This is a genomic window from Streptomyces phaeoluteigriseus (assembly GCF_001896135.2).
Taxonomy (GTDB): Bacteria; Actinomycetota; Actinomycetes; order Streptomycetales; family Streptomycetaceae; genus Streptomyces; species Streptomyces phaeoluteigriseus.
On record NZ_MPOH02000020.1, the window covers coordinates 1 to 184,819 of the forward strand.

General features: G+C 70.8%; 137 protein-coding genes, 4 tRNA genes, 16 pseudogenes and 1 riboswitch. Of the genes and pseudogenes, 55 read left to right on the forward strand and 102 right to left on the reverse strand.

Annotated elements, in window-relative coordinates; all coding sequences use genetic code 11:
- From BM536_RS34475 to leuS, 5 genes and pseudogenes are all read right to left on the reverse strand, one after another.
- Positions 1-357: pseudogene (locus tag BM536_RS34475) on the reverse strand (ComEC/Rec2 family competence protein); the annotation flags it as partial.
- A 655-nt stretch (positions 358-1,012) separates the two neighbouring features.
- Positions 1,013-1,795: a ComEA family DNA-binding protein gene (locus BM536_RS34485; protein ID WP_342748865.1), complete on the reverse strand. Its 783-nt coding sequence runs from the start codon at positions 1,793-1,795 to the stop codon at positions 1,013-1,015.
- 352 nt (positions 1,796-2,147) lie between these two features.
- Positions 2,148-2,993, reverse strand: coding sequence for a DegV family protein (locus tag BM536_RS34490; RefSeq protein WP_094103932.1), 846 nt, complete (start codon positions 2,991-2,993; stop codon positions 2,148-2,150).
- A 93-nt stretch (positions 2,994-3,086) separates the two neighbouring features.
- Positions 3,087-3,829, reverse strand: a pseudogene (locus tag BM536_RS43470) (hypothetical protein).
- A gap of 243 nt (positions 3,830-4,072) precedes the next feature.
- Positions 4,073-6,949 (reverse strand): leucine--tRNA ligase, encoded by a 2,877-nt coding sequence (gene leuS, locus BM536_RS34500; RefSeq protein WP_073491594.1) that lies wholly within the window; start codon positions 6,947-6,949, stop codon positions 4,073-4,075.
- Positions 6,950-7,364: 415 nt separating this feature from the next.
- On the opposite strand from leuS, the gene BM536_RS34505 reads away from it, so the two are divergent.
- Complete coding sequence (locus tag BM536_RS34505) at positions 7,365-8,657, forward strand: ferric reductase-like transmembrane domain-containing protein (protein WP_211363005.1); 1,293 nt, start codon at positions 7,365-7,367, stop codon at positions 8,655-8,657.
- Complete coding sequence (locus tag BM536_RS34510; RefSeq protein WP_073491596.1) at positions 8,654-10,264, forward strand: NADH-quinone oxidoreductase subunit NuoF family protein; 1,611 nt, start codon at positions 8,654-8,656, stop codon at positions 10,262-10,264. Before BM536_RS34505 ends, BM536_RS34510 begins: the two co-directional genes overlap by 4 nt.
- A 120-nt stretch (positions 10,265-10,384) precedes the next feature.
- Here BM536_RS34510 and BM536_RS34515 read toward each other — a convergent pair.
- The 10 genes from BM536_RS34515 to BM536_RS41480 all read right to left on the reverse strand — a co-directional run bounded on the left by BM536_RS34515 (position 10,385) and on the right by BM536_RS41480 (position 15,887).
- A tRNA-Ala gene (locus BM536_RS34515) sits at positions 10,385-10,457 on the reverse strand.
- Between the two features lie 117 nt (positions 10,458-10,574).
- A complete protein-coding gene (locus tag BM536_RS34520; protein WP_003976229.1) occupies positions 10,575-10,808 on the reverse strand; it encodes a hypothetical protein in 234 nt (77 codons plus the stop codon).
- Between the two features lie 3 nt (positions 10,809-10,811).
- Entirely contained in the window at positions 10,812-10,985 is a 174-nt protein-coding gene (locus tag BM536_RS39935; RefSeq protein ID WP_107439653.1) for a hypothetical protein, read from the reverse strand.
- A gap of 411 nt (positions 10,986-11,396) precedes the next feature.
- A tRNA-Ala gene (locus BM536_RS34530) sits at positions 11,397-11,469 on the reverse strand.
- A gap of 118 nt (positions 11,470-11,587) precedes the next feature.
- Positions 11,588-12,271, reverse strand: a complete 684-nt coding sequence (locus tag BM536_RS34535; RefSeq protein ID WP_094103934.1) for a histidine phosphatase family protein — start codon at positions 12,269-12,271, stop codon at positions 11,588-11,590.
- Positions 12,271-12,714 carry a ribosome silencing factor gene (gene rsfS / locus BM536_RS34540; protein WP_073491598.1) on the reverse strand — a complete coding sequence of 148 codons (444 nt, stop codon included), beginning with the start codon at positions 12,712-12,714 and terminating at the stop codon, positions 12,271-12,273. Before rsfS ends, BM536_RS34535 begins: the two co-directional genes overlap by 1 nt.
- Positions 12,715-12,814: 100 nt before the next feature.
- Entirely contained in the window at positions 12,815-14,656 is a 1,842-nt protein-coding gene (locus tag BM536_RS34545) for an LCP family protein (protein WP_073491599.1), read from the reverse strand.
- Positions 14,657-14,672: 16 nt separating this feature from the next.
- Complete coding sequence (nadD, locus tag BM536_RS34550; RefSeq protein ID WP_073491600.1) at positions 14,673-15,311, reverse strand: nicotinate-nucleotide adenylyltransferase; 639 nt, start codon at positions 15,309-15,311, stop codon at positions 14,673-14,675.
- Between the two features lie 79 nt (positions 15,312-15,390).
- Entirely contained in the window at positions 15,391-15,555 is a 165-nt protein-coding gene (locus BM536_RS41475) for a hypothetical protein (RefSeq protein WP_094103935.1), read from the reverse strand.
- A 170-nt stretch (positions 15,556-15,725) separates the two neighbouring features.
- Positions 15,726-15,887 carry a hypothetical protein gene (locus BM536_RS41480; protein WP_094103936.1) on the reverse strand — a complete coding sequence of 54 codons (162 nt, stop codon included), beginning with the start codon at positions 15,885-15,887 and terminating at the stop codon, positions 15,726-15,728.
- Positions 15,888-16,027: 140 nt separating this feature from the next.
- On the opposite strand from BM536_RS41480, the gene BM536_RS34565 reads away from it, so the two are divergent.
- The gene (locus BM536_RS34565; RefSeq protein ID WP_073491601.1) at positions 16,028-17,122 is read left to right on the forward strand and encodes a M48 family metallopeptidase; all 1,095 of its coding nucleotides are present in this window, start codon (positions 16,028-16,030) and stop codon (positions 17,120-17,122) included.
- Positions 17,123-17,201: 79 nt separating this feature from the next.
- Here BM536_RS34565 and BM536_RS34570 read toward each other — a convergent pair whose 3' ends face one another.
- The 5 genes from BM536_RS34570 to proB all read right to left on the reverse strand — a co-directional run bounded on the left by BM536_RS34570 (position 17,202) and on the right by proB (position 22,476).
- Positions 17,202-18,275: an SCO2583 family membrane protein gene (locus tag BM536_RS34570; RefSeq protein ID WP_094103937.1), complete on the reverse strand. Its 1,074-nt coding sequence runs from the start codon at positions 18,273-18,275 to the stop codon at positions 17,202-17,204.
- Between the two features lie 88 nt (positions 18,276-18,363).
- Positions 18,364-18,945, reverse strand: coding sequence for an SCO2584 family spore wall biosynthesis protein (locus BM536_RS34575; protein ID WP_470670769.1), 582 nt, complete (start codon positions 18,943-18,945; stop codon positions 18,364-18,366).
- 116 nt (positions 18,946-19,061) lie between these two features.
- Positions 19,062-20,348, reverse strand: a complete 1,287-nt coding sequence (locus BM536_RS34580; protein ID WP_094103938.1) for a glutamate-5-semialdehyde dehydrogenase — start codon at positions 20,346-20,348, stop codon at positions 19,062-19,064.
- Between the two features lie 330 nt (positions 20,349-20,678).
- Positions 20,679-21,203, reverse strand: coding sequence for a hypothetical protein (locus tag BM536_RS34585; protein ID WP_073491604.1), 525 nt, complete (start codon positions 21,201-21,203; stop codon positions 20,679-20,681).
- Between the two features lie 166 nt (positions 21,204-21,369).
- Positions 21,370-22,476, reverse strand: coding sequence for a glutamate 5-kinase (proB, locus tag BM536_RS34590; protein WP_073491605.1), 1,107 nt, complete (start codon positions 22,474-22,476; stop codon positions 21,370-21,372).
- A 239-nt stretch (positions 22,477-22,715) separates the two neighbouring features.
- Here proB and BM536_RS34595 point away from each other — a divergent pair, with 239 nt between their 5' ends.
- Positions 22,716-24,110 carry a polysaccharide pyruvyl transferase family protein gene (locus BM536_RS34595; protein ID WP_073491606.1) on the forward strand — a complete coding sequence of 465 codons (1,395 nt, stop codon included), beginning with the start codon at positions 22,716-22,718 and terminating at the stop codon, positions 24,108-24,110.
- A 100-nt stretch (positions 24,111-24,210) separates the two neighbouring features.
- On the opposite strand, the gene BM536_RS34600 is transcribed toward BM536_RS34595, so the two are convergent.
- From BM536_RS34600 to BM536_RS34660, 14 genes are all read right to left on the reverse strand, one after another.
- Entirely contained in the window at positions 24,211-25,425 is a 1,215-nt protein-coding gene (locus BM536_RS34600; protein WP_073491607.1) for a glycosyltransferase family 2 protein, read from the reverse strand.
- A gap of 248 nt (positions 25,426-25,673) precedes the next feature.
- The gene (locus BM536_RS34605) at positions 25,674-27,743 is read right to left on the reverse strand and encodes a hypothetical protein (protein WP_245873935.1); all 2,070 of its coding nucleotides are present in this window, start codon (positions 27,741-27,743) and stop codon (positions 25,674-25,676) included.
- Between the two features lie 156 nt (positions 27,744-27,899).
- Positions 27,900-29,399, reverse strand: coding sequence for a bifunctional cytidylyltransferase/SDR family oxidoreductase (locus tag BM536_RS34610; RefSeq protein ID WP_073491608.1), 1,500 nt, complete (start codon positions 29,397-29,399; stop codon positions 27,900-27,902).
- A 243-nt stretch (positions 29,400-29,642) separates the two neighbouring features.
- A complete protein-coding gene (locus tag BM536_RS34615; protein ID WP_073491609.1) occupies positions 29,643-30,815 on the reverse strand; it encodes a hypothetical protein in 1,173 nt (390 codons plus the stop codon).
- A 179-nt stretch (positions 30,816-30,994) separates the two neighbouring features.
- Positions 30,995-32,602 (reverse strand): alkaline phosphatase D family protein, encoded by a 1,608-nt coding sequence (locus tag BM536_RS34620; RefSeq protein WP_073491610.1) that lies wholly within the window; start codon positions 32,600-32,602, stop codon positions 30,995-30,997.
- A gap of 187 nt (positions 32,603-32,789) precedes the next feature.
- Entirely contained in the window at positions 32,790-34,226 is a 1,437-nt protein-coding gene (gene obgE, locus BM536_RS34625) for a GTPase ObgE (protein WP_073491611.1), read from the reverse strand.
- Positions 34,227-34,352: 126 nt separating this feature from the next.
- The gene (rpmA, locus tag BM536_RS34630) at positions 34,353-34,607 is read right to left on the reverse strand and encodes a 50S ribosomal protein L27 (protein WP_040253648.1); all 255 of its coding nucleotides are present in this window, start codon (positions 34,605-34,607) and stop codon (positions 34,353-34,355) included.
- A 14-nt stretch (positions 34,608-34,621) separates the two neighbouring features.
- Positions 34,622-34,942 (reverse strand): 50S ribosomal protein L21, encoded by a 321-nt coding sequence (rplU, locus tag BM536_RS34635; protein ID WP_007381993.1) that lies wholly within the window; start codon positions 34,940-34,942, stop codon positions 34,622-34,624.
- A 207-nt stretch (positions 34,943-35,149) separates the two neighbouring features.
- A complete protein-coding gene (locus tag BM536_RS34640) occupies positions 35,150-35,584 on the reverse strand; it encodes a hypothetical protein (RefSeq protein ID WP_073491612.1) in 435 nt (144 codons plus the stop codon).
- A 33-nt stretch (positions 35,585-35,617) separates the two neighbouring features.
- Positions 35,618-42,505: a polymorphic toxin-type HINT domain-containing protein gene (locus BM536_RS34645; protein ID WP_245873936.1), complete on the reverse strand. Its 6,888-nt coding sequence runs from the start codon at positions 42,503-42,505 to the stop codon at positions 35,618-35,620.
- Positions 42,506-42,637: 132 nt separating this feature from the next.
- On the reverse strand, positions 42,638-44,143 hold the full coding sequence (locus BM536_RS34650; protein ID WP_245873951.1) for a LamG domain-containing protein: 1,506 nt from the start codon (positions 44,141-44,143) through the stop codon (positions 42,638-42,640).
- Between the two features lie 395 nt (positions 44,144-44,538).
- Positions 44,539-45,531 carry a hypothetical protein gene (locus BM536_RS43480; RefSeq protein ID WP_245873937.1) on the reverse strand — a complete coding sequence of 331 codons (993 nt, stop codon included), beginning with the start codon at positions 45,529-45,531 and terminating at the stop codon, positions 44,539-44,541.
- Positions 45,459-46,274 carry a hypothetical protein gene (locus BM536_RS34655; RefSeq protein ID WP_143651047.1) on the reverse strand — a complete coding sequence of 272 codons (816 nt, stop codon included), beginning with the start codon at positions 46,272-46,274 and terminating at the stop codon, positions 45,459-45,461. Before BM536_RS34655 ends, BM536_RS43480 begins: the two co-directional genes overlap by 73 nt.
- Positions 46,275-46,452: 178 nt before the next feature.
- Positions 46,453-47,955 (reverse strand): FG-GAP repeat domain-containing protein, encoded by a 1,503-nt coding sequence (locus tag BM536_RS34660; protein ID WP_245873938.1) that lies wholly within the window; start codon positions 47,953-47,955, stop codon positions 46,453-46,455.
- A gap of 273 nt (positions 47,956-48,228) precedes the next feature.
- On the opposite strand from BM536_RS34660, the gene BM536_RS34665 reads away from it, so the two are divergent.
- Complete coding sequence (locus BM536_RS34665) at positions 48,229-48,831, forward strand: acyltransferase (RefSeq protein ID WP_073491614.1); 603 nt, start codon at positions 48,229-48,231, stop codon at positions 48,829-48,831.
- 124 nt (positions 48,832-48,955) lie between these two features.
- A complete protein-coding gene (locus BM536_RS34670) occupies positions 48,956-50,122 on the forward strand; it encodes an acyltransferase family protein (protein WP_073491615.1) in 1,167 nt (388 codons plus the stop codon).
- An 87-nt stretch (positions 50,123-50,209) separates the two neighbouring features.
- Here BM536_RS34670 and BM536_RS34675 read toward each other — a convergent pair whose 3' ends face one another.
- The 21 genes and pseudogenes from BM536_RS34675 to BM536_RS34780 all read right to left on the reverse strand — a co-directional run bounded on the left by BM536_RS34675 (position 50,210) and on the right by BM536_RS34780 (position 83,723).
- The gene (locus tag BM536_RS34675; protein ID WP_073491616.1) at positions 50,210-51,493 is read right to left on the reverse strand and encodes a nucleotide sugar dehydrogenase; all 1,284 of its coding nucleotides are present in this window, start codon (positions 51,491-51,493) and stop codon (positions 50,210-50,212) included.
- A gap of 35 nt (positions 51,494-51,528) precedes the next feature.
- Complete coding sequence (locus BM536_RS34680; RefSeq protein WP_073491617.1) at positions 51,529-53,217, reverse strand: glycosyltransferase family 2 protein; 1,689 nt, start codon at positions 53,215-53,217, stop codon at positions 51,529-51,531.
- Entirely contained in the window at positions 53,214-54,797 is a 1,584-nt protein-coding gene (locus BM536_RS34685) for a glycosyltransferase family 4 protein (protein WP_245873939.1), read from the reverse strand. The genes BM536_RS34680 and BM536_RS34685 overlap by 4 nt, the downstream gene beginning before the upstream one ends.
- 20 nt (positions 54,798-54,817) lie before the next feature.
- Positions 54,818-57,403 (reverse strand): glycosyltransferase family 4 protein, encoded by a 2,586-nt coding sequence (locus BM536_RS34690; RefSeq protein ID WP_073491618.1) that lies wholly within the window; start codon positions 57,401-57,403, stop codon positions 54,818-54,820.
- Between the two features lie 83 nt (positions 57,404-57,486).
- Positions 57,487-58,460, reverse strand: a pseudogene (locus BM536_RS34695) (Gfo/Idh/MocA family protein).
- A 38-nt stretch (positions 58,461-58,498) separates the two neighbouring features.
- A complete protein-coding gene (locus BM536_RS34700) occupies positions 58,499-59,614 on the reverse strand; it encodes a DegT/DnrJ/EryC1/StrS family aminotransferase (protein WP_094103975.1) in 1,116 nt (371 codons plus the stop codon).
- A gap of 472 nt (positions 59,615-60,086) precedes the next feature.
- Positions 60,087-64,223, reverse strand: coding sequence for a ribonuclease E/G (locus BM536_RS34705; protein WP_094103941.1), 4,137 nt, complete (start codon positions 64,221-64,223; stop codon positions 60,087-60,089).
- 277 nt (positions 64,224-64,500) lie between these two features.
- Entirely contained in the window at positions 64,501-65,265 is a 765-nt protein-coding gene (locus BM536_RS34710; RefSeq protein ID WP_073496773.1) for a TIGR03936 family radical SAM-associated protein, read from the reverse strand.
- A 48-nt stretch (positions 65,266-65,313) separates the two neighbouring features.
- A complete protein-coding gene (locus BM536_RS34715; protein ID WP_073496775.1) occupies positions 65,314-66,348 on the reverse strand; it encodes a hypothetical protein in 1,035 nt (344 codons plus the stop codon).
- Positions 66,349-67,027: 679 nt separating this feature from the next.
- The gene (locus BM536_RS34720; protein ID WP_073496777.1) at positions 67,028-67,453 is read right to left on the reverse strand and encodes a hypothetical protein; all 426 of its coding nucleotides are present in this window, start codon (positions 67,451-67,453) and stop codon (positions 67,028-67,030) included.
- A 468-nt stretch (positions 67,454-67,921) separates the two neighbouring features.
- Positions 67,922-69,862 (reverse strand): TIGR03960 family B12-binding radical SAM protein, encoded by a 1,941-nt coding sequence (locus BM536_RS34725; RefSeq protein ID WP_073496779.1) that lies wholly within the window; start codon positions 69,860-69,862, stop codon positions 67,922-67,924.
- 88 nt (positions 69,863-69,950) lie between these two features.
- Positions 69,951-71,501, reverse strand: a complete 1,551-nt coding sequence (locus BM536_RS34730) for a CYTH and CHAD domain-containing protein (protein ID WP_094103942.1) — start codon at positions 71,499-71,501, stop codon at positions 69,951-69,953.
- 295 nt (positions 71,502-71,796) lie between these two features.
- Positions 71,797-72,996 (reverse strand): rod shape-determining protein RodA, encoded by a 1,200-nt coding sequence (gene rodA, locus BM536_RS34740; RefSeq protein WP_073496782.1) that lies wholly within the window; start codon positions 72,994-72,996, stop codon positions 71,797-71,799.
- Positions 72,993-75,251 (reverse strand): penicillin-binding protein 2, encoded by a 2,259-nt coding sequence (gene mrdA, locus BM536_RS34745; RefSeq protein ID WP_073496784.1) that lies wholly within the window; start codon positions 75,249-75,251, stop codon positions 72,993-72,995. Before mrdA ends, rodA begins: the two co-directional genes overlap by 4 nt.
- A gap of 203 nt (positions 75,252-75,454) precedes the next feature.
- The gene (mreD, locus tag BM536_RS34750) at positions 75,455-76,126 is read right to left on the reverse strand and encodes a rod shape-determining protein MreD (protein ID WP_073496786.1); all 672 of its coding nucleotides are present in this window, start codon (positions 76,124-76,126) and stop codon (positions 75,455-75,457) included.
- Positions 76,127-76,141: 15 nt separating this feature from the next.
- The gene (gene mreC, locus BM536_RS34755) at positions 76,142-77,083 is read right to left on the reverse strand and encodes a rod shape-determining protein MreC (protein WP_073496788.1); all 942 of its coding nucleotides are present in this window, start codon (positions 77,081-77,083) and stop codon (positions 76,142-76,144) included.
- A gap of 170 nt (positions 77,084-77,253) precedes the next feature.
- Positions 77,254-78,273 (reverse strand): rod shape-determining protein, encoded by a 1,020-nt coding sequence (locus BM536_RS34760; protein ID WP_073496790.1) that lies wholly within the window; start codon positions 78,271-78,273, stop codon positions 77,254-77,256.
- A gap of 334 nt (positions 78,274-78,607) precedes the next feature.
- Complete coding sequence (gene ndk / locus BM536_RS34765; protein ID WP_073496791.1) at positions 78,608-79,021, reverse strand: nucleoside-diphosphate kinase; 414 nt, start codon at positions 79,019-79,021, stop codon at positions 78,608-78,610.
- Positions 79,022-79,085: 64 nt separating this feature from the next.
- Positions 79,086-79,451, reverse strand: coding sequence for a DUF4233 domain-containing protein (locus BM536_RS34770; RefSeq protein WP_073496793.1), 366 nt, complete (start codon positions 79,449-79,451; stop codon positions 79,086-79,088).
- 11 nt (positions 79,452-79,462) lie between these two features.
- Positions 79,463-80,986 (reverse strand): bifunctional tetrahydrofolate synthase/dihydrofolate synthase, encoded by a 1,524-nt coding sequence (gene folC, locus BM536_RS34775; RefSeq protein ID WP_094103943.1) that lies wholly within the window; start codon positions 80,984-80,986, stop codon positions 79,463-79,465.
- An 86-nt stretch (positions 80,987-81,072) separates the two neighbouring features.
- Positions 81,073-83,723, reverse strand: a pseudogene (locus BM536_RS34780) (valine--tRNA ligase).
- 184 nt (positions 83,724-83,907) lie between these two features.
- Between BM536_RS34780 and BM536_RS34785 the strand changes: the two are divergent.
- From BM536_RS34785 to BM536_RS34795, 3 genes and pseudogenes are all read left to right on the forward strand, one after another.
- Positions 83,908-84,828, forward strand: a pseudogene (locus BM536_RS34785) (AIM24 family protein); the annotation flags it as partial.
- A gap of 11 nt (positions 84,829-84,839) precedes the next feature.
- On the forward strand, positions 84,840-85,520 hold the full coding sequence (locus tag BM536_RS34790; RefSeq protein ID WP_073499354.1) for an AIM24 family protein: 681 nt from the start codon (positions 84,840-84,842) through the stop codon (positions 85,518-85,520).
- Between the two features lie 17 nt (positions 85,521-85,537).
- The gene (locus BM536_RS34795; protein ID WP_073499352.1) at positions 85,538-86,293 is read left to right on the forward strand and encodes an AIM24 family protein; all 756 of its coding nucleotides are present in this window, start codon (positions 85,538-85,540) and stop codon (positions 86,291-86,293) included.
- Between the two features lie 60 nt (positions 86,294-86,353).
- On the opposite strand, the gene BM536_RS34800 is transcribed toward BM536_RS34795, so the two are convergent.
- Together BM536_RS34800 and BM536_RS34805 are read right to left on the reverse strand one after the other, a co-directional pair.
- Positions 86,354-86,875, reverse strand: a complete 522-nt coding sequence (locus BM536_RS34800) for an NUDIX hydrolase (RefSeq protein WP_073499350.1) — start codon at positions 86,873-86,875, stop codon at positions 86,354-86,356.
- Complete coding sequence (locus tag BM536_RS34805; protein WP_073499348.1) at positions 86,872-88,365, reverse strand: zinc-dependent metalloprotease; 1,494 nt, start codon at positions 88,363-88,365, stop codon at positions 86,872-86,874. The genes BM536_RS34800 and BM536_RS34805 overlap by 4 nt, the downstream gene beginning before the upstream one ends.
- Before the next feature lie 193 nt (positions 88,366-88,558).
- Between BM536_RS34805 and BM536_RS34810 the strand changes: the two genes are divergently transcribed.
- The 4 genes from BM536_RS34810 to BM536_RS34825 all read left to right on the forward strand — a co-directional run bounded on the left by BM536_RS34810 (position 88,559) and on the right by BM536_RS34825 (position 91,851).
- The gene (locus BM536_RS34810) at positions 88,559-89,668 is read left to right on the forward strand and encodes an SDR family oxidoreductase (protein ID WP_094103944.1); all 1,110 of its coding nucleotides are present in this window, start codon (positions 88,559-88,561) and stop codon (positions 89,666-89,668) included.
- A 277-nt stretch (positions 89,669-89,945) separates the two neighbouring features.
- Entirely contained in the window at positions 89,946-90,407 is a 462-nt protein-coding gene (locus tag BM536_RS34815) for a molybdenum cofactor biosynthesis protein MoaE (protein WP_073499346.1), read from the forward strand.
- 55 nt (positions 90,408-90,462) lie between these two features.
- A complete protein-coding gene (locus BM536_RS34820; RefSeq protein ID WP_094103945.1) occupies positions 90,463-90,681 on the forward strand; it encodes a hypothetical protein in 219 nt (72 codons plus the stop codon).
- Positions 90,682-90,756: 75 nt separating this feature from the next.
- Positions 90,757-91,851 (forward strand): YlbL family protein, encoded by a 1,095-nt coding sequence (locus BM536_RS34825; protein ID WP_073499342.1) that lies wholly within the window; start codon positions 90,757-90,759, stop codon positions 91,849-91,851.
- 208 nt (positions 91,852-92,059) lie between these two features.
- Here BM536_RS34825 and BM536_RS34835 read toward each other — a convergent pair whose 3' ends face one another.
- The gene (locus BM536_RS34835) at positions 92,060-92,602 is read right to left on the reverse strand and encodes a PPA1309 family protein (protein ID WP_073495897.1); all 543 of its coding nucleotides are present in this window, start codon (positions 92,600-92,602) and stop codon (positions 92,060-92,062) included.
- 164 nt (positions 92,603-92,766) lie between these two features.
- On the opposite strand from BM536_RS34835, the pseudogene BM536_RS34840 reads away from it, so the two are divergent.
- The 4 genes and pseudogenes from BM536_RS34840 to BM536_RS34855 all read left to right on the forward strand — a co-directional run bounded on the left by BM536_RS34840 (position 92,767) and on the right by BM536_RS34855 (position 98,285).
- Positions 92,767-95,813: pseudogene (locus tag BM536_RS34840) on the forward strand (UPF0182 family membrane protein).
- A tRNA-Met gene (locus BM536_RS34845) sits at positions 95,775-95,848 on the forward strand. Before BM536_RS34840 ends, BM536_RS34845 begins: the two are co-directional and overlap by 39 nt.
- Positions 95,849-96,053: 205 nt before the next feature.
- Positions 96,054-97,937: a tetratricopeptide repeat protein gene (locus BM536_RS34850; RefSeq protein WP_094103948.1), complete on the forward strand. Its 1,884-nt coding sequence runs from the start codon at positions 96,054-96,056 to the stop codon at positions 97,935-97,937.
- Between the two features lie 274 nt (positions 97,938-98,211).
- Positions 98,212-98,285 (forward strand) — tRNA-Met (locus tag BM536_RS34855).
- 152 nt (positions 98,286-98,437) lie between these two features.
- Here BM536_RS34855 and BM536_RS34860 read toward each other — a convergent pair.
- A complete protein-coding gene (locus tag BM536_RS34860; RefSeq protein ID WP_073495892.1) occupies positions 98,438-98,854 on the reverse strand; it encodes a Fur family transcriptional regulator in 417 nt (138 codons plus the stop codon).
- Between the two features lie 145 nt (positions 98,855-98,999).
- On the opposite strand from BM536_RS34860, the gene BM536_RS34865 reads away from it, so the two are divergent.
- Positions 99,000-100,451 carry a catalase gene (locus BM536_RS34865; protein ID WP_073495900.1) on the forward strand — a complete coding sequence of 484 codons (1,452 nt, stop codon included), beginning with the start codon at positions 99,000-99,002 and terminating at the stop codon, positions 100,449-100,451.
- Between the two features lie 70 nt (positions 100,452-100,521).
- Here the strand turns inward: BM536_RS34865 and BM536_RS34870 are convergent, their stop codons facing one another.
- The 6 genes from BM536_RS34870 to BM536_RS34895 form a co-directional block, all read right to left on the reverse strand.
- Positions 100,522-100,917, reverse strand: coding sequence for a CBS domain-containing protein (locus tag BM536_RS34870; RefSeq protein WP_073495894.1), 396 nt, complete (start codon positions 100,915-100,917; stop codon positions 100,522-100,524).
- A 142-nt stretch (positions 100,918-101,059) separates the two neighbouring features.
- Complete coding sequence (gene hisN, locus BM536_RS34875; protein ID WP_094103949.1) at positions 101,060-101,860, reverse strand: histidinol-phosphatase; 801 nt, start codon at positions 101,858-101,860, stop codon at positions 101,060-101,062.
- Positions 101,861-102,126: 266 nt separating this feature from the next.
- Positions 102,127-102,450: a DMT family transporter gene (locus BM536_RS34880; protein ID WP_073491325.1), complete on the reverse strand. Its 324-nt coding sequence runs from the start codon at positions 102,448-102,450 to the stop codon at positions 102,127-102,129.
- A 75-nt stretch (positions 102,451-102,525) separates the two neighbouring features.
- Complete coding sequence (gene rsgA, locus BM536_RS34885; RefSeq protein WP_073491326.1) at positions 102,526-103,536, reverse strand: ribosome small subunit-dependent GTPase A; 1,011 nt, start codon at positions 103,534-103,536, stop codon at positions 102,526-102,528.
- Positions 103,537-103,547: 11 nt separating this feature from the next.
- Positions 103,548-104,873, reverse strand: a complete 1,326-nt coding sequence (gene aroA, locus BM536_RS34890; protein WP_073491327.1) for a 3-phosphoshikimate 1-carboxyvinyltransferase — start codon at positions 104,871-104,873, stop codon at positions 103,548-103,550.
- 95 nt (positions 104,874-104,968) lie between these two features.
- On the reverse strand, positions 104,969-105,691 hold the full coding sequence (locus BM536_RS34895; protein ID WP_073491328.1) for a M50 family metallopeptidase: 723 nt from the start codon (positions 105,689-105,691) through the stop codon (positions 104,969-104,971).
- A 50-nt stretch (positions 105,692-105,741) separates the two neighbouring features.
- Here BM536_RS34895 and BM536_RS34900 point away from each other — a divergent pair.
- The 10 genes and pseudogenes from BM536_RS34900 to BM536_RS34945 all read left to right on the forward strand — a co-directional run bounded on the left by BM536_RS34900 (position 105,742) and on the right by BM536_RS34945 (position 115,987).
- A pseudogene (locus tag BM536_RS34900) lies at positions 105,742-106,556 on the forward strand (SOS response-associated peptidase).
- A gap of 151 nt (positions 106,557-106,707) precedes the next feature.
- Positions 106,708-107,295 (forward strand): alpha/beta hydrolase family protein, encoded by a 588-nt coding sequence (locus tag BM536_RS34905; protein WP_094103976.1) that lies wholly within the window; start codon positions 106,708-106,710, stop codon positions 107,293-107,295.
- 248 nt (positions 107,296-107,543) lie between these two features.
- Positions 107,544-108,239, forward strand: a complete 696-nt coding sequence (gene sigR / locus BM536_RS34910) for a sigma-70 family RNA polymerase sigma factor (protein ID WP_211363006.1) — start codon at positions 107,544-107,546, stop codon at positions 108,237-108,239.
- Entirely contained in the window at positions 108,236-108,538 is a 303-nt protein-coding gene (rsrA, locus tag BM536_RS34915) for a mycothiol system anti-sigma-R factor (protein ID WP_073491330.1), read from the forward strand. Before sigR ends, rsrA begins: the two co-directional genes overlap by 4 nt.
- A 239-nt stretch (positions 108,539-108,777) precedes the next feature.
- Positions 108,778-110,088 carry an HD-GYP domain-containing protein gene (locus BM536_RS34920; protein WP_094103950.1) on the forward strand — a complete coding sequence of 437 codons (1,311 nt, stop codon included), beginning with the start codon at positions 108,778-108,780 and terminating at the stop codon, positions 110,086-110,088.
- Complete coding sequence (locus tag BM536_RS34925) at positions 110,085-111,344, forward strand: HD-GYP domain-containing protein (RefSeq protein WP_073491331.1); 1,260 nt, start codon at positions 110,085-110,087, stop codon at positions 111,342-111,344. Before BM536_RS34920 ends, BM536_RS34925 begins: the two co-directional genes overlap by 4 nt.
- 105 nt (positions 111,345-111,449) lie before the next feature.
- Positions 111,450-112,430, forward strand: coding sequence for a tetratricopeptide repeat protein (locus BM536_RS34930; RefSeq protein ID WP_094103951.1), 981 nt, complete (start codon positions 111,450-111,452; stop codon positions 112,428-112,430).
- A gap of 156 nt (positions 112,431-112,586) precedes the next feature.
- Positions 112,587-113,237: a peptide deformylase gene (gene def, locus BM536_RS34935; protein WP_073491332.1), complete on the forward strand. Its 651-nt coding sequence runs from the start codon at positions 112,587-112,589 to the stop codon at positions 113,235-113,237.
- Positions 113,238-113,510: 273 nt separating this feature from the next.
- Entirely contained in the window at positions 113,511-114,620 is a 1,110-nt protein-coding gene (gene cyc1, locus BM536_RS34940; protein ID WP_425444716.1) for an epi-isozizaene synthase, read from the forward strand.
- Positions 114,617-115,987 (forward strand): bifunctional albaflavenone monooxygenase/terpene synthase, encoded by a 1,371-nt coding sequence (locus BM536_RS34945; RefSeq protein ID WP_073491334.1) that lies wholly within the window; start codon positions 114,617-114,619, stop codon positions 115,985-115,987. The genes cyc1 and BM536_RS34945 overlap by 4 nt, the downstream gene beginning before the upstream one ends.
- 25 nt (positions 115,988-116,012) lie before the next feature.
- Here the strand turns inward: BM536_RS34945 and BM536_RS34950 are convergent, their stop codons facing one another.
- From BM536_RS34950 to BM536_RS34980, 6 genes and pseudogenes are all read right to left on the reverse strand, one after another.
- The gene (locus tag BM536_RS34950; RefSeq protein WP_073491335.1) at positions 116,013-116,978 is read right to left on the reverse strand and encodes a GlxA family transcriptional regulator; all 966 of its coding nucleotides are present in this window, start codon (positions 116,976-116,978) and stop codon (positions 116,013-116,015) included.
- A gap of 209 nt (positions 116,979-117,187) precedes the next feature.
- The gene (locus BM536_RS34960) at positions 117,188-118,201 is read right to left on the reverse strand and encodes a ribonucleotide-diphosphate reductase subunit beta (RefSeq protein WP_073491337.1); all 1,014 of its coding nucleotides are present in this window, start codon (positions 118,199-118,201) and stop codon (positions 117,188-117,190) included.
- Positions 118,201-120,569 (reverse strand): annotated as a pseudogene (locus tag BM536_RS34965) (ribonucleoside-diphosphate reductase subunit alpha). The gene BM536_RS34960 and the pseudogene BM536_RS34965 overlap by 1 nt, the downstream one beginning before the upstream one ends.
- A 135-nt stretch (positions 120,570-120,704) precedes the next feature.
- Positions 120,705-120,815, reverse strand: a riboswitch (adenosylcobalamin-variant (AdoCbl-variant) riboswitch).
- Between the two features lie 192 nt (positions 120,816-121,007).
- On the reverse strand, positions 121,008-122,636 hold the full coding sequence (mctP, locus tag BM536_RS34970; protein ID WP_073491338.1) for a monocarboxylate uptake permease MctP: 1,629 nt from the start codon (positions 122,634-122,636) through the stop codon (positions 121,008-121,010).
- A complete protein-coding gene (locus tag BM536_RS34975; protein WP_094103952.1) occupies positions 122,633-122,899 on the reverse strand; it encodes a DUF3311 domain-containing protein in 267 nt (88 codons plus the stop codon). Before BM536_RS34975 ends, mctP begins: the two co-directional genes overlap by 4 nt.
- Before the next feature lie 217 nt (positions 122,900-123,116).
- Positions 123,117-123,881 carry a GntR family transcriptional regulator gene (locus BM536_RS34980; protein WP_073491340.1) on the reverse strand — a complete coding sequence of 255 codons (765 nt, stop codon included), beginning with the start codon at positions 123,879-123,881 and terminating at the stop codon, positions 123,117-123,119.
- Positions 123,882-124,306: 425 nt separating this feature from the next.
- Here BM536_RS34980 and BM536_RS34985 point away from each other — a divergent pair, with 425 nt between their 5' ends.
- The 4 genes and pseudogenes from BM536_RS34985 to BM536_RS35000 all read left to right on the forward strand — a co-directional run bounded on the left by BM536_RS34985 (position 124,307) and on the right by BM536_RS35000 (position 129,064).
- Entirely contained in the window at positions 124,307-125,590 is a 1,284-nt protein-coding gene (locus BM536_RS34985) for an extracellular solute-binding protein (protein WP_073491341.1), read from the forward strand.
- A gap of 121 nt (positions 125,591-125,711) precedes the next feature.
- A pseudogene (locus tag BM536_RS34990) lies at positions 125,712-126,700 on the forward strand (carbohydrate ABC transporter permease).
- Positions 126,697-127,563, forward strand: a complete 867-nt coding sequence (locus BM536_RS34995) for a carbohydrate ABC transporter permease (protein ID WP_073491342.1) — start codon at positions 126,697-126,699, stop codon at positions 127,561-127,563. The pseudogene BM536_RS34990 and the gene BM536_RS34995 overlap by 4 nt, the downstream one beginning before the upstream one ends.
- A 7-nt stretch (positions 127,564-127,570) precedes the next feature.
- Positions 127,571-129,064, forward strand: a complete 1,494-nt coding sequence (locus BM536_RS35000) for a glycoside hydrolase family 3 protein (RefSeq protein WP_094103953.1) — start codon at positions 127,571-127,573, stop codon at positions 129,062-129,064.
- Positions 129,065-129,088: 24 nt separating this feature from the next.
- Here the strand turns inward: BM536_RS35000 and nagB are convergent, their stop codons facing one another.
- Complete coding sequence (gene nagB / locus BM536_RS35005) at positions 129,089-129,874, reverse strand: glucosamine-6-phosphate deaminase (protein WP_073491343.1); 786 nt, start codon at positions 129,872-129,874, stop codon at positions 129,089-129,091.
- 134 nt (positions 129,875-130,008) lie between these two features.
- Positions 130,009-130,761 (reverse strand): SDR family oxidoreductase, encoded by a 753-nt coding sequence (locus BM536_RS35010; RefSeq protein ID WP_073491344.1) that lies wholly within the window; start codon positions 130,759-130,761, stop codon positions 130,009-130,011.
- A 96-nt stretch (positions 130,762-130,857) separates the two neighbouring features.
- Between BM536_RS35010 and BM536_RS35015 the strand changes: the two genes are divergently transcribed.
- Positions 130,858-131,505 (forward strand): TetR/AcrR family transcriptional regulator, encoded by a 648-nt coding sequence (locus BM536_RS35015; protein ID WP_073491383.1) that lies wholly within the window; start codon positions 130,858-130,860, stop codon positions 131,503-131,505.
- Positions 131,506-131,862: 357 nt separating this feature from the next.
- A pseudogene (locus BM536_RS35020) lies at positions 131,863-133,328 on the forward strand (sensor histidine kinase).
- A 173-nt stretch (positions 133,329-133,501) separates the two neighbouring features.
- On the opposite strand, the gene BM536_RS35025 reads toward BM536_RS35020, so the two are convergent.
- Positions 133,502-133,759 carry a WhiB family transcriptional regulator gene (locus BM536_RS35025; RefSeq protein WP_006142322.1) on the reverse strand — a complete coding sequence of 86 codons (258 nt, stop codon included), beginning with the start codon at positions 133,757-133,759 and terminating at the stop codon, positions 133,502-133,504.
- Positions 133,760-134,078: 319 nt separating this feature from the next.
- Complete coding sequence (locus BM536_RS35030) at positions 134,079-135,047, reverse strand: diacylglycerol/lipid kinase family protein (RefSeq protein WP_073491345.1); 969 nt, start codon at positions 135,045-135,047, stop codon at positions 134,079-134,081.
- 148 nt (positions 135,048-135,195) lie between these two features.
- Between BM536_RS35030 and BM536_RS35035 the strand changes: the two genes are divergently transcribed.
- Complete coding sequence (locus BM536_RS35035) at positions 135,196-135,720, forward strand: hypothetical protein (RefSeq protein WP_079274876.1); 525 nt, start codon at positions 135,196-135,198, stop codon at positions 135,718-135,720.
- Between the two features lie 89 nt (positions 135,721-135,809).
- Here the strand turns inward: BM536_RS35035 and BM536_RS35040 are convergent.
- The 3 genes and pseudogenes from BM536_RS35040 to BM536_RS35050 form a co-directional block, all read right to left on the reverse strand.
- Positions 135,810-136,957, reverse strand: a pseudogene (locus BM536_RS35040) (RNA polymerase sigma factor SigF).
- A gap of 17 nt (positions 136,958-136,974) precedes the next feature.
- Positions 136,975-137,388 (reverse strand): ATP-binding protein, encoded by a 414-nt coding sequence (locus BM536_RS35045; RefSeq protein WP_073491347.1) that lies wholly within the window; start codon positions 137,386-137,388, stop codon positions 136,975-136,977.
- A 272-nt stretch (positions 137,389-137,660) separates the two neighbouring features.
- Positions 137,661-137,921 (reverse strand): UBP-type zinc finger domain-containing protein, encoded by a 261-nt coding sequence (locus tag BM536_RS35050; RefSeq protein WP_073491348.1) that lies wholly within the window; start codon positions 137,919-137,921, stop codon positions 137,661-137,663.
- A gap of 60 nt (positions 137,922-137,981) precedes the next feature.
- On the opposite strand from BM536_RS35050, the gene BM536_RS35055 reads away from it, so the two are divergent.
- Positions 137,982-139,580, forward strand: a complete 1,599-nt coding sequence (locus tag BM536_RS35055; RefSeq protein ID WP_073491385.1) for a Na+/H+ antiporter — start codon at positions 137,982-137,984, stop codon at positions 139,578-139,580.
- A gap of 67 nt (positions 139,581-139,647) precedes the next feature.
- Here the strand turns inward: BM536_RS35055 and BM536_RS35060 are convergent, their stop codons facing one another.
- Positions 139,648-140,622, reverse strand: coding sequence for a 1-aminocyclopropane-1-carboxylate deaminase/D-cysteine desulfhydrase (locus tag BM536_RS35060; RefSeq protein ID WP_094103954.1), 975 nt, complete (start codon positions 140,620-140,622; stop codon positions 139,648-139,650).
- A 111-nt stretch (positions 140,623-140,733) separates the two neighbouring features.
- On the opposite strand from BM536_RS35060, the gene BM536_RS35065 reads away from it, so the two are divergent.
- The 4 genes and pseudogenes from BM536_RS35065 to BM536_RS35080 all read left to right on the forward strand — a co-directional run bounded on the left by BM536_RS35065 (position 140,734) and on the right by BM536_RS35080 (position 144,622).
- Entirely contained in the window at positions 140,734-142,140 is a 1,407-nt protein-coding gene (locus BM536_RS35065; RefSeq protein WP_073491349.1) for a family 2B encapsulin nanocompartment shell protein, read from the forward strand.
- A 112-nt stretch (positions 142,141-142,252) separates the two neighbouring features.
- A pseudogene (locus tag BM536_RS35070) lies at positions 142,253-143,379 on the forward strand (family 2 encapsulin nanocompartment cargo protein polyprenyl transferase).
- A gap of 346 nt (positions 143,380-143,725) precedes the next feature.
- Positions 143,726-144,307 carry a dihydrofolate reductase family protein gene (locus BM536_RS35075; protein ID WP_073491351.1) on the forward strand — a complete coding sequence of 194 codons (582 nt, stop codon included), beginning with the start codon at positions 143,726-143,728 and terminating at the stop codon, positions 144,305-144,307.
- Positions 144,308-144,328: 21 nt separating this feature from the next.
- Positions 144,329-144,622 (forward strand): hypothetical protein, encoded by a 294-nt coding sequence (locus BM536_RS35080; RefSeq protein ID WP_073491352.1) that lies wholly within the window; start codon positions 144,329-144,331, stop codon positions 144,620-144,622.
- A gap of 303 nt (positions 144,623-144,925) precedes the next feature.
- On the opposite strand, the gene BM536_RS35085 is transcribed toward BM536_RS35080, so the two are convergent.
- The 4 genes from BM536_RS35085 to sodN all read right to left on the reverse strand — a co-directional run bounded on the left by BM536_RS35085 (position 144,926) and on the right by sodN (position 147,122).
- Positions 144,926-145,684, reverse strand: coding sequence for a VOC family protein (locus BM536_RS35085; RefSeq protein ID WP_073491353.1), 759 nt, complete (start codon positions 145,682-145,684; stop codon positions 144,926-144,928).
- 43 nt (positions 145,685-145,727) lie between these two features.
- Positions 145,728-146,156, reverse strand: coding sequence for a VOC family protein (locus tag BM536_RS35090; protein WP_073491386.1), 429 nt, complete (start codon positions 146,154-146,156; stop codon positions 145,728-145,730).
- 10 nt (positions 146,157-146,166) lie between these two features.
- Positions 146,167-146,559 carry a helix-turn-helix transcriptional regulator gene (locus tag BM536_RS35095; RefSeq protein ID WP_094103955.1) on the reverse strand — a complete coding sequence of 131 codons (393 nt, stop codon included), beginning with the start codon at positions 146,557-146,559 and terminating at the stop codon, positions 146,167-146,169.
- Positions 146,560-146,726: 167 nt separating this feature from the next.
- Complete coding sequence (gene sodN, locus BM536_RS35100) at positions 146,727-147,122, reverse strand: superoxide dismutase, Ni (protein ID WP_073491354.1); 396 nt, start codon at positions 147,120-147,122, stop codon at positions 146,727-146,729.
- A 146-nt stretch (positions 147,123-147,268) separates the two neighbouring features.
- Between sodN and sodX the strand changes: the two genes are divergently transcribed.
- Positions 147,269-147,703: a nickel-type superoxide dismutase maturation protease gene (gene sodX / locus BM536_RS35105; RefSeq protein WP_073491388.1), complete on the forward strand. Its 435-nt coding sequence runs from the start codon at positions 147,269-147,271 to the stop codon at positions 147,701-147,703.
- On the opposite strand, the gene BM536_RS35110 is transcribed toward sodX, so the two are convergent.
- A complete protein-coding gene (locus BM536_RS35110) occupies positions 147,607-148,236 on the reverse strand; it encodes a CGNR zinc finger domain-containing protein (protein ID WP_073491355.1) in 630 nt (209 codons plus the stop codon). The genes sodX and BM536_RS35110 overlap by 97 nt on opposite strands.
- Before the next feature lie 100 nt (positions 148,237-148,336).
- On the opposite strand from BM536_RS35110, the gene BM536_RS35115 reads away from it, so the two are divergent.
- A complete protein-coding gene (locus BM536_RS35115; RefSeq protein WP_073491356.1) occupies positions 148,337-149,098 on the forward strand; it encodes a class I SAM-dependent methyltransferase in 762 nt (253 codons plus the stop codon).
- A gap of 56 nt (positions 149,099-149,154) precedes the next feature.
- Here BM536_RS35115 and BM536_RS35120 read toward each other — a convergent pair whose 3' ends face one another.
- From BM536_RS35120 to BM536_RS35130, 3 genes are read right to left on the reverse strand one after another with little or no spacing between them, the layout of a single operon-like run.
- The gene (locus BM536_RS35120; protein ID WP_073491357.1) at positions 149,155-149,907 is read right to left on the reverse strand and encodes an amino acid ABC transporter ATP-binding protein; all 753 of its coding nucleotides are present in this window, start codon (positions 149,905-149,907) and stop codon (positions 149,155-149,157) included.
- 17 nt (positions 149,908-149,924) lie between these two features.
- Positions 149,925-150,863: an amino acid ABC transporter permease gene (locus BM536_RS35125; RefSeq protein WP_073491358.1), complete on the reverse strand. Its 939-nt coding sequence runs from the start codon at positions 150,861-150,863 to the stop codon at positions 149,925-149,927.
- Positions 150,864-150,901: 38 nt separating this feature from the next.
- Entirely contained in the window at positions 150,902-151,870 is a 969-nt protein-coding gene (locus BM536_RS35130) for an ABC transporter substrate-binding protein (RefSeq protein ID WP_073491359.1), read from the reverse strand.
- A gap of 605 nt (positions 151,871-152,475) precedes the next feature.
- On the opposite strand from BM536_RS35130, the gene BM536_RS35140 reads away from it, so the two are divergent.
- The 4 genes and pseudogenes from BM536_RS35140 to BM536_RS35155 all read left to right on the forward strand — a co-directional run bounded on the left by BM536_RS35140 (position 152,476) and on the right by BM536_RS35155 (position 155,998).
- Positions 152,476-153,708, forward strand: a complete 1,233-nt coding sequence (locus BM536_RS35140) for an NAD(P)-dependent malic enzyme (RefSeq protein ID WP_073491360.1) — start codon at positions 152,476-152,478, stop codon at positions 153,706-153,708.
- A gap of 368 nt (positions 153,709-154,076) precedes the next feature.
- Positions 154,077-155,042 (forward strand): zinc-binding dehydrogenase, encoded by a 966-nt coding sequence (locus BM536_RS35145; RefSeq protein WP_073491361.1) that lies wholly within the window; start codon positions 154,077-154,079, stop codon positions 155,040-155,042.
- A gap of 178 nt (positions 155,043-155,220) precedes the next feature.
- Positions 155,221-155,430 (forward strand): helix-turn-helix domain-containing protein, encoded by a 210-nt coding sequence (locus BM536_RS35150; RefSeq protein ID WP_073491362.1) that lies wholly within the window; start codon positions 155,221-155,223, stop codon positions 155,428-155,430.
- A pseudogene (locus BM536_RS35155) lies at positions 155,430-155,998 on the forward strand (Clp protease N-terminal domain-containing protein). The gene BM536_RS35150 and the pseudogene BM536_RS35155 overlap by 1 nt, the downstream one beginning before the upstream one ends.
- 48 nt (positions 155,999-156,046) lie before the next feature.
- Here the strand turns inward: BM536_RS35155 and BM536_RS35160 are convergent.
- From BM536_RS35160 to BM536_RS35190, 7 genes are all read right to left on the reverse strand, one after another.
- Entirely contained in the window at positions 156,047-157,165 is a 1,119-nt protein-coding gene (locus tag BM536_RS35160) for a PadR family transcriptional regulator (protein ID WP_094103956.1), read from the reverse strand.
- A gap of 1 nt (position 157,166) precedes the next feature.
- The gene (locus BM536_RS35165) at positions 157,167-158,117 is read right to left on the reverse strand and encodes a DUF4097 family beta strand repeat-containing protein (RefSeq protein ID WP_158086573.1); all 951 of its coding nucleotides are present in this window, start codon (positions 158,115-158,117) and stop codon (positions 157,167-157,169) included.
- 259 nt (positions 158,118-158,376) lie between these two features.
- Positions 158,377-158,556 (reverse strand): DUF6104 family protein, encoded by a 180-nt coding sequence (locus BM536_RS35170; protein WP_073491365.1) that lies wholly within the window; start codon positions 158,554-158,556, stop codon positions 158,377-158,379.
- An 83-nt stretch (positions 158,557-158,639) separates the two neighbouring features.
- Entirely contained in the window at positions 158,640-162,443 is a 3,804-nt protein-coding gene (locus tag BM536_RS35175; protein WP_073491366.1) for a multifunctional oxoglutarate decarboxylase/oxoglutarate dehydrogenase thiamine pyrophosphate-binding subunit/dihydrolipoyllysine-residue succinyltransferase subunit, read from the reverse strand.
- 302 nt (positions 162,444-162,745) lie between these two features.
- A complete protein-coding gene (locus BM536_RS35180) occupies positions 162,746-163,849 on the reverse strand; it encodes a HAMP domain-containing sensor histidine kinase (RefSeq protein WP_073491367.1) in 1,104 nt (367 codons plus the stop codon).
- Positions 163,846-164,586, reverse strand: a complete 741-nt coding sequence (locus BM536_RS35185) for a response regulator transcription factor (RefSeq protein WP_073491368.1) — start codon at positions 164,584-164,586, stop codon at positions 163,846-163,848. The genes BM536_RS35180 and BM536_RS35185 overlap by 4 nt, the downstream gene beginning before the upstream one ends.
- Before the next feature lie 123 nt (positions 164,587-164,709).
- Entirely contained in the window at positions 164,710-165,387 is a 678-nt protein-coding gene (locus BM536_RS35190; RefSeq protein WP_073491369.1) for a spermidine synthase family protein, read from the reverse strand.
- A 209-nt stretch (positions 165,388-165,596) separates the two neighbouring features.
- On the opposite strand from BM536_RS35190, the gene BM536_RS35195 reads away from it, so the two are divergent.
- Positions 165,597-166,436, forward strand: coding sequence for a rhomboid-like protein (locus BM536_RS35195; protein ID WP_107439655.1), 840 nt, complete (start codon positions 165,597-165,599; stop codon positions 166,434-166,436).
- Here the strand turns inward: BM536_RS35195 and BM536_RS35200 are convergent.
- On the reverse strand, positions 166,405-167,100 hold the full coding sequence (locus BM536_RS35200; RefSeq protein WP_170109976.1) for a GNAT family N-acetyltransferase: 696 nt from the start codon (positions 167,098-167,100) through the stop codon (positions 166,405-166,407). The two genes, BM536_RS35195 and BM536_RS35200, sit on opposite strands and share 32 nt — an antisense overlap.
- A gap of 146 nt (positions 167,101-167,246) precedes the next feature.
- Here BM536_RS35200 and lon point away from each other — a divergent pair, with 146 nt between their 5' ends.
- Both lon and BM536_RS35210 read left to right on the forward strand, forming a co-directional pair.
- Positions 167,247-169,670 (forward strand): endopeptidase La, encoded by a 2,424-nt coding sequence (gene lon, locus BM536_RS35205; protein ID WP_073491371.1) that lies wholly within the window; start codon positions 167,247-167,249, stop codon positions 169,668-169,670.
- 233 nt (positions 169,671-169,903) lie between these two features.
- On the forward strand, positions 169,904-170,443 hold the full coding sequence (locus BM536_RS35210) for a MarR family winged helix-turn-helix transcriptional regulator (protein WP_079274878.1): 540 nt from the start codon (positions 169,904-169,906) through the stop codon (positions 170,441-170,443).
- A gap of 38 nt (positions 170,444-170,481) precedes the next feature.
- Here the strand turns inward: BM536_RS35210 and BM536_RS35215 are convergent.
- Positions 170,482-171,266: pseudogene (locus tag BM536_RS35215) on the reverse strand (protein phosphatase 2C domain-containing protein).
- A gap of 356 nt (positions 171,267-171,622) precedes the next feature.
- Here BM536_RS35215 and BM536_RS35220 point away from each other — a divergent pair.
- The 6 genes and pseudogenes from BM536_RS35220 to BM536_RS35245 all read left to right on the forward strand — a co-directional run bounded on the left by BM536_RS35220 (position 171,623) and on the right by BM536_RS35245 (position 178,770).
- Positions 171,623-174,423 (forward strand): annotated as a pseudogene (locus BM536_RS35220) (sensor histidine kinase).
- Positions 174,420-174,923: a roadblock/LC7 domain-containing protein gene (locus BM536_RS35225; protein ID WP_073491372.1), complete on the forward strand. Its 504-nt coding sequence runs from the start codon at positions 174,420-174,422 to the stop codon at positions 174,921-174,923. Before BM536_RS35220 ends, BM536_RS35225 begins: the two are co-directional and overlap by 4 nt.
- Entirely contained in the window at positions 174,920-175,351 is a 432-nt protein-coding gene (locus tag BM536_RS35230; protein ID WP_073491373.1) for a DUF742 domain-containing protein, read from the forward strand. Before BM536_RS35225 ends, BM536_RS35230 begins: the two co-directional genes overlap by 4 nt.
- The gene (locus BM536_RS35235) at positions 175,332-175,979 is read left to right on the forward strand and encodes a GTP-binding protein (RefSeq protein WP_073491374.1); all 648 of its coding nucleotides are present in this window, start codon (positions 175,332-175,334) and stop codon (positions 175,977-175,979) included. Before BM536_RS35230 ends, BM536_RS35235 begins: the two co-directional genes overlap by 20 nt.
- Positions 175,980-175,992: 13 nt before the next feature.
- Positions 175,993-177,246: a styrene monooxygenase/indole monooxygenase family protein gene (locus tag BM536_RS35240; RefSeq protein ID WP_073491375.1), complete on the forward strand. Its 1,254-nt coding sequence runs from the start codon at positions 175,993-175,995 to the stop codon at positions 177,244-177,246.
- Between the two features lie 54 nt (positions 177,247-177,300).
- Complete coding sequence (locus BM536_RS35245) at positions 177,301-178,770, forward strand: hypothetical protein (protein ID WP_143651049.1); 1,470 nt, start codon at positions 177,301-177,303, stop codon at positions 178,768-178,770.
- A 30-nt stretch (positions 178,771-178,800) separates the two neighbouring features.
- On the opposite strand, the gene BM536_RS35250 is transcribed toward BM536_RS35245, so the two are convergent.
- The 6 genes and pseudogenes from BM536_RS35250 to BM536_RS35275 form a co-directional block, all read right to left on the reverse strand.
- Positions 178,801-179,943 (reverse strand): C40 family peptidase, encoded by a 1,143-nt coding sequence (locus BM536_RS35250; RefSeq protein ID WP_073491377.1) that lies wholly within the window; start codon positions 179,941-179,943, stop codon positions 178,801-178,803.
- Positions 179,944-180,046: 103 nt separating this feature from the next.
- Entirely contained in the window at positions 180,047-180,361 is a 315-nt protein-coding gene (locus BM536_RS35255) for a hypothetical protein (RefSeq protein WP_073491378.1), read from the reverse strand.
- Between the two features lie 14 nt (positions 180,362-180,375).
- Complete coding sequence (locus tag BM536_RS35260; protein ID WP_073491379.1) at positions 180,376-181,026, reverse strand: TetR/AcrR family transcriptional regulator; 651 nt, start codon at positions 181,024-181,026, stop codon at positions 180,376-180,378.
- Between the two features lie 35 nt (positions 181,027-181,061).
- On the reverse strand, positions 181,062-182,000 hold the full coding sequence (locus tag BM536_RS35265; protein WP_073491380.1) for an AurF N-oxygenase family protein: 939 nt from the start codon (positions 181,998-182,000) through the stop codon (positions 181,062-181,064).
- A gap of 747 nt (positions 182,001-182,747) precedes the next feature.
- Positions 182,748-182,950, reverse strand: a pseudogene (locus tag BM536_RS43490) (DUF3291 domain-containing protein); the annotation flags it as partial.
- Positions 182,951-183,126: 176 nt separating this feature from the next.
- Entirely contained in the window at positions 183,127-184,584 is a 1,458-nt protein-coding gene (locus tag BM536_RS35275; RefSeq protein ID WP_073491382.1) for a peptidoglycan D,D-transpeptidase FtsI family protein, read from the reverse strand.
- Between the last annotated feature and the right edge of the window lie 235 nt (positions 184,585-184,819).

Below are 184,819 nucleotides of genomic sequence, written 5' to 3' on the forward strand. Positions count from 1 at the left end.
CGGCGCTCCGGTGATCCCGGTCGCGATGATCGACACGGAGAAGATCCAGCCGCCCGGCCAGGTGATGCCGAAGATCACGAGCACCGGTGCCCGGGTGGCCACCGCGGCCGTCCCTGCCGCCCCGCCCGAGGCCACGCTCCGCACCTCCCCCTCGATCAGCACCGAATCCGGGGTCATGTGGTTCCCCCTCACCCTGGGCCGGGCAGGGCGCGGGTCCGAGGTCAGTTCCACCTCGGCGGTGACGGTCGCGTACTCCCGCGCCAGCACCGGCACCGGGCCTCTCCGCAGATCGGCCCCGTGCAGCCCGGCGGACGCTCCGGCCGCGGCCGCGCAGAGCAGCACCGCTGCCCCGGTCATCCGCGACCACCCGTACCGAGCACCCGGCGGCCGATCCGGCGCCGGACCCGGCGTCCGCCCCCGCGGCCGACCCGGTGCCCTCCCCGGCGATCGGCCTCTCGGCCCATCCGCCGGCCCATCCGCCGGCCCATCCGCCGGCCCATCCGCCGGCCCGTCCGCCGGCCCATCCGCCGGCCCATCCGCCGGCCCGATCCGCCGGCCCATCCGCCGGCCCGTCCGCCGGCCCGTCCGTCGGTCGGTCCCTCGGGGCGTCCGAGGGCCGCTCACGGTGGACCGGTCGTCCCGTCTCCTCCCCCGTCCGGCGGGAGACCGCCGCCAACCGATGCCCGCCCTCCCCGCGCCCGGCTGCCCCACCCTCCCAGGAGCACCCCGGCCACGATCACGCAGACGAGCACGACGCAACCCACCAGCCGGGGCGAGGCGTCCAGCATCAGTGCCGCCGTGGCCCAGGCCGCGAGCGCGGGCGGTACGAGCCGCAGATCGACCGGCCCTTCCTGCCGCGGGTGCGAAGCCCCGAGCCGGCTCCCGGAAGCGGCGTGCACGGCTCGGCGCGCATGCGGTGGGGCATCGGCCCCGGTCGGTGCTCCTGGCCGCCCGGCCCCGTCCACCACCAGGTCCGCCCGCCGCGCCCCTCCGTCCGAAGCCCCTTCCCCCCTCATGGCCGCACCAGATTCCTCAGATCGGAGAAACGTCGCTCGCCGATGCCGTTGACCTCGCGCAGTTCGTCCACCGAACGGAAACCACCGTGCTGCGTCCGGTAGGCGACGATGTGCTGCGCCAGCACGGGCCCCACTCCCGGCAGCGTGTCGAGTTGGTCCACGGTGGCCGTGTTGAGGGAGACGGGAGCCGGGGGCCCCGCTCCCACCGCGCCACCCCCTGATCCGCCTCCCGCCGCCGGGACGCCGGCCCCCGGCGGTCCGCCCACGACGACCTGCTCCCCGTCCACGAGGAACCGCGCCCGGTTCAGGCCGTCGGTGTCGGTACCCGGCCGCACCCCACCGGCCGCCGTCAGCGCGTCGACCACCCGCGAACCGGCCGGCAGCCGGTGGATGCCGGGGTCGCGGACCTTGCCGCTGACGTCGACCACGATCTCCGCCTCCGCCGTACCCACCGCTGCACCGGACGCCGCAACCGAGGGTGAGGGCTCGATCGGCCCGCCCCCCTCATCCCCTCCATAGGGAGCGGCCGCCCGCACCACCTCGGGGGCCCGCACAGGCTGCGCGCGCCCGGTCCAGAAGTGCTGGACGGCGAACGCGGACACGGCGACCACCACGACGGCCAGCGCGAGCACGCTCCCGCGTTCCAGCCCGCACCGCGCCTGCGCCCACACCGGCAGCCGCTCCCGCAGAGCCAGCCCGGCCCGCTCCCGCCAGTCCCCCGGCCCACGGGGCACCGCCGAACGGTCACCGTCCTCGGCCGCGGCGCGGTCCCCGCTCACCACCCCGGCCGTACCTCCTGAGCCGCCGTCTCCCGGCGTCCCATCCCCGACTCCCCCCGCTCGCCGCCCCGTTCCCCGAACAACAGCTCCGCCCGTCGGCGCAGCTCCTCCGCCGAGGCATGGCGGTTCCCCACCCGGCTGCGTGCCGGTGACCGTCGGTGTCGGACGCGTCCGTCGGAGCCGGGCCCGCGCCCGGGTCCACTCGTCGCGGTGGTCGTCCGTGTGCGTGATCGAAGTGCCATGCCACGAGAATGGGACACTTCGCGGAACCGCGATGATCTTGCTCAATTCCCGGGGACGACCGCCCGGTTGTGGACAACTCCGCCACCCGCAGGAGTGGGGTGGCCGCTCCTCACCGGGCCGAGACCACGACTCCCAGCAACCCGGGCCCGGTGTGCGCGCCGATCACCGCGCCGACCTCGCTCACATGCAGCTCCACCAGACCGGGGACCCGGGCCCGCAGCCGGTCGGCCAGGGCCGACGCCCGGTCGGGGGCGGCGAGATGGTGGACGGCGATGTCCACCGGTGCGTTGCCCGCCCGGTCGGCGGCGAGTTCCTCGAGGCGGGCGATCGCCTTCGACGCCGTGCGCACCTTCTCCAGGGGCTCGATGCGTCCGTCGTCGAGCTGGAGCAGCGGCTTGACCGCGAGCGCGGAGCCGAGGAGGGCCTGGGCGGCGCCGATGCGGCCGCCACGGCGCAGATAGTCGAGGGTGTCGACGTAGAAGAAGGCGGAGGTGCCCGCGGCACGTTTCTCCGCGGCCGTGACCGCTTCGTCGACCGTGCCGCCCGATTCGGCGGTCACGGCCGCCGCGAGCGCGCAGAATCCGAGCGCCATCGCGATCATGCCGGTGTCCACCACCCGGACCGGCACCGGCGCTTCGCGGGCCGCGAGGACCGCCGCGTCGTGAGTGCCCGACAGTTCGGCGGACAGGTGCAGGGAGACGATGCCGGTGGCGCCGGCCTCGGCGACCCTGCGGTAGGTCTCCGCGAAGACCTGGGGGCTGGGGCGCGAGGTGGTGACGGAGCGTCGCTTCTGGAGTGCCTGGGCCAGGGAGCGGGTCGAGATCTCGGTGCCCTCTTCGAGTGCCTGGTCGCCGAGGACTACGGTCAGGGGCACCGCGGTGATGCCGTGGCGCTCCATCGTCCGCTGCGGCAGGTAGGCCGTTGAATCCGTGACGATAGCGACATGGCGGGACATGAGCTGGAGGTTACCTGCCGTATCCGCAGGAGGGGAGTCCGGCCCCTCGCGGCCGGTCGACCCTGACCGGATCGGTACCGCGCCGGACGGTCCTCAGGTGGTGCTCTCGGGCCGGGGCTTCTTCTGCCAGGGGTAGGTGGGACGCGGCCCCGGCGGGGTGATGGCGGGCCGGGTGGGCGGCTCCGGCGCGCGCGAGGCTGGCGTCTCGGGCCAGGTCTGTCCGCCGGTCGCACCGTCGGCGGCGGGCGCCTCGGGCCAGGAGGGCGATGCCTGCGCCTGCGCGGGGTCGTCCGCGGTGGTCCAGTGGCGCAGGGCCCCGGCCTCGAGGTCGATCTGTGCGTGGAGGGTGTCCAGGTCGTCGTCGGCGAAGCGGCGCGCCCGGTCGCGGGCGGCCCAGCGCAGCGAGTCCGCCGAGACGTGACCCGCTCGGTGCGCTCGCGCAGCGACGGCAGCCGCTCGACGAGGGTGGCCCGGTCGGGCTCGGTCTCCAGTCGCTTGAGTTCGTCGTCCAGTTCGCGCCCGTGTCCGCTGAGGCGCGCGAACAGGGCGAGGGACTCCTTGAGGGACTCGTCCTCGGCGACGCCCGCCTGAAGCGCCTCCTGGGTGGCCCGCATCGACGTGCGGAGCTTGAGGCGGAGCTGGGCGATCTCACCGGCCGGGCCGAACTGGGCGAAGGACTTGGCCCGCAGGGTGTGGTCCTCCACGGTGCGGCGGGCCTGGGTGATGGTGCGGTCCACGCCGCGCTTGGCGGCGCCGACGACCTTCACCGTCGCGTAGGCGCCCACCGCCAGGAAGAGCACGAAAAGCAGGGCAAAGATCGCGATCACTGCTTCCACGAGCTCCTCCTCCGGTCCCGACGCGGCACGCCACGCGCCGCTCTTCAACGGTAAACGCTACGGGCAGGCCCTGAGTTCCACCGGAACCCCGAACCTGCCCGTAGGGGACTACCCCGAAGCGCGCACCGTCCTCAACCGCACGCACCCGCGACCGTCACTCGCCGGCCTCGACGGCACACACCCGCGCTCGTCACGCACCCGCCTCGACCGCACGCACCCGCGCCGGTCACGCACCCGCGTTCATCAGGCCGGCACGATGTTGACCAGCTTCGGCGCCCGCACGATCACCTTGCGGATTCCGGCGCCGCCCAGCGCGTTGACGACGTTCTCGTCGGCCAGGGCCACCTTCTCCAGCTCCTCGTCGGAGATGGCGGGCGACACCTCCAGGCGCGCCTTGACCTTGCCCTTGATCTGGACCACGCAGGTCACGGACTCGTCCACGACGTACGCCGGGTCCGCCACGGGGAAGTCGCGGTGGACGACGGAGTCGGTGTGGCCCAGCTTGCGCCACAGCTCCTCGGCGATGTGCGGGGCCAGCGGCGCGACCAGCAGCACCAGGGACTCGGCGACCGTGCGGGCCAGCGGCCCGCCCGCCTTGGTCAGGTGGTTGTTCAGCTCGGTGACCTTGGCGATGGCGGTGTTGAAGCGCATGCCCTCCAGGTCCTGGCGCACGCCGTCGATGGCCTTGTGCAGGGCACGCAGGGTGTCCTCGTCCGGCTCGGTGTCGACGACGGTGACCTCACCGGTGGCCTCGTCCACGACGTTGCGCCACAGTCGCTGGAGCAGCCGGAACTGGCCGACCACCGCGCGCGTGTCCCACGGGCGCGAGACGTCCAGCGGGCCCATCGCCATCTCGTACAGGCGCAGGGTGTCGGCACCGTACTCGGCGCAGATCGCCTCCGGAGTGACCGCGTTCTTCAGGGACTTGCCCATCTTGCCCAGCAGCCGGGAGACCTTCTCGCCCTGGTGGTAGTACGCGCCGTCGCGCTCCTCCACCTCGAGCGCCGGTACGGCGATGCCACGGCTGTCACGGTAGACGTAGGCCTGGATCATGCCCTGGTTGTACAGCTTGTGGAACGGCTCCGCGGAGGAGACGTGTCCCAGGTCGAACAGGACCTTGGACCAGAAGCGCGCGTACAGCAGGTGCAGCACGGCGTGCTCGGCGCCGCCGACGTACAGGTCGACTCCGCCGTGCGGCTGCCCCGCGCGCGGGCCCATCCAGTACTGCTCGATCTCGGGGTCGACCAGCTTCTCGGAGTTGTGCGGATCCAGGTAGCGCAGTTCGTACCAGCAGGAGCCGGCCCAGTTGGGCATGGTGTTGGTCTCGCGGCGGTACTTGCGCGGACCGCGGCCGTCGCCCAGGTCCAGGGTGACGTCGACCCAGTCCTCGTTGCGCGACAGCGGCGTCTCGGGCTGGGTGTCGGCGTCGTCCGGGTCGAAGGTGCGCGGCGAGTAGTCCTCGACCTCCGGCAGCTCCAGCGGCAGCATCGACTCGGGCAGGGCGTGGGCGATGCCGTCCTCGTCGTAGACGATCGGGAAGGGTTCGCCCCAATAGCGCTGACGGCTGAACAGCCAGTCACGCAGCCGGAAGTTGACGGTGCCGGCGCCGACGCGGGACCGCTCCAGCCAGTCGGTGATGCGCTCCTTGGCCTCGGCGACGCCCAGGCCGTCCAGGGAGACCTGGTCGTTCGACGAGTTGATGATCTTCGCGTCGTGGGAGGCGAAGGCGTCCTCCCACGTGGAGGTGTCGGTGCCCCGGCCGTCGGTCGGCTCGACGATGCACTGGATCGGCAGCTCGAAGGCGCGCGCGAACTCGAAGTCGCGCTGGTCGCCCGCCGGGACGGCCATGATCGCGCCGGTGCCGTAGCCCATCAGGACGTAGTCGGCGATGAAGACGGGGATCCGCTCGCCGTTGACCGGGTTGGTCGCGTACGCGCCGATGAAGACGCCCGTCTTGTCCTTGGCCTCGGCCTGGCGCTCGACGTCGGACTTGGCGGCGGCCTGCGCGCGGTACGCGGCGACGGCCTCGGTCGGGGTCGCGTGGCCGCCGGTCCACACGTCGTGCGTGCCCTCGGGCCAGGCGTCGGGGGTGAACGTCTCGACCAGGGGGTGCTCGGGCGCCAGCACCATGTACGTCGCGCCGAACAGGGTGTCGGGACGGGTCGTGAAGACGGTGATGTGCTCGCCGTCGATCGGGAAGTCGACGCGGGCGCCCTCGGAGCGGCCGATCCAGTTGCGCTGCTGGAGCTTGATGGCCTCGGGCCAGTCCAGCGCGTCCAGGTCGTCCAGCAGGCGGTCGGCATAGGCGGTGATGCGCATGTTCCACTGGCGCAGCTTGGCCTTGAAGACCGGGTAGTTGCCGCGCTCGGAGCGGCCGTCGGAGGTGACCTCCTCGTTGGCCAGCACGGTGCCCAGGCCGGGGCACCAGTTGACGGGCGCGTCGGAGGCGTAGGCCAGGCGGTACTCGCTCAGGACGTCGGCGCGCTCGACGTCGCTCAGCTCGCTCCAGGAGCGGTCGCCGGGCAGGCCACGCTCACCGGACTCGAACCGGGCGACCAGCTCGGCGATCGGACGGGCCTGCTTCGCCTCCTCGTCGTACCAGGAGTTGAAGATCTGCAGGAAGATCCACTGGGTCCACTTGTAGTACTCCGGGTCGATCGTGGCGAAGGACCGGCGCTTGTCGTGACCCAGGCCCAGCCTGCGCAGCTGGGACTTCATGTTGTTGATGGCGGCTTCGGTGGTGATCCGGGGGTGCTCGCCGGTCTGCACGGCGTGCTGCTCGGCGGGCAGGCCGAAGGCGTCGAAGCCGAGGGTGTGCAGGACGTTGTGGCCGGTCATCCGCTGGTAGCGGGCGAAGACGTCGGTCGCGATGTAGCCCAGGGGGTGGCCGACGTGCAGGCCCGCACCGGAGGGGTACGGGAACATGTCCATGATGAACTTCTTCGGCCGGGCGACGACCGCTGGGTCGCCCGCGAGGTCACCCTTCGGGTTCGGCGCCGCGTAGGTGCCGTCGGCGTCCCAGACGTCCTGCCAGCGTGCCTCGATGTCGGCTGCCATGGCGGCCGTGTACCGGTGCGGCGCGGCCACCTCGGCGGTGGCAGCGGGGTTCGTCTCGCTCATGTCCTCAAAGCTCCATCGATCGTCTCTGCCAGCGGCTGCCACTCAGGAAACGAAAAATCCCCTCGCACAGGAGGGGACCGCCGCGCCGATTCCGAACCATCCGGTTCTCCGGCGTTCGGGACTGATCAGCGCGGCTCGCTAAGCAGAAGGCGTACGGCACGCATGGCCTCAGGGTACCGCAGGGCTTGAGCAAGCCGCGACGCGCTTGCGTATGCCTGGTGGACACGTACGTACCGCGCCGACAACTGAACCAAGGTCAGGGATTACTTCGCGTAACAGCCACTAAGGGACACCGCTGTGGCCACATTGTCCTTTGATAACAACGCAATAACTCAAACCTCGTACCCATCGGTATGGCGCCCACTTAGAGTTCGGCATCGGGACCGCTTTCCCGAAACTGCTCGGAGTTGCCCCCATGAACCCTCGTCGTAGTAACAGCTCGCTCCCCCAGCCGGGCCGGTCGGCCTACGGGGTGGCGTCCGCTGTCGTCCTGCTCCTCATACCCGTGGTCGTGCTGGTCGGAGGCGACCAGTTCCGCGAGTTCCTGAACTTCGGCGCGGGCGTGCTGTCCCTCGTCTCGCTCAGCTGCTCGGTGATCTGGGGCCTGGTCGCCCAGGACCGGATCTTCCTCAACACGCGCCAGCGGCTCATCGGCCAGGCCGTGCACCGGACGACGGCGGTCGCCTCGATCGCGTTCCTGCTGCTGCACATCACCACGAAGATCGCGCTGGAACACACCCAGTTCATCGCCGCGGTCATCCCGTTCTCGCTCGGCGTCACCGGGACCGCCGGCCTGATCGGCCTCGGCTCGCTGGCCGGACTGCTGATGATCTTCGTGGGCGTCACCGGCGCGCTGCGCAGCCGCTTCGCCTCGCCGGCGCCGGTGGCCGCCCGCTGGCGGGCGATGCACATGCTGGCCTACCCGGCCTGGTGCGCCGCGCTGATCCACGGACTCTACGCGGGTCGCGCGGCCAAACCGATCTTCGTGATCCTGTACAGCCTGTGCCTGCTGGGCGTCATGGCCGCCCTCGCACTGCGCTCCGCGCCGCGCCCCTTCAAGCGCAAGGTCGCCGACCGCTTCGCCGAGGTCCTGGGCACCGACGAGCCGGCCGGCCGCGACGCGCTGGACGCGAGCCGGGCCCGGATGACGGAGTCCCGGTCGCTGCCGGGGTACGAGAGCCGCCCCGCCCGGGAAGCCGACCCGGCGGGCTCCCGTCGCACGGGGCCGCCGGCCTCGGCCCTGTTCGACCCGCCCGCGCCCGAGCCGGCGAACGGCTTCGCCGCCGCCTACCGCGCCGTCTCGTCGCCCCCGCGCGCGCAGCAGTCGTTCGCGGCCGACCAGACCGCGCGCATGGACCTGGCGTTCGACACGCAGGCCACCGAGGCCGTCCCGCGCGTGGACAGCGGCGGCAGCACCTCCGGGAACTGGCCGATCCCCTCTCCGCCGCCGGTCGGCGAGGCCCCGCAGTCGGTCTACGACCCACTCCAGGACACGGGATTCAACATCCCGGTCTATGGCAATCCGGGCACCGGCGGGTACGGCGGGAGTGACGTGTACGACACCGGTGAGACAAACACCCGGTATGACGCGTACAACCCGAACGACACGTACAACAGCGGTCCCGCCGATGAACCACCCCCCGGGGCGTCCTTCGACGCTCCGGGTTCGGGCGAACCTTGGAACACGCCTTCCGGAGGCTATAGGTGAACGAGGCCCTGCCCGACGTCCCGGAAGTCCGCGTGGTCGGCCTTCCGCAGCTCACGTCGGGCTTCGACCTTGTCGAGAGACTCGACCTGCCCATGCACCTGAAGGTGCACGGGCCGCTCGAACCCATGGGCGGGGAGAAGCTCGCGCAGCTCTCCGAACGCATCAACCTGAAGGGCCGCGGCGGCGCGGGCTTCCCCTTCCACAAGAAGTTGCGCTCCGTCGCCGACGCGGCCATCAAGCGCGGCGTACGGCCGGTCGTCGTCGTCAACGGCAGCGAGGACGAACCCGCCTGCCGCAAGGACACCGTCCTGATCAACCGGGCCCCGCACCTCATCCTGGACGGTGCGCTGCTGGTCGCCGAGGCACTGGGTGCCCGCACGCTCGTGGTGGCGGTCACCCGGGAGTCGACCCAGCGCTCCATGGAGGCCGCACTGGCCGAGCGCGGCCTCAGCAACGGCCGGCGCTCGGCCCTGAGGGCGTTCGTCCAGCGCAACCCGATCCGCATGGTCACCGGCGCGGCCGCGTCCGTCGTCCGCTCCATCGACGGCGGCCCGGCGATCCCGCCCGGCCGCAAGGTCAGCGCCTCGCAGAACGGCGTCGGCGGCGCCCCGACCCTGCTGTCCAACGCCGAGACGTTCGCCCAGCTGGCCATCGGCGCCCGCATCGGCCCGGAGCGCTACGGCAACACCGGCCTGTACGACGAGCCGGGCACCGTCATGCTGACGGTCTCCGGCGCGGTCGCCCGCCCCATGGTGATCGAGGTCCCCACCGGCGTCCCGCTGCGCTACGTCCTCCAGCTGGCCGGCGCCCCGCCGGTCCCGCAGGGCGTGCTGACCGGCGGGTATCACGGCAAGTGGATCGACGCGGCGACGGTCAACGAGGCGGTCGTCTCCCGTAACTCCCTGGACGCGGTGGGCGGTTCGCTCGGCGCCGGTGCGATCCTGCCGATCAGCCAGGAGACCTGCCCGCTGGGCGAGTCGCTGCGCGTGGCCCAGTGGCTGGCCGAGGAGAGCGCGGGACAGTGCGGTCCCTGCTACCTCGGCCTGCCGGCCGCGGCGCGCGGCCTGGAGGACATCATCAACGGCGGCGGACCGGCCGCCCTCGAAGCGCTCAAGCAGGTCGCCAAGAACGTGAAGCGGCGCGGTGCCTGCTCGCACCCGGACGGCTCCGCGATGTTCCTGGAGTCGACCATCAAGGCGTTCACCGACGACCTGGCGGCTCATGTCCTCGGAAACGGCTGCGGACGGCCCGTGGAGGGCGTTCTGCCGCTCTTCGAGGGCGGCATGACCCCCGCGGGCATCTCGGCCGGCGGAACGCCCGAGGACGGCGCAGACAGCCGTCAGAAGATCTTCGTGGACTGGACCCTGTGCCGGGGCCACGGCCTGTGCGCGGACATCCTCCCGGAGGTCTTCCAACTCGGCGCCGACGGCTTCCCGACGGTCGCGCAGGCGAAGGTGCCGCGTTACGCGGAGGCGAAGGCGCTGCGCGCGGTGCGCCGCTGTCCGGCGCTGGCCCTGCGGATCGAGGAGGACACGCGCGCGAAGGAGCCCTCCCGCAACCTTCCGGTGCTCTCCCAGGGCCGCGGCCGCCGCGCCCTGGGCCGCTGATCCCGCACGCCGCGAGAGGGGCCGGCCGACGGCGCGGCCCCTCGGCCCATGCACGCCGCACGCGCGCGTGCGGACACAAAAAAGATCCCGCCGAATCTTTCGATCCGGCGGGATCTGCTGTGGAGCTAAGGAGAATTGAACTCCTGACCTCCTGCATGCCATGCAGGCGCTCTACCAACTGAGCTATAGCCCCTTGCGGTGTCCGCCGGGCTTCCCCGGCGGCGACGCCAACATTACACGGTCCTGGGGGTGCACCACCAAATCGTTTCCGCTCTGTCCGGTTCTCCCCGATTCCTCCCGTAATGTCACTTCAGGCGGTGACGAACGAGTAGAAACGCTTGAGCGTGCAGTGCTCCTCGAGAAGCCGGCCGTAGATCGGCTCGCCCTCCAGTTCCCGGTACGTCTCGATCGGGTCGCCTTTTATGATCAGCGCCCGCGCGCATTCCTCGCACCAGTACTGGTAGTCCGGGTTGACCGGCTCCATGTCGCGGACGATCGGGGTGCCACTGCCGCACCAGTCGCACTTTCGCCTGTGTGCACCCATCGATCAGCTCCAGCTGTGGCCGCAGGCCGTGCACACGTAGGAAATCCCTCCGTTGTCACCGAGGACCTGGGCCACGAACGCGGAACCGCAGGAAGGGCAGCTGAGCCGGGTGGCCGTGTTCCGTGTCACCGCCGCGTCGGAGAGGTGACCGCCCTCTCCGAGGATGCTCGCAGGCATCGCAACTCCCTCCCGTCGGGCCGCGCCCCCTTCCGGCCGTTTGATTCTGCCACGGCCGGGCCGATACGGTCAGCGACGCCTCAGTACCAGTCCGGACACGGCACCGAGCGCGACCGCCGCAGCGAGCGCGGACTTGCATGTGAGAAGCGCTTCCAAGAGGTATACGCCTCCAGGGCCCCGAGTGACTCAAGCCGGTTCGGGAAGAGTGCGCCGAAGGCCGTGACACCGGTCGACCGACCGAGCTTCGCGACCGTGGCGAACAGGCCGCCGGTGTCCGCCGCGCCCTCGGGACGCACGGCCCGGCGGAGCCGCCGCCCGGACAACGAGAAGATCCCGCCCCCTGGGGGACGGGATCTTCTCAAAACCGATCTTCGACACCGATCTCTGACAATTCGACAGAGTGTCGACCAGTGGAGCTAAGGAGAATTGAACTCCTGACCTCCTGCATGCCATGCAGGCGCTCTACCAACTGAGCTATAGCCCCTCATGCCACGCGACCTGAGCCGCATGGTGTTTCGCCCCGCTCGGCGGGGCGAACAAGAAGAACTTTAGCCTGCGACCTGCCGGAAAGTGAAATCCGGGTCCGGGCCGCCCGTGGGCGCTCAGTCGTCGTCGCCGAGGACCGGTTCCGGCAGCGTGCCGGCGTTGTGCTCGAGGAGCCGCCAGCCGCGGGCGCCTTCGCCGAGGACGGACCAGCAGCAGTTGGAGAGGCCGCCGAGGCTCTCCCAGTTGTGCGCCTCCAGGCCGAGCAGGCGGCCGATGGTGGTGCGGATCGTGCCGCCGTGGCTGACGACGACGAGCGTGCCGTCCTCGGGCAGCTTCTCGGCGTGCCGCAGCACGACGGGGGCGGCGCGGTCGGCCACCTCCGACTCCAGTTCGCCGCCACCGCGACGGACGGGCTCACCGCGCTTCCAGGCGGTGTACTCGTCGCCGAACCGGGAGACGATCTCCTCGTGCGTCAGCCCCTGCCAGACGCCCGCGTACGTCTCGCGCAGGGCCTCGTCGTGGGTCACCTCCAGGCCGGTGAGCGCGGCCAGTTCGGCGGCCGTGTTCGCGGCCCGCTGGAGGTCGGAGGCGACGATCGCGTCGGGCTTGAGGGAGGCCAGCAGCCGGGCGGACCGGCGGGCCTGGGCCACGCCGGTCTCCGTCAGCGGGACGTCCGTGGTGCCCTGGAAGCGGCGCTCCACGTTCCACAGGGTCTGGCCGTGTCGCCAGAGGATGACGCGCCGGCCGCGGCCCGGCGTCCGGCCGGCCGCGGGTGCGGCCTCGGCACCCGGTGCGGTCATTACCAATCACCACCCGGCTCTGCGGCGTCCTCGGCGGCCTGGAGCTCGGCGTGTTCCTGGGCCTTGCCCCGGGTCGCCTTGGCGTCGGCGGGCAGATCCAGCTCGGGGCAGTCCTTCCACAGCCGCTCCAGGGCGTAGAAGACGCGCTCCTCGCTGTGCTGGACGTGGACGACGATGTCGACGTAGTCGAGCAGGACCCAGCGGGCCTCGCGGTCGCCCTCGCGGCGGACCGGCTTGACGCCGAGTTCCTTCTGGAGGTGCTCCTCGATCTCGTCGACGATCGACTTGACCTGGCGGTCGTTGGGAGCGGAGGCCAGCAGGAAGGCGTCCGTGATCGACAGCACGTCGCTGACGTCGTAGGCGATGATGTCGTGCGCGAGCTTGTCGGCAGCCGCCTGGGCGGCGGTCCGGATGAGCTCGATGGAGCGGTCAGTGGCGGTCACTACATGGCTTTCCGTCGGCGGTCGTTTGACCTCAAGGGTCTCACGGCCGCCGACGGCGCCCCACGCGATTACACCCTGCCCGCCGTGACCGGTCCCCCGGCTAGGACGAAGAGCGCTCGTAGTCCTTCCCCAGGACGACCGTCACGTCCGCGTTGGCCGGGACCGTGCCCTTCGCCACCGCGCTGTCGGGCAGGCCCAGGGTCTTGGCGACCTCGGTGGCGTTCTCCTTGTCGACGGCGTCCGCGTAGAGCACCTTGGACGCGGACGCGGTGCCCGCCGCCGTGCCGGCGTCCAGGAAGGTGAAGCCGCCGTTGAGGAGCACCACGCGCGCGTCCTCGGTGGTGGCCGTGACTCCGCTGGCGTTCTGCACGGAGACGCTGACCGCCGCGTCCTGGGCGGGGCTCTTCGCGGTGCCGCCGAGGACATCCCTGACCACGCTCCCGCCGGCCTCGGCGCTGAGCGTGCCGTCGGCCTGCACGGGCAGCAGGGCGGTCGTGTAGTCGCCGCCCTTGGCGAGGTCGGCGAGGTTGGCGAGGAAGGCGCCGAGGTCCTTGTCGGTGAGCGAGGGATCGAGGATCTGCGCCAGCGTCTGCACGGTGACGGTGGCGCCCTGCGGATCGGACGACACCTTGCGCAGGACGGCCTGCATGACCTGGCCGAACCGCTTCAGCTGGGCGTTCTGGGCCTCGCCCTCGGCGCGGTAGGTGGCGTAGGCGACGGCCATCTTGCCGCTCAGGGTCTGGCCCTCGCCCTTGCTCACGAGCGGTGCCTGCCCCTTCTTCTTGGCGGCGGGGTCGGGCACGGCGGTGTCGGTGTCGACCTCGATGGCGCCGACGAGGTCGACGAGGTTCTGCAGATAAGGGGTGTCCAGCCGCCAGGTGCCCTGGATCCGGGTGCCCAGAACGGTGTCCAGCGACTCGCGCGTGCCGGCGGAGCCGTCGCCGTCGACGGACTTGGCGAGGGTCGTCGTGGTGCCGTCGTCGGTGGTGACGACGAGGGAGTTGGGCAGCAGGACGGTGGTGCCCTGCTCGGTGGTGGTGTTGTCGACGAGCAGGGCCGTGGACGTACCGCCGAGGGCGGTGTCGTGCAGGTGGACCACGATCACGTCCCGCTTCTGGGCGCCGGGGGCGGCCGTGGTGCCGGTCCCGGAGTCGTCGGACGACGACACTCCGGGCAGCTTCCCCGCGTACCAGAGGTAGCCCACGCCGCCGACGGCGGCCAGCGCGAGGACGACGACCAGGGCGACCAGGCGGCTGCGGGCGCGGCGCTTGGCCTCCTCGCGGCGTTCGGTGCGGTTCTCGGTGAAATTGAGCCAGTCGATGACGTCCTCGGAGTCCCCGTCGGGATCCTCGACGAACGCGAACTGCTCGGTGCGGTAGTCCCGTCGGGGCTCTGCGGAGGCGGCGGCGTCCTCGTCGGTCCCGTAGGACCCGGTCCCGTGGGCCTCGTTCGGCTCGGCCGGTCCGGCCTGCTGCGGGATGTAGGCGGTCTGCTCGGCGACACGGGGCTGCTGCCCACTGCTCGCGGTCTGCCCGTAGGGGTCGTACGGGTCCGTGGTCGCGGCGCCCGGCTGCACGCGCGTGCCGGTGCCGTGGGGGTCGTGGACCGGGGCCTGCCGGCCGGTGTCGTACGGGTCGTAGGCGGGGGTGGCCGACTGCTGGCCCGTGTCGTACGGGTCATAGGCGGGCGTAGGTGCCTGCTGACCCGTGTCGTACGGGTCGTAGGCGGGTGTGGGTGCCTGCTGACCCGTGTCGTACGAGGGGTAGGCGGGCTGCTGCCCGCCGCGCTGGGCGTACGGGTCGTAGCCGTAGCCCTGCTGCCGGCCGTACGGGTCGTAGGTCTGCCGGGGCGGGACCTGGCGGTACACAGGCTGCCCGTACTCGTCGTAGCCGACGAGTTCGTACGGGGTCTCCCCGTAGTCCGCGTCGTTTCGGTCGTTCACCGGTGCCCCTCTCGGCTCACTGGCCGCGGTACAGCTCGCGCTTGTCGATGTAGCGCACGACTCCGTCCGGCACCAAATACCAGACGGGGTCGCCCTTGGCGACCCGCGCGCGGCAGTCCGTGGAGGAGATGGCCAGTGCGGGGACCTCCACGAGGGAGACGCCGCCCTCGGGGAGGCCGGGGTCGGCGAGGTTGTGGCCGGGCCGGGTGACCCCGATGAAGTGGGCGAGGGAGAACAGTTCCTCGCTGTCCCGCCAGGTCAGGATCTGGCCCAGGGCGTCCGCGCCGGTGATGAAGAAGAGGTCGGTGTCCGGATTGAGGGACCGCAGGTCGCGGAGGGTGTCCACGGTGTAGGTGGGCCCACCGCGGTCGATGTCGATGCGGCTGACCGAGAACTGCGGGTTCTCGGCGGTCGCGATGACCGTCATCAGGTAGCGGTCCTCGGCCAGGGAGACTCTGCGGTGGCTCTTCTGCCACGGCTCGCCGGTCGGGACGAACACGACCTCGTCCAGGTGGAACTGCGCGGCGACCTCACTGGCCGCCACGAGGTGCCCGTGGTGGATCGGATCGAACGTACCGCCCATGACGCCGAGGCGGCGCTTGCCCGGGTTCGACGGACCGTGCGACGGACCGGTAGGCATGTCCTGCTCTCCCATGCGTGCAGACCCTACCGGCCCGTCCTGAGGGCACCGGTCGGCGCGTGCCCGGAGTGCCCCGCTATGAACACGGTGTGCCTCAGCGGTCGCGGTTGAAGAGGGTGGTGACCCACAGCAGGAGCATCAGGATCAGGAACGCGGCACCACCGGTGACCAGCGGGCTCAGGCTCTCGTGGTTGCCACCGTGCTCCTCGCCCTCGGCGGCGAGGGTGACCAACTGGGCAGCGGCGCTGTGGAAGCTCATCTTCGGCAGGACCTATCCGATGGAGGTCCCCCCGCTCGAGCGAAGTCGAGAGTGGGGGAGGGCGGGATAAAGATGTCGGCCCATCGTAAGCGTGCGCCCCGGAACGCCACACGCCGACTCCAGTGTTGGGAGGGGGCGGTGGGGAAGTGAGGGGGAACCTTCCCGGCGACTCAGTCGTCTTTCCGCTTGTAGCCCCGCAGCAGGAACCAGGCTGTCAGCACACAACCCAGCACCATCACGGTCAGTACGACCCGGAGCAGGTTCCCCGAACCCTGCTCCTGCGCGGCGCCGGCGGCCTGCGCGATCCAGGCCGCTGCGGGGGTGTGCTCCATGGCGCGGGACTCCTTCGGTGTAGTGCCCGTCCACCGTAACTCCGCCTAGGGTGGGCCCTGCTTCGGGGGCGCAAAGGGCTTCACAAAGGTCCGCAAAGGACCACACATACAAGGGCCATACACACGCACTTGGGGGATGGATGTCCGACGACGGCCACGAGCACAACGGTCACGAGAACGTGCCGAGCAGGCAGCGCAAGCGCTTTCCCGGCATCTCCTCGCGTGCGTACGAGCACCCGGCCGACCGCTCGGCTCTGGTGGCGCTGCGCAAGCTGAGCGGTTTCGACACGGTCTTCAAGGCGCTCAGCGGGCTGCTGCCCGAGCGGAGTCTGCGCCTGCTGTTCCTGTCCGACTCGGTCCGCGTCTCGGACCAGCAGTTCACGCACCTGAACGACATGCTGCGGGACGCCTGCTACATCCTGGACCTGGAGAAGGTCCCGGCGATGTACGTCAACCAGGACCCGCAGCCCAACGCGATGTGCATCGGCCTGGACGAGCCGATCATCGTGGTCACCACGGGCCTGGTCGAGCTGCTCGACGAGGAGGAGATGCGGGCGGTCGTCGGCCACGAGGTGGGCCACGCCCTGTCCGGGCACTCCGTCTACCGCACGATCCTGCTGTTCCTGACCAGCCTCGCCCTCAAGGTCGCCTGGATCCCGCTGGGCAACCTCGCGATCATGGCGATCGTGACCGCGCTGCGCGAGTGGTTCCGCAAGTCGGAGCTGTCCGCGGACCGGGCCGGCCTGCTGGTCGGGCAGGACCTGACGGCCTCGATGCGCGCCCTGATGAAGATCGCGGGCGGCAACCACCTGCACGAGATGAACGTGGACGCGTTCCTCAAGCAGGCCGAGGAGTACGAGGCCGGCGGCGACCTGCGCGACTCCGTGCTGAAGATCCTCAATGTGCTCCCTCGCTCGCACCCCTTCACCACCGTGCGCGCGGCCGAGCTGAAGAAGTGGGCCGAGTCCCGCGACTACCAGCGGATCCTGGACGGCCACTACCCGCGTCGCGGAGAGGACAAGGACACCTCGGTCTCCGACTCCTTCCGCGAGTCGGCGTCGCACTACGCCGACCACGTCAAGACGTCCAAGGACCCGCTGATGCGACTGGTCACCGACATCGCGGGCGGGGCGGGCGGCCTGGGCGGGCGGGTGCGTCGCGGATTCGACGGCTTCACCGCCACCGCGCCTCCGAAGGACCGGCCCGCGGACGCGCCCCCGCGCGACGGGGACTGACGAGGACCGAGGGCTGACCGGACCCGGCCCGGGTGCACTTCCTGCCCCGCCGCTCGGACAGTCGGGCAGCCCAGACGGCTCAGACCCTCGGCTGTGCGCTCGCCGCGAGTGATCCGCAGAGCGGCGTCGCGCCTCCGGTGGCGTAGGGGTCGGTGCCGGCCGGGCCGCCCGTTCCGGCGGTCTGGCCGGCGAGCAGCGGGCGCAGGTGGTTCGTGGAGTCCTCGACGCAGGACAGCGGACCTGCCTGGACGTAGGAGACGACCAGCTGGGTCTGGCGCAGCCGCAGGTCGTCGCGGTCGAAGCGGAACTGCAGCTCGCGCCGGACGGTGAACAGCGAGACCGGGGCCTTCGCGTCGGCTCCGGCCGGCCGCAGGGCGTACACGAAGGTGTGGTCGGCGGTGACATCGAGGGTGGACGCGTCGGTCTCGGAGGCTTGAAGGGTTCCCTGGACCCGGATCCCGCGGTCGGCGAGTTCGGCCCGGGCGGGGTCGAAGCGCACGAGCCACCCGGTGGGCGCGTGCCGTCCGTCGGCGGCCGGGTGGGTGAAGCTCTCGTCGAACTGGTCGAGCTGATCGGGATCGAGCAGCACCCGCACGGGCCGGACCTGCTGCCCGGTGAGCACCTCCGGGTGGAGCGAGGACCGCACGATGTAGTCCTTGGCGGTGGTCAGCGCGGTGACGACCTGGCTGTCGGAGAAGTGCGCGGTGCGCCGGGAGGGCGGCAGCGGGATGCCCTCGGCGCCGATGCGGTACTGCGCGGCGGGACTGTGCGCGTACAGGTACGCGGGGTCGGCGGTGCCGGGCACGCCGCCCTGCGGTGCCAGCGGGATGACGGTCGTCCGCAGCGGCTCGACGGCCCGGCGGGCGGCCGGGTTCTGGTAGGGGTGGCGGACGCCCATGTAGATCGCGGTGCCGAAGGCGAGAGCGATCAGCAGGACCAGGGCGAGGGCCTGCCGGGGCAGGCCGCTGCGGCGCAGGGGCGGGCGGGGACGTACGGCGGGAGCGTGGTCGGCGATGCGCTCCTCGGCGGAGTACTCCTGGAGGCGGGCAGCGCGGACGAACGACTCGTCGAAGACGACGGATCGGTACTCGTCCTCACCGCCACCGGGAGTTCCCTCGGGTACCCCCTCCGGTGGCTCTCCGGGCCCGCCCATACCTTCAGGGTAGGTCGCCGGGACTCCGGGTAAACGCCCCGCTGCGCGACAAGTTCTGACAGGTGCTCACCCGGCGGGCGGCGCTCCCTCAGGGGGTGCGCGGGACGGCCTCGACGGGTGGCCGGGACTGATCGGTGGAGCCGGACGGAACCGGCCCGGCGCCTTGTTCGAGCCCGGTCGAGGCGGGCGAGGGGAGCTGGTCGCGGTTGCCGGAGGAGGAGGCGCCCCGGTAGACCGCGGCGAAGGCCAGCACGACCATGCCGACGCCCATGACGAGGGCGAGCATCCAGGCGACCGCCCGGTGCCAGCGGACCTGCTTGCCGTACGGTCCGGACCCGTCGTACCGGCGGCCCCAGGTGTCCGGGTCGTCGGGATCGCCGGAGTCGTCCAGATCCTCGTGGTCCGGATCATGGCCGAATTCGCCGGGGCCGTAGAGGTCGTCGTAGCGGTCGCCGCGGGCGCGGCGCGCTTCCGCCTCGGAGGCCTCGGCTCTCGCCCGCGCGGCGGCCAGGAGGCGTTCGACGGCGGTCGGCTCGTGCACCGGTGCCGCCTGGATGAAGGCCTCGTCGAAGACCACGGAGGCGAACTCTTCGTCCGACACCCCGCGGTCGTGGTCGTCGTCGGGCTCCCAGCCGTCAGGGAACGGCGTGCCCCCCACGTCCTCCGGCACGGATCCAGAGTAGACCTGGGGGGTCATTTTGGGCAGACGGTACGGACATTCATCCGACTGCTGAGACGCCTCTCACGCCCTCGGCGGGCGCCGCGCGCCCCCCGTCGGCACCCCCGTCAGCGCCGTACGTGACCGTCGCCGGTGACGATGTACTTGGTGCTGGTCAGCTCCGGCAGGCCCATGGGGCCGCGGGCGTGCAGCTTCTGGGTGGAGATGCCGATCTCCGCGCCGAAGCCGAACTGGCCGCCGTCGGTGAAGCGGGTGGAGGCGTTCACGGCGACGGTGGTGGAGTCGACCAACTGGGTGAAGCGGCGGGCTGCCTGCTGGGAGGTGGTCACGATGGCCTCGGTGTGGCCGGAGGTCCACAGGCGGATGTGCTCGACGGCCTTGTCGAGCGAGTCGACGACGGCGGCGGCGATGTCGTAGGAGAGGTACTCGGTCTCCCAGTCCTCCGGCGTGGCCTCGACGACGGTCGCCCTGGAGTCCTTGGCGTAGGCCAGGACGCGTTCGTCGGCGTGGACGGTGACCCCGGCGTCCGCGAGGGCGTCGAGGGCGCGGGGCAGGAACTCGGCGGCGATGTCCTGGTGGACCAGGAGGGTCTCGGCGGCGTTGCAGACGCTGACCCGGTGGGCCTTGGAGTTGATCAGGATCTCGACCGCCATGTCGAGGTCGGCCTGCGCGTCGACGTAGACATGGCAGTTGCCGGTGCCGGTCTCGATCACCGGAACGAGGGACTCGGTGACGACCGTCCGGATCAGCGAGGCGCCGCCGCGCGGGATCAGGACGTCGACGAGGCCACGGGCGCGCATCAGCTCGCGCACGCTCTCCCGGCTCTCCCCCGGCACGAGCTGGACGGCGTCGGCGGGCAGTCCGGCGCCGCCGACGGCGTCGCGGAGCACCCTGACGAGGGCGCTGTTGGACTCGTAGGCGGAGCCGGAGCCGCGCAGCAGGACCGCGTTGCCGGACTTCAGGCAGAGGGCGGCGGCGTCGACGGTGACGTTGGGACGGGCCTCGTAGACGATGCCGACCACGCCGAGCGGGACGCGGACCTGGCGCAGGTCGATGCCGTTGGGGAGGGTGGAGCCGCGCACGACCTCGCCGACGGGGTCGGGCAGGGCGACCACGTCCCGCACGTCGGAGGCGATGGCGCGGATCCGCTCCGGGGTGAGGGTGAGCCGGTCGATGATCGCCTCGCTGGTGCCGGCCTCGCGGGCCTTGGCGATGTCCCTGGCGTTGGCCTCGACGATCTCGCTCGTACGGACCTCCAGCGCGTCCGCGATGGCGAGCAGCGCGTCGTCCTTGGCGGCCCGGGGCAGCGGCGCGAGGTCTGCCGCGGCCGCCTTGGCGCGGTAGGCGGCCTGGGTGACCGGGGAGAGGGCGTCGTACGGCGAGAGCGTGGTCATAGGGAAAGGGTAGTGCGCGGCGCGGGCCCGCTCATGGCTTGTTCCACAGCGCGAGACATCTGCCGAGACGCCCGTGGAGACGCCTGACGAGAGGCCCGTCGAGACACCCGACGAGACGCCTGTCGAGGCAGCGGCCGAGGCACGGCCGGGACGCGTTCGGGAGGCGGCGGAGGCGCGCCGGAAACGTTCGGGAGGCGGCGGAGGCGCGCCGGAGCCGTTCAGTAGACGGCGGAGGCGTACCGGAGCCGTTCAGTAGGCGGCGGAGGCGCGCCGGAGCCGTTCGGAAGAGGCTGGAGGCGCTCGGGGCCGTTCCCTCCGCGGCGGGCCCGGTCAGTAGGGGTGGACCCCGACCGGGGTCGCCGGGGCCGGGCCGTAGCCCTCGGCGATGCGCAGGTGGTAGGTCTGGCGGTCGATGACCTCCAGGCCGACGATCTCCCACGGCGGCAGTCCGGCCGTCTGGCGGTGCTCGCCCCACAGGCGCAGGGCGACGGCCGCCGCGTCGTGCAGGTCGCGGGCCTCCTCCCAGTAGCGGATCTCCGCGTGGTCGACGGCGTAGCGGCTGGTCAGCAGGAAGGGGTGGTCGTGGGCGAGCTGTTCCAGGGCGCGCCGCACCTCGGTGAGGTCGGCCTCCTCGCCGGAGACGCTGAGGGTGACGTGCCACAGGCGAGGCAGGTCCGCGGGACGGATCCGCTCCTTGCCGTCGTCCTGCTGTTCCCGGTAGTTCTCCCCGGCCGCGACACTCGTCAGGGCCCGCTCCTCGCCCGCCGGGCGTGAGGCCGCCGGGCGCGCAGCCGCCGGACTCGCCCCGCCGGCACTCCCACGGGCCGCTGCCACCCCAGGGCGCACTCGTCTCACGACGGCCTCCTTTACGCGGCGCTCGTGTGCGGAACTTGTCCCAGACACAAAGTTGAGCAGGCCGCACGGCTCCGTGGGGCCGTTTCACGGAACGTCCCCCACCGGTACGGGCCGTTCGAGCGTCGCCGGGTGCGGCCGTTCGACTGGGCAGGCGGGGGCGGGAACCTCAGGGGTGCAGGATCACCAGGTCGTCGCGGTGGACGACCTCCCGCTCGTACTCGGCGCCGAGTTCGCGCGCCAGTTCGCGGGTGGAGCGGCCGAGCAACTGGGGGATCTCCTTGGCGTCGAAGTTGACGAGGCCGCGGGCCACGGCGCGACCGGAGCCGTCGCGCAGTTCGACCGGGTCGCCCGCGCTGAAGTCGCCCTCGACGGCGGCGATACCGGCCGGCAGCAGCGAGGTGCGGCGCTCGACGACCGCCCGTACGGCCCCGTCGTCCAGGGTGAGGGAGCCTTGCGGGGTGGACGCGTGCTGGAGCCAGAGCAGGCGGTCGGCGGAGCGCTTGCCGGTGGCGTGGAAGTAGGTGCCGGTGTCGCCGCCCGAGAGGGCGTCGGCCGCGTGGACGGTGTCGGTGAGGACGACGGGGATGCCGGCGGCGGCCGCGATCCGGGCGGCCTCGACCTTGGTGACCATGCCGCCGGTGCCGACGCCCGCCTTGCCGGCGCTGCCGATCTCGATGCCGTCGAGGTCGGCGGGTTCGCGCACCTCGGCGATCCGCGAGGTGCCGGGTTTGCTGGGGTTGCCGTCGTACACGCCGTCGATGTCGGAGAGGAGCACGAGGAGGTCGGCGTGGACGAGGTGGGCGACGAGGGCGGCGAGCCGGTCGTTGTCACCGAAGCGGATCTCGTCGGTGGCGACGGTGTCGTTCTCGTTGACGACCGGGAAGGCCCCCATCGCCAGCAGCTTGTCGAGGGTGCGGGAGGCGTTGCGGTGATGGGCGCGGCGGCTCATGTCGTCGGAGGTCAGCAGGATCTGGCCGACGCGGACGCCGTAGCGGGCGAAGGAGGCCGTGTAGCGGGCCACGAGGAGGCCTTGGCCGACGCTGGCCGCGGCCTGCTGACGGGCGAGGTCCTTGGGGCGGCGGCGCAGGCCCAGTGGGGCGAGTCCGGCGGCGATGGCGCCGGAGGAGACCAGGACGATCTCCCGTTCTCCCCCGCTGCGGATCTTGGCGAGGACGTCGACGAGCGCGTCCACCCGGTCGGCGTCCAGGCCGCCCGTGGCGGTGGTCAGCGACGAGGAACCCACCTTGACGACGATCCTGCGGGCCTCGCGCACGGCCTGCCTTGCCCCTGCCACCTTGTTCTTCGTCCCCTTGCGTAGGTTCATGGCTGCCCGTCAGGCAATCTACGCGAACGGGGGCGGAGGGCGCGCCGGGGTTTCACGTGCCGGGACGGTCACCGTCCGTCACAAGTCGTTCACTGTTTGCGTACGGCAAAGAGGTCGTACAGGTTCCACAGGGAATTTGAAGAGATCAGAAATTTCCTTTGAAGTTTGCGTGACCTAAAGTTCGCTGTGTGAAGCGCATACTCCTGAGATCGGGGAAGAGCCCCTTCGACGTACTCCCCGTCGAGGAAGCCCTGCACCGCGATGTGATCGCCACCAACTCCGGCAACCTGATCTTCAGCGATGCCGCCCACAAGATCCTCACCACCCCGGACACCGAGGTGGTGTCGAACAGTATGCGCACCGAGGTGGCCGCGGCCGGGCGCATCAACGAGGAGTACGACGCCTTCGTCGTGCCGCTCGCCAACGCCTTCCGGCCGACGTTCGAGCCGGCGCTCCAGCGGCTGACCCGGCTGATCAACAAGCTGAAGATCCCCGTCGTGGTGCTGGGCGTCGGCGCGCAGGCCGGCATCGACCAGGACACGGCACGGCTGAAGGCCATGGAGCCGACCGTCCGGGCGTTCTGCTCGGCGGTGCTGGAACGCAGCGCGTCCATCGGCGTGCGGGGCGAGTTCACCGAGAAGTACCTCACCGACATGGGCTTCCGGGACGTCGAGGTCATCGGCTGCCCGTCGATGTTCCTGCACGGCGACCGGCTCACCGTGGAGAAGCGGGCGCAGTCGCTCACCCCGGAGTCGCGAATAGCCGTCAACGGCTCGCACACCGCGGTGCGCAGCGGGGGCCTGCACCGGATCATCACGCGGACCCACGCGCACTACCCGAACCTGCGGTACATAGGCCAGAACCTCACCGACGCCAAGCAGCTGTACTGGCGGGACGTGAACTCCGCGGGCGGCCGGGTGACGCAGATGCCGACCCACCCCGACCACCCGATGTACCGGGAGGGCAAGGTCCGGGTGTACGTCGATCCGGTCACGTGGATGGACGATCTCCGCGACTTCGACTACTCGTTCGGCTCGCGGATCCACGGCAACATCGCGGCACTGCTGGCGGGCACGCCCGCGACCGTGCTGGCGTTCGACTCGCGCACGCTGGAGCTGTGCCGCTACTTCGAGATCCCGCACCGGCTGCTCAGCGAGGTACCGGCGGACCTCGACCCGGCCGACCTCTACGAGGAGGCCGACTTCGGGCCGTTGACCGGCAACCACCGCGAGCGCTTCGAGCGGTTCACCGGCTTCCTCGACAAGAACGGCCTGGAGAACACCTTCACGCACGGCGACGGCGGCGCCGCGTTCGACAAGAAGCTGCGGTCCCTGTCCTTCCCGGCCGGGGTGCGGCCCTGGAACGACGCGGACCTCGCCTCGCTGACGAGCCGGTTCGGATGGCTGCAGCAGCGGATCGACGAACTGGACGCGCAGAACACGGAGTTGAAGCGGGAGCTGGCCAGGAACCGGGCGGGCGCCAAGGTCGCGGCCAAGGCCGCGATGGTGACCCCGTCGATCTACCGGCGCGCCCGGCGAGCCGTGGGAGGGCCGCTGCGGCGGGCGTTGAAGCCGCCGAAGTAGCCGCATCGGACGACGTGGGCGCAGTGCGCCAAGTGGACGAGGGAGTGGCGGGAGCAGCTGAAGGCGAAGCCCATGCCTCGTACCGCCGAGGGCCGCTCCCTCACGCCGCCGCCGTCCTCCGCACCGCCAGCCGTCGCAGCTTGCGCCGTACCTTGCGGGCCGCTCTGCGCAGGAACGACTCGGCCGGGCCCTGACGCCAGCCCGGGAAGGCCTTGGCCTCGCGGGGTTCGGCGAGGTAGACGCGGTCGGGGACGCCGGCCGCGCGGTCGCGGAAGTGGGGGTAGGCGAGGTACAGCCGTGTGCCGCGCTTCTCCAGGACGGGGTCGGGCTCCCGCTTGTCCCTGAGGAACTCGATGACGTCCGCGAGGAGATCGGCCCGTCCCTCGGCGACCAGGTGCAGGCGCAGCCGCTCGTGGACCTTGAGCCGGTGGGAGACGCCCTCGTTCCAGTACGCGTCCATCAGCGGCTTGGCCAGTTCGAGTTTGGTGCGCCGGACGTCCTCGTCGTTCCTGAGGAAGACCGGCCCGAACTGCGGCAGGACGGTCACCAGGAACGGGCGGACCATGAGCACGTCCCGCTTGGCGCCGGGCGGCAGCATCCGGGCGATCAGCTCCGTCAGGGCGCGCGCGGAGTCGAAGCGCAGGGTGTAACTGCCGCTCTTGGTCACGTGCTTGCCGTCGCTGCGGCCCACCAGGTAGTAGCAGGTGTGGTCGGCGACCACGGAGACGCCGTCGGCCCGCAGATAGGCCTCCATGGTGAACACCGCGTCCTCGCCGGTCCACAGGGACTCGTCGAAGCGCATGCCGTGCCGCTCCAGCAGTGCGCGGCGGAACAGCTTCTGCGCGCTGAGCGTGAACTTGATGTTGGAGGAGAAGACGTCCGTGCGCTCGAGGGTCTTGCCCCACATCGACCGGGGCGCCTTGCGGTTGACTCCCTCGACGCGGCCCAGGACCACGTCCGTGCCGTTGCGGTCGGCCATGGCGACCATGCGCTCCAGGGCCTCGGGCCCGAGCCGGTCGTCGGCGTCGAGGAAGAAGACGTAACGGCCGGTGGCCTTGGCCAGGCCGACGTTGCGTGGGCCGCTGGGGCCGCCGGAGTTCTCCTGGCGGATCACCGTGACCGCCATGGGGACGCGGGCGGCGAACTCCTCCAGGCAGTCGCCGCTGCCGTCCGTGGAGCCGTCGTCGACCGCTATCACCTCGATGCGCGCCGGGTCCAGCGTCTGTGCCTCCACCGACGCCAGGCATTCGACCAGGTACGGCATCGCTTCGTACGCCCCGATGATCACGCTGACATCGGGCTCCGCCACGGTCACTTCTCCCCCTCGCCACGCACGGTTTTCCCCCTGGTCGAGGATCTGGCATCCCGATAGACGGGGGATTACAGAAAGGGGTTGCCCGGGTTACCTCTGCTTCTGTGTGTGTGCCGCGTCACAGCCTACGGAAACGGCTCGGCCCCGGGAGATTCCCTCTCCGGGGGCGAGCCGCTTTCCCACAGAGCGCCTCACGCGGGCGCCTCCCACACACGCGGCGCCTCACGCGGGGCGCCTCACCCAGGCCGGCGTCAGACCGCCGTCACGCCGCCCTCCGCCAGTTCCGCCTCGCCGGCCGCCGCCACGACGTGGGACGCCTGGCCGACGTTGCGGGCCTCGGCCTTCAGCGCGAGGTCGGCGATCGCGGTGTCGAACCGCTCGATCGACGTCGGCTCGTCGGGGCCGAGCAGGTACTCCTTCAGCTCCTTGCGGTCCGCGGCCAGCGGATCGGCGGCCGGGTCACGGACGGCGGCCAGCAGCTGCTCCACCCCGGCGGCGTCGTTGGTGAGGATCACGGCCGCGCGCACCGCGGTGTTCTGCCGCCGGAACTCCTCCGCCCCCAGCTCCGCCGAGTCGGTGACGGCGTACGGCTTGCCGCTGGCGATGAAGTCCGAGACCACGCTGGAGATGTCCGACACCATCGCCTCGGAGGCGTTGAAGCAGTCGTACAGCCGCGGCTCGGCGCCCGTGATGACGCGGTGCTCGTACGACGGGAAGGAGCGCCAGTAGGCGTCGTTCCAGTCGGTGCGCAGCCGGGCGGCCTCCTGGTGCTTGCGCATGTCGACGAGGCCGTCGCGGCTCGTCACGGCCTCGTCGGCCTTCTCGTCGAAGGCGAGGGCGAGCCCGTCCAGGCGGGCCCTGAGGCGGGTCAGCTCGGCCTTGGCCTTCGCCTGGGCGGCCGGGTCCGGGGTGAAGCGGGGGTCGGCGGCGCGCTCGGCGGCGGCCTTCTTCACCAGGGCGGTGATCCGGCGGTGCGCGGCGCGGGCCTTGGCGCTGCGGCTGCCGGTGAAGGGGTGCGGCTTGTACAGGACGCGGACCGGGGGTTCGGCCGCGACCAGCTTCTTCACGATGTTCTCGCCGGCCAGCAGGATCGAGGTGTTGCCCGGGTCGTCGTCCCAGCCCTCCCAGGTGGGCGCGTACAGCACGGTCGGGATCCGGTCCTGGGGCGCGCCCCGCCAGGGCTCGATGGGCGCGAGCTGCGGGCGGCCGACCTCGACGATGTCCTCGTCGCGGATGCCGACGTCGGCGATGGCGTAGCGGTCGCGGCCCGCGCGGCCGGCGGTCCACACCTCGTCGTACACCTTGCTGAACGGGTTGACGCTGGCGAGCTTGTCGCTGTCGCCGTGGCCGATGAAGACGTGCTTCATGGTGGGTACGCGCAGCAGGTGGATGTTCTTTCCGACGTTGGCCGCGTACAACGCGACCCGCACCATGGAGAGGTCCATGTTCATCAGGTGCACCCCCCCGGGCACGCAGATGACCGGGACCGTGGTGGGCGCCATCGTCTCCATGATGACGCGCTCGCGCAGGATGATCAGCGGCCGGGACTCCAGCTGCTCCATCGTCTCCAGCCACATGTTGACCTGGTAGGTGGAGTCGGCGGAGCCGGAGAAGTACAGCACCGTCTCCGGGCGGTACTCGCGCAGCCAGGCGCTGACGGCCCCGAGGACCTTGTCGGCCTTCGGCGGGACCCGCTTGGCGCGCAGGTACGGCATCAGCGCGAGGACGTACAGGGCGCCGAGGCCGAGGGTGACGCCGACTCCGGCGAAGGCCGCGGCGGCGCTGTCGGTGACGGCGTACCCGAGGAGGCCGGCCATGGCCGCGAGGTCGAGGTGGAGCATCTTCACGCCGGCCCGGCGCAGCAGGAGGCGCGGCGGGGCGTCGGGGATGGGCAGACGGGAGACCAGGTCGACGTTGCGTGTCACCACCGGCATCTGACGGCGGTTGCCGATCAGGGTGACGAGCGCGCCGTGCGGGGCCTGGAGCCCGAAGAAGACCGTGAAGCAGGCGATCGCGGCGTAGAAGGCCGGCTCCTCCGACAGCTCGAGCCGGGCCAGCAGGACGATCAGCAGCAGCTCTCGGACCAGGAAGCGGATCGACAGTCCGGCTCTCACCTTGCCCAGGAGGCTGATGAGGTAGCTGCCCTTGCGGTGGAGGTAGAGGTCCGCAAGGTAGGTCACTGCGGCCGCGGCGGCGAAGGCGGGGACGCTCGGGACGAGCGCGGCCAGCATGAGACAGGGGAAGCCCAGCATCATGAGGGCCGCCGCGGCCAGCTCGGCCACGCTGCCCACCCGGGCCACGCGAATGGCGGTCGTTATCACGGAGAAACCTGCTCTGGGAGGGGGCCGGTCAGTGAATCCGAAAAGTCCAGAAAATACTTTGTGAAGGTTTCCGGAGTTTTACGGATTCAGGCCTCTGTGAATATCCCGTAAACAGGGAGCCACAGAGGCCTGAATTTCAAGGCTAATGGCGGTTGATTATGCCACGCCATCCTGTCGGTCGAGCACGCCGGCCAAGGCCTGTTCGAATCCGGAGGCGCGGGAGGCGTCGGCGGTCGGGTCCTGCTGGCGGACGTCGATGACGTGCCCGGTCAGCTCGGACAGCAGGACGTCGAGGGAGGTGCGGGCCACGGCCTCCGAGGAGAGCAGGCTGCCGGCCGGCTCCTGGCCGAAGGCCTTGGTGCGCATGGGCGTGGCCGTGCGCTCCGGGTTGACGCAGTTGACGCGGACGCCGTCGCCCGCCCACTCGTCGGACAGGGCCTGGGTGAGGTTCACCATCGCGGCCTTGGTCGAGGAGTACAGGCTGTACTCGGCGCGGCCGCGGGTGTAGCTGCTGGAGGTGTACAGCAGCAGCTGACCCTTGGTCTCGGAGAGGTACTTGTAGGCGGAACGGGCGATCTGCACCGGGGCCAGGTAGTTGACCTTCAGCGCTTCCTCGATGGTCGCGTTGTCGGTCTCGGCGAGCTTGCCGATGCGCAGCACGCCCGCGGTGTTGACGACGTAGTCGATGCGGCCGGTCTCGGCGTAGGCCTTGGACAGCGCGTCGTCGACCTCCTCCGGGTTCTCCACGTGGGTGTTCGTGGTGGAGCGGCCGAGGGCGTAGACGGTGGCGCCGTAGGACCCGGCGAGTTCCGCGATGTCCTTGCCGATGCCGTAGGAGCCGCCGAAGACGACGAGCGTCCTGCCGGTGAGGAGTTCGCGGTAGGCCTCCTCGCTCATCTGCTCGGGCGCGGCGGTGGAGCCGAGCTGGAACAGCTTGTCGGCGATGAAGACGTCGACGGGCTGCGTCACCTTCATGTTGTACTCGTCGCCCGCCACGACGTGGATCGGCACGTCCGGCAGGTAGCGCAGGATGACGGTGCAGTCGTCGGTGGCCTGGAAGTTGGGGTCGCCCGCCGCGACCTCGTAGGCCCGCCGGATGGTGGAGAGCTTGAAGGCCTGCGGGGTCTGCCCGCGGCGCAGCCGGGAACGGTCCGGGATCTCGGTGATGAACTCGCCGTCCTCGCCGTGCGTGCGGGTGACGATGATGGTGTCGGCGGACGGGATGGCCACGTCGACGGCCTGGTAGCGCTCCAGCGCGGCGACACAGTCGTCGATGACGCGCTGCGAGAGCAGGGGGCGTACGGCGTCGTGGAAGAGGACGTTGAGGTCCTCGCCCTCGGCCAGGCCCTCACCGAGGGCGGTGATGGCCCGCTCGGTGGTCTCGTTGCGGGTGGTGCCGCCCTCGATGATGCGGGAGACCTTCCTGAACCCGGCCCTGGCCACGATCTTCTCGACGTCCGGCACGTAGCCCGGCGCCATCAGCACGATGATGTCGTCGACCGAGTCGGCCTGCTCGAAGGTGGTCAGGGTGTGCTCGATGACGGCCTTGCCGGCGATCTTCAGCAACTGCTTCGGGATCGACAGACCCACCCGCTGGCCGGTGCCACCGGCCAGGATCACTGCGGTGGTACGGGGCTTGGCTATGCGCTGTGACACGGGTGACCTACCTCGGGGCGACAGGGAACGGGGAAATGCTCCCACTTTCGGTAACCGCGATGCAAGGTGAGCGCCGTTCCGTGCATATGTGAGCGCCACCTGCCATTCACCTTGCGATGCGAAGTGAACCTTACGGTGTGGGTGATTGGTCTGACGCGGGTGTACCTTCCTCGGTCCTCCGGCTAAATCCTGTGAGTAACCGCACAGACGGTAACGGATTGCCGAGAGTGACGGGATTGCGGCTCACCGGCGCCGCAGCCGCGTGAGGCAGCGATGGCCGAGGACTTTCACGAGTTCCTTCGAGGAGGTCTGGTGCACCGGCCGCGCGGAACGCCGGCCGACCGCCGCGGCCACCGCCGCGAGCGCCCCGTACAGCGCCTGAGCCGCCACCTCCGGTGCCATCGCGGGCTGCCCCGAAGGCGCCTGGGCAGGCTCGTGCACCGCGGAGAGCAGGCCCGGATCGCCCAGCATCCGTACGCCCACGGCCTCGATCCGGGCGGCGGCCGAGGCGCCGATCCGGGCGGCGGACTGCGCCGCCCAGGCCGGTGTGGAGATCCTCACGTCCCGTGCCGTGGGGTTGCACGTGTTCTTCATCCGCAGGACCGCGCCGTTGCGAACCAGCTTGGAATACAGCTCGTCGGGGAGGTCATGGCCACGGAATTCCCTATTGAGACTCCGCAGCATCTCGGTTTCGGCGAGAGTGAGGGAACGATTCGCCGTATCGGGCACGGCCCGCAGCAGCCCTTGCGGCAGTCCGAGCAGCCCCTCGAAGGTGCGCATCAGGCCGTCCCGGTCGCGGTCGTCCACCACGACGACGGTGACCTGGTCGGCCCCGACCGCCCCCGCCCACCGCTCGACCAGCCGGTCGTGCCGGTGCCGCCGCCAGAAACTGGGGGTGGGCTTCTCGTACGGGGCCTTGCGGAGCATGTGCTCCAGCCAGTCCTCGTAGCCCATGCGCAGGCCGTTCTGCACGTACTGCTGCCACTGCGAGGGCATGATCCGGGCCAGCGGGCGCAGGGTGACCAGGACGTGCACCCGGTCCGCGCCGAGCCGCTCGACGATCCGCCGGGCCGTCGCGTCGTCGGGGGCGTCGGCGAAGAACTCGCTGCTGATCACGGACGTGCGCGCACCGGTGGCGTGGACCTGCTCGACCAGTTGGTTCCAGTGCCGCTCGGTGGGCACGCTGTCGCCGATCATGCCGGGCCGGGCGCAGGCGGCCAGCACCGCCTGCATGGGGTGCCTGCTCGTCGCCGGGAACTCCACGCCGTACGCCGGCAGCGCGTCCCTGGCCGCGAACAGGGCGCCCTGGATCGAGGTGGTGCCGGTCTTGTGCGGCCCGATGTGCAGCAGGCGGGTGCCGGGCGGCAGCGGGGCCGTGGCAGCGGGCTTCTCGTCACTCGTACAGTGCGTCTCCATGGTCAGAGGACGGTAGGAGAGCTTCCTGAGGCGAGGCTGAGAGGAGCCTGGGACCGGGATGAGTGCCCGGAGTGCTGGAGCGCCGGAGCCCCAGTGCTGGAGCGCCGAAGCCCCGGAGTGCTGGAGCCCCGGAGTGCTGGAGCGCAGGATTCCGGGCTCCCCCGCTCCCCGCCCACGCGTCACACGCGCCGTACGCCCGGCCTGCCGTCGGTCACCCGCAGGGTGGCCAGGGTGCGGGCCGTCGCCTTCGGCTTGCGCACGGTGTCCACGACGCGCACCCGTGCCTCGACGGCGTCGGGGCGGATGTCGAAGAGGTGGTAACCGCGGTGGGCGTCGATCAGCTTCCAGTGCGGGTTGTCGGCCTTCAGCGGGTCCCACTGGGCGTGGAAGGCCGCCTGGTCCTGGTCGCCGCCGCTGGAGACGGACGTACCGACGAACTCGGCGCCCACGGCCGCGGAGGACGGGTCGGCGAAGTCCTCGCGCAGGTCGCTGATCATGGTGAGGTGACGGTCGCCTGTGAGCACGACCGGGTTGCGGACCCGCCGGAACCCGGCCAGCAGGGCGTTGCGTTCGGCCTGGTAGCCGTCCCAGGCGTCGTAGTACCACTTCTTGCCGGCGCCGGGCAGCAGGTCGGTCTCGGCCATCATGATCTGTGAGGCGACGAGGTTCCAGCGGGCGTTCGAGCCGTGCAGCGAGTCGAGCAGCCACCGTTTCTGCTCCGCCCCGAGCATGGTGAGCGACGGGTCCTGGGCGCCGGCCTGGCTGGTGGCCTGGTCGCTGCGGTACTGCCGGGTGTCCAGCACGTTGAGCCGCGCCAGCCGGCCGAACTGGAAGCGGCGGTACATGCGGATGTGCGGCCCGTTCGGGATCGCGGTGGCCCGGACGGGCATGTGCTCGTAGTACGCCTGGTAGGCGGCCGTCAGCCGGGCCACGAAGGCGGCGTGCGTCTGCTTGTCGGGGTCCTGCGGGGTCTCGCCCGCGAAGTCGTTGTCGACCTCGTGGTCGTCGAAGGTGACCACCCAGGGCACATGGGCGTGCATCCGCTGGAGATCGGGGTCGCTGCGGTACTGCGCGTACCGGTTGCGGTACTGCGCCAGGCTGTACGGCTCCCCGCTCCCCTCGTGCCGACGCAGCGCCGTCGCCGAGGGTGCCGACTCGTAGACGTAGTCCCCGACGAAGAGGACCACGTCGGGATCCTGCGCGTACATGTCGGCGTACGGGGTGAAGTAGCCCTGCTGCCAGTTCTGGCAGGAGGCGAGCGCGAGGCGCAGCGGGGCGTTGGAACTGAGCGGCTGGGGGGCGGTGCGGGTACGGCCGACGCGGGAGAGCCGGCCGCCGGCCCGGAAGCGGTACCAGTAGACGCGGCCCGGACGCAGGCCCCGTACATCCACGTGAACGCTGTGCCCGTACTCGGGCCGGGCCTGGGCGGTGCCGCGGCGTACGGAGGTGCGGAACCGTTCGTCCAGCGCGATCTCCCATTCGACCTGCACCACCCGGTCGGGCATCCCGCCGCCGGCCAGCGGCTCGGGCGCCAGGCGGGTCCAGATCACGACGCCGTCGGGCAGGGGGTCCCCGGAGGCGACGCCGAGGCTGAACACCCCGTCCGGGAGCGGGGCTTCGGTGGCCCGTGCGGATCCTGGCAGCCACAGCTGGGCGGAGGCGGCGGCACCGACGGCGGCGGCCCCCGCGGTGAGGAAGCGGCGGCGGCCGGGGGAGGCGGATCCGTTCGGTCCGCCAGGCGTCGGTCCAGCAGACTTCCGTCCAGCAGGCTTCCGTCCAGCAGGCATCGGTCCAGCAGGCATCGGTGAACTCCCTTGCGTCGCCGGAAACTTCGACACAAGGAAGGTGGCAGGCACACCTGGTCAGGGGACTGAACGGAGAATCTCGCGTCCATGACAAGCAGAGGACCAGAGAGAGACCCGCCGCGGCGGATGCCGTGACGGGTCTCTGTCAGCTCCCTGGGGAGCGGGTGGTTCAGAAGGGCTCGAAGCCCTCGAACTCCTGGGTCGCCTCGTCGCGTTCGGCCTGGCGGTCGCGGCGGCGCGTGGTGGCGGGCCGCGGGGCCTCGAAGCGGTGGTCCTCGCCTCGGCGGCCGAGCATCTCGGCGCCGGCCGTCACGGTCGGCTCCCAGTCGAAGACGACCGCGTTGTCCTCGGGACCGATGGCGACGCCGTCACCGTTACGGGCGCCCGCCTTCATCAACTCCTGCTCGACACCGAGCCGGTTGAGACGGTCGGCGAGGTAGCCGACGGCCTCGTCGTTGTTGAAGTCGGTCTGGCGGACCCAGCGTTCGGGCTTCTCGCCGCGGACCCGGAAGAGACCGTCCTCCTCCCGCGTGACGGTGAAGCCCGAGTCGTCCACGGCCTTGGGCCGGATCACGATCCGCGTGGCCTCTTCCTTGGGCTTGGCGGCGCGCGCCTTGGCGATGATGTCGGCGAGCGCGAACGACAGCTCCTTGAGCCCCATGTGCGCCACGGCGGACACCTCAAAGACGCGGTAGCCGCGCGCCTCCAGATCCGGCCGCACCATCTCGGCGAGGTCCTTGCCGTCGGGTACGTCGATCTTGTTCAGGACGACGACGCGCGGACGGTTGCCGAGGCCGCCGTACTGCCGCAGCTCCTCCTCGATCATGTCGAGGTCGGAGACGGGGTCGCGCTCGGACTCCAGGGTCGCCGTGTCCAGGACGTGCACCAGGACGCTGCACCGCTCGACGTGACGCAGGAACTCCAGGCCGAGGCCCTTGCCCTGGCTGGCGCCCGGGATGAGACCCGGCACGTCGGCGATGGTGTAGACGGTCGAGCCGGCGGTGACGACACCGAGGTTCGGGACCAGGGTGGTGAACGGGTAGTCGGCGATCTTCGGCTTGGCTGCGGAGAGCACCGAGATCAGCGAGGACTTACCGGCGCTCGGGTAGCCGACCAGCGCCACGTCGGCGACGGTCTTCAGCTCCAGCACGATCTCGTGCGCGTCACCGGGCACGCCGAGCAGGGCGAAACCGGGCGCCTTGCGGCGGGCCGAGGCCAGCGCCGCGTTCCCGAGACCGCCGCGGCCGCCCTGGGCGGCGACGAAGGAGGTGCCGTGGCCGACCAGGTCGGCGAGGACGTTGCCCGCCCTGTCGAGGACGACGGTGCCGTCCGGCACGGGCAGGACCAGGTCCTGGCCGTCCTTGCCGGAGCGGTTGCCGCCCTCGCCGGGCTTGCCGCTGGTGGCCTTGCGGTGCGGGGAGTGGTGGTAGTCGAGCAGCGTGGTCACTGACTGGTCCACGGTGAGGATGACATCCCCGCCGCGGCCGCCGTTGCCGCCGTCCGGGCCGCCGAGCGGCTTGAACTTCTCACGGTGAACGGAGGCACAGCCGTGACCTCCGTTACCCGCGGCGACGTGCAGCTCGACGCGGTCCACGAAGGTGGTCATGGTGGGGTGCCTCCAGTGATGTACGTGATGTACGGGTGTTACCTGTGCTAACACGCGAAAGGCGGACCCGCCTTCCCGAAAGGGAAGTGAGGTCCGCCTCGCGAAGCGTTCCCGGAAAGCCTGAGATCAGGCGACCGGAACGATGTTCACGACCTTGCGGCCGCGGAACGTACCGAACTCCACCGCACCGGGCTGGAGCGCGAACAGCGTGTCGTCGCCGCCGCGGCCGACGCCGGAGCCGGGGTGGAAGTGGGTGCCGCGCTGGCGGACCAGGATCTCACCCGCGTTGACGACCTGACCGCCGAAGCGCTTCACGCCGAGCCGCTGGGCATTGGAGTCGCGACCGTTCCGGGTGGACGATGCGCCCTTCTTGTGTGCCATGTCTCCTCAGTCCCTTACTTCGCAGCCGCGGGGATCTCAGTGACCTTGATCGCCGTGTACTGCTGGCGGTGGCCCTGACGACGGCGGTAACCGGTCTTGTTCTTGTAGCGAAGGATGTCGATCTTGACGCCCTTGTGGTGGTCCACGACCTCGGCCTGGACCTTGATGCCGGCCAGCACCCACGGGTCGCTGGTCACAGCGTCGCCGTCGACCACGAGCAGGGTCGAGAGCTCGACCGTGTCGCCAACCTTGGCGGTGGAAATCTTGTCAACCTCAACGATGTCGCCGACAGCAACCTTGTGCTGGCGACCACCGCTGCGCACGATGGCGTACACGCGGGTCTCTCTTTCGCTCGGAGAACGGCACCCCCGCAGGCCAGCCACCCGGGCAGGAAACACGGGCGACCTCTCCCGGCCACCGGAGACCGGCGTCCGGAAGGAAGAGGTTTACGGGGATGTGGCGCGCCACTCGACACGCCGACGGTCAAGGTTACGGGGCCCGGCTTGAGGGGTCAAACCGGGCCCCGTTCCTGAACAGACCGGTCAGCCGGCCATACCTCGCTCGTCCGGCCTCCGAAGAGCCTCCAGCTCGGCGGCGATCGAACGCAGAGTCGCGTTCAGAGCGAGTCGCTCCTCCTCGGCTGCCCCGACTTTACGGCCCTCCGCCTCGTACCGGGTCCGGAACGCCGTCCACGCCTCGTAGGCCCGAGCGGTCAGGGTGTCGAGCGCCCCTGCTCGTGCCAGTAGTTCCCGGGCGTCGAGCGTGCGTTTACCTTCGGTCGCCACCCAGGCGTTGAACTCCGAGTACTGCGTCAGAACCTCTCCGACGAGGCTCACGGAGGCGTTACCCAGGAATTCGCTGGACAGCATCGAGACGACCAGGTTGTGCACCCATACCTGGGTGGGCTGTCGCAGTTCCGCCGGAGGGTCCCATGCGGGTCCCTCGCCCAGCCACTCCCAGCCTTCGGGGAAGCTCATGCCTTTCGCCTCTTTCCTATCCTCGTGACCTGATCATCCGTGTTTTCTGATGAGCCATCCTGTCGCGTCCTTGGTGCTGTCGATGGATATATCGGTCACCCCTCCGGCACGCAGAACCTTCGCGCAGTACGTCACGCAGCTGTTCGTCGTCAGGTTGTAGGTCTTGAGGTTGGCCCCCATCGTGACCTCCTGGTAGGCCCTGGCCAAGTTGGCCCGCGGCAGTGGAATACGGACCGCGATGGTGGTTGGGCTGTGCCCCTCTGTCCTGACAGCACCCGTCGTCGTGTCACCGGTGATGACCTGCTCGGTGTGCAGAGGCTGCTCACCTGGCACGTCGATCTTGATCGTCGCGTGCTTCTCGACGGGGTCGAGGTACACCGTCGCCTCGCCCGGCACGTCGCCGCCGGGCAGATCGGCGTCGTCGCAGTTGTGCACCAGCAGCGGCGTGCTACCCGCCAGCACGTAGTAGGCGTGGATTCCGGTGATCGTCAGGTCGTGCGTGCGTTGCCGCTTGTCGAAGTGACGATTGGCGGCGACTTCGACCGTGTCACCAGACGGCGTGTACAGCGTCATGCCGGGCTTGAGATCGCCGGCCATGATCCACGCCTGCTCGGACTCCACCCAGAAGGGGTGCGTGGTCGTAGCGACCAGTGCCTGCTGCTTGCCCGACGCGCTCTTCACCGTGAGGTCGGAGAAGTGTTTGTCGTCCTCGGTGACGATCGTGCCGGCGACCTCGCGGACCGTGGCCTTGCCGCTCTGCGTGTCGGTCGTGACGACCTTGTCGCCGAGCGCGACCTTTTCGATGGGCTTGGTGCTTCCGTCCGCAAGCAGGACCTTCGTGCCGGGCAGGAAGCTATGGCACTTGGTCTTCCGCTTCTTGAGTGCCTCGGCCGCCTTCTTCTTGGCGGCCTTCAACTTGTCCCCGGCCTTGGCCAGCCCGGCCTGGGCCTTGCCGACCGCCTTGTTGGCCTTCCACAGGTCCTTGGCTCCGCCGATCAGGTCGCCGACCAGCCCCGTGACCTTCTTGGCGAGCTTGACTCCCTTGGCCCAGTTCCATGGTGCGCCGTACTTGGCGAGGATCTTGCCCGCCAGACCGCCCGCGAAGCTGCCCGCGATGTTGAGGAGCGTCTCGCCGCAGGCACCGACGTCACCGGTAGAGATGCAGTCCAGGGCTGCGTCGACACCGAGGATGTCCCGAACGATCTTGACCAGAGCCTTGCCCGCGGACTTGATGCGCTGCTTGGCCGCGGATTGCTGCCCTTGCGCCTGCGTGACGTTCCAGGACGCCTTGTCCTTTTCGGACTCCGCCTTGTCCACGTCCGTCTTCGGGAAGTACGGCTGGCCACCGCGGCACTCGATCAGACCCTCCCGGCACTCCGGGATGATCATGCCGCTGGGGTCGGCGTGCGTGACCGGTGAGTTGTTGGCGTACGCGTAGCCGTTGATCTGCTGCGGCTGGGTGTAATCGATGATCGGGTCGACCGAGATGAACTTGCCGATCGTCGAGTCGTACTCCCGTGCGCCAAGGTGCGTCAGGCCGGTGGAGGCATCGATCGTGCCTCCGACGTAACCCCTCTCTCCGGGCCATACCCCGGTCTTCTCGCCACGGTCGACGCCGAAGGGGTCGAAGCGGCGCTGGCTGATCACGCCGGTCGCGGCGTCGATCGCCACCTCGCCCGTGCCGTGGTGATCGGAGGCGACGAAGGACAGCTTGCCCACCGTGCGCACGGCGACCGCCTGGCCGGCGTACTCGTAGTAGCGAGTGGCCTCCTGCTTGGTGCCGTCGGCCGACAGGTTCAGCTCGGTGCCCGGCAGGTAGACCGTCGTTCCCGACGGGGCCTTGCGTACCAAGCGGTTGCCGGAGCCGTCGTATAGGTAGCTGGTCTTCGAGCCGTTCGCCTCGGTGGCCTCGCTCAGCTTGCCCTGGTCGGTCCAGAGCAGGGACTGGGCGTCGCCGCCGATCGTGCGCTTGGTGGTGTTGCCCGCGTCGTCGTACTCGTACGTCGACTGCCGGTCACCGGTCGGGGTCTTCTCGACGATCTTGGTGACCTGGTGCGGCCCGTCGCCCAGCGTGCCCGCGGTGCCGTACTCGTAGCTGCGGGTGATGTTCTTCGCGGCGTCGAGCCCGGTGTCGTGGACGGTCTCCGAGACGCGGTTGCCGATGGCGTCGGTCTCGTAGGACTTCCAGTACGGGGCTGGGCCGCCGAGGGCGCTCGTGCCGGCGGCGGAGTCACAGGCCGTCGGGCCGGACCCCTCGACCGGGATGGCGGAGCCTCGCGTGCCCATACCTGCCGCGCTCGTCGCGGTGGCCGTCGGCGTCCAGGCGTCCTTCAGCCGCTGACGGTCGTCGTAGGCGAAGCACTGAACGTCCGGCGAGGCGGAGTTCGCGGTGTCCGCGATGGACAGGACGTTGCCGGCCTGGTCATAGGAGTACCGGGAGTCCTTGGCCGGAGCAGTCGCTCCGTAGACGTCGACCACCGAGCGGGTCAGCCGGTCGGTGCCCTTCTCGTAGTCGAAGGTCTGCCAGACCTTCCTGCCGCTGCCGGTACTCAGCTCCAGCTGCTGTACCAGGCTCTTACCGGAATAGACGGTGTTGGTGACATACGGGGTGGTGCCCGTCATCGTCATCGGACGCTGAAGGCCGTCGTACGTGTAGGTCAGCACCTCGGCCGGCAGGTCGCCGACGGCCGGCATGCCCGTGGTTTGGAGCGTTCCGTCTCTGTTGTAGGTGGCCGTGTAGACGTAGGTGCCGGCCAGGGAGCCCTGTGATGCGGGGACCTGGTAGGCGGTCTTCAACGGGCGGTAGAACTCGTCCATCGACTGGATGGCCGTGGCGAAATACTCGGTCGGGGAGGTGTAGTTGAGGAAACCGTAGGCTTGGCCCAGCCAACCCGCCTTGTCGTACCTCGTCTCGGTGAGCTTGGTGCCGGTGTTGGCGTCGCCCTGCCACGTGGTCTGGACGCGGCCCAGGTTGTCGTAGACGGTGGAGGTCTTCTTGTTCCGGGCGTCGTACGTGGCGACCGGGCGGTCCAGCTCGTCGTAGTCCACGCGCGAGGTGCCCGCGTCGGGATCGATCGACTTGGTCTGCCGTCCCAGCTGGTCGTACTCGTACCGCCACACGTTGCCCTTGGCGTCCGTGACGGTCTCCAGCTGACCTGCAACGGTATATGTGTACTTCGTCGAGTCGTACGGCACACCCGCGGCCGGCGCGGCGCCGCGGTAGTGGCGGATCTCGGAGACGTTGCCCTGTCCGTCGGTGACCGTCGTGGTGGGTACACCGCCGGTCGGCGGGTCGACGTGGGTCAGCTCCCCCTCGTACCTGGTTGTGGTCCGCCACTGCTCGCCACCGCCGACAGCGAGGATCTGCGCGGTGGCCCGGCCCAGGCCGTCGTACTCCATCAGGCTCTGCTGGCCGACCTGGCCGTTGGCGACGAGCAGCAGCTCGTCGGCGGCGGCGCCGGCCGCGTTGTAGGTGGTGTTGGTCTTCTTGACGTTGCCCGTGCCGTCGTACCAGGTGTCGGCGACCATGCGGGTGCCGTCCGGGCCTTCGGTCTGGATCTGGCGGGGCCTGAGGAAGGCGTCGTAGAGCTGGTATTCGGTGCCGTAGCTGCCGTCGTTCTCGATCTTCTCGGTCTTGATCGAGGTGACCTTGTCCTTGCGGACGTTGTAGGAGTACTTGATGCTCGGCGTCTGGGTCGACACCCGGTCCGGCAGCCACACCGACGTCAGCCGACCCATGGCGTCGTAGGCCAGGTCCGTCCGCTTGCCGTTCGGGTCCGTCTGCCCCTTCGACATGCCCCAGGCGGGGGCGTAGTCGGTGGTGGTGACGTGACCGGCCGCGTTCGTGACGACCGTCTTCGTCAGCAGGCCGTTGGTCTCGGTGTAGGCGGTCTTCGTCTCCTGCGTCGTCCCCTGCTGCTTGGCGTCCTTCTGGGACAGCGGGCGGCCGAAGGCGTCGTAGGTCGTGGTGCCGGTGACCTGGTACGTCGCCGTGGTGCCGTTGTGCGACGTCATCCGTTCGGTCTTGGTGGCGTCACCCTTGGTGGGTGCCGCGCCGAAGGCGAGATTGTCGTACGAGGTGCGCTCGTCGGCCAGGACCTGCGTCTTGCGGTCGGGCGTCGTCGCGCACTTCACGGACACCGACTCGCTTCGCGCGGGCAGCGCGAGCAGGTTCTTCGCCGTGTTGTCCGCGTACGTGGTGCGGGTGCAGGTGTCGTCCCTGGTGACGGAGACGTCACCCTGGTCGTCGACCGTCAGCACCCGGCCGGTGCCGTTCGAGGTGTCGTACGTCGTGGTGGACTTCGTCTCCAGCCAGGTGCCGTCGGACTGGAGGTTGAAGCCGCGGCCGGTCTGGGAGCGCACGATCACCGCGCGGGTGGTGCCCCAGCTCTGGGTCTGCGTCGCGCTGTAGTGCTTCCACGGGGTCTGGATGGACTTGGAGATCAGCTTGGCGCCGTCGTAGGTGGCGACCTCCAGTTGGTGGCCCGTGAACTCCTCGTCGTCGGTGTACGACGTACCCGTGGAGTCCTTCACCGTCACCGAACGCGCGTTGCCCGCCGCGTCCTTGTCGCCGTTCATGCCCTGCATGAAGGTGTAGTCGACGCGGGTCTTCTGCACGTCGGCCGTGCCGCTGGTGACCTTGACCTTGCCGTAGCCCTGCCAGCCGCCCCAGGTCAGGTACTTGGCGTCGGTGATGCCGTCCGGCTTCGCCTTACGCCAGGCCGCGTCGCCCTGGTAGTCGTAGCGGGTGACCATGCCGTCGCTGCCGCCGGTGCGGTCGGTCTCGATGACCGCCGACACGACGTACTTGTGGAACCAGTCCGTGATCGGGTCGACATAGCCCGGCGGAGCCCACTTCACCGGGTAGCAGCGCTTGGTCGACTCGCCCGGCGTCGGCAGTGTGGCCTTGGTGCAGTCGGTCGGCGCGTAGTTGACGTCGAGCTGGGCACCGGTCTCGCTGAGGACCATCGAGAGGCGGAAGCGGTGGAACGGCGCGATGTTGTCGCCGATCGCGTCGACACGGTTGGCGAGCTGCTCGCCGAACAGGTCCACGGAGGGCAGCTTGATCGCCGTACCGGCGCGGCCCTCGTGCTCGATCTTCGACAGCCACAGCGTCTTGGAGTCGTCACCGTTGTCGGTGAACAGGTGCGTCAGGCTCCAGGCGTCCACGTCCTGGTAGGTCGTGGCATCCTTGCGCATCTGCGTGACGACCGAGGTCAGCCGCTTCGTGGTGAAGAACGTCTGCACCGGCGAGGTGCACTTCGTGCTCGCCTTGCACTCCTGGTCGACCGGGACGTCGGGCCAGTGAGCGGCGTTCGCCTTGGTGCGCTTGCTCTCGGCGCAGTCGAAGTCGGCGGTGGGCAGGCAGCGTTCGGCCGTGTTGAACACGATCCGGGCCGGCGCCTTGGCCGCGTAGACCTGGCCGTCGCGCTGGCCGTAGTCGATGCGCTTGAGGTAGCCGCCGCGGTGGTACGCGGTGCCGTTGACGTCCGTCTTCGCGTTGAGCGCGTAGTGGTTGGTCTCGCGGTCGTAGAAGTAGGACATCACGTTGCCGTGGCTGTCCTTGACGTAGTCCAGGCTCCAGCGCCAGGCCTGCTGGCAGTGGGCGCTGGTGAACGTGGCGTTGTAGCAGGGCTCGCCGGAGTCGTCGCCGAAGACCGGCGCGGTCCAGGTGGAGTTGGTCTCCTCGTTGCCCGTGGCCCAGCCCGGAAGGCGGTTCTGACCGAAGTAGTACTCGGTGCCGTCCGAGGTGGTGATGCGCCAGTACTCACCGTCGTTGTCGCCGTTGGTGGCACCGGTCAGCTTCTCGACCTTGCTGCCGTCGTCGGACGACATGTGCCACTTGCCGGTGGTGTCGTCCTTGACCAGCTCGCCGGCGGAGCCGTTGAGCATGACCGTGGCGTTCTCGAACGCCCAGCACTGCTCACCGGAGTTGGCGTGGCCGTCCTCGGAGCACGGCTTGTAGCGGCGCTCGATGTAGCCGGGGTCGTAGGAGAAGCCCTCGCCGATCCAGGAACCCTGGTTGTTCGTCGCCGAGGTACGGCCGTCCGCCGACTGGGACGAGTAGCCGAGGCCGACGGTCGGCGTGAGGCCGCCCGGCGTGGGCACCGAACGGAAGGGATAGTTCCAGTTGAACGAGCCGGAGGAGGTGGCGACGCTCCAGCTCGACGACGGCGCGAGGGCCGTGGCCTTGTAGGTGCCCTGGGCGCTGGACGGGCCCGCCGCGACGGCCACGAGGGAGGTCGCGGTCCCCGCCATCGTGGACACGCCCTCGGCCGGGGCCGGAGCGGCGGTCACGTCGGCGGAGACGGTGCCCGTCTTCGGATCGTTGACCGTCGGCAGCACCTTGGGCTGCTCCGGGCACGCCTTGCTGCCCGGCACGGCCACCGTGGCACAGGAAGGAAGCTGGACGAGCTGGAGACGCGAGGCGTAGGAGCCGCCGAAGCCCTCGGCGAACTCCGAGTAGTCCACGGTCAGGCGGACCTTGGCCGCCTTGTCCGCGCCGTCGGCACGCTCCACGCCCAGCAGCACACCGGCACCGAGCTGCGCGGCCCGCTTGGGGTCGAGGACGTCGACGCGGACCTTGCCCGCCGCCGTCGCCGCCTTGGCCTTCGCCTTGGCGACCTTGACCGGCAGCCCGCCGGCCTCGGTCGCGGCGGTCGCGCCGACGGCTATCTCGGCGCCGCCCTGCTTCGGCCACACCGCCTTGTCTAGGCCCTTGACGGCGGCCTTGCGCGCCGGGTCGGAGGGGCGCTTCTTCGTTTTGGCGTCGGATCCCTTGGCGGGATCCCCGTCGTCCTGGACGCCGGGGCGGCTGGTGCGGCCCCGGTCCCCGTCGTCGAGCACCACAGCCTGGACCGATGAGGCGGACAGCGCGAGGGAGAGCCCCATCACTGTCGCGACCAGCGTCTGTCTGGGCATGCGGCGGCTCAGTGAGCGGCCACGGAAAAACATCTGCCAACTTCCTGATCGTAGGGAACGGCGAAGAAAAAGGGCACAGGACAGGTGTGCCGGGCCTTGGGGGGCCCGGCACTCCTCACTGGTGACCGTCCGTCACATGTCGGTCACGGCCGTCAGCGCGGCCATCTGCTGCACCGCGACCGGGTCGGCCGCGCCGCTGTACACGCGGACCTCGTCGATGGCTCCGGCGAAGTACTCGCTCGCCCCGCGCAGCGAACGGCCCACCTGGAGACCACCGGTGGCGGACCACAGGGTGCTGTCCGTGCCGTAGGCGCCGCCGACGAGCTGGCCCTCGACGTACAGGCGGATCGAGTTGGCGAAGGCGTCGTACACGACCGCCAGGTGCTGACCGGAACCACCGGTGTCGGGCAGTTCCTGGTCGTCGGTGAAGGTGACGACCGAGGGGGCGGCCACGTCGGTCTTCGCCACGGCCAGCTCCCACTGGCCGGTGGCCGCCTGGTAGCGGACCTGGACACGGTTGGCGTTGGTGCCCGGCAGGGACAGGACCGTCTGCGACTTCTCCGGGTCCAGCGAGGTGAGCTGGGCGCGGGCGGTCACGGTGAAGCTGCTGTTGCCGGTGACCGGGGCGGTGGCAGTGGACGCGTAGTCACCGTCGCCGTCCAGGACGAGGTTGCCGTCGCCGACCAGGGCGGCCGTGTCGAACAGCGGGTCGGCCGGGCGATAGATGGAGGCGTTGCCCGCGAGGGTCAGCGCCTGGCCGCCGCCGGTCTCGGCCACCGAGCCGTTGGTGGCCTGGTCCAGCTGCCAGTAGCCCTTGCGCTCCGGCTTGATGGTCATCAGCTCGGCGACCTGGGCCGCCGGCAGGAGACGGTCGAAGACACGGATCTCGGCGAGGTCACCGACGAAGTTGTCGCGGTAGCCGCTCTTGGCCGTCGAGCGGCCGATCTGCAGCGGGCCGTACGACTTCCAGACGGAGCGCCGGGTGGCCGAACCCTTCAGGTCCTTGTTGATGTAGAGCTGGAGCTGAGGACCGCCGGTCTTCTGCGCGTCGTACACGCCGGTCAGCAGGACCCACTGGTCCTTGACCACGGAGATGCCGGTGGAGACGGCCTTCCACTCGCCGAGGGAGTCCACGTCGTTGACCGGGACGGAGAACTTCCAGGTCTTCGCGGTGGCGTCGTAACCCAGGGTGAAGCCGGGCTCGCCGGTGCCGTCCTGGCTGACGACCGTCATGTCCTTGTCCAGGGCGGTGGGCCGCACCCAGGCACTGACGCTGAAGCTCTTGGCGGTGTCCAGCACGGTCTCACTGGCGTCGAGGTAGGACTCGGCGCTGCCGTCGAAACGGGCCGCCTTGTCGACCTTGCCGCCGGGGCCGTCCGCGCCGAAGGTGACGGCGGTACCGGCGGTCGCCGAGAACTCGCCGCTCTCGTCGTGCGCCTCGGTGTCACCGGCCTGGTCGGCCAGGTTCCACTGGGCCACGACCGGCCTGCCCTCGCTCACCAGGAAGTCGTACGGCGTGCTGCTGGCGTGGGCCGCCTTGTCGATGGCGACCACCTCCAGCACCTGGCGCCCGGAACGGGTCGGCAGCCACTGGACGGAGACCGAACCGCCCGGTGAGGCCGGGGTGAGGGTGGTCATCGCCGCGCCATTGAAGGAGTACTGGTACTTGACGACGTCGTTGTCCGCGATGGCGTCGTTCGGGTTCGGCGAGAAGGTGAAGGTGCCGTAGGTGCCCACGCCGTCGTGGTAGACGGTGTTGGACGGGTACTGCTTGGACAGCACGAGAGGCTTGCCCGGCCAGGTCTTGTCGTAGGTGAACTCGCAGCGCTGCGGGGTGTCGCCCTCCGAGCTCCACGGGCCGTAGCCGTCACCGTCGTAGGCCCGCGCGCTCCAGTAGATGGGGGTGTTCTGCGGGATCGACGACTTCACGGTGTGCACGAACTTGGTGCCGGCCGTCGGGGAGAGCCAGTCCGGCGTGGTGTACGTGTACGAGCCGGGAGTGGTTCCGTTCCACTCCACCTTGAACTGGACCTTCACCTTGTCGGTCTGGCCGTTGCCGTGGTCCGGGTCGCTCGCGATGGCCTGGAGCTTCGGCGGCACGTCGGTGGTGGCACGGCCCGTGCCCCACTTGCACACCCCGCCCGGGTCCGTGGACATGTCCGAGATCTTGATCTGCCGGGGCAGGTTGTTGTACTTGATCGACAGGTACGCGTTGCCGCAGATCCGCTTCCACTCCGCGAAGCGGGACTCGTCGCCGCGCGCAGGCCCAGCGTCATCGCGTTCCAGCCGCCCGCGGCGGCCGTCTTGATCTCGCTGGTCAGCTCGCCGGTCGCACTGCTCTCGAAGTGCAGGTTGGCCTGGCTGGAGCAGGAGGTCGGGGAGATCGCCTTGTCGACGGTCTGGAGGTAGTCGTCCCAGTCGTCCGAGGTGTTGGACCAGTTGCTGGACGAGGTGAGTCCGTAGTTCGCGCCGCCGATCCGGTAGAGCTGGATGGGCTCGGCGGTCGGGGAGGCGCTGTAGATGTGCTCGACGCGGGCGGAGAAGGTCGCGCCGAGGATCTGCTTCCCCTTGTAGAAGGAGAGCGGCATCGTGAACATCACGCGCCGGGAGCCGACGCCGTTGCAGGAGACCGGGTTGTAGTCGGTCGGGCACTTGCCGACACCCGCGCTGCCCGAGTACTTCCAGTCCTGCTCGCCCGGGATGCCGGACATGACGCCGGTCCAGGCGGTGCGCGAGGTGGTGCGCTGGATCGGGTCGATGACGACGGGGAAGACGGTGTCCTCGCCCTTGAGGAGCTTCTGGTCGGGGACGAGGCTCAGCTTGTCCTTGCCGACCTCGACGCCCAGCGGGGCCACCCGGCCACCGCCGCCGGGACCTTCGAGGGCGGGCTCGGGAGCCGCCTCCGGTCCGGGAGTGGCTGTGCCCGTGTCGGCCGCGCCCGCCGTCGCCGACTTCAACGCCTTCGCGACCGCCTTCGGGCCCTGCTTGCGCGCGGCGGTCTCCTCGACCGCGGCCGAGTCCCACATGGTGGCTTGCCGGCCTGGAAGACGGTGCCGCCGACGACGGCGTCCTGCGCGAGGATCGCTCCGGTGGCGTCCTCGGCGACCTTCAGTCCGTCGGTGGTCATGCCGAGGTCGAGCCGGGCCAGCCGGGAATCGGCCGCGGCCTCGGGCGTCTTGACGACGATCAGATGGCCGAAGCCGTCCGCCTCCGCCCGCACCGTCAGGTCGACGCCGGGCAGGACCTCGGCGTAGGTGGCGGTGTCGCCGTCGACGCTGGGCGCGGGCAGCTTGCCGTACGGCCAGGTCAGGGCGATCTCGCGGCCCGCGCGCCGCATCGTGACGAAGGGCTTGCCGGCCTGTCCGGCGGAGAAGGCCAGGTCGACGGTGGCGGCCTTCGGCCCCCAGGTGCCGTCGGCGCGCTTGACGAGCGCCGGGTCGACGGAGACCCACTTGCCGCCCTGGACGGTGCGGACGGGCTCGGTGTACTCGCGGGCGGTGAAGGTGCCGTCGGGCTCGGCGAAGATCTCCCTGCGCTCGGTGCGCAGTCCGATCACCTCGGCCCGCTTGCCGCTGTCCTTCGCGGAGGCCATGGCCTGCTGCTCGGTGACCAGCGGCTGGTCGGCCGCGACCGGGGCGGGGCCCTGGTCCGGTCCGCCGCCGTTCGGGAGCGCCGCGGCACCGGCCACCACGGCGCCGGTGACGGCTGCCGCGACGGCGGCGCGCAGCACGGGGCCGCGCCGTATCGGTCTGGGTCTGTCTGCGGACACGCGTCCACTCTCCCGTCGGTTCATGTCTGTCTGGGAAGTCGAGGAGCCGGAGGCACCGGGCCGTCACCCCGAAGGGGATGCCCTGCCTTCGATAGCCGTGCCTGCGCGGCTCTTGAGGGTGAGGTGGTGGCGCGGCGGCCGGCCGTTTCCGGGGCCGGCGGCCACCGCGCGGGCGCCGTCAGCGGACGGTCACGCCGAAGGCCACACCGGTCGCCGGGAGGCCGCCCTCGCCGGGCTTGATCGTCACCGTCGGCGCGCCACCGGAGGCCACGTTCCACGGGAAGCCGTGGACTCCGCGGGCCTCCGCGGGGCCGTAGGGCATGCCGACGTACAGCAGCGAGGGGGTGGCTGCCAGGGAGAGGCCCGCGAGCTGGCGCGGGGCGGGGACGCCCGGCACGCCGTAGCCGGGGTCGATCCACTGGTCGGAGGCGCCGGGCGCGCCGACCAGCGGGACGATGTGGACGCCGCCCTTCTCCGCGTGCTCCTCGGACGACTCCTCGCCCGGCACGCCGATGGCGAGGCGGGTGGTGGTGGCCGTGGAGGTGGCGTTCGGGGAGGTGTTGACGGCGGCGAGCCGCTTGCCGAAGAAGTCGCCGGCCTCGGACTCCTGGTCCACGTCGGCGGAGTTCTGGTCGATCCAGGCGGTCTCGGTGAAGGTGCCGTTGGCGGCGAGCCTGAACACCTGGACGGCGCCCGCGTCGACGGTGGTCGACAGGTCCTCGCCGGGCACGCCGACCGCGAGCAGCGACTCGGTGGTGGAGGTGGCGCCGGACGCCCGGTACGGCACCATGGCGAGCGCGGCACCGAACTGGTCGTCCACCTCGGGGGCGCCGCCGATCACGTCCTGGTCCTGGCCGAGGCCGCCGAGCGGCTTCGGGGAGTTGGAGGTGAGCGCGTGGCTGAAGAAGCCGACGCCGCCGGCGAAGGGAACGGTGCCGAGGGCCTCGCCGGGGGTGCCGACCGCGAAGTGGGTGGGGGTCGCGGCGAGGGTGCTGCCGAAGCGGTCGTCCCGCTCGGCCGTGCCGGAGACGGCGCCCGCGGTCTCGGTGTCCTGGTGGACGAAGGCGACGGTCTGCGCGGTGCCGCCGACGTAGTAGAAGCCGCCCGCGTCCTCGACGGTGCCGACGGACTCGCCGGGGTTGCCGATCAGCAGGTACGGCGCGCCGGCGGAGGTCTTGCCCGCGGCGAGCGAGTAGCCGACCCAGTCGTCGGTCTCGGTGCCGCCGCCCAGGGGCTTGTCGGTGCCCTGGTAGAACTCCTTCACCGGCTTGCTGCCGGCGTTCAGCCCGCTCGTCGAGCCGTGGAGGAGCTGCACGACCCCGGCGTCGGGCACGGTGCCCATGTCCTCGTACGGCGTGCCGACCGCGAGGTCGCTGCATCCGTCGAGGTCGGCGTCGTAGACGGCCAGCGCGTAGCCGTACTGGTCGTTGGCCTCGGGTGCGCCGGGAACGTTGTCAGGCGCCTGCGAGAAGGTCAGGGTCCCCTTGCCGCCGCCGTAGACGACATGGATCTCACCGGCCTTGGTGACCCCGCCGACGGTCGCCTCCGGGTCGGCGATCACCGTGTCGCGGACGCCGTCCCCGTTGAAGTCCGAGTCGACCCCGGACGGACAGGCGACCGCCGCGACGGCCGGCGTGCCACCGGCCCCGAGCCCCCAGGCCAGCAGCGTCCCTGTCACCACTGCGGCAGCACTGTGCCGCCATGTTCTGCCCACGGTAAACACAGCTCTGCCCCCGCAGATGAAGAGTTTCTGAAAAAACGTCACCGGATCATCGCTGTGCGTGACGTGGCCATGCAAGAGATCACCTGATCACCAGAACATGACAAGAATCACAGGAATCACACATCGACCACATGGGCATCGTCCTTCGCCCGACCTCGGTCGCCCGCGTCTGCGAGGGACACACCGATCCCCGTATGCTCGCCCGGAAGTCAGACACCGGAAGGCATCGAAGTGAACTACAGGGTCCAGCCCAGCGCTCAGGTCGACGACACCGCCGAGATCGGCGCCGGCAGCAGCGTCTGGGACCTCGCACAGGTCCGCGAGGGCGCCCGCCTCGGCGAGGGCTGCGTGGTCGGCCGTGGCGCCTACGTCGGCACGGGCGTGCGCATGGGCGACAACTGCAAGCTCCAGAACTACGCGCTGGTGTACGAGCCTGCCGAGTTGGGCGACGGCGTCTTCATCGGCCCCGCCGTGGTCCTCACCAACGACCACAACCCCCGTTCGGTGGACCCCGAGGGCAAGCAGAAGCGGGGTGGCGACTGGGAGGCCGTCGGCGTGAAGATCGCCGACGGCGCCTCCATCGGCGCCCGTTCGGTGTGCATCGCCCCCATCGAGATCGGCCGCTGGGCCATGGTCGCGGCCGGCGCCGTCGTCACCAAGGACGTCCCCGACTTCGCGCTCGTCGTCGGAGTCCCCGCCCGGCAGATCGGCTGGGTCGGCCACGAGGGCGTCCGGCTGGTCGCGCGTGAGGACCGGGCGGGGGTGTGGGAGTGCCCGAAGTCCGGCCGCCTCTACCGGGAAACGGCCGAGGGGACGCTCACCGAGTCGGAGTGAGCCGAGCAGCACCAGGAGGGTGGAACCGGCCCGGGACCGATCCCCCGGGCCTTTCGGTCCTCCAGCCCGTGACGGTGCCCGGACCACGCGGTGGGGCGCCCAGGACACACAACGAGGACGACACATGTCTCAGACCGACGTCAAGGTCCCCGCACCGCAGGACGCGGCGGGCACCGACGAAGCGCCCGAGCCGGCGCCGCCCGCGCCCGCACGGGCCCCGCGGCTCTACGCGCTGGACGCGCTGCGCGTCGTAGCGGCGCTCTCTGTGCTGCTCTTCCACTTCACCGGCGTGGACGCGGCGACGAAGGCCAACTGGGGCATCAACCCGAAGGCGCTGTTCCCGTCGATCTTCCCGTACACCTCGTACGGCTCCTACGGCGTCCAGCTGTTCTTCATCATCAGCGGCTTCGTCATCTGTCTGTCGGCCTGGGGCCGTACCCCGGGCCAGTTCGTCCAGGCCCGCTTCCTGCGGCTGTTCCCCGCCTACTGGTTCTCGGTCGTCATCGCCGTCCTCGTCTGGCGCGGGCTGCCCGACGGCGAGCGCACGGCGCCGAGCTTCAGCGAGTCACTGACGAACCTCACCATGGTCCAGGCACCGCTGTCCGCCCGGCACCTGGTCGGCGCCTACTGGACGCTGTGGGTGGAACTCACCTTCTACCTGATCTTCCTGGTGGTCCTCTGGAAGGGACTGGACTACGTCCGCGTCTCCGTCTTCTGCTGGCTGTGGCTGCTCGCGAGCGTCCTCGCGCAGAAGGACGAGATCCCGCTCGTCGGCATCTTCGCCCAGCCGCTGAACACCGCGCTGTTCGTCTCCGGCATCGCGATGTACCTGATCTACCGGTTCGGCCCCGACCTCAAGCTGTGGGGCCTGCTCGCCGCGGGCTGGCTGGTGATGCAGAGCGACCTCATCCAGCACGCGGACCACGTACGCGACGAGCAGGGCATGGACCGTCAGCCGTACGTCGCCCTCGCCCTGGTCACCGTCTTCTACCTGGTGGTCCTCGCCGTCGCCCTGCACAAGTTCGACCGCCTCGAATGGAAGTGGCTCACCACGGCCGGCGCGCTGGTGTACCCGCTCTACCTGATCCACGAGGAACTGGGCTGGGCCATGATCCGCAAGCTGTACGGCGGCGGCGTTCTGGGTGCGTGGGCCACGCTGGCCGCCACCACGGCCGTACTGATCGTGCTGGCGTGGCTCGTCCACAAGTGCGTGGAGAAGCCTTCCCAGCGGTGGCTGCGCAACCGCCTGGCCAAGGAGTCCGGCAGGCACACGGCGGCGGCCCGCGGCTGACGGCCCGCAGCTTGTCCGGAAACGGGGAAGGGCTTGACGCCACCGACTGGTGGCGTCAAGCCCTTCCCCGTTTCCCGGAAGCGTGTGTCAGCCGCCGATGACAACCCGCCGGACGCCCTTCCAGGCCTCCGGGTCGGTCGTACGGCGACCGTCGACCAGGACCGTGACGTCCGGCAGGTCGGCCGGGGTCAGGGAGCGGTACTCGGCGTGGTCGGCCTGGAGGATCGCGGCCGTGACCTTCTCGCCGGCGTGCGGGGTCAGACCGTGCGCCGCCAGCTCCTCGTCCGTGTACATCGGGTCCGAGACGAACGGGACCGCGCCGCGCGCCCTGAGCGCCTCGACGGTCGGGAAGACGCCCGAGAACGCGGTCTCCTTGACGCCACCGCGGTAGGCGGCGCCCAGCACGAGCACGTTCACGCCGGTCAGGTCGCCGTAGGCGGCGGCCAGCAGGTCGACGGCGTACTCCGGCATCGCGGCGTTCGCCTCACGCGCGGAGCGCACGACGGTCGCGGCCGGGTCGTTCCACAGGTACATCCGCGGGTAGATCGGGATGCAGTGCCCACCGACGGCGATGCCGGGCTGGTGGATGTGGCTGTACGGCTGCGAGTTGCAGGCCTCGATGACCTTCTTGACGTCGATGCCGTTGCTGTCGGCGAAGCGCGCGAACTGGTTCGCCAGGCCGATGTTGACGTCCCGGTAGGTGGTCTCGGCGAGCTTGGCCAGCTCGGAGGCCTCGGCCGTGCCCAGGTCCCACACACCGTTGGCCTGCGGCAGGTCGGCGCGCTCGTCGAAGTCGAGGACCTGCTCGTAGAACTCCACACCGCGGGCCGTCGACGCCTCGTCGACGCCGCCGACCAGCTTCGGGTAGCGGCGCAGGTCGGCGAAGACCCGGCCGGTCAGGACGCGCTCCGGGGAGAACACCAGGTGGAAGTCCTCACCGACGGTCAGACCCGAGCCCTCGGCCAGCATCGGCGCCCAGCGGGTGCGCGTGGTGCCGACCGGCAGCGTCGTCTCGTACGAGACGAGCGTGCCCGGCTTCAGACCCTGGGCGATCGCCTTCGTCGCGGAGTCCATCCAGCCGAAGTCCGGGATGCCCTCGGCGTCGACGAACAGCGGCACGACCACGACGACGGCCTCGCACTCGGCGACCGCCGACGCGGTGTCCGTCGTCGCGCTCAGCAGCCCGGCGTCGACGGCCTGCTTGAGCTTGACGTCGAGGTCGTGCTCACCCGGGAAGGGCTCGACACCGGCGTTGACCAGCTCGACGACCTTCTCGTTGACGTCCGCACCGATGACCCGGTGGCCCTTGGACGCGAACTGCACGGCCAGCGGAAGACCGATCTTGCCGAGCGCTACTACACAGATGTTCATGGACGGTGGCTACTTCCTTCTGGAACCGTTCGGCTTCAGGAACCGTTCGACTTCGACTTCTTGGAACCGTTCGACTTCGAGCCGACGGAGCGGGACTTCACCTTCCGCGCCAGACGCCCGAGCGCCTGCCGCACCAAAGTCCTCTTCGGGGGATACAGCTGGGCCGTGTCGATCACCACACGCCCCTTGTCGTTGACGAGTGCCGACGCCCGGTACGGATCGTCCTCATGGCCCCATCGCCGGGCGAGCGGCATCGGCAGCCCCTCACCGCGCACCGGGATCTCGTACGTCCTGCCCGCGACGTCCAGATAGACCCGGACACCCCTCTTGGCGGTGACGTACTCCAGCGGCAGCCGCGCGTGCAGCACACTGGCCGCGCCGTCCTGGGCCGGCTCCACCCGCATCTCACCGACCGGGGCCGGCAGTACCTGGTCCGCCTTGAGACGGCGGGCGCCCGGCTTGTCCGCCGACTTGGGCATGGCGCCCTTGACGAGCCGCAGCACCGCCCCGGCCTCGTCGACGTGCCCGACCACCGGCACCCGTACGGACGCCGTGTAGACGAGCCCGTCGCCCTGCTGCTCCCAGTCGGAGGCGAGCAGTTCGGTGCCCTGGGCCAGGCGGCCCGGGACGGACTCCCCGATCAGCTCGTAGACCCGGTCGGGCAGACCGACCCGCGGGTCGCGGAAGCCTGGGTAGCGGGCGTAGGCACGCTCGCCCTCGACGACGAACGGCGGCGCCCCGTGCTCCTGCTCGGTGCTGATCGCCTCGGACAGCGCGTCGATCGCCCCCGCCTGGGCCAGGGCGATGCGCACCCGGCGCTTGACGTCCATGGCGTCGCGGATGCCGTCGGTGAAGTAGGTGTCGGCGAGCCGGGCGATGCCCGCGCAGAGCTGCCGCTGCAGGTCGCGGTCCAGGCCCGGGAAGTCGTCCTGGACGAGCTTGGCCAGCTCCCAGGTGAAGTGCCGGCGCAGCACGGCGTCACGCTTGGGACCCGCCTCGATGAGCCCGGCGGTGAAGTCCACGATCTCCGCCGCGGCCCGCAGCCGCGCCAGATGGTCCGCGCGGTAGGTGATGTTGCTGGCATCGCCCCGCTTGACCGCGAAGTAGCAGATGTAGTCGGCCACCACCGAGATCTTCCGGGCGCGCACGCACGCCTCGATGGTGAACGGCTGGTCGCTGCCCACCGGAAGGTGCTCGGGGAAGCGCAGCTTGTGCTTCTCGACGAGTTCCCGCCGGAACAGCTTGGTGTTGGCCAGGGTGAACGGCAGCGCCGAGTCGTACAGGCTGACGTCCGGGTCGTTCTCCTTGTACAGCGCCTGGTGGACGTACCGGCCGTTGGTGCCGACCATCTTGCCGACCACGACGTCCGAGTCGTTCTGGTCGGCGCACTTCACCATGCGCTCCAGGGCCTCCTCACCGAGGTAGTCGTCGGATCCTATGAAGTACACGTACCGGCCCGTGGCCACCTCCAGTGCCCTGTTGCTGGGCGCGGCGGGGCCACCGGAGTTCGGCTGGTGGAGCACCTTGACGGTGTCCGGGTACTGCGCCGCGAACCGGTCGAGTTCGCGACCGCTGTCGTCGGTGGAGCCGTCGTCGACGGCGACGATCTCCAGCCGGTCCCGCCCGATGCTCTGCCCGACGAGGGAGTTCAGGCACTCCGTCAGGTACGGCATCGTGTTGTAGACGGCGACGACGACGGTGACGTCGGGAACGGCCCCGTTCATGAACCCGCCTTCGAGGTTCTGGAAACCAGCCGGGAGTACAGCCCGTCCAGCACCTCGGCCTGCGCCTCCCAGGTCCAGGCGTCGAGCAGCCCGGGCTTGTCGTAGGCCGCCGTGTACTTCTCCGGGTCGGCCAGTACGGCCTTGATGGCGCGGGCGAGATCGTCGATGTCCTCGGCCCGGCAGACCTCGCCCTGGCCCGTGGAACGGGTCATCTCCGACATGGTCTTCACATCGCTGACCACCAGCGGCAGCCGCGCGTGGGAGTACTCGAAGAACTTCGTGATCAGGGCGATCTCGTGGTTCGGCCAGTGGTGGATCGGGATGCAGCCGACGTTCGCCGCGGCCAGGAACCGGACCACCTGCCAGTGCTTGACGTACGGCACCGCGTGCAGCCGGTCGCCCACCCCGAGCTCCTGTGCCCGGCGCAGCAGGCCCTGGATGTAACCGGCGGCCGGCGCCGGGACGACGAACGCCATGTGGACGCCGTCCAGCTTCGGCAGCGCCTCCACCATGTCCCCGAGGCCGCGCTGCGCGCCGGGCGAGCCGCTGTAGACGACCAGCGGGACGTCCGGTCCGATGCCGCACAGGGCGCGCAGGTCCGGCTCCGGCTCGGTGTCCTCGAGCACCAGGTCGGGCTCGACGGGACGGTCGGGGGCGTTGAGGACCACGGTCGGCTGTTCCTTGAGGCCGTGCCGCTCCACCAGCAGGTCGGCCAACCCTTCGGAGACGGTGACCACGGCGTCGGCGAACGGGGCGTACTCGCTCTCGTGCGCGGTGTTGCCGGGGATCCAGTGGGCGTTGTCCTCCCAGGGGCGCACCCCGGGCAGGAACTCGTGGGCGTCCCACACCAGCTTGACCGAGCGGCCGGCGGCACGGGCCCGCACCGCGGCACGGGCGCCGACCCCGAGCATCCGGAAGTCGTTCGCGTGGATGAGATCGGGCTTGAGGGCGTCGATCTCCTTGCCGTAGGTCAGCTCGTAGTCCCACAGCACGGGCTCCAGGCGACGCCAGGCACGCCGGCCCTTGGCCGCCTTCCAGAGGGCGGTGAAGGCGCGGTCCAGGGGCCCGCGCAGCGCACGGCCCGCCTGCTGCGCCTGGCTGCTCTGCCGGGCCCGGAACTCGACCCACTTCTGCATGAACTTGGAGACCGGCCCGGCCACCACGAGACGCAGCTTCTCGACCCGGCGGAAGGCGGGGCCGCCCACGGCCTGCGGCGCCACCTTCAGGGCCGCCCGACGGGCGGCCAGGTCCGCGCGCCAGGCCTTGGCCCACTGACGGCGGTAGGCCGCCAGCGGGCCCGGCGGGTAGGCGAGCGGACGGCGCAGCGGCGAGCGGTGCCGCTCGGCGTGCCGCTTGGCCAGTGGCGTCTTCAGCGGCAGCAGCCGGACCTCGGCGTCACCGAGCTTCCAGGTACGACCGTTGCCGGATCGGACTAGGCCGAGGAGCACCACGTCCCAGCCGGCGGCCGCCGCGGATTCTGCGGCCTTCTGCACGCGCGAGTCGCCGTCGACCTTGTTGTCGACCAGCATGACGACCCGGCCCTTGGTCGGGCGGGGCGCGTCGGTGCGCTGCGCTTCCATGAACAGCCTTTCTGAACCGGTCACTTCAGGAAATCGCTCAGGACCTGGGCGGTCCATGTGCCGTCGTGGTAGGTGCGGGCGAACTCGAGGGACTTCGCGCCGATCCGGGCCGTGCCCTCGGGGTCACCGATGAGCCCTTCCAGGACCTCGCGGAGGGTGTCGGGGGTGGCGCTGACGATGGGCAGGGCACCGTCCGTGGCGAGTTTCACGCCATCGCTGATGTACGCCACGACGGGCTTGCCGGCCGCCATCGCCTCCACGGCGAAGGTGCCGTAGCTGCCGGTGGTGAACTGGTCGAGGACCAGGTCGCAGCTCTGCACCAGCTCGCGCATCTCCGCCCACGGGATGCCCTCGGCGAGTCGGAACTCGATGACGCCCTTGTCGTGCAGCTCGGTGAGCAACGGCATGATCCGGTCGGTGCCCTTGGTCCACCGCTTCGACGGGGCGTGCAGCACCAGCGGCCGCTTGCGCTCCATGACCGGGCGGTCGGTGGCCCACTTGTCCACGTCCACGACCAGCGGCACCCACTTCGCCGTCGGCAGGTCCTCCAGGAGGTCAGGGGTGGTGACGTAGAGCGGCAGTCCGGCTTCGGCCGCGATCCGCTTGTTGACCTCGACCTTGGCCTGGAGCTTCTTGGCGATGCCGTCGGGGGCGTCGTGGAACAGCGAGAAGGGGTGACGCGCCATGTGGTCGGCGGGGTGCCTGATCTCGCTGCCGTGGGCGAGCAGCCCCACCTTGATTTTGGCCTGCTTCAGGGCGTCGAGGTCACCGGCGATGTTCGTGCCGTTGAGGTGCCCGAACACCGGCATGAAGGCGTCGACCAGCAGATGGCTGAAGCGGCCGATGACCCGCTCCATCTGGCGCACCTGCACGTCGAGGTCGGGCAGCCGGTTCGCGTCCACGTACACGTCGGCCGGGTAGTCGAAGGACTCCGGCCGCTTGTTCATGACGACCTCGACGGACACGTCCGGGTTGAGGCGCGTGATGGCCTGCGCGAACGCGGCGCCCTGACCCGCGTAGTTGGCGGGGCCGAGCCCGAGGCGGACCCGGGTGTCGCCGAGCCTGCGCCACAGCGGCCGGCCGTCGGCACCGGAGTTGTCCGCCGTGCGCACCGCCTCGGGGGTCTCCTGGACCGTCCAGGACACCTCGGACCGAGGGCTCGGCGGGGTCTTCTTCGACAGGTCGCGGTACAGCTTCAGCAGCTTGGCGCTCTGCGCCTCCCAGGACAGGTCGGTGAGGACGTCCTCGGTGATCGCGTCGGAGAGCTTGCCGCGGTTCTCCATGGCGCGTGCGGCGGCCTCGGCGAAGGTCCTGGGGTCGTCCCAGGTCCACACCTCGCCCAGACCGTGCTCCTCCACGTACGCCTTGATGACCTTGACGTCGCTGGTGACCAGCGGCAACCCGGCCTGGAGGTACTCGGACACCTTGGTCGGCAGCGACACCTCGCAGTTGGGGACACGCCGGAACGGGGTGAGGCCGAGGTCGGCGGAGGAGAGGTAGTCGGCGACCTCGTGCTGCGGCACGTACGGCACCAGATGGATCCGGTCCCGCACGCCCAGCGCCTCGGCGCGCGTGAGGAGTTGTTCCAGAAGGGGCGTCATGCGGCCGTGCACCAGGGCGAGATGGAAGCCGGGCAGCTGCGGTAGACCGTCGATGACGGCGTCCACACCCCGCTCCGGACCGATCCAGCCCGAGTAGACCATCAGCGGAACCTCGGGGCCCAGACCACAGGCCGCACGCACCGACGAGGCGGACGTGCCGCCCCCGATCACCTCACGGACCGGCGCGTTGCCCACCACCAGCGGCGCCTTGGCCAGCCCGTGGTCCTCCTTCAACAGCTCCGCCATCTGGCTGGAGACGGTGACGACGGCGTCGGCACGGCCGATGAACTCGGCCTCCACCGCGGGCAGCGCGTACGCCTGGCGCGGATGAGGCCACTCCACGCCCTTGACGTACTCGTGGGCGTCGTACAGCCAGGCGCACCTACGGCCCCGGGCGCGCAGCCGGGCTGCGCTGAGCGCGGCCGTCGCGATCATCGTCACGTCGTTGGCGTGGATGACGTCCGGTTCGAGTTCCTCGATCACCGGGCCGAAGGCGAGGTCGAGGTCGACCACCTGCGGCCAGTCGACGCGCCAGTCGCCGGCCAGGTCGTCCTTGGACTTGTGCCGCTGCTCCCACTTGAACGCCTGCACCCGCAGCCGGTGCACCGAGCGGCGCGCCCGCAGCACCGCCTTGATCGAGGTACGGCGTGGAGCACTCGCCCAGTTGCTCTCGGCCGACTTCTGGCGGACCCAGGCCCGGTACTCCGCGGTGTAACGGTTCAGAGCCGCCTGGTCCGGAAGATGGAACTGGGTGGCCGCGGCCCGCAGGGAGCGCTCCCGGCGCGCCTTCACACCCCGCAGGTAGTCGGAACTCACCGGTACCCGGATGACGTCGATCGGCCCCATCTTCGACCGCTGGACGCGCTTGGTGTTGCTCCGGCCGATCAGGGTCACGTCCCAGCCGTCTCGGGCCGCGGCGACGGCTGTCTTCTGGACACGGGAGTCACCCGTGATGCCGTTGGCGACGATCACTGCGATCCTCGGCCTGCGGGCAGGGGATTCCATTACGTACTTCCTCCGGGGGTACAGGAGCGCGGCCCCCCCTGTTCCAGGGGGGGCCGGCAGGTGGCAGTGGCGCGCACCGGAAGCTATCGGGCAGCCACGTGCTCAACCGGGTCGATATTGACGGTACCGCCGTTGGTCGCCGAAGCGAGAACCGCCGCCGCGACCTCCACCGTACGCATGCCCTGCCGCAGGGTGCAGATGTCGGCGGGCTCGCCGAGCACCGCGTCCCGGAACAGCTCGTGCTCCACCTGGAGCGGCTCGCGCTTCGGGATGGCGTAGCGGATCATGTCGCCCTCGGAGACACCGCGGAAGGCCTGGAGGGCCTCCCACTCGGTGGTCACCGCCGCGTTGGAGTGGAAGGTCAGGTCGGCGGTGAGGGTGTCGGCGATGAAGCAGCCGCGCTCACCGGTGACGAGGTGAACCGCTCCTTGAGCGGGCTCAGCCAGTTGACCAGGTGGTTGACCATGGTGCCGTCGTCCAGGCGGCCGACCGCGGAGACCATGTCCTCGTGCTCACGGCCGCTCTTGGAGACGGTGTGCGCGGCGATGGACACGTACTCACGGCCCGTCACCCAGCCGGTGAGGTCGATGTCGTGGGTGGCCAGGTCCTTGACCACGCCGACGTCGGCGATGCGGTGCGGGAACGGCCCCTGACGACGGGTGACGACCTGGTAGACGTCACCCAGCTCGCCGGCCTCCAGACGGGCGCGCAGCGAACGCAGTGCCGGGTTGCACCGCTCGATGTGACCCACGCCGGCGACCAGGCCGCGCGACTCGAAGGCCTCGACGAGCCGGCGGGCCCCGTCGACGGTGTCGGCGACCGGCTTCTCGATCAGCGCGCAGACGCCGGCCGCGGCGAGCGCCAGACCGACCTCCTCGTGCAGATGAGTGGGGCAGGCCACGACCGTGTAGTCCACGCCCAGCGCGATCAGTTCCTCGACCGTGTTCAGGACCGGCACGCCCTGCGCGGCACCGAACTTGTCGCCCATCGGGTCGACGACGGCGACGAAGTCGACGCCGTCCAGGCCCGCAAGGACACGGGCGTGGTGACGCCCCATGGAGCCGAGGCCGACGAGTCCGGCCCGCAGAGGCTTGCTCACAGCTGCTCTCCCAGCGCGTTCACGGCGGTCACGATGCGCTCCAGGTCCTGCGCCGACAGCGCGGGGTGCACGGGCAGCGACACGACCTCGGAGGCCGCCCGCTCCGTCTCGGGCAGGTCCCAGGAGCGGCCCGCCTTCTGGTCCGGCTCCCAGTACGGCTTGAGCCGGTGGATCGGGGTCGGGTAGTACACCGCGTTGCCGATGCCGGCCTCGGTCAGCTTCGCCATGGCGGCGTCACGGTCACCCTGGATGCGCACGGTGTACTGGTGGTACACGTGGCGCGCGCCCTCGGCGACCTTCGGCGTCACCACGTTCGGCGCGGTGATGTTGTCGGTGAGGTAGGTGGCGTTGGCGATGCGCTGCTCGGTCCAGCCGCCGAGCTTGGCGCGCTGCACGCGGCCGATCGCGGCGGACACGTCCGTCATCCGCACGTTCGCGCCGACGATCTCGTTCGCGTACCGCTGCTCCATGCCCTGGTTGCGCAGCAGGCGCAGGGTCCGCGCGGTCTCCGCGTCACCCGTGGAGATCATGCCGCCCTCGAGGCTGTGCATGTTCTTCGTCGGGTAGAAACTGAAGGTGCCCGCGGCGCCGAACGCGCCGACCGGGGTGCCGTGCAGCGCGGCCGAGTGGGCCTGGCAGGCGTCCTCGACGACGGCGAGCCCGTGCTGCTGCGCGATGGTCATGATCCGGTCCATCGCGGCCGGGTGGCCGTAGAGGTGGACGGGCATGACGGCGGCGGTGCGCGGGGTGATCGCGGCCTCGAAGGCGGCCGGGTCCAGACCGAAGCTGTCGGCCTCGATGTCGGCGAAGACGACGTCCGCGCCCACCAGACGCACCGCGTTGGCGGAGGCGGCGAAGGAGAACGAGGGGACGACGACCTCGTCGCCCGGACCGATGCCCAGTGCGAGCAGGGTCAGGTGCAGCGCCGAGGTGCCGGAGTTGACCGCGACACAGTGGCGCCCGTCGACCAGCTCCGAGAACTCCTCCTCGAAGGCGGCCACCTCAGGCCCCTGGACGACCCGGCCGCTCCGCAGCACGCGGACCGCGGCCTCGATCTCGTCCTCGCCGATCACAGGCTTGGCGGCCGGTATGAACTCATGGGCGTCGGTCATCGACATCCCCTCCTCTACGGCGACCTCTAAGGCGCGTCGTGCTTCTTCGGGAAGGGGCCGCATCGATCTCAGCACGGCCGCATCCCTGGGTGTTCACCGCTGCCTGTGGGCGGGCGAACGGCTTGTACACAGGACCCGCCCCCCGAGGGTTCCTTGCGGGAATACAGCCGTATCCGAGCCGGAGGGCCGGATGTGCTGGTCGGCTGCGGTCGCGGCGGGCATGGGTGTGGCCGCCGAGACCACGGTTCACGTTACCAGCACGGAGACGGCAATTTTCCTTAGGGTTACCACAGAGAAACCTGGCCCCGAGGTGGGTTCCATCACAAGCAAGACACACAGTAACTCGCGCGTGAACGCCGGGCGACGCGGCACGACGCGGGCGGCGGCGTGCCCCACCCGGTTGGCACCGAGCGTCGCACGCCGCCGCTGTCCGGCCGGCCCGAGGGCCGACCGGGTGGGCCCGGCGGGAGGGTCAGTCCTCCGTGGTGGCCGAGACGGACGAGACGCTCTGCTGCGCCGCCGCCGTCGTCTTCGACGCCGCCTTCTTGGCCGTCGTCTTCTTGGCCACCGTCTTCTTCGCGGCCGTCTTCTTCGCCACCGTCTTCTTGGTGGCGGCCTTCTTCGCCGTGGCCTTCTTCGCCGTCTTGCGGGCGGCCGTCTTCTTGACCGGGGCGCCCTCCTCCGAGACCTCGCCGGTCTCCGCCTCGGCGTCGGCCGGAGCCTCGGCCGCTGCGTCGGCCGGAGCCTCGGCCGGGGTCTCCGCCGCGGCCGACGGGACGACCACGACGGCCGTCTCCTCGGACGCGGTGGGCGCGGTGGCCTTGCGGACGGCACGGCGCCGCGGACGGGCCGGAGCCGCGCTCTCGGCGACCGGCTCGGCTACCGGCTCGGCGACCGGCTCGGCCTGCGCCTCCTGCTGCTCCGCCGGAGCCTGCGCGGGCGCGGATTCGGCGACCGTCACGACGGCGGCCTCCGCTCCGGCGGGCGAACCGGCCGGCGCGGACACCTTGCGGGTGGCCCGTCGGCGCGTACGGCCCTTGGGTGCGGCCGCCTCCTCGGTCACGGGGGCCTCGGTGACGGGGGCCTCGACGACCGGGTCCTCGACGGCGACCGGCTCGGCGTGCGCGACGGCGGCCTCGGCCGGCTGCACCGGACGCTCGGCCTCCGCCTCGGCGGAAACGTCCTGTGCCGTGGGAACCTCCGCGAGCTGCTCGGACGCGGCCTCCCGCCTCGGTGTGCCGCCCCGCGGCGCACCCGCGGGGGCCGAGGCCCGGCGGCTCGACCGGCGTCGGCCACGACCGCGGCCCGCGGCGGCCTCCGCCTCGGCGACGCTGCTGTACAGCTCCTCGTCGGGCTCGAACTCGGCCACCTCCAGGGCGACCGGCTCGGCCACCTCGGCGGCGAGCTCGGCCGCGGTCTCGGCCTCGGCCTCCTCGCCCGCGCTCACCACGGTCTCGGCGGCGGCCGTCTCGTGCTCGTGGTCGTGCTCCTGGACGTCACCGCCCCGGCCGCGCTTCTTGCGCTTGCCGCCGCCACCGACGGCGGTCGGCTGGTCGAGATGGACGATGACACCGCGGCCGTTGCAGTGGACGCAGGTCTCGGAGAACGACTCCAGCAGGCCCTGGCCGACCCGCTTGCGGGTCATCTGCACGAGACCCAGCGAGGTCACCTCGGCGACCTGGTGCTTCGTACGGTCCCGGCCCAGGCACTCCAGCAGGCGCCGCAGCACCAGGTCCCGGTTCTGCTCCAGCACCATGTCGATGAAGTCGATCACGATGATGCCGCCGAGGTCGCGCAGCCTGAGCTGACGCACGATCTCCTCGGCCGCCTCCAGGTTGTTCCTGGTGACCGTCTCCTCGAGGTTGCCGCCCTGACCGGTGAACTTGCCGGTGTTGACGTCGACGACGACCATCGCCTCGGTCCGGTCGATCACCAGCGAACCGCCGCTGGGCAGCCAGACCTTGCGGTCCAGCGCCTTGGCGAGCTGCTCGTCGATCCGGTAGGTGGCGAAGACGTCGACCTCGGAGGTCCACCGCGACAGCCGGTCGGCCAGGTCCGGGGCGACGTGCGAGACGTAGCCGTGGATCGTCGACCAGGCCTCGTCACCGCTGACGACGACCTTGGTGAAGTCCTCGTTGAAGATGTCGCGGACGACCCGGACGGTCATGTCCGGCTCGCCGTAGAGCAGCGTCGGCGCATTGCCGCTCTTGGCCTTCTTCTGGATGTCCTCCCACTGCGACTGGAGCCGCTCGACGTCGCGGCGCAGCTCGTCCTCGCTCGCGCCCTCGGCCGCGGTGCGCACGATGACGCCCGCGTCCTCGGGGACGATCTTCTTGAGGATGCTCTTGAGCCGGGCCCGCTCGGTGTCGGGCAGCTTGCGGCTGATGCCGGTCATCGAGCCCTCGGGGACGTACACGAGGTAGCGGCCCGGCAGGGAGACCTGGCTGGTCAGACGGGCACCCTTGTGTCCGATCGGGTCCTTGGTGACCTGCGCGAGCACCGGCTGGCCCGACTTGAGGGCGGACTCGATGCGGCGCGGCCCGTTGGCCATGCCGAGCGCCTCGAAGTTGACCTCACCGGCGTACAGGACGGCGTTGCGACCCTTGCCGATGTCGATGAAGGCGGCCTCCATCGACGGCAGGACGTTCTGGACCTTGCCCAGGTAGACGTTGCCGACGTACGAGGTCGACTGCTCCTTGTTGACGTAGTGCTCGACGAGCACGCCGTCCTCCAGGACGCCGATCTGCGTACGGTCGCCGTGCTGGCGGACGACCATCACGCGCTCGACGGCCTCACGGCGGGCCAGGAACTCGGCCTCGGTGATGATCGGGACGCGACGGCGGCCCTGCTCACGGCCTTCCCGGCGGCGCTGCTTCTTCGCCTCCAGACGGGTCGAGCCCTTGATGGACTGGACCTCGTCGGACGGCTCGCTGGCCTTGCGCGGCTCGCGGACCTTGACGACGGTGCGCTCCGGGTCGCTGTCGACCGGCTCGGCGTCGGGGGTGCCGTCCCCGGCGCGGCGGCGACGGCGACGGCGGCGACGGCTGCCCGCGGTGGAGCCTCCCTCGTCGTCGGCGTGGCCCTCCTCGGCGTCCTCGTCCTCCTGCTCGGCGGTGTCCTCGGCGTCCTGGACGGCCTGCTCGGCGGCCAGTTCCTCGACGTCGGCGTCACCGGAGTCGCCGTCCGCGCTGTCACCGCGACGACGGCGACGGCCGCCCCGGCGGCGACGGCGGCGCGAGGCGCCCTCGTCGGTGTCGTCGTCACCCTCGGCGGCCTCGTCGGCGGCCTCCTCGGCCTCCTCCGGCTCCGCCTCGTCCTCGGCGGAGGGCTCGACGGTCCTGGTCGGCTCCGCGGGCTCCTCGGCCTGGACGGCACCCCGGCGCCTGCGGCGGCGCCGCGAACCGGTCTGTTCCTCCGCAAGCTCCTCGGCGGCCTCGACCGGCGCCGTGGGCTCCTCCACGGGCTCCTCGACCTCGACCTCGACGTCGGCGGCCGCGGCCTCCGCGGCGGCGCGCTCCGGCGTCTGGAAGCGCGGCTCGGTGAACACGGGCGCCTGGAACACGGCGACCGCGGGACGGGCGGGACGACGCGGGGTGTCCTCCTCCTCGCCGGCCGGACGCGGAGGCGCGGAGAATCCGACGGCGGCCCGGGTGACGCGCCGACGCCCACGGCGGGGGCCGGCCTCCTCCTCGGCCTGCGGAGCGGGCGCCTCGGGCGCCTTCTCCTCGACGACGGTGGGCTCGGCGGGAGCCTCGGCCTGCTCCGGCGCCCCGGCGGGCGCCGCGACGGCACGGGCCGACCGTCGGCGCGTACGACGCGGGGCCTCCTCGACGGCGGGCGTCTCCGCGACGGGCGTCTCCGCGGCGACCTCGCTGACGTCGGCGGCCTCCGCGGCCGTCTCGGTGACCTCGGCGGCCTGCGGCGCACCGGTGGGCGCGGTCGCCCGGCGGGTGGCCCTGCGACGGGTCCGCCCGGCGGGCGCGGCCTCTGCCGGCTCTGCGGCCACGGGCGCATCTGCCGTCACGGGTGCCACTGCGACCTCGGGGGCCACGGGCGCAGTGGTCTCCGCGACGGTCTGCGTGGTCCCGTTCTGCTCCGGGGCGGCGGGTGCCGTCACGGTGCGCGTGGCCCGGCGGCGGGTGCGGCGCGGAGCGGGCTCCTCGGCGGGGGCCTGCTCCTCCGCGGCGACGGCCGCTGCCGGTTCGGCGGGCGCGGACACGGTCTCGGCCGCGGGCACCACGGTCTCGGCGGCCTCGGCCGTGGCGGAAGCACCGGCCGGAGCACCGGCGGGCGCGGAGGCCCGGCGGGTGGCCCGGCGCCGCGGACGCGCGGCGGGTGCGGCCTCCTCGGCCTCCGCGGCGGCCTCGACGACGGTGTCCTCCGTCGTCTCTTCCCCGATGTTCTCGGAGTCCTCCGCGGCCAGGTCGGCGACGGAGTCGGCGGCCGGTACGGCCGGCGCGACGGTCTCGGCCGGGGTCTCGGCGGCACCGACCGGCGGACCCGCCGGTCGGGAAGCGGCACGGCGCCGACGACGCGGCGGCAGGGTGTCGCTCGGGGTGTTCGTCGCGGAGTCCGGTACGGACTCTGTGGATTCGGTCGGTTCGAGCATGCGGGCGTATCTCCCGTCAGGCTCCCGGGCGCCGCGCTGGTCCGGCGCCGATCACGGTGGATCGGTCGCCGTTGACGTCCGCGGCTCGCGCTGTGCGCGGTGCCGCCGTCCGGGGCGCGGGCGCCGCACGGGAGCTCTCTAGTGTCCTGTCTCGCCGGTTCCGTACACCGAATGTGTACGGCCTGGCGAAAGTCTTGTGGTCGGTGCGCTGCCCGACCCAGGTGGCTCCCGAGTGCGAGGGCGGCGCTACGACGTGCGTCCCTGTGCGGAACCTTCCCTACGCCGGCGTCTTCGCGGCGGCAGTCACATCGGCCGTGGAAAGGGCCTCGACTGCCTCGCGGTCGGGCGCGAGCGGGTCGGTCACCACGCCGGTCTCTTCATCGAACAGCCCCTGCGCCAGCCTGGTCACCCCTGCGGGGACCGGCGGCGCCAGGTCGGCCACGGCGCGAAGACCGGACAGGACGTCGTCGGGTCGAACGGCAGGCGTCACGTGCCGAACAACCAGCCGCAGTATCGCACAGGGCTGGTCCGTCGGCCTATCAGCCTGTGGATTCTGTGTTTCGAGGTGCACGACGGCGGAGCGGGCGTCGAAGGTGCGGACGCCGTTCTTCATCAGTCGCTGGACCTCGACGGTGTCGGCCGCGTTGAACGCGGCCACCGCGCGGTCGGCTTCCGCGGGGTCCACGCCGGCCAGGCGCATCTCCCACACGGAGGCCGTGAGCCGGTCGGCGAGGCCCGACGTGCGGGCCTCCACCGCGTCGACGATGTCGAGCCCGGTGGGCAACGACTCGTCGAGCAGCTCACGCAGCTTCTGCGGGTCCCGCGCCTCGGTGAGCGCGATCTCCAGGTACTCCGCCTCGCTGCCCGTGCCGGTGGGTGCGGCATTGGCGTACGACACCTTCGGGTGCGGCGTGAACCCCGCCGAGTACGCCATGGGCACCTCGGCACGGCGCAACGCGCGCTCGAAGGCACGCTGGAAGTCACGGTGGCTGGTGAACCGGAGGCGGCCGCGCTTGGTGTAGCGCAGTCGGATGCGCTGCACCGCGGGTGCGGGCGGCGGGCCTTCGGGCTGTCGCTTGCCCAGTGTCGTTCAGTCCTTCGTGAGAGCGGTCGTACTGCTATCAAGAGTACGTGTCCCGCGCCCGGAAGGTTCCCTCCGGGCCACGGGCTGCGGCTGCCGGGGATCGCCGAACAGCAGTCGCCGCACGTCGGCGCGGGCCTGCCGGACGGATGCGCGGGCGGCGGACAGGGCCTGCCGGACGGTACGGCCCACGGCGCCCGCGGCCGCGGCGGCGGGCCGCAGCACGACGTCCCGGACGACGTGCCCGACGGGTGTCAGCACGCTCCGGTACACCCAGCGCACCGGCTCCACGAAGATCCACCGCAAGAGGGTCCCGAGGAAGCGGCCGACGGCGAGCGAGAGGTGCCCCGCGATCCGCCAGGCGTGCCGCAGGGCGTCCCACACCTCCCGTCCGACGAGGGCGAGGACCCGTCCCACGGGCGCCAGGACCCAGCGCCACAGGGCGAGGGCGGGCAGCACGAAGAGGACGCGGGTCGTCCAGTACAGGACCCGGCCGATCCCGGTGAACAGCAGGGCGAGCAGCCGCCCCACCCCCAGCACGCACCAGGCGACGGCTCGTCCGACGGGGGCGAGGAACCAGTCGTACAGCCACCGGGCGGGTACGACGAGCAGGTAGCGCGCCAGCCAGGCCAGGGCGACGCCCAGGCCGATCACGGCGGGCGTCAGCACCTGCGTGTACAGCCAGGCCAGGGCGCGGCCGACGGGCGTGAGGAGGTAGCGGTGGCACCAGAGCAGCGGGGCGACGACCAGCACCTTCCCGAGCCAGGCCAGGGCCTTGCCGACGGGGACGACGACGTACCGCCACAGGCCCACCAGGGGCAGGACGACGAGGACCCTGCCCAGCCACAGCAGGGCCCGGCCGAGCGGGCGCAGCAGGATGTCGTCCAGGAAGCGGCAGGCGACGACGAGCGCGTCCCACGCCATCCGCACCGGCAGGACCAGTACGAGCGCGACGATCCGCACGGGCAGCCTGATCGCGACGACGAGACATCCTTCGGGCTGCTGCTGCGGGGGCTGCGGGACGGGCGGCTTGTCGAGGTCCATACCTGCGAGGACGCCGGAGCGGCCCGTCCGGATCCCGCCACGCCCACGGCTCTCGTCTCCACCGGCCCGGCTGCACGCCCCGCCCGGCCGCCCATCGCCTCGCGCGCGTGCCCCGAGTCGCGTTCGGTGTCGGCGAGGCAGCGGACGGGTACGCGGATCGCCCGCCCGCAACAGACGGGCGTCGCGGGCACGTTCGGCCCGCAGCGGGCGGGCGTCGAGGGCGAGTTCGGCCCGCAGCGGGCGAGCGTCGCGGGCAGGATCGGCCCCCAGCGGGCGGGCGTCGGGCAAGATCGGCCCCCCAACGGGCGAGCGTCGCGGGCACGAACGGCCCCCAACGGGCGAGCGTCGCGGGCGGACCCGTGATCGCGGCGGCCGTCGTCGGCCGGAGGGTCCACGAGGTTCGTGGCGGGGCGAGCGGCGGCAGCGCCTGCGCCGGTGTCCGCGACGTCCGCCACGCCCAGGACCGCACCATGCGGTGGACCGACCTCAGTGGTCTCCCGGGCAGGTGACCGCGTGCGGGTCGCGCCCGCCCTACTTCACGACGGTCAGCGGGAGGAGCTTCTTGCCCGTGGGGCCGATCTGGATGGACGTGTCCATCGCCGGGGTATGACCAACAGCGATTGACGCTGCGGGGTGATCTTTCACCTGCGCAAGCGGGTCGATTCAGGGGCTGCCCTGCTCAGTAGCTGACAGTGCGGTTGAAGCTGGTGATGTTGAGTTTGACGCCCTTCACACTCTCGAGCGTGGTGGGGTACTCGCCCCGGACGGTCTGCCCCGGTCGCACGTCGGTCTCCAGTTGGGATCCGTTCGTCAGTCGGGTGCCACCGGCCTCGACCGCCTCCCAGTCCCACGAGTAGTCGGACTTCTCGCTGCTGCTGTTTTTGATCGTCCAAACGACCCAGATATTGGTGATGCCGGCTTGTGAGCGGTCATCCAGCTGGAAGGCGGTGAGGTCCGCTCGTTCGCCCTGGGGTTCCCGCGTCTTGTCCTGCGAGGACGTCTCCTGCGGCGTCCTCTCGGTGGCGGCCTTACTGGGCGCAGACGTAGTGGTCTCATCGCCGTCGCCCGACGCGACCGCCAGCACGACCACGACGATGACGATCACCGCAGCCAGGGTGCCGGCGCACCCCCAGAGACAGCCACGACCTCGCCGCTTCTTCTCCGGCGGCCCTGGCGGAGGCGTCCACTGCCCAGGAGGAGTGCCATTGCCCGAGCTTCCCCATCGAGGGCCGCCCGCAGGCTGTTCACTCGCCGGCATGCCTACCTCCTCCATAGCGGATATCACCACGCTAGGAAGCCAGGAACAGCCCCGCGAACCGAGAGCAGCCACTCAGGCGACAGCCGCCATGGGCGAGCATCCTCGGGATCGGTAGTTTCAGACCCATTCCACCTCGGACTGGATCCGCAAAGAGCTACCAAGCGGCGGCAGCGGTGTTCGCGGTACGTCCTGGGCAGCCTGCCGTACCTTCAGAACCCCGAGCGCCCGAGCGCTGCGGCCACCTCATCCTCTGTGACCTCCGCCACAGCCTAAGTGATCTGCCGCAGCGCCTCACTCACCGTCTCGCGCCCCGTTTCAGCTGATCGGAGTGGACTTGTTGACCGTCAGCGGGAGGAGCTTCTTGCCCGTGGGGCCGATCTGGATGGACGTGTCCATCGCCGGGCACACGCCACAGTCGAAGCACGGCGTCCAGCGGCAGTCCTCGACCTCCGTCTCGTCGAGGGAGTCCTGCCAGTCCTCCCAGAGCCAGTCCTTGTCGAGGCCGGAGTCCAGGTGGTCCCAGGGCAGGACCTCCTCGTAACCGCGCTCACGGGTGGTGTACCAGTCGACGTCCACGCCGAAGGGGGCCAGTGCCTTGTCGGCGCTGCTCATCCAGCGGTCGTAGGAGAAGTGTTCGCGCCAGCCGTCGAAGCGGCCGCCGTCCTCGTAGACCGCGCGGATGACCGCGCCGATGCGGCGGTCGCCCCTCGACAGCAGGCCTTCCACGATGCCGGGCTTGCCGTCGTGGTAGCGGAAGCCGATCGAGCGGCCGTACTTCTTGTCGCCGCGGATCTTGTCGCGGAGCTTCTCCAGGCGGGCGTCCGTCTCCTCGGCGGAGAGCTGCGGCGCCCACTGGAACGGGGTGTGCGGCTTCGGCACGAAACCACCGATGGAGACCGTGCAGCGGATGTCGTTGGCGCCGGAGACCTCACGGCCCTTCTGGATCACGCGGGTCGCCATGTCGGCGATCTGGAGGACGTCCTCGTCGGTCTCCGTCGGCAGACCGCACATGAAGTACAGCTTCACCTGTCGCCAGCCGTTGCCGTACGCGGTGGCGACGGTCCTGATCAGGTCCTCTTCGGAGACCATCTTGTTGATGACCTTGCGCAGGCGCTCGGAGCCGCCCTCGGGGGCGAAGGTGAGGCCGGAGCGGCGGCCGTTGCGCGTCAGCTCGTTGGCCAGGTCGACGTTGAAGGCGTCGACGCGGGTCGAGGGCAGGGAGAGGCCGATCTTGTCCTCGGTGTAGCGGTCGGCGAGGCCCTTGGCGACCTCGCCGATCTCGCTGTGGTCCGCGGAGGACAGTGACAGCAGGCCGACCTCCTCGAAGCCGGTCGCCTTGAGGCCCTTCTCCACCATGTCGCCGATGCCGGTGATGGAGCGCTCGCGCACCGGGCGGGTGATCATGCCAGCCTGGCAGAAGCGGCAGCCGCGGGTGCAGCCGCGGAAGATCTCCACCGACATCCGCTCGTGCACCGTCTCGGCCAGCGGCACGAGGGGCTGCTTGGGGTACGGCCACTCGTCGAGGTCCATGACCGTGTGCTTCGACACGCGCCACGGGACGCCCGACCTGTTCGGCACGACGCGGGCGATGCGGCCGTCCGGGAGGTACTCGACGTCGTAGAAGCGCGGGATGTACACGCCGCCTGTCTTCGCCAGGCGGAAGAGGACCTCCTCGCGGCCGCCCGGCCGGCCCTCGGCCTTCCACTGCCGGATGATCTTCGTCATGTCGAGCACGGCCTGCTCGCCGTCGCCGATGACCGCCGCGTCGATGAAGTCGGCGATCGGCTCGGGGTTGAAGGCCGCGTGGCCGCCGGCCAGCACGATCGGGTCGTCCGGCCCGCGGTCCCTGGACTCCAGCGGGATGCCCGCCAGGTCCAGCGCGGTCAGCATGTTCGTGTAGCCCAGCTCGGTGGAGAAGGACAGGCCGAACACGTCGAAGGCCTTCACCGGGCGGTGGCTGTCCACGGTGAACTGCGGGACGTGATGCTCGCGCATCAGGGCCTCCAGGTCCGGCCACACGCTGTACGTGCGCTCGGCGAGGACGCCCTCCTGCTCGTTGAGCACCTCGTAGAGGATCATGACGCCCTGGTTGGGCAGTCCGACCTCGTACGCGTCCGGGTACATCAGCGCCCAGCGGACGTCGCAGGACTCCCAGGGCTTGACCGTGGAGTTGAGCTCGCCGCCGACGTACTGGATCGGCTTCTGCACGTGCGGGAGCAGAGCTTCGAGCTGCGGGAAGACCGACTCGACAGACATCGCGGGGTTACCTTCGTGAGCTGGCAGGGGTGACCATCTAGCCTAACCCGCGCTTGAGGCGTCCCCGAACGCCCGAAAGCCCGGCGGCTCAGACCGCCATCGCCGCCCCGATCGACTCCCAGGCCTCGGGCAGCGCCGCCTCCACCAGCTCCGCCCGGCGCTCCTCCCTGGCGTACAGCACCCCGTAGGTGAAGGCGCTCTCCCCCGCCGCGTGCGCCCGGGCGGCGAGGTCGCACAGGGCCTCGCGGGTCATGACGCTGTCCTGGTGGTCGCCGAGCAGGCCCTGGAGGGACTTCATGAGACGGACCAGGTCGGCGGCCGGACCGCCGAGCGCGGGCGCGGCCGTCTCGGCGCAGTAGCGGGTCCGCTTGACCTTCTTGCGGGCATCGTGCAGGGCCAGGTCCCGGCCTGCGCCCGGCGGCTGTTCGAGCGCCTCCTCGACCAGTGCGGCGACCTGCCCGAAGTCCTTGCGTACGGCCTTGGCGAGCACCTTCTCCGGAGCGCCCGCGGCGGCCGGCAGCAGGGGCGGTTCGTCGACCAGCCGGTCCAGCGTGGCCAGCAGTGCCAGATACCGCTCGCCGTCCAGTACGGCGACGAGGCGCCCGCGGGATCCGTCGCCGTGCGCCCGCGCCCAGGCGCGCAGCCGGTTGCGGACGGGGCCGGTGACCAGCGGGCGCGGGAGTGCGTCCAGGGCGGCCGTCAGCCGGTCGGTGAGCACCTCCTGGTCCCGGTCCACGCCGAGTTCCCCGGCGAGCCACTTCAGCTCCTCGCCGATCGGGTCGGTGACGGTGCGGTCGAGGACCTTGGCGTGGGAACGGAACGCGCTGCGCATCCGGCGGGTGGCCACGCGCATGCGGTGCACGGAGCGGGGGAGGTCCCGGCGGACGGCCGGATCCAGCCCGATGATCGCGGCCCGCTGGGCGCGCAGGAAGACCAGGACATGGTCCCCGGCGGTCACCGGAGTGATGGAGGCGTTCGCCCCGGCGGCCGGCTTTCCGTCCTGGCGGGCCTTCGGCTTCGTCTTCGCCCTTCTCTTCCGTCCCGGTTCGGTCTCCGCAATGGCCCGCGCCAGCTTCGACGCCGACCCGGACGGCCGCACCCCCGCCTTGCGGAGCCGCTTGTCGACCTTGTCGAGGAAGTCCGGGTCGCCGCCGTCGGCGAGTTCCACCTCGATCTCGGTCCACCGGGCGGAGCCGCCGTCACCGGTCAGCCGGTCGGCGCGCACCGTGTCCACGCTGACCTCGGCGAGCAGCCGGCCCTCGTCGTCGACCAGGTGGCGTACGTCGCGGGCGGAGCGGAGCCGGACCACCGGCGCCAGTTCGGCGTCCCGTACGTGGGAGCGGATCAGCCCGGCCAGGGCGCGCGGGAGGGTGTCGGACAGCGGTGCCCGTATCTCGTCGCGGACGCCGGGGGCGACCGGGAACTTGAGGTGCCAGCCCGCGTCGGAGCCGCCGGTGCGGCGCCGCAGGGTGAGGGAGGCGGCCAGGAGCCGCGCGTCGGCGGTGTCGTAGTAGGTGGCGTCCAGTTCGGCGACGCCCTTGTCGAGGACGGCCGCGACCCCGGTGACGCCCGTGAGGTCGGGCAGCCCACCGTCATCGGACTCGTACTTGCGCTCGATCTCGCGCTTCGTCTCCGCCATGGACCGAATCTAGTGGCGGTCGAGCCCGGACGGCAGGGCCGACCGGGCTCGACATTCCCGCCACACGCGAGGAGAACGGCAGGTGACCTGGCGCTCGAGCCAGTTGAGGTCTAGGGCCTGTCGTTCGGATCACGCCGCAGACGCGGGGCCCGGCACGCGCATCTGCCGCGTTGTCGTCACTCGCCGACGCTCCGCGTCGACTCCCTCCTCCGCCTCGCGGTTGCACGCACCAGGCCCCGCTCACCGCGCTGGACAGCACCGTCGATTTCCTGCGACCTGATCCAAACGACAGGCGCTAGGCCGACATCGGGCGCTGCACCTGGATCGACTGCAACAGCCCCACCGCGACCCACACCGCGAACATCGATGTGCCGCCGTAGGACACGAACGGCAGGGGCAGACCGGTGACCGGCATGATGCCGAGGGTCATGCCGATGTTCTCGAAGGACTGGAAGGCGAACCAGGCGACGATCCCGGCGGCGACGATCGTGCCGTACAGCTCGGTCGTCTCGCGGGCGATGCGGCAGGCCCGCCACAGGACGATGCCGAGCAGCACGATGATGACGCCGCCGCCGACGAAGCCCAGTTCCTCGCCGGCCACGGTGAACACGAAGTCCGTCTGCTGCTCGGGGACGAACTGGCCGGTGGTCTGCGAGCCCTCGAACAGCCCGGACCCGGTGAGCCCGCCCGAACCGATCGCGATGCGCGCCTGGTTGGTGTTGTAGCCGACGCCCGCGGGGTCGAGGCTGGGGTTGGCGAAGGCGGCGAAGCGCGCGATCTGGTAGTCGTCCAGGATGTGCAGCTGCCAGACGGCGATCGCGCCGGCCGCGCCCGCGCCGAGGAGCCCGAAGACCCACCGGTTGGAGGCGCCGGAGGCCAGCAGCACGCCCAGCACGATGATCACCATGACCATGACGGACCCGAGGTCCGGCATCAGCATGACGATCAGCATCGGTACGGCGGCCAGGCCGAGGGACTGGAGCACCGTGCGCTGGTCGGGGTAGAGCTTGTCGCCCGCGTCGACCCGGGCCGCCAGCAGCATCGCCATGCCCAGGATGATCGTGATCTTCACGAACTCCGAGGGCTGGAGCGAGAATCCGCCGCCGAGCTGGATCCAGGAGTGCGCGCCGTTGACGGTGGAGCCCAGCGGGGTGAGCACCAGCAGGATCAGCAGCACCGACAGGCCGTACAGGACGGGGACGGCGTTGCGCAGGGTGCGGTGGCCGAGCCAGACCGTGCCCACCATCAGGGCGAGCCCGATACCGGTGTTGAGCAGGTGCCGGACCAGGAAGAAGTACGGGTCGCCCTGGTTGATGTCGGTGCGGTTGCGGGTCGCCGAGTACACCAGCAGGGAGCCGATCAGCGACAGCGCGACGGCCGCCAGCAGTATCGGCCAGTCCAGTCGGCGGGCCAGCGAGTCGCGGGCGAAGACCCGCGTCCAGCCGGCCCGTTCGGGCCCGTACCCGGAGACGGAGAAGCCGTTCGCCCCGGTCATGTGCGCTTCCTCCGGGTTCCCCGCCGGCGCGCTCGCCGCCGCGTGTCACGGTTGGTGGACTCCGGCGAGGCGACGGTCGCCGCCGGTTGTGTCCCGCCGGGGGTGGGCGTGCCCCCCTCGGTGGCCTTCTGGTAGGTCTGCTGCTCCTTCGCCGGGTCCTTGGAGATCTTCGGGGAGGCGATCGTGCCGTCCGTCTTGATCTTCGGCAGGTCCTTCTGCGGGGTGGGCAGCAGCGCGTTCTTCTTGTTGATCACGCCGTCGTCCGAGACGCCGTAGAGAGCGTCGTATATGTTCCGCACGGCCGGACCGGAGGCACCGGAACCCGTACCACCCTGGGAGATCGTCATCACGATCGAGTAGTCATCGGTGTACGTGGCGAACCAGGACGTCGTCTGCTTGCCGTAGACCTCGGCGGTGCCGGTCTTGGCGTGCATCTCGATCTTGTCCTGCGGCCAGCCGCCGAAGCGCCAGGCCGCCGTACCGCGGGTGGCCACGCCGGCGAGGGCGTCGTCCATCTGGGCCAGGGTCTGCTTGCTGACGGGCAGTCTGCCGTGGGCCTTCGGCGCGATCTCCTGGACCGTCCTGCCGTCGGGGCTGACGATGGCCTTGCCGACCGTCGGGTCGTACAGCGTGCCGCCGTTGGCGATGGCCGCGTAGATGGTGGCCATCTGGATCGGGGTCACGAGGGTGTCGCCCTGGCCGATGGAGTAGTTGATCTCGTCACCGGCACGCATCTTGTTGCCCTCGAGGCAGTTCTCGTACGCGATCTTCTCGACGTAGCTGCCGTCCTTCTTGCCCGTCTTGCACCAGCCGGCCTTGTTGGCGTCCCAGTAGGACTGCTTCCACTCGCGGTCGGGGACGCGGCCGGTGACCTCGTTGGGGAGGTCGATGCCGGTCTCCTTGCCGAGGCCGAACTGGTGGGCGGTCTTGTAGAAGTAGTCCTTCGGCTTGCCCTTGGGGTCGATGCCGCCGTCCTTCTGCCACTCGCGGTGGGCGAGGGAGTAGAAGACGGTGTCGCAGGAGACCTCCAGGGCGCGGCCCAGGTCGATCGGGCCGTGGTTCTGGGACTCGAAGTTCTTGAAGACCTGGCCGCCGACCGAGTACGAGCTGGAGCAGTTGTAGCGCCCGTCGAAGTCGTAGCCCGCCTGGACCGCGGCGGCCGTGGAGACCACCTTGAAGATGGAGCCGGGTGCCGCCTGACCCTGTATGGCCCTGTTGAGCAGGGGGTAGTTGGAGGACTTGCCGGTGAGCTTCTTGTAGTCCTTGGCGGAGATCCCGCCGACCCAGGCGTTCGGGTCGTAGTTCGGGTTGGACGCCATGGCGACCACGCGGCCGGTCCTGGACTCCATCACGACGACCGCGCCGGCATCGGCCTTGTAGTTCTCGTTGGTGTTCCTGTCGTGCTGCTTGCGGGCTTCCTTCATCGCCTCGTTCAGCTCGTACTCGGCGACTCGCTGGACGCGGGCGTCGATGCTGGTGACGAGGTTGGAGCCGGGCTGCGCCGGGTCGGCCTCGGCCTCGCCGATGACCCGGCCGAGGTTGTCGACCTCGTAGCGCGTGACGCCGGCCTTGCCGCGCAGTTCCTTGTCGTACTGGCGCTCCAGGCCGGAGCGGCCGACCTGGTCGGAGCGCAGGAAGGGCGAGTCGGTGTCCTGGGCCTTGGTGATCTCCGCGTCGGTGACCGGGGAGAGGTAGCCGAGGACCTGGGCGGTGTTGGCCGCGCCGGGGCTCGGGTAGCGGCGCATCGCCTCGGGCTCGGCGGTGATGCCGGGGAAGTCCTCGGCGCGCTCGCGGATCTGGAGGGCCTGCTTGGGCGTGGCTTCGTCGGTGATGGGGATCGGCTGGTAGGGCGAGCCGTTCCAGCAGGGCTGGGGGGTTTTCGCGTCGCACAGCCGGACCTTCTGAGCGACCTCCTCGGCGGTCATGCCGAGGACGGCTGCGAGCTTGGCCAGCACGGCCTTGCCGTCGTCCTTCTGCTTCAGCAGGTCGGTGCGGGAGGCGGAGACGACGAGCCGTGTCTCGTTGTCCGCGAGGGGGACGCCCCGGGCGTCCAGGATGGAGCCGCGCACGGCGGGCTCGACGACCTGCTGGACGTGGTTGCCGGAGGCCTCCTTGGCGTACTCCGCGCCCTCACGGATCTGGAGGTACCACAGGCGGCCGCCGAGGGTGCCGAGGAGGGAGAGGACGAGGATCTGGATCACGACGAGCCGGATCTGGACCCGTGGGGTCCGCCCGGTCTCGGGAATGTTGGTCACTGCGGCTGTCTCCCCCTCTCAGGGCGCGGACGTGTATGCCCGGATGTGTGTGCGCGTTCGTGTCCGTACGCATGATGAACGACCGGCCTGTGAGGCCCCGTTCCGCCCCGGCGGCCCCGTTCGGGTGAACCTTCGGGCGCCGTCTTCGCCACGGGCGCGGCCGGCACCGCGGCCGGGCTCACCCCGTGTCGACTCCCCCGTACTCACAGCCGCTTGACCCCCTTGATGCGCCCGGCGCGGGCCGTCCGGGAACGGGCCGCCTTCATCTTCAGGCCGCTTCGCTGGCCGCCGATCCGCAGGCCGGTGCCTGAGGAGAGCCACCCGGAGGAGATGTCGGACGCCTTGCCGCCGGAGTTGGTGTCGGCCAGCGGGTCGTTGTCGGCGCGCCGGGCCAGGAACATCACGCCCGGCACGACGAAGGGGGCCAGCAGCAGGTCGTACAGGGCCGCAGAGAACAGCAGACCGGTGAGGCCGACGTGGCGGGCGGCGGTGTCGCCGACGAGGGCGCCGACACCGGCGTACAGCAGGGTGGAGCCGATCGCGGCGGCGACCACCACGACCATCGGGCCGGTGGCCGACTTGATGCGGCCGGTCTCCGGTTTGACGAGCCCGGCGAGATAGCCGATGACGCACAGCACGAGGGCGTAGCGGCCGGCGGCGTGGTCGGCGGGCGGGGCGAGGTCGGCGAGCAGTCCGGCGCCGAAGCCGATGAGGGCGCCCCCGACATGGCCGTAGATCAGGGCGAGGCCCAGGACGGTGAGGAGGAGCAGGTCGGGGACGGCGCCGGGCAGGTGCAGGCGGGCGAGGACGCTCACCTGGATCACCAGGGCGACGACGATCAGCGGGACGGAGAGCAGGATCCGGTTGACGCGCATGGGGATAGTCAGCTCCTACTGCTCTTCCTGGCCTTCGACGGGTGCGTTCGCGTTCGGGGTGACCGTGACGGTCACCGTCGGCGTGGGGACCGGCTTGGGCTTGGTGGGCAGCACGGTGTCGCGCGGGTCCTTCTTCGGGGCCTCGACGACGACGCCGACGATGTCGAGCTTGGTGAAGCTGACGTACGGCGTGACGTAGAGGGTGCGGGTGAGGTCGCCGCCGGACGGGTCGACGCGGGAGACCACGCCGACCGGCACGCCGGGTACGAACGGCTTGTCGGCCTGCGAGCCGAAGGTGACCAGGCGGTCGCCCTTGCGCACCTCGGCCTTGCCGTTGAGGAGTTCTACGCGCAGTGGGCGGTCGCCCTGGCCGGAGGCGAAGCCCAGTTCGTCGGAGGCCTCCATGCGGGTGCCGACGGTGAAGTCGGGGTCGCTGGCGAGCAGGACGGTGGCGGTGTCGGGTCCGACGGTGGTCACGCGGCCGACGAGGCCGTCCCCGTTCAGGACGGTCATGTCGCGGGTGATGCCGTCGTGGGCGCCGACGTCGATGGTGACGGTCCAGGAGAAGCCCTGGGCCGCTCCGATCGCGATGACCTGGGCGCCCTTGATGCCGTACTGGCCGGCGCCGGCGGTCCTCAGCATCTTGTCGAGCTGTGCCAGCCGGCTGCGGTTGCGGTCGTCGCTGCCCAGTTTCGCCTCGAGGGCCGCGTTCTCCTTCTCCAGCGCGGCGAGCCGGTCATGGCGCTCACCCGAGTCGCGTACGGCGGAGACCGCGTTGCCGACGGGGTCCACCGCCGACGCCACCCCGTCCTCGATCGGACCGAAGACCGCGGACGCGGCCTGCCGGGCACCGTCGACCGGGGAGTCCTCTCCGCCGCGGATGTCCACCGTGATCAGCGCGAACGCGACGGCGACCAGCAGCACCAGGAGAAGCCGGCTCTCTCGTGTGTCCCTCACGTGCGGCGGCCGTGCCCTTCCTCATAGGAATACGGGAATTCGGGTAGCCCCCGGGAAATTCCGAGGGGCTCGGTATGGGTTCTTTGGGATTCTTGAGATCTTATGCCTTGATATCAACGATCCGCCGTACGAGAGGCGATCATCTCGTACGGCGGAATCGAAGCGTTACGTCATCTGCGCGGCGCCGCGTCCAGGACCTGCTGGAGCGCCTCGAACTCCTCGACGCACTTGCCGGATCCGAGCGCCACGCTGTCCAGCGGGTCCTCGGCGATGTGGATGGGCATGCCGGTCTCCCGGCGCAGCCGCTCGTCCAGGCCGCGCAGCAGGGCTCCGCCGCCGGTCAGGACGATTCCTCGGTCCATGATGTCGCCGGACAGCTCCGGCGGGCACTTGTCGAGGGTGGTCTTCACCGCGTCGATGATCGCGTTGACGGGTTCCTCGATCGCCTTGCGTACTTCGGCGGCCGAGATGACGACGGTCTTGGGCAGCCCGGACACCAGGTCCCGCCCGCGGATTTCGGTGTGCTCGTCGGAGTCGAGGTCGTACGCCGAACCGATCGTGATCTTGATCTGCTCGGCCGTCCGCTCACCGAGAAGGAGGCTGTACTCCTTCTTGATGTGCTGGATGATCGCGCTGTCCAGCTCGTCGCCCGCGACGCGGATGGACTGGGCGGTGACGATGCCGCCGAGCGAGATGACCGCGACCTCCGTGGTGCCGCCGCCGATGTCCACCACCATGTTGCCCGTGGCCTCGTGGACCGGCAGGCCGGAACCGATGGCCGCGGCCATGGGCTCCTCGATGATGTGCACCTGCCGGGCGCCGGCCTGCGTCGACGCCTCGATGACGGCGCGGCGCTCGACGCCCGTGATGCCCGAGGGCACACAGACGACGACCCGCGGCCTGGCCAGATACCGCCGCTTGTGGATCTTCAGAATGAAGTAGCGGAGCATCCGCTCGGTGATCTCGAAGTCGGCGATGACACCGTCCTTCAGCGGGCGCACGGCGACGATGTTGCCAGGGGTCCGCCCGATCATCTTCTTGGCTTCGGAGCCGACCGCGAGGATGCCACCGGTGTTGGTGTTGATCGCGACGACGGACGGCTCGTTGAGTACGATCCCGCGACCCCTGACGTACACCAGCGTGTTGGCGGTCCCGAGGTCGACAGCCATGTCACGGCCGATGAACGACATTGAGTTCCCCATCAGGATTCGACTGGCCTTCCCATGAGCTCGTGAGGGCTTTTCAGGTCGGCGCGGTGGGTGCTGTGACGTGAAGGCTTACATCGTAAACGCGCCTGCACGAACACTGCGCGAGGGTCTTCGCCATTGTCAGCAGATGCCGCGGCGCCTCGCTTGTGGAGACGGTCCATCGGGGGCATGCGTTCCCCCGATCGCCACGCATATGCCGAAGGACGGCCGAAATCGTACGGCCGTCCCTGGTCAGGCGGAGAGGCCAAGTGACGACCCCTCAGAAAAATCCCCGAAACTTCCCCCGCCGACGAGTCCGGGGGATGCCGTCCGTGGCTCAGGCACGCCCGGGGAAGAAGATCTTCACCTCGCGCTCGGCGGACTCCTCGGAGTCGGAGGCGTGGATCAGGTTCTCGCGGACGATCACACCGAAGTCGCCGCGGATGGAGCCGGGGGCGGCGGCGATCGGGTCGGTCGGACCGGCCAGGGCGCGCACGCCCTCGATGACCCGCTCACCCTCGACGATCAGGGCGACGACCGGGCCGGAGGCCATGAACTGCACCAGCGGCTCGTAGAAGGGCTTGCCCTTGTGCTCGCCGTAGTGCTGCTCCAGGGTCTCCTGGTCCAGCGTGCGCAGTTCCAGCGCGGTGATCTGCCAGCCGGCCTTGCGCTCGATACGGCTGATGATCTCGCCGGTCAGGCCACGACGGACGGCGTCGGGCTTGAGGAGGACGAGGGTGCGCTGGCTCACGGGGTGACTCCTTCTACTGCCGGTGTGCGGTGGGACGAGATTACAGGGCGTGTCCGGGCCCCTGTTACGCAGCGTCAGCAGTGTCCGAGGGGGAGGCGGCGGCCTGCGCGGCGAAGCGCGCCTTGGCCTCGTCGATCTCCCGGCCGTAGTGCACGGACGCCCACCACAGGGCCCCGAAGAGCAGGCCGAGGATGAACATCATCGGCACGACGAAGCCGCTGAGGACGAGGGCGATCTGGAGCGCCCAGCCGAGGGCGACGCCCCCGGGCCGGGTGACCACACCGCACAGCAGCAGGCACAGGAACATCGCGATGCCGCACACCGTCCACACCGTGGACGGGGTGAGGTCGGCGTCCTTCATGGCGACCAGACCGGCGAAGCCGATGATGAAGAACTCGCCGATGAGGGTGGAGGAACAGAGCGTACGCATGGTGTGAGGACTCAGCCCTTCCCCAGGAGCAGCCGGGCTTCCCCGACGGTGATGACGGAACCGGTGACCAGGACGCCGCCGCCGGCGAACTCGCCCTCCTCCTCGGCGAGCGTGATCGCCGCCTCCAAGGCGTCGGGCAGCCGCGGCTCGACCTGGACGCGCTCCTCGCCGAACACCTCGACGGCGATCGCGGCCAGCTCGTCCGCGCCCATGGCGCGGTGGCTGCTGTTCTGGGTGACGACGACCTCGGCGAAGATCGGTTCGAAGGCCTCCAGCAGCCCTCGCACGTTCTTGTCGCCGCTGGCCCCGACCACGCCGATCAGCCGGCTGAAGTCGAAGGCCTCGCCGACCGCGTCGGCGGTGGCGCGGGCGCCGGCCGGGTTGTGGGCGGCGTCGAGCACGACGGTCGGGGACCGCCGGACGACCTCCATGCGGCCCGGCGACGACACGGACGCGAAGGCCTTGCGGACCGTGTCGATGTCCAGCGGCTCGGGCCGCTGGGCGCCCACGCCGAAGAACGCCTCGACGGCGGCGAGCGCGACGGCCGCGTTGTGCGCCTGGTAGGGGCCGTGCAGCGGGAGGTACACCTCGGGGTACTCGCCGCCGACGCCGCGCAGGGTGACCAGCTGTCCGCCGACGGCGACCTGCCGGGCGACGACCCCGAACTCCAGGCCCTCGCGCGCCACCGTGGCGTCCACCTCGACGGCCTTCTTCAGCAGGACCTGCGCCGCGTCGACGGGCTGCTGGGCGAGGATCACGGTCGCGCCCGACTTGATGATCCCGCTCTTCTCCACGGCGATCGCGGCGGGCGTCCCGCCGAGCCGGTCGGTGTGGTCGAGGTCGATGGGGGTGACGACGGCGACATCCCCGTCGATCACGTTGGTGGCGTCCCAGGAGCCGCCCATGCCCACTTCCACGACGGCCACGTCCACGGGGGCGTCGGCGAAGGCGGCGTACGCCATGCCGGTGAGCACCTCGAAGAAGGACAGCCGGTACTCCTGGGCGGCGTCGACCATCTCCACGTACGGCTTGACGTCGTGGTAGGTCTCGATGAACCGCTCGGCCGGGACGGGCGCGCCGTCGAGGCTGATGCGCTCGGTGATCGACTGCACGTGCGGGGAGGTGTAGCGCCCGGTGCGCAGGTCGAAGGCGCCGAGGAGAGCCTCGATCATGCGGGCGGTGGAGGTCTTGCCGTTCGTCCCCGTGATGTGGATCGAGGGGTACGCCCGCTGCGGCTCGCCCAGGAGGTCCATCAGCGCGGCGATCCGGCCGACGGACGGCTCCAGCTTGGTCTCGCCCCAGCGGGTGGCCAGCTCCGCCTCCACCTCGCGCAGGGCCTTGTCGACCTCGGGGTCGGCGGGCCGGGTGGGCACGCCGGACTCCGGTGGACCGCCCAGGGTGCGCAGGGTGCGGCTGCCGGCCTCGATCACCGCGAGGTCGGGGTCGCGGTCGGTCTCGGCCGCGATGATCTCCTCGAACGCGTCGAGGGCATCGGGCTGGTCGTCGTCGTTGCCGTTGGGGGGGAGCTCGCTCACGGGGCCAGTCTACGGACGGCCGCCGACAGACAGCGGCGAAGGCCCCGGAACTGTACGTTCCGGGGCCTTCACCCGCATCCGGGCGCCTACGCCTGCGGCAGCCGGTCCAGCTGGGTGCTGATGCGGGCGATGTCCTCGTCCGCCTTCGCCAGCCGGGCGCGGATCCCGTCGACCACCTTGTCCGGGGCCTTGGCCAGGAAGGCCTCGTTGCCGAGCTTGCCCTGGGCCTGGGCCTTCTCCTTCTCCGCGGCGGCCAGGTCCTTCGCCAGCCGCTTGCGCTCCGCGGCCACGTCGATCGTGCCGGACAGGTCCAGCGCGACCGTGGCGCCCGAGACCGGCAGGGTCGCCGTCGCCGAGAAGTCCTCGCCCTCCGGCTGGAGCCGCAGCAGCTGGCGGATGGCCGCCTCGTGCGGGGCGAGCGCGGTGCCGCCCAGGTCGAGGCGGGCCGGGACCGCTGGCCGGGCTGGAGGCCCTGGTCGGCGCGGAAGCGGCGGACCTCGGTGATGACGGACTGGAGGGTCTCGATCTCGCGCTCGGCGCCCGCGTCCCGGAAGCCACCCGGTGCCTCGGCACCGGGCACGGACACGGTGGTCGGCCACTCGGCGATGACGACCGACTCGCCACCGGTCAGCGTCGTCCAGAGGGTCTCGGTGACGAACGGGACGACCGGGTGCAGCAGCCTGAGCGTGACGTCGAGGACCTCCCCGAGGACGCGCTTGCTGACCTCGGCCGGCTCGCCGCCCGCCAGGAACGTGGTCTTGGACAGCTCGACGTACCAGTCGAAGACCTCGTCCCAGGCGAAGTGGAAGAGGGCGTCGGAGAGCTTGGCGAACTGGAAGTCGTCGTAGAACGCGTCGACTTCGCGGACCACCGAGTTCAGGCGGGACAGGATCCAGCGGTCGGCCGCCGACATCTTCGAGGCGTCCGGCAGCGGGCCCTCGACCGTGGCGCCGTTCATCAGCGCGAAGCGGGTGGCGTTCCAGATCTTGTTGGCGAAGTTGCGGGAGCCCTGGACCCAGTCCTCGCCGATCGGGACGTCGACGCCCGGGTTGGCGCCGCGGGCGAGGGTGAACCGCAGCGCGTCGGAGCCGTACTTGTCCATCCAGTCCAGCGGGTTGACCGCGTTGCCGAAGGACTTGGACATCTTCTTGCCGAACTGGTCGCGGACCATGCCGTGCAGGGCGATGGTGTGGAACGGCGGGGTGCCGTCCATCGCGTACAGGCCGAACATCATCATCCGGGCGACCCAGAAGAAGAGGATGTCGTAGCCGGTGACCAGGACGGAGTTCGGGTAGAACTTGGCGAGCGAGTCGGTCTGCTCGGGCCAGCCGAGCGTGGAGAACGGCCACAGGCCGGAGGAGAACCAGGTGTCGAGGACGTCGGTGTCCTGGCGCCAGCCCTCACCGGCCGGGGCCTCGTCGTCGGGGCCGACGCAGACGACTTCGCCGTTCGGCCCGTACCAGACCGGAATCCGATGTCCCCACCACAACTGCCGCGAGATGCACCAGTCGTGGAGGTTGTCGACCCAGTCGAAGTACCGCTTCTCCATCTCCTGCGGGTGGATCTTGACGCGGCCGTCGCGGACGGCGTCACCGGCGGCCTTCGCCAGCGGGGCGACCTTGACCCACCACTGCATGGACAGGCGCGGCTCGATGGTGGTCTTGCAGCGCGAGCAGTGGCCGACGCTGTGGGCGTACGGCCGCTTCTCGGCGACGATGCGGCCCTCGGCGCGCAGCGCGGCGACGATGGCGGAGCGGGCCTCCAGGCGGTCCAGGCCCTGGAAGGGGCCGTGGGCCGTGATGACGGCGTGCTCGTCCATGATCGTCAGGGACGGCAGGTCGTGGCGCTGGCCGATCTCGAAGTCGTTCGGGTCGTGGGCCGGGGTGACCTTGACGGCGCCCGTGCCGAACTCGGGGTCGACGTGCTCGTCGGCGACGACCGGGATGGAGCGGTCGGTCAGCGGCAGCCTGATCAGCTTGCCGACCAGGTGCTTGTACCGCTCGTCCCCGGGATGGACGGCGACGGCCGTGTCACCGAGCATCGTCTCGGCGCGGGTGGTGGCGACGACGATGGTGTCGTCCCCCTCGCCGTACTTCATGGAGACGAGTTCGCCGTCGTCGTCCTGGTACTCGACCTCGATGTCCGAGATGGCGGTGAGGCAGCGGGGACACCAGTTGATGATGCGCTCGGCGCGGTAGATCAGTTCGTCGTCGTAGAGCCGCTTGAAGATGGTCTGGACGGCCTGGGAGAGGCCCTCGTCCATGGTGAACCGCTCGCGCGACCACGCGACGCCGTCACCGAGGCGCCGCATCTGGCCGCTGATCTGGCCGCCGGACTCGCCCTTCCACTGCCAGACGCGCTCGACGAAGGCCTCGCGGCCGAGGTCGTGGCGGGACTTGCCCTCCTTGCCCAGCTCGCGCTCGACGACGTTCTGGGTCGCGATCCCGGCGTGGTCCATGCCGGGCTGCCACAGCGTCTCGAAGCCCTGCATGCGCTTGCGGCGGGTGAGGGCGTCGATGAGGGTGTGCTCGAAGGCGTGGCCGAGGTGCAGGCTGCCCGTGACGTTCGGCGGCGGGATGACCACGGTGTACGGCGGCTTGTCGCTCTTGGCGTCGGCCTCGAAGTAGCCCCGCTCGACCCAGCGCTCGTACAGCGGCGCCTCTACGTCGGCCGGCGCGTACTGGGTCGGCAGTTCGGTCGTGGGCGCTGGGGGCTGCTGCTGAGCGTTCTCGGTCACGGGGCCAGTTTAGGGGTGTCACCACGCCGTCCCGAAACGCCTTTGTTCTGTAACGGTGGGGGCCCCGCCGCCGTGCCCGCAACGACATTGAGCCAGGATGTGAAAAACACATAAGCGTCTGGAGGGGAACCCAGTCATGAGCTACAACCAGCCGGGCCCGTACGGCGGGCAGCAGCCGCAGCAGCCCGGACCGTACGGCCAGCAGGGCCCGTACGGCCAGCCGCCGCAGCCGCCGTACGGCCAGCCCGGCGCGCCGAGCGCCCCGCCGCCCCCCGGATACGGCCAGCCCCAGGCTCCCACGCCGCCCGCCGGCTACGGGCAGCCGACCCCACCGCCGGGTTACGGCCAGCCGACCCCGCCGCCCGGCTACGGCCAGCAGCCCGCGTTCGGCCAGGTCCCGGGCCAGCAGTCCTACGGCGTACCGCAAGGGGCGCCGCAGGCCGGCGCCGGTGTGGCCGCGGCCCTCCAGCAGTTCAAGGAGACGCCCACCGGGCAGCGCTGGACGCAGCAGACCCGGAAGCTGATCCGCGTCGACCTCGGCGTCGGAGGCCAGCCCGTGCTCGCCCGGCAGGGCAGCATGGTGCTCTATCAGGGCAAGGTCGACTTCAGCTACAAGGGCGCCGGTTTCGCCGGCCGGATCGTCGGCAACGCGACCGGCCAGGAGATGCAGCTGATGCGCTGCACAGGCCAGGGACAGGTGTTCCTCGCCGAGGACTCCACGATGCTGCACCCCATCGAGCTGCAGGGCGACGGCATCTGCGTCTCCGCGGAGAACGTCCTCGCCTTCGACGAGAGCCTCCAGTACGAGGTCCGCCGCATCGAGGGCCACGGCATCCCCGGCGGCGCCCTCTTCACCATGCAGTTCACGGGTACCGGCACGATCGTCGTGAAGACGCACGGCACGCCCGTCGTCCTGCCGGTCACGCCGACCACCTTCGCCGACTGCAACGCCGTCGTCGCCTGGTCGGCCGCCGCCCAGGTCGTCGTCTCCAGCCAGGTACGCATGCGCCGCAACGCGTATCCGGGCGACACGGGAGAGAGCGTGAACCTCCAGTTCCGGGCCGCACCCGGAAACTTCATCGTCGTCCAGCCGTACGAGGTCTGAGGGAGCCCGTCATGAACCAGCCGCTCGCGGGCTACGCCCCCGCACCCGTCACCGCCCGCATGGAGAACCACGGCAACCACATGCTGAAGGTGGCCCTCCAGACCGGAAGCGACCTCCTCGCGCGCGTGGGCTCGATGGTCGCCTACGAGGGCTTCATCCAGTACGAGCCCAACCCGCCGGCCGTGCGCCAGATCGCGCGCGACTGGATGACCGGCGAGGGCGCGCCGCTGATGAAGTGCTCCGGCGACGGTCTGCTCTACCTCGCCGACTACGGCGCGAACGTCGTCGTGATCAACCTCAACGGCGACGGCATCTCCGTCAACGCCACCAACCTGCTCGCCTTCGACGCCCACCTCACCTGGGGTGTCGAGCGGGTCAAGGGGCTGGCGAAGTTCGCCGGACAGGGTCTGTGGAACACCAAGATCTCCGGGCAGGGCTGGGTCGCGCTGACCTCCCGGGGCAAGCCGATCGTCGTCGACTGCGGCGGCGGTGAGAACGAGACCTACGTCGACCCTGACGCGCTCGTCGCCTGGTCCCCGAACCTCAAGGTCAAGGGCAAGCGCAGCTTCAAGGCGCAGTCACTGCTCGGCCGGGGCAGCGGCGAGGCCTACCAGATGGCCTTCTCCGGTGAGGGCATCGTCGTCGTCCAGCCCAGCGAGGACAGCACCGACCGCCTTCGGGTCCGGGGCTGAGGGGGAGCCAGAGTCACATGCAGAGCCCGCTTTTCGCCCACAACGACCAGCAGACCCAGGAACGCTGGAGCCTCCAGAACAAGCAGATGCTCCGCGTCGCCCTGGAAGGCCACGACGACATCCTCGCCCGCAAGGGCACGATGGTCGCCTACCAGGGGCTTGTCGAGTTCGACGCCGAGTTCCAGAGCAACAGTCAGTCGGGCGCGCGTGCGCGGACCGGCGAGGGCCTGGACCTGATGCGCTGCCACGGGCAGGGCACCGTCTTCCTCGCCAACCTCGCCCAGCACATCCACGTGGTGGAGGTCGACCACGAGGGACTGACCGTCGACAGCAGTTACGTCCTCGCCATGGACTCCGGACTGCACCACGAGGTCATCGCCGTCGACAGCCTCTACGGCATCTCCGGCTCCGGGAAGTACCAGCTCAACATCACCGGCAGCGGTCGCGTCGCCCTGATGACGTCGGGCGCGCCCCTGATGCTTCAGGTCACGCCCGACAAGTACGTCAACTGCGACGCCGACGCCATCGTCGCCTGGTCCACGGGACTGCGGGTGCAGATGCAGGCGCAGACCCACTCCTCCGGGGTGTGGCGGCGACGCGGCAGCACCGGCGAGGGGTGGGAGCTGAGCTTCATGGGCAGCGGCTTCGCGCTCGTCCAGCCGAGTGAACTGCTCCCGCCGCAGGGCGCCAAGATCGGCTCCGGTCTCGCCGCTCAGTACGGCATGGGCCAGCAGGGGGCCCGGGCGCAGAACCAGGGCAACGCCTGGAGCTGACCGTCCGGAAAGCAGACGTAAGGGGCGACCGCCCGAGGGTCGCCCCTTACGCGTTCCGCCTCACAGACGCGCCCGCGTCGCCTCCAGCAGGCGGACGACCGACTCGTCCGCCACCTCCGCGACCGCGTCGTAGGGGAACCAGCGCAGGTCGAGGGACTCGTCGCTGATGGCCTGGGTGGAGCCGGGCGGGGCCACGGCCGCGTACTGCACGTCGAGATGCCAGTGGCAGGGGGCCGGAATCGGGTGGCGGTCCAGGCGGACCGGGCCGCCCGCCAGCAGGGTCAGGCCGGGGATGCCCGACTCCTCGGTGGCCTCGCGCAGGGCGGCCGCCGCCAGGGAGACGTCCTGCGGCTCGCAGTGGCCGCCCATCTGGAGCCACATCCGCAGCTTCCTGTGCAGGGTGAGCAGCACCCGGCCCTGCTCGGCGTCGATCACCAGGGCGCTCGCCGTGAGATGCCCGGACCCGCAGGCCTTCCACATGCCGTCCGGGTGCGCCGCCAGGTGGTCGAGGTAGGTCTGGCGCAGCTCCTCCTGGCTCTCGTACGCCTTCAGGACGAGAACCGCGTCGTCGTGCAGGCTCACTCGCTGCTGCCGCCCTTGCCGTCGCCCTTGCCCGCGTCGGTGTCGTCGTCCTTCTTCAGATTCGGCTCCGAACCGGAACCGGGACCGGCACCCGCGCCGGAACCGGTGCCGCCGCTCGCCGCCTCACCGAGCATCTTGTCCCACTCGGAGAAGTCCATCTGCTCACGGTGCACGAAGCCGTCGGGGTCGTCCAGGTCGGCGGCCGTCGGCAACATGTCCGGGTGGGCCCACAGTGCGTCACGGCCGTCCATACCGCGCGCGTCCGTCAGCGAGGCCCACAGCCGGGACGCGTCCCGCAGACGGCGCGGGCGCAGCTCCAGACCGATCAGCGTCGCGAACGTCTGCTCCGCGGGACCGCCCGTGGCACGCCGGCGGCGCAGGGTCTCGCGCAGCGCGTCCGCGGACGACAGGCGCGGCTTGGCGGCCGCGTGCACGACCGCGTCGACCCAGCCCTCCACGAGCGCCAGAGCCGTCTCCAGACGGGCCAGGGCGGCCTTCTGCTCCGGAGTGTCCTCCGGCTGGAACATGCCCTGCTGAAGGGCGTCCTGAAGCTGCTCGGGGTTCTGCGGGTCGAACTGGCCGACCACGTCCTCCAGCTTGGCCGTGTCCACCTTGATCCCGCGCGCGTAGCCGTCGACCGCGCCGAACAGGTGCGAGCGCAGCCACGGCACATGCGCGAAGAGGCGCTGGTGGGCTGCCTCGCGCAGGGCGAGGTAGAGCCGCACCTCCTCCTTCGGGACGCCCAGGTCCTTGCCGAACGACTCGATGTTCAGCGGGAGCAGCGCGGCCTTGCCGACCGGGCCGAGCGGCAGGCCGATGTCGGTCGAACCGACGACCTCGCCCGCGAGCACCCCGACGGCCTGCCCGATCTGCGAACCGAACATGGCTCCGCCCATCGAGCGCATCATGCCGATCAGCGGGCCGGCCATGGCCTGCATCTCCTCCGGCAGGACATCGCCCATGGCCGCGCCGACACGCTCGGCGACCGGGTCGACCAGCTCCTTCCACGCGGGCAGGGTCGCCTCGACCCACTCCGCGCGCGACCACGCCACGGCGGTACCGGCGCCGGACGGCAGGGACGTCGCGTCGTCCAGCCACAGGTCGGCCAGGCGGACGGCGTCCTGCACCGCGGTGCGGTCCGAGGGACCGATGCTCGCGTCCTTCACGCCGTCGGAGGTGCCCTGGGAGACCGTCTGGCGGGCGATCTGCTTGGCCATGTCCCAGTTCACCGGCCCGCCCTCGTAGGAGAGCATCTGGCCCAGCTGCTGGAACGCGGCGCCCAGGTCGGTGGGGTTCAGCGAGCCGAACATGGCGGCGAGCGGATTGTCCGCGCCGGGGCCGCCGAAGCCTCCGGCGCCTGGCAGCCCGCCGAAGCCGAACGGGTTGGCCGGTCCCTGACCACCGCCGCTCTGCGGGTCCTTCTTCTTGCCCTCGTCGCCGTCGTCCGGCTCCTCCGGCGGAAGGCCGAATCCGAATGGGGTGTCACTCACGGGGTTCCTCGGCTGGTAAGGCCACCGGCTCTGGTCCGGCGGCGCGGCTGCCCTGCAACACCACCCAGCGTAGACACCCGGGCCCGATCGGGCCTCGGTGCTTCGCCGACTCGCGGCCTGCGGCAGGATGGATGCCACCTGGTACGAACGCGTCACTCACGCCCGTATGGAAAACAACCGCTGGAGACACCTGGTGAGTTCCCCAGATCCGCAGGTTCGCGCAGCGCGAAACCCCTCGAACCCGGGCGGGCCGCGCGGCCCCGTCGTCGCCGTCACCGGCGCCGCGACCGGGGTGGGCGCGCTGCTGACCGAGCGGCTCGCCGCGTCCGACGAGATCAAGCAGGTCATCGCCATCGACGAGCGGCGGGGCGAGTGTGATGCGGCTCAGTGGCACATCCTCGACGTCCGCGATCCGGCGATCGCCGAGAAGTTGCGCGGCGCGGACGTCGTCGTCCATCTGGCGCTCGATCTCGACCTGGGGAGCGAAGCCGCCGCCCGAACGGCCTACAACGTGCGCGGGACCCAGACGGTGCTGACCGCCGCCGCGGCCGCCGGGGTGCACCGCGTCGTCCTGTGCACCTCCGCGATGGTCTACGGGGCGCTGCCGGACAACGAGCTGCCCCTGTCGGAGGACGCGGAGCTGAAGGCCACGGCGGAGGCGACCGGCGTCGGGGACCTGCTCGAGATCGAGCGGCTCGCGCGGCGAGCCCCGCGCGCGCATCCGGGGCTCAACGTCACCGTGGTGCGGCCGGCGGTGCTGGTGGGCGGCACGGACACCGCGCTGACCCGCTACTTCGAGTCACCCCGGCTGCTGGTCGTCGCCGGGTCGCGGCCGGTCTGGCAGTTCTGCCACGTCGAGGACCTGTGCGGGGCGCTGGAGTACGCCGTCCTGGAGAAGGTCGACGGGGAACTCGCCGTCGGCTGCGACGGGTGGCTGGAGCAGGAGGAGGTCGAGGAGCTGAGCGGGATCCGGCGGATGGAGCTGCCGTCGGCGGTCGCGCTCGGCGCGGCGGCCCGGCTGCACCGGATCGGGCTCACGCCGTCCCCGGCGGGGGACCTGGCCTACACGATGTACCCGTGGGTGGTCAGCGGGAGCCGGCTGCACGACGCCGGGTGGCGGCCCCGGTGGTCCAATGAGGAAGTGCTCGCGCAGCTGCTGGAGGAGGTCGCCGGACGGCACACCGTTGCCGGGCGGCGGCTGGGGCGGAAGGACGCGACGGCTGCGGGGGCCGCGGGGGCGACGGTGGCTCTGCTGGGCGCCGCCGCAGTGGTGCGGCGGGCCCGTAAGGCTCGGCGGCGGTAGCGGGGGCGTGGCGGGGTGGCCTCCTGGGGCCGTCCCCGCCGCGCCTTCCCATCCCGTCCCCGGGGATGCGCCTCCTGACCCCTTTCGGCCCAGAACAGGCCTCGTCCTCGAACCTCCCCGGAGGGGACCCCCACAACGGGCGAGTGCTCCCTGTAGGAGGGGAGCTCAAAGGCCGCACGCGTGCGTGCCGGGCTGTAGGAGGCTCCAAGGCGGCACGCGTGCGTGCCGGGCGATCCCGCTATTCCCGCTCGTCGTCGTGGTGCGGCACGATGGAGGCATGGCACCCAGTAGCGATCACCCCGGTGAGCAGGCCGCGCAGGATCCCGTCAAGCTGATCGCGATCCGGGACGGCGCGTTGTCCCTGGACGAGGTCTTCCGTGCCGTGGGGGACGACGCGGCCGGCGGGACGGCGCTGTTCGTGGGGACCGTGCGCAACCACGACGGCGGCGCCGACGTGGACACCCTCGGCTACTCCAGTCATCCCAGCGCCGAGGCGGAGATGCGGCGGATCGCGGAGAAGGTCGTCGCCGAATACCCGGTGCGGGCGCTCGCGGCCGTGCACCGCGTGGGAGACCTGAGCGTCGGCGACCTGGCCGTCGTCGTCGCCGTGTCCTGCCCGCACCGCGGCGAGGCGTTCGAGGCCTGCCGCAAGCTGATCGACGACCTCAAGCACGAGGTGCCCATCTGGAAGCACCAGAAGTTCTCCGACGGCACCGAGGAATGGGTCGGGGCCTGCTGAACCCCGCCCGTCCGGTTGCGTAACCGCACCCCGGGCATGAGCGTTGTCAGTGCGGATGGTTAATCTGCTGATCAGTCAGTTGTGGTCGCACTGGGGTTGGGAGGTCGGCATGGGGGCGCTCGCCTGGTTGCTGATTCCGCTGTTGGCCGCGATCGGTGCGGGCCTCTGGGGCAGTTGGGCCACCCGCACCCGCAAGGCCCGCGGCGACGGCCCCGAGCTGGACGGCTACGCCCGCTTCTGCGCGGCCATGGAGAGGTCCCACTCGGGCACCTGAGGACGGTGACCCGGGCGGTAACCCGGGCGGTGGCCCTGACGGTGCGCTGACAGAACCGTCCCGTACTGTCGACTCATGCCACGCCGCACCGCGACGATGCTCGCCTCCACCCTGATGCTGATCGCGCTCCTGTGCGCGGGAGTGCTCATCCCCGTGCCGTACGCGGAGATGTCCCCGGGTCCGACGGTGAACACCCTCGGGGAACACGGCGGCGAGCCGGTGCTCCAGATCGCCGGGCGCAAGACCTACCCGACCGACGGCAACCTCAACATGACGACCGTCCGGGTCACCAGCGCCGACTACCGGATGAACCTCGTCGAGGCCGTCTACGGCTGGCTCGCGCACGACAACAAGGTCGTGCCGCACGACACGCTCTATCCGGACGGCAAGACGGAGGAGCAGTCCACTCAGGAGAACGCCGAGGAGTTCAGCCAGTCCCAGGAGAGCGCCAAGGTCGCCGCCCTGAAGGAGCTGGACGTCCCGGTGCAGTCCTGGGTGATCGTCTCCACCGTCGTGAAGGGCTCACCCGCCGAGGGCCGGCTGCACGCCGGAGACGTGATCAAGGACGTCGACGGTACGACGGTGAAGGCCCCCTCCGACGTCGCGAAGCTGGTGACGAAGCACAAGCCCGGCGAGGACGTCGTCTTCACCATCGTGCCGGCGAAGGACCAGGCCGCCGCCGAGAAGGAGAACAGGACGGCGACCAGGACGAAGAAGATCACGGTCACCACCGCGGCCTCCGACGACACCGGGGAGAAGCGCGCCATCGTGGGCATCTCCGCAGGTACCGACCACACGTTCCCCTTCACCATCGACATCAAGCTCGCCGATGTCGGCGGCCCGAGCGCCGGCCTGATGTTCGCGCTCGGCATCTACGACAAGCTCACCCCCGGCAGCCTGACCGGCGGCAAGTTCGTCGCCGGCACCGGCACCATCGACGACGACGGCAAGGTCGGCCCGATCGGCGGCATCGAGATGAAGACCGTCGGCGCACGCGACAAGGGCGCCCAGTACTTCCTGACGCCCGCCGACAACTGCGCCTCCGCCGCCGAGGACACCCCCAGCGGGCTCACGCTCGTCAAGGTGAACACCATCGACGACGCCCTGGGCGCCCTGAAGGACATCCGCAGCGGCGACACCGCCGACCTGCCGAAGTGCACGGCCGGCTAGGCCGTGGGGCGACGCGTCGGGGCTGGAGGCCTGTCGTTCGGATCACGTCGCAGACGCGGGGTCCGGCATGCGCATCCGCCGCGTTGTCGTCGGTTGCCGACGCTCCGCGTCGACGCCCTCCTCCGCCTTGCGGCCGCACGCACCAGACCCCGCTCACCGGCACTGAACAGCGCCGTCGATTCCCTGCGACCTGATCCGAACGACAGTCCTAGTCCTCGAACGTCGCCGACAGGGCCTCCGCGAGGCCCGGCACCAGCTCCGAACCGGTGAGGACCTCCGTCGGGGAATCCTTCTGGCGCAGCCGCAGGGCCGAGTCGCGGGCGCCGTCCCGCAGGACCGCCACCGTCATCCGGACCTCCTGGCGGTCGGGGTGCTCGGCCACCCACTGCGTCAGCTTCGCCTCGCTCAGCCCCTGCGGGACCTGGGCCTCGGCGGACGGGGGCAGCATCAGACGCTCCACGGTCAGCGCACAGCCGACCACCGCGTCGGGCCAGGCGATCGTGGCGAGGAACTCATCGAGCGGCTTGTCCGTTGGCACTTCATCCTGCTCGATCGGGGTGAGACCGGTGGTCTCGGGCGCATCCGCCAGGCCGAGCTGGGCGGCAAGGCCGGGTTCCTGAGTCCGCAGACGTGCGGTGTCTACGAGGGCGAAAAGGCGGGCGGGCTGGTCCCAGCCGAGGCCGGAGGCGTACTCGTCGATCTCGAGTACGGCCCGGGTGAGCGGGCTCGCCGCCATGGGAGTGTTGGACATGGTCACAATCCTGCCTCGTTCAGGGCCGGAATCGGGAACCGAGTAAACGGTGAGTAAGTTGCATAGGTGTGGGCCCGCGAACACGGGGGGCCACGGAGGGTCCACGAAGACGCGGACCTGACGGATCAACAGCGAACTTCGGGGTGCGAACCTTGGCTTTCCAGATGCCGGACCGCGGCGGAGGCCCGACCGGGCCACGGATCAGAGTGGGCCGCCCGTCCCGGCGTGTCCGCACTCTGCTCATGACACTGGGCGTCCTTGCCGTCCTGGGCATGGCTTTCACCATGTTCGCAGGATTCTGGACGGACTGGCTCTGGTACCGGTCGGTGAACTACTCCTCCGTGTTCACGACCACCTTGTCGACCAAGATCGGACTCTTCTTCGTCTTCGGTCTGCTGATGGCCCTCGCGGTCGGGTTCAACCTGTGGCTGGCCCACCGGCTGAGGCCGCCGCTGAGCGCCATGTCGATGGAGCAGCAGAGTCTCGACCGGTACCGCATGGGCATCGCGCCGTACAAGAGGTGGCTGCTGCTCGGGATCACCGCTCTCGTCGGGCTGATCGCGGGTGCCTCGGCGTCGGGGCAGTGGCGGACCTGGCTGATGTGGGTCAACGGCGTGTCCTTCGGACAGAAGGACCCGCAGTTCCACCTCGACGTGTCCTTCTACGCCTTCGACCTGCCCTGGTACCGGTTCCTGCTCGGCTTCGGCTTCGCCGCCACCATCCTCTCCCTGATCGCTGCCGCGCTCACCCACTACCTGTACGGCGGGCTGCGCGTCACCAGCCCCGGCGCGCGCGCCACGGCCGCGGCCACCGGACACCTGTCGGTGCTGCTCGGCATCTTCGTCGCGCTGAAGGCGGTCGCCTACTGGCTCGACCGGTACGGCCTGGCCGTGAAGTCCAGCGACTTCAAGGCCACCGACAACTGGACCGGCCTGCGCTACGTCGACGCCAACGCCTACCTGCCGGCCAAGACGATCCTGTTCTGCATCGCGGTCATCTGCGCCCTGCTGTTCTTCGCCACCCTGTGGCGGCGCACCTGGCAGCTGCCCGTCATCGGCTTCGGCCTGATGGTGCTCTCCGCCATCCTCATCGGCGGCCTGTACCCGGCGATCGTCCAGAAGTTCCAGGTCCAGCCGAACGAGCAGGCCAAGGAAGCGCCGTACGTCGAGAAGAACCTCCAGGCGACGCGTGAGGCCTACGGCATCGAGGGCGCCCAGGTCACCGACTACTCGGGGACGAGCAAGACCGAGGACAAGACGACGCTGCGCGACGACGTGGCGGCCGCGGCGAGCATCCGCGTCCTGGACCCGAACATCGTCTCGCCGACCTTCCAGCAGCTCCAGCAGATCCGGAAGTACTACGCCTTCCCGACCAACCTGGACGTGGACCGCTACAACGTGAACGGCCAGGACCAGGACACGGTCATCGGTCTGCGCGAGCTGAACCTCGCGGGCGTGGACAAGCAGAACTGGATCAACAACCACTTCCGCTACACCCACGGCTACGGCGTGGTCGCCGCCAAGGGCACCACCGCCGACACCGACGGCCGCCCCGCCTTCACCGAGTCCAACCTGCCGTCGGAGGGCGTGCTCGGCAAGTACGAGCAGCGCATCTACTACGGCGAGAAGACCACCACGTACTCGATCGTCGGTGGTCCCCAGAAGGAGATCGACTACTCCGACGACCAGGGCGAGAAGACCACCAGCTACACCGGCAAGAGCGGGGTCAACCTCTCCAACGCGGTCAACCGGGCCGCGTACGCGGTGGCGTTCGGCGAACCGCAGATCATGTACTCCGGCGCGATCGGCGAGGGTTCGAGGATCCTCTACAACCGCACGCCCAAGGATCGCGTCGAGGCGGTCGCCCCGTGGCTGACCATCGACGGCGACGCCTACCCGGCGGTCGTGGGCGACAAGGTCCAGTGGATCGTCGACGCGTACACGACCACCAACGGCTATCCGTACGCCTCGCGCACGACCCTCGGTGACACGACGGCCGATTCGCTGACCGCCACCAACAACAACCGCGCGGTGGTGGCCCAGCAGAACCAGGTCAACTACATCCGCAACTCGGTGAAGGCGACCGTCGACGCGTACACCGGCGAGGTCAAGCTCTACCAGTGGGACACCAAGGACCCGGTCCTCAAGACCTGGATGAAGGCCTTCCCGGGCACGGTGGAGAAGAAGTCGGAGATCTCCGGCGACCTGATGGCCCATCTCCGGTACCCGCAGGACCTGTTCAAGGTCCAGCGTGAGCTGCTCACCCGCTACCACGTGAAGGACGCGACCACGTTCCTCAGCGGCAGCGAGGTGTGGCAGGTGCCGAACGACCCGACCAACCAGTCGAACGACGCGGTGCCGCCGTACTACCTGAGCATGAAGATGCCCGACCAGAAGGCGCAGGCGTTCTCGCTGACGACGACGTTCACGCCCAATGGCCGTGACAACCTCAGCGCGTTCATGTCGGTCGACTCCGAGGCCGGCACATCCGGCTACGGCAAGATCAGAGTTCTGAAACTGCCGACCAGCACGACGTCGACGGACCCAAACAGGTGCAGAGCCAGTTCAACTCCGAACAGGACATCGCCGAGTCCATCAGGTTGCTGAAGGGCGGCGACTCGGAGGTCGAGTACGGCAACCTGCTGACCGTGCCGCTCGACGGAGGCCTGCTCTACGTGGAGCCCGTCTACGTCCGCGGTGGCGGACTCAAGTACCCGCTGCTGCGCAAGGTGTTGGTGTCCTACGGCGGTGTCACCGCCTTCGAGGACTCCCTCGACGAGGCCCTCAACAAGGTCTTCGGCGCGGAGGGCGCGACACCGAAGCCACCCGCGGACGAAGGTGACACCACCACCCCGCCACCGACGACCGGCAACGCGACGGTCCAGGAGGCGCTGGAGGACGCCCAGGAGGCCTTCACCGCGGGCCAGGAGGCCCTCAAGAAGCCCGACTGGGAGGCGTACGCCAAGGCGCAGGCGGAGCTCGAGGCCGCGTTGAAGCGGGCCGAGGACGCGCAGGCCGCGGCGGACCGGAGCGGCGGGAGCAGCCCGAAGCCGAGCAGTTCGCCGAGCGCGAGCGCCCAGCCCGGGACCACCGCCAGTCCCCGACCGAGTCCGAGCGCAGTCACGCGGCTGATCAAGAACCACCTCGCGTCGTGGTACGGTTGTGGAACACGACGCGGGGTGGAGCAGCTCGGTAGCTCGCTGGGCTCATAACCCAGAGGTCGCAGGTTCAAATCCTGTCCCCGCTACTCCAGGCGAAGGCCCGGATCCTGAAAAGGATCCGGGCCTTCGTGGTGTGCGAACGCATGTACCCGGAGCGGGATCGCCGTGCCGCCGTGGGGAGTTGGGGAGCCTGTGTTTGACTTGTCTCTCTGTGGGCATGTCGACAAAACGCTGAAGTGACCTTACGGGCTGCGGTATACCAGGTGTACCCGGGTTGCAGGTGGTGCGACGATGGACGTTATGGGGGACAAGGCAACTCTGTTCGAGACAGGGCGATTTGTGCAGCCTTCCGGTACGGAAGCGACCCCGGACGAGACCCCGGACGGGGCCGCGGAGGAGACTCCGGACGTGGGCCGGGACGAGAGCCGGGACGAGACGGGAGAGGCCGTCGAGGAAGTTCGCCGACGGCTCGCCGCCGAGTCCGGCGACGTCGAGGCGATGAGCGTCCTCGGGGCCCTGCTGCTGCGCCGTGGCGATCTCGACGGAGCCGAACCCCATCTGCGCGCCGCCACCACGGCGGGCGACCGTGCCGCCGCCAACAACCTGGGCGTCCTCCTCCATCAGCGCGGCTACCCGGACGAGGCCGCCGGCTGGTGGCGGGTCGCCGCCGTCGCCGGCTCCGCGCCCGCGGCCCACGCGCTGGGCCGCCACCACCGTGAGCGCGGCGACGAACCCGCCGCCGAGTACTGGCTGCGCCAGGCCGCCGAACAGGGGCACGTCCTGGGCGCCTACGCCCTCGCCGACCTGCTGGAGCACCGGGGGGACCGCCCGGGCGCGGAGCGGTGGATGCGGGCCGCCGCCGAACGCGGGCACCGGGAGGCGGCGTACCGGCTGGCGCGGGCACTCGACCGCAGGGAGCCGCTCTTCGGCGACGGGCGCAGGAACGCCACGGACAACGGTGTCGCCGTGCCCGCGGAGGCCGAGCAGTGGTACCGGCAGGCAGCCGCGCGCGGACACCGGCGGGCCGCACTGCACCTCGGGGCCATCCTGGAGCGGCGCGGCGAGCTGAAGGAGGCCGGGCGCTGGTACCTGACGTCCGCCAAGGACGGCGAGCCCCGGGCCGCCTGCGCGCTCGGGTTCCTGCTGCGCGACGCCGGTGACACCGAGAACGCCGCCGTGTGGTGGCTGCGCGCCGCCCAGGACGGCGACGGCAACGCGGCCAACGCGCTGGGCGCGCTGTACGCCGAGCGCAACCAGACCCAGACCGCCGAGCGCTGGTACCGGGCGGCCATGGACGCCGGGGACGACAACGGCGCCTACAACCTCGCCCTGCTCTGCGCCGAGCAGGGCCGCACCGCACAGGCCGAGCAGTGGTACCGGCGCGCCGCGTACGCCGGGCACCGCGAGGCCGCCAACGCGCTGGCCGTCCTGCTGCTCCAGGTCGGCGACGCGGCCGGCGCCGAGCCCTGGTTCTCCAAGGCCGCGGAGGCGGGCAGTGTCGACGCCGCATTCAACCTCGGGATCCTGTTCGCGGGCCGGGGCGAGGACGCGGTCGCGCTGCGCTGGTACGAGCGCGCGGCGGCGGCCGGGCACACCGAGGCGGCGCTCCAGGTCGGCATCGCCCGGCTCCGGGAGGGCGACGAGCAGGCCGCCGAACGGCATCTGCGCTGCGCGGCGGGCGGGGGCAGCGCGGAGGCCGCGTACCGGCTGGCGGCCGTGCTCGACGCCCGTCGGCCGCCCCAGCCGGCGCACGAACTGGGCGAGACGGTGCACGAGAAGACCGAGTGTGAGGAGTGGTACGAGCGGGCGGCGACCCAGGGGCACCGGCGGGCGCAGGTGCGGGTCGGGATGCTGGCCGCCGCGCGCGGCGATGTGGTGCAGGCGGCGCGGTGGTACCGCGAGGCCGCGGAGGCCGGATCGCGCAACGGCGCCTTCAACCTCGGGCTGCTGCTCGCCCGGGAGGGCAGCGAGCCCGAGGCGGCCGTGTGGTGGACGCGGGCGGCCGACGCCGGGCACGGGCGGGCGGCGTTGCGGCTGGCCCTCGTCTACGCGCGTCGCGGGGAGCTGGCGGAAGGGCAGCGGTGGGCGGACCGGGCGGTGTCGCTCGGGCCGGGGGAGGTGGCGGAGCGGGCTGCGCGGTTGCGGGACGCTCTGCGGGAGGAACTGTCGGCGTGAGCCCGGCCGACGGCTGCGCGGGTCGCCGGGGCGCCGGCCTTCACCTGGCTTGAGGGTTGGGGTCTGTGCCGGCAGGGGTTTCGCCCCCCGCCGCCCCTTCCCCGCGGCCCCGTCCCATCCCTGAGGGCTGCCGCGCTCAGGCCCCCGCCGTCGGCCCGAACGGCCTCGTCCGCAAACGCCGGACGGGCTGGGTGGGCTTCTGACCTGCGGTAACTGGGGAGTGGATATGGATTTGCTTCTTTCCGCCCCCGTGACGTAATGTTGCATTCAACGGCGCGGGGTGGAGCAGCTCGGTAGCTCGCTGGGCTCATAACCCAGAGGTCGCAGGTTCAAATCCTGTCCCCGCTACTGAAGGTCAGGTCGGAATCCGAAAGGGTTCCGACCCTCGACTCATTTCCAGCCGGTGCCAAGGCTCCAGACAGTGGCCGGAGCCCAGGCGGTGGCGGACAGCGCGAAGCCCCGGAGTCCAGGACGGACGCCGGGGCCTCGGTGTGTGTGGGTTACGCCGCCGCGCAGTTCGGGCAGACGCCGCGGTACGTCACCTCGACGCCCGAGACCGTGAAGCCGTAGCGCTCCGTGTCCGGGAGGTCGGCCAGCGGGTTGCCGCTCGGGTGGACGTCGCGGATCGCGCCGCACTGGGCGCAGACCAGGTGATGGTGCGGCCGGTGCGCGTTCGGGTCGTACCGCTTGGCGCGCTTGTCGGTGGCGACCTCCAGCACCTCGCCGAGGGAGACCAGCTCGCCGAGCGTGTTGTAGACGGTCGCCCGGGAGATCTCGGGCAGCTTGGCGACAGCCCGCGCATGGACCTCGTCGGCTGTCAGATGGACGTGTTCGCCGTCGAGCACCTCGGCCACGACGCGCCGCTGCGCGGTCATCCGCCATCCGCGTCCGCGCAGCCGTTCCAGAAGGTCACTCATGAGCACCAGCCTAACAGCAGAGGGGGCCGAGTCCCGAACAGGTGTGACTTTGGAGCCTCACTTGACTTAGACAATGTCTATTGTAGGATCGAGACTGGTTTTAGCCAAGAGACAGGAATGGTCAGGAATGACGCACGAGGCGTACGTGACGCGCGGATCGCTCACCACGGAGGCCGGCGCGCCGGTGGCCGACAACCAGAACAGCGAGACCGCGGGCATCGGCGGCCCTGTGCTCGTCCAGGACCAGCTGCTTCTGGAGAAGCTGGCGCACTTCAACCGGGAGCGCATCCCGGAGCGGGTCGTGCACGCCCGCGGCGCCGGCGCCTACGGCACCTTCACGGTGACCGGCGATGTCACGCCGTACACCCGGGCCGGGTTCCTTTCCGCGGTCGGCAAGCAGACCGAGACGTTCCTGCGGTTCTCGACCGTGGCGGGCAGCCTCGGTGCCGCGGACGCCGTCCGTGACCCGCGTGGGTTCGCGCTGAAGTTCTACACCGAGGAGGGCAACTACGACCTCGTCGGCAACAACACCCCGGTGTTCTTCATCAAGGACGCCATCAAGTTCCCCGACTTCATCCACACCCAGAAGCGTGACCCGTACACGGGCTCGCAGGAGGCGGACAACGTCTGGGACTTCTGGGGGCTCAGCCCCGAGAGCACCCACCAGGTGACCTGGCTGTTCGGCGACCGCGGTATCCCGGCGAGCTACCGCCACATGGACGGCTTCGGCTCGCACACCTACCAGTGGAGCAACGAGGCCGGCGAGGCCTTCTGGGTCAAGTACCACTTCAAGACCGACCAGGGCATCAGGAACCTCACCCAGGCCGAGGCCAACCGGCTCGCCGGTGAGGACCCCGACTCCCACCAGCGGGACCTGCGCGAGGCCATCGAGCGCGGTGACCACCCGACCTGGACCGTCGGCGTGCAGATCATGCCGGTGGCGGACGCGGCGACGTACCGCTTCAACCCGTTCGACCTCACCAAGGTGTGGCCGCACGCGGACTACCCGGTGATCGAGTTCGGCAGGCTGGAGCTGAACCGCAACCCGGAGAACGTCTTCGCCGAGGTCGAGCAGTCGATCTTCTCCCCGGCGCACTTCGTGCCCGGCATCGGCCCCTCGCCCGACAAGATGCTCCAGGGCCGCCTCTTCGCCTACGGCGACGCCCACCGCTACCGCGTCGGTATCAACGCCGACCACCTGCCGGTGAACCGCCCGCACGCCACGGTGGCGCGCACCCACGCGCGTGACGGCCTCCTGTACGACGGCCGCCACGGCGGGGCGAGGAACTACGAGCCGAACAGCTTCGGCGGCCCCTTCCAGACCGACCGTCCGCTCTGGACCGCCACCGCGGTCATCGGCGGCACGGGCAACCACCAGGCGCCCGTCCACGCCGAGGACGACGACTTCGTGCAGGCGGGCAACCTCTACCGGCTGATGTCGGAGGACGAGAAGGACCGCCTGATCGGCAACCTGGCGGGCTTCATCGCCAAGGTCTCCCGCGACGACATCGTCGAGCGGGCGATCGACAACTTCCGTCGGGCCGACGGAGACTACGGCAAGCGGCTGGAGGCCGCGGTCCAGGCCCTGCGCGGCTGATACTCCAGCACTGGACCGCTTGTCGTGGGCGGACGGGCCGGATTCCCCTCGGGGAGTCCGGCGTCCGTGCTCACAGGGCGGGCGCGGGCTGCCGTAGGGGTGCCCAGCAGCGGATGATGTCGCGGACGGAGACGATGCCGACGGCCTCCTCGCGGTCCAGGACGACGAGATGCCGGAAGCCGCCGTGCGCCATGGCGGCGGCCGCCTCCTCCAGGGTCCAGGTCGGGGCGGCGAAGACGACGTCGTTGGTGGTGTGGGCGTGGGTGCGTTCCGTGTCCGGGTCCTGGCCCAGGGCCACGGAGTTGAGGATGTCGCGTTCGGTGAGGATGCCGATGCCTCCGGCGTCCGGGTCGTGGACCAGGGCCGCGCCGACGCGGCGTGCGGACATCAGGGCGGCGGCCTGCCGGAGGGTGTGTGCGGGGCCGATGGTGAGGACCACCGTGCTCATGGCGTCGCGGACGAGCATGGGCTGAGCACCTCCTACGAATCCGTTCGTTCAAGGATTCACAAATGCACAAGTGGGGGTGCTGTCAGCGTGGCAGGCAAAGCGGGGGTCAACAAGAGGGCGTGCGCGTCCAATTGAGGGCGCACGCGCTCATTTGTGTCGGTCAGTTGCGCTCGTTGAGGTAACCCAGCAGCTCGTCGTGGAGGAGACCGTTCGACGCGGCCGCGTTGCCGCTGTGCGGGCCCGGACGGCCGTCCAGGCCCGTGAAGCTGCCGCCGGCCTCCGTCACGACGATCGCGGTGGCCGCCATGTCCCAGAGCGACAGCTCGGGTTCGGCGCAGAGGTCGACCGAGCCCTCGGCGACCATCATGTACGGCCAGAAATCGCCGTACGCGCGCGTGCGCCACACCTCGCGGGTCAGGTCGAGGAAGCCGTTCAGCCTGCCCTGCTCCTCCCAGCCGCCGATCGAGGAGTACGCGAAGGACGCGTCCGAGAGCGTCGAGACCTTCGAGACGTGCATGCGGCTTGCCGAGGTCAGGCTGCGGCCGGTGTAGGCGCCGTGGCCCTTCGCGGCCCACCAGCGGCGGCCCAGCGCCGGCGCGGACACGACACCGACGACGGGCTGGTAGCCGCCCTCGGCGGCCTCCATCAGCGCGATCAGGGTGGCCCAGACGGGGACGCCGCGTACGTAGTTCTTCGTGCCGTCGATCGGGTCGATCACCCAGCGGCGGGGACCCGTCCCCTCGATGCCGTACTCCTCGCCCAGGATCGCGTCGCGGGGGCGGGCCCGCTGGAGCTGGCCGCGGATCAGCTCCTCGGCGGCCTTGTCCGCCTCGCTCACCGGAGTCATGTCCGGTTTGGTCTCGACCTTGAGGTCGAGGGCCTTGAAGCGGGCCATGGTCGCGGCGTCGGCGGCGTCCGCGAGGACGTGCGCGAGGCGGAGGTCGTCGTGGTAGTCCGGCATGGGACGAACCGTATCCGCCGTGGGTGGGGGTGGGGCCACAGGGGGTGGGGTGGGGGAGTTGGTGCGGGGTGCTTTGCACCGGCAAGGCGTGGTCTGAGGGCTTTGTCGGCCCCCGCAGCCCCTTCCCTCCCCTGGGGACTGCCGCCCCCCCGGGACACCCGCCGTCGGCCCTGCGGCCTCGTCGCGGGCCTCGTCCGCGAACGCCGGACGCGCTGGATGCAGCCGGTTGATCGCCCCGGTGGGTGGGTCCGAGACGGCGGGGGGGGCTAGTGCGCCGAGCCTGACAGCTGGAGGCCGATCACTCCGATGATGACCAGGCTGATCGAGACGATTTTCAGGACGGAGACCAGGTCGCCCAGGAAGATCATTCCGTAGATCGCGGTGCCGGCCGCGCCGATGCCGGTCCAGACCGCGTACGCCGGGCCGACGTCGAGCTTCTTGAGGGCGAGGGTCAGCAGGCCGAAGCTGCCGAGGGCGAACGCGCAGAACGCGATCGTCGGCCACAGCCTGGTGAAACCGTGTGACAGCTTGAGGCAGACGGCGAAGCCGGTCTCGAGCATTCCCGCGACGATGACCAGCAACCACGCCATGTGCTGTCCTCCCGTGTAAGCGGCTCGGTGCGATTATGCACTTACCGAACTCCGGCGCACACAAACACGCGAAGGTCAGTCGCCTTCCGTGCGCTCTCTCGTCGACAGCAGACGTCGCAGCGAGTAGAGCCGTGCCTGGTCCGCGTGCCCCTCGGCCACCCACGCGTCCAGCGCGCAGTCCGGCTCGTCGTGACTGCACGCGCGCGGGCAGCCCTCCGTGCCCGGCACCAGGTCGGGGAAGGCGAGGATCACCCGGGACGGGTCGATGTGGGCCAGCCCGAAGGAACGCAGGCCCGGGGTGTCGATGACCCAGTCGTCGGTGCCGTTGAGGGGCAGTGCGAGGGCCGAGGTGGTGGTGTGGCGGCCGCGGCCCGTCACCGCGTTGACATGGCCGGTCACCCGGCGCCGCTCCTCGGGGACCAGCGCGTTCACCAGCGTGGTCTTTCCGACACCCGAGTGGCCGACGAACGCCGTGATATGGCCGGTCAGCTGCTCGCGCACCACGTCCACCGCGGCACCGCGGGTCAGCTCGTCGCGGCTGGTGACGACGTACGGGATGTCGAGGTGGCCGTACAGCTCCAGCAGCTTGTCCGGGGACGCCAGGTCCGACTTGGTCATGACCAGCAGGGGGGTCAGACCGCCGTCGAACGCCGCGACCAGGCAGCGGTCGATCAGCCGCGGGCGCGGCTCGGGGTCGGCCAGGGCGGTCACGATGGCCAGCTGGTCGGCGTTGGCGACCACCACCCGCTCGAACGGATCGTCGTCGTCCGCGGTACGGCGCAGCACCGAGGTGCGTTCCGCGATGCGGACGATGCGCGCGAGGGTGTCCTTCTCGCCCGTCAGGTCACCGACGATGGCGACCCGGTCGCCGACCACCGCGGCCTTGCGGCCGAGTTCGCGGGCCTTCATCGCCATCACGATGCGGCCGTCGACGAGGCAGGTGAGGCGGCCGCGGTCGACCGTGAGGACCATGCCCTCGGCCGCGTCCTCGTGCTTGGGCCGGATGTGCGTACGAGGCCGGTTGCCCTTGCGGTTCGGGCGGCTGCGGATGTCGTCCTCGTCGGTGTGCTTGCCGTAGCGACGCATGGCGGAAGTCCCTATACCCCGGACGTCCCGAGCATCCCGGTCCACAGGTCGGGGAAGTCGGGCAGTGTCTTCGCCGTCGTCGCCACGTTCTCGATCTGTACGCCCTCCACGGCCAGGCCGATGATCGCGCCGGCCGTGGCCATGCGGTGGTCGTCGTAGGTGTGGAAGATCCCGCCGTGCAGCCGGCGCGGGCGGACGTGGAGGCCGTCGGCGGTCTCGGTGACGTCGCCGCCCAGCTCGTTGATCTCCTTGGTGAGGGCGGCCAGGCGGTCCGTCTCGTGCAGGCGCAGGTGCGAGACGCCCCGCAGGGTGGAGGGGGAGTCGGCGAGGGCGGCGACCGCCGCGATGCCCGGGGTCAGCTCGCCGACGTCGCTCAGGTCGACGTCGATGCCGTGGATCGTGCCCGACCCGGTGAAGACGAGGCCGTACTCGGTCAGTTCGCAGGAACCGCCCATCTCGGTGAAGATCTCCCGCAGCCGGTCCCCCGGTTGGGTGGTCCTGGCCGGCCAGTCGGGGACGACGACCCGGCCGCCGGTGACGAGTGCCGCCGCGAGGAACGGCTGCGCGTTGGACAGGTCCGGCTCGATGGTCAGGTCCCGGCCGAGCAGCGCGCCCGGCGTGACCCGCCAGACGTTCGGCTCGCCGCCCGACTCGGGGGTGTCCACCTGGGCGCCCACCGCGCGCAGCATGTCCACCGTCATCCGGATGTGCGGCAGGGAGGGCAGCGTGGCGCCGGTGTGCCGGACCTCGACGCCCTGGTTGAAGCGGGGGCCCGACAGCAGCAGGGCGCTGACGAACTGCGACGAGGACGAGGCGTCGACCTCCACCGGGCCGCCGTCCAGCGCGCCGCCGCCGTGCACCGTCAGCGGCAGCGCGCCCCGGCCGTCGTCGTCGATGCGGGCACCGAGCACACGCAGGGCGTCGATGACGCCGGTCAGGGGACGTTCGTACGAACGTGGGTCGCCGTCGAAGCGGACGGGACCGTCGGCGAGGGCGGCGACCGGCGGCAGGAAGCGCATCACCGTGCCCGCGTTGCCGACGTCGACGGTGGCCGGGCCGCGGAGCCCCGTGGGGAGCACGCGCCAGGCCTCGCCGGTCCCGTCGGGCCCCACACCCTCCTCGATGCCCACCCCCATCTCGCGCAGGGCGCCCGCCATCAGCAGGGTGTCGCGGGAGCGGAGGGGGCGGCGCAGCCAGCCGGGCTCGGAAGCCAGGGAGGCCAGGACGAGAGCGCGGTTCGTGACCGACTTGGACCCCGGCACGTGGACCGTCGCGTCGACGGCCTCGCTCGCGTGCGGGGCGGGCCAGAGGGCGGTGTGGGCGGGGTTCGGGGCCATGGGCCCACTGTATAAGCAGGGCATGGGCGGGGTGGTCCGGCGTGGGGGCCGGCCGAGGGCCCGAGGGCGGCCCGGCCGGCCGGGTCCGCCGGCGTTCAGAGGCCCAGCAGCCAGCGCCCGCCGCCCAGCAGGGCGCACAGGCTCACCGCGTGGAAGAGGAACAGCCACAGGCCCGCCGGGACATGGGTCAGGCGGGACAGCTGGTCCGCGTCCGAGTCGCCGGCGCCGCCGCGGGACCGCTTCGCCTGGAGTTCGAAGGCCGGGCGCACTCCGCCGAGCAGCAGGAACCACACCACCGCGTACGCGAACGCCGCCTGCACCTGGGCATCGGCCAGCCAGGACACCAGCAGGAAAGCGCCGCCGGTGACGACCACCGTCAGCACCCCGTACGCGTTGCGGATCATCACCAGCATCGCGACCAGCAGCACCGTGGCCAGCCACAGCAGCAGCGTGATGCGGCCGGCGCCGAGCAGTGCCGCGCCGCCCAGGCCCAGCAGCGGGGGAGCGGTGTAGCCGGAGGCCGCGGTGAGGATCATGCCGAGGCCGTGCGGCTTGCCCCGGCTGAGGGTCAGGCCGCTGGTGTCGGAGTGCAGGCGTATGCCGGTCAGCTGACGACCGGTGAGCAGGGCGACCAGCCCGTGGCCGCCCTCGTGGGCGATGGTGATGGCGTTGCGCGAGAGGCGCCAGAGGGTGTGCGGCACGACCACGGCGAGCGCGGCGGCCATGGTGGCGATCACCACCCACAGATCGGGGTCGGACTGGGTGCCGACGAGCCGGTCCCAGAGGTCGGGCAGCGCGGTGGCGGCGGTGCTGTCCATGGTTTCCGGTGGCTCCCTCTTGTCCTAAGGAATCTGGCAGTGTGGCACGTATGTGCGGACGGTATGCGGCGAGTCGCCAGCCCGAGGATCTCGCAGGAGTCTTTGAGATCGAGAAGTGGGAGCCCGAGGAGACCCTCGAGCCCGACTACAACGTGGCCCCCACCAAGGAGGTCCATGTGGTCCTGGACCGTCCTCTGAAGGACGTGCCGGACCCGCGCCCGGTTCGCCAGCTGCGCAAACTCAGGTGGGGGCTGGTCCCGTCCTGGTCCAAGACCCCCGAGGGCGCCGCCCGGATGATCAACGCGCGGGCGGAGACCGTCCACGAGAAGCCGTCGTTCCGCCGCGCCTTCGCCACCCGCCGCTGCATCATCCCCGCCGACGGCTACTACGAGTGGGTGACCGGACAGCAGGAGCGCGAACTGGAGGTCGAGGGGAGGAGGAAGCGGCCCCGCAAGCAGCCCTACTTCGTGCTCCCCGCCGACGGCTCGGTCTTCGCGATGGCCGGGCTGTACGAGTTCTGGCGCGACCGCACGCTGCCGGACGACCATCCGCGGGCCTGGTGGGCGACCTGCTCGGTGGTCACCACCGACGCGGAGACGACCCCGCTGGCCGAGTCCCCCGCGGAGGGCCCGCGGACGCTGTACGACATCCATCCCCGGATGCCCTGATGCTCACCCGCGACCGCTGGGACGCCTGGCTGGACCCGTCCCGCACGGACGTCGAGGACCTGCGCCCCCTGCTCGCCCCGCCCCCGCCCGGCCTGATGCGCGCGTACCCCGTGTCCACCGCCGTGAGCAACGTCCGCAACAACGGCCCGGAGCTGCTGAAGGAGCTGGAGGGACCCGAGGAGGGCACACTCTTCTGACGTGACCGAGGGGACGAAGGTGACAGACGTGACTACCGAGCCTGCCGAGAACGACGGGGGCCCCGAGAACGACGAAGGCCCTGGGAACGACGGAAGTACCGAGAACGCCCCGGTCGCCGAGACCGTCGACACCGACGCCGGTCCCGCCCGCATCACCTGGCACCGGGCGAGGCGGCCCAGGCTCGTCCTCGCCGTGAGCCACGGCGCGGGCGGCGGCATCGAGGCGCGGGATCTGCGCGCGCTCGCCGAGGTGCTCCCCGGGCACGGCGTCAGCGTCGCCCTCGTCGAGCAGCCCTGGCGGGTGGCCGGCAGGAAGGTGGCGCCCGCGCCGAAGACGCTCGACGTCGGCTGGCGCGGGATCTGGCCGGCCGTCGCGAAGGCCGGCCTCCCGGTGATCTCCGGCGGGCGCAGCGCGGGCGCGCGGGTGGCCTGCCGTACCGCCGTCGAACTCGGCGCCCACGCCGTCCTCGCGCTCAGCTTCCCGCTCCACCCGCCCGGCAGGCCCGAGAGGTCCCGGGCCGCGGAACTGCTGGGCGCCGGGGTGCCCACGCTCGTCGTCCAGGGCGGCAACGACCCCTTCGGCAAGCCCGCGGAGTTCCCCGAGGGGACGTACGCCCTGGTCGAGGTGCCCTACGGCGATCACGGGTTCGCCGTGCCCAAGCGGGCCCCGGTCACCCAGGACCAGGCCCTGGAGACGGTCACCGCGGCGGTCCTCCCGTGGGCCGTGTCACTCGGGTGAACAGCGGGGAATGTTGCGGGGCGCAGGGCTGTTGAGCCGGGCAGAAGTGCTGAACACGCAGCACCGATGTCGTGGGAGAGGAAGTCCGGCGCATGGGTTCGACCATCTGCCCCAGCCGCACCGACCTGGACTGGACGGTGCTGCACGCGGCCAAGACCGCTCACATTCGAGCGGCGGGTGGGACGGGTAGTCGTCTATCCTCCGATTCGAGTGGGACCGGTCTCGGTCCTGCCCGCGATCTTGAGGAGGTGGGTCCGGTCACCGGTACCGACGCAGGGACCGACAACGGCCAGGCGGAGCTGCCCGAGGGCCAGGGCACGGGCGTGGGGACGGCAGCGGAGTCCACCACGGAGCGCAGCGCGCGCTTCGAGCGGGACGCGCTCGAGTTCCTCGACCAGATGTACTCGGCGGCCCTGCGCATGACGCGCAACCCGGCGGACGCCGAGGACCTGGTGCAGGAGACCTACGCCAAGGCGTACGCGTCCTTCCACCAGTTCCGCGAGGGCACCAATCTCAAGGCCTGGCTGTACCGGATCCTGACCAACACCTTCATCAACTCGTACCGCAAGAAGCAGCGCGAACCCCAGCGCAGCGCGGCCGAGGAGATCGAGGACTGGCAGCTGGCGCGCGCCGAGTCGCACATGTCCACGGGTCTGCGCTCCGCCGAGTCGCAGGCACTGGACCATCTGCCCGACTCGGACGTGAAGGCGGCCCTTCAGGCGATCCCCGAGGAATTCCGCATCGCCGTCTACCTCGCGGACGTAGAGGGCTTTGCGTACAAGGAGATCGCGGACATCATGGGGACACCCATCGGTACGGTGATGTCCCGGCTGCACCGGGGCCGCCGTCAACTGCGCGGCATGCTCGAGGACTACGCCCGTGAGCGCGGGCTGGTTCCGGCAGGCGCCGGGGAGTCGAACGAAGCGAAAGGCTCTGGGTCATGAGCTGTGGAGAGCCGCACGAGACGGACTGCGGTGAGGTCCTCGACCATCTCTACGAGTTTCTCGACAGTGAGATGCCGGACATGGACCGCGACAAGTTCAAGCAGCACTTCAACGAGTGCTCGCCGTGCCTGGAGAAGTACGGGCTGGAAGAGGCCGTCAAGAAGCTGGTCAAGCGCTGCTGCGGCCATGACGACGTGCCGACCGACCTGCGCTCGAAGGTCATGGGCCGGATCGAGCTGATCCGCTCCGGCCAGGCCGTGCCCGAGCACGATGTGTCGGTCACCCCTCAGGAGTCCTGACCTCCGCCCTGCCTCCGCGGAAGTCCTGCCTCCGCGGAAGTCCTGCACCACGCAGAAGTTCTGCACCACGCGGAAGTCCTGCACCACGCAGAAGTTCTGCACCCGCGTAGGTCCCACGTCTCCCGAGGACGCACCGACATCACCCGAACGTGCTAATCCGCCGGTGATACGCCCGCGTCGCCACCCCCCGCCACCCTAGGCTCCGGAGCCTGGACGAGGCGTGGCCGGGGGAGGGCGACATGGACGGCATTCCGGTACGGGCGCGGGTGTACGTCGGCTGTGCCGTCCTCGGCGCCCTGTGCTGCCTGTTCCCCCTGCCGTCGGACCGCACGCGCTGGTGGCCGGTCCTACTGCTCGCCGCGCTGTACGCGGGCGGTGAGCGCGTCGCCCGCCGCCGGTTCGCCGGCACCCTCTACCCCGTCCTGCTGGCCGGGGCTTTTCTGTTTCCGGCTGCCGCCGCCGCGCTCGTCCCGCTGCCGGGCGCGCTGCTGTCCCCGGTGGAGCACCGGCCCTTCCCGCTGCGGCGCGTCTGGCGGGCCGCCCGGCTGGCGCTCGGCGTGTGGGCCGCGTCCCGCGCGCACGAGGCGCTGGGCGGCCGGGAGGCCGTCGGGGCGTCCGACGGCCCCGCCCTCCTCCTCCCGGCCGCGGCCGGCGTCCTTGTCCTCTGCCTGGTGCTCGCCGTCCTGGACGGCGGGATCCTCGCGCTGGCCGAGGGGCTGCCGGCCCGGCGCGCCTGGCACGGGCCGTTCCTGCGCTCCCTGGCACCCGTAGGGGTGCACGGGCTCGCCGGGCTGATGATGGCCGTCCTGTGGCACAGCCCCTACGGGCCGGTCGCCGCGCTGCTCGTGCTGTTCCCGATGGGTGTGTCCTGGTGGGTGTTCGCCCAGTACCACCGGGAGCGCGCCGCCCACCAGGCGACGATCCGGGCGCTGGTGCAGGCCGTCGACATCAAGGACGGCTACACCCGCGGGCACAGCGAACGCGTCGGCCAGGCCTCCCTGCTGATCGCCCGTGAGCTGGGGATGGACGAGGGCCGGGTCGAGGTGATCCGCTTCGCCGGGATCCTGCACGACGTCGGCAAGCTCGGCGTGCCCACCCGGCTGCTCCGCAAGAAAGGCCCGCTGACGCCCGAGGAACGGCGCGTGATCGAACTGCACCCCGAGTACGGGCACGAGATCACCCGGGGCATCTCCTTCCTCGGCGAGGCCCGCTCGGCGATCCTCCACCACCACGAGCGGCTGGACGGCAGCGGCTACCCCTACGGGCTGGTCGGCAGTCAGATTCCGGAACCCGCGCGCGTGGTGGCGGTCGCCGACGCCTTCGACGCGATGACCTCGACCCGCTCCTACAGCCGGGCCCGCCCCGTGCCGGTGGCGCTGGAGGAACTCCAGCGGTGCGCGGGGGCCCACTTCGACCCCCGCATGGTCACCGCGCTGACCCGTGTGATCACCCGGGACGGCTGGCATCCGATCGTCACCGCCGACGAGCCCCGCCTGCCGGCACAGTCCCCGGCCGACCCCGTTCCCGAGCGGCCGGGGGCCCGGCGGTGAGTGGCCGCCGCAGGGCGGTGCGGGCAGGCGGGCTCCTGAGCGTCCTGCACGGCGCCGCCGGGCTGCTCGTCGTCGCGTCGCTGTTCGTCGTCCTCCGCTCGGGGCTGGCGGAGCGGCCCGTCGCGCTCGCCTTCGGGGTGCTGATGGCCGTCGGCGAGCTGACCCGGTGGAGCGGACCCGGACTGCGCGAGGCCGCGCCGCTCGGTTCCGCCGCCTCGCTGTCGTACGCGCTGCTCGGGGAGCATGCCGGGCACGCCACGCACCACGGGGTGGCCCAGGTCGTCGCCGTCGTGGTGGCCGCCTCGCTGCTGGGCAGCGTGCCGCACATCGCGCGCGGGCAGGGGCCCGTCCTGGACCACCTGGTCCGGCGCGTGCTGGCCGTCGGCTTCGCCGCCGTCTGCTTCCAGCCGCTCTACAACCACGGGGTGTTCGCCCGCTGGACCGGCCCGGCCTACGCGCTGCTGCTGCTCGCGCTGCTCGTCCTCACCGCGCTGTGCGACGCCGTCGTGGCCGCCGCGCTCGCGCACTCCCGTACGGGCTGGCCGTTCGCCCCGCTGCTCCGCGACGAGCTGCGGTCCGTACCGGGGCTCGGGTCGGCGGTGGCCGCGACGGGCGCGGTGATGGCGCTGGCGGTGGCCGTCGTCGGCCTGTGGGCGCTGCCGGTGTTCTCGGTGCCGTTGCTGCTCACCCAGCTGTCCCTGCGCCGGTACGCCGCCGTCCGCGCCACCTACCGGCAGACCATCGCCTCCCTGGCCCGCGCCACCGAGATAGCCGGGTACACCCCGGCCGGGCACGCCCGCCGGGTCGCCGCGCTCTGCCAGGCGGTCGGCCGGGACCTCGGCCTCACGGAGCCGGAGCTGACCGTGCTGGAGTACGCGGCCCTGATGCACGACATCGGGCAGCTCAGCCTCGTCGACCCGGTCCCGGCCGGGGCCACGGCCGGGCTGCCCCCGGCCGAGCAGCGGCGCATCGCCCTGCTCGGTGGGGCCGTGGTCCGCCAGACCGGGGCGAGTGCGCAGGTCGCCGCGGTGGTGGAGTGCCAGGCCGACCCCTACCCGGAGCAGCCGACGGCCGCGCGGATCGTGCGGGTGGTCAACGCCTACGAGGAGAAGGTGCGCGACGCCGGCCCCGGCGGGCCGCTCACGGCGCTGGAGGAACTCAGGCTGGGCACGGGCGGGGAGTACGCCCCCGAGGTGGTGGAAGCCCTGGCCAGGGTGCTGTCGCGGGACTGTCTTACCCTGCCCGCGGGTGGGTAACCCATGGGTAATGAGCGCCCTTCCGACCACACGTGGTTGGATGCGAGGGAGAGAGTGTCCGGGGGCACTGGCCAGCCCACAGAACGGAACTGGCAGGCGGGAATCGTGAGGATCTTCGGCAAGGGACGGCACCGGCCCTCCGCCTCCTGGCGGCAGGCCACCGATCGCGCCTTCACGCTGATCGGCGACGGCCGGTACGAGGACGCGGGCGCGCTGCTGACCCGTGCCGCCGATCTCGAGCCCTGGCTGTCGGAGTCCTGGTTCAACCTCGCCCTCCTGCACAAGTTCCGGCACGACTGGGAGCAGGCCCGCACCGCCGGGCTCCGGGCGGTCGCCCTGCTCGACCGCGAGACCGGCGCCCCCGACTGGTGGAACGTCGGCATCGCCGCCACCGCCCTGCAGGACTGGCCGCTGGCCCGGCGCTCCTGGCAGGCCTACGGGCTGCACGTCCCGGGCGGTCCCACCGCCGCCGGCGAGCCCCTCGGCATGGACCTGGGCAGCGCGGCCGTACGGCTGTCGCCCGAGGGGGAGGCCGAGGTGGTGTGGGGGCGGCGGCTGGACCCCGCGCGGATAGAGGTGCTGTCGATCCCGCTGCCGTCGTCCGGGCGGCGCTGGGGCGAGGTCGTCCTGCACGACGGGGTGCCGCACGGCGAGCGCACCACCTCGGTGGGGCACTCCTACCCCGTCTTCGACGAGATCGAGCTGTGGGCGCCCTCGCCGGTGCCGACCTGGGTGGTCCTGCTGGAGGCGGCCACGGAGACGGACCGTGACGCGCTGGAGCAGCTGGCCGCCGACGCGGGCTTCGCCGCCGAGGACTGGTCGTCCTCCGTACGGCTGCTGTGCCGGATGTGCTCCGAGTCGCGGATGCCGTCCGACGAGGGGGACGGCGAGCACCTCGACCCGCACGATCACAGTGAGCCTGGGCACCCCGGGCCGCTCGGCCACCGGACCGACGGGCAGCTGTGGGTGCCCGAGCGGGAGTGCGGGGTGGCCGCGCCGGCCTCGCTGGTGAGGGGGCTGCTGGACGGGTGGGTCGCGGACAGCCCGGACTCCCGGGACTGGCGAGACCTGGAAGAGGTCTGCTAAGGCCTGTCGTGGCTCGGTCGCGTGCCGGTGCGTGGCTGGTCGCGCCCCGCGGCGGAGCCGCATCTCGATACGGCCCCGCGCGCCGTGCGGGACGCTCCACGTACCCTGTATCCGCATCACACCCCCCGCTTTTTCTGAGGAAGGCATACGTCGGTCATGGCGCAGCAGGACACCGATCAGCAGCACGCGGGAGTGCTCCCCGTGGACGACGAGGGCTTCGTCATCGACACCGGGGAGACGGAGGAGCGCGAGCAGGCCTGGCGTCGGGCCGGGACCGCGCGGCCCATCACCGTCGTGGGGAACCCGGTGCTGCACAAGGAGTGCAAGGACGTCACCGAGTTCGGCGAGGAGCTCCAGCAGCTGGTCGCGGACATGTTCGCCTCGCAGCACGCCGCCGAGGGCGTGGGCCTGGCCGCCAACCAGATCGGCGTCGATCTGAAGGTGTTCGTCTACGACTGCCCGGACGACGAGGGCGCCCGGCACACCGGCGTGGTCTGCAACCCCAAGCTGGTGGAGCTGCCCACGGAGAGGCGCCGGCTGGACGACAGCAACGAGGGCTGTCTGTCGGTGCCCACCGCGTACGCGCCGCTGGCTCGGCCCGACTACGCCGAGGTGACCGGTCAGGACGAGAAGGGCAACCCGGTCAGGGTGCGCGGCACGGGATACTTCGCTCGGTGTTTGCAGCACGAGACGGATCACCTCTACGGGTACCTCTACATCGACCGTCTCTCCAAGCGTGAACGCAAGGAAGCGCTGCGGCAGATGGCCGAGAACGAGCCTCGCTACGCCGTGGTCCCCAACGACTGAGCCGTCCTCCTTCCCACGACGCCCGGCCCGCGATCAGCGGCGGCCGGGCGTCGTTCGTGTGTCCGACGCACGTTCGATCGCTTATGCACATCTGCTGATCCATAACAAGTCACGCAAGGGGGGATTCTCGGCGTGTTGGGGTAGTGAATGAAGCAAATCCGTTCCCAGAACGGTCAGTTGTGGTGCTGAATAGGAAGTGCGGGGATACGCAACGGCGCACGCCCGGCACGGCGGGAGGGGTGTGTACCAACTGGCGGCTGAGAGGGGTTGTTCGTGCCAGCTTTCCCATACAGCACCACATACCGCACCACATACCGCACCGCGGGGACCGTGACCGCGGTCGCGGTTCCCGCATCGCTCTCTCTCCCGGTCATCGAGGCGGTGTTTCCCAGGCAACTGCATCCGTATTGGCCTCAGTTGCAGGAGAACACGCGTGCGTGGCTGCTCGAAAAGCGGCTCATGCCGGCGGACAAGGTCGCGGAATATGCCGACGGCCTGTGCTACACCGACCTGATGGCGGGCTACTACCTCGGCGCACCCGACGAGGTCATGCAGGCCATCGCCGACTACAGCGCGTGGTTCTTCGTCTGGGACGACCGGCACGACCGTGACGTCGTGCACGGCCGGGCAGCCGCCTGGCGGCAGTTGAGGCGCCGCCTGCACGTGGCCCTCGACTCCCCGGACGAGCACCTGCTACACGAGGATCCGCTGGTCGCCGGACTCGCGGACAGTGTGGGCCGGCTGTACTCCTTCCTCCCCGCGACCTGGAGCGAGCGGTTCGCCCGCCACTTCCACGAGGTGATCGAGGCGTACGACCGGGAATTCCACAACCGGATGGACGGGCGCATACCGGGCGTCGAGGAGTATCTGGTCCTGCGTCGGCTCACCTTCGCGCACTGGATCTGGACGGATCTGCTGGAGCCGAGTGCGGGGTGCGAACTCCCGGACGCCGTACGGAAACACCCGGCCTATCGGCGTGCGGCTCTGCTGAGTCAGGAATTCGCCGCCTGGTACAACGACCTCTGTTCGCTCCCGAAGGAAATAGCGGGCGACGAGGTGCACAATCTCGGAATCAGTCTCATCGCCCATGAGGGGCTGACCCTCGAAGAGGCGGTCGAGGAAATCAGGCGGCGCGTCGAGGACTGCATATCCGAATTCCTCGTCACGGAGAAGGACGTGCTGAGGCTGGCCGACAGGCTCACCGACGGGACGGTCCACGGAAAGGAACTCGGCGCCGCCGTACGGGCCTGTCTCGAGAACATGAGGAACTGGTTCAGTTCCGTCTACTGGTTCCACCACGAGTCCGGCCGCTACATGGTCGACAGCTGGGACGACCGTTCCACGCCCCCGTACGTCAACAACGAAGCGGCAGGTGAGAAATGACCGTCGAGTCCGTCAATCCCGTGACGCCCGTGGCACCGGAACTGCGTGAGCCGCCACTGGCCGGTGGTGGGGTTCCGCTTCTCGGCCACGGCTGGAAGCTCGCCCGCGACCCGCTGGCCTTCATGAGCCAGCTGCGCGACCACGGCGACATCGTCCGCATCAAGCTCGGACCGAAGACGGTGTACGCCGTCACCACGCCGGCCCTGACCGGGGCCATGGCCCTCAGCCCCGACTACATCATCGCCGGACCGCTGTGGGAGTCCCTGGAAGGGCTGCTCGGCAAGGAGGGCGTGGCCACCGCCAACGGCCCGCTCCACCGGCGCCAGCGGCGCACCATCCAGCCCGCGTTCCGGCTCGACGCCATCCCCGCCTACGGGCCGATCATGGAGGAGGAGACGCGCGCGCTCGTCGAGCGGTGGCAGGGCGGTGAGACGATCGACTGCACCTCGGAATCGTTCCGGATAGCGGTGCGGGTGGCGGCCCGCTGTCTGCTGCGCGGGCAGTTCATGGACGAGAGGGCCGAGCGGCTGTGCGTCGCGCTCGCCAGCGTCTTCCAAGGTATGTACCACCGGATGGTGGTGCCGCTCGGACCGCTCTACAGGCTGCCGCTTCCGGCCAACCGCGAATTCAACCGGGCCCTGGCCGATTTACATCTCCTGGTCGACGAGATCGTCGCCGAACGCCGGGCATCAGGTCAAAAGCCGGACGATTTGCTGACGGCATTGCTGGAAGCGAAGGACGACAATGGCGACCCGATCGGGGAACAGGAGATCCACGACCAGGTCGTCGCGATCCTCACCCCCGGCAGCGAAACCATCGCTTCCACGATCATGTCGCTGCTCCTGGTTCTCGCGGACCATCCGGAACAGGCGGACAAGGTGTGCTCCGAGGTACGGGCTGTCACCGGAGGACGGCCCGTCGCATTCGACGACGTGCGCAAGCTCACGCACACGAACAACGTCGTCATCGAGGCCATGCGTTTGCGCCCGGCCGTATGGATATTGACGCGGCGGGCAGTCGCCGACACCGAACTCGGTGGCTATCGCATTCCGGCCGGGGCCGACATCGTGTACAGCCCGTACGCGATCCAGCGCGACCCGCGGTCCTACGAGCGGCACCTCGAGTTCGACCCCGACCGCTGGCTTCCGGAGCGGTCGAAGGACATCCCGAAGTACGCGATGCGGCCGTTCAGCGTGGGCAACCGCAAGTGCCCCAGCGACCACTTCTCGATGGCCCTGCTCACGCTGGTCACGGCGGTGCTCGCGGACGGCTTCCGGTTCGAGCAGGTCCCCGGCTCGGTCGACGAGACCCGGGTGGGCATCACGCTGCGTCCGCAACGGCTGCGGCTCAAGCCCGTCCCGCGGTGAGACCGTCCCCGCCGCCGGCGTGCGTTCAGGCGGCCTCCGGGCCCCGGAACGTACGCCGGTAGGCGTTCGGGGTGGTGCCCAGCACCCGCACGAACTGGTGCCGCAGCGCGCCCGCCGTGCCGAACCCGGTCCGCCAGGCGATCGCGTCCACCGTCTCGTCGGACGCCTCCAGCAGATGCTGGGCGAGCAGTACCCGCTGGCGCAGGAGCCAGCGGTAGGGCGTCGTGCCGGTCTCCTGCTGGAAGCGGCGGGCGAAGGTGCGCGGCGCCATGTGGGCGCGGGCGGCGAGCTGCTCGACGGTGACCTCCTGGGCGAGGTGCTGCTCCATCCACGCGAGCACCTCGCCCACGGTGTCGCAGGAAGAGCGCGGCAGCGGCCGCTGGATGTACTGGGCCTGGCCGCCGTCCCGGTGCGGCGGTACGACCATCCGCCGGGCGATCCCGTTGGCGACCTCGGGCCCCTGCTCCTTGCGCACGAGGTGCAGGCAGGCGTCGATGCCGGCGGCCGTGCCGGCCGAGGTGATCACCGGGTCCTCGTCGACGTAGAGCACGTCGGGTTCGACGGTCGTGCGCGGGTACTCGCGGGCGAGCTGTTCCGCGTGCCGCCAGTGCACCGCGCAGCGCCGCCCGTCCAGGAGCCCCGCCGCGGCCAGCACGAACGCCCCGGAGCACACGCTCAGCACCCGGGTCCCGCGCTCCACCGCCCGGCGCAGCGCGTCGAGCAGCTCGGGCGGGAACTCCCGGGCCGTGTACGTGTCGCCGGCCGGTACGGCGATCAGGTCGGCGCTCTCCAGCCGTTCGAGCCCGTGTGACGTGCTCATCGTGAAGCCCGGGTGCGGTGTGGACAGGGTCGGCCCCTCGGCCGAGGCGACGGCGAAGTCGTAGACCGGCAGCCCCTCGTCGCTGCGGTCGATGCCGAACACCTCGCAGACGACTCCGAGTTCGAAGGGATGCACGCCGTCGAGGAGGATCGCGGCCACGTTCTTCAGCATGCCGCCAGTGTGCACCGGAAGTGGCAGTAATTTGAAGGTGTGCGGCAGTCCTGCCACTGTCATGAGTGTCACGGACGCATGATGCTTACCTCATGAACGCACTCGCCGAAGCTCTCACGGTCCTGGTCGTCTTCCTCGTCCTCGCGGGTCGCGCTCGTGGGGCTGGCCCACGAACGCCGGATCGACCGCCGACTGCGCGAGGCGCGGACTCAGAAGTCCTCGTCCAGGTCGACGGTGCCCTCCACCGCGACCTGGTACGCCGACGGACGGCGCTCGAAGAAGTTGGTCAGCTCCTGAACGCCCTGCAACTCCATGAAGGAGAACGGGTTCTCCGAGCCGTACACCGGGGCGAAACCGAGGCGGCTCAGCCGCTGGTCGGCGACGCACTCCAGGTACTGGCGCATCGAGTCGGTGTTCATGCCCGGCAGTCCGTCCCCGCACAGGTCGCGCGCGAACTGCAGCTCGGCCTCGACGGCCTCCCGCAGCATGTCGGTGACCTGCTCCTGGAGCCGGTCGTCGAACAGCTCCGGCTCCTCCTTGCGGACGGTGTCGACGACCTCGAACGCGAAGGACATGTGCATGGTCTCGTCACGGAACACCCAGTTGGTGCCGGTGGCGAGGCCGTGCAGCAGGCCCCGGCCGCGGAACCAGTAGACGTACGCGAAGGCGCCGTAGAAGAACAGGCCCTCGATGCACGCGGCGAAGCAGATCAGGTTGAGCAGGAAGCGGCGACGGTCGGACATCGACTCCAGCCGGTCCAGCTTCTCCACCGAGTCCATCCAGCGGAAGCAGAACTCGGCCTTCTCACGAATGGAGGGGATGCTCTCGACCGCGTCGAAGGCGGCGGCGCGGTCCTCCGGGTCGGGGAGGTAGGTGTCCAGCAGGGTCAGATAGAACTGGACGTGCACCGCCTCCTCGAAGAGCTGCCGGCTCAGGTAGAGCCGCGCCTCGGGGGAGTTGATGTGCTTGTACAGCGTCAGCACCAGGTTGTTCGAGACGATCGAGTCGCCCGTCGCGAAGAACGCGACCAGCCGGCCGATCAGATGCTGCTCGGCGGGCGTCAGCTTCGCGAGGTCGGTCACGTCCGAGTGGAGGTCGACCTCCTCGACGGTCCAGGTGTTCTTGATGGCGTCCCGGTAGCGCTCGTAGAAGTCGGGGTAGCGCATGGGACGCAGGGTCAGCTCGAAGCCCGGGTCGAGGAGATTCTGGTTACGGGTGGTCATTACTGGCAGGCCTCGCAGGACTCGGGGTTCTCAAGGGAGCAGGCGACGGCCTCTTCGGGAGCCGGCTGCCGCACGGGGATGGGGGCTTGGGCCTGGGCGGCGCGGGCGATGCGGGTCGCCGGGCGCGAGCGCAGGTAGTACGTCGTCTTGAGCCCCGACTTCCAGGCATAGGCGTACATCGAGGAGAGCTTGCCGATGGTCGGCGTCTCCAGGAAGAGGTTCAGGGACTGCGCCTGGTCCAGATACGGGGTCCGCGCGGCGGCCATGTCGATCAGCCCGCGCTGCGGGATCTCCCACGCCGTGCGGTACAGCGCCCGTACGTCCTCGGGGATCCAGGTGAACCCCTGGACCGAGCCGCTCGCCTCGCGCAGCGCCTCGCGGGTCCGGGCGTCCCAGACGCCCAGCTCCTTGAGTTCCCGCACCAGGTAGGAGTTGACCTGAAGGAACTCGCCGGACAGCGTCTCGCGCTTGAACAGGTTGGACACCTGCGGCTCGATGCACTCGTACACACCGGCGATCGACGCGATGGTGGCGGTCGGCGCGATGGCCAGGAGCAGCGAGTTGCGCAGGCCGGTCGCCGCGATCCGCTCGCGCAGCGCCGCCCAGCGCTCCGGCCAGGTGAACTCGACGCCGTAGTGGTCGGGGTGCAGCACGCCACGTGCGGTACGGGTCTTCGCCCAGGCGGGCAGCGGGCCGTTGCGCTCGGCGAGGTCCGCGGAGGCCTCGTACGCGGCGAGCATGATCCGCTCGGCGATCCGGGTGGAGAGCGCCTTGGCCTCGGGCGAGTCGAAGGGCAGCCGCAGCTTGAAGAAGACGTCCTGGAGGCCCATCGCGCCCAGACCGACCGGGCGCCAGCGGGAGTTGGAGCGGCCCGCCTGCTCGGTCGGATAGAAGTTGATGTCGACGACCCGGTCCAGGAAGGTGACGGCGGTGCGGACGGTCTCGTCCAGCCGCTCCCAGTCGATGACCTCGGTGGCCCCGGGGTCCGTGTCGACGAACGCGCCGAGGTTCACCGACCCCAGGTTGCAGACCGCCGTCTCACCGTCGTCGGTGACCTCCAGGATCTCCGTGCACAGGTTCGAGGAGTGGACCACATGGCCCGGCTCGGCGGTCTGGTTGGCGGTGCGGTTGGCGGCGTCCTTGAAGGTCATCCAGCCGTTGCCGGTCTGCGCGAGGGTGCGCATCATGCGGCCGTACAGCTCACGCGCCGGGATGGTCTTCCTGGCCAGCCCCTCGGCCTCCGCCGCGCGGTAGGCCGCGTCGAACTCCGCGCCCCACAGGTCGACCAGCTCGGGCACGTCGGCCGGGGAGAACAGGGACCACTGCCCGTCGTCGTCGACCCGGCGCATGAACTCGTCCGGCACCCAGTGCGCCAGGTTGAGGTTGTGCGTACGGCGGGCGTCCTCGCCGGTGTTGTCGCGCAGCTCCAGGAACTCCTCGATGTCGGAGTGCCAGGTCTCCAGGTACACCGCGGCCGCGCCCTTGCGCCGGCGCCCTGGTTCACGGCGGCGACCGAGGCGTCCAGGGTCTTCAGGAACGGCACGATGCCGTTGGAGTGCCCGTTGGTGCCGCGGATGAGCGACCCGCGGGAACGGATGCGGCTGTACGACAGACCGATGCCGCCGGCGTGCTTGGAGAGGCGGGCGACCTGCTGGTAGCGGTCGTAGATGGAGTCCAGCTCGTCCAGCGGGGAGTCGAGGAGGTAGCAGGACGACATCTGCGGGTGGCGGGTGCCGGAGTTGAACAGGGTGGGGGAGGAGGGGAGGTAGTCCAGGCGGCTCATCAGCGTGTAGAGCGCGGCGACCTCGTCGACGGACCTCGTCGTGTCGTCCTCGGCCAGGCCGCTCGCCACGCGCAGCAGGAAGTGCTGGGGCGTCTCGACGACCTTGCGGGTGATCGGGTGGCGCAGCAGGTAGCGGCTGTGCAGGGTGCGCAGGCCGAAGTAGCCGAAGCGGTCGTCGGCGCCCGTGTCGACCAGCGCGTCGAGCCGGGCCGCGTGCAGCCGTACGAACTCGGCGGTGCGGTCGGCGATCAGGCCCTCGCGGTGGCCGACGGCGACGGACTCGGTGAAGGTGGTGACGCCCTGGGAGGCGGCCTCCGCGCGGATCCCGATCGTGAGCAGCCGGGCGGCCAGTTGGGAGTAGGCGGGATCCTCGGAGATCAGACCGGCGGCCGCCTCGGTGGCCAGCTCGCGCAGCTCCGACTCGTCCGCCCGCGCGGACCGGCCCCGCAGGGCGGCGGCGGCGACCCGGCCGGGGTCGGCGTCGGGAAGGTCGGCGGTCAGCTCGGTCAGCGTCCGCAGCAGTGCGGTTCCGGGACCGTCGGTCTTCGGGGCTGCTGAAACCGGTTCGGCTGGCGCGATGGTCACGTGGGGCTCTCCCTCGCTCGGCGGGGGCCTTGCGGAGGGCAGCGGGCAGCACACGAGCGCGGGGCGCGCCGCGTCCACCGGCCCATTCCGCGAGGCCCGGACGTCCAAGCACCCGAGCCGGACGGATCGGGTGCGCTGCCGGCAGGTGCTCGGACTGACCATGCGTGCGCGAAAGCAGAGGAACGCACGCAAGTACACCGTTGCGGGACAGTTCCGGATTCGCACCGGATTCCCCTGCGGCGGCAGCGAGCACGAGCATACATCTTGTGCCGGGCTGCCGCGCGACCCCCAGATGTTGTGTCGGACCGGCTTCGCAGCGTCAACTCGTGGGGCGATGGGCCCAGTCCTGCGAGCGGGAGCGCGTACGGCGGCGGGCCGCCGGGGCGAGGTGCCTCGGCGGCCCGCTGTGGCCTTGGGTGGGGAGACGTTCCCCTCGCGCTAGTGCCCCGCCCCCGCCGTCGCCGGGGGCAGCTCCACCTGGACGCCCGGGTCGCCGGCGTCCGCCGTGTAGTCCGACGGGGACGTCTCGTCGACACCCTCCGGGGCCTTCAGCGCCTTCATGACGAAGGTCAGCACCACCGTCACCACCACGTTCAGCACGAACGCCGTGAGGCCGATGTAGCCGATCTCGCCGATGCCGGGGATCTCCTTCGACGAGCCGCCGAAGTGCTTCTGGGTCGGGGAGGCGACGCCGTACGCCGCCACCGTGCCGTAGACCATGCCGACCGCCCAGCCGGCCAGCAGCGCCCAGCGGTGGAACCAGCGGGTGAACAGGCCGCCGACCAGGGCCGGGAAGGTCTGGAGGATCCAGATGCCGCCCAGCAGCTGGAAGTTGATGGCGACCGTCTTGTCCATGGTGAGGACGAAGGCCAGCGCGCCCACCTTCACCAGGAGCGAGACCAGTTTGGAGACGCGGGTCTCCTCCCTGGGCGTGGCGTCCGGCTTGATGAAGTCCTTGTAGATGTTGCGGGTGAAGAGGTTCGCCGCCGCGATGGACATGATCGCCGCCGGCACCAGCGCGCCGATGCCGATCGCCGCGAACGCCACGCCCGCGAACCAGTCCGGGAACATGTCCTCGAACAACTGCGGGATCGCCAGCTGCCCGTTGGAGACCTTCACCCCGGCCGCGATCGCCATGAAGCCCAGCAGGGCGAGCAGACCGAGCATGAGGGAGTACAGCGGCAGGATCGTGGTGTTGCGGCGGATCACGTCACGGCTGCGCGAGGACAGCGTCGCGGTGATCGAGTGCGGGTACATGAACAGCGCCAGCGCGGACCCCAACGCCAGCGTGGCGTAGGTCCACTGGCCCGCCTCGCTCGGCACCAGCGAACCGCGTGGCGCGCCCGTCGCCGGGTTGGTCTGCGAGAAGGCGTCGCCCGCCTTCGCGAAGATGTCGTCGAACCCGCCCAGCTTGATGGGGATGTAGATGATCGCCACCGCGATGACGATGTAGATCAGCGTGTCCTTCACGAACGCGATCAGCGCGGGCGCCCGCAGGCCCGAGGAGTAGGTGTAGGCCGCCAGCACGCCGAAGGCGATCAGCAGCGGCAGGTCCTTGACGAACCAGTTGGTGTCCTCACCGCCGCCGACACCCATCACGTCCAGCACGGCCTGGATGCCGACCAGTTGAAGCGCGATGTACGGCATGGTGGCCAGGATGCCGGTGACGGCCACGGCCAGGGACAGGCCCTTGGAGCCGAACCGGCCGCGCACGAAGTCCGAGGTCGTCACGTACCCGTGCTTGTGCGACACCGACCACAGGCGCGGCAGGAACGTGAAGATCAGCGGGTAGACGAGGATCGTGTACGGCACCGCGAAGAAGCCCGCCGCGCCGGCCGCGTAGATCGCCGCCGGGACCGCCACGAACGTATAGGCCGTGTACAGGTCGCCGCCGAGCAGGAACCAGGTGACCCAGGTGCCGAACGACCGGCCGCCCAGGCCCCATTCGTCGAGACTGTGCTCGTCGTCGGCCCTGCGCCAGCGCGCGGCCAGGAAGCCCATGACGGTGACGGCCAGGAAGAAGAAGATGAAGACGGCGAGTGCCACGCCGTTCACGCCGCCGTTCACTTCGCCGCACCCCCGCCCTGGTTCCTACGGCCGCGCTGGTCGACCTGCCACAGCTTGTACGCGACCACCGTGAGCAGGGTGGAGAGCAGCACCCACAGCATCTGGTACCAGTAGAAGAACGGGATGCCGATGAACGCGGGGTCGGTCTTCGCGTACGAACCGACCCACAGCATCGCCACGAAGGGCGCGAACAGGCAGAGGGCGATGACGACGCGCAAAGGCGTCACCACCGGCCCTCCGTTGACTTCTGGGGCTTCTGACATCGGGCGGCTCCGTCCCCTCGCAGATCATGTGCAACGCGCACGAAATGTAGGTGACGGATAAAGCCAAGCGGAAGACCTCGTCCGCATATCGGTCCCGTAGGTCGACGGGGTTGCCGGTTTACTCCACGGGTTGCTCCACGGGCCGCTTCAGCCGCACGACGCTGTGTTGTTCCGGGGGGTGACCCCGGACCCCCAGCCGCCCTGCTGGACGGTACGCCTAGTCCACGGGCCGCTTCAGCCGCGCGACGAACTTGTACCGGTCCCCGCGGTACACCGACCGCACCCACTCCACCGGGAGACCCTCCCTGTCCACGGAGTGGCGGGACAGCATCAGCATCGGCAGACCGACGTCCGTGCCGAGGAGGCCGGCCTCGCGCGGGGTGGCCAGGGAGGTCTCGATGGTCTCCTCGGCCTCGGCGAGGTGGACGCCGTAGACCTCGGCGAGCGCGGTGTAGAGGGACGTGTACTTCACCAGTGACCTGCGCAGGGCCGGGAAGCGCTTGGCCGAGAGGTGGGTGGTCTCGATGGCCATCGGCTCGCCGTTGGCCATGCGCAGCCGCTCGATGCGCAGCACACGGCCGCCCGCGGTGATGTCCAGCAGCCCGGCGAGCCGGTCGTCGGCCGTGATGTAGCCGATGTCGAGGAGCTGCGAGGTGGGTTCGAGGCCCTGCGCGCGCATGTCCTCGGTGTACGAGGTGAGTTGCAGCGCCTGGGAGACCTTCGGCTTGGCCACGAAGGTGCCCTTGCCCTGGATGCGCTCCAGCCGGCCCTCGACGACCAGCTCCTGGAGCGCCTGGCGCACGGTGGTGCGCGAGGTGTCGAACTCGGCCGCCAGGGTGCGCTCGGGCGGCACCGGGGTGCCGGGCGACTGCGTCTCCGTCATGTCGAGGAGATGCTTCTTCAGGCGGTAGTACTTGGGCACGCGCGCGGTACGGACGGTCGCCCCACCCTCGTTCTCCGCACTGCTGACGTCGGTGCTCATGTCCTGCCTTCCCGGCTCCGGGGTGCCGAAGCGGCCGACAGTCCCGTCGGCCGCGGCTCACATCGTGGCACGGGTTCGTCGGCGGGGTATCCAGTGCGGTGACCTCGCGCGGTCCGTGATCTCTTCTGTATACCTCCGGGACCTCCGTTGGTCTAGTCCAACATGTCGGCCGGGGTCGATTGGTTCACTTCCCCGCGAGAGGCCGATACGTGGCCCGCGAATTGAAAAGTCCCTGCATATCGCGGTCCCGTAACGGACGACTCAACCCCGGTTGAACACCCTTGACAGCCCAATTGGTCTGAGCCAAGCTCCGGCTTACTGGTCTACACCATTGGTCCAGGTCCTGGCCCCACGGACGGTACGCGTTGACGCTCGACCGCGGCGGGGAGGCAGGGGGGTTTGTGGGATCCCTGAGGAGGGTTGGCGTGAAGCGCAAGCTGATAGCCGCGATCGGTATCGCGGGCATGATGGTCTCCATCGCGGCGTGCGGGGACGACAAGGACAGCGGTGGTTCGGACAAGGGCACCGACGCCAAGGAACTGACGGTCTGGCTGACCGTCGACGCGCAGAACAACTGGCCCGAACTGGTGAAGGCCGCGGACGCGGCGGTGCAGAAGAAGCACCCCGGCGTGAAGATCACCCACGAGTACTACGGCTGGCCCGACAAGAACGCCAAGCTCGACGCGGTTCTCGCCACCGACAAGGTGCCCGACGTGGTCGAGATGGGCAACACCGAGATGCTCAGCTACATGGTCAAGGGCGCCTTCGCCCCGCTCGACGCCGCGAAGTTCGACAACTCCTCCGCCTGGCTGGACGGCCTCAAGGCCTCGGTGACGTACGAGGACAAGACCTACGGCGTGCCGTACTACGCGGGTGGCCGCGTCGGCAACTGGCGCAAGGACCTCTTCGCCTCCGCCGGAGTCAAGGCGGCCCCGAAGACCTACGCGGAGCTGACCGCCGCCCTGGACAAGGTCCAGAAGAAGGAGGGCGACAAGTTCAGCTCCTGGTACCAGCCCACCCGTGACTGGTACGCGGCCATGTCCTTCGTCTACGACGCCGGCGGCTCCATCGCGAAGGAGGAGGGCGGCCAGTGGAAGGGCAACCTCTCCTCCCCCGAGTCCCTCAAGGGCCTCAACGAGTACAAGAACGTCGTCGACAAGTACATGCACGGCGACAAGACCAAGGACGAGTCGGACCGTCACATCGTCTACGGCCAGGGCAAGTCCGGCATGATCTTCGGCGCGGCCTGGGAGGGCGCGACCGCCGAGGCCCCCGAGAACGACAAGAGCGGCAAGCTCAAGGGCAACCTCGAGAACTTCGTGATGCCCGGCCCGTCCGGCAAGAACCTCCCCGTCTTCCTGGGCGGCTCCGACCTCGCCGTCCCGGTCAAGTCGGACGCGCAGGAACTCGCCGCCGAGTGGATCAACGCGTTCACCGGTCCGGCCGGCCAGAAGGGCCTGATGGCCAAGGGCAACCTGCCCAACAACAAGACGGACCTCGCGACCCTGAAGAACGACCCCAAGACGGTCGTACCGGCCACCGCCGCCGAGTCCAACTGGTTCGTCCCGATGGCGCCCGGCTGGGGCCAGGTCGAGAAGGCCCAGGTCCTGCAGACCATGCTCCAGAGCATCGGCACCGGCAAGAAGACCGTCGAGGAGGCCGCCAAGGAGGCGGACGCCGCGATCGACAAGGTCATCAACACCAAGTGACGCGAGGCGGGGCTCGGCTGCGGCGGAGCCCCGCCGTCCGTACGACCGAGAGGGCCCCGGCCTCCGTACATGCACGGGGCTTCGCCTTCGTACGACCTGAGGGACCGCTGAGGAGCGCGCGATGAGTGCCGCAGACACGACCACCCCTGCCAAGGTGCCGCCGCCGCGGCCGGCACCGCCACCGCCGTCCGCGCCACGGCGGCCCCGCGCCAAGGCGGTCTCCGCCGGAGCCGGCACCCCCTGGCTGCTGCTCGCCCCCTGCCTGCTGATCCTCGTGCTGGTGATGGGCTATCCGCTCGTCCGCCTGGTCACCCTCTCCTTCCAGAAGTTCGGGCAGTCCCAGCTGTGGGGCTTCCAGCCGGCCGAGTCGGTCGGGTTCGACAACTTCACGAAGGTCCTCAGCGACAGCGAGTTCTGGTCGGTCGTGTTGCGCACGATCGTCTTCGCGGCCGGCTGCGTCATCTTCACGATGGTCCTCGGCATGCTGATCGCACTGCTGCTCCAGCGGGTCTCCGGCTGGGTGAAGACACTCATCAACATCGCCCTCGTGGCCAGCTGGGGCATGCCGATCATCGTGGCCACCACGGTCTTCAAGTGGCTGTTCGACGCGGACTACGGCATCCTCAACGCGGTCCTGAGCAGGCTGCCCGGCGTCGACATGATCGGCCACAACTGGTTCGCGAGCGGGCCGCAGGGCCTCGCCGTGATCATGCTGCTGGTGATCTGGGGAGCCGTCCCGTTCGTCGTGATCACCCTCAGCGCCGGTCTCACCCAGGTCCCCAAGGAACTGGAGGAGGCCGCCCGCCTCGACGCGCCGGCGCCTGGGGCGTCTTCCGGTACGTCACCCTGCCCATCCTCAAGCCGATCATCGTGATGCTCACGACCCTGTCGGTCATCTGGGACATGGGCGTCTTCCCGCAGGTCTTCGTGATGCGCAACGGCCATCCCGAGGCCGAGTTCCAGCTGCTGACGACGTACTCCTACGACCGGGCCTTCGTCGTCAACGACTACGGCCAGGGCTCGGCGATCGCCCTGATCACCGTGCTGCTGCTGCTCGGTGTGGTCGCCGTGTACATGCGCCAGATGCTGAAGATCGGAGAGGTCGAATGAGCGCCATCGCCACGGCGAAGAGCGGCTCCGGCGGCGGCTCGGGCCGCCGGAAGTCCAAGCTCGGCTGGAACCTCCTCGGCCTCCTCGTGTTCGTCGTCGTCGGCTTCCCCGTCTACTGGATGCTCAACACGGCGTTCAAACCGGCGAAGGACGCCATCGATCCGGACCCGAGTCTGCTGCCCACCGCGCTGACCTTCTCCAACTTCGGCCGTGCGATGGACATCGCCGACTTCTGGGGCCCGGTCGCCCGCAGCCTCGTCGTCTCGCTCGCGGTCGTCCTGATCGGCGTCGTCGTCGGCATGCTGGCCGCGCTCGCCATCTCCCGCTTCGCCTTCCGCGGTCGCAAGGTCGTGATCGTCGGCATCCTCGCGGTCCAGATGGTCCCGCTGGTAGCCATGATCATCCCGGTCTTCCTGCTCCTGAACGACCTGGGCCAGTACGACCGGCTGACCGGCCTGATCATCACCTACCTGACCTTCATCCTGCCCTTCACGGTGTGGACGCTGCGCGGCTTCATCGTCAACATCCCGAAGGAGCTGGAGGAGGCCGCGATGGTCGACGGCTGCTCCCGCACCGGCGCCTTCGTGCGCGTCGTCTTCCCGCTGCTCGCCCCCGGCATGGTCGCCACCTCGGTCTACGGCTTCATCCAGGCCTGGAACGAGTACCTCTACGCCCTGATGCTGCTCAGCCAGAAGAACCAGACCGCGACCGTCTGGCTCGGCAACTTCACCACCAAGCACGGCACCGAGTACGCCCCGATGATGGCCGGCGCCACCCTGATGGCCGTCCCGATCGTCGTGCTGTTCCTCCTCGTCCAGCGCAAGATGGCCGCGGGTCTCACCGCGGGCGCCGTGAAGGGATAACGCCCCGATGACGACACTCGCCAGCGGCACCGACACTCTGACGCGTGACGCCCTGACGGTCCTCCAGCCCGGCTTCGCCGGCACCAGCGCCCCCGACTGGCTGCTGCGCCGCCTCGGCGAAGGCCTGGCCTCGGTCGGCCTGTTCGGCCGCAACATCGCCTCCCCCGGACAACTCGCCTCGCTCACCGCCCAGTTGCGCGCCGAGCGGGACGACGTGCTCGTCGCGATCGACGAGGAGGGCGGCGACGTCACCCGCCTGGAGGTGCGGACCGGCTCCAGCTTCCCCGGCAACCACGCCCTCGGCGCGGTGGACGACGCGGACCTCACCAGGCAGGTCGCCTTCGAGCTGGGCCGCCGCCTTGCGGCCTGCGGCGTCGACTTCAACTGGGCCCCGTCGGCCGACGTGAACTCCAACCCGGGCAACCCGGTGATCGGCGTGCGCTCCTTCGGCGCCGACCCCGACCTGGTCGCCCGGCACACCGCGGCCTATGTCACCGGCCTCCAGGCGGCGGGTGTCGCGGCCTGTACCAAGCACTTCCCCGGCCACGGCGACACGGCCGTCGACTCCCACCTCGCCCTGCCCCGCATCGCGGTGGACCCCGCCGTGCTGGCCGAGCGCGAACTGGCCCCGTTCCGCGCGGCCATCGCCGCCGGCAGCCGTGCCGTGATGAGCGCGCACATCCTGGTCCCCGCCCTGGATCCGGACCGCCCGGCGACGTTGTCCCGCCGCATCCTGACGGACCTCCTGCGCGGCGAACTCGGCTACGACGGCCTGATCGTCACCGACGGCATGGAGATGCAGGCGATCGCCGGCACGTACGGGATCGAGCACGGCAGCGTCCTCGCCATCGCGGCCGGCGCCGACGCCATCTGCGTGGGCGGCGGCCTCGCCGACGACGAGACGGTACGGCGCCTGCGCGACGCCCTCGTCGCCGCGGTCCGCGCCGGAGACCTCGCGGAGGAACGCCTCGCCGACGCGGCGGAACGAGTCCGCGCCCTGGCCCGCTGGACGGCCTCGGCAGCGGCCTCCGCCTCCGCCGACCGGGGCGGCGCGCACACCGACATCGGCCTCGTCGCCGCCCGCCGCGCTCTGCGCCGCACCCCCGCGGCCCCCTTCACCCCGCTCACCGACGCCCCGTACGTCGCCGCCCTCACCCCGGTCGCCAACATCGCCGTCGGCGACGAGACGCCCTGGGGCGTGGCCGCGGAACTCGCCCGGCTGCTGCCCGGCACCGAGACGGGCAGCTTCGCCGGCGAGGACGCCGGACACGCGGCGCTGATCGCGGCGGGGGAGCGGCGGATCGTGGCCGTGGTCCGCGACGAGCACCGCCACCCCTGGATGACCGCGGCCCTGGACACCCTCCTCGCCGCCCGCCCCGACACCGTCGTCGTCGAGATGGGCGTCCCCCAGGCACCGCCCCGGGGCGCCCTCCACCTCGCCACCCACGGCGCGGCCCGCGTCTGCGGACGGGCGGCGGCGGAGGTCATCGCCGGCGCGTAGAGGCTCCTACGACGGGACAGGCCTTCAGATCCCTTGCCACTCGGGCTTGTTGGCGTACGTGTGCCGGAAGTAGTCCGCGAGCTTCAGCTTGGACGCGGCACCCTCGTCGACGACGACGGTCGCGTGCGGGTGGAGTTGGAGCGCCGAGGCCGGGCAGATCGCGGCCACCGGCCCCTCGACGGTCGCGGCGACGGCGTCCGCCTTGCCCTCGCCCGTGGCGAGCAGCACCAGGTGCCGCGCCTCCAGGATGGTGCCGATGCCCTGCGTGATGACGTGGTGCGGGACCTGTGCGATGTCCCCGTCGAAGAAGCGCGCGTTGTCGACGCGGGTCTGCTCGGTGAGCGTCTTGATCCGCGTCCGGGAGGCCAGCGAGGAGCAGGGCTCGTTGAACCCGATGTGCCCGTCGGTCCCGATGCCCAGCAGCTGGAGGTCGACGCCACCGGCCGCGGCCAGCGCCCGGTCGTAGGCCTCGCAGGCGGCCGGTACGTCCTCGGCGGTGCCGTCCGGCCCGAGGAAGGCGTCCATGCCGATGCCCAGCGGCTCCAGCACCTCCCGGCGCAGCACCGAGCGGTAGGACTCGGGGTGCTCGGCGGGCAGTCCCACGTACTCGTCGAGCTGGGCGATCCGCGCCCGCGAGGTGTCCACGGCACCGGAGCGCACCTGGGCCGTCAACGCCTGGTAGACCGGCAGCGGGGTGGAACCGGTGGCCACGCCGAGCAGGGCCTCGGGCTTGCGCCGCAGGAGCTGGGCGATGGCCTTGGCGATGAGTTCGCCGCCCGACCTGGCGTCCGCAACGATGACAACTTCCACGCTGGCCTGCCGTTCTGAAGAGGGGCTCGAGTGGGCCCGGAAGGGCTGTGTGGTTTAGACCAATCTAACAGAGGTGGACCGGTCGGCCCAGGTGAGAGACCCGAGCCCGGGAAGGAGATGTCCCCTCTCCAAACTCACGTCAGCGATCCCCCCGTCGCGTCCAGCCAGTGCCCCGTCACCCACCGTCCGTCCGGCGAGGCGAGGAACGCCACCACGTCGCCGATGTCCGCGGGCGTCCCCACGCGCCCGAGTGCCGAGTACGCGGCGGCTCCCTTCCATGCCTCCTCACTCGCGCGCAGCCAGGCGGCATTGATGTCGGTGTCGACGATGCCGGGCGCGACGGAGTTCACGGTGATCCCCCGGGGGCCGAGCACCTTCGACAGGTCCCGGGTGAAGACGTCGAGCGCGCCCTTCGTCATCGCGTAGGCCATGAGCTGCGGCATCGCCGCGGTGCGGGCTAGGCCGGAGGATATGTTGACGACCCGCCCGCCGTCCCGCAGTCGTCGTGCCCCGAGCCGGGTGATGAAGTGGGGTGCCTTCACGTTCACCGCGAAGAGTCGCTCGTACTCCTCCTCGTCGATCTCGCCGAACGGCTGTGACGTCCCGATCCCCGCGTTGTTCACCAGGATGTCCAGGCCGTCCGCGTGCCGGTCGAACTCCCGCCACAGGGCCTCCGCGTCACCCGGGACCCCGAGCCGCGTCCGGATCGCGAACGCGGAGCCGCCCGCCTCCTCGATCGCCGCGACGGTCTCCTTCGCCGCCTCCTCCCGGCTGCCGTAGTGCACCGCCACCCGCGCCCCGTCGCGGGCCAGCCGCTCGGCGATCCCGCGCCCGATCCCCCTGCTCGCCCCCGTGACGAGTGCCGTCCGGCCCGTGAGCACACCCATGCCACACCCCTTCCGTAATTCCATAGCGGTCGCTATAGAAATGACCGTACAGCAGGCGGACGACATTTCTCTAGCGCGCGCTCTAAAATGCACTCCATGGTGAACAACCAGGAGGCCCAGGCACAGGTCGGGCCCGCACCCAGGCCCCGTGGCCGCCCCCGTTCCTTCGACCGGGCGACCGCGCTGGAGAAGGCGGTCATGGCCTTCTGGCAGCACGGCTACGAGGCGACCTCGGTCTCCGACCTCACCCGGGTCATGGGCATCGGCGCCCCGAGCCTGTACGCGGCCTTCGGCGACAAGCGGTCGCTGTTCGAGGAGGCCGTGCAGGTGTACGGCGGGACGTACGGCTCCTTCTCGGGTCGGGCCCTGGAGGAGGGGCCCACCGCTCGCGCCGCGGTCGAGCGGCTGTTGCGCGAGGCCGCCGCGGAGTTCACCGACCCCGGCCATCCGTACGGCTGCCTGGTGATCCACGCGGCCACCAACTGCACGACTCCCGAGGTGGAGGACGCCCTGCGTCGGCAGCGCAACGCGAACGTCTCCGCCATCGAGAGCCGCATCCGCGCGGACGTTGTCGCCGGCGAACTGCCGGCGGACACCGACGCCGGCGCACTCGCCCGCCATGCCGCCGCCGTCTTCCAGGGCATGTCGCAACAGGCGCGGGACGGGGCGACCCGGGAGGAACTGGAGGGCGTCGCGGAAATTGCCATGGCGGTCTGGCCCCGCACAGGAACCCCCGAGGGCTAGGCTGCGTTGTGAATAGCAGGGCGTCCCATAGCTGTCCCGACAAAAAAACGCACAAGCTCCCGCACATGGACAACCCAAAGTGGTCTAGTCCACAATGGCGGGGTATGCAGCAGACTTCCGTCTTCCCCGCACAGGAAGGCGGACCGAGGACCCGGAGCTCTCTGCCCTGACTGCCCCGGATCCTCACCCTCGCCGACGGGACCGCACACCCCGCGGCCGATATTGCTCCGGGCTGCGGTGCCGGGAGGGCTGAGGGTCCCTCTCAGGCGCCGCGGCCCGCGGGTGTCTCCGGGCGGCCGTCTCCGCCCGTTTTAGGCCCCGCACATACCCCCAGGTACGCTCGCAGACGTGCCCTCCATGAACGAACTCGTACGCCAGCACACCGCACTCGGCGACTCCGACCTCGAGTGGCTGCACCTGCTGGTCTCGGAGTGGCAGCTGCTCTCCGACCTCTCCTTCGCCGACCTGGTCCTGTGGGTCCCCACCCGCGACGGCACCCGCTACGTCTCCGTCGCCCAGATGCGCCCCAACACGGGCCCCACCTCCTACCAGGACGACATGGTCGGCCACCTGGTCCCGCGCGCCGCCGACCCCTGCTGGACGCCGCCCTCGACGAGGGCCGGATCGTGCGGGAAGGCGATCCGGAGTGGCGCGAGGAGGTCCCCGTCCGGGTCGAGTCGATCCCCGTGCGGCGCGAGGGCCGCGTCCTCGGTGTCATCGCCCGCAACACCAACCTGCTCACCGTGCGCACCCCGAGCCGCCTGGAACTGACCTACCTCCAGAGCGCCTCCGACCTCGCGCAGATGATCGCGGCCGGCTCCTTCCCGTTCCCCGACCAGCAGATGGACATGGACGCGGCCCCGCGCGTCGGCGACGGCCTGATCCGCCTGGACGCCGACGGAGTCGTCCAGTACGCCTCCCCGAACGCGCTCTCCGCCTACCACCGCATGGGCCTCGCCTCCGACCTGGTCGGCCACAACCTCGGCCTGACCACCGCCGAACTCGCGCCCACCCGGGGTCCGGTGGACGAGGCGCTCGCCAAGGTCGCCAGCGGCTGGGCACCCCGCGAGTTCGAGGTCGAGGCGCACGACGGCGTCATCCAGTTCCGCGCCATCCCGCTCAAGCCCAAGGGCACCCGCATCGGTTCGCTCGTCCTGCTCCGGGACGTCACCGAACTGCGGCGCCGCGAGCGCGAGTTGATCACCAAGGACGCGACCATCCGGGAGATCCACCACCGGGTGAAGAACAACCTCCAGACCGTGGCCGCCCTGTTGCGGCTCCAGGCCCGCCGCATCGAGTCCGAGCGGGGCAGGGAGGCCCTGGAGGAGGCGGTCCGGCGCGTCGGCTCGATCGCCATCGTCCATGAGACGTTGTCCCAGAATCTGGACGAGCGGGTGGAGTTCGACGAGATCGCCGACCGGGTCCTGGCCATGGTCGCGGAGATCTCGCCGGGCAAGGTGGTCGGCAGGCGCACCGGACGCTTCGGCATCCTCGACGCGGAGGTCGCCACCCCGCTGTCCATGGTGCTGACCGAGATCCTCCAGAACGCGCTCGAACACGGGTTCCGCGAGGGCGACACCGGCACGGTCGAGGTCTCGGCGGTCCGCGGCGGCACCACCAAGGAGGGCCGCCTGCTGGTCACCGTCCAGGACGACGGCGTCGGCCTGCCCGAGGGATTCGATCCGCGCACCTCGGGCAACCTCGGCCTCCAGATCGTACGGACGCTGGTCGAGGGCGAGTTGGGGGGATCGTTCGACATGGTCCGGCGCCGGACGCGGGGCACGCAGGTGATCCTGGACGTCCCGGTGCGGACGCAGAAGTAGCGCACGCCGGCGGAGGCACAGCAAGAAGCCCCGGACCGTTCAGGGGTCCGGGGCTCAAATGCTCGTTGCCAGCGTGAGCTGGACATCGGGGGTACTGCGCGCTGCGGCTCGGGGCGGGAGATGCGTACTCGCTGTACGCGCCGCCAAGCGTCAGGCTGATGGGGCGGGTGTTGTCAGGCGGAGGCCTGACGGGCCCGGTTGCGGGCGGCGCGGCGCTTCATTGCGCGGCGCTCGTCCTCGCTGAGGCCACCCCAGACGCCGGAGTCCTGACCGGACTCGAGCGCCCACTGCAGACACTGGTCCATAACGGGACAGCGACGGCAGACGGCCTTGGCTTCCTCGATCTGCAGCAGCGCAGGACCGGTGTTGCCGATGGGGAAGAAGAGCTCGGGGTCTTCCTCGCGGCAAACGGCGTTGTGACGCCAGTCCATGGCTGCTACCTCTCCTTGGTATTACATGCAACTTGCTTGTGAATGTGAACGCTTTCACGAATCCCTCAACAAGTGAAGGGCCACCAGCCAGGTTCCCTGGCGCGGTCCTGTGGATTGAAGAGGGGTTCTGGTGATCAGTGGAGGCTGGTGCTGCGGGCCGTCCCGATCGCCAGGTAGAGACTCGCAAACCTCGGCGGCGGATACAACCCCTTCCGGAAAGTTTTTTTTGATTCCTCGGTGTCGACTAGGTCACAGCCGTACTTCCATGGGGTGGACCCTGGCCTAAACGTTCGAGTGAAAGGACTTCAGCCCTTTCTGCTCACACAATCACACGCAGTGCACGGCGTACGCCTGTGAACGTCACGCTGGTTCGCAGCCCCAGGTGGTCACCGTCCATCTGGAGGGGTAGCGGGACCTTCGAATGCAAGGTGAACTGGTCCAGGTCGTGCAAGGACACGGCGTGCTTGCCATGAGGCCCCCGCTCGGGGGACGAAGTGAGCAACTGGGTCCCATACCGGACAACGGAGGCCGCGGACAAACGGCTGAGACCGAGTACGTCGAGCCCGGTATCGAACGAGGCCTTAGGTGAGGCGTACACCGGGCGATTACCCAGATAAGTCCACGGAGCCGTGTTGCAGACGATGGACAGCACCAGATCGGTCACCGGGTCCGCGCCCGGCCGCTCCAGCGTGATCGAACCCTGCCGCCGCTGCGGCTCACCGAGGAGCTGGCGCACGGCCTGGCGGACGTAGAGCGCGTGGGTGGATCTCCTGCCGCGCTCGCGCTGCTGTTCGACCCGGCCGACGACGCCGGCGTCGAAACCGAGCCCGGCGTTGAAGGTGAACCAGCGCCCCGGCACCGCCTCATCCTCCGTACCCGGCGTACCGGAGGTCAGTCCCAGCCCGACCGTGCGCTCCCGACCCTCGCGCAGGGCGTCCAGCAGGGCGCCGGTCGCCTCGACGGGATCGTTGGGCAGACCCAGCGCGCGGGCGAAGACGTTGGTGGAGCCGCCGGGGACCACGGCGATGCCGGGCAGGTTGTCCGGGTCGGGGCCGGCGTGCAGCAGCCCGTTCACCACTTCGTTGATGGTGCCGTCGCCCCCGAGGGCGACGACCAGATCTATGTCCTCGCTCTGCGCGGCCAGCCGCCCCAGATCCCGCGCGTGCCCGCGGTACTCGGTGGAGACCGCCTCCAGCTTCATCTCGCTGGCGAGCGCGTGGATGAGGACGTCACGCGTCCGTGCACTGGTAGTGGTTGCTGCCGGATTGACCACGAGAAGTGCACGCATGGATGGCAGCGTACCTACTGGGTGGTACCGAGGCACAAGGCCGGACGAGGATCGGCCGGGGCCCCACGGCGTGAGCCGTGACACGACGGGGCGCCCGGGGCCGGAGGGGGAAAGGGGCGGGCCGGGAACCGGCGGCTACCCTTCTGGGGTGAGCAGCGAGCAGAACCCCGCCAGCCCGAAAAGCACGGGAAACGCCGGAAACGCCGGGAACGACGAAAACGGCCGGGACACGGAGCAAGCGGGCCCCCGCCCGCGCCGTCTGACGTACGCCGCGGCGCTCGTCGGCCTGGAAGGGCTCGCGCTGGTCGTCGGCGGGCTCTGGATCCTCGTCCTCGGCTTCACCGGTGACCCCGACGACCGGCAGCAGGCCGTCACCGGCGGAGTGACGCTGGTGGTCCTCGCCCTGCTGCCCCTGCTCGCCGCCCGCGGACTGCTGGGCTGCCGGAGCTGGAGCCGGGGGCCGGCGGTCATCACGCAGATCATGGCGCTGCCCGTCGCCTACAACCTGCTCCAGGCCGACAGCATGGCGATCCCGGCGGGCATCGCGCTCGCCGCCACCGCCATTGCCGCGCTGGTCCTGATCGTCAACGGCGAGACCACCCGGGCCCTCGGGATCCGGGGGCCCGGCAACGCCCAGGACGCCGACAGCGCCGGACCGAAGCGGCGGCCGTAACGGCCCCTGCCGGGGGAGACGCCGCAGGGGACGCCGGAGGAGCGGTCGAAGCGGGGGCAAGTAGGGGTCAGGGAGAGGTCAAGGAGGGGTCACTCCTCGACGAGGAGCTTCTCCCGCAGCTGGGCCAGCGTGCGCGCCAGCAGCCGGGAGACGTGCATCTGGGAGATGCCGACCTCCTGCGCGATCTGCGACTGCGTCATGTTGCCGAAGAAGCGCAGCAGCAGGATCCGCTTCTCCCGCGGCGGAAGGTCCTCGAGGAGCGGCTTGAGCGACTCCCGGTACTCGACGCCCTCCAGCGCCTCGTCCTCGGCACCGAGGGTGTCGGCGACCGCCGGTGACTCGTCGTCGGTGTCGGGGACGTCCAGCGACAGCGTGGAGTAGGCGTTGGCCGACTCCAGGCCCTCCAGGACCTCCTCCTCCGAGATCGCCAGCCTCTCGGCCAGCTCGTGCACGGTCGGGGAGCGGCCGTGCAGCTGCGACAGCTCGGCCGTGGCCGTCGTGAGCGACAGCCGCAGCTCCTGGAGCCTGCGCGGCACCCGCACCGCCCAGCCCTTGTCGCGGAAGTGCCGCTTGATCTCACCGACGACCGTCGGCGTCGCGTACGTCGAGAACTCCACGCCGCGGTCCGGGTCGAATCGTCGACCGACTTGATCAGACCGATGGTGGCGACCTGGGTGAGGTCGTCCAGCGGCTCCCCGCGGTTGCGGAAGCGGCGCGCGAGGTGCTCGACGAGCGGCAGGTGCATGCGGACCAGTTGGTTGCGCAGCTCCGCGTACTCCGGGCTGCCGTCGTTCAGCGCGCGCAGTTCGACGAACTTCGCGCGTGCGCCGCTGCGGTCCTCGCGCACCTGGGGCATCTGCGGCACCGGCTGCTGCACGGCCTGCTGCGGCAGCGGTTGCTGCTGGGGCGCGGGCTGCTGAGGCTCGTGCCGCGCGCCCGGCACGCCCTGTTCGTCGTCTCGCTCGTGCTCGCTCATCGTCCCGCCCGTCGCCCTCTGTCGAGCCTCTTCCTCGGCCCGGCCGGGGGTACCCCCGATCCGCCTCTCCCGAGGCGACTCCTGCTCGGCACTCTCCGGGAAACCGGTCCCCAGGGAGGCCGGTTCGTCCTCCGGATGCGGCCGGGCCTGCTCGGGAATGCCGTCGATGCCGTCCGCCATGCGTCGGGAACCGTCCGGAGCGACCGCCGTCCCGGCGCTCTCGGCAGGCAGTTCCCGTGTGCCGCGCTCTTCGTCCCGCACCGGCCCGTCCCCGTTCCTCACGCCGGCCCGGGTCCCGCGCCGCGCTGTTTGTAGAGGCTGATCGAAACGGTTCTGTCCTCGTCCACGGCGGAGGAGACCTTGCCCGCCAGGGCGGACAGCACGGTCCAGGCGAAGGTGTCGCGCGCGGGGGCGTGCCCGTCGGTGGTCGGCGCCGAGACGGTGACCTCCAGCGAGTCGTCGACCAGGCGGAAGACACAACTGAGCACCGAACCGGGCACGGCCTGCTGGAGCAGGATCGCGCAGGCCTCGTCCACCGCGATGCGGAGGTCCTCGATCTCGTCCAGGGTGAAGTCCAAACGGGCCGCGAGGCCGGCCGTGGCCGTCCGCAGCACCGACAGGTAGGCACCCGCAGCCGGCAGCCGGACTTCCACGAAGTCCTGGGTCGCGGGCTCGCCTGCGATCTGGGACACCCTCACCTCCAAGGTGGTACAAGCTTTTCGGGGGCCGAGGGTCGCCCCCCGGGGGTAACGCGTGTGTGGTCCAGCGGTGACGCTATCGCGCTCTCATCCGTCCTGTCCCCGGGACCCCGACCCCTGGGCGTCACTCACAGTAAAGCTGCGAACACGCTCCGTGTCTAGGGGTCTGCCGGCCCAAAAGGGAAGAGGGCGCGCCGGGTTGACGTACCCAGGCGCCAGATGCTCGAACCGTACCCGCTCGGCGGACGAACCGTTCCCGGTGCGGCTCACACGAGGACGTGGTCGACGAAGCACCAGCGCCAGTTCTCTCCCGGTTCGAACGTCCGCATGATCGGATGGCCCGAGTCCTTGTGGTGTTCTGTGGCGTGTCGGCCCGGCGACGAGTCGCAGCACCCGACGTGCCCGCACGTCAGACACAGCCGTAGTTGAACCGGGTGGGTGCCGTCCCGCAGGCACTCCGGACACGTCTCGCCCAGCGGGACGGGTTCGGGGTGCGGCAGCGCGTCGGCGTGCGTGCACTGTTTCATGATTGCCAGATTACGACGGTCGTGCGGACGACCGCGCAGAAAGACGAGGGCGGGCGGGACATGGACGTGATGCCACTGCTGTTGCTGGTGGCGGGCAGCGCGGCGATCGCCTCGGCGGCCCGGCGCACACCGGTGCCGGCACCGCTGCTGCTGGTCGCCGTCGGCCTGGCCGTCTCGTACGTCCCCGGCGTCCCGGACTACACCCTCGACCCAGACGTCGTCCTGCCGCTCCTGCTGCCCCCGCTGCTGTACACCTCCGCCACCGACAGCTCCTATCTGGACCTGAGGGCACAGCTGCGGCCCGTGGCGCTGCTGTCGGTCGGCTACGTCCTCTTCGCGACGCTCGCCGTCGGCTGGGCCGCCTATCTCATCATCCCGGGACTGCCGCTGACCGCGGCGCTGGTGCTGGGCGCGGTGGTGGCGCCGCCCGACGCGGTCGCGGCGACGGCGGTGGCGCGCAAGGTCGGCCTGCCGTCGAAGGTGACCACGATCCTCCAGGGCGAGTCCCTGCTCAACGACGCGACCGCGATCACCGCCTACAAGGTGGCCCTCGCGGTCGTCGTCGGAGAGGGCGCGTCCTGGGCCGGCGGGATCGAGGAGTTCCTGGTGGCGGCGGTCGGCGGCACCGCCGTGGGCCTGCTCCTGATGGCCCCGCTGCACTGGCTGCGGACCCGCCTGAAGGAGGCGCTCCTCAAGAACACGCTGTCCCTCCTCATCCCGTTCGTCGCGTACGCCACCGCCGAGCAGATCCACGCCTCGGGGGTCATCGCCGTGGTCGTGGTCGCCCTCTACCTAGGCCACCGCGCGTGGGAGGTCGACTTCGCCACCCGGCTCCAGGAGGAGGCGGTGTGGAAGATGGTCGCCTTCGTCCTGGAGTCGGCGGTCTTCGCCCTCATCGGCCTGCAGCTCCAGATCGTCCTGAGGGGCCTCGGCGACTACGAGGGCCGGGACGCCGCCTGGTACGCGGTCGCCCTCTTCCTCGTGGTCGTCGTGGTCCGCTTCCTGTGGGTCTACCCGGCGACCTTCCTGCCCCGGCTGCTGTCGGCACGCATCCGCGCGCGCGAGGAGAACCCCACGTGGCGGGGGCCGATCGTCATCGGCTGGGCCGGCATGCGCGGAGTCGTCTCGCTCGCCATCGCGTTCTCCATCCCGCTCACCGTGGACCACGGCGAGGGGCCCTTCCCGCACCGCAACCTGATCCTCTTCCTGACCTTCACCACCGTCATCGGCACGCTGGTCGTGCAGGGCCTGACCCTGCCCCCGCTGATCCGCCTGCTCAAGTTCCCCGAGGCCGAACCGCAGGCCGCGACGCTCGCCGAGGCCAACGCGCAGGCCCAGGCGTCCCGGGCCGCCGAGCATCGGTTGGAGGAACTGCTGTCCGACGAACGCAACGCCCTACCCACGCCACTGGCCGACCGCCTGCGCAACGTCCTCGAACGCCGCCGCAACGCCGTCTGGGAGCGCCTCGGCCAGGTCAACCCGGTCACCGGAGAGACCGCCGACGACACCTACCGCCGCCTGTCCCGAGAGATGATCAGTGCCGAGCGCGAGGTCTTCGTGCGTCTGCGCGACGCCCGCCACATCGACGACGAGATGCTGCGCACGCTGCTGCGCAGACTGGACCTGGAGGAGGCCGCGGCCTACCGGGAGGCCGGCTAGCGGAGCCTCTTCGCCCGCCGGAGCCCGGAGCCCGGAGCCCGGAGGCACGCGCACGCGCGGGCGGGCTTCAGGGGGTGAAGGGCGCTCCCGTCACCACCGCCGCGAGCCGCGTCCCGTGCGGGAACGCGCCCTCCTCGGCGAGGGCGACAAGTGCGTACAGCGACTTGGCGACATAGAGACGCTCGACCGGCAGGCCGTGCCGCCCTTCGAAGTCCCGCGCGAACTCCTCGAGGGCGGGGGTGGTGCGGGCGTACCCGCCGAAGTGGAAGCGCTCGTCCAGCTGCCAGTCGCCCACCGGGCCGCCGAAGGCCTCCGTCTGCAGGGCCCGTATGCCGTCTCCGAGGAACCCGCCCCTGAGGACCGGTATACCGAGGGCTCGCCTGCCGGGGCCCAGTCCGGCGGCGAGGCCCGCGAGGGTGCCGCCGGTGCCGCAGGCGAGGGCCACGACGTCGGCGTGGTCGCGCAGTTCCTCGCCGAGGGCCCGGCAGCCGCGGACGGCCGCCGCGTTGCTGCCGCCCTCGGGCACCACGTACGCGTCCTCGGCGTCCGCGTCGCGCAGGACCACCGCCAGGGTGCCGGGGTCCGTCTTGCGTCGGTAGGTCGCCCGGTCGACGAAGCGCAGCCGCATGCCGTCGGCCGCGCAGCGGGTCAGGGAGGGGTTGAGCGGGCGGTCCGCCAGTTCGTCGCCGCGCACCACCCCGATCGTGGGCAGACCCAGCAGACGGCCGGCGGCGGCCGTGGCCCGCAGATGGTTGGAGTAGGCGCCCCCGAACGTCACGACGGGCCGTCCCGCCGCCGCCTCCAGGTTCGGCACGAGCTTGCGCCACTTGTTGCCGATCAGCTCCGGATGGATCAGGTCGTCCCGCTTGAGCAGCAGCCGTACGCCGTGTCGCGTGAACCGCTCGTCGGTCACCTCCTCCAGCGGCGAGGGCAACCGGGGGCGCAGGGCCGCGGAGTCGAACGGAACGGGGCGGGTCACCCCGCCATTGTCGAACACCGTTCGTGCCAAAAACTCGCCGTGCCCACACCACCGTTGATCCATTCCCGCTCTTTCGGGTAATGGCACGAACACACTGAGTGATGGAAGGCTGTTCGTGAGAACAGTGCAGCGGCGCAGAACGGCGCCGGTGCATCACCGGGAGGGCATTTCTCTATGTCGGTAGGCGAAGAAGTCCGCGCTGAGCAGGGCAAGCCCCAGCAGAGCCTCGGCACCGCGGCCGCGCGGAACCTGGCCACCACCACCAAGTCCGTACCGCAGATGCAGGCGATCAGCTCGCGCTGGTTGCTGCGGAACCTGCCCTGGGTCGACGTGCAGGGCGGTACATACCGGGTGAACCGGCGGCTGACGTACGCCGTCGGTGACGGCCGCATCACCTTCATCAAGACCGGCGACCGCGTCGAGGTCATCCCCGCGGAGCTGAGCGAACTGCCCGCACTGCGGTCGTACGAGGACGAGGAGGTGCTCTCGGAACTGGCCTCCCGCTGCCGCCAGCAGGAGTACGCGCCGGGCGAACTGGTCGCCCCCTTCGGCAGCCAGACCGATGAGGTCTACCTCCTCGCGCACGGCAGGGTCGAGAAGGTCGGCACCGGCCCCTACGGCGACGACCAGGTCCTCGGAGTCCTCGCCGACGGCGCCTACCTCGGCGACCAGGGGCTGCTCGACCCGGACGCCATCTGGGAGTACACCGCCCGCGCGGTCACCACCTGCACCGTGCTGATCCTGTCCCGCCAGGACTTCGAGCAGGTCGCCGAGCGTGCCGATTCACTGGCCGAACACCTCCGCGGCCTGCGCTCGATCCCCGAGCAGTCGACCAACCGCTACGGCGAGAAGGCAGTCGCCCTGGCCTCGGGCCACGCCGGCGAGCCGGACATCCCGCACACCTTCGTGGACTACGACGCCCGGCCGCGCGAGTACGAACTGAGCATCGCCCAGACCGTCCTGCGCATCCACTCGCGCGTGGCCGACCTGTACAACCAGCCGATGAACCAGACCGAGCAGCAGCTGAGGCTGACGGTCGAGGCGTTGAAGGAGCGCCAGGAGCACGAACTGGTCAACAACCGCGAGTTCGGCCTGCTCCACAACTGCGAGTACGACCAGCGGATCCAGCCGCACGACGGCGTTCCCGGCCCGGACGACCTGGACGAGCTGCTCAGCCGTCGGCGCGGCACCAAGATGCTCCTCGCCCACCCGCGCGCGATCGCCGCGATCGGCCGCGAACTCAACAGGCGGGGGCTCGTCCCCGAGACGATCGACGTCGCCGGCAACCGGATCCCCACCTGGCGGGGCGTTCCGATCTACCCGTGCAACAAGATCCCGGTGACCGAGGCCCGCACCAGCTCGATCATCGCCCTGCGTCTCGGCCAGGAGGACCAGGGCGTCATCGGTCTGCGCCAGTCCGGCATCCCGGACGAGATCGAGCCGAGCCTGTCCGTGCGGTTCATGGGCATCAACGAACAGGCCATCATCAAGTACCTGGTCACGGCCTACTACTCGGCGGCGGTGCTGGTCCCGGACGCGCTGGGTGTCCTGGAGAACGTCGAGATCGGCCGCTGGCAGTGACCTCACGCGTGCGGACGCCGTGTCCCCACCCGCCCGGGTGGGTACACCCAGGGGGTACGCGCCCGGTGGCCGCGCAACCGCCGCCGTACGCGGACGCGGCGAGGGGGACTCGATGACCGAGTACGTGACGCGGACCAGACCGCGCCCCGGTGAGGCGCGGGAGGGGGAAAGGGGCATCCCGAGTCAGACCCACGGCGGCCCCGGGGTGCCCGACGGGCAGGAGGCGGCGGCGATCCTGGAGGAGACCAGGGGGTCCGTCGACCCCGCGCTCCGTGCCGCCCTCGACTCGCTGCCCGGTTCGTTACGGCGGATCTCGCGCTACCACTTCGGCTGGGAGCACGCGGACGGTACGCCGGCAGCGGGCAACGCGGGCAAGGCGATCCGGCCCGCTCTGGTGCTCGCCGCGGCCACCGCGCTCGGCGGCCCGGCCGCCCGGACGGCGGCCCTCCCGGCCGCCGCCGCCGTCGAACTGGTCCACAACTTCACGCTGTTGCACGACGACGTGATGGACCGGGACACCACCCGCCGGCACCGCCCCACCGCCTGGACGGTCTTCGGCGACGCCGACGCCATCCTCGCCGGGGACGCCCTCCAGGCGCTCGCCCTGGGCATGCTCGCCGCAGACCCGCATCCGGCGTCGGCGGCCGCCGCCGCCCGGCTTGCGGCCTGCGTGGTCGAGCTGTGCGCCGGCCAGCACTCGGACACCGCCATGGAGAGGCGGGGCCCGGCCGAGGTCACCCTCGACGAGGTGCTCGCCATGGCCGAGGCCAAGACGGGCGCGCTCCTGGGCTGTGCCTGCGCGCTCGGCGCGTTGTACGCGGGGCCCCCGAGGAGGACGTCGAGGCACTGGACGCGTTCGGCCGTGAGGCCGGGCTCGCCTTCCAGCTCATCGACGACGTGATCGGCATATGGGGGGACCCGCGGCACACCGGCAAACCGGCCGGTGCCGACCTGGTCGCCCGCAAGAAGTCCCTGCCGGTGGTCGCCGCGCTCGGCTCGGGCACCCCGGCCGCCACGGAACTGGCCGAGCTGTACGCGCTCCCCCGCGAGCAGGGGGACGACGACGTGGAGCGCATGACGGTGGCCGTCGAACGGGCGGGCGGCCGGGAATGGGCCCAGGAGCAGGCGGCCGACCGCATGGCCCGGGCGATGTCCGAGCTGGCCCGCGCCATCCCGGACCCGGAAGCGGCGGGCGGCCTGCTGTCCCTGGCCGAGTTCGTGACGCGTCGCAGCACCTGAGGAAGGCGCACTCCAGGCCGGCAGCCCTTCCTCCCGAATTCCCCGGACCTCCGGGGGCCGTGCGGCTCCTGACGCCGTACGGCCCCTGGGGGACCGGCCCGGCGGGTCCCGCACCTCCCCACGGCGTGCGGGACCCGCCTCTTCGCGTCCCTGGACAGCCAGGGAGTCCAGGGCGCCATGGGCCGCCTCGGGGGCCACCAGGTTGCCCGCTCCGGGTCCGACCATGCGGAACCTTGCCTCCCACTTGCCTCACCTCTCCCGGAAGTCCGGGAAACACCTTGCAATCACTACACTTGAAGTACTACAACTGGAGTTGTTCGATTCCGACCCGCGGAAAGAGACCGGCTTGCGAAAGCTCACCTACTACGTCGCCTGCTCCATCGACGGCTTCATCGCGGACCCTCAGGGCGACGCCTCGTCGATGTTCGCGTTCCTGGACGAGGAGTTCCTCGGCTACCTCGCCTCGGCGTATCCCGACACGATCCCGGCCCAGGGCCGTGAGCCGATGGGCCTGAAGGACGCCGAGAACCCGAACTTCGACAGCGTCATCCAGGGCCGGGCCAGCTACCAGCTCGCCCTGGACGCCGGTATCACCAGCCCCTACGGTCACCTGCGCGAGTTCGTCGCCTCCCGCACCCTCGGCGCCTCGCCCGACCCGAACGTCGAGGTCATCGACGGTGACCTGGTCGCCCGGGTCCGTCGGCTCAAGGCCGAGGACAGCAAGCTCGGCATCTGGCTCTGCGGAGGCTCGCGCGTCGCCGGCGCACTGCTCGACGAGATCGACGAACTCGTCATCAAGACCTACCCGCAGGTCTACGGCTCCGGCCTGCCGATGTTCGGCGCCGACTTCTCCGTGACCGACTTCGGCCTGGAGTCCGTGCGCACCTTCTCCAACGGAGTCCTCGTCCGCACCTACGCGCGGAAGTGACCACCGGCCTACCCTGAGGACATGGACAGGGAAAAGCACGTCTGTCCCGCCTGTGGGCAGAGCGTGGACACGGTGGTCCGGCGCCACAAGACGCTGGGCGCGTGGGTACCGCGCTGGGCGGCGGGTCCGTGCCACAACCCCGACTGCGAGGCGTACGTCGAGCCCGGCAGTGAACAGCACGGCCACACCGAGCACTCCGAGCACTCCGAGCACGCCCAGGGCACCGAGTACCCCGGACAGCACGGCCGCGCCTCCGAGGCCGAGTCGCCGGAGCGCGCCGACGAGCCCGGCGCCCCCACCGCCCCGGCCTCCTGACGCCCGTCGGGCCGGACCGGCGTGGTCGCATGGCCGAACGGGGAGGGGTGGACAAGGCGGATGCCCGAGGGCGTCGTCGCAGGGGCCGGCGGTGGGCCGCCGTAGGGGCGCTGACGGCTGTCGGCGGGGGCGGGCTCACACTGCGGCTGCGGGCCGCCGCAACCGCCCGCCCGGCACGGGGACGAGGTGCCCGCTCCGCTGCTGGAGATCGACGCGGACGACCTCTCCGGGTGCCCGACGCCGGCAGCGGCCGCCGACGACCCCACGACTCGTCCAGTGCCTGTGCACCGAAGCCGTGGCTCCCTAGGCCCGCGGCAGACCGCCCGTCTCCGCGTCGCGGCCCGTCAGGCAGTACAGGGCGCCCGCAGGGTCGCGCAGGACCGTCCAGTGGGGGTGGGCGGCGACGAAGCGTGCGCCCAGCCGCTCGTGCCGGGCGCGGACCGCGTCGACGTCCGGGCCGCACGCGAGGTCGAGGTGGGCGGAGACGGGCCACTCCTCGCCGAGGCGCTGGAGGAGGATCCGCACGGGCAGTCCCGGCGGCGGCGCCACCACGTGGAACTCCGGCAGCGAGCCCGGCCGGGACGTCCAGTCGGGCAGGAGGCCGCTCCAGAAGGCGACTTCGGCGTCGTACGCGGACGGCGAGATGTCGATGCTGACCTGGTCCAGCCGGCTGCCGGCCACCACGCGCGGGCGTACGGTCTCGCCGTGCCAGGGCACCGCGCAGAACAACTGACCGGCGGGGGAGCGCAGTACGGCCCAGCCGTCGTGGGTGGCGACCGTGCGCGCGCCCACGTCCAGGGCCGTCGCGACGAACCCCTCGACGTCCTCGACGCAGAAGTCCGGATGCGCACCGCCCGTGCCGTCGCCGACCGCCTGCACCTTCACGCAGGCGTCGGCCCCCTCCGGCAGCAGGGTGGCGAACTCGGCGTCGTCCCCGCGGAGTTCGGACCGGGCCGTGTCCGTGACGGCGGCCCAGAAGGCGCAGGCCGACTCGAAGTGTCCGGCGGGCCGGTCGACGAAGGCGTACGTCCAGCGGACGGGGGCGCGGAAGGGTTGGCTCATGCGGCGATCGTAGGCCGGGTGGCCCGCGGGATCGCCCCGGTTTTCAGGCGCCGGCGGTGTCGTCCGAGCGCTCCATGAACCGCAGCAGATTCCCCGCCGGATCCCTGAACGCGCAGTCCCGCACGCCGTACGGCTGGTCCATCGGCTCCTGGAGGACCTCGGCACCGGCCTCGCGCACGCGCTCGTGCAGCGCGTCGCAGTCGGCCGTGGTGAAGATGACCCCGCGTAGCATGCCCTTGGCCAGCAGCCGGGCCATCAGCTCCCGGTCGGCGGGGGAGGCGTCCGGGTTCGCGCCCGGCGGTTCCAGCACGATCTCCACGTCCGGCTGGAGCGGCGAGCCGACCGTCAGCCACCGCATCCCCTCGAACGAGACGTCGTTGCGGACCTCCAGGCCGAGGATGTCCCGGTAGAAGTACAGGGCCTTGTCGTGGTCGTCGACGGCCAGGAAGCACTGGCGGAGTTTGAGATCCATGCCGATCACCCTACGTACGTCGGGGGCGCGTGTACGTCCGTGCGACGCACGGCGGGATCACCGCGCTCGCCTCGTGCGCACGCGCGCGGTAGGCACTCGGCGTCTCGCCCACCAGCTCGGTGAACCGGGCGCTGAACGAGCCGAGCGAAGTACAGCCGACCTCCATGCAGACCTCCGTGACCGTGAGGTCGCCGCGCCGTAGGAGGGTCTTGGCCCGTTCGATCCGGCGGGTCATGAGGTAGCCGTACGGTGTCTCGCCGTAGGCCTCGCGGAAGCTGCGCTGGAAGTGGCCGGGGGACATCAGGGCCGTGCGGGCGAGCGCGGCGATGTCGAGGCGCTCGGCGTACTCACGGTCCATCCGGTCGCGTGCCTGCCGCAGCCGCACCAGGTCCTCGAGGGTCACCCGGCCAGCATCGCACGGGCCACCCGATCGTGCGGCGGTTCCGCGGGGCCGCGGTGCCCCGCCTCCGGCATGCCGAAGGGCCCGGTCGTGATACCGACCGGGCCCCTCCGGAAAGTCCCTGGTCCCGCGGTGGTGCACCGACCGCCGGTGTCGGAACAGCCCGGGTGTCAGGCCTTCTTGGTCTCCCAGAAGATCCTGTCGATCTCGGCGATGAGTTCCAGCGCCTTCTCGCCCGTCTTCGGGTCGGTCGACGCCTTCGCGGCCGACAGGGCCTTGAGGGTGTCGTTGACCAGCTGGTGCAGCTGGGGGTACTTCTCGAAGTGCGGGGGCTTGAAGTAGTCGCTCCACAGCACGGAAACGTGGTGCTTCGCGAGCTCGGCGCGCTGCTCCTTGATGACGGTGGCGCGCGCCTGGAAGTGCGCGTCGTCGTTGGCGGCCATCTTCTCCTGCACGGCCTTCACCGACTCCGCCTCGATGCGGGCCTGGGCCGGGTCGTACACACCGCAGGGCAGGTCGCAGTGCGCGTTGACCGTCACCTTGGGGGCAAACAGGCGGGAAAGCATGGAGCGTTCCTTCCTCGTGATCGTCTTCTCAGGTGGGACATTACTCCCTGGGGGAACGGTTTTCGCGAGTGCCCCCATGGGCTTAGGACAAAAGTCCGGGGTCAGACTGAGACTGGTGGAGGAACGGACCAGGGGAGGTGCCGGCGATGCCGGAGCCGTCGCAGGACGTCGAGCGAGGGAGGTCCACCGTGCCGTTCGGGCTGGCCGAGGTGACCGGTCCGTCCATGGTGCCCACGCTGTACCACGGCGATCAGCTGGTGGTGCGGTACGGGGCCAGGGTGCGGCCGGGCGACGTGATCGTGCTGCGGCATCCCTTCCAGCAGGACCTGCTCGTCGTCAAACGGGCCGTGGAGCGCCGCGAGGGCGGCTGGTGGGTGCGCGGGGACAACGCGTACGCGGGCGGTGACAGCACCGACTACGGCACCGTGCCCGACGAGCTGGTCCTCGGGGCGGTGCGCTTCCGGTACCGGCCGCGGAAGCGGGGTCAGCGTTCGCCGCTGGCGGCGCTGCGCTGGGCGCTCTCCGCGGCCAGGCCCGTGCTGGCCGACCGGTCGGCCTCCAGGCGCTTGCGGGCGCGGTAGGCGGCCACGTTGGCGCGGGTGGCGCAGCGGTCGGAGCAGTAGCGCCGGGAGCGGTTCGTGGAGGTGTCCAGGTAGGCGTTGCGGCACGGGCCCGCCTCGCACAGGCCCAGCCGGTCGACGCCGTACTCCGTCAGGTGGAAGGCCAGGCCCATCGCGGCGATGGCCGCGTAGCCGGCGGTCGCGTTCGACGGGTGGTCGGCGAGGTGCATGTGCCACAGCGGGCGGCCGTCGTCGTCACGGTGGTCGTGCCCGGAGATCTGCGGGCTGACCGGGAACTCCAGCAGGAGGGAGTTCAGCAGGTCGACGGCGAGGGTCTCGTCGTCGCCGTCGGCCGCCTCGAAGACCGCGCGCAGACGACCGCGGACCGAGCGGAACCGTGTGACGTCCGCGTCGGTGGCGCGGCGGGCCGCCGACGCGTTGTCGCCGAACAGGCCGCGGACGGCCTCGACGGAGGTCAGCGAGTCCTTGCCCCGGGCCGGTTCCTCGCTGTTGACGAGGCGAACGGCATAGTCCGAGTAATAGGCCAGTTCCACTTGTAGTCCTTACGGAGGGGCTCTATGGTCGTCGATGCGGTCGGGTAACGGCTGATCGTGCTTCCAGGGTATTACGCGGGCGACGGAAGAGAGGGCTCCCATGACCACGACGAGTACCGGAACCGACTGGCGGGCCTGGCAGGAGAGCTGGGACCGGCAGCAGGAGTGGTACATGCCCGACCGGGAGGAACGCTTCCGGATCATGCTCGACATGGTCGAGTCACTCGTCGGCACCACACCCCGCGTCCTCGACCTCGCCTGCGGCACCGGCACCATCACCGCCCGGCTGCTCGCCCGCCTCCCGGGCGCCACCAGCACGGGCGTCGACCTCGACCCGGCGCTCCTCACCATCGCCGAGGGCACCTTCGCGGGCGACGGGCGGGTCACCCTCGTGACCGCCGACCTCAAGGACCCCGACTGGCGGGCCGGGCTGCCGCACGACTCGTACGACGCCGTCCTGACCGCCACGGCCCTGCACTGGCTGCACAGCGAACCCCTCGAGGCCCTCTACGGCCAGATCGCGGAGCTGGTCCGCGACGGCGGTGTCTTCATGAACGCGGACCATATGATCGACGACTCCACGCCCCGGATCAACGCGGCCGAACGTGCCCTGCGCCACGCCCGCATGGATCAGGCCAAGGCCGGCGGCGCCCTCGACTGGGCCGAGTGGTGGCGGCTCGCCGCCCAGGATCCGGTCCTCGCCGGTCCGACGGCCCGCCGCTTCGAGATCTACGGCGAGCACGCCGACGGCGACATGCCGTCCCCGTCCTGGCACGCGCGTGTGCTCCGCGAGAAGGGGTTCGGGGAGGCGCGGCCGGTGTGGTGCTCGCCCTCGGACACGCTGCTGCTGGCGCTGAAGTGACGCGAGGGGCGGTACGGAGAACTCCGTACCGCCCCTTCACCGTGCGTGGTGTCCGGTCAGAGGACCTTCGACAGGAACGCCTGCGTCCGCTCGTGTTGAGGGTTGGTCAGGACGTCGCGCGGGTTGCCGGACTCGACGACCACACCGTCGTCCATGAAGACCAGGCTGTCGCCGACCTCGCGGGCGAAGCCCATCTCGTGCGTGACGACGACCATCGTCATGCCGGACTCCGCCAGGTCGCGCATGACGTCGAGGACGTCACCGACCAGCTCCGGGTCCAGCGCCGAGGTCGGCTCGTCGAACAGCATCAGCTTCGGGTCCATGGCCAGGGCCCGGGCGATCGCGACCCGCTGCTGCTGGCCGCCGGAGAGCTGCGAGGGGTAGTTCCCGGCCTTGTCGCCGAGGCCGACCCGCGCCAGCAGCTCCTTGGCGCGCTCCCTGGCCTGGCCCCTGTTCTGGCCCTTGACCTGGACCGGAGCCTCCATGACGTTCTCGACCGCGGTCATGTGCGGGAAGAGGTTGAACCGCTGGAACACCATGCCGATGTCCCGGCGCTTCAGCGCGACCTCGCTGTCCTTCAGCTCGTACAGCTTGTCGCCCTTCTGGCGGTAGCCGACCAGCTCGCCGTCGACGTACAGACGACCGGCGTTGATCTTCTCCAGGTGGTTGATGCACCTCAGGAAGGTCGACTTGCCGGAGCCGGACGGGCCGATCAGGCAGAACACCTCGCCGGAGTTCACCTGGAGGTCGATGCCCTTGAGGACCTCGACGGCGCCGAAGGACTTGTGGACGCCCTCGGCCTTCACCATGGGGTGGGAGGGCTGCGTCATGCCGAGACTCCCTTCGGGCGGCGCGTGGGCAGGACGGCGGCCTTGACGCGCTGGAGCGGCGTCGGCGGCAGGCTGTGGCTCGAGCCACGGGCGTAGTACCGCTCGACGTAGTACTGCCCGACGCTCAGGATCGAGGTCATGATCAGGTACCAGGCGGCGGCGAGGAAGTACATCTCCACCGTGGAGCCCGCGTTCTGACCGATGTCCTGCGCCTCCTTGAAGAGGTCGGCGAACTGCACCGCCGAGACGAGCGAGGTCGTCTTCAGCATGTTGATGACCTCGTTGCCCGTCGGCGGCACGATCACCCGCATCGCCTGCGGGATGACGATCCGCCGGAGCGTCTTGGTGTGGCTCATGCCGAGCGCGTGCGACGCCTCGCTCTGCCCCTCGTCGACCGAGAGCAGACCGGCACGGCAGATCTCGGCCATGTACGCGGCCTCGTTGAGACCCAGGCCGAGCAGCGCCGTCAGCAGCGGCGTCATGAACGACGACCAGTAGTCCTTGTAGATCGGACCCAGGTTGATGTACTCGAAGACCAGGCCCAGGTTGAACCAGACGAACAGCTGGACCAGGACCGGGGTGCCGCGGAAGAACCAGATGTAGAACCACGCGATCGACGAGGTCACGGGGTTCTTGGACAGGCGCATCACGGCGAGCAGGATGCCGCCGACGATGCCGATCACCATGGAGAGCACGGTGAGCAGCAGGGTGTTCCAGACGCCGTCGATGATGCGGTCGTCGAAGAAGTAGTCCGGGATCGCGTCCCAGTTGATGTTGCCTTGCGCGAAGGCGTAGAGGACCGAGCCCAGCAGGGCCAGTGCGACAGCCGCCGAAACGTATCGCCCGGGGTGCCGGACCGGGATGGCCTTGATGGCCTCCGGCCCGGCGGGGGGCGTCGCGTCGGGACCGTCCGTCTTGTTGACGTCAACAGTCACGGGTGGAGCCTTTCAGAGCCGAGTCGAACGGTGTCGGTTCAGGAACCGCCGTTGATCTTGGCCTCGGTGATCGCGCCGTCCGCGACCCCCCACTTCTCGACGATCTTCTTGTACTCGCCGTTGTCGATGATCGCCTGGACGGCCGCCTGGAGCGCGTCACGCAGCTCGGTGTTGTCCTTGGCGACGGCGATTCCGTACGGACCCGCCTCGACCTGGTCGCCGACGATCTCGAAGTACTTGCCGCCCCCGGCGTTCTTCACGGAGTAGGCGGCGATGGGGAAGTCCGCGGAGACGACGTCTGCGCCCTTGGAACGCATCCGGGTCTCGGCCTCGGGGTTGGTGGCGAAGTCCTCGATCTTGAGGGCCGCCTTGTTGTCCTTCTTGCACTTCGCCGCCTGGTCCTTGGCGAGGTCGTGGGAGAAGGTGTTGCGCTGCACGGCCATCGTCTTGCCGCACAGGTCGTCCCAGGTCTTGATGCCCTGGGTGTCGCCCGCGTTGGTGTAGAGGGAGACGCCCGCGGTGAAGTAGTCGACGAAGTCGACGCCGGCGCCGACCTTCTTGCCGGTGTCGCCGTCGATGCCTTCCTGGCGGTCCTTGGTGTCGGTCATGGCCGACATCGCGATGTCGTAGCGCTTGGACGCCAGACCGCCGATGAGGGTGTCGAACGTGGCGTTCTGGAACTCGAACTTCACGCCGAGCTGCTTGCCCATGGCGGCCGCGATGTCGGGGTCGATACCGGCCGTCTTGCCGGAGCTGTCCTTGAACTCGACCGGCGCGTACGCGATGTCGGAACCGACCTTGATGACGCCCTTGTCACGGATCGCCTGGGGCAGCTTGTCGGCCAGCGGGGCCGCGCTCGTCGAGGCGGTGTCGCCGCTCCCGGAGTCGTTGTCCTTGGTCTGGTCACCACAGGCGGTGAGCAGCAGGGCGCCCGTGACCGCGAGGGTTCCGACCGCGGCGAGCCGGGTGCGCGCGGCGGTGGTACGGCGGATGGAGCGTGCGGTCATGGTGAGTGCCTCCGGCGGATGGAAAGGAGATGCCGATGGGTCGACGAGAACACACACCATCGGGTGTCGCGACCTCGTGTGATGACGGCATCTTGCCATTCGGACTACGCCATTCAGGGGGCCAGCCATGTCAAAATCGGATAACGGGCGACACCCGAATCCCATCAGTCCGGTACATCACGACCGCACCGGGCCGGACCATCTGCGGGAATCCCTGCTTCCGGCCGGAAGATCTCCGGTCCATCTCGCCATGTGGACGAACACGCTCCGTCATGACCCGTGGGTCGCGCTTGTTGTCAAGGGTTTGGCCGGGACTTGTCCGTGCTTCGTGCATGAGTCATCTCACTGGCGTATGACAGCGCCGGTGAGGTGTGGGAGTCGTACGAACAGCGGCATGTGACCTTGCACCGAATGGACTCGTCGTCGGTGGTGTCCGTCCGGTAAGAAGGTTCTTTACACCCCTCACCCGGGGCTCAGGGCGCGTGTGCGGCGCGCCCGACGCGCAGGTGCCCGTACGTATCACCGCTGGGTCCTGCGCGGTGCCCGCCCACTTCTCAACCAGGAGTGGCCACCCTCATCCATGAAGACCTAAGGGGTAAGACACAGTGGCAGCGGAGATCGTCAATCCTCGCAGCGAGAGCGAAGCGGACCGAACGGGCCAGGAGGGCGGTGCGGAGCCCCTCGACTCGTTCGACCCGGCGTTCGCGCTGCACCGGGGCGGAAAGATGGCCGTGCAGGCCACCGTTCCGATCCGCGACAAGGACGACCTGTCCCTCGCCTACACGCCCGGCGTCGCGCGGGTGTGCACCGCGATCGCGGAACAGCCGGACCTGGTGAACGACTACACGTGGAAGTCGTCCGTCGTCGCCGTCGTGACCGACGGTACGGCCGTTCTCGGCCTCGGGGACATCGGGCCGGAGGCCTCCCTTCCGGTGATGGAGGGCAAGGCCATCCTCTTCAAGCAGTTCGGCGGGGTCGACGCGGTGCCGATCGCGCTCGCCTGCACGGACGTGGACGAGATCATCGAGACCGTGGTGCGCCTCGCCCCCTCCTTCGGCGGTGTGAACCTGGAGGACATCTCGGCGCCCCGGTGCTTCGAGATCGAGCGCCGGCTCCAGGAACGGCTCGACATCCCGGTCTTCCACGACGACCAGCACGGTACGGCGGTCGTGACGCTGGCGGCGCTGCGGAACGCGGCCCGGCTGAGCGGACGCTCGATCGCGGAGCTGCGGGCCGTCATCTCGGGCGCCGGCGCGGCCGGTGTCGCCATCGCCAGGATGCTCGTCGAGGCCGGCATCGGAGACGTCGCGGTCAGTGACCGCAAGGGTGTCGTCTCCGCGGACCGCGAAGACCTGACCGACGTCAAGCGCGAGCTGGCCGGGTTCACCAACAAGGCCGGCCTCACCGGCTCCCTGGATGACGCGCTGTCCGGCGCGGACGTCTTCATCGGCGTCTCCGGCGGTACGGTCCCGGAGGCCGCGGTCGCCTCCATGGCCAAGGGCGCCTTCGTGTTCGCGATGGCCAACCCCACCCCGGAGATCCACCCCGAGGTCGCCCACAGGTACGCGGCGGTCGTCGCGACCGGGCGGTCGGACTTCCCCAACCAGATCAACAACGTGCTGGCGTTCCCGGGGATCTTCGCCGGTGCGCTCCAGGTGCGGGCGTCCCGGATCACCGAGGGCATGAAGTTGGCGGCGGCCGAGGCACTGGCGGGTGTCGTGGGCGACGATCTCGCGGCGGACTATGTCATTCCCTCGCCGTTCGACGAGCGGGTCGCTCCGGCGGTCACCGCGGCGGTCGCCGCGGCTGCCCGTGCCGAAGGGGTGGCCCGTCGCTGACGCGCGGCAGAGACGCCCCGCCGGTTCCTCGGGCGGGGCCGCTCTTTTTACCCGTCCGCCCGTCCGTTCGGGTGGATCGAGGGGTGGGCCTTGGCGTCGGGGCTGACGGTCGTGTGGTGGTTGCCTTGGCGTCGGGACTGACGATCGTGCGGCGGCTGCCTCGCCCCCCGGGGCCGACGGTCGTACGGCGGCTGCGGGCCGTCTCGCGCCGGGCGCGGTTCCCTGCGCCCCTACCGCGCCCCTACCGTGCCTCTGGCCGCGCCCCTTCCGGGCCGACCACTCAGGCCTGTCGCCCGGTCGCGCAAGAGGGTATGTCTCACAGTGCCCTCCGGTTTCGCCGGGGGGCGGGGGACCCTATCGTCGGGGGCATGTTCGCCGTCTACGCCGCCCGAATCGACCGCGACCAGCCGCTTTCCGGACTGGAGTTGGGGGAGCGCCCGGCCCCCGACGCCCGTCCCGGCTGGAGTACCGTCACCGTCCGGGCCGCCTCCCTCAACCATCACGACCTCTGGTCCCTGCGGGGCGTCGGCCTCGCGGAGGACAAGCTGCCGATGATCCTCGGCTGTGACGCCGCGGGCGTCGACGAGGACGGCAACGAGGTCGTCCTGCACTCCGTCATCGGCCAGACCGGCCACGGGGTCGGTCCCCGCGAGCCCCGGTCCATCCTCACCGAGCGCTATCAGGGCACCTTCGCCGAACAAGTCACCGTGCCGACCTGGAACATCCTGCCCAAGCCGAAGGAACTGTCCTTCGAGGAGGCCGCCTGTCTGCCCACCGCCTGGCTGACGGCCTACCGCATGCTGTTCACCAACGCGGGGGTACGGCCCGGTGACTCGGTGCTCGTGCAGGGCGCCGGCGGCGGTGTCGCCACGGCCGCGATCGTGCTCGGCAAGGCGGCGGGGCTGCGGGTCTTCGCGACCAGCCGGGACGAGGCCAAGCGGAAGCGGGCCCTGGAACTGGGTGCCGTCGAGGCCGTCGAACCGGGCGCGCGGCTGCCCCAGCGCGTGGACGCCGTCATCGAGACCGTCGGCGCCGCCACCTGGTCCCACTCGGTGAAGTCGCTGCGGCCCGGCGGGACGCTCGTCATCTCCGGCGCGACCAGCGGCGACCGTCCCTCCCACGCCGAACTGACCCGGATCTTCTTCCTCGAGCTGAAGGTCGTCGGCTCCACGATGGGCACGAAGGACGAGCTGGAGGATCTGCTCGCCTTCTGCGCGGCGACCGGGGTCCGGCCCGTCATCGACGAGGTGCTGCCCCTTGATCGGGCCCGAGAGGGCTTCGAACGGCTCGCCTCCGGCGACCAGTTCGGCAAGATCGTCCTCACACACTCCTGACGGGTTCAGGCACGCCGGACGGATTCAGGCCCTTCAGCCGGCCTCACGCGCTCCTGTCGGCCTCGCACGACCCTTTCACGCACTCCTGACGGCGGGTCCGGATTCCGGGCCCGCCTTTCGCGCACCCCGGATGTCAACCACGGTTGACATGCCGCGAGTGTCAACGTAAGTTGACGTCATGACCGAAGCAACGGATCTCGCCGAGCGCGCCGGCGACCGTGATCCACGGGTCGGACTGCGCGCGGTCGCCGCTCTGCGAAGGCTGCTGGAGCAGTTGGAGGGCGTGCAGGTGCGCAGTGCGCGCCATCAGGGATGGTCGTGGCAGGAGATCGCCGCGGAACTCGGGGTCAGCAGGCAGGCCGTGCACAAGAAGTACGGGAGGCAGTGATGTTCGAGCGGTTCACGAAGGACGCCAAGGAGGTGGTGCGCGGCGCGGTCGCGCACTGCGGGAACGCGGGCGGGAGGACCGTGGGCCCCGAGCATCTGCTGCTCGCCCTGCTGGACCGCGAGGCGAGTCGCGGCTCCTTCGCCATGGCCGTCCTCGGGCTCCCGGTGGAGCGCAGGGAACCGGTCCGCGAGGCACTGGACGAGGCGCGTCGGCGCGCCGGTCTCTCCCGGGCGGACACCGACGCCCTCGCCGACCTCGGTATCGACGTCTCGGCGATCGTCTCGCGGGTCGAGGAGGCGCACGGGGTCGCGCGATGTCCGGCGACCGGCAGGGCGGGGGGCGGCGGACAGCGCGCCGACCCGGCTTCGGACGGGACGCGAAGGACGTCCTGGAGAAGTCCCTGCGCATCGCCCTGGCCCACCGCGACCGGCACATCGGCGACGAGCACCTCCTGCTCGCGCTGACCGCCCGCCCCGGCCCGCCCGCCGAGGTCCTCGCCGACCACGGCATCACCCACGCCACCCTGACCCGCGTCCTGTACGCCGGGGGAGAGGCCCAGGCGGGCTGAGACGGCGGGCGTCCGGCGGGCGGTGGCCGAGGCGGGGGGCTTCTCGGCTCAGTCCCTGCCCGTGCGCAGGATCACCCCGATGTGGGCCGCCGCCGTCGAGAGATGGCGGCGGGCCTCTCGGAGCTGGTCGGCGCTGACACCGTGGTCGCGGGCCGCGTCGCGGATGTCGTCGCGGAAGCGGTCCAGGAGTCTGTCCAGGTCGCGGGCCGGGTCGTCGCCGGGCGCCTCGTGGGCCCAGGACGGCTCGAAGACGGCCGGGAAGTCCGCCGGGGTCTCCGTGTGGACCGGGCCCTGGGCCGCGGGACCCGCGGCCTTCGCCGGCCCCTCGGGTGCCTCGGGCCGCTCAGGGCTCTCGGCGCCGCCTCGGCCGAACCCGAAGTCCTTGCCGAAGTCCCTGCCGAGATCCTTCCCGAACTCCTTGCCGAAGTCCTTTCCGAACTCGCCGAACTCCTTGGCCAGTTCGGTCAGGCCCTCGCGGACACCCGTCGGCCAGTCGCCCCGCGCGAAGTGGTCCTGGACCTGCTCCTGAACCCGTCGCGCTATGCGCTGGACCTCCTCCTGCGCATTCGCCACGGCCCGGTCCTGGGCCTCCTTGGCCTGACGGCGGGCCCGCTGGGCCTCCTCGCGGGCGCGGCGGCTCTCGTCCTTGGCCCGGCGGGCCTGCTCCTTCCACTCCTGCTTGACGCGCCGCATCTCCTCCTTGGCGACCCGCCACGACTCCTTGTCGCCGTACTCCCCGTGTTCACCGGTGCCCGGCCCGGTGCCGGAACCGGTGCCCTGGCGGGCCTCGGAGGCCGCCGCCCGCATCTCGCGCCGCAGCTCGCCCGCCGCTCCGCGTACATCGGCCCGGATCTCCGCGGCCAGTTCGGCTACGGACTCCCGGATCTCCAACTCCAGGTCGGCGAGTTCACCGCTGCGGTCGGCCAACTCGGCCCGGCCCGCGTCGGTGATGGCGTACACCTTGCGGCCGCCCTCGCTGGTGTGGGTGACCAGGCCCTCGGTCTCCAGCTTCGCCAGCCGGGGGTACACGGTGCCCGCCGACGGCGCGTACAGCCCCTGGAAGCGTTCCTCCAGGAGACGGATCACCTCGTAGCCGTGGCGCGGGGCCTCGTCCAGGAGCTTCAGCAGGTAGAGGCGGAGGCGGCCGTGGGCGAAGACGGGAGGCATGTCAGAGCACCTTCTTGTCGGTCGTGCTGTCGTCCGGGCCGGACGCGGAACCGTCCCCGGCGGAACCGCCCCCGGACGGGAGATCGTCTCCCGGTCCGACGGGCTCGCCGTCGGCCGGAGCGGCCCCCGCCTCCCATGGCCCGTCCTCCAGCGGAGGCCGGCGCAGCAGGGCGATGGAGCCGGAGACCGTCGTGGCCTTGAGGCTGCCGCTGCCCGCGCCGAGGCGGCCGGTGATCCGCTTGGCGCCCCATTGGCCGCTGACCCGGAGGTCCTCGAAGGCGTTGGAGACCGAGCCGCTCGCGGTGTTCGCCTCCACCTGTGCGTCCGCCGGGTGGGGCAGCCGGATGGCGATCTCGCCCGAGATGCTGGCCAGGCTGATGTCGGTCGGGCGGCCCGCCGGGTCGAGGTCGACGATCATCGAGCCGCTCACCGAGTCGGCCTTCACGGAGGAGCCCGCCTCGACGACGGTCAGGTCCCCGGAGACGGAGTTGAAGCGCAGGTCGCCGGTGAGGGCCTGCGCCTCCACGTTCCCCGAGACGGTGTCCGTGCGGACCGGGCCCGTGAGGCCCACCAGGGTCGTGTCGCCGGAGATGCCCCTCACCTCGGCGCGCCCGTCGATTCCGGAGACGACCGCGCCGGCGCTCACCACGCCCACCTCCACGCGGGTGCCGGCCGGGACGGCGAGCGACACGACGGCGCTGCGCTGCCAGCCCTTGCGGTCGAGCCACTTGAGGAAGCCCTTCCAGGGCAGGTCCTCGTACGCCACCGTCAGCGCCCCGTCCCGGTGGGTGACCACGAGTGGGGGTCCCTCGATCCGGGAGACCTCCAGGCGGGCGGAACCCTCCTCGGTGCCCACCACGTTGACCGTTCCGTCGACGATGCGGACGTGCAGCTCGCTCACCGGCTCGTCGAAGGAGAGTTTGCTCGGTTCGGCGACGGACCACTCGGACATGGTGATGACCTCCTCGACGACACGACACGCCATATCGCGTCTCATGTGAAACACGATATATCGCGGGCTTCGAAAGTCAAGACACTCTTTCCGGTGACCGGCTCGACGCCCTCCCCCTGCGGGCCCTCGCAGGGCACGAAAAAGGGACGCCCATCAGGGCGCCCCGTGCACACAACCGACGTGACGTCGGTGGACATAGGCGTCACACGTCACACGTCTCACTACACGCGTCACGCGTCACGTGGTCACTCGCGACTCGTCACTCGTCGTCCTCGTCGTCCAGCCGGGCCAGCCACGTCGCCAGCCGCTCCACCGGGACCTCGAAGTCCGGGTTCAGGTCGACGAACGTCCGCAGCTGCTCGGCGAGCCACTCGAAGGTGACCTCCTCCGCGCCGCGCCTCTTCTCCAGCTCTTCGATGCCACGGTCCGTGAAGTACATGAGCCAAGGATAAGCGGGCGCAAACGGCCGGGCCGCACCCCGTGCGAGGGGTGCGGCGGCCGCTGTCCGAGGGTCGAGGACGTCTACGCCTCGAACACCTCACGCACCAACTGCTCCTGCTCGGCCTGGTGACGCTTGGCCGAGCCGACCGCCGGGGACGAGCCGTGCGGCCGCGAGATGCGGCGCAGGCGCTCGCCGTGCGGCACGTCCGCGCCGACGGCCAGGTCCAGGTGGTCGATCAGGTTCAGGGCGATGAACGGCCAGGCACCCTGGTTGGCCGGCTCCTCCTGGGCCCACAGGTACTTCTCGGCGTTCGGGTACTTGGCGATCTCCGCCTGGAGCTCGGCACCCGGCAGCGGGTACAGGCGCTCGATGCGGATGATCGCCGTGTCCGTGGAGCCGCGCTTCTGACGCTCGGACTCCAGGTCGTAGTAGACCTTGCCGGCGCAGAAGACGACCTTCTTGACGGCGGCCGGGTCGACCGAGGCGTCGCCGATGACCGGGCGGAACTGGCCCGTCGTGAACTCCTCCGCCTTCGACGCCGCGGCCTTGAGGCGCAGCATCGATTTCGGGGTGAAGACGACCAGCGGCTTGTGGTGCGGGTTGTGCACCTGCCACCGCAGGAGGTGGAAGTAGTTCGACGGCAGGGTCGGCATGGCGACCGTCATGTTGTTCTGGGCGCACATCTGGAGGAAGCGCTCCGGGCGGGCGGACGAGTGGTCCGGGCCCTGGCCCTCGTAGCCGTGCGGGAGGAGCAGGGTGACGCCGGACGTCTGGCCCCACTTCTGCTCCGCCGAAGAGATGAACTCGTCCACGACCGTCTGGGCGCCGTTGACGAAGTCGCCGAACTGGGCCTCCCACAGCACGAGCGCGTCGGGGCGGGCCAGCGAGTAGCCGTACTCGAAGCCCATCGCCGCGTACTCGGAGAGGAGGGAGTTGTAGACGTTCAGGCGCGCCTGCTCGTCCGCGAGGTACATCAGCGGCGTGAACTCCTCGCCGGTCTCCCGGTCGATGATCACGGCGTGCCGCTGTCCGAACGTACCGCGCTGGGAGTCCTGGCCGGCCAGGCGGACCGGGACGCCCTCCAGGAGGAGGGAGCCGACGGCCAGCGTCTCGCCCATGCCCCAGTCGATCGTGCCGTCCTCGACCATCGTGGCCCGGCGCTGGAGCTGGGGCAGCAGGCGCGGGTGGGCGGTGATGTGGTCGGGGATGTTGACCTGGGACTCGGCGATGCGCTTGACGACCTCCGCCGAGATCGCGGTGTTCACCGCGACCGGGAAGCCGTCCTGCGGGTCGGGGGAGGTGCCGGGGGCGGGCTGCGCGGTGGCCTCGCGGACCTCCGTGAAGACCTTCTCCAGCTGGCCCTGGTAGTCCTGGAGCGCCTGCTCGGCCTCTTCCAGGGTGATGTCGCCGCGACCGATGAGGGACTCGGTGTAGAGCTTGCGCACCGAGCGCTTCTTGTCGATCAGGTCGTACATCAGCGGCTGGGTGAAGGCCGGGTTGTCCGACTCGTTGTGACCGCGGCGGCGGTAGCAGATGAGATCGATCACCACGTCCTTGTTGAACGCCTGGCGGAACTCGAAGGCGAGCCGCGCGACGCGGACCACGGCCTCCGGGTCGTCGCCGTTCACGTGGAAGATCGGGGCCTCGATCATGCGGGCCACGTCCGTCGCGTACATGGAGGAACGCGAGGACTCGGGGGCCGCGGTGAAGCCGACCTGGTTGTTGATGACGATGTGGACCGTGCCGCCGGTGCGGTAGCCCCGCAGCTGCGACATGTTCAGGGTCTCGGCCACCACGCCCTGGCCCGCGAAGGCCGCGTCGCCGTGGATCGCCACCGGCAGGACCGTGAAGTCCGTGCCGCCCTTGTTGATGATGTCCTGCTTGGCGCGGGCGATGCCCTCCAGAACCGGGTCGACCGCCTCCAGGTGGGAGGGGTTCGCGGCGAGCGAGACCTTGATCTGCTCGCCGTCCAGGCCGGTGAAGGTGCCCTCGGCGCCCAGGTGGTACTTGACGTCGCCGGAGCCGTGCATCGACTTCGGGTCGAGGTTGCCCTCGAACTCGCGGAAGATCTGCGCGTACGACTTGCCGACGATGTTGGCCAGGACGTTCAGCCGGCCGCGGTGGGCCATGCCGATGACGACCTCGTCGAGGCGGGACTCGGCGGCCGAGTCCAGCACCGCGTCGAGCAGCGGGATGACGGACTCGCCGCCCTCCAGGGAGAAGCGCTTCTGGCCGACGTACTTCGTCTGCAGGAAGGTCTCGAAGGCCTCCGCCGCGTTCAGCCGGCGCAGGATGCGCAGCTGCTCCTCGCGCTCCGGCTTGGTGTGCGAGCGCTCGATGCGGTCCTGGATCCACCTGCGCTGCTTGGGGTCCTGGATGTGCATGAACTCGACGCCGGTGGTGCGGCAGTACGAGTCGCGCAGCACGCCGAGGATGTCGCGCAGCTTCATCAGGGACTTGCCCGCGAAGCCGCCGACGGCGAACTCGCGCTCCAGGTCCCAGAGCGTCAGACCGTGCTCGGTGATGTCCAGGTCGGGGTGCTTGCGCTGGCGGTACTCCAGCGGGTCGGTGTCGGCCATGACATGGCCGCGGACCCGGTAGGAGTGGATCAGCTCGAAGACGCGGGCGGCCTTGGTGACGTCGTCGTCGTGGCTGGCGTCGATGTCCTTGAGCCAGCGGACCGGCTCGTAGGGGATGCGCAGCGCCTCGAAGATGTCGTCGTAGAAACCCTGCTCGCCGAGGAGGAGGTTCGCGACGATGCGCAGGAACTCGCCGGAGGCGGCGCCCTGGATGACCCGGTGGTCGTAGGTCGACGTGAGCGTCATGACCTTCGAGATGCCGAGCTTGTTCAGGGTGTCCTGGCTGGTGCCCTGGAACTCCGCCGGGTAGTCCATCGAGCCGACGCCCATGATGACCGACTGGCCGGGCATCAGGCGCGGGACGGAGTGGACGGTGCCGAGGCCGCCGGGGTTGGTCAGCGAGACGGTGACGCCGGTGAAGTCGTCCATCGTCAGCTTGCCGTCACGGGCGCGGCGGACGATGTCCTCGTAGGCCTGCCAGAACTCGAAGAAGTTCAGCGTCTCGGCCTTCTTGATGCCGGCGACGACGAGCTGGCGGTCGCCGTTGGGCTTCACCAGGTCGATGGCCAGGCCGAAGTTGACGTGCGGCGGCTTGACGAGGGTGGGCTTCCCGTCCTTCTCCGCGTAGTGCCAGTTCATCGACGGCATGGCCTTGATGGCCTGCACCATCGCGAAGCCGATCAGGTGCGTGAAGGAGATCTTCCCGCCCCGGGCGCGCTTGAGGTGGTTGTTGATGACGATGCGGTTGTCGAACAGCAGCTTCACCGGGACCGCGCGCACGGACGTGGCCGTGGGCAGTTCCAGCGAGGCGTTCATGTTCTTGACGACCGCGGCGGACGGGCCGCGCAGCGTCACGTACTCGGGGCCCTCGGGAGAGGCGGCGGGCTCGGCCTTGGCGGCCGGCTTCGCGGCCGGGGCCGCGGCCTTGGCGGGAGCCGGAGCGGCCGCCGGGGGCGTCGGGGCGACCGGCGCAGGTGCGGGAGCCGGGGCTGCGGGCGCGGCCTGGGCCGGAGCGGCCGCGGCGGCCGGCGCCGCGGGTGCGACGGGAGCCGCGGGCGTGCTGGTGGTCGCTGCGGCCCCCGCGGCCGCAGTACCCGCCGGAGCCGAGGGCGCGGCGGCGCCCGGCTTGTAGTCGGCGAAGAAGTCCCACCAGGCACGGTCTACCGAATTCGGGTCCTGGAGGTACTGCTGATAGATCTCGTCGACGAGCCACTCGTTCGGTCCGAACGCGGCCGCGGGATTCTTGCCCGTTTGGTCTGCGTCGGTCGAGATGCTCGATGCGTTACTGGGGGACTGTGGCGACACGGCGGCAACCGCCCTCTTCCGCTTCACAAGGTGATGGACAGCGGGAATAAAGGCTACGCCTCCCGGAGGGTGAAGGTCAGGCCGGGCCACCGCATCGTCGCGTAAGTCACATCGGAAGGGCTGTTTCGGGGGTGGAAATGGCGGGAAACAAACGCGGTTGCTCTGTGAGCGGGATCCATTGATGCAGGTCGCGCACGCTCAGCGTGCGGACCTGGGCCGACCTGGGTCGGCGGGGTGCCTGATCACACGTGTCCGACTGCGCGAACGTCCATGGATCTTGTGGCTCCGCTTCGCACTTTACGTCAACTTGGGACGGAAGACTCTCCCGGAAGAGTGATAAGAATCCGGCAACCCCGCTCGGATTCGGCCACTCCGATCCGGCCTCCGTGCAGATCGACCGCCCAGCGGGCGATCGCCAGCCCCAGTCCCGTGCCGCCGTCGCTGCCCGGGCCGTGCGGCCGGCGGACGGCTCCCCGGTTGAACCGCTCGAAGACCCGGTGCCACTCCGAACGCGGAATGCCGGGGCCCTCGTCCAGGACCTCCAGCTCCAGTGACTCCGGCAGGGGCCCGCGCCGTGCCCTGACCGTCACCCGTCCGTGCGGCGGACTGTGCTTGACCGCGTTGTCGATGAGGTTCGCGACGACCTGGTGGATGCGCTCCGGGTCCGCGTGCGCGGTCAGCTCCGGAGGGGTCACGTCCAGGTGCAGATGGACGTCCGTGCGGGTGTGGCTGCCGCCCGAGCCCATCGTGGCGCGCGCCGAGGCGACCATGTTGGCCTCCTTCAACACCCCGGACAGGTACGGCCACACCTCGAAGCGCCGCCTGCGCAGCGGTACGACGCCGTTGTCGAGGCGGGACAGGTCCAGCAGGGTCTCCACCAGCCTGCCCAGCCGCTCCGTCTGCTTCAGCGCCGTCCGCATGGTCTCGGGGTCGGCCTCGGAGATCCCGTCGACCACGTTCTCCAGGACGGCGCGCAGACCCGCGATGGGGGTGCGCAGTTCGTGCGAGACGTTGGCCACCAGCTCCTTGCGCTGACGGTCCTGTGCCTCCAGCTCGTCCGCCATGACGTTGATCGTCTGGGCCAGGTCGCCCAGCTCGTCGCGGCGGTTCTCGCTGACCCGGCGGGTGTAGTCGCCGTGCGAGATGGACCGGGCCACGGTGTTCATCTCGTCCAGCGGCGAGGTCAGCGAGTGCGCCACGAACTGGGTGATCAGCAGGGTGGCGATCATCGAGAAGACCGTGATGAAGCGCAGCTCGGTCTCGGTGCGCATGGCGATCACCATCAGCCCGGTGGTGATCAGCACCGAGATGACGACCAGCGTCCCCAGCTTGGTCTTGATCGAGAACGGGCGCACACCGCCCCAGGGTTCCCCGGAGCTCCTCGGTCCGTCCGGCCCGCGGCTCATGGCGTCGGGGTCTCCAGCGCGTAGCCCACGCCGTGCACCGTGCGGATCCGCTCGGCGCCGATCTTCCGCCGCAGCGCCTTGATGTGGCTGTCGACGGTGCGGGTGCCCGAGGCGTCCGCCCAGTCCCACACCTCCGCCAGCAACTGCTCACGGGAGAGCACCGCGCGCGGGGTGTTCGCCAGGCAGACCAGCAGGTCGAACTCGGTGGGCGTGAGATGCACGTCGTCCGAGCGGACCCGGACCCGGCGCTGCGCGTGGTCGATCTCCAGTTCGCCGAGCCGCAGTATCCCGCTGCGCGGCGTCGAGGCGGCGATCGCGGCGCGCTCCACGCGGCGCAGCAGGACGTGCACGCGCGCGGCCAGCTCCCGCATGGAGAACGGCTTGGTCATGTAGTCGTCGGCGCCCACGCCGAGGCCGACCAGCATGTCGGTCTCGTCGTCGCGCGCGGTGAGCATCAGCACCGGCACCGGGCGGGCGGCCTGCACACGCCGGCAGACCTCCAGACCGTCGAAACCGGGCAGCATGATGTCGAGGATCAGCAGGTCGGGCTGCCAGGCCTCCGCGGTGTCGACGGCCGCCGGTCCGTCGCCCGCCGTTTGCACGAGGAATCCCTCGGCACGCAGGCGGGCCGCGATGGCGTCGACGATCGTGGGGTCGTCCTCGACCACCAGAACCCGCCGCTGCGCACCGGGTGTCGCCGTGGCCGTGCCGTTGTGTGCGGTGTGTGTCTGCTCCATCGCCCGCCCCTGAATCGTGCTTTCCGGAACCAGTGGGGTGATTCCTTTTCTGCGCATGACTGCGGTTGACGCCTTAATCATCTGCGTCAGGGCAGCAGCGTACGGGGAGTCACCGCGGCTTTGCTATCCAGGTCGGACGGCGAGGTGCACGACGTCCGGCACGCCTCGGGCAACCGGGATCTCTTCGGTACGCACCTGTTGGAACCCGGCATTCCCCAAGGTTCCCTCGAAATTGGGAGAGGGCTGGGCGGACCACACCGCGAGTACCCCGCCGGGCCTCAACATCCGCGCGCAGTTTGCGAGTCCGGCCGGTGAGTACAGCCCGCCGTTGCCCTCCGTGACGGTCCAGGCGGGCCCGTTGTCGATGTCGAGGCACAGCGCGTCGAACGTGTCGGATGTCTCATTGACGTAGTCGAGCAGATCCGCTCGCACGATCGCGGTGCGCGGGTCGGCGAGCGCGGGGCGGGAGAGGTCGGCGAGCGGGCCGTCGAGGTGCCAGTCGATGACGGCCGGTTCGCGCTCGACGACCGTGATGCGGCCCCAGCGGGGGTCGGCTGCGGCGTGTGCGAGCGAGAACCCGACGCCCAGGCCGCCGATCAGTACGTGCGGTGCGGGGCGGCCGTCCAGCGCGGTGAGCGCGGCGTCCACCAGCAGGCGTTCGGAGCGGCCGTCGGAGGTGTCCATCAGGAAGCAGCCGTTGGCGATGATCTGGAGCAGCCCCCCGTGCCGGCGCAGGACGACCTCGCCGTAGGGGCCCTCACGACGGTCCAGGACTTCGGGGGTGTCGTAGGAGATGGGCATCGGACCATCTTGGCACCGGCCCTGACGGCTTGTTGAGATTTATCGGGGGAGGGGCGTTCGAACGAGGGCGATCGGGGTAGGCGCCGTCGACGTCCGTGGGTACGGGCGGGGCCTTGGAGGTTGCTGTGCATCGGCCGTCTCGTGGCGTGGGTCACAGACAGGGCGTCGTCGGCGACCAAAGGTGAAGGAAAAGGAAGGAGCGCCTCACGTTGGAACGCACGCTGACCGGTTCGGCGGCGTCCGGCCCGACCGGCTCGCCCCCGCCCCTTCCCGACGTCTCAGGTCTCCTGGACGGCGTTCCCCGCCAACGCGCCCCCGGCCCCGACGGGCGCGGCCCGTCCGGCCCCGGGGCCGACAGCGCGCGGGGCGGTCGGCCCCGCCCGCGCCCGTGGCATCCGCTTCCCACGCCCACCGGCACCCCCTTCACCTTCTTCTACGCCGTCGTCCTGGCCGTCACCTCGTACGTCACCGCCCATGCCGACTCCGCCCTCGTACGGTTTCTGCACGAGAACTCCAGCACCGACGTCGCTCATCTGCTCAGCGCCCCGGTACCGGTGCTGGCGGCCAGCGCGCTGTGGGTGGCCGGCGGGGTCGCGTCGCCGTTCGTGCTGGGTTTCCTGCTGGTGCTCACGGCGCTGGAGCGGCGCATCGGCGGTGTCCGCACGGCCGGGGTCTTCCTGCTCGGGCATGTGCTGGCCACCCTGGCGACCGAGGTCCCCGTCGGCCTGGCCGTCCTCGTGGGTCATCTCCCGGACAGCTCGCTGCACCGCCTCGACTACGGCATCAGCTTCGGCGTCGCCGCGAGCGTCGGCGCGCTGGCCGGCCTCCTGACGCCCTGGCTGCGCTGGCCGCTGCTCGCGGTGTTCGGCGGAATGCTCCTCCAGGACCTGCTTGCCCTCACCGACCCGCTGAGCAACTGGGGTCACCTGCTGGCCCTGGCGATCGGCGTCGCGACCTGGCCGTGGGTACGGCGGTGGGGTGCGGCGGAGGCCGTCGGGAGCCGGGTGACCGGTGCGGCTAGTCGGAGGAGGCCCGGCCGTCGCCCGTGAACTTCGCGCTGGTCATCGGTGCCGTCACCGTCCAGCCCAGTGATTCGTACAGGGCCCGCCCGGCAGGGGTGCCCGCCAGGACGCCCGTCTCCGCGCCTTCCGCCGCCGCCGTCTCGGCAAGGGTGCGCATCACCAGGCTGCCCAGGCCACGGCGCTGGTGCCCGGGCGCGGTCTCGATCTGGTCGAAGACCGCGGTGCCGCCGGTCGGGGCGAGCTGGCCACGGGCGGCGAAGGAGCCGTCGGGCGTGGTGACCAGGAGGCGGGTGACGCCCCCGCGCGTCCAGCGGCGCAGGCGGTAGCCGTCGGGCACGCGCGTGTGGCCCCCGTGGGCCGGCAGCGGCACGGTCATCAGCCAGCCCGGTTCCGGATCCACCCACCAGTCGTCCCCGAGCCAGCGCCCGACCAGAGCGGGGTCCTGGAACACCTTCAGCCACACCCCGGTCGCGGTGACGCCGTCCGCGATCTTGCGCACGGTCTGCTCCTCGACGCCGTCGCCGACCGCCGCGAGGACATGCCGCGACACATGCGCCGACTGGCCAACGTCCACCGTGAACCCCCAGGGCTCGCGCACCGGCGGGGCGGCCCCGCGCGACACGACCCAGCCGTCCACCCACGCCCGTACGACGCCGTCCACGAATGCTCCCGTAATGGTCTCAGTGGCCATCTGGCCATTACGGTGACCCTATGTGCCCGTACGCCGGTCGTGGCAGTCGTGATCGCTGACAGCGAACGGCGACCGGGGTGGGGAACAATGCGGGGCTCACGTGCATTGAGTCGGCATAACTCAACTTGACTGCCTAAGGGGAGATCATGGCTGCTGAGTCCGCGCCGTCCACACCGCTCACCCTGCCCGTGCTGCCGCTCGACGACGAGGTCGTGCTGCCGGGGATGGTGGTTCCGCTCGACCTCAACGACAACGACGTACGCGCCGCGGTCGAGGCCGCGCAGGCCGCCGCCCGCTCCGAGCCCGGCAAGCCCCGGGTCCTCCTGGTGCCGCGCATCGACGGGGCGTACGCGAGCACCGGCGTGCTGGGCACGGTCGAGCAGGTCGGCCGGCTCGCCGACGGTGACCCGGGCGCCCTGATCCGCGGCCGTGGCCGTGTGAAGATCGGCGCCGGCACCACCGGCCCCGGTGCGGCGCTGTGGGTCGAGGGGACGAGGATCGACGAGAGCGTCCCCGATCCCCTGCCCGGCCACGTCACCGAGCTGGTCAAGGAGTACAAGGCGCTCGCCACCGCCTGGCTGCGCAAGCGCGGCGCCTGGCAGGTCGTCGACCGGGTCCAGGCCATCGAGGACGTCTCCGCCCTCGCCGACAACTCCGGCTACTCGCCCTTCCTGACCACCGCCCAGAAGGTGGAACTGCTGGAGACCGCCGACCCGGTCGCCCGGCTCAAGGCCGCCACCCGGCAGCTGCGCGACCACCTCGCCGAGCAGGATGTCGCCGAGACCATCGCCAAGGACGTCCAGGAGGGCGTCGACAAGCAGCAGCGCGAGTTCCTGCTCCGCCGCCAGCTGGACGCCGTCCGCAAGGAACTGCGCGAGCTGAACGGCGAGGAGCAGGGCGAGGAGTCCGACGACTACCGCGCGCGCGTCGAGGCCGCCGACCTGCCCGAGAAGGTCCGCGAGGCCGCGCTCAAGGAGGTCGACAAGCTGGAGCGGTCCAGCGACCAGTCCCCCGAGGGCTCCTGGATCCGCACCTGGCTGGACACCGTCCTCGAACTGCCGTGGAACGAGCGGACCGAGGACGTCTACGACATCCGGGGCGCCAAGGCGATCCTGAACGCCGAGCACGCCGGTCTCGACGACGTGAAGGAGCGGATCACCGAGTACCTCGCGGTGCGCAAGCGCCGCAGCGACCGGGGCCTCGGCGTCGTCGGCGGGCGGCGCGGCGGTGCCGTGCTCGCACTCGTCGGCCCGCCCGGCGTCGGCAAGACCAGCCTCGGCGAGTCCGTCGCCCACGCAATGGGCCGCAAGTTCGTCCGCGTCGCCCTCGGCGGCGTGCGCGACGAGGCCGAGATCCGCGGCCACCGCCGTACGTACGTCGGCGCGCTGCCCGGCCGGATCGTGCGGGCGATCAAGGAGGCCGGGGCCATGAACCCCGTCGTCCTGCTCGACGAGATCGACAAGGTCGGCTCCGACTTCCGGGGCGACCCGGCGGCGGCCCTGCTGGAGGTACTGGACCCGGCGCAGAACCACACCTTCCGGGACCACTACCTGGAGGTGGAGCTGGACCTGAGCGACGTCGTCTTCCTCGCCACCGCCAACGTCCTGGAAGCCATCCCCGAGGCCCTGCTCGACCGCATGGAGCTGGTCCGCCTCGACGGCTACACCGAGGACGAGAAGGTCGTCATCGCCCGTGACCACCTGCTCCCGCGTCAGCTGGAGCGGGCGGGGCTCGCCAAGGACGAGGTGACCCTCGACGAGAGCGCGCTGCGCAAGCTGGCCGGCGAGTACACGCGCGAGGCCGGCGTGCGCACCCTGGAGCGGTCCATCGCCCGGCTGCTGCGCAAGGTCGCCGCCCAGCACGAACTGGCCGAGCGGGAGCTGCCCTTCACCGTCCGCGAGGAGGACCTGCGTGCCCTGATCGGCCGCCCGCACCACGTGCCCGAGTCCGCCCAGGACCCGGCCGAGCGGCGCACGGCCGTACCGGGTGTCGCGACCGGCCTCGCGGTCACCGGCGCCGGCGGTGACGTCCTCTTCGTCGAGGCGTCCCTGGCCGACCCGGAGACGGGCGCCGCGGGCCTGACCCTGACCGGTCAGCTCGGCGACGTGATGAAGGAGTCGGCGCAGATCGCGCTGAGCTTCCTGCGCTCCCACGGCGCCGAGCTGGAACTGCCGGTGGCAGACCTCAAGGACCGGGGCGTGCACATCCACTTCCCGGCGGGCGCGGTGCCCAAGGACGGCCCCAGCGCGGGCGTCACGATGACGACGGCCCTGGCGTCCCTGCTGAGCGGACGACTCGTCCGCACCGACGTGGCGATGACCGGCGAGGTCTCCCTCACCGGCCGCGTCCTGCCCATCGGCGGGGTGAAGCAGAAGCTGCTCGCCGCGCACCGGGCGGGCGTGACGACCGTCGTCATCCCGAAGCGCAACGAGGCCGACCTGGACGACGTCCCCGCGGAGGTGCTGGACAAGCTGGACGTCCACGCCGTCACGGACGTCCGCCAGGTCCTGGAGCTGGCGCTGTCCCCGGCGACGAACGCGGCCGCGCCGGAGGTTCCGGTGGCGGCGTGACGGACGCCGCCGCGTCGGGGAAGGCCCGGGTTCTCGTGAGGGAGCCCGGGCCTTCGCGCTGCGCGGGGTCAGGCTCTTCAGCGGTACCGGAAGCTGCGCACGTGGAACGAGGGCCGGCAACGGCCCCCGGAAGCCGCCGGAAGTCCCAGGCTGCGAAATACTTGCGGAGCTGCGGCAATGGCGGAAACGGGCGGAAACTTCCAGCGCGGGAAAACCTGATCAGGAGTGCTGACGTGCACGAGGACGGAAACGGCGACGGACGCGGGAGCGGATCCCCGAAGTCGCCGAGCGGAGTGGACCCGGCGTCGCCGGGCGGAGTGGACCCGGCGTCGCCGGGCGGTGTGGACCCGGAGTTCCTCTCCCTGGAGCGGGAGCTGACGGTGCTGCTGCGCCGCGCCCGCGCCAACCAGGGTGAGATGGCCCGCGAGGTCCACCCCGACCTGGAGTCCGCCGCCTACGGCCTCCTCGTCCGGCTGGAGGAGCTGGGCCGGCAGCGCGCGACCGAGCTGGCCGCCTACATCGGCGTCGGCAAGGCGACCATGTCCCGCCAGCTGCGCGCCCTGGAACAGCTCGGGCTCATCGCCCGCGAGCCCGACCCGGCGGACGGGCGGGCCTGGCTGGTCGACCTGACCGAGGAGGGCCGTACCCGGGTCGGCCGCGTCCGCGAGGCGCGCCGCGCGCGGTACGTCAGCCAGCTCGCCCACTGGGACCGCGGAGAGGTCTCCGAACTGGCGCGGCTGCTGCACGAGTTGAACCAGGGCATGGCCAAGTAGCCCCACCTCGGGGGCCCGCGGGGGCCCCGGCCGGAGGATCACAGCTCCACGTACACGGCCGTGGCGTCGTCGTGCGTCTTGGCCCGCCCCAGGAACGCGCGGTCGGTGTCCGCCCGTTCCAGCTCCCGCACCCGCTCCACCACCGCCTGCGCGCCCTGCTTGGCGACGAGGGCGAACAGGTCCGTCCAGTCGCCCTCGCGGAACGTCTCCACCCAGCGGGTGACCCCGTCGCTCAGGGCGGCCAGGGCGGCCACGCCCTCGCGCGGGACGGAGCCGGTCACCGCGCGGGCGCCACCGACGGGTCCGCGGCGGCCGTGAAGAAACCGCCTTCCCTGTTGCGGGCGCGGGCGTCGCAGATCTCCGCGCTGGCGAGCAGGGCCCGCGGCACCCGGTCGAGACGGTCGTCGCGGACGGCCGTGACCGTGCCGTCGGGGGAGGCCAGCAGGAGGGCCGAGTCGGACAGCACCAGGAAGTCGACCGTCTCCGGCGACCAGCGCGCCACGACCACGGTTGCCTGTGGCGTACGCGGGTGAGAAAGGTCACAGGTTCCGGCGTGCGCCTCGGCGGTACGCGTGAGGGCGCGGCTCAGCGCCTCGACCAGGGGAACATCCGGGAGGGAAACGGTCAGTTCGGTCAGGGCGCCGCCCAGGCGCGCCGTGAACCACGGAACCGAATGCAGACAGCCCGAGTTGCCCGGGGGCGGCGTCACCCCGTCCAGGAGCACCAGGGAACCGCCCTGTCCGGAGGCGGGAAGTCCGACACTCGCGAAGTCCTCGTTGGGCCGGCCGTGATCGCCGGGCTCCGACACAAGTTCCGTTCGCATCCATCCAGTCTGCACGACCCCTTCACGCCCTCCGCAAAAGGCTGGCAACACTCGCCGGGTCGGTGCACCCGTGCAGGTCAGACGCCTGTTTTGGGCGGGAATGAAGCACTCCGGGAACGCGTGGCGGCGAATACTGCCAAAGGCTGCCGCTCACGTCCAACCGGCCCGCCGGGCAGGGCCGTCGCACACGCCGGAGGAACTTGCCCGCCAACTCCCCTCCGATGTTCACTCCTTCGGGTGGCGGGGCATGCGATGCGCGACCCCTGCCCACCGGCACTGGGAGGGTCGGGAACCGTACCGGACAGGACACGCCAGCTGACGGTGTGTCATCCGGCCCATGGGTACACGAGTCAGGAATGCGAGCACCGGTGCAGAAGACGCGGCCTCGGCGCCCAGGCGGCAGGACGGCCTCCGAGGGAGGCGCGGAGCGTGCCCCTGTCGGCAAGGGCCGTCCCACCCACGTACGCAACCGGCTGATCGTCGCGGTGGCAGTGGTCGCCGCCACCATCGCCGTAGCGGGCGCGCCCTCCGTCCTCGACGCCTCCGGGCAGTTGAAGGACTCCCAGGACCTGGTCACCCTGGCCGAGCAGACCCAGGACGCGCTCGCGCTCGCCCAGGCGCTCGCCGACGAACGCGACGAGGTCACCGTCTACGTCGCGGCCGGCCGTACCAGGTCCAAGGCGCCCTCCCCGGAGGGCAGCGCCCGCGTGGACCGGCAGGTGCGCGAGCTGACCGCCGACACCGACACGCCCACCGCGCTCCGCAAGGACCTCGACGGCATCGCGACCGTGCGCCAGGAGGCCCTCACCGGCCGGAGCACCGCGCTCCAGGCGCACGAGGCGTACTCCGAGGCCATCACCGCGCTGCACGGTCTGGCCGAGCTGCTCGCCGAGCGGATGCCGCCCCGCGCGGCTCCGGCGCGTACGCCCTCGCCGAGCTGGACACCGCCGTCCAGCAGGCCGCCGCGACCCGCGGACTGCTGCTCGCCGCACTGAACATGCCGACGTCCACCGAGAGCGTCTACGACCCCGTCACCGGCCGGACCTCGACCGAGAAGGTCTCCTCCGACGCCGACACCGAGCAGCGCGACGCCCTGACGGCCGCCGCCCAGCAGGCCCGCCTGCGCTCCGACGCCTCCCTCGGCGCCTTCCGGGAGAGCGCGCCCGAAGAGGCGGTCGACTCCTACGACTCCACGGTCACCGGCGGCGACGTCGAGAGCGCCGAGAAGTACCTGACGTCCCTTACCGACCAGCCGGCGCTGAGCGACGACGACCTCGCCACCAACACCAAGAAGCTCGACGCCGCGCTCGCCGCACGCGTCGAGCTGATGCGCGGCACCGAGTCCTCCCTCTACGACCGCCGCACCAAGGACCTCGCCCAGCTGCGCGACGACGACGTCACCGCGCTGGAGATCCGCATCGCCCTGCTCGGCGCGCTGATCCTGCTGGCCATCGGCATCGCCACCGCCATGGCCCGCAGCCTCACCCGCCCGCTCGCCGTCCTGCGCATCGGCTCCGCCCGGCTGGCCGGCGCCGAGAACCCGGCGGCGGAGGAGCCCGTCCGGTTCACCGGCCGCAACGACGAGTTCGCCCAGGTCGTCCGCTCCGTGAACGCGCTGCACGAGCACGCCGCCGCCCTCCAGGAGCGCGTCACCACCCTGGAGTCCGACCGCAAGCACCTCGTCGGGCAGCGCCAGCGGATGGCCGACGCCCGCGAGGAACTGCGCGCCGAACTCGCCGACTCCGCCGCCCAGCTGGAGCGGCTGCGCGGCAGCATCGGCGGCACCTTCGTCAACCTCTCGCTGCGCACCCTCGGCCTCGTCGAACGCCAGCTGGCGGTCATCGAGGGCCTGGAGGAGCGCGAGCAGGACCCCGACCGGCTGGCCACCCTCTTCAAGCTCGACCACTTCGCCACCGTCATGCGCCGGCACAGCGAGAACCTCCTGGTCCTGGCCGGCACGGAACACGTCCAGCAGCACGCCGGCCCCATCCCGCTGGTCGACGTCGTCCGCGCCGCCGTCAGCGAGATCGAACGCTACGAGCGCGTGCGGATCTCCGCGCTGCCGCCGCACGCGCACGTGGCCGGCTTCGCCGCGGACGACCTGAGCCACCTCCTGGCCGAACTCCTGGAGAACGCCACCTCGTTCTCGCCGCCCGACCTGCCCGTCGAGGTCTCCGGGTGGCTCCTGGAGAACGGCGAGGTCATGCTCTCCGTCCAGGACGAGGGCATCGGCATGACCGAGGAGCGCCTGACCGGCCTCAACGCCCGCCTCGCCGCGTTCGCCCCGGACTCGCCGTACGAGCAGGAGGGCGAGGAGGGGCTCGGTCTCGGCCTGTACGTCGTGGCGCGGCTCGCCCACCGGCACGGGGTGCGCGTGCAGTTGCGCGAGCAGAAGCAGGGCGGGGTCGCGGCCGTCGTCGTCCTCCCGACGTCCCTGCTCGCCACCTCGCCGGCCGCCGCCGTCCCCGCGCCCGCCCCGGCCGCCGGCACGCACACCTTCTCGCTCCCCGGCGCGGACGCGGAGGCCAACTCCAACGTCCTGCCGGGCCGCCCGAAGAACGGCGGTGACCCGCTGGTCGAGGCGGCCGAGCGGGCCGTACAGGCCGCGGAGCCGGAGACTCCGGCCGAGACGACGATGGAACTTCTGATTCCGGCGGAAGAGGAGTCGGAGAAGGAGCCGAAGAAGGAGTCGGCACCGGCCCCGGCACCGACCCCGGCCCCGGAAGCCGAACAGGAGACGGAGGCGACCGAACCACAGGCCGCCCCAGAGCCCGCGGACGCCGAGCCCGCAGACGCCGAATCCGCAGACGCCGAATCCGCAGACGCCGAATCCGCGGACGCCGAGTCCGCGGACGACGCGGAGCACAGTCGGACCCCCGACGCCTCGGAAGAGATCGTCACCGACAAGGGTCTGCCCAAGCGCACCCCCAGACTGACCTCACCCACCCCGGCCCCCCGCCAGCGCAGCGGATCCGTGGACGCCGACGCCCTCCGCCGCCGCCTCGGTGGCTTCCGCCGGGGGGCGGAGGCCGGCTACCGCGATGTCGAGGCGGAGATCGCCGAGCAGACGGGCCACAACAAGGTCCCGTCACCCCTTCAAGCACACGCACACGCCGCAGAAGACACGGGGGGCACAGTCGAGGAGGCAAGCAGTTGACCGCGCCCAGTACCTTCGGACTGAGCAGTGAAGCCCGTAACCTGCACTGGTTGTTGAGCAACCTGGTGGAGGAAGTCCCGGGCATCCAGTCCGTCGCCGTCGTCTCCTCCGACGGTCTGCTCCTGCTCTCCTCGGACCAGGACCGCAACGACGCGGCACGCCAGTCCCTGGGAGCCAAACCCACCGGCCCGCGAGGTTCCGCCGCCGACCTGGCCACCATCGTGTCCGGCATCGGCAGCCTCACCATCGGCGCCGCCAAGCTCATGGAGTTCGGCGGTGTTAAGCACACGATGGTCGCCATGGACGAGGGCAGCCTCTTCGTGATGTCGATCAGCGACGGCTCGCTACTCGGTGTGCACGGCTCCGCCGACTGCGACATGAACGTGGTGGCCTACCACATGGCGCTGTTCGTGGGCCGGGCCGGACACGTCCTGACCCCCGAACTCCGCACCGAGCTGCGCAAATCCCTGGAATCGGAGACGACGGGGAGCAGCCGATGAGTTCGACGCCGAAGAACCGCAGGCAGCAGCTCCCCGTCCGGGGCGGCGACCGCAGGCCGGCCCGCGTCCGCCCCTACTCGCTGACCGGCGGCCGTACCCGCTTCGGTCACGTCCTCCTCGTCGAGACGTTCGTGGCGGCCACGGCCGAACTCGAGGCGTCCGAGAAGCGCAAGGAACTGACGAACGGTTCCCTCACCACCCGGGTGATGCCGGAGATGCGGGCCATCGTCGAACTGTGCCGCCGGATGCGCACGGTGGCCGAGATCGCCGCGCTGCTGAAGATGCCGCTCGGCGTGGTCCGGGTGCTCCTCAGCGACCTCGCGGACCAGGGAAAGATCCGTGTGTACGGCACCGGGACCGGTCACGGTTCGGGCCGTCCCGACCGCGCTCTGCTGGAAAGGGTGCTGAGTGGACTCCGTCGTCTCTGACGCCGACACCCCGTTCGGTGTCTCCCCACTCCTCGACGAGCCGGACGAGGAGCTGAAGTCCTGGCAGACGGACCGTACCCGGGCCCCCGTCGCCACGAAGATCGTGGTCGCGGGCGGCTTCGGCGTCGGCAAGACCACCCTCGTCGGCACCGTCTCGGAGATCACACCCCTCCAGACGGAGGCGCTGATGACCGAGGCCAGCGAGGAGACCGACGACCTGACCGGCACCCCGGACAAGGTCACCACCACGGTCGCCATGGACTACGGCCGTCTCACGCTCGACGACGACCTGGTGCTCTACCTGTTCGGCACGCCGGGCCAGCAGCGGTTCTGGTTCATGTGGGACGACCTGGTGCGCGGCGCGATCGGCGCCGTCGTCCTCGCCGACACCCGCCGGCTGAAGGACTGCTTCCCCGCGCTCGACTACTTCGAGAGCTGCGGGCTGCCCTACGTCGTGGCCGTCAACCACTTCGACGACAGCGAACGGTTCGAGCCGGAGGACGTACGGGAGGCGCTGACCATCCCGAAGCACATACCTGTCATGATCATGGACGCGCGTCGCCGGATCTCCGTGATCGAGACCCTCCTGGCCCTGGTGGGCCACGCGCTCGACGAAACCCCCGAGTAGGAGACAGCCCCGCATGCGGAAGATACTCGTCGTCGGAGCCGGCCAGTCCGGTCTCCAGCTCGCCCTCGGCCTCCAGTCGCACGGGTACGAGGTCACCCTGATGTCCAACCGGACCGCGGACGAGATCCGCGCCGGCCGGGTGATGTCGACGCAGTGCATGTTCCACACGGCCCTTCAGCACGAGCGCGACCTCCAGCTGAACTTCTGGGAGCAGCAGGCCCCCAGGATCGAGGGACTCGGTGTCTCGGTGGCGGCCCCCGGCTCGCACGACCCCGGCCCGACCCAGCGCGCCATCGACTGGGTGGGCAGCCTCGACGGCTACGCGCAGTCCGTCGACCAGCGCGTGAAGATGGCCGGCTGGATGGAGACGTTCGCGCAGCGCGGCGGCCAGCTGGTGATCCACGGCGCCGCGGTCTCCGACCTCGACTACTTCTCCCGCGCCTACGACCTCGTCCTCGTCTCCGCGGGCAAGGGCGAGCTGGTGCAGATGTTCGGCCGCGACGCCTCCCGCTCCCCGTACAGCGAGCCGCAGCGCGCCCTCGCGGTGGCGTACGTGCACGGCCTGGGCCCGCGCCCGGAGCACCCGGACATGGAGGCCGTCCGCTGCAACCTGGTGCCCGGCGTCGGCGAGATGTTCATCATGCCGACGTTCACCACCTCCGGCCGCGCCGACATCCTGTTCTGGGAGGGCATACCCGGCGGCCCGCTGGACGTCTTCAACGGCGTCAAGGACCCGGCCGAGCACCTCGCCCTGACCCTGGGACTCATGGAGAAGTTCCTCCCCTGGGAGTACGCGCGGGCCACCAAGGTCGAACTGACCGACGCCGGCGGCACGCTCGCCGGCCGCTACGCCCCGACCGTCCGCAACCCGATCGGCCGGCTGCCCGGCGGCGGCCTGGTGCTGGGCGTCGCCGACGTGGTCGTGGCCAACGACCCGATCACCGGCCAGGGCTCCAACTCCGCGTCGAAGTGCGCGGCCTCCTATCTCGCCTCGATCCTCGAGCAGGGCGAGAAGGAGTTCGACGAGGCGTGGATGCGGGCGACGTTCGACCGCTACTGGGACACCGCCCAGCACGTCACCAAGTGGACGAACGCGATGCTGTCCCCGCCGCCGGAGCACATCCTCAACCTCATCGGCGCGGCCGGCCAGCTCCAGCCGGTCGCCGACCGCTTCGCCAACGGCTTCGACAACCCCGCCGACTTCGAGAACTTCTTCTACGAGCCGGAGAAGACGGCGGCGTACCTGGGATCGGTCGCCGGGGGCTGATACGTGGTCAGATGACCGTGGTGGGCCGTGCGGGCCGGGTGGCATACTCGCGCGATGCCACATCTCAGACACCGGGTCCTAGGCCTGCGCCGCACCGGAATACGTTCCTTCCACGAGATCGAGCGGAACCTCGTGGGAGTGAACGGCCCGGACGCCCTGCCCCACAACGAAACCGGAGTGATCGGTTGGGGCACTTCGTGGCGCATGCAGGGCTATCTGCTGATGGCCGAGCGCACCGGCCGGCCCGCCTACTCCGAGCGGCTCGCGGAGTTGATCGACCAGGTTCTCCAGGCCCGCGACGACGTGCGCGGCGTGAGCGACTTCCGCGGCCGCAGCCTGCCGGTGTGGAGCAGCGCCCACAAGTTCACCGCAGCCTCCACCGTGCTGTGCGACACGGACGACCGGCCCGCACTGGAGGTCACGGTCTGCCCGCCGCACGCGAGGACCGCCAAGGTCACCGTCGCGGCGGACGGTGACCGGCACTTCAGCATCACCGTGGCGGGCCCGGGCCGGCCCGACGCCGAGGCGAGGGGGCTCAGCCTCGACCCGCTGGACGAACGCCGGGCCGACCAGGTCCTGTACACCGCGTACGAGCAGCGCACCGCGGTCACCGCGCGGCTGCTCCCGTCCGACCGGCCGGGCCACGGTCCCCGGCGGCTGAGCCCCGGTACCTTCGTCCTGCGACCGGCCATGGTCTCGCTCGCCGCGCAGACCGGCATGATCACCTACCCGATGGCCGGGCTGGCCCGGCTCGCCCGCGAGCGCCCGGACGTCGTACCCGCGTCGGTGCGCCGCCGCGTCGCCGACTACCTCGACGCGGTGGACCGCGCACTGCGTGTGCACGACGAGCAGTGGGGGACGACGGAGGACGGGCGGGGCTTCTACCGCTGGCTGCCCGACGAGCCGGTCTCCTTCGCAGGCGCCGAGCTGCCCACCAACGAGTTCCTCGCGATGGGCCGCACCGCCGTCCAGCTCGCCGTGGTCACCGGTGAGGCCCGCTGGCAGGAAAGGGCCGCCGCGATGGCCCGTGCTCTGCACGGCGACCTCGCCGTCACCGGCGGCGTGGCGGCCTGGCCGTACTGGCCCGGCTTCGGCCGGGTGTACCGCGGTTGGCAGCCGACCGGTTCGCCGAAGACGGACGGCTCGGACGTCCGCCCGTCCTACCGCGCGGTCACCGTCCCCGAGGACGTCACGCACGCCCTGATCGACCTCGACTTCCTCTGCCTGTACCACGACGCCCCCGGCCTGCCAGAGGTCTTCACCCGGGCCGACATGCGCGCCGTGGCGAACACCTTCACCCGCAACGCGGTCGATCGCGGTGGTCGTGCGCCGCGGCTGCGCCACGACGTGGGTGGTGAGGGCCGCCGTGGCACCGACCGCGAGCAGGCCTATGTCGCCGCCTGGCTCCCCCTGCGCCGCTGGTCCCGCGAGACTCCGCGCCTCGTCCGCGCCGTCCGGCCGCCGGCCCCGCCGCTCCCCCTGATGGGCGTGGACACCTACTGTGCGGCCGTCCTGGCCTCCTGAACCCTGGAAGGACCTGCGCAGGCGGGGATCCTAGAGGGCGGTCGTGCCGTCGTAGCCCTCGTCCGAGCCGTCCGTCGCCGTGTCCGGGAGGGCGGGCGGCTCGTACCGGTGCCGGGGCCGCTCCTCCGGGTCCGGGCGTACGGCGCCCAGCACCGGGTTCGCCGCGATCGGGGACACCTTCACCTCCGCCCCCGGCCGCGGCGCGTGGACCACCCTCCCCTCTCCCAGGTAGATCGCCACGTGGGTGGCCTCGGGGAAGTAGACGACCAGGTCGCCCGGGCGCAGTTCGGCCAGGGGGATGTGCTTCAGCTCGGCCCACTGTTCCTGGCTGGTGCGGGGGATGGGGGAGCCGGCTGCCCGCCAGGCCTCGGAGGTCAGGCCCGAGCAGTCGTAGGACTTCGGGCCCTCGGCGCCCCACTCGTACGGTTTGCCGAGTTGGCGTACGGCGTAGCGCACGGCCCGGTCGCCCTCCGTGGACGGGTTGCGGTCGTCGCTCAGCGCGCCCGAGGTCATGATCTTCTCCTGCGCCTCGGCGACGCCCTCGCGCTCGAGGCGGCCGAGGGCCGTGAGCTGGTCGGGGGTGAGGGAGGCGAGGAGTTCCTCCACGTCGTCCAGCCGACGGCGCACGGCGTCGCGCTCCTTCTTCCTGCGTTCGGTGAGGGTGAGCTGCTCGTCGAGGGCGGCGCGGGCACGGCGGGCCAGGCCGTCGGCCTTGCGTTCGCTGCCCTCCAGCCGTCCCACCGTCTCCACGCGCTCCCGCGCCAACCGGTCGATCACATGGCCCTGGTCGAGGGCGTGCTGCGGGTCACGGGCGAGCAGCAGCCGTACGTAGGGGGAGATGTCGGTGCTGGTCTGGTACTGCTGGCGGGCCAGCCGGCCGGCCGCGCCCCGGCTCTCCTGGAGGGAGAGGCGGGTCCTGGCGAGGGCCGCGGTGAGGCGTTCGGCTTCGGCCCGGCGCTCCTTGAGCTTCTCCTCGGTGGCGTTGTAGGTCTCGGTGGCCTGTTCGGCCTCCCGGTAAAGCTTCTGAAGATCCGTCAGCAGCCTGGCCACCGACCGCTCGCCGGGTGTCGGTGGCTGCGGTACGGCCGCGGCGACCCCGGGGGTCAGCAGGACCTGCGCGGCCAGCGTCGTCGTACAGACCATACCGAGCAGACCCGGCAACCTTCCTGACACGTCATCACCTCCGCCGTGGGGCGGCCCCTCCGCCCCGCACGGCGAGCATCAGGTGTGCGTGCGGACTCCGCGCGCCGGGTGTGAGCGGTTCGGCCCAACGGCGTCACCCGTCGGCGTCGTCCCGTCTGCCCTCCGGCGTGGCGCCGGGCCCGGCGTCCGGCTTCGACCACGGCCACTTCAGCCGGCTGTCCTTCCTGCCCTCGGGGTCGTACTCGTACTTCCAGCCCCGTTGCAGGCCGAGCTTCCCGCCGTGGCCGCGCGGGACGCGACGGTAGACCAGGACGGCCGGCGGGCCGCCGGCCGCGTCCGGCACCGGGATGCGGTACGTCTTCGGCGGGTGGCCGGTCGGGCCCAGCAGTACGGGGAGGACGCGGCCGTCCATCGGGCCGCCCTCGAAGGGGGTGTCTTCGCTCTTCACGCCACCAGTGTCGATCAGGTCTCCGCCGCGAGCGCACCACGGAGCAGCTCGGCCGTCTGGGCGTCGCGCACCGCCGTCACCGAGAGGACGGCGACGAACTGGTCCACCAGCCAGTCCCGCAGTTCGTCGGCGGGCGGCTGCTTGTCCTCGTCGAGCCAGATCAGCGAGGCCGCCTCGACCGCGGTGATCCACATCCGGACGGTCATCCGCAGCCGGGGCCCGGGGTCGGCCACGTCCAGATGGCTGTAGATGTGCTCGGCCGCGGCCCGCCGTACGCCGTCCACTATGGCCGTCGTACGGGAGGTCTCGACGACGCTGCCGCCCTGGAGGAGGGCGCTGAAGCCGGCGGCGTGCCGGCGGACGAAGGTGAGGTAGCGGTCCAGGGCGCGGGCGAGCCGGGGGAGCGCCGGGCCCTCGTGGGGCTCGTCGAAGCAGTCGCGGAGTTCGTCGGCGGCGGTGCGCAGCGCGGCCTCGTACAGCTGCTGCTTCCCGCCGGGGAAGTACCGGTACACGAGCGGCCGGGAGACCCCGGCGGCCTCGGCCACGTCGTCCAGCGAGACGTCCTCGGGGACGCGGTGCGCGAACAGCGACAGGGCGGCCTCCAGCAGCTGGCTGCGGCGCTCCTCGACACTGAGGCGACGGTAGGCGGGGGCGGCGGGGCTCATGACGTGCAGCGTAATCGCCCGCCCCCGCACCGTGCCTATGCCAGCAGGCCGGAGGACTTCCACAGCCGCCGGCCCACCCCGCGCAGCACGCCGATGTCGTCGAGGAAGTCCGTCAGGCGCTTCGAGCCGCTCTGCATGACCTCGCGGCGGTGGCCGCTGGCCTTGACCTGGGCGAGCGCCTCCCGCTTGTCCAGGCCGACGTTGGTGTAGACGTCCGGGTTCACGAAGGCGACCGAGAACACCCTGGCGAACTCGCCGGAGGTCACCCGCGTGAACTCCTGCGACCACTTCGGCGCGGTCACCATCTGCCGGCGCAGCTCCTCACGGGCGTACCGCACGTGCCGGGCCTCCTCCACCACGTGGATGCGGGTGACGCCCCGGATCAGGGTCTGGACCCGCTCGTCGGGGAAGGTCAGCCGCTGCATCCAGTCGAGGACCTCCTCGCCGAGCAGCGTGGCGGTGAAGGAGCCGGGCGTGGTGGAGATCGTCTTGAACAGACGGCCGAGGTGCTGGTGGGCGCGGCTCACCGGATACCAGGGGGTGCCGCCCTGCGCGATCAGCCGGGCGAACATCTTCGAGTGCCGGCACTCGTCCTCGATCTCGGTGAGCGCGTACCGCACGTGCGCGCTCGTCGCCGCCTTGTCGTAGATGTGCCGGCACAGCAGCTGCATCAGGATGATCTCGAACCAGATGCCGAGCGAGGCGAGCGCGGCGGCCTCGTGCTGGGACAGCAGGATCCGCTGTTCCTCGCCCATCTTCTTCCACAGCGGGGTGTCGTACAGCGACACCAGCTCCGGCGGCCAGAACCACTTGCCCTCCTCGAAGGGCGCGTCCCAGTCGAGTTCCTCGTCCGGGTCGAAGGAGTGCTTGGCGGAAGAGGCGAGCAGCCGCTCGGCCACCTGCTCCCGGTCCTTGAGCAGCCCGAGCGCGTCGCGCAGGCCGTCCAGCGCTTCGGCTTCCGTCAGGGTCGTCATGACTGATCCACCTCGTCGTACGGGGGCTTGTACGGGGTCGTGTACGGGGGCTTGTACGGGGTCGTGTACGGGGTCGTGCAGGGTCGTGTACGGGGTCGTGCGGGGGTTACCGGCGGTTCACTCGTCCGGTGACTCTTATGAGACTGCTTGTCAGCAAGCTCGTCAATCCCTTTGCGCCAACGGTTTGTTCCGTGCTCACTCGATGGACCGTCGAGGACCGCTGTCGGCGTCGGCCCGGATGACCAGCCCACGACGTGGATCCGGCCCGAGGATCTCGTCCTCGCTGTGGAGGTCGTCTCTGCCGACTCCGTGGACCGCGACCGCGAGGTGAAGCCCCGTCGCGATCACCGGAGGCGTCGTGGCCGCCCACACCGGCGTCGACGCCGTACCGGAGCGGCGGCTCCTGCGGCGGGAGGCGCCGCACGGGGGAGCGGGGGGCCGGTGACGGACGACGGGACACCGGTGCCGGTGCCGCGCGTGCACCACACCGGCGCCGAACCCTGGACCTGACCCTGGAGCCGTACGGCAGCGACCATTGGCTGCGCCCCGGCGGGACCCTCGTGATCCGGACGTTCGGCCGACCTGGCGAGCCCTTCCGGGTCGACCATGGTCCGGGCGCGATCACCGTGCAGGCGGCGAGTCTCCCGGCCTCCGTCGGGGATGCCGAGGGCAACGCAACCGACCGAGGCCACCGACGCCCCACCCCGCCCGGGGGCCCGGACCGGCTGACACTGCCGTGGTGCTCCAGACCGAGCACCCCAGATCATCGGGCACCTCGAAGGCGACCGGCTCCGCGCTCTGCGCGGGGAAGGACGTGCGCAGGGTGAAGGCGTACGGCGTCGGGCCGTGCGCGCGCAGGTGCAGCAGCCGGGACTCGGCCTCCGCGACGGTCGGGCGGTGGCGGCCGGCACCCACCACAGGGCCGTCATCGCCTCCTGGACCCGGTCGAACCGCCCCCACTGCCTCAAGGGCGTGGGGGGACCCCCACCCGCCGACGGGCGAGCATCTCGCGGTGGTGGCTGGCGGGATTGACCTGGGCGGGGTGGTTCGAAGGCGGGCGATGCGGAGGCTGCGTCGGTCATGGGCGCACGTAGGACGCACCTGTCCGGTCCGGGAAGCCCCGGTCTCACGGGGTGAGCACCGCTTCCATCACCGACCGGGCGATCGGCGCAGCCAGCCCGCCCCCGGTGATGTCCCGACGCTTCGCCGCCGAGTCCTCCACCACCACCGCGACCGCCACCTTGGGCTCCATGTCCCGGGCACCCTGCGCCCACGAGACGAACCAGGCGTACGGCGTCCCGGCGTTGCCGATGCCGTGCTGGGCGGTGCCGGTCTTGCCGCCGACGGTCGCGCCCGGGATCGCGGCGTTCTTGCCGGTCCCCTCGCGCACCACGTCCGCCATCAGCTCCCGCAGCCGCCGCGCGGTCGACGACCGCACCACCTGCCGCACCGAACGCGAACCGGCCGAGGCGACGGTCACCCCGCCGCTCCGCGTCGTCCGCTCCACCAGGTACGGCGTGCGCAACTGCCCGCCGTTGGCGATGGCGGCCGAGACCATCGCCATCTGGAGCGGCGTGGCCCGCGTGTTGTACTGCCCGATCGAGGACAGGGCCAGCTGCGCCCGGTCCAGCGAGGTGTCGAAGGTGCTCTGCGCGACGGCGAACGGAATCCGTACGTCCGCCGCGTTGAACCCGAACGCCTCCGCCGTGCCCGCCATGTCGGTGAGCCCCACATCCACGCCGAGTTTCGCGAACACCGTGTTGCACGACCACATGAACGCCTCCCGCAGCGGAGCGTCCTCACAGCCCTCGCCCCCGTTCGTCAGGAGTGTCGTCGTGCCGGGCAGCCGGTACGGCGCGGGGGAGCCCGTCGGCGCGTCCAGATCTCTGATCACGCCCGCGTCCAGCGCCGCCGCCGCGGTGACCACCTTGAACGTCGACCCCGGCGGATAGGTCTGCCGCACCGCCCGGTTCAGCATCGGCCGGTCCGGATGGGAGTTCAGCCGCGCCCACTCCCGCTCGACGCCCGGCCCGTTCCCCGACAGCGCGGCCGGATCGTACGACGGTGCCGACACCAGCGCCAGGATCCGTCCCGTCGACGGCTCCACCGCCGCCACCGCGCCCTTGCGGCCGGCCAGCCCCTCGTACGCCGCACGCTGGGCCCGCGGGTTCAGGGTCGTCACCACGTGCCCGCCGGCCGGCCGGGACCGGGTGACGTCGTTCCACAGCGGCAGCGGCGACAGCCGGGGGTCCGTGCCGGAGAGAACACCGTCGTACGCGTGCTCCAGGAACGTCGTCCCGTACACCTGAGAGGCGAAGCCGGTCACCGGCGCGTACAACGGACCGTTGAGATAGGTCCGTTCGTAGCGCAGCTGCTCCCTGGTGTCCCGGGAGCCGGTGACCGGCACGTCCTCGACCACGATGTCCCCGCGGGGCTGGCCGTAACGGGCGATGACGGCACGCCGGTTGGCCGGGTTGTCGTCGTAGGCCTCGGACCGGACGACCTGGACGCGGGTGGCGTTGACGAGCAGGGCCACCAGCAGCAGGGCGCAGAAGACGGCGGCTTGGCGGATGTGCCGGGTCATCACGGGGTCGTCACCTCGGGTCGCGGGGGTCGGCCTGCTCGCGCGCCGGTGCCACCGGTGCGGGACACTCCGCCGAGCCGGGGCGTTCCGCCGAACCGGGGCGTTCCGCCGCGTCGGGGGTTCCGCCGCGTCGGGGCAGCTCACCGGACGGAGGCGTTCGGCTGGGTGGGGGCTTCGGGTGGTGTGAGGGCCCGGGTCGCCTCGCGCCGTGTCGGGGGCTGTTCGGTGGGCGGGG

Excerpts from the sequence above, each read along its gene's own strand:
- BM536_RS34895 (WP_073491328.1), bottom strand. The coding sequence starts at position 105,691 with ATGGACAGCACCGCCGCCACCGCGCTGCCCGACCTCTGGGACCGGCTC.
- rsgA (WP_073491326.1), bottom strand. The coding sequence starts at position 103,536 with ATGCGTCGCTACGGCAAGCACACCGACGAGGACGACATCCGCAGCCGC.
- BM536_RS34570 (WP_094103937.1), bottom strand. The coding sequence starts at position 18,275 with ATGGGCGGGCCCGGAGAGCCACCGGAGGGGGTACCCGAGGGAACTCCC.
- BM536_RS41480 (WP_094103936.1), bottom strand. The coding sequence starts at position 15,887 with ATGGAGCACACCCCCGCAGCGGCCTGGATCGCGCAGGCCGCCGGCGCC.
- BM536_RS34960 (WP_073491337.1), bottom strand. The coding sequence starts at position 118,201 with ATGACCACCCGTAACCAGAATCTCCTCGACCCGGGCTTCGAGCTGACC.
- obgE (WP_073491611.1), bottom strand. The coding sequence starts at position 34,226 with ATGACCACCTTCGTGGACCGCGTCGAGCTGCACGTCGCCGCGGGTAAC.
- BM536_RS35130 (WP_073491359.1), bottom strand. The coding sequence starts at position 151,870 with ATGACCGCACGCTCCATCCGCCGTACCACCGCCGCGCGCACCCGGCTC.
- BM536_RS35245 (WP_143651049.1), top strand. The coding sequence starts at position 177,301 with ATGCCACATCTCAGACACCGGGTCCTAGGCCTGCGCCGCACCGGAATA.
- BM536_RS34770 (WP_073496793.1), bottom strand. The coding sequence starts at position 79,451 with ATGCGTACGCTCTGTTCCTCCACCCTCATCGGCGAGTTCTTCATCATC.
- hisN (WP_094103949.1), bottom strand. The coding sequence starts at position 101,860 with ATGCCGGACTACCACGACGACCTCCGCCTCGCGCACGTCCTCGCGGAC.
- BM536_RS34725 (WP_073496779.1), bottom strand. The coding sequence starts at position 69,862 with ATGTCTGTCGAGTCGGTCTTCCCGCAGCTCGAAGCTCTGCTCCCGCAC.
- BM536_RS34760 (WP_073496790.1), bottom strand. The coding sequence starts at position 78,273 with ATGTCGTTCATCGGCCGTGACATGGCTGTCGACCTCGGGACCGCCAAC.
- BM536_RS34880 (WP_073491325.1), bottom strand. The coding sequence starts at position 102,450 with ATGGCGTGGTTGCTGGTCATCGTCGCGGGAATGCTCGAGACCGGCTTC.
- BM536_RS43480 (WP_245873937.1), bottom strand. The coding sequence starts at position 45,531 with ATGTGGGACTCGGCCGCGGTCGAGGAGACCGCCGCGCGCAAGCAGGGC.
- BM536_RS34700 (WP_094103975.1), bottom strand. The coding sequence starts at position 59,614 with ATGACCGACGCCCATGAGTTCATACCGGCCGCCAAGCCTGTGATCGGC.
- BM536_RS34505 (WP_211363005.1), top strand. The coding sequence starts at position 7,365 with ATGAACCCTCGTCGTAGTAACAGCTCGCTCCCCCAGCCGGGCCGGTCG.
- BM536_RS35150 (WP_073491362.1), top strand. The coding sequence starts at position 155,221 with ATGACCGAAGCAACGGATCTCGCCGAGCGCGCCGGCGACCGTGATCCA.
- sodN (WP_073491354.1), bottom strand. The coding sequence starts at position 147,122 with ATGCTTTCCCGCCTGTTTGCCCCCAAGGTGACGGTCAACGCGCACTGC.
- leuS (WP_073491594.1), bottom strand. The coding sequence starts at position 6,949 with ATGAGCGAGACGAACCCCGCTGCCACCGCCGAGGTGGCCGCGCCGCAC.
- rodA (WP_073496782.1), bottom strand. The coding sequence starts at position 72,996 with ATGACCGGGGCGAACGGCTTCTCCGTCTCCGGGTACGGGCCCGAACGG.
- BM536_RS34615 (WP_073491609.1), bottom strand. The coding sequence starts at position 30,815 with ATGGAGACGCACTGTACGAGTGACGAGAAGCCCGCTGCCACGGCCCCG.
- BM536_RS41475 (WP_094103935.1), bottom strand. The coding sequence starts at position 15,555 with ATGAGCTTCCACAGCGCCGCTGCCCAGTTGGTCACCCTCGCCGCCGAG.
- BM536_RS34620 (WP_073491610.1), bottom strand. The coding sequence starts at position 32,602 with ATGCCTGCTGGACGGAAGCCTGCTGGACGGAAGTCTGCTGGACCGACG.
- BM536_RS35055 (WP_073491385.1), top strand. The coding sequence starts at position 137,982 with ATGGACGTGATGCCACTGCTGTTGCTGGTGGCGGGCAGCGCGGCGATC.
- BM536_RS34650 (WP_245873951.1), bottom strand. The coding sequence starts at position 44,143 with ATGACCACCCTCACCCCGGCCTCACCGGGCGGTTCGGTCTCCGTCCAG.
- aroA (WP_073491327.1), bottom strand. The coding sequence starts at position 104,873 with ATGGCCCCGAACCCCGCCCACACCGCCCTCTGGCCCGCCCCGCACGCG.
- BM536_RS34870 (WP_073495894.1), bottom strand. The coding sequence starts at position 100,917 with ATGCTCGTCCGCGACGCCATGAGCACGGTGGTCCTCACCATCGGCCCC.
- BM536_RS34565 (WP_073491601.1), top strand. The coding sequence starts at position 16,028 with ATGTCCGACGACGGCCACGAGCACAACGGTCACGAGAACGTGCCGAGC.
- nadD (WP_073491600.1), bottom strand. The coding sequence starts at position 15,311 with ATGGGAGAGCAGGACATGCCTACCGGTCCGTCGCACGGTCCGTCGAAC.
- BM536_RS34730 (WP_094103942.1), bottom strand. The coding sequence starts at position 71,501 with ATGGCGGAGACGAAGCGCGAGATCGAGCGCAAGTACGAGTCCGATGAC.
- BM536_RS34975 (WP_094103952.1), bottom strand. The coding sequence starts at position 122,899 with ATGTCAGAAGCCCCAGAAGTCAACGGAGGGCCGGTGGTGACGCCTTTG.
- BM536_RS35065 (WP_073491349.1), top strand. The coding sequence starts at position 140,734 with ATGTCGGTAGGCGAAGAAGTCCGCGCTGAGCAGGGCAAGCCCCAGCAG.
- BM536_RS35230 (WP_073491373.1), top strand. The coding sequence starts at position 174,920 with ATGAGTTCGACGCCGAAGAACCGCAGGCAGCAGCTCCCCGTCCGGGGC.
- mreD (WP_073496786.1), bottom strand. The coding sequence starts at position 76,126 with ATGCGCGTCAACCGGATCCTGCTCTCCGTCCCGCTGATCGTCGTCGCC.
- BM536_RS34715 (WP_073496775.1), bottom strand. The coding sequence starts at position 66,348 with ATGGACCTCGACAAGCCGCCCGTCCCGCAGCCCCCGCAGCAGCAGCCC.
- BM536_RS34675 (WP_073491616.1), bottom strand. The coding sequence starts at position 51,493 with ATGAACATCTGTGTAGTAGCGCTCGGCAAGATCGGTCTTCCGCTGGCC.
- BM536_RS35050 (WP_073491348.1), bottom strand. The coding sequence starts at position 137,921 with ATGAAACAGTGCACGCACGCCGACGCGCTGCCGCACCCCGAACCCGTC.
- BM536_RS34685 (WP_245873939.1), bottom strand. The coding sequence starts at position 54,797 with ATGGAAGCGCAGCGCACCGACGCGCCCCGCCCGACCAAGGGCCGGGTC.
- BM536_RS35240 (WP_073491375.1), top strand. The coding sequence starts at position 175,993 with ATGCGGAAGATACTCGTCGTCGGAGCCGGCCAGTCCGGTCTCCAGCTC.
- BM536_RS34520 (WP_003976229.1), bottom strand. The coding sequence starts at position 10,808 with ATGGGTGCACACAGGCGAAAGTGCGACTGGTGCGGCAGTGGCACCCCG.
- BM536_RS35090 (WP_073491386.1), bottom strand. The coding sequence starts at position 146,156 with ATGGATCTCAAACTCCGCCAGTGCTTCCTGGCCGTCGACGACCACGAC.
- BM536_RS35025 (WP_006142322.1), bottom strand. The coding sequence starts at position 133,759 with ATGGACTGGCGTCACAACGCCGTTTGCCGCGAGGAAGACCCCGAGCTC.
- BM536_RS35060 (WP_094103954.1), bottom strand. The coding sequence starts at position 140,622 with ATGGATCAACGGTGGTGTGGGCACGGCGAGTTTTTGGCACGAACGGTG.
- BM536_RS34860 (WP_073495892.1), bottom strand. The coding sequence starts at position 98,854 with ATGAGTGACCTTCTGGAACGGCTGCGCGGACGCGGATGGCGGATGACC.
- BM536_RS35170 (WP_073491365.1), bottom strand. The coding sequence starts at position 158,556 with ATGTACTTCACGGACCGTGGCATCGAAGAGCTGGAGAAGAGGCGCGGC.
- rsrA (WP_073491330.1), top strand. The coding sequence starts at position 108,236 with ATGAGCTGTGGAGAGCCGCACGAGACGGACTGCGGTGAGGTCCTCGAC.
- BM536_RS35010 (WP_073491344.1), bottom strand. The coding sequence starts at position 130,761 with ATGGGTGTGCTCACGGGCCGGACGGCACTCGTCACGGGGGCGAGCAGG.
- BM536_RS35000 (WP_094103953.1), top strand. The coding sequence starts at position 127,571 with ATGACGACACTCGCCAGCGGCACCGACACTCTGACGCGTGACGCCCTG.
- BM536_RS35185 (WP_073491368.1), bottom strand. The coding sequence starts at position 164,586 with ATGGAGCAGACACACACCGCACACAACGGCACGGCCACGGCGACACCC.
- BM536_RS35145 (WP_073491361.1), top strand. The coding sequence starts at position 154,077 with ATGTTCGCCGTCTACGCCGCCCGAATCGACCGCGACCAGCCGCTTTCC.
- BM536_RS34795 (WP_073499352.1), top strand. The coding sequence starts at position 85,538 with ATGCAGAGCCCGCTTTTCGCCCACAACGACCAGCAGACCCAGGAACGC.
- BM536_RS34980 (WP_073491340.1), bottom strand. The coding sequence starts at position 123,881 with ATGAGCACCGACGTCAGCAGTGCGGAGAACGAGGGTGGGGCGACCGTC.
- lon (WP_073491371.1), top strand. The coding sequence starts at position 167,247 with ATGGCTGCTGAGTCCGCGCCGTCCACACCGCTCACCCTGCCCGTGCTG.
- BM536_RS34835 (WP_073495897.1), bottom strand. The coding sequence starts at position 92,602 with ATGTCCAACACTCCCATGGCGGCGAGCCCGCTCACCCGGGCCGTACTC.
- BM536_RS35180 (WP_073491367.1), bottom strand. The coding sequence starts at position 163,849 with ATGAGCCGCGGGCCGGACGGACCGAGGAGCTCCGGGGAACCCTGGGGC.
- BM536_RS34825 (WP_073499342.1), top strand. The coding sequence starts at position 90,757 with ATGCCACGCCGCACCGCGACGATGCTCGCCTCCACCCTGATGCTGATC.
- BM536_RS34580 (WP_094103938.1), bottom strand. The coding sequence starts at position 20,348 with ATGACCACGCTCTCGCCGTACGACGCCCTCTCCCCGGTCACCCAGGCC.
- BM536_RS35085 (WP_073491353.1), bottom strand. The coding sequence starts at position 145,684 with ATGAGCCAACCCTTCCGCGCCCCCGTCCGCTGGACGTACGCCTTCGTC.
- BM536_RS35275 (WP_073491382.1), bottom strand. The coding sequence starts at position 184,584 with ATGACCCGGCACATCCGCCAAGCCGCCGTCTTCTGCGCCCTGCTGCTG.
- BM536_RS34690 (WP_073491618.1), bottom strand. The coding sequence starts at position 57,403 with ATGGAATCCCCTGCCCGCAGGCCGAGGATCGCAGTGATCGTCGCCAAC.
- BM536_RS34490 (WP_094103932.1), bottom strand. The coding sequence starts at position 2,993 with ATGTCCCGCCATGTCGCTATCGTCACGGATTCAACGGCCTACCTGCCG.
- BM536_RS34670 (WP_073491615.1), top strand. The coding sequence starts at position 48,956 with ATGTCTCAGACCGACGTCAAGGTCCCCGCACCGCAGGACGCGGCGGGC.
- BM536_RS34645 (WP_245873936.1), bottom strand. The coding sequence starts at position 42,505 with ATGCCCAGACAGACGCTGGTCGCGACAGTGATGGGGCTCTCCCTCGCG.
- BM536_RS35190 (WP_073491369.1), bottom strand. The coding sequence starts at position 165,387 with ATGCCCATCTCCTACGACACCCCCGAAGTCCTGGACCGTCGTGAGGGC.
- BM536_RS35200 (WP_170109976.1), bottom strand. The coding sequence starts at position 167,100 with ATGGCCACTGAGACCATTACGGGAGCATTCGTGGACGGCGTCGTACGG.
- BM536_RS35115 (WP_073491356.1), top strand. The coding sequence starts at position 148,337 with ATGACCACGACGAGTACCGGAACCGACTGGCGGGCCTGGCAGGAGAGC.
- BM536_RS34535 (WP_094103934.1), bottom strand. The coding sequence starts at position 12,271 with ATGACCGCACCGGGTGCCGAGGCCGCACCCGCGGCCGGCCGGACGCCG.
- BM536_RS34820 (WP_094103945.1), top strand. The coding sequence starts at position 90,463 with ATGGTTAATCTGCTGATCAGTCAGTTGTGGTCGCACTGGGGTTGGGAG.
- BM536_RS35260 (WP_073491379.1), bottom strand. The coding sequence starts at position 181,026 with ATGAGCCCCGCCGCCCCCGCCTACCGTCGCCTCAGTGTCGAGGAGCGC.
- BM536_RS35030 (WP_073491345.1), bottom strand. The coding sequence starts at position 135,047 with ATGCGTGCACTTCTCGTGGTCAATCCGGCAGCAACCACTACCAGTGCA.
- BM536_RS35080 (WP_073491352.1), top strand. The coding sequence starts at position 144,329 with ATGGACAGGGAAAAGCACGTCTGTCCCGCCTGTGGGCAGAGCGTGGAC.
- rpmA (WP_040253648.1), bottom strand. The coding sequence starts at position 34,607 with ATGGCACACAAGAAGGGCGCATCGTCCACCCGGAACGGTCGCGACTCC.
- BM536_RS34815 (WP_073499346.1), top strand. The coding sequence starts at position 89,946 with ATGGCACCCAGTAGCGATCACCCCGGTGAGCAGGCCGCGCAGGATCCC.
- BM536_RS34790 (WP_073499354.1), top strand. The coding sequence starts at position 84,840 with ATGAACCAGCCGCTCGCGGGCTACGCCCCCGCACCCGTCACCGCCCGC.
- BM536_RS34850 (WP_094103948.1), top strand. The coding sequence starts at position 96,054 with ATGGACGTTATGGGGGACAAGGCAACTCTGTTCGAGACAGGGCGATTT.
- BM536_RS35015 (WP_073491383.1), top strand. The coding sequence starts at position 130,858 with ATGGTGAACAACCAGGAGGCCCAGGCACAGGTCGGGCCCGCACCCAGG.
- BM536_RS34945 (WP_073491334.1), top strand. The coding sequence starts at position 114,617 with ATGACCGTCGAGTCCGTCAATCCCGTGACGCCCGTGGCACCGGAACTG.
- def (WP_073491332.1), top strand. The coding sequence starts at position 112,587 with ATGGCGCAGCAGGACACCGATCAGCAGCACGCGGGAGTGCTCCCCGTG.
- BM536_RS35120 (WP_073491357.1), bottom strand. The coding sequence starts at position 149,907 with ATGGTGAAGGCCGAGGGCGTCCACAAGTCCTTCGGCGCCGTCGAGGTC.
- BM536_RS34640 (WP_073491612.1), bottom strand. The coding sequence starts at position 35,584 with ATGAGCTTCCCCGAAGGCTGGGAGTGGCTGGGCGAGGGACCCGCATGG.
- BM536_RS34680 (WP_073491617.1), bottom strand. The coding sequence starts at position 53,217 with ATGAACGGGGCCGTTCCCGACGTCACCGTCGTCGTCGCCGTCTACAAC.
- BM536_RS34995 (WP_073491342.1), top strand. The coding sequence starts at position 126,697 with ATGAGCGCCATCGCCACGGCGAAGAGCGGCTCCGGCGGCGGCTCGGGC.
- BM536_RS35265 (WP_073491380.1), bottom strand. The coding sequence starts at position 182,000 with ATGACGACCCTGACGGAAGCCGAAGCGCTGGACGGCCTGCGCGACGCG.
- BM536_RS35165 (WP_158086573.1), bottom strand. The coding sequence starts at position 158,117 with ATGTCCGAGTGGTCCGTCGCCGAACCGAGCAAACTCTCCTTCGACGAG.
- BM536_RS34950 (WP_073491335.1), bottom strand. The coding sequence starts at position 116,978 with ATGCTGAAGAACGTGGCCGCGATCCTCCTCGACGGCGTGCATCCCTTC.
- sodX (WP_073491388.1), top strand. The coding sequence starts at position 147,269 with ATGCCGGAGCCGTCGCAGGACGTCGAGCGAGGGAGGTCCACCGTGCCG.
- BM536_RS39935 (WP_107439653.1), bottom strand. The coding sequence starts at position 10,985 with ATGCCTGCGAGCATCCTCGGAGAGGGCGGTCACCTCTCCGACGCGGCG.
- BM536_RS34920 (WP_094103950.1), top strand. The coding sequence starts at position 108,778 with ATGGACGGCATTCCGGTACGGGCGCGGGTGTACGTCGGCTGTGCCGTC.
- BM536_RS35160 (WP_094103956.1), bottom strand. The coding sequence starts at position 157,165 with ATGCCTCCCGTCTTCGCCCACGGCCGCCTCCGCCTCTACCTGCTGAAG.
- BM536_RS34705 (WP_094103941.1), bottom strand. The coding sequence starts at position 64,223 with ATGCTCGAACCGACCGAATCCACAGAGTCCGTACCGGACTCCGCGACG.